This window comes from Micromonospora sp. NBRC 110009, from assembly GCF_030518795.1.
Lineage (GTDB): Bacteria > Actinomycetota > Actinomycetes > Mycobacteriales > Micromonosporaceae > Micromonospora.
The window spans coordinates 2,600,124-2,824,455 of sequence record NZ_CP130427.1; the positions used below are offsets into that span (position 1 = coordinate 2,600,124).

Sequence of the window (224,332 nt, forward strand, 5' to 3'; positions counted from 1 at the left end):
CCCTCCCTCACCCCGTCGATCTTGCAGTTTGTGCCCGGGTAGATCGGGTGCAAGCCGCGAAACGCGGGCCGAACGTGCAAGATCGGCGAGGGTGGGTGGGGCTAGGCGGCGAGGTGGACGCCGTCGCGGCCGTGTTGTTTGACCGCGTAGAGGGCGCGGTCGGCGCGGTGGAGGGTGCGTTCGGGGGGCTCGCCGAGGTGGGGCAGGGCGACGCCGACGCTGATGGTCCGGCCGGTCCGCCGGGCCGCCTCGGTCAGCCGCTCGGCGATCCGCACCGCCTCCTCGGGGCGGCTCACCTCGATCACCGCGACGAACTCGTCGCCACCGGTGCGGTACAGCTCGTCGCCCTGCCGCAGCGCCCCCTCCAGCGCCCGGGCCAGCCCCACCAGGAGCTGGTCCCCGGCTTGGTGGCCGTACGTGTCGTTGACGTTCTTGAAGCCGTCCACGTCGATCGCCAGCAGGGCGGTACGCCCCGGCGTGGCCTTGGCGATCCGCTGCCCGAACGGCCCGGTGTGGCGCAGCCCGGTGAGCGGGTCGGAGCTGGCCTGCTCGCGCAGGCGGGCGAGCGTGCGCAGCCGGTCGAGGCAGGTCCACGCCTGCCCGGCCAGCAGCTCCATCAGGTTGACCGTGGTGGGGTCGGGCCGCAGCAGCCGCTCGTCGGCGACCAGCAGCGTGCCGCCGCCCTCCGGCGGCCCGACCGGCACCGCCACCAGGGTGCGCGCCCCGGCCCGGGCCAGCGGCAGGTAGTCCTCGGTCGGCGGGTGCCCCGCCTCGCCCAGCGTGTACGCCGAGCCGTGCCGGTGGGCCCGCGCGATCATCCGGCCCAGCGCGGCGGGACCGGCCTCGGTCAGCTCGGCCCGGAGCCGCGACTCCAGCTCGCCCGGGGTGCCGGTCGGGGCGCCGAGCCGGGGCCCCGACCGGCCGGCGAGCAGCAGCACGGCCGCGGAGAGCCCGGAGACGTCCCGAGCGGCGGTGATCGCGGCGGCCATCAGGTCCCAGTCGGTGGGGGCGGCGGTCATCGCGGCGGCGTGCCGGAGCAGCTTCTCGCCGCGGCTCTCGGCCGGCGGGCCGCCGAGCGCGGTGATCCGGGCGCCCAGCCGGCCGGCCAACCGCTCGGCGGTCCCCCGCCACCGGTCCAGCTCGACCGGGCCGGTCCACTGGAGGTCGAGCACGCCGATCGGCCGCCCGGCCGGGTCCCGCACCGGCACGCAGAGCTCGGCGGTGACGTCGGGGCGTACCGGGAGGTAGTCGGGGTCGGCGGTGACGTCGGCGACGGTGGCCGGCTCGCCGGAGGCGTACACCCGGCCGACGATCGACCGCTCCGGGTCGCGGCCCGGCGTCGGCCGCGCCGAGCTCCCGGTCCGCGTCGGCACGGTGGAGAAGACCTGCCAGGCGCCGGTGGCCGCGACGCAGCGGAGCCCCTCGGGGACCTGGAGCAGGATCGAGATGGTCGCCGGGGTGTGTCGGGCGAGCGCGGCGACCGTCCACTGGCACGCCTCCAGAGCGGTCGACGCCATCGGAAGGCGGACCGTGACGTCCCGGATGACTCGCTCGTGATCCACGTCGTTCCTGGTCGGAGGGGTCGTAGCGCGATCAAGGGTACTCAGCGGACGCTCCGCCGACCTTCGTACACATGTGCTATCCACAGGCTGTGGACGTGGCCTGTGGGTGCGGTGGAACGCGCGGCCGGGTGGTCGGCGATAGCGTGAGGGTCCCGGTCCCGAGGAGGCGTCGATGCTCATCGCCCAGCTGAGCGACCCGCACGTGACCACCGGCCCGCTCGGTGCCGAGCGGGCCACCGGGCTGCACCGGGCCCTCGGCCGGGTGCTGGCCCTGCGCCCCCGGCCCGACTGCGTGGTGATCACCGGCGACCTGGTCGACAACGGCCGCCCCGACGAGTACGTCGCGCTGCGCGATGTCATCGGGCGCTTCCCGTTGCCGGTGCACCTCGCCGCCGGCAACCACGACGACCGGGAGTCGCTGCTCGACATCTTCGGCGGCACCCCCTACCTGGCCGGCGGCTTCTCGGCCCACTATCACGTGGACCACCCGGACGCGACGCTCGTGGTGCTCGACTCGCTCGCCCCCGGGGACGCCGCCGGGCGGCTCGGCGAGGAGCAGCTCGGCTGGCTCGACGGGGTGCTCGCCGGCCGCCCGGAGGCGCCCGCCGTCGTGTGCCTGCACCATCCGCCGGTCGCGGTCGGCGTCCCGGTCATGGACGCCATCCGGCTCACCGACGCCGTCGCCTTCGCCGCGGTGATCGAGCGGCACCCCCATGTCGTACGCGTCGCCGCCGGTCACCTGCACCGGCCGGTGACCAGCGGCTTCGCCGGCACGGTGCTGACCACCGCGCCGAGCACCTGGATGCAGGTGAGCCTGACCATGACCGACGATCCGGACGTCGGGATGGTCGCCGAGCCGACGGCCTTTCTGCTGCACCGGGTGGCCGGCGGCAGCTGCGTCACGCACACCGTCCAGGTGAGCCACGCCGCCGGGCGGACCGCCTGGTTCTGACCCTCGGTACGCGCGGAGGCCGCCGGAATCGACTTCCGACGGCCTCCGCCCTCAGCCCCGGCTGGATCAGAGCAGGGCGAGGATCCGGTTGAGCAGGGTGACCAGCCCGTTCAGGCCGCCACCCGCGCCGCCCGTGTTGTCGAGCAGACCGGCAACCGCGCAGAGCAGGTTGCCGAGCAGGTTCCCGGGACCCTGCTGCGCGGTGATGTCGAGCACCACCTCGTTCAGGTGGACCTGGAGGCCGAGCAGGTTGAGGTCCAGCGGGCCGAGGTCCAGGTTGAGGATGTCGCAGGTGCCGCTGACCTGGACGGGCACGGTGGCCTGCTGGCTCACCGCGCCGAGCGAGCTGCCGGCCGAGTTCGTCAGGGTGCCGGTCAGCGTGCCGACTGCGGCGAGCTGGCCGTTCTGGTTGACGAACCGGGTCGGGGTGAAGGTGCCGGCGAAGCTGCCGGTGCCGCCGAGCGCGTCCGTGAAACTACCGGTGACCGGCGTGGTGAGGGTCGACGCCGCCGGGGCGACGGCCGGCGCCTGCTGGGTGACCGGTGCGGCCTGCGCCACCCCGGTGCCGCCGAGAGCCAGGCCGGTGGTCGCGGCCAGGGCGACGAAGGTGGTGCGGAGACGTGCTGCGTGCATGAACTCTTCCTTCCACTGGGTTGCCCTTTGCGTCACATCCGGTACCCGGAAGAGAATCGACGAACCGTATAAACTTTCTCACTTTCCATCCCTTTCGGACAGACTCGGCGCTCCTTCGTGCCTGCCGGCCGACCGCGCGGCACGGATCATCACACTCTCGGCCGGACCGTCGAAATCGGACAGCGGACGTTCGTCGCCGGATTGTCGTCCCGGGGCCGACATTCGGGTGAGGCTGGCCGCCCAAGGGATGTATTTGCCGGCGCAGAGGTTGTCACGGGTAAACATTTGCCGTTGAAATGATCATGTCGTCGCCCCGGGCGAGGACATGGCAGTCAGCGCCGGCGCCCGTCCGCCGGCCAGCAACCAGTGGGGGAACACGTGAAGCAGAGGTTGATCGGTTTCGTGGCGGCGCTCGCGGTCGCGGTCGGCGGCGCGCTGGCCGTCTCCGGGCCGGCGCAGGCCGCCACCCCGGCCGTCCAGATCACCAAGGTCTACTACAACTCGCCGGGCACCGACACCCGCTCCAACAGCAGCCTGAACGCCGAGTACGTGCGGCTGACCAACAAGCGCAGCACCACCATCAACCTGAAGTACTGGACGCTGCGCGACAAGTCGAACCACGTCTACAAGTTCAGCGGGGACTTCCGCCTGGCCGCCGGCGCCAGCGTCTTCATCCACACCGGCAAGGGCACCAACAGCGCGACCCACCGGTACTGGGGCTCCGGCGCGTACATCTGGAACAACACCGGCGACGCGGCGTACCTGCGCAACTCCGCCGGCACCTCGATCGACACCTGCTTCTGGGGCAGCAGCGGCGGCTACACCTACTGCTGACCCACTAGACCCGCGACGCCGGCTCCCCGGTCCCAGGGAGCCGGCGTCGCGCGGGTGTGCGGCGTCCTCAGCCGAGCAGGGCGTCGCGCAGCGCGGCGGCGAGCACGTCCGGCGGGACCTCGTGGAAGCCACCCGCCAGGCTGAGGTCGGTGGCGCCGGGAATCGCCCCGGCGGTCGCCGTGGCGGCGTCGCGCAGCCAGTCCGGGCTGCCCGTGCTCGCCACCACGACGGTCGGGACGGTGATCCTGCCGAGCCGGTCGGCGGGCAGTCCACCGTAGCCGGTGACCGTGGTGTCGTAGGCCAGCGTATGCGCCAGCCCCTCCATCCAGGGCCACTCCGGCGCGCCGCGCATCCCGGCGACCGCCGCGGGCGGCACCCCGACCGCGTCGGTCAGGAACAGCTCCACCGCGTCGCCGCGCCGGCCGCCCGCCACCAGCTCGGTCAGCCGCTCGGCCAGCCCGGGCTTGCGGCCGCCGTGCGCGCCGGCCTGGAACGGTGGCTCGAAGAGCGCCAGCCCGGTCACCGGCAGACCCTCGGCCGCCGCGTAGGCGGCGAGGATCGCCCCGGAGGAGAGGCCGTAGAGAAAAGCGGTGCCGCCCGCCCGGCTCAGCAGGGCCGCCAGGTCCTCGATCTCCCGCTGCACCGCGTACGGCCCGGTGTCCCCGCTGTCGCCGCGGCCACGCCGGTCGTAGCCGTACACGGTGAAGTCGGAGGCCAGCGCGGCGCCGAGCGGACGGGTGGTGCCGCGGTCGTTGAAGGCCCCGCCGACCAGGACGATCGGCGGCCCCTCGCCGGCCGTCTCGTAGGCGATCGTGGTGCCGTCGGCGGACCGCACCGTGTCCACCGTCCAGGTGGTGCCGTTCGACGTCATGGCTACTTTCCTAGTGCAGACGGCCGGCTTACGGTGGCCGTGAAGGAATTCACCTGCCAGTCATGTCGGACTCGTCGGGCAGACCGGTGCAAGTCGCCGGCCATATCCGCTGTTCTGTTGTACTGGCCCGGTCGACCAATCACGTGTCGGATGGCAAGCTTTCTCCGGCGGGTGGTGTCCCCCGACTGCCGCCTTCCGCGATCGACCCCTGTCACGGCACGGATCAGGGTCGCCGGACGAACCATCGCCCGGACAGCCACGCGCCGAACCTCATGAGGAGTTCCATGTCCGTCCCCGGGATGCGTCGGGCCGCCGTCGGCCTGGCCGCGCTCGCCGCGACCGCGTTCACCGCGGTCGCCGTCAACCCCAACCAGGCCGAGGCCGACCCCAAGCCGGTCGACGTCAAGCTGCTCGCGATCAACGACTTCCACGGCAACCTCGAGCCGCCGACCGGCTCGAGCGGCACCATCGCCGGGCAGGCCGCCGGCGGCGCGGAATACCTGGCCACCCAGCTCAACAAGCTGCGCGGCACCACCGAGGAAGAGCGGGAGCGGACCGTCACGGTCGCCGCCGGTGACCTGATCGGCGCCTCCCCGCTGCTCTCCGCGGCCTTCCACGACGAGCCGACCATCGAGGAGATGAACCTCGCCGGGCTCGAGTTCACCAGCGTGGGCAACCACGAGTTCGACGAGGGCGCTACCGAGCTGCTCCGGATGCAGAACGGCGGCTGCCACCCGGTGGACGGCTGCGCCGACGGCACCCCGTTCGCGGGCGCCAAGTTCCAGTACCTGTCGGCGAACGCCTTCAAGACCGCCACCGGCCAGCCGCTGCTGCCGCCGTACGGCATCAAGAAGATCGACGGCGTCAAGGTCGGCTTCATCGGGATGACCCTCGAGGGCACCCCGCAGATCGTCAGCCAGCAGGGCGTCGCCGGCCTGTCCTTCGCCGACGAGGCGGACACCGCCAACAAGTACGCCCGCATCCTGCAGGCCCAGGGCGTGCAGTCCATCGTCGTGCTGCTGCACGAGGGCGGCGTGCAGAACGGCGGCGGCATCAACGACTGCACCGGGTTCAGCGGCCCGATCGTCGACATCGCCAACCGGATGGACCCGGCGATCGACGTGATCGTCAGCGGGCACACCCACGCCGCGTACAACTGCAACATCAACGGCAAGCTGGTGACCTCCGCCAGCTCGTTCGGTCGCCTGGTCACCGACATCGACCTGAAGGTCGACCGGCGCAGCGGCGACGTGATCAGCGCCAAGGCGAACAACGTCGTGGTCACCCGGAACGTCCCGAAGGACCCGGCCAGCACCGAGCTGATCAACCACTACAAGACCGCGCTCGGCCCGGTCGCCGACAAGGTGGTCGGCGAGACCACCGCCGCGATCACCAAGACCCAGGAGAACCTGTACCAGACCGGGGTCGACGCCAACGGCAAGCCGACGTACCAGACCGGTGAATCGCCGCTCGGCAACCTGATCGCCGACGCCCAGCTCGCCGCGACCGACAACGAGCAGAACGCGGTTGCCGCCTTCATGAACCCCGGTGGGGTGCGCGCCGACATCGACGCCGGCCCGGTCACCTACGCCGAGGCGTTCACCGTCCAGCCGTTCGCCAACAACCTGGTGACCCTGGACCTGACCGGTGCTCAGCTGTACTGCATGCTGGAGCAGCAGTTCACCGTGGCCCGCGTGCTGTACGCGTCCTCGACCGTGCACTACGTCGTCGACACCAACGGCACCACCGCGCCCGCCGGCTCGCCGTGCAGCGGCACCCGGGTGGTCCGGGGCAGCCTCACCATCAACGGCACCCCGGTCACCGACACCGCGACCTACCGGGTCACGGTGAACAACTTCCTCTCCGGTGGTGGCGACGGCTTCAGCGTCCTCCCCGGTGGCACGAACGCGGTCACCGGCATGATCGACCTGGACGCCTTCACCGCGTACCTGACCGAGAAGTCGCCGGTTTCCCCGCCGGCGCTGGACCGGATCCAGACCACCGCGGAGGTCCCCGCCGCCTGACGGCGAACCCGTACGACGACGGGCCCCGGAGCTGAAGCTCCGGGGCCCGTCCGCTGTTCCGGGGCCCGTCCCCGGGACGCCCTCACGCCTGCGCGGCCGCCGGCTCCCGGACGGGACGCGGTACCCGGTCGGGCCGGCCGTCCTGGGCGGGGGTGAGCAGCCGGCCCAGGGTCAGGGCCATGACCGAGGCGATCAGGGAGCCGCCCACCACGAACGCCACCCAGATCCGCCCGTGCGCCGCCCCCATCAACGGGCCGGCGGTGACCGGGCCGATGATCCCGCTGATCCCGAAGATCATCGAGCTCATCGCGTTGTAGCGGCCGCGCAGCTCGTCGGTGGCGAGGGCGTTGGTCAGGGCCGGCATCACCGGCGAGAGCATCGTCTCGCCGAACCCGAAGATCGCCGAGCAGGCCACCACGCCGAGCGCGGCGAGCAGCGCGTTGCCCGTGCCGACCAGGCCGGCCGCGCCGAGGACCAGCCAGGCGGTCGCGAAGACCGCGCCCACGGCGGCCAGCGCCCTCGTCCGGCTGCGCCCCTCCATCCGGCGGATCACCAGCAGCTGGGCGAGCACGATCATGACGGTGTTGCAGGCGAGCGCCCAGGCCACCACCCGCGGCGTCACCTCGACCACTCGCACCGAATACGCCGCGAAGCCCACCTCGATCTGCGCGTAGCCGCAGGTGGTGAGCACCAGGCCGAAGAGCACCAGGCGCCGGAACGGCCGGTCCCGCAGCACGGTGAGGTAGCCCCCGGCCGGACGACCGGCCTCGGCCGCCGGGGCCTGTGCCAGCCGGTGCCCGACGTGCGGCAGGGTCAGCAGGATCAGGCCGGGCATCAGGTAGCTCAGCGCGTCCAGCAGGTAGATCGCCTGGAAGGTGACCGGGCGGGCGATGTCGACCACCGCGCCGGAGATCACGCCGCCGATGCCGATGCCGAGGTTGAGCAGGGCGAACTGGAGACCGAACACCCGCTGCCGCTCGCCGTCGCCGGTGAGCGAGGCGAGGATCGTGGTCTGCCCGGACCAGAGCGCCGAGCCGCCCACCGCGATCAGGGTGCTGACCGCGAACGCCGTGCCGACCGAGTCGACCAGCGCCAGCGAGCCGGTGCCGACCGCCTCGACCGCCAGGCAGGGCAGCACCACCCGGCGGGCACCGAACCGGTCGATCAGCGTCCCGCCGAGCGGGGAGAGGGCGAGCGTCACGGCGCCGAACCAGCCGATCACCAGGCCGGCCTGGTTGTCACTCAGCCCGCGCACGTCGGTGAGGTAGATGAAAAGGAAGGGCAGGGTCAGGCCGCGCCCGACGGCCGACAGCAGGGTGCCCAGCAGGATCCGACGGGCTTCAGGGCGGGTGGGTAGGGCGCGGCGCAGCATGCCTGGATTCTGTTGCGGGGGTACGACAGGCGGCGAGCGGTTTTCGGGTGGCCCACCTCACCCCGCAGAGGGCGGGGTGAGGTGGGTCTCAACCCGTCGGCGTCGGGCTCACCGACCCGTCGACGGTGGCGGCCGAGGGTGACCCCTCAGGCGTGGCGGCCGACGGGCTGGTGTCCGATGGGGAAGCCGCCGGCGAGGTCGAGCCGGAGCCGGCGGGCGACGGCACCGGGGTCTCCGGGGCCGGTGTGGTGGGACCGGCGGGCGCCGACGGTGCCATGGACGTTGCGTCGCTGGGGCTGAGTGTCGTGCCCTCGGTCGGCATCGGGGTCGCGGCGGTCCCGGTGGGCGTGCTTCCGGCGTTCGCCGCCACGGCCGGGTCCTGCTCGATGACGGCCGCGATCCGCGCCCGGTAACCCTCCAGGCGGGCCTGGATCTGCTGCGGGCTGAGCCCCTGGAGGTGCTGGCCGAACTCCTCGATCTCCTGCCACAGCGCGGTGAGGCGGTCCTTCGTGCCGTCGCTCAGCCCCTCGGGCACGGTCACCACGAGTTGCGAGGCCAGCGCGTACGTCAGGCACTCCCGGCAGGAGTAGTTGACGGCCACCGACACGTTCTCCGGCACGACGATGTCGGCGGGACCGACGACGAGCACCACCTGGAACGAGACCGCGACGGTGCGGCAGTCCCGGCACCTCGCCAGGGCGTACGCCTCGTTGCGGTTGTCCACGTCCCCCTCGGTGACCCACACGAGCGCGAAGGCCACGTCATAGACGGTGGAGCCGTCCCGGGTGTTGACGGCCAGGGCCTGGTTGTCCCCCGGACCCGGTGCCTCCGGCGCGTGGAACGGGAAGACCCAGGCCGGTTGCGTGGGGCCGCCGACCGCGGGGGTGGCGGGGTGCCGGGGCACCAGGACGAGCGCCAGCCGCTGCTCACCTCCCGCGGGCGGCGGATCGGTGCGGGGCCAGGCAGTGGTCACGGTGCCCCGGTCCCCGACCTGGAGGGTCCGGTCGACCGCCGGCACTGCGGAATGCCGATGCCCGGCGGGCAGTGCGTCGGCGACGGTGCCGCGCTCGTTCTCCTGCACCGGCTGGTACTTCTCCGGGGCCGGCCACCAGGCCCACACCAGCGCCGCCGCCACCGCGCCGCCGGCCACCAGCGCGCCGGCTCGGCGCAGCGGGCGGCTCGCCGTGGCCCGCCAGACCGACCGCACGGTCCGCCGAACCAGCCGGATCAGGAGGTACGCCGTGCCGAGCAGGGGCAGGCAGATGGCGAGCACGGACAGCAGCCGGAGGCCGATGCTCGGGACGTCCCCGTCCGCCCAGTTCGCGACCAGCAGCACGGACTGCCGTTGCAGGCCCTGCCAGGCGGTCGCGACCACCCGGGGCAGGGCCGTCACCATCAGCACCAGCGTCAGCAGCAGCAGCGGCACCACGACCAGGACCCACAGGGTCACCACCAGCCGGGCCCACGGCTTCAGCACCTTGGCTTCCGGGCGATTCCACCGGGTCGGGAGCAGGCCGAGCAGCGTCGGCCGGATGCGGGAGTAGAGGTCCGGCACGCCGGTCAGGTCCGCCAGGATGTGGTAGCCGTCGAAGCGGACGAACGGTGCCAGCTGCCGGAGCATCTGCAGCACCTGGGCCACGATGATGAGCAGCAACGCGTCCCACCGGATGACCGCCCAGGTGGCGAAGATGGCCACCGCGACGATCGCGTTGAAGTACAGGCCGCCGAGGTCGACCCGGATCCGGCCGGCCCGTCCCAGGCGGTAACTGTCGTCGACGTTGGTGTAGAAGGCGGGCCAGACCAGGTACAGCCCCACGCCCATGGCGCCGGGGGTGGCGCCGCCGTACCGGCAGGCCGCGGCGTGCCCGAACTCGTGGAAGCCGGCCGAGACGATGGTGATCGCGAAAACCAGCAGCAGCAGACCCGGCTTGTCGAACGCCTGGTGGGTGGCGGAGGCCAGCCCCTTCTCGAACAGCACCCATCCGGTGGACAGCAGGAAGGCGGCCAGGACGACGGCGACGACCAGCGGGCGGAACAGGACGGCGAACGGCCTGGTGACTCGCCGGGTCATCGTGGGGTTGGAGACGACGAGCCGGAACCGCAGCGCCAGCAGTGGATTGGCCTTTCGCGCCGCCGGCGCGGATCCGTCAGGTCGCCCGACGAGTCCGAGCGGGCGCAGCTTCTGCACGGTCAACATCCGGACGTTGTCCGCGGTGACCAGACGGTCGATCCTCCCGGTGACCAGCGCCGCGATCTCCGGGTAGCCGCGCCGGCCGTCCATCGCCTCGAGGATGAGGTACAGCAGCCGGGTGAGCTGGCAGGTCTGGCCGTCGGCACGCCGTACCAGCCCGGGTGGCTGGCGGTACCCGGAGCCCGGCAGCTCGCCCAGCAGTTCCAGTCCCGGCGCGTGGACGGGCACCTCCCGCGGATCGGATCCGGTGTGTTCGGCGGTGCCCGGGTCCGGTTCGGGCCCCGCAGGGCGGGGCACCGTGCGCGCGGCGCCCCGCCCCGGCGAGGTACGCGGATCGAGTGGCGAGATCACACTCATCGGCGCTACTGGGTGATCTCGGCCTGCTGGTCGGCCGTGGCCTCGGCCGTGACGTCGTCGAGATGCTGGGTGATGATCGCGTCCTGCTGCGAGATGGCGGTGGCGCTGGAGTCCACCGAGGCGACGTTCGCGGAGACGGCGGCGTCGATCGGCGCCGCGACGTTGGCGTTGGCGGCGACCGCGCCCGCGACCGGGGCGGCGAGGTCCGTGTCGAGGGCCACCTTGACGTCGACGTTGAGCAGGTCGCCGTCGAGCATCGACGCCGGGTCGGTCGGGACACTGACGTCCCCGTCGGTCGTGCCGCCGCCGGTGGTCCCGGGATCGGTGGTGCCCGGGTCGGTCGTGCCGCCGTCGATCATGTCGTTGGACTGGTCGATCGCGCTGTCCTGCGGAGCGGTGGCGATCGCGTGGCCGGAGATGGCTTGGTCGATGAGGACGCCCTGGTCGGACAGGGCGGCCGCGGTCGAGCCGGTGGAGAGGATGTTCGCCCCGACCGCGGCGTCGATCGGGGCGGCGACATTGGCGTTGGCGGCCACCGCGAGGTCGATCGGCGCCGCGAGATCCAGTCCGAGGTCGAGGTCCACGTTGAGGTCAAGGAGAGAGATCACCTCCTTCGTGGGCAGCGCGGTCGCCGCCTCCGCGGCCAACTCGTCCAAAGTCAGGGGAGTCAGTTCTGGTGCGCTCACGTCAGCTCCATTTCCCGTACGCGGGCGGCGTGCCATGGGTTCGTCATGACGTACGACCCGGCGGCCTCCGGCATCTCGGGCACCCTGGCCCGCTCGATCAACAGTGCGGAAACCTCTGCCCTGGATCTTCGAGCCGAAACATCTCGGCCGGTCCGACCACGGATGGCCGGCCCTCGGGATACGGCCGATGGGTTGTGTCGGTACCGTCTGCCATGCTGGCGCGGTGACCACGACCTGGCGCCACCTCCCCGCATCCGCCCGGGAGATCGCCGAGGCGGCCACGGCGGCCGTGACCGCCGCCGGTGACCGGAACATCGAGACGTACGGGCCGGCGGTGGAGCGGCTCACCGCCGCCGACCGGGCCGGGCTGGTGCTCGGCGGGGCAGTCCGGCTGCTGCTGGAGGAGACCCACCCGGACGGGCTGGACGGCGACGACGTCCGCCAGGTGCTGGAGCGGTGCGTCCGGTCGAGCGCGCAGTGGTGCCCCGAGGTCGATCCGCACGTGCTGCTGGTGCTGCTGGCCAGCACCCTCGGCGTCTACGACCCCGGTGACGACGACGCCCCGCCCGGCCCACCGGCGATCGCCCGGCACGCCCCGTTGCTCGTGGCCGACCTGCTGGCGGTCACCGGGCGGCCCCTGGCGGACTACCTGACCGCGGCCTTCGCCGAGGTCGCCCGCACCGAGCTGCACGACTGACGGCCACCCGGCCGGCGACCGCGCCGCGGGTCGGGGACGCCGGCCTACGGGCTCGCGGCGAGGAACACGAACGCGGCGAGCAGCACCAGGTGCACCCCGCCCTGCAGCACGGTCGCCCGTCCCGGCACCACGGTCAGCACGCCGGTCACGGCGGTGAGCGCGAGCAGCGTCATCTGCGTACCGCCGAGACCCAGCAGCAGCGGGCCGTCCAGCCAGATCGAGGCCAGGGCGATGGCCGGGATGGTCAGGCCGATGCTCGCCATGGCCGAGCCGAGGGCCAGGTTGAGGCTGATCTGCACCCGGTCCCGCCGGGCGGCCCGGGATGCGGCCAGGGTCTCCGGCAGCAGCACCAGCAGGGCGATGACCACCCCGACGAAGGCCTGCGGCAGGTTCGCCGCCGAGACGCTGGCCTCGATCGTCGGGGAGATGGTCTTCGCGTCACCGACCACCGCGACCAGCGCCACGACCAGCAGCAGCAGGCTCGCCAGCGCGGTACGCGCCGACGGCGGGTCGGCGTGCCCGTCACCGTCCGCGTCCTCGGCCAGGATGCTGCCCTCCTGCGTCACGGGGAGGAAGTAGTCGCGGTGCCGGCCGGTCTGCACCATCACGAAGAGCCCGTAGAGGGCGAGGGAGGCCACCGCCGCGAAGGCGAGCTGCGCCGGGGAGAACTCCGGCCCGGGCCGGCTGGTGGTGAAGGTCGGCACCACCAGGCTCAGCGTGGCGAGCGTGGCCACGGTGGCCAGCGCCCCGCCGGTGCCCTCCGGGTTGAAGACCGCCACCCGGCGGCGCAGCGCGCCGAGCAGCAGGGACAGGCCGAGGATCCCGTTGCAGGTGATCATCACGGCCGCGAAGACCGTGTCCCGGGCCAGCGCCTGTGTCTTGTCCCCACCACTGATCATGAGCGTCACGATCAGACCGACCTCGATCACGGTGACCGCCACGGCGAGGACCAGCGACCCGAAGGGCTCGCCCACCTTGTGGGCCACCACCTCGGCATGGTGCACGGCCGCCAGCACCGCGCCGGCCAGCAGCGCGGCCACCACCAGGATCAACACGGGGGGCAGGTGGCGGCCCCAGGAGGCCGCGAGCACCAGGACCGCGATCAGGGGTACGAGAGTGGTCCAATCGGTCAGGCGGGATCGGATCAGCGCGGCCATGCCGTCAACCTTGCCAGGAAAATCGATCACCCGCCCACGCCGGGACCGCCGACGGAGAGATGGAGGTGGTCCGGGAAAGCGACTCCCGGACCACCCCTCGCCCCCGTCCGTCTACTCAGTGACGGGCCCTACGTTCTTCCGCGCCGCGGTAGTTGCTTCCGGCCTTGGCCAGACCGCGGCTACCCAGGTAGCCGAGGGTCAGCAGCGTGATCAGGAACCACGCCTGGTTGGCACGGAAGATGTCCACGCCGACTGAGTTCTTGCCGACCAACTGGGACGCGGCCAGCACAGCGATCACTGCCGCGACGTAGACCCAGAACTCAGTGGACCGTAGCGACGGCTTCGTCTCGGTACCGGGCGCCGGTATCGGGCGCTCTCCGCCCGTCATCATCGGCGCATAACGAGGCGCTTCCTGCACCCCCATCGCCCGATCAGGTGCCTGCTGTCTGGTTGCAGCCTGCGTGCTCATCTTTTCCTCCTGGATTCGATGAGTTTCCTGCCGCACCCTCGCCTGATGCCGAGTTCCGGCCACGGCATGCTTCGTCTCGCTGGCGGGGTCCTCGTCGTCTACCCGCCCATCGGAAGCGGTAACGCGTAGCCCGGCATCGCCAGAAACGAATCAAGGCCCCTCCGTGGAGGGGCCTTGACCTGCTGTTACCTCTGGTCGGGGTGGCCGGATTCGAACCGACGACCTCTTCGTCCCGAACGTGGCGGCCCATCGTCCGCTGTCATCGGTTGTCATCCCGCACCTCTCAGCTCGGCTACGACCCCGCCCGCTGTCGGGACTTGTCGACGGCAGGCGACGTGTTCGCTGCCTCCCTGCTGCTTTCCGGGAGTGGGAAGCCGTCGTCGCTGGTCGGTGGGTGGAGCATGTGGAGGCGGGCGAGGAGGGCTTCTCACGCTTTCGCGGTCTGCGACACGGCGTTCAGCCTCAACCGACTGGGCCATGAGCAGGGCGGGAAGGCTGGTCCCGTCTCCGACGGACGGCCTCCTGACACCTGAGTCGCCAGGGGGGCCATGCAGCGGGTAAAAGCGGAGCTGGACCACCAGGCGGCATTGACCAGACGGCAAGAGAATGGCCCCGGCCGTGAGCGCCGGGGCCATCGAGCCCATGTCCTCGTGGCGGGTCGTGAGCATCAGCTCCCGGAGTCCGGGAACAGATACAGGTTCACCACAGTCTGCTGGTTGCCAAGCTCCAGTTGCTGACTCCCCGAGAGGCTGGGCGGGCCAGCATAGGTGCCGGTGAGGGTGTAGAGGCCCGGGTCGACGGCGAACTGGAAGGCACCGTCGGGGCCGGTGACAACCTCGACTCCAGCCGGCTCCAGCCGGATCGTCGCCCCCTCCACCGGCAGCCAGGTGGTCATGTCGAGCGCTTGGCCCTTGAGGTTCCAGACGGCGGATACCGTGAAGGTTCCCTGCGTCATGGGGCTGAGCCGGCCGTGGCGGTCGACCGCCACCGCGTACACCGGACGCTCACCCATCAGGTTGCCGACGTCGATCGTCACGTTGGCCGTGCCGTCCGGCGCGGCCGGGACCTCGCTGTCGAGGTTGGTGTCGTCGACGCTGTACCGGAACCTGGCCACCGTGGTGTCACCGTTCGCGTCGAACCTGATGGCAACCTGGCCACCTTCGGCGACGCTGTCCCCGCTCGGGAAGCTGATCGCCGGTTGGAGGGGCGCCTTCGCCCCGGCCCGCCCGCCGGCCGCCAGCGCTGGCGACGCCACCAGCGTCGAACCGACGGCTAGCAGCACCAGCGAGGCAACCATCGCAACAAGGCCGCGGCGAGCAGAACGGGTGCGCGCACCCGACGTTGGTCTGACAAACATTGAAGCCCCCGCATGATCAGAACGTCACGGCGGGATCAACCTAGCCAGCAAGATGATCTCCGTCAACGTCTTTCGATGTGGCGCGAGTCGAGTTGCGGAGCCCAGGGGACTTGGACCCTGAACCCCCCCCGGCGGTCTGTAGATCAACCCAGATCGGGCGGATCGGCGTCCCTGACCTGAGTGAGACCTTCGGTTGCCTCGAAATGACGCTTTACATGATCGCGCCGAGCGCGCGGATCGCGACAGATGCTGGTATCCACCGGTGCCCGGTAGGATCTGCCGATGCCTGAGAAGTTGATCGACATTGTTCGTCGTGAAGGCGTGGGCCATCTCGGGGCCTACTTCACGCCGGGGGCGTACACCGGGCAGTGGTTCGAGACCTTCACAGGCGGCGGCGACCGCGCCGAGACACGCGACAGGATCGCCGTGGACGATCTCTATGCGGTGGAGACGCTCAACGTTCAGGTTCCGTTCGCCGTCGGCAAGGAGCTACTTGACGGTCAGCTTGGCAGGGACATCAGCGCACGCTTGCGAGAGATCCCCACTGATGCCGAGCTGGGTACCCGCAGCGCCGCCAAGCTGATCGTCGACGGTGGGCACGCCGATCAGGCATGGCAGCTGCTGAACAATCGGAACGAGAAGACCGGTATCGGCTGGGTAATCGCCGGCAAGCTACTGGCTCGCAAGCGGCCGAAGCTCATCCCCGTATACGACTCGATCGTCAGCTGCCAGTTCGGAGCGCCGAAGCATGTGTGGCTGAAGCTGCACGACCAGCTCGCCAAGAACGACGGTGAGCTGCGGGCTGCCCTCTCCGAAGTTCGCGCAACCGTGGGCGTGGACGACAAGGTGAGCATCCTGCGGGTCCTCGATATCGTCCTGTGGAGGCGGCACGTCAAGGAACACTGGCGGGACAAGCCAACGACGTGTCCGCAGCGTCGTTGCCTGGCGCTCTGATTGGCAGCTGCACGAACCGGACCGATCAGACGAGGGCGTAGGCGGCAACCGCCGACTCGGCAGGCCGGCGCACTCGGTCCGCGCTGCACCGCGGCGCTCGTCGGCCGCTCACGAGCGTGCACTGTCGGCGGCAGTTGCGGGCGTTTCTGGTACCGCTTGTCAGCGCTTCGGCGTGAGAGGTCAGCTCAGGCGTTCACGCGGTGGCGCTACCGCGTACAGAAGTTGTAAGCCGTCGGTAGGGTGTTACACCCCGGCGAAACGCTTCACGCATCGGCCTTTCGAGTGCCTTTCGAGCGACACGGGGCGATACCATCCGCGGGCGAGACGAACGCGAGACTTGCGCATCGTCTTACAGGCCCCTATGGAGGTACCGACGATGGTCTTGCCGCGCGTTCCGCTCCTCATCACGGCCAGCAGCGCTGTCGCCGGTGGAGGCGGATTGGTGGCAGGCACCGTCGGCGGTGTTCGGATCAAACGGGCAGAAAGGCAGAAACGGCATCACAGGGCAAGCTATGAGGATCGCCACAACGCTCACCTCGCGGAACACGGCCGGACGAACGCGGAGCTGCAGTCGTTCGGTCGGATGCAGGAACGAGTACATCGCGACGTCGTCTTGCGGATGCGAGACTTCCTCGAACGCAATGGCAAGCAGGTGCTGGTGCGGGAACACCTCATCCTCGACGGAGTCGACTTCTCCACCGCCCTCCAGGTCGGAGCGTTGGCAAAGCTTGACATGGATGTCGAGGGTTGGGCCCAAGGCGTCATCCGCTCAGCTCTAGCCGGCAGCGCGACGTGGGCGGCCCTCCATGATGGCGTGAAACAGTTCGGAAGCGCCAGCACGGGGACACGGCTCTCGGCACTCCGCGGAATAGCGGCGGAGCGTGCAAGGCTTGCGTACCTCGGCGGCGGAAGTCTCGCGTCGGGCGGCGGCGGAATGGCGCTCGGAGCTACGGTCCAGAAAGTCGCAGTCGCAGGGCCGGTCCTCTTCGTCGCGGGCCTCACAACGATGATGCAAGGGACCAAGGCACGAACGGAGGCCGACGAGTACCGGACAGCAGTCGGCATCGCCATCGCGGAACTCGACGCTCGCGACGAACTGTTCCGTGGGGTGAGGAAACGAGGGCAGGAGAAACACGACGTCCTAACTCGGCTGGCGGCAAAGGCAACGAGGGCCCTCGACCAGCTCGGACCCGAACGTCTCGACATGGCCGTTCACGGTGAGCGCCTCCAGACGGCTCTGATCCTGGTCAAGTCGGTGCAAGAGGTAGCCGCCGCACCCATTGCTGACGAGGACAGCAACCTCGACCCGAACACCGAGAAACTCATCTTCAAGTACCGCGACGCGCGCAAGGAGACAGCGGATGCCTAATCAGGAGGACGTGCTCGAAGGCACCCCCATACCTGGGAAGAGAGCCGATCTACGGGTCGGTGCGGCAGAGGCGTTCAACGCACTCAACCTGATCGTGGGTGTTGTCCGCGATTCGATCCAGGTCCACGAAACGGAGAGCACGAAACGCGAGAAGCTCCGGGCGTACCGGGAGACTGAGATCGCGCGGATCAGGGCATCTGAGGCGGCTCTCCGGGACTACTTCGACCGCATCTTCGAAGAGCGGCGCGAGAATCACAATCGACTGTTCGCCAGCCTTGACCGGGCCTTGGAATCCGGCGATGTCGCAGCGATCCAGAGCGTTGTCGGCGGAATCGTCGAAGTGGCACGCACGTCACCGCTCGCCGACATCGGCAACCTCAGCGATCTGAGGCGCGCCATGGACGATCCCAACACCGTGTTCGAGTTGTAGCGCGATGGGCTCGCCCGCACTCCAACGCCCGCTCGTCGGCATGGAGTGCACCGCCACCGCAGCCGCGTAAGGCTCAATCGTTCGTGGCCGCCGTCAGTGATGGAGGATCTCGACCTGGATCGCACCGCCGAGCACGCCGGCGGGACAGATCGCCACGAGGGATGTAAACACGGCAAGGAGGACCCTAGCCCCACGCTCCAGATCTGGGTTGAGACGGTAGACAGCCGTCGCCATGAGCAGCAATCCGGGAAGCATCATCAGGAAGGAGCGTCCGCCTTCGGCGGCGCTGGTCGCTCCGACCATGAGCACGAACGCGATCGCGAGGAGCCACAGGTCGCCGGGGCGAGGCGGCGCAACCTTCAGGTCCGTGACTCTGATCTTGAGTGCGTCGGCGAGCTCGCCGCGAGTTCGGGCGGCCTGGATGGCGACCCTCACGTCCGCCGTCTCGTCGAGCGTCATCTCGCCTGCGGCGACTCGGGCAGGGAGCGTCGCCAGGACGTGCTGCCTGTCCCGTTCGGTGATCAACCTTTGAGCGATCTGAGCGGCGCGCCTGGCATCCTCGACGACCGCGGGTTCGCACGCGTCGGTGTCGAAATAGGACATCTGTTGTGCCCTCACGAACACGAGGTCGCCCTTCCGCAGGGGCAACGGCCTCGACACGGTCCAAGTGGGCCTTCGCCCAGACCCACCGAGCGGCTCAAAAGTGATGCGCGACTGGCCGCCCTCGAACGTGACGTCCTCGACCACGTGCGTCTTCCATCGACGGTCGCGCATATCACTCGGGCGCTGTGCGATGCTGAAGTCACGGACGCTGGGCGCCTGGCGACCACCGACCGTTGTCACCTGCCACGTGGGGTTGTCAGTGCACGGATGCTTGGGCCACGGCGGTCCCAGGTCATCGAAGAAGACGCGGCTGCCGTGCTCATTGGCGTAGAAGTAGACCGCCGCGCCACAGATGGGGCAGCGCGCATTCGGGCTGATCCAACCCACTGCACTGCTGGACGCCGTTGAAGGTGATCTCGAGTAGCTCCGTTGAAGCGACGCGGAGGACCTGGCAGATCTCGGGTAGCTCCGACGAAGCGATGCGGAGGACTTGGCAGACGAGCGGGTCACGTTGTGGTTGGTCACCCAGTGCCGGGTGCCGCCCGGACTTGTTCGCCAATGCCCGCGACGTCGGTAGGTCGTCACCGATTCACCGCCAGGCGCTGTGTCAGCATCGCCGAAGGATAGCGACCATCGCCGTCAGGAAGGTAAGCAGGTGATCAACCGGCTTCGGCCAGCAGCCGACAGGCGGCCGGTCGAACGCGTGTTCGATTAGAGTCATGCCGGTGGAGATACGCGGGCGCTGGTGGAACGGGAGCTGGGGCCGGATGGCCCGGCGCGACATCTGGCTGGTCTCCGATGGCCGACACTGGCGAGTCCGTGGCCGCCTCGGTGGTGACGGAGGGCAAGAGGTCTCGTACGACTTCCCCGACAAGCATCCGCCCGGGCAATGGTCGACCGGATGATGAAGACCTCGGCCGGCACTTGGCGCGATCTGACGGAGGCAATCCGGCAGGAGTCCAAACGCCGGCAGGCTCACTAGCTGGCCGGGCTCTGTTTCGTGGAGTGGCGGACCAGGCAGAACGGGTGCCCTTCCGAGGGGCGAGTGCGTTGGGCTCCGCTGGGATGCCGTGGACCTGGCCGCGGGCGTCCTCCGGGTAGTCCGGGTCGCTGAGGAGGTGTCCGGGCACATCACGCTCAAGCCGTATCCGAAGTCACGAGCTGGCCGGCGTACCGTGCCGCTGCCGCCTTTCGTCGTCCAGGCGCTGACCGACCACCGCCAGTCCTTCGAGACTGGCACCGAAGGGCTGATCTTCGTCGCTCGGACCGGCGAACCGCTCAAGCGGGGCACGTTTCGGGCGCGGATCTGGAAGCCGTCGCTGCAACGGGCGGGACTGCCGCTCGGGCTTCGGTTCCACGATCTTCGACACTCGTACGCGACCTGGCTCGTGTCCGACGGCGTGCCGATCAACGATGTGGCGAAGGTCATGGGGCACGAGCAGACGTCCACGACCTTGAACCGCTACACGCACTCGACCCGTGATCGGGATCGCAGGGTGCTCGCCTCGTTTGCTGCCTTCTCGCTGCCTCAGGAGGAGCGGTGATTCCCAGAAATGAATCAAGGCCCCTCCGTGGAGGGGCCTTGACCTGCTGTTACCTCTGGTCGGGGTGGCCGGATTCGAACCGACGACCTCTTCGTCCCGAACGAAGCGCGCTACCAAGCTGCGCCACACCCCGAGGCGTGCCGACAAATAGTAGCCCACCCGCTCCGATGGTCAAACTCGGTACCCCCGGGGCCGGGCGGTCAGCGGGGGATCAGGGTCAGCACGCTCGCCTCCGGCGGGCAGGCGAAGCGGACCGGGGCGGTGGGGTGCGTACCGAGGCCGGCGGAGACGTGCAGCCAGGAGTCCGAGCCGGGCCAGCGGTGCAGCCCGCGGGCCATCGAGCGGGGCAGCCCGCAGTTGGTCACCAGGGCGCCGTAGCCGGGCAGGCAGACCTGTCCGCCGTGGGTGTGGCCGGCGAGCAGCAGCCCGAAGCCGTCCGCCGCCATCCGGTCCAGCACCGCGGGCTCCGGCGAGTGGGCCAGGGCGATGGAGAGGGCGGTCCCGCTGCTCACCGGACCGGCCACCGCGTCGTAGTCGTCCCGCTCGATGTGCGGGTCGTCCACGCCGGCCAGCTCGATCTCGCGGCCCCCGGCCTTGAGCGTGGTCCGCGCGTTGTTGAGGTCCGCCCAGCCCGCGCCGGTGAAGACATCGCACAGTTCGTCGTACGGCAGCGGGACGCCCTCGGTGTACTCCCGGTCGGGCAGGAAGTAGGTGAACGGGTTCTTCCAGACCGGGCCGGTGTAGTCGTTGGAGCCGAAGACGAAGGCGCCGGGCAGGTCGAGCAGCGGTTGCAGGGCCCGCAGCACGCCCGGGACGGCGTCCGGGTCAGCCATGTTGTCCCCGGTGACCACCACCAGGTCCGGGTCGAGCGCGGCCAGCGAGGCCACCCAGTCCTGCTTGCGCCGCTGGTTCGGCGTCATGTGCAGGTCCGACAGGTGCAGCACGCGCAGCGGCTCGGCGTCCGTGGGGAGCACCGGCACGTCGTACCGGCGCAGGGTGAACATGTTGCGCTCGACGAGCGACGCGTACGCCAGGGTGGCGGCACCGGCGGCGACGGTCCCGGCGGCGAGCCGGAATAGTGTGCGCTTTCGCATGGCGTTCAGGGTAGTTTGACCGTCCATGAGCACGCTGAAGGACCGTCTCACCACCGACATGCGCGCCGCCCTGAAGGCGCGCGACGAGCTGACCACCTCCACGCTGCGGATGGCCCTCGCGGCCGTCGGCAACGCCGAGGTCGCCGGGAAGCAGAAGCGCGAGCTCAGCGACGACGAGGTGCTCGCGGTGCTGACCAAGGAGGCGAAGAAGCGGCGCGAGGCCGCGACCGCCTTCGCCGACGCGGGTCGCAGCGAGCAGGCGGGCAAGGAGACCGCCGAGGGCGAGGTGCTGGAGCGGTACCTGCCCAAGCAGCTCTCCGACGCCGAGCTGACCGACCTGGTCGCGGAGGCGCTCGCCGCGGGCGGCTTCACCGGCAAGGCGCAGATGGGCCCGGCCATGAAGGCGGCCCAGGCCGCGGTGGCCGGCCGGGCCGAGGGTGGTCGGGTCGCCGCCGAGGTACGCCGGCAGCTCGGCCTCTGACCGGGCCGGACGACGAAGCGGGCGGGCACCCACCTGGGGTGCCCGCCCGCCGTCGTTCCTCGGGTCAGCGGCGTGGTGGCCGGCCCGGGCCGTTGCCGTTCGGTGGAGGTGTGGCGCCGCCGTCCGGCTTGCCGCCGCCGGCGCTGACCTCGATCATCACCACGCCGCCCTTGATGGTGCGCCCGTCCGGGCTGGTGCCGGCGGCGGTGCCCGCCGGGCACTCGGACGGGACCTTGCTGCTGGACACCACCGGCTCGAAGCCGGCGCCGCGCAGCCGCGACTTGGCGGTCTCGACCGACTCGCACTTCACCCCGGGGATGGAGCGCTGGTCACCTGCGATGATCTTGCCGCTGGGCGGAGTGAAGTCGATCCGCTCCTTGCCCTTCATGGCGTCCCGCAGCGTCTCGTACACCGCCGGGTTGATGCCGGTCGGGACGTCGTGGCCCATCTTCTGGTTGGTCTGCGGCCAGTCCGGGTCAGCCTCGATGCCGGCCACCGCGTACTGCTTGGTCATGGCGACCAGCGCGGAGGTCTTGTCCGAGTCGGTGGTGCCGGACTTGCCGGCGACCGGGGCGTTGACGATCCGGTGCACGTTGCCCGCCGTGGCGGTCTTGCACTTGGAGGTCGACGACCGGTCACCGACCGGGCAGCGGGCGGCATCCACGGCGGCCCGGGCCACCTGGGTGCTGATCCGCTGCTCGCAGTGCGGGTTGGCGATGTCCAGCTTGTCGCCGTCCGGGCCGCGGATCTCCTGCACCGGGATCGGCTCGCAGTACTTGCCGTCGGCGGCCAGGGTCGCGTAGGCGTTGGCCAGCTCCAGCGGGGTGGTCTGCGAGACGCCCAGGGTGAACGCGCCCCACTGGTGCGCGGCGTCCTTGTTCGCGGCGAACTTGGCGTCGTTGGGCGCCCGGAAGGTGATGCCGAGCTTCTCGGCGGCCTTCACCACGTTCTCGGCGCCGACCCGCTGCTGGAGCGCGACGAAGAAGGTGTTGACCGAGAAGCCGAACGCGCTCCACATGTTGTGCACGCCGGCCATCGACTTCGAGGCGTTCTGCGGGCAGTAGAAGTGCGTGCCCGCGCAGGCGGCCGGGTTGCCCGAGTCGATGATGTACTCGGACTTGAACTGCGGCTGCGCGTTGATGGTGTAGTCGAGCGGGTAGCCCTTCTCCAGGGCCGCCACCAGGGTGAACATCTTGAAGGTCGAGCCGGCCTGGTAGCCGGTGATGCCACCGCCGCCGGTGATCAGCGGATTGACCGTGTTCGGGCGGTTGCCCCGGATGTCCTTGCCGGCCTTCTTCGGGTCGCTGGAGATCTTGTTCTGCGGGTGGTTCGGGTCGTCGAGCTTGAAGTTCCGGTTGACCGCGATGGCCCGGACCCGGCCGCTGCCCGGCTCGATCACCGCGACCATCCGGGCGGCCTTGTTGTCCTCGCTCAGGTGGTTGCGGACCGCCTTGTCGGCGGCCTTCTGCGCCTGGGTGTCGAGGCTGGTGGTGATGGTGTAGCCGCCGCTCTTCAGCCGGCGCTCCCGGTCGTACGAGGTCGACCCGAACGTCTCCTGCTGCATCCACCAGCGGTAGAAGTAGTCGCAGAAGAAGCCCCAGGTGCGGGTGTTGGTGGCGACGCAGCCGTTCGGGGTGCGCTTGTTCTTGACCTTGAGCGTGATCTTCTTGGCCTGGTCGGCCTGCTCCTGGGTGATGGCGCCGATCTGCACCATGTTCTGGATGACGTAGTCACGCCGCCCGACCGCCTCCGGGTAGCCGGTCTTGGTGGTGGGGTCGAACGCGGTCGGCGCCTTCACCATGCCGGCCAGCATGGCCGACTCCTGGATGTCGAGCTTGCTCGGCACCTTGCCGAAGTAGACCTGGCTGGCGGCGTAGATGCCGTACGCGCCGTTGCCGAAGGCGGCGATGTTCAGGTAGCGCTCCAGGATCTCGTCCTTGGAGAGCTCCTTGTCGATCTGCAGCGCGTAGCGCATCTCGCGCAGCTTGCGGGCGCTGGTGTCCTCGGTCGCGGCGACCACGTCGGCCGGGTGGGTGGCCGAGTAGGAGATGGCCAGCCGGACGTACTGCATGGTCAGCGTCGACGCGCCCTGCCGGGAGGCCCCGGACTGGTTGTTGACGAACGCCCGCGCCACGCCGTTGAGGTCGACGCCGTTGTGCTTGTAGAAGTCGTGGTCCTCGGCCGCGATGATGGCCTTCTGCATCACCGGCGCGATGTCCTTGAGCTTGACGTCGCGCCGGTTCTCGTCGTACATCGTGGCGAGCGGCGTCTTGCCGTCCGAGGCGAGCAGGTAACTGATCTGCGGCGCGCGCGCCACCGTCAGCTCCTTGGGGAGCGCACCGAAGGTTTCCGCCCCCGCCTTGGCGGCCAGTCCGGACATCGCCACCGCGGGGAAGGCCGCCGCCGCGACCACCACGCCGGCCAACAGGCCACAGATGAGTAGCGATGCGGCGTTGGTCAGCACATTGTGGTCACGTTTCCGCATCCAGGTCACCTCGACAGGGTACGCGAGTAGGGAACGAGGGGCGCGCGGGGAAGTTTCCCCATTTCCTGCGCGCGCCGGCCTCGTTGTGCTAAACGCACGAACCCTGGTGCGAGGTTGCGTGAACCCGCGAGAAGTCTCCCCCGAACGGGGGAGCCGCGCAGCGTTTTCAGGAAGCTCGGCCGGGTAGACGGCGGGCGAAAGCCCGGGAAGCCGGGAGTGTCCGTAATGATGGATTTCGCCGACAACGTTGCGTAATCGGGTGACTACCCAGCATGATGGTGACCGCGACAGAGCCACACGTCGTCCGCGCCGCCCTGGGGAGGTCGGTCGGACGACCGGGGGGTTGATTCGACGGCTGGTCGCCCGAAGTCGGTAGGCAAGGCAAGGGGGGACGTGTACAGATGGGCATGATCACTGACTGGCCGTCACTGGCGGCATGTCAGAACGGGGACCCGGACGCGTTGTTCGTACAGGGCGCCGAACAGAACGTGGCAAAGAGGATCTGCCGGAGCTGCCCAGTGCGGTACGAGTGCCTGGCCGACGCGCTCGACAACCGGATCGAGTTCGGGGTGTGGGGTGGCATGACCGAACGCGAGCGCCGGGCGTTGCTGCGCCGTCACCCGCAGGTGACCAGTTGGCGAAAGATGTTCGAGGCCGCCATGAGGAAGAACGCCAAGGACAAGGCCGGCAAGGACAAGGTCCTGGTGACCACCGCCAACTGACCGAGCAGGTCATCCGGCCGACCGGTCGCCGCGCCTCACGGCCGGCTGATCGCCTCGCCGATCGTCCGCAGCCCGTCGACGTCGTGCACGTCGGCGGGCTGCGCCGTCACCGACACCGCCGGCACCGTCGGGAACGCCTCGGTGAACCGGGCCGCCACCCGCTGCTCGCGTACCGCCTGCTGGGCCAGCGCGGCGTGGGCGCGCAGCACCTCGACGGCGCCCGCGTGCCCGCCCGCGCCGGCCAGCCGCTCGGCGGCGGCCAGGCTGTCGGCGGCGCTCAGCTGAGGCACCGCCGGGCGGTGCACCCGGTTGAGCACCAGGCCGGCCAGCGGCATCCGCTCCTCGCGCAGCCGGCCGGCGAAGTAGGCGGCCTCCCGTACCGCGTCCGCCTCCGGGGCCGCGACCAGCAGGAACGCCGTCTCCCGGGCCTGCAGGATCCGGTACGTCTGCTCCGCCCGCTGCCGGAAACCGCCGAACATCGAGTCCAGCGCGGCGACGAAGCCGGAGAGGTCGGTGAGCAGTTGGGCGCCGAGCACCTTCTGCACCACCTTCGAGAAAATCCCGAAGCTGGCCGTCACGAAGCTGAACATGCTCCGGCCGCCGCTGCGCGCCGGGGCGAGCAGCAGCCGCAGCATCCGGCCGTCGAGGAAGCGGGAGAGCCGGGCCGGGGCGTCGAGGAAGTCCAGCGCCGAGCGGGACGGCGGGGTGTCCACCACGATCAGGTCCCACTCGCCCCGGGCGTGCAACTGGCCCAGCTTCTCCATCGCCATGTATTCCTGTGTGCCGGCGAAGGTGGAGCTCATGGCCTGGTAGAAGGGGTTGGCGAAGATCTCCGCCGCCTTCGCCGGATCGGTGTGCTGGAGCACCACGTCGTCGAAGGTGCGCTTCATGTCGAGCATCATGGCGTGCAGCTCACCGCCGCTGGCCTCGACGTCGATCCCCTTGACCTGGCGCGGGTTGTTGCCCAGCTCGGTCAGGCCGAGCGACTGGGCCAGCCGGCGGGCCGGGTCGATGGTGAGCACCACCGTGCGCCGACCGTGCCGCTCGGCCGCCCGCAGCGCCAGCGCCGCCGCGGTGGTCGTCTTGCCCACTCCGCCGGCCCCGCAGCAGACCACGATCCGCACGCCGGGATCGGCGAGGATCTGGTCGACGTCCAGCGGTGGCGCCGCGTCTTCGGAAGGCACCAATCGAGCGTATCGGTCGGGAGGGTGTCTCTGCTCCGGGCCGGCCGCAGGTGTGAGTCAATCCGCCCGGACGAGCGCCGCGGCCAGCGTCTCCAGCCCGGCCCGGTCCACCCCGTCCGGGAGCAGCGGCAGTTCGGTCAGGGGCAGGTCCAGCTCCGCCAGCTCGTCCCGGAGCGAGTCCTCCAGCTCCCGGCGTACCCGCTGGTCCCGAGCCTCCTGGACGAGCCCGGACACGGTCCGGCCGTCGGTCGGCAGGCCCGCGGCGGCCAGCCCCCGCTTCAGCTCGGCCGCGGTCACCCCGCGACCCGCCGGCACCGGCGGCCGGGTCCCGTTGACGATCACCCGACCCACCGGGAAGCCCAACTGGGTCAGCTCGTCGATCGCGTCGACCGTCTCCTGGACCGGCATCTCCTCCAGCAGCGTCACCACGTGCACGGCGGTCATCGGCGAGCGGAGCAGCGCCGCGACCCCCTCGCTCTGGGTCTTGATCGGGCCGACCTTGGCCAGCCGGGCGGTCTCGGCGGTGACGTTGAGGAAGCGGCCGATCCGCCCGGTCGGCGGCGCGTCCAGCACCACCGCGTCGTAGGTCCGGCGCTGGCCGGTGGTGCGGGTGGTGGCCTCCTTGACCTTGCCGGTGAGCAGCACGTCCCGCAGGCCCGGGGCGATGGTGGTGGCGAAGTCGATGGCGCCGAACTTGCGCAGCGCCCGGCCGGCCGCGCCGAGCTTGTAGAACATGTCCAGGTATTCGAGGAGCGCCTCCTCGGCGTCCACCGCCAGCGCCCGCACCTCGCCGCCGCCCGGGGCGCCGGTCAGGTGCCGCTCCTCGTAGGGCAGCGGGTCGGTCTCGAAGAGCTGGGCGATGCCCTGCCGCCCCTCCACCTCGACCAGCAGGGTGCGCCGGCCGCCGGCGGCCAGCCCGAGGGCCAGCGCCGCGGCCACGCTGGTCTTGCCTGTGCCGCCCTTGCCGGTCACCACGTGGAGGCGGGCCGGCCACCCGGTGCCGGCCGGTTCGGCCGGATGCTCAGCTGCTGCCACCCGTCGAGCCTATCCAGCCGCCCGACTCAGGCGACCTCGCAGACCCACCAACCCGTCTTCCGCACCACCGTGAAGCGCAGGTCCTGGTTGGCCACCTTCTCGTCGGAGGTGGTCATGGTGACCCTGGTGCTGACGGTCGCCCGCTCGCCGGTCTGGTTGTCCACCTTCGGCGTGGTCCACCGGAACCGCGGGCTCTGGTACTTGGTGGCGTAGTTCCGCACCTCGGCGACCTTGGCGGCGATCTTCTCGTCGTCCCGGGACGCGGAGCAGACGAAGGTGGCCGCCTTCCGGGCGTCCCGGTCCTTGTAGACCGCGGTGAGGAAGTTGTCCACCGCGACCGCCGGCTCCTTGGCCCCCTGCCCGTTCTCGGCGTTGCGCAGGGTGAGGAAGGCGGCCGTGCCGCCACCGCCGCAGAGCAGCACCACCGCGGCCAGCACGATCGAGGCGATCAGCAGCCCGCGCCGCTTCTTCGGGGCCGGGTCCGGGTACGGCGGATAGCCGGGGCCCGGTGGCGGGAAGGCCCCGGGGGTCGGCGGCGGGTAGGCCCCAGGGCCCGGTGGCGGGTAGGCCCCGGGGGCCGGTGGCGGGAAGGTCCCGGGGGTCGGCGCGGCGCCGACGGGCGGCTGCTCGGGCGACGGGCCACCGGGCGAGCCGGCGGGGCCGCCGATGGGCGGTTGGGTCATGTCTTCCCCCGGGGTGCGGCGCCCTCGCCGCCCCAGGCGACGGACGCATGATCGAGCGTGGCGCACGAGCGTGGCTCGCCCGTCCAGACCGGAAGGGTATCGGTCGATGGGCGACTTGCCAGCCCCGCGTCTGCGGTCGCCGTCCGCGCCGGCCGCTGTGGAACGGGAAACGGACGGCCGCCGGCCTGAGGTGCGCCGCATTTGTGACTGCAGGTGATCGGGCCGGCGCGTCCCGTTGCTGGGCCGTCGGCGCGGGTGCCGGCTGCCGCTCAACGAGCGGTCCCACCGCCAACCGGGCGCGCTGATCCGCGCGGGACACCTGAGCAGCGTCCCGCGTCCGGGTAGGTCCGCCGGACCGTAGGCTGTGCCTGACCGAAGTCCATGCCAGGCAAGGGAGCCTCTACCCGATGCAGAAGTGGGAATACGCCACGGTCCCGCTGCTGGTCCACGCGACCAAGCAGATCCTCGACAACTGGGGCGAGGACGGCTGGGAACTGGTCTCCGTGGTTCCCGGCCCGAACCCGGAGCAGCTCGTCGCCTACCTCAAGCGTCCGAAGGCGTGACCGACATGGCGAACGGACCACACGCGAAGCTCGCCGAGCTCGGCCTGACCCTGCCCGAGGTGGTGCCGCCGGTGGCCAGCTACGTGCCGGCCGTGCAGTCGGGGCAGCACGTCTACGTCTCCGGTCAGCTGCCGATGGTCGAGGGCAAGCTGCTCGCCACCGGCAAGGTGGGCGCCGGCGTCTCCGTCGAGCAGGCGAAGGACCTGGCCCAGCGGTGCGGCCTGAACGCGCTCGCCGCGATCGACTCGCTGGTCGGCCTGGAGAACGTCGTCAAGATCGTGAAGCTGACCGGCTTCGTGGCCAGCGCGCCGGGCTTCACCGGCCAGCCGGGCGTGATCAACGGCGCCTCCGACCTCTTCGGCGCCGTCTTCGGTGAGGCCGGCCGGCACGCCCGCAGCGCGGTCGGCGTCGCCGAGCTCCCGCTCGACGCCCCGGTCGAGGTCGAGGTCATCGTCGAGGTCGCCTGACGCTCCACTCACGCTCCTCCCCGCGATCTTGCGGATTCTGCCCGGGAAAATGCCGCGAACGGGCATGAATCAGGGGCCGAAACTGCAAGATCGCGGGGACTGGCGAGCGGGGTCGTACGATCGCTGCCATGGGCGGGCATGTGACCGGGGCGGCAGGTGCGCTCGCGGACGAGCTGCCGGGTTGGGTGACGCTGCTGCGCGCCCCGAACCCGGGGCCGATGACGCTCGACGGCACCAACACCTGGGTGCTGCGCGCCCCCGGCGCGGAGCACGCGGTCGTCGTCGATCCGGGGCCGGCCGATGACGCGCACCTGGCCGCGATCGCGGCGCACGCGCCGGTCGGGTTCGTCCTGATCACGCACGGGCACCCGGACCACACCGAAGGGGCACCGCGGCTGAGCGAGCTGCTCGGCGGCGCGCCCGTCCGCGCCTTCGACCCGGCGCACACCGTCGGCGGTGAGCCGCTGACCGGGGACGCCGCGCTGGACTCCGCCGGCCTGCGCATCCGGCTCGTCCCCACCCCCGGGCACACCGCCGACTCGGTCTGCTTCCTGGTCGGGCACGGCGACGAGCAGGTCGTCCTCACCGGCGACACCATCCTGGGCCGGGGCACCACCGTGGTCGCCCACCCGGACGGGCACCTCGGGAACTACCTCTCCAGCCTGGAGCTGCTCAGCACGTACCCGGGCATCCCGGCGCTGCCCGGGCATGGCCCGGCGCTGGCCGACTGCGCCGCGGCGGCCGAGTTCTACCTGGCCCACCGGCGGGCCCGGCTCGACCAGGTCCGCGCCGCGGTCGTCGCGGGCGCGACCACCGCGCCCGAGGTGGTCGCCAGGGTCTACGCCGACGTCGACCGGTCGCTCTGGTGGGCCGCCGAGTGGTCGGTCCGCGCCCAGCTCGAATACCTCGGGGTGGAGCAGCCGTGACCTGCCCGGTGTGCGGAACCGTCGCGGTACCCGGCGCGCGGTTCTGCCACAACTGCGGGGCGGCGCTGCCGGCCGCCGCCACGCTGCCCGCCGCCGAACGGCGGGTGGTCACCGTGCTCTTCGGCGACCTCTCCGACTTCACCTCCTGGTCGGAGGACCTCGACCCGGAACGGGTCGGCGCGGTCACGGACCGGGTGCTCGCCGCCCTCGCCGGCGCGGTCAAGACCTTCGGCGGGCACGTCGACAAGCTCACCGGCGACGGGATCATGGCGGTCTTCGGCGCGCCCGTCGCGCACGAGGACGACGCCGAGCGGGCCGTCCGGGCCGCGCTCTCCATGCAGCGGGCCGTCCGCCGGGTGCTCGACGACGAGCGGGGCGGCGGCGCGCCGCTCGGCCTGCGGGTCGGGCTGAACACCGGGGACGTGATCGCCGGCATCCAGGCCGCCATCGAGTACACGGTCATCGGCGACACGGTGAACACCGCGGCCCGGCTCGCCGACGCGGCCGCCGTCGGCGCGGTCTACGCCGGCGCGCGCACCTCCGCCGCCACCCGGCACGTCGCCTCCTGGCGGGCGCTGCGCCCGCTGCGGCTCAAGGGCAAGCGGGAGCCGGTCGAGGCGTACGAGCTGCTGGGCCTCCTGGACGCGCCGGGCACCCGGTCCGGCCTGGGCGACGAGGCGCCCTTCGTGGGCCGGGAGACCGAGGTCGGCCGGGTCGCCGGCCGGCTCGCCGAGGTGATCGACCGGGGCGAGCCCCGGGTGCTGCTGATGACCGCCGAGGCGGGGATCGGCAAGTCCCGGTTCGCCGCCGAGGTGGAACGCCTGGCCGCCGGCTACGACGTCGGCGCCGGCCGGTACGCCGCGCACACCGGGGCCCGGGTGCTCTCCGTCCGCTGCGCCGCGTTCGGTGAGCGGCGCCGGCTCGCCCCCCTCGCCGACCTGGTCCGGGCCGCCGTCGGCCTGCCCAACGACGCGGCCACCGCGCTCACCCGGCCGGCCGTCGAGGAGCGGCTGCGCCGGCTGGGCCAGCGGCTCAGCCGCCTCCCCGGCGACCTGCCCCCGCTCGCTGCCGACCAGCTCCTGGCCCTGCTCGGGTACGCCGAACTCCCCGCCGCCACCGAGAACGGCGAGTGGAACGCGGCCTCCCCGCCGCCGGACGCCGAGGCGGTGCCGAACGCGGTCGCCGGGCTGCTCAGCGCGCTCGCCGTCGAGGCGCCGCTGATGATCGTCGTGGACGACCTGCACGACGCCACGGCCGAGACCATCAAGGCGCTCGCGTTGACCCTCAACCGACTCAGTGGACCGGTGCTGGTGCTGCTGCTCGGCCGGCCCGAGCTGGTGCGTACCGCCGGCGCGCTGACCCGGGTCGCGGACGCCGAGGTGCACGCGCTGCCCCCGCTGCGCGGTGCCGACGCGTCCCGCCTGCTCACCAGCTATCTGGGCGGCGGCAAGCTGGGGCCGGCCGACGCGGACCGGCTGCTCGCCACCGCGCAGGGCAACCCGTTCTACCTGGCCGAGCTGGTCACCCTGCTGATGGAGCGGGGCGCGCTCACCGCGGGCCCGGACCGGGACGCGCCCGGCGGCTGGCGGCTGGCGCCCGGCTCGCTCGGCAGCCGGCTGCTCTCCCGGGACCTGGCCGCCGTGCTCGCGGCGCGGATCGACGCGCTGCCGGCGGACGCCCGCTCGGTGCTGCGCGACGCCGCCGTGGTCGGCGACACCGTGCCCGCGGGCACCCTGGAGGCGCTCCGCGAGCAGCGTGCCGGGCGGGACGGCCGGCCGGCGGCGGTGGTCGCGGTGGAGCTGGACCGGGCCGTGGAGGAGCTGCTGCAACGCCGCATGCTGCACCGCACCCGCACCGGGTACGCGTTCGCCACCCCGCTGATGCGGGAGGCCGCGTACGCCGGGGTGAGCAAGGCCGAGCTGGCCGAGCGGCACGCCGCGTTGGCCCGGTGGGCCGCCCCGGAGAGCGCCGACCTGTCCGCCACCCTGCCCGGCGGGTTCACCGAGGCCGCCCGGGACGACTTCGTCGCCCAGCACGTCGAGCGGGCCGCGGCGCTCGCCGACGCGGTCAAGCTCCGCCCCGACGCGCCGGCCCGCGCGGTGGCCCCGCTGGGCGTGGCCGCGCTCGGCCGGGCCGCCCGCCGCGCGCTGCGCTCCGGGGAGCCGGCCCTGGCCGTCGAGTACGCCGAACGCGCCGCCGAGCTGGCCCGCGACGGCGTGCCGCTGGCCGACCGGGTGGTGCACGCCCGGGCGCTGCTCCAGGTCGGCCGCCCGCACGACGCGCTCGCCTTCGCCGAGAAGATCGCCGCCAACGCCGGGGACGGGGCCGCCATCCGGGCCAGCGCCCTGCTGCTCGCCGGGCAGGCCCACCAGACCCTCGGCGACGCCGCCCGGGCGGAGCGCTGCTGGCAGGAGGCGTTGCAGGTGGCCACGGCGGCCGAGCTGCCCACCGTGCGCGCCTCGGCCATGCGCCGGCTCGGCATGGCCGACTTCATCGCCGGCCGGTTGGGTCAGGCGAGCAGCCGCCTCGCCGCCTCCTACCAGGTCAGCCTCTCCGCGAAGGACCCGCGCGGGCAGGCCTGGTCGTTGCAGAACCTGGCCTGGGTGACCACCACCCGGGGCGACTTCGCCGGCACCAACGCGGTGCTCGGGCGGGCGGCCCGGCTCTTCGCCGAGCTGAAGGACCCGTACGGGCGGGCCTGGCTGCGGGGCACCACCGCGTTCGCCCGGTTGCTCGCCGGCCGGCTCCGGGAGGCCTGCCGGATGGCGCAGGTGTTCCTGCCGTTCGGCGAGCGGGTCGGCGAGGCGTGGGCGGTCGGCACGCTCCGCGCGGTCGAGGCGTACGCCACCGCCGAGCTGGGCGAGCTGGCCGAGGCGGACCGCGGGGCGCGTCGGGCGTACCGGGAGTTCGCCGAGGTCGGCGACGACTGGGGGCAGGGCTTCGCGCTGGTCGTCCGCGGGGTGGTGGCGCGCGGGTTGGGCGAGCCGGAGCACGCCGCCGACCTGCTCACCGACGCCCTCGCGTACGCCGACCGCACCTCGCACCCGCTGCTCACCGGGATGGCCGGGACGATGCGCGGCTTCGTGGCGCTGGACATGGGCGACGCCGAGACGGCCGAGCGGGAAGCCCGGTCGGTGCTGACCACCGTGGAGCCGCACAATCCGCAGGCTCCCGCCCAGGTGGCGCCCCGGGTGCTGCTGGCCATGGCCCGGCTCGCCGCCGGCGATTCGGCGACTGCGGTGGGGCTGCTCGCCCCGGTGGCCACCGCCGCCGCCAACAGCCCGTCCCTGCTCTTCTCCCGCCGCCAGACCATGGCCCGGTACGCTTCCGCGCTGCTCGCGCACGGCCAGCGCGAGCAGGCGCTCGACTGGGCGCAGCGGGCGGTGGCCGCGCCGGCCGAGGACGTCCGCAGCCAGGTCATCGCGGCCTGCGTGCTGGCCGAGACGCTGGACGCCTGCGGCCGCCGCGGCGAGGCGCTGGCCAACGCGGAGGAGGCGGTCCGGCTGGCGTACGCCACCGAGCAGCGCAGCGAGCGGGCCGTCGCCGAGGCCCTGCGCGACCGCCTCGCCGGGTCCTGACCCCCGCGCGCCGCCATCAATGGGAGCGCGACAGGTATGGCGGTTCCGGGGATGTGCCTGTCGGTGCCGCCGGTTAGCGTGTGGGGTCGAGGGGGACCGTTCACGTCGGCGGGTTGAGGGGGAGGACGGATGAGGCTGCCGCGCACCGGCGCCGGCTGGACGACTGCGGTCTTCGGGGCCCTGGCGGTGCTGCTGGGGGCGCTCGGGCTGGTCTGGCCGGAGGCGCAGCTGCGCATGCTCGGCTTCCAGGTGCCGGCCGAGCGAGCCCCCGGTGACTACACCGGGACGTTCCTCACCGCGTCCTCGATGGCCTCCTTCAACATGGGGGTCTACTACCTGCTCGCCGCCGCCACCGAGTGGCGGCCGTTCTACCGCTTCACCGTCTGGTTCCGGCTGGTCACGTTCACCGTCTTCAGCATCGCGGTGCTCTCCCACGTGGCCCCGGGCCGGTTCTTCGCCGTGGCCGCCTGGGAGGGGCTGGGTGCGGTGGCGACGGCCGTCGGCCTGTGGTGGGACGCCCGCCGGGCGGGCATCCCGGGGGCGGCCGGGGACGCGGCCGCCGGCTCCGGGCCTTTGCCGGCGACCGACGCGGTGCGCTGAGCGGCCCGGACCGTTGGGTATTTTCGAGCCGTGACCGAGACCCCGCCCGGCGCCCTCCGGCTGCCCATCGTGCCCGGTCTGACCGATCTGCAGGTGTTCGCCCGGGGTGGCTACGCCACCGTCTACCGGGCCACCCAGATCTCCGTGGGGCGTGAGGTCGCGGTCAAGGTGGAGAACCGCACCCTGGACAGCGAACGCGACCAGGCCCGGTTCCTGCGCGAGGCGCGGGCCGCCGGGAAGATGTCCTCCCACCCGCACGTGGTCGACCTCTTCGACGTGGGGGTCACGGTCGACCAGCACCCCTACCTGATCATGGAACTCTGCGACGGGTCCTACGCGGAGCGGATGCGCACCTCCCCGCTGGGCCCGCTGGAGGCCCGTGACCTGGGCGTCAAGATCGCCGACGCCCTCGCCCACTCGCACGCGGCCGGGGTGCTGCACCGGGACGTCAAGCCGGCCAACATCCTCTACTCGCACTTCAACCCGGCGGTGCTGGCCGACTTCGGGCTGGCCGTGCTGGCCGAGGTGCGCGACGCCTCGGTCACCCTGGAGGTGCTCACCCCGGCGTACGCGCCGCCGGAGATGTTCAGCCACAGCCCGCCATCGCCGGCCGTCGACGTGTACGCGCTCTGCGCCACCCTCTACGCGGTGATGCACGGCCGGCCGCCGCGCTGGCAGTCCGAGCGCAACCCCAGCCTGGTCACCGTGCTGGAGATGTTCCAACAGCCGATCCCCGGCCTGCCGGGCGTGCCGGAGGAGCTGCTCGACGTGCTGCGGCTCGGCATGTCCAACGACCCGGCCGGGCGACCGTCCGCCGTGGAACTGCGCGGGATGCTCGCCGCGCTCCCGCTGGACCCGAACGCGCCGGTCAGCGGCGCCCCGATCTCCGGTGCCCCGATCAGTGGCGGCGCCACCGGCGGCACCACCACCGGCGGGTCGTACGGCCTGGGCCGGACGGGGCAGCCGAGCCCGCGCCCGCCCGCGGAGGACGACCACCCGACCGTGCCGGCGTCCGGCCGGCGCTGGCGGCGCCGCTGGTTCCTCGGCGGCGCGGGCGTGGTCGCGTTGGCCGCCTCGGCCGGCGCGGGAGCGTGGCTGGCCGGCGGCGCGCCGGCCGCGGTCTCGCCGACGTCGGTGGCCAGCGGGGTGGTCCAGCCGGCCGGCGCCACCGTGCTGCCGGGCTGCGCGACCGGCGACGTCCACCTGCCGACCGGTGCCCGCTGCGCACCGGAGCTGGAGTGCTACGGGCCGGTGCGGCTGCGCCGGGACCGGGCGGAGGCGGCCCGGGTGCCGTGCGACGGCCGGCACACCTGGGAGAGCTACGCCGAGGGCGTCCTGCCGGCGGCGCTGGTCGGGGCGGGGCACGAGGCGGTCGTCGCGGACCCCGCCGTCCAGCAGGTCTGCAACCTCAGCACGTTCCGCCTCGCCAGCGGCATCCGGCAGGCAACCGGCTGGAATCTGGAGGTGCTGCCCCCCGCCGACCAGGGCGCCGACCGCACCTACCGCTGCCTGGCCGGACGGGGCGTCGACGCGCTCGCCGTGCCGACCCTCACCGGTCGCTGAGGCCGTTCACCGCCCGCTGCTCCCGGACGTCCCGGGGATCCAGCGCCTCCAGGGTGTCGGCGTCGACGCCGTACTCGGCCGCCGTCCGTAGCTCCCGGATCGTCCGCGGATCGAGGGCCTCGAGGGTGTCGGCGTCCCCGCCCAAGGTGCCGGGTGCGGTCCACTCCTCGACCGGGGCGCCGCCGCCCTGCCGGAGGGCGCTCACCGCCACCCCGGCGATCATTCCGAGCAGGATGCAGAGCAGCGCCAGGGCCACCGACAGGATGCCCGGAGGGTGCCACACCAACAGCGTCACCAGCGCCGCCACCGCCGCCAGCGACGCGGCGGCGGCCTTCACCCGCGCATCGGGCTTCGGGAACGAGCTCACCCGACAAGCATCGCCCAGGCCGTCCACCTGTCAACCACCGATCCGGGCGGGTTGTCGTCCGGCCGCCCGGTCAGTACGACTTGTCCTGGCCGAGGACGTGCTGGGCGACGAAGTTGAGGATCATCTCGCGGCTCACCGGGGCGATCCGGCCGGCCCGGACCGCGCCGAGCAGGGTGGCCACCCCGTACTCGGTGGTCATTCCGGCGCCGCCGAGGGCCTGCACGGCGGTGTCCACGGCGAGCGCCGCGGCCTCGCCGGCCGCGTACTTGGCCATGTTGCCGGCGACGCCGGCCTCCAGGTCGCGGCCCGCGTCGTAGAGGGCGGCCGCCTTGTGGATCATCAGCCGGGCCAGCTCCACCTGCACGGCGGCGTGCGCGAGCGGGTGCGCGACGCCCTGGTGGGAACCGATGCTCCGGCCGCCCCACACCTTGCGGGCGGCGGTGTACCCGCTGGCCCGCTCGATGGCGTACCGGCCGGTGCCGGCGCCCATCGCGGCGACCGTGATCCGCTCCGGGTTGAGCCCGGAGAAGAGCGCCGGCAGCCCGGCGTCCAGGGACTCGCCGACCAGCGCGTCGGCCGGCAGCCGCACGTCGTCGAGGTAGAGCAGGAACTGGTTCTCCGGGGAGAGGATCTCCATGTCCAGCTTGGTGCGCTCCAGCCCGGGGGCGTCGGTCGGCACGATGAACAGCGCGGGCTTCAGCTTGCCGGTGGCCGAGTCCTCGGTACGGGCCACGACGAGGACGTGCTGCGCCTCGTCGACCCCCGAGATGTAGCACTTGCGGCCGAAGAGCAGCCAGTCCGCGCCGTCCCGGCGGGCCACGGTGCCGAGCCGGTGGAAGTTCGAGCCGGCGTCCGGCTCGGTGATCGCGAAGACGATCTTCCGGGAGCCGTCGGCCAGCCCGGGCAGGTGGCGCTTGCGCTGCTCGTCCGTGCCGTGCTTGTTGATCACCGTGGCGGCGATGGCGGGGGAGACCACGAGCAGCAGCAGCGGGCAGCCGGCGGCGGCCAGCTCCTCGCAGACGATGGCCAGTTCGGTGATCCCGCCGCCCCCGCCGCCGTACTCGGTCGGGATGTTGACGCCGAGGTAGCCGAGCCGGCCGGCCTCGTGCCACAGCTCGGTGGTGTGCTCGCCGGCCCTGGCCTTCGCCACGAAGTAGGCGTGGCCGTACTTCCGGCCCAGCGCCCGGACGGCGTCGCGGAGCTGGTCCTGCTCGGGGGTGAGGTCGAAGTTCATCGCGGGTCCTCCTCGGTGGTCACCACGGCCAGCACGGTCCCGGTCTCGACCTGTCCGCCGGCCGGCACGGGCAGCTCGGCCACCACGCCGTCGGTCGGGGCGAACACGGGGTGTTCGAGCTTCATCGCTTCCAGGGTCAGCAGCAGGTCGCCGGCGGCGACCCGCTGGCCGACCTCGACGTGCACCCGGGTCACCGCGCCGGGCAGCGGCGCGAGCAGCGACCCGGCGGCCAGCTCCGCGGTGGGCAGCGGGAACCGCGGCAGCTCGACGAGGCTCGTCGCCCCGTCCGGTCCGTCCACGAAGACCGCCGACCCCACCCGGTGTACGCGGAACGCCCGGCGTACCCCGTCCACGTCGAGCACCACCCGATCCGGGGTGGCCTCGACCAGCGTCACGGCTGGCGACTCTCCCGCCGAGGCCGACCACTCGGCGAGCCCGCCCGTGCGATCCAGGCGGTAGCGCACCTCGATCTCCCCGTCGCCGGCACCGGCATAGCGGGTGACCTGCGGGAACGCCGGCACGTTCCGCCAGCCCGACGGGAGTCCGCCGAGGACGCCGGCCCCGGCGCGCCGGTCGGCCGCCGAGGCGAGCGCCGCCACCAGGGCGGCCTGGGGGAGCTGCTCGGCCGGCAGCAGTGGGGTGTACACCTCGGGGTGCCGGTCCAGGAAGCCGGTGTCGATCTCGACGGCGGCGAACTCCGGGCTGCGCAGGATGCGGACCAGCAGGTCGCGGTTGGTCGCCACCCCGTGCAGCTCGGCGCGGGCCAGCGCGCCGGCCAGCATCCGGGCCGCTTCGTTCCGGTCCCGCCCCCAGGCGATCACCTTCGCCAGCATCGAGTCGTAGTGCACGCCGACCACCGAGCCGTCCACCACGCCGGAGTCGAGCCGCAGGCCGCCCGTCATGAGCCGCCCGAACTCCCGTTCCACCCCAGGGATCGCGAAGCGGTGCAGGGTGCCGGTGGCCGGGCGGAACGCCTGGGCCGGCTCCTCGGCGCAGAGGCGCACCTCGATCGCGTACCCCCGGACCCGGTCCGGGTCGGTCGCGTTCTCCGCCCCCAGCGTCGCGCCGTCGGCGACCAGCAGTTGCAGCCGGACCAGATCCAGGCCGGTGACCGCCTCGGTGACCGGGTGCTCCACCTGGAGGCGGGTGTTCATCTCCAGGAAGTAGATCTCCCCGTCGGGTGCGAGCAGGAACTCCACCGTGCCCGCGCCGACGTAGTCGACCGCTCGGCCGGCGGCCACCGCCGCCTCGTGCAGCCGCTGCCGCACGGCGGACGGCAGGACTCCCGGCGCCTCCTCGACGATCTTCTGATGGCGGCGTTGGATCGAGCACTCGCGGACGCCGAGGGCGGCCACCGCGCCGTGCGAGTCGCCGAAGATCTGCACCTCGACGTGCCGGCCCCGCTCGACGTACCGCTCGATGAAGACCGTGCCGTCGCCGAACGCGGCGGCCGCCTCGCGGCGCGCGGAGGCGACGGCCTCGGCGAGCCCGGCGGCGTCCCGGACCACGCGCATGCCGCGCCCGCCACCGCCCGCGGCGGCCTTGACCAGCGCCGGGAAGTCGGTGACCTGATCCTCGTCGGTCCAGGTCGGGAGCATCGGCACGCCGGCGTCGGCGAGCAGCGCCTTGGCCGCCACCTTGTCGCCCATCGCGGCGATCGCCTTGGCCGGCGGGCCCACCCAGGTCAGCCCGGCGTCGGTGACCGCCGCGGCGAACTCGGCGTTCTCGGCGAGGAAGCCGTAACCCGGGTGCACCGCGTCCGCGCCCGCCTTGCGGGCCGCCGCCAGGATCAGGTCGATCCGCAGGTACGTCTCGGCCGGCGTGTTCCCAGGCAGCCGGACGGCCTGGTCGGCCTCGGCGACGAAGGGCGCGTCGGCGTCCGCGTCGGAGTGCACCGCGACCGTCTCGACGCCGAGCGCGCGGCAGGTGGCGAAGATCCGGCGGGCGATCTCGCCCCGGTTGGCCACGAGCAGTCTCTGGATCATCTCCGCCTCACATCCGGAAGACGCCGAAGCCGTCGGCGCCCTTGACCGGTCCGTTGTGGATCGCCGACAGGCAGAGCCCGAGGACGGTACGGGTGTCCCGGGGGTCGATCACCCCGTCGTCGTAGAGCCGGCCGGAGAGGAAGAGCGCTCCGGACTCGGACTCGATCTGCTGCTCCACCATCGCTCGCATGGCGGCGTCCGAGTCCTCGTCGTAGTCGCGACCCCGGGCGGCGGCGGCCTGCCGGGCCACGATCGACAGCACCCCGGCGAGCTGGGCCGGCCCCATCACCGCCGACTTGGCGTTCGGCCAGGTGAACAGAAACCGCGGCTCGTACGCCCGGCCGCACATGCCGTAGTTGCCGGCCCCGTAGGAGGCGCCGAGGTTGACCGTCAGGTGCGGGACCCGGGAGTTCGACACCGCGTTGATCATCAGGGCGCCGTGCTTGATGATGCCGCGCTGCTCGTACTCGGTGCCGACCATGTAGCCGGTGGTGTTCTGCAGGAAGACCAGCGGGGTGTCGGCGCCGTTGGCGAGCTGGATGAACTGGGCGGCCTTCTGCGCCTCCTCGCTGAACAGCACGCCCCGGGCGTTGGCCAGCACGCCGACCGGCCAGCCGTGCAGCTCGCCCCAGCCGGTGACCAGGGCGCTGCCGTAGTTCGGCTTGAACTCGTCGAACTCGCTGCCGTCCAGCACCCGGGCGAGCACCTCGCGCGGATCGAACGGCACCTTGAGGTCGGCGCTGGCGATGCCGAGCAACTCCTCCGGGTCGTACTTCGGCGGCTGTGGGACGGCGGTGCGCGGCGGCGGGCCCTGCTTTCGCCAGTTGAGCCGGCGTACGCACTGCCGGGCCAGGCGGATGCCGTCCCGCTCGTCCTCGGCCAGGAAGTCGGCCAGGCCGGACTTCGCGGCGTGCATGGCCGCCCCGCCCAGCGACTCGTCGTCGGTGACCTCGCCGGTGGCCATCTTCACCAGCGGCGGTCCGGCCAGGTAGACCTGGGACCGGTCGCGGATCATGATGGTGAAGTCCGACATCCCCGGCACGTACGCGCCACCGGCCGTGGCGTTGCCGAAGACCACGCTGACCGTGGGGATCTTCGCGGCGGAGAGCCGGGTCAGGTCGCGGAACACCCGGCCGCCCGGGATGAAGATCTCCGCCTGGGTGGGCAGGTCCGCGCCGGCCGACTCCACCAGGTTCACCATCGGCAGCCGGTTGGCCAGCGCGATCTCGCCGGCCCGCCGGGTCTTGGCCAGCGCCCAGGGGTTCACCGCGCCGCCGCGTACCGTCGGGTCGTTGGCCACGATCAGGCACTCCACGCCCTCGACCACGCCGATGCCGGTCACCGTGCTGGCCCCGACCGGGAAGTCCGTCCCGTACGCGGCCACCGGCGACAGCTCCAGGAACGGGCTGTCCCGGTCCAGCAGCAGCTCGATCCGCTCCCGGGGCAGCAGCTTGCCCCGCTTGTGGTGGCGGGTCACGTACTTCTCGCCGCCGCCGGCGCGGGCCTGGTCGAGCGCGGCGCCCAGCTCGGCGAGACGGTCCAGCAGCGCCTCGCGGTTGGCGCGGTAGGCCGGCGAGGCCGGGTCCAGCGCGCTGTCGAGTGTGGTCACAGGCCCATGCCCTTCGCGATGATCTCGTTCATGATCTCGGTGGCGCCGCCGCCGATGCCGAGGATCCGGGCGTCCCGGTAGTGCCGTTCCACCTCGGCGTCGCGCAGGTAGCCGAAGCCGCCGTGCAGTTGCAGCGCCGCGTCGACGACGAAGTCGCAGGCGGCCACCGCCACGTTCTTCGCCATCGCCACCTCGCTGACCACCGGCTCGCCCGCGGCCACCCGGGCGGCCACCTCGTGCACGTACGCCCGGGCCGCCTCGGCGCGGGTGTGCATCTCGGCCAGCCGGTGCCGGACCAACTGCCGGCTGGCCAGCGGGCGGCCGAAGGTGGACCGGTCCCGGCACCAGCGGGTGGCCAGCTCCACGCAGCGCTGCGCGGTCGCGTACGCCTGGGTGGCCAGCGACAGCCGCTCGGTGGCGAACTGCTGCATGATCGCCAGGAAGCCGGTCTCCTCCAGGCCGATCCGGTTCGCCACCGGCACCTGGACGTCCACGAAGGACAGCTCGGCGGTGTCCGAGCAGTGCCAGCCGAGCTTCTCCAGCCGCCGGCCCACGGTGAAGCCGGGCGTGCCCTTCTCGATCACCAGCAGGGAGAGCGTCCCGCTGCCGGGGAAGTCGGTGCAGACGGCCGTGGTCACGAAGTCGGCCCGGACGCCGCTGGTGATGTAGGTCTTCGAGCCGTTCACCACGTAGTGGTCGCCGTGCCGGCGGGCACAGGTGCGGATACCCGCCACGTCGGAGCCGCCGTCCGGCTCGGTGATCGCGAGCGCGCCGATCGTCGTGCCGGCGAGCGTGGGCCGGACGTAGCGGTCGATCAGGCCGTCGTCGCCGGAGGCGACCATGTGGGGGAGGGCGATGCCGTGGGTGAACAGGGCCGCGATCAGCCCGGACGAGCCACCCGAGCGGATGATCTCCTCGGTGACCACGATCGAGTCGAGCAGGTCGCCGCCGCTGCCGCCGGCCGACTCGGGGAAGCCGATGCCGAGCAGCCCGATCTTCGCGGCGGTCTCGTGCAGCGACCGGGGCACCTCACCGGCCCGCTCCCAGTCGGCCAGGTGCGGCAGCACCTCCCTGGTCACGAAGGCCCGGGTCAGTTCCCGCAGCTGTCGGCGTTCAGGGGTGTCCACGATGGTCATGCGTCCTCCCGGGACGGCAGGTCGACCACCCGGGCCCGGAGCAGCTCGCCGAGCGCCTTGGCCTGCGGGTCGAACCGGGTGGAGGCGGACACCCCCTGACCGAGCAGCCCTCGGATGACGAAGTTGACGGCGCGCAGGTTCGGCAGCTCGTACCGCTCGACGGTCAGCGGGGCGGTCTCCGGCAGCAGCTCGGCCAGCCGGTCCACGGTGAGCCAGCCCCGCAGCCAGGCCCAGGTCGCGTCGGTGCGGGCCCAGACGCCGAGGTTGGCGTCGCCGCCCTTGTCGCCCGACCGCGCCCCGACCACCTCCCCCAACGGTCCGCGCCGGGTCGGATGCAAGGAGGGGCCCCCGGTTAACGCCTCGTGTTGTACAGGGGGCCCCTGCAAACGCGCGGTGGGCGGGGGTGGAATCCTGACCCGCTCGCCGGAGGGCAGCACGGCGACGTGCGCGACCGCGTCCTGCGGGACCGTGTCGGCGGTGAAGATCCCGTACGGGGTGGCGTCGCCGGGCAGGGTGGTCAGCGTGCAGCCCGGGTAGGAGGCGAGCGCCAGCTCCACCGCGGCCGCCGAGAAGGCCCGCCCGGCCCGCGCCCGGTCACCGTCGCGCAGGTGTACGTGCAGCAGCGCGCTCGCCGCCTCCGTGTCGGCGGCGTCCGGGTGGTCGGTCCGGGCCAGGGTGAACTCCAGCCCCTCCTTGCCGACCGCCTCCTCGAGCTGGCCCCGGACCAGGGCCGCCTTGGCCGGGATGTCCAGCCCGCAGAGCACGAACGTCATGGAGTTGCGGAAGCCGCCGAGGTTGTTGACGCCCACCTTGAGCGTCTCCGGCGGCGGGGTGCCCCGGACGCCGGTGACCCGGACCCGGTCCGGCCCGTCCTGGGTCAGTTTCACCGTGTCCAGCCGGGTCACCACGTCCGGCCCCAGGTACGCCGGGCCGCCCACCTCGTACAGCAGCTGGGCGGTGACCGTCTCGACGGTGACGGCGCCGCCGGTGCCGGGGTGCTTGGTGAGCACGGACGAGCCGTCCGGGTGGATCTCGGCGATCGGGAAGCCGGGGTGGTGACCGCCGTCCGGCAGCTCGGTGAAGAAGCTGAAGTTGCCGCCGGTGACCTGCGCGCCGCACTCGATCAGGTGGCCGGCCACGGTGGCCCCGGCCAGCGCGTCGAGGTCGTCGCGGCCCCAGCCGAAGCGGGCGATGGCCGGGCCGACCGCCAGCGAGGCGTCGGTGACCCGACCGGTGACCACCACGTCCGCCCCGGCGTCCAGGCAGGCGGCGATCCCGAACGCCCCCAGGTACGCGTTCGCGGTGAGCGCGTCCGGCCGGTCGAGGGCGTCGCCCTCGACGTACCCGATCCGGGCCGAGAGGCCGAGCCGGTCGGCGAGCGCGCCGATCGCGGCGGCCAGCCCGGCCGGGTTGAGGCCACCGGCGTTGGTGACCAGCCTGACCCCGCGGTCGAGGGCGGTGCCGAGGCACCCCTCCAGTTGCCCGAGGAAGGTCTTCGCGTACCCGAGGGAGGGGTCGCGCATCCGGTCCCGGCCGAGGATGAGCATGGTCAGTTCGGCCAGGTAGTCGCCGGTCAGCACGTCCAGTTCGCCGCCGTCGAGCATCTCCCGCCAGGCGGAGCGGCGGTCGCCGTAGAAGCCGGAGGCGTTGCCGACCCGCAGCACGCTCATGTCGCCGCCTCGCTCCGCGCGGCGGCTGGCTCCCGTCCCCCGCCGGGCGGCCCGGCGAACGCCTGCGCCACGTCCAGCCACTCGTCGGCGACCGGCCCGGTGGCGATCAGGGCCAGGTCGGCGCGGTGCCGGCGCTGGGTCACCAGCAGGCAGAAGTCCAGCGCCGGCCCGGTGACCCGGTCCGCCGCGCCCGCTGGCCCGAAGGTCCAGGTGTCGCCGTCCGGCCCCGCGACCTCCACCCGGACCGGCTCCGTCGGCACGGCCCGGCCGTGGGCGGCGAAGCTGTGCCCGAGGGTACGGAAGCCCAGGTGCGCGACGTGCCGCAGCCGCCCGGTCGGGGTACGCCGGACGCCGAGCGCGTCGGCCACGTCCTCGCCGTGCGCCCAGGTCTCCATGAGCCGGGCGGTGACCATCGAGGCGGGCGACATGCCGGTGCCGTACCAGGGCAGCTTCTCGCCGGCCGGGGCGGCGGCGAGGGCCGCCGCGAGCGCCGAGCGGCCGGCCCGCCAGCGGGCCAGCAGCGCGGCGGGCGGGGCCAGGAACGACTCCGCGCCGTCGTCGACCAGCCGGGACGGGTCCGGCGTGGCGGTGACCGAGGCGTAGAACGCCTCTGCGTCGGTCGCGGCGAGCTGCGCCACGTGGTCGGTCCAGGCCAGGTGGGCGATCTGGTAGGCGATCGTCCAGCCCGGGGCCGGTGTCGGCCGGTTCCATCCGGCCGGCGGCAGCGGCGCGACGAGGGCGTCGAGCTGCTCGGACTCGGCGGCCAGATCCGCGAGCAGGGCTGTCAGGTCCACCATGGTGCCTCCGGTCAGGGGGTCAGTGCCGCTCGCTCCCGGGCGCCGGTGGGCCGTCGTCGGGGGCGAGCAGGGCGGCGAGCTGGCGCTTCCAGGTGTGCAGCAGGGCGGTGCGGCGGGCCGAGTCGTCGCTGAGCAGGTTGGCCACGCCGAGGCCGCGGAGCAGGTCGAGGGTGGCCTGCACGGCCTCCCGGACGCCGGGCCGGCGCTCGTCCACGCCGAGCAGCGCGACGGTCAGCCGGTGCATCTCGCGGCCGACCCGGGCCTCCAGTGGCACCAGGGCGCCGCGCAGCTCGGGGTCGGTGCGGGCGGCCACCCACAGCTCCAGCGCGGCGACGAAGAGCGGCCCGGTGAAGGCGGCGGCGAGCAGGTCGACCACCCGGTCGAGGCGCTGCGGGCCGGCCGGCAGCGCCTCGGCCTCGGTGCGCAGCTCCTCCGCCCGGCGCTCGGTGAGGTGGGTGACGGCGGCGGTGACCAGGGCGGCCTTGGTCGGGTAGTGGTGCAGCTGGGCGCCCCGGGAGACGCCGGCCCGGGCCGCCACGACGGTGGTGGTGGTGCCGGACCAGCCGTGCTCGACCAGGCATTCGACGGTCGCCTCCAGCAGCCGGGCCTGGGTGGCGCGGCTGCGCTCCTGTTGCGGGACGCGGGTCGATGCGGCGGGCACGGGGTCAGCCTGCCGCCCACGAAACAAACAGTCAAGACTGACTTTTTTGGGCCCCGTGCAGCACCTGGACCATGGCCGCTTTGTCGATGTTTTCGGTCCAGGTACGTGGATCTTCCTGTCCGCGGCCCGCTGGACTAACGTGCGGCCTCACCAACATCAAGGAGGCGCGCCATGACCCGACCTCCCGACTCCCCCGCCGCGCAGGTGGAGCGGTTCGGTTACCGCCAGGAACTGAGCCGCTCGCTCAGCTTCACGGATCTGCTCATCTACGGACTGATCTTCATGGTGCCGATCGCGCCTTTCGGCATCTTCGGCAGCGTGTACGCCGGCTCCGGCGGCATGGTCGCCCTGGCCTACCTCATCGGCATGGTGGCGATGATGTTCACCGCCCTGTCGTACGCGCAGATGGTCCGGGCCTTCCCGATGGCCGGCTCGGTCTACAGCTACACGGGACGCGGCATCGCGCCGCCCGTCGGCTTCCTCGCCGGCTGGGTGATCCTGCTCGACTACGTCCTCGTGCCCGGCCTGCTCTACCTCGTGGCCAGCGTGGCCATGCACTCCCTGGTGCACAGCGTGCCGGTGTGGGCGTGGCTGGTGGCCTTCGTCGTGCTCAACACGATCGTCAACTACCTCGGCATCCAGATGACCGCCCGGGTGAACCGGGTGATGCTTGCCGCCGAGCTGGTCATCCTGGCGATCTTCCTGGTCGTCGGGGTGGTCGCGCTCGCCGAGGGCAAGGGCCACGGCTTCTCGTGGCGGCCGCTGTTCGACGCCGACACCTTCTCCTGGCCGCTGGTGTTCGGCGCGGTGTCGATCGCCGTCCTGTCCTTCCTCGGCTTCGACGGAATCTCCATGCTGGCCGAGGAGAGCCGCGAGGAGGCCCGCCAGATCGGGCGGGCGATGGTCGGCGCGCTGCTGCTGGCCGGCGCCCTGTTCGTCGTGCAGACGTGGGTCGCGGCCCTGCTGGTGCCGGACGCGCCCGCCCTGCTCGACAACGGCGACCCGGAGGGCGCGGCCTTCTACGACGCCGCACGGGTGGCCGGCGGTGGCTGGCTGGCCGGGCTCACCGCCCTGGCCACCGCGATCGCCTGGGGCTTCGCCAACTCGCTGGTGGCCCAGGCCGCCACGTCGCGGCTGCTCTATGCGATGGCCCGCGACCGCCAGATGCCGCGCTTCCTCGCCCGGATCAACCCGAAGCACAAGGTGCCGGCCAACGCCACCCTGCTGGTCGCCGGCATCTCCCTCGCGCTCGGCCTCTACATGGCCAGCCGGGACGACGGGATTTCCCTGCTGTCCACACTGGTCAACTTCGGGGCGATGACGGCGTTCCTGGCGCTGCACGTCTCGGTCGTGACGCACTACGTCGTCCGCAACGGCAGCCGGGACTGGTTGCGGCACCTCGTCGTACCGGTGATCGGGTTCCTGATCCTGCTCTACGTGGTGATCAACGCGAAGGTCGCCGCCCAGGTGCTCGGCTTCATCTGGTTGGGCATCGGCGTGGTCATCCTGCTGACCTTCTACGCGACCGGCCGGCGCCCCGAGCTCGCCGCTCTCGCCGAGGCCGCGCCCGAACCGACCGACGAGCCCGTCAAGGAGCCGCAGTGACCGAGGTGGTGAAGTACCGGCCGGAGCCGGACGAGCTCTCCTACACCTTCGGCGGGCGCGAGGCGGTGCTCCGGGTACGCCCGGGCACCATCCTCGAGCTGTACACCGAGGACTGTTTCGGCGGGCGGGTCCGCGGCGTCGACGACCTGCCCTCGCAGGTGTGCGAGTTCCCGTACCTCAACCCGGTGACCGGGCCGATCCACGTCGAGGGCGCCGAGCCGGGGGACACCCTCGCCGTCCATTTCATCGCCATCGAGCCGGCCCGGGACTCGGCGGTGTCCAGCACCTTCCCCCACTTCGGCGCGCTCACCAGCACGCACACGACCGCGACCCTGCAGCCCCCGCTCGACGAGGTGGTGTGGCGGTACGACATCGACGTCGCCGCCGGCACGGCGACGTACCGGGCACGGCGCGGCGACTACACTGTGGAGCTGCCGTTGGATCCGATGCACGGCACGGCGGGGGTGGCGCCGGGCGCCTTCGAGGCGCGGATGACCATCACCCCCGACGCGCACGGCGGCAACATGGACAGCCCGGAACTGCGCGCGGGGGTCACCGCGTACTTCGGCGTGAACGTGTCGGGCGCGCTGTTCGGCCTGGGCGACGGGCACTGCCGGCAGGGGCACGGCGAGGTCTGCGGCACCGGCCTCGAAGCGGCCATGAACACCACGGTCGTGGTGGACGTCATCAAGGGTGCGGGTACCCCGTGGCCGCGGCTGGAGTCCGACGACGCCCTGATGTCCACCGGCTCGGCCCGCCCGCTCGAGGACGCCTACCGGATCAGCCAGCACGACCTGGTGACCTGGACCGCGGAGCTGCTCGGTCTGGACCAGCTGGACGCGTACCAGCTGATCAGCCAGGCCGGTGAGGCCCCGGTCGGCAACGTGTGCGACCCGAACTACACGATGCTGGCGAAGGTGGACAAGCGCTACCTGGGGGGCATGAGCGGGTACGACGGGGTGCACGCCCGGCTCCGCGAGACGGCCCACGACTACCTGACCCACCGCTGAGCCGCCGCGGGACCGGCCGGGTGCCCGGCCGGTCCCGCCGCACGCGGCGGTCGTTCGCGGCCGATCCGTCAGCGGCCGTCGCGGGGGCCGAAGACGGCGAGGGCGTCGGCGTCGCTGTGCCGGGAGCGGAGGTACTCGTCGGCCCACTCGGCGGCGTCCGGGAAGCCGGACTCGGCGGCCACCCGGGCGCAGGCGGCGTCCACCTCGTACCCGGTCCGGCGCAGCTGCACGCCGGGACCGAGCAGCGCCCACCAGGCGCCCGCCCCGCCGTACGGCATCCCGACGCTGCCCGGGTTGATCACCAGCCGGCGGTCGACCAGCCGGGTGAACGGCATGTGGGTGTGCCCGCAGACCACGGTGCCCACCTCGGCCGGCACCCCGGCGAAGACCTCCGCCCAACGTTCCATCCGCGAGTCCACCAGGACGACCTCCTCGTCGTCGCGGGGCGTCGCGTGGCAGAAGAGCACCTCGCCGAGACCGGCGACCGGCAGCGTGACGGTCAGCGGCAGCCCGGCCAGCCGGGCCAGCTGGTCGCCCCGGAGCTGCTCGGCCGCCCAGTTCGCGACCTCGAACGGCGACTTCCTGCCGGCCCGCGCCTCGACCAGTTCCCGCTCGCCGTTGCCGGCGACCCAGCAGGCCCGTTCGCCGAGCGCGGCGAGCCGGTCGAGCACCTCGATCGGTTGCGGACCGCTGGCGATGTCACCGGTGAGCACGATCAGGTCCGCCGTGGCGACGTCCGGCTCGGCCAGCACGGCCTCCAGGGGCGGCAGCGCGCCGTGGATGTCGGAGAGGACTGCGACACGTTCGAGCATCGCCCCAGCGTTCCCGCCCCGCCGGCCGCCGGTCCAGCGATTCTGCGCCGGGCAGACGACCGGCATCGGCCAGGGGCGGTCCGGGTTCGGCACCGACCCGCGCTGAAACGTTCGGAAACGGCGCCGGCCCGGACCGCTCGGGGCGGTCCGGGCCGGGGACGAGCCGGTGGCCGGATCGGGGCCGGCCGGGCAGGGCGTCAGACCCGCGCGCGGCGGGCCAGGCGCTCCGGGTCGAGGATGATGATGCTCTTGCCGTCCAGCCGCAGCCAGCCGCGCGAGGCGAAGTCGGCGAGGGCCTTGTTGACGGTCTCCCGGGAGGCGCCGACGAGCTGGGCGATCTCCTCCTGGGTCAGGTCGTGGGTCACCCGCAGCACGCCGCCGTCCCGGGTGCCGAACCGGCCGGCCATCTGGAGCAGGTTCTTGGCGACCCGCCCGGGCACGTCCGTGAAGATCAGGTCGGCCAGCGAGTCGTTGGTCCGGCGCAGCCGGCGGGCGAGCACCCGCAGCAGCTGCTCCGCGATCTCGGGCCGGTTGTTCAGCCAGGGTCGCAGCGCCTGCTTGCGCAGGCGGACCAGCCGGGTGTCGGTCACCGCGGTGGCCGTCGCCGTACGCGGGCCGGGGTCGAAGAGCGAGAGCTCGCCGACCATGTCCGACGGGCCCATCACGGCGATCAGGTTCTGCCGGCCGTCCGCCGCGCGGCGACCCACCTTGATCTTGCCGGACAGGAGGATGTAGAGACTGTCGCCGGGCTCGCCCTCGTTGAACACGACCTCGCCCTTACGGACCTCGATCGTCTCCATCTCCTTGGCGAGCGCCTCGGCAGCCTCCGGGTCGACACCCTGGAAGATCCCGCTGCGGGCCAGTACCTCGTCCATCGCGCACCTCCGCCTGCGCGTGCCGTCCGTCGGCCGGGTCCGCCGTCCGCTGATCCCGCGCGCGCCGCCAGTCTAGGCGCACATGAGCACGAATCAGAGGTGCACCCCTCGGATCATAGGCTGCTGGCTGTGCTGAGTGAGCCCTTCCTGACCACCCGTCACGAGGACGGGTCGGACGTCCCATTGCTGGTCTGGCGTGCCGACGACCCACTGCTGGCGGTCGGCACGGCCCCGCTCGGCGGGGGCGTGGGTGTCCGCCGGTGGGTGGTCAACGCGACCGTGCCGATGTCCTACGACCGCGACGACCCGGCCGACCACCTGGCCGAGCTGGCCGCCGGCCTGGGCCTGGACGGGCCCGGGGTGGGGCTGCTGACCGGGGTCGACGTGGCCGAGGTGGTGACCCGCGCCGACAGCGGTGTCCGGGTCTGGGCGACGGTCGGGCTGGGCACCCCGGTCTGGGCCGCCGCGCCCGCGCCGGCCACCCCCGCCCAGCGCGTCGGCACGGTCAACATCGTCGTGTACGTCCCGGCCCGGCTCGGCGACGCTGCCCTGGTCAACGCGGTGGCCACGGCCACCGAGGCGAAGGCGCAGGCGATCTGGGAGCTGGGCCTGCCGGCCACCGGCACGCCCACGGACGCCGTCACCGTGCTCTGCCCGGCCGACGGCGAGCCGGCCCCGTACGGCGGTCCCCGCTCGGCCTGGGGTGCCCCGCTGGCCCGGGCCGTGCACGCCGCCGTCCTGGCCGGTGGCGCCGGCACCGTCGTCCCGTGGTCGGACCGGCGGCCGGGTTGACGCGGGCCGCCGTCGCCCGCTCAACGGGTCGGGTTTCCGACCGATCGGCCGTCGTCGGAGCGTTTCCCGGGCGGTAGCGTCGCCCACGATGTACGCTGCCGCCTTTTCCGGATCCCGTCCGCGCCACCGCGCGGCGGCCGTCCTCGGTGCGCTGCTCGTCGCCCTGCTGGCCGCCGGCTGCGGCGGGTCGACCGGCACCGAGCCGGTGTGGCAGCCGGGCGCGGGCGCGGGCGCCGGCTCCCCGGTCCCGGCCGAGGCCGACCAGCCGGTCCAGCCGGTGGACGAGTCGGAGAAGGCGATCTCCCTGGCCGCCACCGGTGACGTGATCATGGGCAACGCCCCGAACCGGCTGCCGGCCGGCGACGGGGCGGGCTTCTTCGACGACGTCAAGGCCGCGCTCAAGGGCGACCTGGTGATGGGCAACCTGGAGGAGCCGCTCACCGAGGACACCGGCGCCGGCAAGTGCGGGCCGAACCCGCAGAACTGCTACCAGTTCCGGGCCCCGCCGGAGTATGCGGCCCACCTCAAGGACGCTGGGTTCCAGCTGCTCAACCAGGCCAACAACCACGGCTACGACTACGGCCCGAAGGGTTACCAGAACACCCAGCGGGCGCTGGAGGAGCACGGCCTGGAGCACACCGGCGCCCCGGACCAGATCACCGTGGTCGAGGTCGAGGGCGTCACCGTGGCGGTGGCCGGCTTCTCCTCGTACGTCTGGTCCAACAGCCTGGTCGACATCGAGGCCGCGAAGCGGGTGGTGGCGAAGGCGGCCACCATGGCCGACCTGGTCGTGGTGCAGGTGCACATGGGCGCCGAGGGGGCGGACAAGAGCCGGGTCCGGCCGGGCACCGAGCTGTTCTTCGGGGAGAACCGGGGGGACCCGATCAAGTTCTCCCACGCGGTGATCGACGCCGGTGCCGACCTGGTCGTCGGGCACGGCCCGCACGTGCTGCGCGGCATGGAGTTCTACCGGGGGCGGCTGATCGCGTACAGCCTGGGCAACTTCGCCGGCGGCGGGAAGTCGCTGAACAGCTCCGGCCGGCTCGGCTGGGGCGGCGTGCTCAAGGTCACGCTCAAGCCGGACGGCGGCTTCGTCGGCGGCACCTTCACCTCCACGGTGATGAACGGGGTCGGCCGGCCGTCGATCGACCGGCAGCACCGCGGCCTCGGGCTGGTCCGCGAGGTGACCGGGGCGGACTTCCCGCGGACCGGGGCCAAGCTGGACGGGGCCGGCCGGATCAGCGCGCCGACCGGGGCGTAACGCGGGTGGCCCGGCGCGTGGGCCCGCCGGGACGTCGGCCGCGCGACGTAGGCTGGCCGGCGTGACCACGCGTTCCCCCGAGACCGACCTCGGTCGCACCCGCCGGGCCCGGCGGATCGGCCGGGTGCTGACCGAGACGCACCCCGACGCGCACTGTGAACTCGACCACACCAACGCGCTGGAGCTGGCCGTCGCCACCATCCTGTCCGCGCAGTGCACCGACAAGAAGGTCAACGAGGTCACGCCGAAGCTCTTCGCCCGCTACCGCACCGCCGCCGACTACGCGGCGGCGGACCGCACCGAGCTGGAGGAGTTGATCCGGCCCACCGGGTTCTACCGGAACAAGACCACCTCGCTGATCAACCTCGGCCGCGCCCTCTGCGAGCGCTACGGCGGCGAGGTCCCCGGGAAGCTGGCCGACCTGGTCACCCTCCCCGGCATCGGGCGCAAGACCGCCAACGTGATCCTCGGCAACGCCTTCGGCGTCCCCGGCATCACCGTCGACACCCACTTCCAGCGGCTGGTGCAGCGGTGGCAGCTGACCACCGAGACCGACCCGGTGAAGATCGAGCACGGGATCGGCGCGCTGTACCCGAAGCGCGACTGGACGATGCTGTCGCACCGGATCATCTTCCACGGCCGCCGGGTCTGCCACGCCCGCAAGCCGGCCTGCGGTGCCTGCACCCTGGCGCAGCTCTGCCCGTCCTACGGCACCGGGCCAACCGACCCGGTGGCGGCGGCCAAGCTGCTCAAGGGTCCCCGCGCCCGGGATCTCGCGGCGGCCGTCGGCATCGACCCCGAGCTGGTGCCGCAGCAGGCGGTCGCGGCGGAGGTGCCGTGAACCGCCGTCTCCGCCACCTGGTCCTCCCGGTGCTGCTGGCGCTCGCCGGCTGCACCGCCACGGCAGAGCCGCCCGAGGGGGCGGCGGCGCCGGCCCGGCCCGAGCGGCCCTCGCCGTTCGCCGACTGCGCCACGCTGACCGCCGCGCCCCCCTCGCCCGCCGCGACGCCGGGCGGCAACCCCGGCGACCGCCTGCCCGAGCTGACCCTCGCCTGCTTCACCGGCGGCACCCCGGTCGGGCTGCGGGACGTGCGCGGCCCCGCGGTGATCAACGTCTGGGCGTCCTGGTGCCCGCCCTGCCGCAAGGAGCTGCCCGCGTTCCAGCGGCTGCACGAGCGGGCCGCCGGGCGGTTCCAGGTGATCGGGGTGAACAGCCGGGACAGTCGCGGCGGCGCGCAGTCCATCGGCGAGGACTTCGGCGTCCGCTTCCCGATGCTGGTCGACCAGGGCGACTCCTTCGAGCACGCGCTCGGCCGCAACGCCTTCCCGCTGACCGTCTTCGTCGACGCGACCGGCCGGATCCGGCACACCGACTCGACCGGCGCGCTGGACGACGCGCGCCTGGCCGAGCTGGTCCGGACGCAGCTCGGCGTGGACGTGACGACATGACCCGCCAGCCGCCCGGGTGGCTGGACCCGTTGCTCGGCCGGCTCGGCACCGCCCGCGCCGAGGACTTCACCCGGCTCACCACGCCGGAGAGCGGCGGCCGGGAGAGCGCCGTGCTGGTGCTGCTCGGCGAGGAGCCGGGGGCCGGCCCGGACGTGCTGGTCCTCCAGCGTGCCGCCACCCTGCGCAACCACGCCGGGCAGCCGGCCTTCCCCGGCGGCGCGGCCGACCCGGAGGACGTCGACGCCAGCGCCACCGCGCTGCGCGAGGCGAACGAGGAGGTCGGCCTCGACCCGGGCAGCGTGACCGTGCTGGCCGAGCTGCCCAAGCTGTGGATCCCGGTCAGCGACTTCGTGGTCACCCCGGTGCTCGCGTGGTGGCACGCGCCGCACCCGGTGCACCCCCGCGAGCCGGCCGAGGTGGCGCACGTCGCCCGGCTGCCCGTCGCCGAGCTGGTCGACCCGGACAACCGGGTGCGGGTACGCCACCCCAGCGGCTGGATCGGCCCCGCCTTCTCGGTCCGCGGGATGCTGGTCTGGGGTTTCACCGCCGGCGTGCTGAACACGCTGCTGGAGATGGGCGGCTGGGCCCGCCCGTGGTCCCGCGCCCGGGTGGTCGAACTGCCGCCGACCGGTGCCACCCCGGCCCCCTCCGCCGGCACCGACGAGGTCGACGAGGCCCCGGTGCGCTGAGCCGGGCCGGTCACCGGCGTGCCTCCGAAGGTCACGTTCAGCGAGCGGCCAGCCTCTTCTGGGCGCGGTGCCCGTACCCTGGGTGCGTGTCCGCCGTGGATCTCGTACTGCTGCTGCTCATGCTCGTGTTCGCGATCAGCGGATACCGTCAGGGCTTCGTCATCGGAGCCCTGTCGTTCTCCGGGTTCTTCCTGGGCGCGCTCGTCGGCCTCCAGATCGGCCCGCTGATCGCCCGGCAGTTCGCCGAGAGCGGCACCCGGGTGCTGATTTCCCTCGTCGCGATCTTCGGGCTCGCCGTGCTCGGCCAGGCGCTGGCCGGCTGGCTCGGCTCGCACCTGCGCCAGACGATCACGAACGAGCTGGCCAAGCAGCTCGACGACATCGGCGGCGCGCTGGTCTCGGTCTTCGCCGTGATGCTGGTGGCCTGGCTGGTCGCGGTGCCGCTCGGCTCGTCCTCACTGCCCTGGCTGGCCTCCTCGGTGCGCAACAGCGCCCTGCTCACGGTGGTCGACCGGGTGCTGCCGGACAAGGCACAGGAGCTGTCCACGGCGCTGCGGGACACCGTCGACACCAACGGCTTCCCGGACGTCTTCGGCGACCTCGCCCCGACCCGCGCCCGCCAGGTCTCCCCGCCCGACCCGGCACTGGCCGGCTCCCAGGTGGTGCAGAGCAGCCAGCGGGCGGTGGTCAAGGTGCTCGGCTCCGCACCGAGCTGCGCCCGCCGCATCGAGGGCTCCGGCTTCGTCTACGCCGACGACCGGGTGATGACCAACGCGCACGTGGTGGCGGGCACCCGCTCGGTCGCGGTCGAGCTGCGCGGCGAGCGGTACGACGGCGAGGTGGTCGTCTACGACCCGCAGCGGGACCTGGCCGTGCTGCACGTGCCCGGGCTGCCCGGCCCGTCCCTGCGCTTCGCCGCCGGCCAGGCCGGCAGCGGGGCCGACGCGATCGTGCTGGGCTTCCCCCTCGACGGCCCGTACGACGCCCGGCCGGCCCGGGTCCGGGACGTCGACCGGATCACCGGCCCGGACATCTACTCCTCCGGTGACGTGACCCGGGAGATCTACACGATCCGGGCGCTGGTGCGCAGCGGCAACTCGGGCGGCCCGCTGGTCTCCTCGAACGGGCTGGTGCTCGGGGTGATCTTCGCGGCCGCGGCCGACGACCCGAACACCGGCTTCGCGGTGACCGCCGCCGAGGCCCGGCCGGTGGCGCTGGCGGGCGCGGAGCGTACCCGGGCGGTCGGCACCGGCGACTGCACCTGAGCGGACGGAGCGACCGCGACGGACGCGACGGTGACGCTCAGCCGGCGGACGCGCCCGCCGGGGCCACGCCGTCGCCCGGGCGGCTGACCGGCTGCCGGGGCCGGCCCCAGGTCAGGGTGCGGTCGAGCAACGTCCGCGCCATGATCGCCACGCAGGTGCCGCCGTTGAGGAAGGACGCCACCACGTCGCTGGGGTGGTGCATGCCTCGGTACATCCGGGTGACCGCCACCCCGACCGGCACCAGGACCAGCAGCGTCCACCAGGCGACCTTGGCGGGGGTGCTCCGCACCCGCAGCGCCAGCAGCACCGCGATGCCGACGTAGAGCGCCATCGCGGCTGAGGTGTGCCCGGACGGGAAGCTGGAGGTCGGCGGGGAGACGTCCATGTGCTCGACGGCCGGGCGGCGGCGGTCGATGACCATGGTGGTGAAGAGGAAGACCAACGCCTGTGCGCTCACCGCCGCGCAGAGGAAGAGCGGTTCCCGCCAGCGGTGCAGCACCAGCCGCAGCACCAGCGCCACCAGCACGGTCACCACGACGATCAGCTGGGTGCTGGCCACCGTGCTGAACACCAGCGACACGGCGTTCCACCCCGGCGTCCGGTCGGCCGCCAGCTCGCGGTTGACCGTGTCCTCGACGGTGAACGGCCAGGTGTTCGCGAGCACCCGGGTGACCAGGAGGCCCAGCGCCACCATGACGGAGAAGAGCAGGGCCACCGGCAGCAGGATGCGCCGGGCGACCTGGACCACGAGATCGGACATGGGGCGCCCTTTACCCCGACGGGTGTCGAACTACGCGCCGTCCGGGTCCGACTCGGCCAGCTCCGGCTCGACGCCCTCCCGCACGGTACGCACCGGCCGGCGTCCGGTCCGGGTCCGCCAGGTGGTGAAGGCGGCGGTCGTCGCGGCGACCACCGCGACGCCGAGCAGCCAGCCGCCGACGACGTCGCTGGTCCAGTGCACGCCCAGCGCGATCCGGCTCAGCCCGGTCACCACCGCGAGCAGCACCGCCACGGTCCAGAGTGCCCAGCGCAGCGGCCGCCGCTCCCGGGCGAACGGCAGGAAGACCAGCAGCAGCACCCCGGCGGCCAGGGTGGCGTTCAGCGCGTGACCGGACGGGAAGGAGAACCCGGCCGCCCGGGCCACCGGGTCGAGCAGGTCCGGGCGGTGCCGCCCGACCAGCAGCTTCAGCAGCGCGCCGAGCAGGCCGCCGACGGCCATCGTGGTGACCACCCAGAGGGCCAGCCGCGGCGCCCGGCGCAGCATCAGCCAGACCAGCAGCACGGCGGCGGCCACCCGCAGCGGGCCGGGGGCGAACACATCGGTCCAGAAACTCATCACCCGCACCCAGCCCGGGTGGTCGAGCGCATACCCGTGGAGGGCCGCGGTGATCGACGCGTCCAGCCGGAACAGCGGCGGCCAGGCGCCGAGCACCAGCAGCGCCAGCAGGGCGAAGGGCACCAGCACCAGGAACGCCGCGACGGCCGCGAGGGTCAGGCGGAGGCCCAGCGACCGGTCCGGATCCAGGCGGCGGCGCCGCCAGGACCGCTCGACCGTCGACATCCCATCACCCACACCCGACGCGTTCATGCGGTGACCCCTACCCAGGAAAGGCCAGGGTCAGACCGGCCCGGTCAGCGGCCGGACTGGCGGAACCGGCGGATCGCCAGCGCGGCGCCGGTGACCAGCGCGACGAGCAGGACGAGCCCTGGCCAGAGCCGCTCCGGCGCCGAGCCTTCGGCCTGGCCGGCCGGGCGGGCCGCCCACCGGGTCTGCTTGGGTGCGGCCAGGGTGAACGGGTCGGCGCCCTGCCCGGCGTCGGCCCGGGTGTCCGGGCCGGCGCCGGGCGCCCGGCCGAAGCCCACCTCCCCGGGGGAGCCCTGGTCGTCGAGCGGGTTGCGCGCCACCGACGGCACGTCGGAGGTCAGCGCGGCCACCGGATCGACCATGCCGTAGCCGAACCGGTCGTCCCGACCGGTGGGCCCGAGGTCCCGCGCGGTGGTGATGATCCGGTTGACCACGTCCGCGGCGGACATCTGCGGGTACCGGGCCCGGACGAGGGCCGCCGTCGCCGCGACCAGCGGGGCCGCGAAGCTGGTGCCCTGCATCAGCCAGTAACCACCGGGGCGGGCCCCGTAGATCGCGGTGGCCGGAGCGCTGAGCACCGTCTCATGGCCGGTGACCGAGCCGGACCAGAGGTTGTCATTCCGGTCCAGCCCCGTGACGGCGAGCACGCCCGGCTCGCGGGCCGGGTACCAGACCTTGCGGCTGTCCGAGGTGGCCAGGTTGCCGGTGCAGGCGACCACCACGACGTTGCGGGCGAAGGCGTAGTCGATGGCGGCGGCCAGGGGCGGGCTGGGTTCGCTGCCGCCGAGAGAGAGGTTGATCACGAGGGCGCCGTGGTCCACCGCCCAACGCACCCCCTTGGCGACCGTCAACGCGTCGTCGTACCGGTTCTCCTGGTCGAGCACCCGGACCGGGAGGATCTTGGCGTCCGGCGCCAGCCCGACCGCGCCGCGATCGTCGTCGTTGCGCCCGGCGATCAGGCCGGCGACGGTGGTGCCGTGCCCCACCGGATCCGGTTCGTCGGCACCCTTCGAGACCAGGTCGATGCCGGGCAGCACCTGCCCGGCCAGGTCGGGGTGGGAACCGTCCACTCCGGAGTCGACGACGGCGACGATGATGCCGCGACCGGTGGAGGTCTGCCAGGCGGTCTGCGCCTGCAACGTGGCGAGCTGCCACTGCCCCTCACGGACCGGGTCCACCCCGGTGGGCTCGTCCACCGGCGCACGCCGGGCGGTTCCTGCTGCGGCGGGGGCCGGGGCCGCGTGCGCGGGCGGGGCCAGCGGACCGGCCACGGTGGCGAGGGCGGCCGCCGCACCGAGCAGCGCGCGCCCGACAAGACGCCGGGCCGCCGTCGGGGCTCCCTGCCGATCCCTGGTCACATCCCCAGCCATTCAACGCGACAGAAACATGCTGCTCGGAGATTACCGGGTTTCCCGTACGCCACGGTGCAAGTCGCTGACCCCGCTCATCCCGGCGGCAGGTGGGCCAGCTGCACCAGCCGGACGCCCTCCCGCCGGGTCACCAGCCGGCCCCGCCCCGGGGGCAGCGGCCCGGCCTTCACCTGACCCACGAGCGTCCCCTCCTCCGGGCCGCCGGACATCACCAGGCCGGGCGTGGAGAGCTCCCGCAGCCGCTGGACGATCGGCTCGTACGAGGTCCGGCCGGAACCGGCCGCCCGGCGGGCGAGCACCAGGTGCAGGCCGACGTCCCGGGCGTGCGGCAGATGCTCCTCCAGCGCGCGCAGCGGGTTCGCCGGCCCACCGGCCACCAGGTCGTAGTCGTCCACCAGCACGAACAGCTCCGGACCGGTCCACCAGGACCGGCTGCGCAGCTCGGCCGGGGTGACCTCCGGCCCGGGCAGCCGCCCCTGGAGGTAGCTGGCCGCCGACTCGATCAGCGCGACGGTGTGCGGCGCGGCCGTGCCGTACCCGATCAGGTGCGGCGTCTCGATGGTGCCCATCAGGCTGCGCCGGTAGTCCACCAGGATCACCCGGGCCTCGTCCGGGGTGAACCGGTTGACGATCGAGGTGGCCAACGCGCGCAGGAACGACGACTTGCCGCACTCGGCGTCGCCGAAGACCACGAAGTTGGGCTCCACGGCGAAGTCCAGCACCACCGGACGCAGGTCCGCCTCGGCCACCCCGATCGGGAAGGCCAACCCGTCGGTCCCGCTCTGGTCCAGCTCCGCGTAGGGCAGCACGGGCGGGAGCAGCCGGATCCGGGGCGCGGTCGGCCCGGCCCACGCCCCGGCCACCGCCTTGACCAGGTCGGTGGTCCCGGTGCCCAGCGCGGCGACGGTGGGCCGGGCGGTGAGGAAGTGCAGCCCCTCGGCGGTGATGCCGCGGCCCGGCTGCTGCTCCGGCACGGTGGCCGCGACGGGGCGCTTGACCAGCACCGAGTCGGCCGGGTCGCCGAGGCGCAGTTCGAGGCGGGAGCCGAAGAGGTCCCGGATCGCCGGCCGGAAGTCCGACCAGCGCAGCGAGCTGGCGACCACGTGCACCCCGTACGCGAGCCCTCGGGTGGCCAGCTCGGTGACCAGCGGTTCCAGGTCCTCGTAGTCGCTGCGCAGGGTGTTCCATCCATCGATCACCAGGAACACGTCGCCGAACGGGTCGGGGTCCGGCCGCCCGGCGGGCAGCGCGGCGGCCCGCCGCCGGCGCCACGCCGCCACCGACTCCACCCCCGCCTCGGCGAAGCGCCGCTCCCGCTCGACGAGCAGGCTGACGATCTCGCCGACGGTACGGCGTACGGCGGTGTGGTCGGCCCGCCCCGCCACCCCGCCGACGTGCGGCAGGTCGCGCAGCGCGCCTAGCGTCCCGCCGCCGAGGTCGAGGCAGTAGATCTGGGCCTCGGCCGGGGTGTGGGTGAGCGCCAGGGCGCAGCTGAGCGTGCGCAGCAGGGTGGACCGGCCGCTGCGGGTGGTGCCCACCACGGCCACGTGCCCGGCCGCCCCGTCCAGCGCCAGCCAGAGCAGGTCCCGGCGCTGGTCGAACGGCTTGTCCAGCAGGGCGACCGGCACCTGGAGCGCGCCGTGCAGCTCCGGGTTCGCCACGGTGAGCCCGCGTACCGGGTCGGCGCCGACCGGGCCCAGCAGCTCGTCCAGGGTGGGGGGCTCGTCCAGCGGCGGCAGCCACACCTGGTGCGCCGGCGGGCCCTGCCCGGCCAGCCGGCCGACCAGCAGATCGAGCAGGCTCTCGGTGGGGTCCGCCGTGGTGGGGAGCGCGGCGGGGGTGGCCGGCTCGGTGACCGGCACCAGGTGGGTCGAGAAGGAGAGCAGCCGGGACGTGCCGCCGTCGGGCGAGCCGGCCGGGCCGCCCCGGCGGCGCACCGGGCCGGAGACGTACGCGGCCTTGAACCGGGTCAGCGGGTCGGTGCCCGAGCGGAGGTAGCCGTGCCCCGGACTGCGGGGGAGCTCGTGCGCGTCCGGCACGCCGAGCACCGTCCGCGACTCCAGCGCCGAGAAGGTGCGCAACCCGATCCGGTACGACAGGTGGGTGTCCAGCCCGCGCAGCCGCCCCTCCTCCAGCCGCTGGCTGGCCAGCAGCAGGTGGACGCCGAGCGACCGACCCAGCCGGCCGATCTGGACGAACAGGTCGATGAAGTCGGGCTTGGCGGAGAGCAGCTCGGAGAACTCGTCGCAGATCAGCAGCAGCGACGGCAGCGGGGCGAGCGGGGTACCGGCGGCCCGGGCCCGCTCGTAGTCCCGCTGGCCGGCGAAGTTGCCGGCCCGGCGGAGCAGCTCCTGCCGGCGCACCAGCTCGCCGTTGATCGCGGCGACCATCCGGTCGACGAGCGGCAGCGTGTCCGCCAGGTTGGTGATCACCGCGGCGGTGTGCGGCAGCCGCTCGAACGGCGCGAAGGTGGCGCCGCCCTTGAAGTCGACGAGGACGAAGTTGAGCTGTTCCGAGCTGTGCGTGGCGGCCAGCCCCAGCACCAGCGTGCGGAGCAGCTCCGACTTGCCGGAGCCGGTGGCGCCGATGAGCAGGCCGTGCGGGCCCATGCCGTCCTGCGCGGACTCCTTGAGGTCCAGCTCGATCGCGCCGCCGTCGGCGCCCACCCCGATCGGCACCCGCAGCCGGTCCCGGGCGGCCCGGGGCGCCCAGCCCTGCTCGGCGGTGAAGTTCTCCGGGTCGCCGAGTCCGAGCAGCTCGGGCAGGCCCGGCTCGGCGCCGGGCGGGCCGTCCGGTCCGCGTACCGTGCCGGCGAGCCGCAGCGGGGCGAGCCGGCGGGCGACCGACTCGGCGTCGGCGGGCTCCAGCGCGTCGGCGGTGCCGACCTCCGCGTGCCCCTCCGCGGAGCGCGAGTGCAGCCGGCCGTCGGCCAGGTCGAGCAGGAGCGCGTACCGGTCGAGCAGGCGGGGCGGCGGGGTGTCCAGGTCGAGCACGGTGACCCCGTCGATGCCGCCGTCGCCAGCCAGGTCGGTGGCCCCGGTCAGGTCGCCGCCGTCGAGCAGCACCACCACGTGCGGGCCGTCGGTGGCCGGGCCGACCGGGCTGAACCGGGACCGGCTGGCCAGCACGTCGTCGAGGAGCTGCTCCAGCTCGGCGGCGGAGCTGGTGACCAGCCGCACCGGGCCGAGCGCGTCGGTACGGCTCGGATGGTGGGCGTGCGGCAGCCACTTCACCCACTCCCAGCGCGCCCGCCGCTCCGGGCCGGCGCAGACCGCGACCAGCAGCTCGTCGGGGGCGTGGAAGACGGCGAGCTGGGTGAGCACCGCCCGGGCCAGCGCCTGCGCGGCCGGGGAGCCGGCTCCGCGGTCAGCGACGGCTCCAGGTCGCTGCGCGGCGTCAGACGCGCCGAGCTGGAGTTGTCGCACGGCCGGGCCGCGTACGAAGACCCGGGCGAAGCTGCGCAGCGAGAGCGCCACCGGCAGGTCCGGCACCACCGAGTACGCGTCGAGGAAGCGCCGCAGCGCCCCCGCGGTCATCGGCTCCAGCTCCTCCAGCGGCCGGGTGACCGGCGGCACCAGCGGGGTGGCCAGCGTCTGCGGGCCGACCCCCACCCGGACCACGGCGAAGTCGGGGTCGCCCGGCCGGCGCTCCCAGACCCGTGGCTGTCGACGGTCGACCAGAGCCGGCCCGGGTCGGGGTGCCGGTAGTAGAGCCCGGTCCGCTGCGCCCCGGCTGTCTCCCGGACCCGGCGCCGCAGCGCGGCCAGGTGGCGCAGGTATTCCCGGCGGGCGGCCATCATCTCCGACTTCTTCGGGCCGGCGCCGCCCCACGAGGTCACCAGCATGGCCAGCGAGGAGAGGCCGAACATGCCGCCCACCACGTACGAGTACGCGCCGCCGCCCCGGCCGAACATCATCGCCATCGCCACGGTGCCGCCGAGCATGGGCAGCACCATCAGCGCCTGCTGCCAGCGCCCGCCGGTGAGCACCGGGATCTCCGGCGGTGCCGGCACGGGCAGCTCCCCGCCCGGAATCTCCGGCGCCGGGCGGCGTGGCGGCCGCTTGACGACGACAGTGGACACTCGGCCTCCCCAGGTGGCTCTCGGTGACCCGAGCCTCGCTCATCGTAGGTAAAGTCCTGTCGTCCGTCAGTCACCCATCCCGCTCGATATGGAGATACCTCGATGACAATCGGGCTGGCCCGGGTCACGATCAGTGCCCCGCAGCGGCGGGTGGACGTGGCCCTGCCGGAGCAGGTTCCCCTGGCCGAGCTGCTGCCCGAGGTGCTCCGGCACGCCGGCGAGGGGCTGGCCGACGACGGGGAGCGGCACGGTGGCTGGGTGCTGCGCCGCACCGACGGCGCGCTGCTCGCCACCGCGCAGGCGCTGCTGCCCCAGGGGGTACGCGACGGCGAGGTGCTGCACCTCGTCCCGGCCCGGGCGGAGTGGCCCGAACTCGAGTACGACGACGTGGTCGAGGCCATCGCCGACGGGGCCCGCCGGCGGGGCGCCGCCTGGTCGCCCGCGGCCACTCGGGCGGTCACCCTGGCCGGGGCGGGCGTGCCGCTGGCCGTCGGGCTGCTCGCCGTGCTGGCCGCCGGGCCCGGGCAGGGGAGCGGCTGGCCCGTGGCCGGCGCGGTCGCCTTCCTGTTGGTGCTCGCCGGCACCGCCGCCTCCCGGGCGTACGGGGATGGCCCGACCGGCACCACCCTGGCCGGGTACGCCCTGCCGTACGCCGCGGCGGCCGGCGCCCTGGCCGTGAGCAGCGGCGACCCGGTCGGTCCGCTCGGGCCACTGCGCTGGGTCGGCGCGCCGGAGTTGCTGGCCGGCGCGGTGGCCCTGCTGCTGGTGTCGGTGCTCGGCCTGCTCGGCGTGGCCAGCCGGGCGCGGGTCTTCGTGGCCGGCGCGACCGTCGGTGGGGCCGGCGCGGCGGCCGCCCTCGGCGGGCTCCTCCTCGACCCCGCCAGCACCGCCGCCGTGCTGCTCTGCGTGCTGGTCTTCGCGCTCGGCGGGCTGCCGCTGCTGGCGATCCGGCTCGGCAAGCTGCCGCTGCCGCCGATCACCCTGCCCGCCGCCACCCCCGGCGGCGGCCCGGGCGGCGTCCGGGACCTGCCGGACCCGGGCCGGGTGCACGCCGCGGTGGCCCGGACCGAGGAGGTGCTGACCGGCCTGCTGCTCGGGCAGGCCGTGCTGGCGGTCGCCGCCACCGCGGTGCTGGCCACGGCGGGCGGGCCGGCCGGCCGAGTGCTGGCGGCGGTCGGCTGCGCCGTGCTGCTGCTGCGCTGCCGGCTGTTCGTGGCGGTCCGCCACCGGGTCCCCGCGGTGGCCGCCGGCCTGACCGGGTGCGCCCTGCTCGGCGCGGTCCTCGCCGGGCGCGTCGACCCGACCGGCCGGCTCGCGCTGGCCGGCGGCGGGCTCCTGCTGGCCCTGGCCGCCGTCGCGGCCGGCGCCACGTACGCCCGGCGGCCGGTCTCCCCGTACCTCGGTCGGCTGGCCGACCTGACCGACACCGTGCTGGTGGTCTCCGTGGTGCCGGTCGCCTGCGCGGTGCTGGACCTCTACGACCGGGCCCGCGGGCTGCTCGGCTGAATGCGAAGGCCCGGGTCGTCGAGCGACCCGGGCCTTCGCGTGGCGCGTGACAGATCAGTGCGCCTCGCCGCGCTCGGCGGCCTCCTTGGCGCGCTGGTACGAGGCCCGGATCTCGGCCTCGGCCTCGGTGCGCCCCACCCAGGTCGCGCCCTCGACCGACTTGCCCGGCTCGAGGTCCTTGTACACCTCGAAGAAGTGCTGGATCTCCAGCCGGTCGAACTCGCCGAGGTGGTGGATGTCCCGCAGGTGCTCCTGGCGCGGGTCCTCGTAGGGGACGCAGAGGACCTTGTCGTCGCCGCCCTTCTCGTCCGTCATCCGGAACATGCCGATGGTCCGGCAGCGGATCAGGCAGCCCGGGAAGGTGGGCTCGGGGACCAGCACCAGCGCGTCCAGCGGGTCGCCGTCCTCGCCCAGGGTGCCCTCGATGAAGCCGTAGTCGGCCGGGTACTGCGTGGAGGTGAAGAGGGTGCGGTCCAGCCGGATCCGGCCGGTCGCGTGGTCCACCTCGTACTTGTTGCGGTGACCCTTCGGGATCTCAACCGTGACGTCGAAATCCATCTTCCACGCTCCCTCGTTTGCCCACGCTGGCTAACGGAACCAGTGGCGCGCCACTCCCGGTCGGGTGAACCACCCCCGCCGACTCCGGCCGCCGCATAGTGTTCGGACCGAAGTAGTGTCACCCAAGGTGCTTCTGAGCGGGGGAGGAGGGGGTCGTGGGGAGGGAAGATTCACACTACCGCCCCGAAGGGGTTGACGGGCGGAACTCCGGCCGTTCCGACTCCGGCGGTGCCACCGGGCGCGTCCGGGTCCCCGGCGCGAACCCCTCCCCGGCTCGCGGGTCCGCCCCCGTCGGCCGGGCCGACCCGCGACAGTACGGCGCCGGCCCGAGCGCCCCGGTGAGCTGGCCGGGGCACGGCGCGCCCGGCGGGATACCGGTCAGCCCGCCCGTCCCGCCGTCCGGTCCCGCCCCGGCCGCCCCGGCCGTCCCGCCCCCGCCGGCCCGCCGGCGGGGCCTCCGGCTGGTGGCCGTGCTGGCCGCCGTGCTGGTGATCGCGCTGGCCGTCGTCGGGCTCGCGGTGGTCCGCCCCGGCCCGGTCGCCGGCTGGCTCGGCGGCGGGGCCACCTCGCCCGGGGCCAGCGCCCAGCCGCCGGAACCCGACCCGCCGGCCGTGCTCGCCGGCCCGGACGGCAACGCGCCGGAGCCCACCCCCGACGGGGTACGCGCCGCGCTCGAACCGCTGGTCCGCGCCGCCGCGCTCGGCGACCGGGTGCACGTGTCGGTGGCCGACGTGGCCACCGGTCAGGCGCTCTACGGCGACGGCCAGGACACCCCGACCGTCCCCGCGTCGGTCACCAAGCTGGCGACCGGGGTGGCGGTGCTGGCCGCGCGGGGCCCGGCGTACCGGATCCCCACCCGGGCGGTGGCCGGCGCGACCCCCGGCGAGGTGGTCCTCGTCGGCGGTGGCGACCCGAGCCTCGCCGTGGACAAGAACGGCTTCTACCCGGGCGCGGCCCGGCTGGACGACCTCGCCGCCCAGGTGCGCAAGGCGCTCGGCGACACCGCGCCGACCAAGGTCACCGTCGACTCGTCCCTGTTCAGCGGTCCGGTGTACGAACCCGGCTGGGACGCCGACATCCCCACCGGCGGCTATGGCGCGGCGATCGCCGCGCTGACCACCGACGCCGCCCGGCGGGACCCGCAGGAGGCCCGGAAGACCTTCGACGACACGCACGGCGCCGCCGAGCGGGTGCCCGAGCCGGACCTGACCGCCGGCCGGCAGTTCGCCCGGCTGCTCGGGCTCTCCGGGGCCGCCGCCGAGGTCAAGCGGGGCAACGCGCCCGCCGCGTCCGGGGCCGCCGCCGCCGGCGCGGCCGCCGCGCCCGGCACCGAGCTGGGCAAGGTCGAGTCGCTGCCGCTGGTCCGGCTGGTCGACATCATGATCAGGGACAGCGACAACGTGATCGCCGAGTACCTGGCCCGGCAGGTGGCGCTCGCCAAGGGCAAGCCCGGCTCGTTCGTGGGCGGCGCCGCCGCCACCGACGAGGTGCTCGGCGGGCTGGGGCTGCCGGCCGACGAGATCAGCCTGGCCGACGGCAGCGGGTTGTCCCGGACCAACCGGATCAGCCCGTCCCTGCTCACCGACCTGATCACCCTGGCCGGCAACGGCAGCCACCCGGAGCTGGCGGCGATCTTCGGTGGCCTGCCGGTCGGCGGCTGGTCGGGCACCCTGGACGACCGCTACCGGGAGTCGGGCACGAAGGCCGGGGCCGGTGTGGTCCGGGCCAAGACCGGCACGCTGACCGGGGTCAATGCCATCGCGGGGCTGGTCACCACCGCCGACGGGCGGCTGCTCACCTTCGCCGTGCTCACCGACCGGACCCCGCCGGACACCCTCGACGAGACGCGGGAGGCCCTCGACCGGATCAGCTCCACGCTGGCCCGCTGCGGCTGCCGCTGACCTCCGGGCACCCTGCGACCGGCGTCGATCGGCCGGCGTGAGCGCCGGTTGGGGTGTCGCGGCGCGGGTACGGTGGGTTCATGGCGCAGTTCGTGGACTGGGATCTGGCCGCCGCGACCGCGGGGGCGTTGGGCAAGTCGGGGCCCCGGGTGTCGTACGCCGAGGCCACCGACGTGGTCGGCGAGTTGCGACGGCTGACCGAGGAGGCGGCCGGGCACGTCGCCGACTACACCGGGCTGCGCTCCCAGGTCAGCCACCCGCCGGTCCGGGTGGTGGACCGCCGGGACTGGGCGGCCGCGAACATCGCCGGGCTGCGTGAGGTGATCGGCCCGCTGGTGAGCCGCCTTTCCGGCGACAAGCGGCCCGGCCCGCTGACCGAGGCGATCGGGTCCCGACTCACCGGCGTCCAGGCCGGCACCGTGCTGGCGTACCTGTCCGGCCGGGTGCTCGGCCAGTACGAGGTCTTCGCCGGCGACCCCGGCCAGTTGCTGCTGGTCGCGCCGAACATCGTCGAGGTGGAACGGAAGCTGGGGGCCGACACCCGGGACTTCCGGCTCTGGGTCTGCCTGCACGAGGTGACCCACCGGACGCAGTTCACCGCGGTGCCGTGGATGCGCGCGTACTTCCTCAGCGAGGTGCAGGCGTTCGTGGACGCCGCGCAGGCCGGTGAGCACCTGCTGGAGCGGCTGCGGCGGGGCGTGGCCACCCTCTCCGACGCGGTGAAGGACCCGGAGAGCCGGGCCAGCGTGCTGGACATCGTGCAGACCCCGGCGCAGCGGGCCGTGCTCGACCGGCTCACCGCGCTGATGACGCTGCTGGAGGGGCACGCCGAGTTCGTCATGGACGGCGTCGGCCCGCAGGTGATCCCGAGCGTCGAGTCGATCCGGGCGGCGTTCAACCGCCGCCGGGAGGCCGGCAACCCGCTGGAGAAGGCGATCCGCCGGTTGCTCGGCATCGAGGTCAAGATGCGCCAGTACGCCGAGGGCCGGAAGTTCGTGCACGGGGTCGTCGACCGGGTCGGCATGGCCGGCTTCAACAAGGTCTTCAATTCGCCGCTGACCCTGCCCCGGCTGGACGAGTTGGGCGACCCGGACGCCTGGGTGGCCCGGGTGCACGGCGGCCCGGCGAACGTCCCCCCGGCCGCCGGCTGAGCCGGTCGCCGTGGCCGCCCTCGCCCCACCGGTCGCCGCCGTCCGGCTCGCCGTACGCCGGGCGTTGACCGGGCTGCCCGGCGCCGGGCCGGTGCTGGTGGCCTGTTCCGGCGGCGCGGACTCGCTCGCCCTGGCCGCCGCGACCGCCTTCGTGGCGCCCCGGCTCGGCCGGCGGGTCGGCCTGGTCACGGTGGATCACGGCCTGCAACCCGGCTCCGCCGAGCGGGCCGAGGCGGTCGCCGGCTGGGCCCGTGAGCTCGGGCTGGACCCGGTGGAGGCGGTGCCGGTGCGGGTCGCCGGGCGGGCCGGCGGTCCGGAGGCGGCCGCCCGGGAGGCCCGCTACGAGGCGCTGGTCGCGGTCGCCCGCCGGCACGACGCGGCCGGGGTGCTGCTCGGCCACACCCGGGACGACCAGGCCGAGACGGTGCTGCTCGCGCTGGCCCGGGGCGCCGGCCCGCGCGGCCTGGCCGGCATGCCGGAGCGCCGGGAGCTGTCCGGGGTGCCGCTGCTGCGCCCGCTGCTCGATGTCGCCCGCGAGGACACCCGCAAGGCGTGTGCCGCACTGGGATTGACCCCGTGGGACGACCCGCACAACGTCGACCCGGTGTACGCCCGCTCCCGGGTCCGCACCGACCTGCTGCCGGCCCTGGTCGACGCGCTCGGCGCCGGGGTGGTGGACAACCTGGCCCGGACCGCCCGGCTGCTCGCGGCCGACACCGCCGCCCTCGACGACCTGGCCGCCGCGGCCCTCGCCGACGCCCGGTCCGCCGAGGGTGGGCTCGCGGTCGACGCGCTGGCCGCGCTGCCGGCGGCGGTCCGTACCCGGGTGCTGCACGCCTGGGCCCGGGAACTGGGCGCGCCGCCGGCCGCCCTGTCACACCGGCACGTCGCCGCGCTGGACGCCCTGGTCACCGACTGGCACGGGCAGGGTGCGGTGCAGCTGCCCGGGGCGCTGCCGGTGGTCCGCCGCGCCGGGCGGCTCGCCCCCGGCTGACCCGCAGTTTTTGCCGCGATGCCGGGCTGGTGATCAGACCTCGACGCGCTCCCGGAACGTGGTCCGGTAGGCGTGCGGGGTGGTGCCCACCCGGCGGCTGAAGTGGTGCCGCAGCGCGGCGGCGTCGCCGAAGCCGGCCTGGTCGGCGACGGTCTCCACGCTCAGCCGGGTCTCCTCCAGCAGCCGCCGGGCCAGCAGCACCCGCTGGTTGGTCAGCCAGTCGTGCGGGGTGGTGCCGGTCTCGGCGCGGAACCGGCGGGCGAAGGTACGCGGGGCCATGCCGGCCCGGGTGGCCAGCTCGTCCACCGTCACCGTCCGGTCCAGGTGGCCCATCAGCCACTCCAGCACCGGCTCCAGGGTGGGCGCCTCCGGCGCCTTCGGGATCGGCGCCTCCACGTACTGGGACTGGCCGCCGTCGCGGTGCGGGGGGACCACCATCCGCCGGGCCAGCCGGGTGGCCGTTGCCGAGCCGTGCTCCTGGCGGACCAGGTGCAGGCAGGCGTCGATCCCGGCGGCGGTGCCGGCGCTGGTCAGCAGCCGCCCGTCCTGCACGTACAGCGAGTTGCAGTGCACCCGGGCGGCCGGGAACCGCCGTTGCAGGTCGTCCACGTGCCGCCAGTGGGTGGTGCAGTCCCGCCCGTCGAGCAGCCCCGCCTCACCCAGCACGAACGCGCCGGAGCAGACGCTGAGCAGCCAGGCGCCCCGGTCGGCGGCCCGGCGCAGCGCGTCGAGGACCGGCCCCGGGACGGCGGCGCCGTCGGCGTGTGCCGGCACGGCCACCAGGTCGGCGTCCTCGATCGGGGTCAGGTCGGCGTGCGGCGTGAGCAGGAAGCCGGAGCGGCTGCGCACCGGCCCACCGTCCACGGTGCAGACGTCGAAGCGGTAGCCGGGAAAGCCGTCGGCGGTGCGGTCGGTGCCGAAGACCTCGGCGAGCACGCCGAGCTCGAACGCGGCGACCTCGTCGAGGGCGACCACGGCCACGGATCGAAGCATGTGACGAGGGTAACCCGACGGGTGGCAGGAAATCGAGGCCTACTGGCATCCCTGCCACTGTCAGCGTGGGTGCGGCGGGGCGCAAACTGGTTCCAGTCCGGTGCGCACCGGCGGCGAAACCGACATCAACCACGCGAAAGCGAGCGCCGCCATGACCGTCCTGCTGCTTGTGCTGTTCCTGCTCTTTCTCGTCGTCGCCAGCGCCGTGGGGCTGACCGCCGACACCCGGGACTCGGCCGACTGGAAGCCGACCGACGACGGGCGGCGCTGGCGCTCCCGCACCTGCTGAGGTGATTTGCCCATTCAGCGCCGAATGTCCCCGGCGGGACCGCGCCAAAAGGGGCGGCCCCGCCGACGGAGGCCATCGGGCGTACGGCAGGCTAGGAGCATGGCTGACGGCTCCTGGTACGACGCCGACATCGACCACGTGATCATCTCCGAGGCGCAGATCCGCGAGAAGACCGCGGAACTGGCCAAGCAGGTCTCCGCGGACTACGCGCACGTCGAAGACGGTCTCCTGCTCGTCTGCGTGCTCAAGGGCGCGGTCATGTTCATGGCCGACTTCGCCCGGGCGTTGGGTCGCCAGGGTCCGCCCGCCGAGCTGGAGTTCATGGCCGTCTCCTCCTACGGCCAGGGCACCACCTCCTCGGGCGTGGTCCGGATCCTCAAGGACCTGGACCGGGACATCGCCGGGCGGCACGTGGTGGTCGTCGAGGACATCGTCGACTCCGGTCTGACCCTCTCCTGGCTGCTGCGCTACCTCGAGTCGCGCTCCGCGGCCAGCGTCGAGGTGGTCGCCCTGTTCCGCAAGCCGGACGCGGTGAAGGTGCCGGTTTCGGTGAAGTACGTCGGCTTCGACATCCCGACCGAGTTCGTCGTCGGCTACGGCCTGGACTTCGGCGAGCGCTACCGCGAGGTGCCCTACGTCGGCGTGCTGAAGCCCGAGGTGTACGCGCGGGCCTGAGCGGCCGCTCGGGATCCGTCAAGCGGACGTTCAGCGGGCTCTCAGCCTTCCGGACTACGGTGGAGGCCGGTGGCGTGGAGGCACCCTCCAGGCCCGACCCCTCGCACCGCGTGACCGGGCGGTCGGATGGTCGGGTGGGGAGTTCCCGTCACGCCGGCCCAAACCTGGGTTCGCCGTACGCGTAAGTGCCGGGCTCGCAAGCTCACATCTGGCACGAACGGTGTACCGTCGAATGACCGCGACGCGCCACTCGGCGCGCCTCGGGGTCGGGGCCGGCCCGCACGGCGGCTGCGGCCGCCGCCCGCGGCGGCGACACCATTCAGACGGTCAGGACGTCGATCAGGAGGATGCGGGCGTCTCGGCGCCCGACGACAGCATGGAACGTACGCGTTTCTTCCGCCGACCGGTGGTCTGGATCATCCTGGTCATCCTCGGCGCCGTTTTGCTCAGTCAAGTCTTCACGGCTGGCCCCAGCTACCACCGCGTGGACACGTCGGTGGCGCTCGACCAGCTCCACACTGCGAAGATCAACAAGGCGGTCTTCCAGGACAAGGAGCAGACGCTCCAGCTCGACCTGGCGCAGAAGACCAAGTTCGGCGACACCACCACCGACCGGATCGAGGCCCAGTTCCCCTACGAGGTGGGCAACCAGGTCTGGAACGAGGTCCTGGCGGCCAAGTCGGCCAACCGGATCACCGGCCCGGCGGACACCAAGGTCTCGTCGGACAGCATCTGGGTCAGCCTGCTGGTCAACCTCCTTCCCATCGCGCTGCTCGTGCTCCTGCTGCTGTTCTTCATGTCGCAGATGCAGGGCGGCGGCTCGCGGGTGCTCAACTTCGGCAAGTCCAAGGCGAAGATGATCACCAAGGACACGCCGAAGACCACCTTCGCCGACGTGGCCGGGGCGGATGAGGCCGTCGAGGAACTGCACGAGATCAAGGACTTCCTGCAGAACCCGGCGAAATACCAGGCCCTGGGCGCCAAGATCCCGAAGGGCGTGCTGCTCTTCGGCCCGCCCGGCACCGGTAAGACCCTGCTCGCCCGGGCGGTCGCCGGTGAGGCCGGGGTGCCCTTCTACTCCATCTCCGGCTCGGACTTCGTGGAGATGTTCGTCGGTGTCGGCGCCAGCCGGGTCCGCGACCTCTTCGAGCAGGCCAAGTCGAACGCGCCGGCGATCGTCTTCGTCGACGAGATCGACGCCGTCGGCCGGCACCGTGGCGCCGGCATGGGCGGCGGCCACGACGAGCGGGAGCAGACCCTCAACCAGCTCCTCGTCGAGATGGACGGCTTCGACACCAAGGGCGGCGTCATCCTGATCGCCGCCACCAACCGGCCGGACATCCTCGACCCGGCGCTGCTGCGCCCGGGCCGCTTCGACCGGCAGATCCCGGTCGATGCCCCCGACATGGAGGGCCGCAAGGCCATCCTGCGGGTGCACGCCAAGGGCAAGCCGTTCACGCCCGACGTCGACCTCGACTCGGTCGCCCGGCGTACCCCCGGCTTCAGCGGCGCCGACCTGGCCAACGTGATCAACGAGTCCGCCCTGCTCACCGCCCGCAAGGACCAGCGGGCGATCACCAACGACTCCCTGGAGGAGTCGATCGACCGGGTGATCGCCGGTCCGCAGCGCCGGACCCGGGTGATGAGCGACCAGGAGAAGAAGATCACCGCGTACCACGAGGGTGGGCACGCGCTGGTCGCCTGGGCGCTGCCGCACGCCGCGCCGGTGCACAAGGTGACCATCCTGTCCCGGGGCCGGTCGCTGGGCCACACCCTGGTCCTGCCGACCGAGGACAAGTACACCCAGACCCGGGCCGAGATGATCGACACCCTGGCGTACGCGCTGGGCGGCCGGGCCGCCGAGGAGCTGGTCTTCCACGAGCCGACCACCGGCGCCGGCAACGACATCGAGAAGGCCACCCAGCTGGCCCGCGCGATGATCACCCAGTACGGCATGAGCTCCAAGCTCGGTGCGATCAAGTACGGCACCAGCGGCGACGAGCCGTTCCTCGGCCGCAACATGGGCCACGAGCGGGACTACTCCGACGCGGTGGCCGCCGAGATCGACGGCGAGATGCGGGCGCTGATCGAGCTGGCCCACGACGAGGCCTGGGAGATCCTGGTGGAGTACCGGGACGTCCTGGACAACATCGTGCTCGAACTGATGGAGAAGGAGACCCTCTCCACCGCCGACATGGCCCGGATCTGCGCCCGGGTGGCGAAGCGCCCGCCGATGGCCCCGTACCACGGCTTCGGCAAGCGTCAGCCCTCCACCGAGCCGCCCGTGCTCACGCCCGCCGAGAAGGACGCCCTGAAGGCCCAGGCCCAGGCCGACGGGGCCTCGGTCGGCGGGTCCGCCTCGAACAACTCGGACGGCACCCACTGAGCAGCGAACCGACGGCCAGCTCCCCCGACCGGGAGCTGGCCGTCTCCGCGACCGAGCCCGACACCGACGACGGGCTCGACTTCGTCGCCGCGCGCCTGATCAGCGGCAAGCTGACCGGGCGCCCGGTGGAGGAGACGGTTGACCTGGCCCGGATCGAGAAGGCGGTCCGGGAGATCCTCGTCGCCGTCGGCGAGGACCCGGACCGGGACGGCCTCCAGCAGACGCCGGCCCGGGTCGCCCGCGCGTACGCCGAGCTCTTCGCCGGCCTGCGGGTCGACCCGGCGCAGGTGCTCAGCACCACCTTCGAGGCCAACCACGAGGAGCTGGTGCTCGTCCGGGACATCGACGTGATGAGCCTCTGCGAACACCACCTGCTGCCGTTCCGGGGCAGCGCGCACATCGGCTACATTCCCGGCCGGGACGGCCGAATCACCGGCCTGTCCAAGCTGGCCCGGCTGGTCGAGGTCTTCGCCCGCCGGCCGCAGGTCCAGGAGCGGCTCACCTCGCAGATCGCCGACCTGCTGATGACCAAGCTGGACCCGCGCGGCGTCGTGGTGGTGCTCGAGTGCGAGCACATGTGCATGGCGATGCGCGGCATCCAGAAGTCCGGCGCCAAGACGATCACCTCGGCGGTACGCGGCACCCTCCAGCGGGACGCGAAGTCGCGGGCCGAGGCGATGGCCCTGATCATCCCCCGCTGACCCGGACCCCACTCGACGGCCGCGCCGCTCCCACCCGGAGCCGCGCGGCCGTCGCCGTTCCGGGCGCTCAGCCGAGCATGGCCAGGACCAGGCCGGCGGTGGTCAGCACCGCCGGGACCAGACAGAGCAGCGCGCCGAAGCGGGGCGTCCGGTCCACCCGGTCCTCCGGCCGGGGCCGGAACAGCCGCCCGACCGCCAGCCAGCCGGCCATGAACGCGACCGCCGGCATCGGCAGGCCGATCACCAGCGCCAGGATGCTCACCGGGCCGGTGCCGGTGGCGAGGAAGAGCACCACCTGGACCAGCGGAACCACCAGCGCCAGCGGCCCGTACACCAGCAGGTTGCGCGGACGGGCCGGCCAGCGGGCCAGCCGGGGCAGGCCCCGGGCGGCGAGGGTGTCGTCCGCCGCCTCCGCCCAGCCGCGCGCGGCCCGCAGGGCGGCCAGCACCGCCGCCGGCCCACCGGCCATCGACCGGACCGACTCGGTCACCTCCGGCGGCGTCGGCGCCAGCGAGATCGCCGGTACGCCCAGCTCCCGCAGCCGCGACTGTTGCGGCGCCAGCCGCTCCCGCACGGCGGTCAGCTCCTCCCGGGCCGCCGCCACCGATCGGGCCTGCTCACTGGCGGCGGTCGCCGCGGCCCGGCGTACCCCGTCGAGCTGCCGCGCGGCGGCCACGTAGTCGGCCCAGGCCGCCTGTGCCGGGTCGACCTCCGCCGTCGGGCCGCCGGACCGGGGTGCGGGGACGGCCACGCCTGTCTCGCTCACGCCGGCTCCTCCCCGAACGGCACCAGCACCGTCCCCTGCTCGCCCGGGCCGTCCCAGAGCACCGCCCGCCCGGGCCGCGGCCGCCACGACACCGGCCGGTCGAAGAGCTGCTCCAGCCGGCCGCCCGGCACGTCCGTCACCACCACCGCGGTCAGCTTGTCCACCTCGCCCTCCGGGCCGAGCAGCCCGGTCAACGGCGCCACCGAACGCCACCAGCCGAGCAGGTGCCGCCCGCCCGGCGGGCCCTCCAGCAGCAGTGAGCGCAGCAGCTCGGGCGGCAGCTCGTCCGCGTCGGGCACGTCCAGGCCGAACACCACCAGGTAGCCGGGTGCGTCCTCCTCCATCGCCGCCCGCAGCCCGGCCACGTCGACCGTCTCGACCTCGTGCCGCTCGGCCAGTTCCTCGGCGAGCGCCGCCGCCGGCCCGGCCGACCCGTTCGCCAGCGGCGCCAGCACGAACCGGACCCTGCCGGGCTGCACCGCCGCGCTCCGGACCGCCGTGACCAGCAGCCGCTCCGCCTCCTCGTCCCGGCCCAGCACCGCCAGGTTCCGGCCGGCGGCCGGCCCGAGCGGCACGGCCGCCGTGGAGCGGTGCACGTCCACCGCCCGGCCGAGCAGCGCGGCCGGGGCCGGTGCCCGTCCGGCCAGCGCGGCCCGGTACCGCGGGTCGTTGGTGAGCAGCGGTCGCGCGTACCCCGCGAAGACCACCGGCGGGAGGCCGCCCTCCGGCCGGGCCGACCAGAGGCGGTGCCGCAGGTCGGCGAGGGCGTCCGGGTCCTCGTGCGGATCCGGGAACCGGATCATCCGTTCATGCCCCCGGGTGGCGCCGCGCGGCCCGCCGAGCCCGCCGGCGGTGTTCACCACCGCGCTGCCCACCGGCAGCCCGGCCGCCGCGTCGTTCGTCGGCTCCAGCACCGCCGACCCGCCGGGCAGCGCCACCCGGACCGGGAACTGGCCGAGCAGCGGGTCACGCGGGCCGCCGATGCCGAGGTCGCCCTCGCCGGCCAGGACCAGATGGATCCCGTACGCCCGGGCGGCGCGGGCCAGCGCGTCCAGCCGGGCCAGCAGATCGGTGGCCAGCCGGTCCCGCTCGCGCAGCAACAGCGGGAAGTTGTCGATCACGCAGACGATCCGGGGCAGCGACTGGTGCTCGCGCAGCTCCGCGTAGCGCTGCCCGCCGGCGCGCCGGCCGGCGTCCTCGCGGCGGCGCAGCTCCGCCGCCAGCTCCTCCAGCAGGTCCGCCACGTATTCGCGGTCGGCGGCCATCCCGGCGGTCCGGACCTGCGGCACCCAGGAGCGGTCCCGCTCCGTCTGCAGGAACTCCACAAAGGAGTCACCGTCGCCCAGGTCGGCGAGGTGGAGGACCAGCTCGTCCGGGGCGTAGCGGGCGGTCAACCCGAACAGCACGTTGGTGAGGAACGCGGACCGGCCCGCCGCCGAGCGACCGCTGACCAGCCAGTGCGGGGTCAGCTCGGTGAAGCCGAGGCTGACCGGCCGGCCCGCGGCGTCACCGACCATCGTGCTGAGCGCATCTGTGGAGCTCGACTGCCACCGCTCCCCGGCCGGCAGCAGGTCGGACAGGGAGAGCCGGGTGCCGTCCTCGATCTGCCGGGCCAGCCGGCGGCAGACCCCGGCGACCAACTTCACCGGTGGATCCTCCGCCAGGAACACCGGCGAGTTCAGCCCACCCGGCGACTCCGCCCCGGGACCGCTGAGCGCCGCGCCCGGCGGGTCACCGACCAGCGCGTACGCGGTGCGCACCGCGATGCTGGTGGCCTGGGGCAGCGGCGCCGCCGCCGGCCAGCCGGCCACCACCAGGTGCAGCCCCGCCCGGTGCCCCTGGGCGGCCAGTCCCTCGATCCGGGCGCGGTCCGAGGGGGCCGTGCCGTCCGGCAGGGTGGCCAGCATCAGCAGCAGGGTCCGGTCGTGCCCGCGCTGCCGGGCGGTGCCGGCGGCCACCCACTGCTCGGCCTCGGCCAGGACCGCCCGGAGCCCGGCCGCGTCCGTCGCCGGCGGCGGCAGCAGCCCCGCGTCGGCCAGCGCCGCGAAGCCGGCGAAGGTGTCCGCCGGACCGGTGCCGTCGACTGCGCGGACCAGCAGCGCGCCGGCCGGAGTGGCGGCGAAGAGGCGGAGCAGGAGGGCCCGGAGCAGCCCGGCGACCCGGGGATCACCGGCGTCGGCGTCGACCGTCAGGTGTCCACTGCCGAGCAACGGCACCAGCGCGGGGAACCGGGCGTCGTCCAACGGCGCGGCGGTGCCGACCCGGACCACGGGCGGCGGGCCGTCACCCGGCGGGGTCGCCACGGTGAGGCCCTCCAGCGGGTCCCCGGCCCAGCCGGGCGCGGCGAGCGCCGCCGACGCGCGGAGCCGCTCGGCCAGCTCGTACTGCCGGTGGTGATCGGCGGGTGCGGGCCGGATCTCGTCGAGGATGCCGGCGGCGGCCGACGCGGCCGCCTCCGCCCGGCGGTGCAGAACGGCGGCCCGGCCGGCTCGCGCCTTCGGACTCGCCACCGCGTCCACCTCTCTTCCCGAGGCCGACCTATCCTCCCCGAGCTGTGACGGTATCCCAGCCGAGCGCCGTCCTCCGGGATGTCGCCCGGCGCTGCGCCGCTCTTTACCCGCCGCGGTGAGCAGCCTCACCCGGCATCCGTCCCGGCGGTTCGCCACGATCCGGAGATCTGAGGCATTGGGTACGCGGCGCGCAGCCGATAGCCTCAAAAGGTGGAATCAGTGCAGCCCCCCGCCGGTTCCCAGGTCTCCCGCGTACCGGCGCAGCGGACCCCGCCCGAGCAGCTGGCGCCCCCCGCGCCGGCTCCCGCGCCGGAACGTCCGCGCCGGCGGCTGCGGACCGTCCTCGCGATCGTCGCCGGGGTGCTGGCGCTGCTCTGCGGCAGCGGCGCGGTGATCGGCTTCGTGCTGTACGACCGCGCGACCGCCCCCGACCGCAGCGCCCCGGACGTCGTGGTGGACAACTACCTTCGGGCGCTCCTGGTGGACCGCGACGACACGAAGGCCGAGGAGTTCGCATGTGGAGACGGCGGCGACCTCAGCGCCGTCCATGGTCTCCGGGACGAGTTGGAGCAGCGCGAGGCGAATTTCGATGTCGTGGTGCGGGTGAGCTGGGGGCCTCTGGCTCAGGTGAAGACGGGTGACGGCAAGGAGTCGGTGACCACGACGCTGACCATCGCCAGCTCCGCGAACGGCCAGACGCGAAGCAGCCGGCGCGAGGACTGGCAGTTCGAGGTGATCGATCGCGACGGCTGGCGCGTCTGCGGGGGCAACAAGATCGGTTGATTGCGACTCACTCGAGCCAGAGCAGGTGGACCGGAACCTCCAGGGTGGTCGGTGCCGCTCCGCGCCACGCCCACCGGTACCACTCCAGCTCCGGTGCCACCCGGACGCAGATGTCCCCGTCGGCGCCGGAGTAGGTCTCGGTCACCGCCCGGAGGTCGCGCTGCTCGGTCGAGCCGGTCACCTGCACGACCCGCCGCCCGGCGACCGAGTCCGCCTCGAAGACCGGCGTGGGCGGGCGGCGCGTGGGCGCGTCCAGCGAGACCAGCCGGATGCCCGCCTCGGGCGGGCCGGCGGCCGACCGCCGCGGGGCCACCGTCTCCACCCAGACCCGTTCCAGCGGCACCAGCGGTGCGAAGACCTCCACCTGCTCGGACTCGGCCCGGTACCACTCGTGCTCCGGGATGACCGGCACGTACGTCCGGCTGCCCTGCACCACCCGCTCGTCGGCGCGCAGGTCGCCGCGCCAGCCGAGGCCGGGGAGGCCGACCAGCACCCGGCGGCCGCGCAGCTCGATCCGGCTGGTGGCGGGAACGATCTCGACGGGTCGGGGCGGCAGCGGGGTCCAGTCGGGCTGGTCCGCGAACGGGTCGGGCAGCGGGTTGGTCATGGCCGGTGAACCTAGGCGTTGCCGTCCACCGGGGCGCCACGCTCGCGCATGAACGGCACCGGGTTGATGGCGCCCCGACTGGACCGGTCGCTGTCCTGGTGCACCTCGAAGTGCAGGTGCGGGCCGGAGGAGTTCCCGCTGGTGCCGGAGAGGCCGAGCACCTGACCCGCCTCCACCGCCTGCCCCGGCACCACGTCGGGCCGCTGGATCAGGTGGCAGTAGCGCGTGATGTAGCCACCGGCATGCAGGATGTCGACGAACCAGCCGCAGCCGCCCTTGCCCGGCCAGCCGTCCCGGTCGCAGTCCCGGCGGCCGGAATGGTCGGGGTCGCACCGGGCCACCAGCACCCGACCGGCGGAGGCGGCGTGGATCGGGGTGCGCTTCTCCGCAGCGAGGTCGACCCCGTTGTGGCTGGGGCGCGCGGCGGTGCGGAATCCGGAGACGATGCCGCCCGGCAGCGGTGCGGTCCAGCCGGAGGCGGCGATCCGGGCGCCGGCCGCGGCGTCACAGACTGCCTTGCCCGCGACCTCGACGGTGCGGGCGGCGCCGCCGGCCAGCGCGTCGACGATCCGGCCGGCCAGCTCCTCGTGCTTGGCGTACGCGTCGGGGAAGGCGCTCACCTGGACCCGCTGCGCCACCACGGTGAGCGGGCGTCGCTGCCAGTTCGGCACCTCGAGCAGCTTGTCGTAGAACTTGCCGGCGGCGTACGCGGGCGCCATCCGCTGCTGGACGTTGCCCCAGCCGGGTCGCTGCTGGAACAGGCCGAGGGAGTCGTGGTCCGACCCGACGCCCTCGTGCGGCAGCGCCAGCGACTCCGGCACGGTGCTGTTGGCGAGGTTGCGCAGCGCGGACTCCTGCATGGCGGTGGCCAGTGCGATGACCCAGCCGCGCGCGGGCACCTTCCGGTCCTGGCCCACCTTGATGATGACGGCGGCGTTGCGCAGCTGGCCCTCGCCGTACTCGGTGAAGCGGGGCATCTGTCCGGTGACGTCGACCTGGTGAGCCGCGTCGCAGGCCAGGCCGGCGGCCAGGCCGTCCTGCTCGTCGTCGCCCAGCTCGGTGAGGAGGAACGCTCCGGCGCCGCCCACGCAGCAGAGCAGGGTGAGCGCGATGGTCACCGCGGTGGCCAGCACGCCGACCCGCAGCTTCCGCCGACGGGGTGCGGTCTCGTCCGGCGGGGCGCTCACTGCCGCTCCCAGTCGATCGCGTCCACCAGCCACCGACCGTCCGGGGCCACCAGTTCGAGCCGGAGCTGACCGTCGTCCAGCGGGATCAGCGCCTCCACGAAGGACTCGGTGCGGGGTCGCAGCGTCACCGGACCGGTGACCCGCCGGGCGGGGACGCTCTCGGGATCGGCGCCGTCCAGCTTCTCGGTCAGTGCGGGCGTGGACAGCGGCCGCAGCCGGGCCCGCCAGTCGTCCCCGTTGCTACCCGGGCCGGTCAGCCAGGCGGTGGTGAACCGGCCGGCGGCCTGCTCGGGGCGCAGCTCACCCGGGCGGGTCTTCGGGGAGACCGTCGCCGGAGGGCTCGACAGCACCCCGTCGTCACCGGCCTCCGGGTCGACCGTGCTGATCGGCTCGCTGGGCCGGTTGCTCAGCCCGGCGGCCGGGTCGATCGGGCCGGAGACCAGCCGGGCCGCGCCGATCACGCCGAAAACCAGGGCGGCGATCACCAGCGCGACGCCGAGCCGGGACCGCAGGACCCGGGTGAACAGGAACTCCAGCGCCCGACGCATCGATCTCACCGTGCCTCGGAGCGCACCCGGGGAGCCGGGTTGGCCGGCGCACGGTCGGCCGAGTCGGGCCGGTAGACCGCGAAGGAGGGAGCTTCCTCCGGGACGTCGGGTTCCGTCCAGGTCGCCGGGGCTCGGCGCGGGCGGGGTGCCACGGTGTCCCGTCGGCTCTGCCGGTCCGGCGTGGGGGCCTCGCCGGCCCGTTCCTGCCCGTCCGGGCGTTGGCGGGTGGTGGCCGTGGTGTGCGACGGGTCCTCGTGTCGGGCCTCCGGCCGGAGGCTGCTCTGGTCGAGCGCTACGCCGCGCCGCCGGCCGATCGCCGGTTCGGCGGTGCCGCCGGGCTCGACCACGTCCAGCCGGGCCGCCACCCGCACGTCCCGGAAGAACCGGCGGTGCCACGACCCGGCGGAGCTGATCGCCTCGCTGCTGTCCTTGCCGCCGAGCTGGGTGATCCGCCGGTACGGGCGGAGCAGCAACCAGCCCACCACGCCGCAGAGCCAGACCAGCACCACCTGGAGCCAGCCGGGCAGGCTGGGGGTGTTCATGATCAGGTCGACCGCGAAGAGGTAGATGGCCGCGCCGGTGCCGAAGATGGCGATGTTGAAGACGGCCGCGACCACCGCGTTCGCCAGCCGGCGGAGGCCGGCGCTCGCCGGGCGCATCAGGCCGATCGTGCCGAGGATCGGTGCGGCGATCACCGCCCAGCGGAAGATCAGGAAGCCGAGCAGCACCAGCAGCGAGGCGGTCAGGTCGAACATCGCGAAGAGCAGCGAGGCGAGCACCGCGATGAAGCCGGCCCCGACCCGGTCCATGTCCCGGACGCCCTGGAGGTACTCGTACGCCTCCGGGTCCTCCGTCCTGATCTGCTCGGCGACCCGGGCCCACTGCTGCTGCTTGGCCTTGATGGTGGCCTCACGGGTGGCCGGGTTCTGGCGGAGCTTCTCCGCCTCCTCCCAGGAGAGCGACTTGGCGTCGTACAACGCCGGCCCGTACTTCTTCGCCGTTTCGCTGTCGGCCGAGCCGAGCACGCCGCGCAGCCAGTTCCGGTAGAGCATCGTCTCGGTGGCGGTGTCGCTGGCCCGCACCGCAGGGGGACGGTGGTCCTTGCAGGCTTGCGGATTCGGGTCGTCACACTGGCCGGGGGGAGTGTCCCGGGACGCCGGGCCTACGGCGTCGTGAACGACGCCCAGCGTGGTGATCAGGGTGTTGTCGGCGATGTTCGCCGACTTCACCGGCCAGGCGGCGAGGGCCGTCACCGCCACCATGACCAGCACCGCCCAGCCGGCTGTGGTCATGGCGTTGCTCATGTCCGACTGGCGCGAGCGCCAGAGCAGGTAGAGCCCCACCACGCAGAGCGTGATGATGCCGAAGACGCTGAACACCTTCTGGTAGACGGCCTTGGTCGCCTGCTCCACCAGCGGGTCCGCCCAGCCCCACATCGACCGCGGGTCCCAGGCCCGCTCCCGCAGGGCGTTCGACGCCCCGATCACCGCGTTGGCGAACATGAACTCGCCGTTGGCGACCATGGTGGTGAAGCGGTAGTCCGGATGGAGCACGGACGACGCGCATCCGCCGTCGACGTCGTACGTGGTGTAGCTGTAGCCGGCGTAGCCGTAGTCGCTGTAGAGCCCCTTGGGGCCGGGGAGCTTGGCCGAGTCCGGGCGGGAGGCGAACCAGCCGGCGAGGCCCGAGTCCGGCGCGCCCGGCACCGGCGCGTTGCGGCACTCGACCTGGTCCTGGCTGACCTCCTTGAGCTTGGCGACGCAGGCGCGGAAGTCGGCCTGCCACTGCTTGGTGCTGCACAGCTCGGCCCGGGCCTGGGCGACCGGAGTGGCGGCGTACGCGGGTGTCGCCCCGACCACCGGCCAGGCGATGGTGGCCGCGGCGAGTATGCCGAGCGCGAGGAGGAGCGCCGCGATCCGTGCCCGGGCCCTGGCCATGTCACGCCTCCAGATCAGCCAGGACGGTGGGCAGCTGTCCGGCCACCCGGGCGACTGCGGCGGGGGTGGTGTCCAGGTGCTCCAGCAGCCCGTTGACGTACGACACGTCGACGCGGACCTTCTGCACGCGTCCGTCGACGTCCCGCATCACGAACTCGCGGAAGCCGAGCCGGGCGGCGGAGCCGGCGTCGGCCTGGGAGAGCGAGGCCAGGGTGGCCTCGTAGCCGTCGTTGACCGGCACCCGGAGCAGCCGGAGCGCCTCGGAGGCGATCTCGGTGTCCTCGGCGATCCGGCCGACGAAGACCGTGGAGACCAGGTTCTGGACGTCGAGGCCGAGGATGTCCTTCGGGTTCTGCGAGGCGACCAGGGCGGCCAGGTTCCACTTGCGGGAGTCGCGGGCGAGGCGGACCAGGAACGACCGCCCGGACCGCCAGCCCTCCATGAAGTGCGCCTCGTCCAGGCCGACCAGTTTGCGGGAGGACATCGAGCCGCCGTAGCAGCGCCGGACGGCGAGCCGGTGCGCGGTGTGCAGCATCGGCAGGGCGAGGGCCTCCTCGGCCGACCAGTACTCGCGCTCGATCTTGAGGTCGGGCAGCCGGAGCCCGGCCATGGTGATCACGGTGAGCGCCGCGTCGGCGCCGAGCAGCCCCTCCGGCGGCCGGCCGAAGAAGAGCATGGCGAGCGGCATCTCGGCGGTGTCCAGCAGCAGGTTGGCCAGCTCCCGGCCGGCGTCGTCGTCCAGCCCCTGGAGGCAGGCGACCACGTCGTCCAGGGTGGACGTCTCCTCCGCCGGCACCTGGCGTACGGCGTGCCGGAACAGGGTGGCGGTGGACGCCTCCCGGGCCACCTGCGGCGGCACCAGCATCATGCAGATGTCCTGCACCAGCATGCGCCGCTCGGCGCGGGCGTTGGAGACGGCGATCTCGTATTCCCGGTCGCCCGCCGCGCCGCTGCTGAACTCGCTGCGCAGCGGCGTCGGGATCAGCGCGTACGGGGCGAGGGTGCCCTGCTCGGAACCGGTCAGGTTGAGCACCCGCGAGTAGGGCGCCAGCTCCGGCATGGCGCAGAGCCGGGCCAGCGGGCCGGACGGGTCGAGCAGGGTCACCTGCACGCCCCGCCGGGCGGCGAGGTAGCCGAGCGCGCCGAGCAGGGTGGACTTGCCGCCGCCCGGCTCGGCGACGAAGACGGCGAGGCCGGAGCGCTCGCGTACCTCCATCGGGAAGTGCAGGTCGAGGAAGACCGGGCGGCGGCAGGTGCCGGCGGTCCGGCCGATCAGGTCGCCGCGCCGGTCGCCGACGGTGGAGGCGGCCTGCGGCAGGGCGGCGGCGAGCAGGTTGACCGGCATCCGGCGGACGTAGCCGGTGTTGGCGATCGGCTCGCCGGGGATGAACTCCCGGGCCAGCCAGTCCTGGTTCTTGGGGTGCTGGAGCGAGATGCGCAGCTCGCGGGAGTAGAGCTGGATGAGCCGGCGGGCCCGCTCCAGGCACTCCTCGCGGGTCCGGCCGCCCACCGCGATCCGGTGCCAGCCGTGCGCGCGCGCCGAGTCGACCGGCAGGCCGGTGGTCATCTCGTCGCCGATCACCAGCGCCCGCTTGGCGAGCCGCTCCAGCTCCGGTGGGGCGTCGATGCCGTGTTCCGCGTAGTCGAGCTGCTGCGACCGGATCATCCGGAGCCGGTGCTCCAGGTTCCGGAAGGAGTCGCCCGGGCCGAGGATGTCCACCCGGGTGGAGAGTTCCATCGGCCACGGCAGCCGCTCGTGGAAGTGCAGCCAGGGCTCGTGCCGCTCGGGGATCTCCAGCGGCTCCATCCGGCCCACCGCGAGCACGGCGACGTGCCGTTCCTCGCCGGTCATCCGGTTGACCAGCTTCACCGTGGAGCCGTACGGCGTCCGGTAGCGCTCGACCTGCTCGGTGAGGGCGAGCAGGTCACCGCGCTCCCACTGGCCGTTGCCGGCTGGCGAGAGGGCACCGGGTGGCGCCATGCAGAGCGCGACCGAGCGGTAGAGCAGCCATTCCAGTTCCTGCGCGGTGACCCGGCGGCCGCGCATGCCGAACGCGCCGAGCACCTCGTCGAACTGCTCGACCGTGCGGCCCAGCCGTCGGCGTTCGCCGTCGGCGGTGCCCCGGCCGAAGGTACGCAGCAGCCGTTCGGTGAGCGTGTCGCCGAGCGACCGGCGGGCGAAGGTGACGCCGAGGTAGGTCTGCCCCTCGGCGTGGTTGACCGCCATCAGGTGCCGCTGGGCGGCGACCAGATGGTCGGCCCAGCCGGCCGTGCCGGGCACGTCGGGCAGCGGCGCGGCGGTGTGCGCGTCGATGGTGCGGGCCCACTCGTCGGCCGGGAACGGGCGGGTGGTCCGGCGCAGGTGCAGCCGGAAGCCGGCGAGGCCGGCGTACTGCTCGGAGATGGCCGAGAGCAGCGCCTCCCGCTCGGCGTCGGGGCGGAACGCCCAGCGCACCTCGGGCAGCCAGTACCAGGCGGTGACGGTGTTGGGGGTGAAGGTGAGGTGACCGGCGATCTCGGTGATCGCCAGCTCCACCGACGGGTCGCGGTCGCCGAACTTGATCTTCGGAGGGTGGACCTGGACCGGCTTGGCGGACCGGCTCCGCTCCGCGGACCGCTGCCGGGGCGGGGTCACCGCCCGGCGCGGCGGCGGGGCCAACTCCCGGCTGGGCGCGGCGGCCACCTCGCGGCTGGCCGTCCGGGCCGTCTCCGCCGTTCGCCGGTCGCCGCGGCGACCGGGTCGCTCAACGGTCGGCTCCGGGTCGGTCGGCTCGGGCTCGGCGGTCGGTCGCAGCGCGGGGAGTCGGTCGCCGGGCTGGTGCGGCAGCCGGGTCCGAACGGGTGCCGGGTCGAGGGCCGGGGGCTGGTCGGGCGGCCCGACGGGTCGGGCCGGGGCGCGGGTGAGCTCCGGCGGCTCGGCGGCGCGGGGCAGGGCCCGGTCGACCTCGGCGACCTCCCGGGTCCGGGGAACCTGCCGCACCCCGGCCGGGTTCTCCCGGGGGGCGGCCGCCGCCTCGTCGTCGTCGACGGGGCGGCGCTCGACGGGTGACGGAACCGGCCCGGTGGGGGCGGCGTGCTGGTGCGGGATCGGCAGGGCCTCCCGCCCCACGCCGCGCCGCGGGGGCGCCACCACCGGGGTCGGCTCCACCGGTGCCACGGTGTCGGGCTGGGCCGCGGGTGGGCTCGCCGGCCGGCGTCGCCCGCCGGGCTGCGCCCCGCCGAAGAGGTCGAGGAAGGGCGAGTCGATGTCGCCGTTGTCGCCGACCGCGGAGCCCCGCTGCTCCTGCCCGGGGTTGCGCGCCGGCCGGGGTGGCTGGAAGACGCCGACCCGCCCCTGCCCGGGGCTGCTGGCCAGGGCCGGGTCGAGGACGACCTCGTCCAGCTCCTCGTCCTCTGGGTAGTCGAACGATCGCGCTCGGTTACCGTACGGACCGGCCGGGCGTCCGGCCGGAGAACCCGGCGTGGAAGAGCGACTCATGCGATCGCCTCACCCGCGTCGTTCGGCTGCGCCGTCGGCGTACGCCCGGTCATGCCAGTTCCTCCCGGATCCTGATCCGGCTCGCCACCAGGCGCGGGTCGCGCAGCTCGGCGGCCGGCTCCCGGGTGCGCCGCCAGTCCGTCAGCGCGGTCCGGATGACCATGCGCGCCGGCCGGTCCGGGTCGACGTACCGGAAGACAAACGAGGTGGTCACGATGGCCAGCGAGATCTCCCAGGCGGGAAAGAGCTCCACCTGCAGCGTGAACAGCCAGTGGATGAACATGTAGAGGGGCACGAGCAGCATGAACAGGCCGTACTGGGCGTATGGAAGGTGGACGGGAAGGGTGTAGCCGGGCGGCCCGAGGTAGACGAGACGAGCCCGGTAGATGTCGTCGTCGGTGCGCAGCCGCATGGTCGCCGGCGCCTATTCGAAGATCAGCTTGATCAGGTAGTCGCCGACGAAGAAGAGTGTGGCCGCGCCGGCGATGAAGGCCAGGCCGATGATGGCGATGGCCGAGCTGGTCAGCACCTTGGAGATCTCACCCCGGCTGGCGCGTCCGATGAAGATGACGCCGAGCACCGCGAGCAGGATCGGCGCGATCTTGCTGGCGAAGAAGGAGACGACGCCGCTGGTGTCGATGCCCTTCGGCGCGGGCTCGGCGAGTGGAGTCGACGCCAGGGTGTGGAGCGCGTGGTCGACGGCGGACGTCGCCGTCGCCAGGAGCTCGATGGCGATCACTGAAACCTCCCCAGGTCGCGGCCGGCGGCGCCGCGTGTGGTGCAGTAGGCAAGCGTGGCGGGATGGTGCTTCTCGGGTGCAGCGTTCGCGACCCTGCGTTCGTCACCCACCACGGACGGTGGCGAACTTTGAGGGGATTTGTCCCGCTTCGGCCCTCCCTCCAGGCTTCGCCATCCCGATGCTGGGCAATTCCAAAGCGTACGGCCCGGGCACCTTTGCGACAACCCGCGAAGAGTCGACCCGAACCGACCCGGACGACCGATCGTACACCTGTTTCAATCGGCATGTCAGCGCCCGTGTGGGCGGTACCCGCCGGGGCCGCCGGAGGCCCTGCTGGCGACCGGTACTGTCGGGTCGTGACCGATCTGGTACAGGCACCGGCCCCGGTGGTGATGGGCGTCCTCAACGTCACGCCCGACTCCTTCTCGGACGGTGGCAGATACGCCGATCTCGACGCCGCCGTCGGACACGGAGTGCGACTGCGCCAGGCCGGCGCGGACCTGGTCGACGTGGGCGGCGAGTCCACCCGGCCCGGCGCCGACCGGGTGGACGCGGCGACCGAGATCGCCCGCGTGCTGCCGGTGATCCGCGAGCTGAGCGCCGCCGGTATCCCGGTCAGCATCGACACCAGCCGGGCCCGGGTGGCCGAGGCGGCGCTCGGCGCCGGGGCCGACGTGGTCAACGACGTCTCCGGCGGGCTGGCCGACCCGGACATGGCCCGGGTGGTCCGGGACGCCGGCTACCCGTGGGTGCTCATGCACTGGCGCGGCCACTCCCGCGAGATGCGGGACCTGGCCACCTACACCGACGTGGTGGCCGACGTCCGGGCCGAACTGAGCCAGCGCGTCGACGCGGCGCTCGCCGCCGGGGTCGCCGCCGATCGGATCATCATCGACCCCGGGCTCGGCTTCGCGAAGACCGCCGCGCACAACTGGGAACTCAGCGCCCGCCTGCCCGAGCTGGTCGACCTCGGCTTCCCGCTGCTCTTCGGGGCCAGCCGCAAGTCGTACCTGGGCCGGCTGCTTTCCGACGCCGACGGCGGCCCCCGACCCACGTCGGGCCGCGAGGCGGCCACCATCGCCACCAGCCTCCTCGCCGTCGCGGCCGGCGCCTGGGGGGTTCGGGTGCACGACGTCCGGGGCACCACCGACGCGCTCGCCGTCTGGCGGGCCACCGGCTGCCCGCGCCTGGTGACCCGCACCGCCGACGAAGGGGACCGATGACCGACCGGATCGAGCTGACCGGCCTGCGCGCGCACGGCCGGCACGGCGTCTACGCCTTCGAGCGCGCCCAGGGCCAGGAGTTCGTGGTCGACGCGGTGCTCGAACTCGACCTCGCCCCGGCCGCCCGCTCCGACGAGGTCACCGACACCGTGCACTACGGCGAGCTGGCCGAGCGGCTGGTCGCGGTGATCACCGGCGAGCCGGTCAACCTGATCGAGACGCTCGCCGACCGGCTGCTCGCGGTCTGCCTGGCCGAGCCGCTGGTCGCCGCCGCCACCGTCACCGTGCACAAGCCGGAGGCCCCGATCCCGCACACCTTCCGGGATGTGGCCGTCACGATGCGGCGTACCCGGTGAGCCGCGCCGTGCTGTCGATCGGCAGCAATCTCGGCGACCGGCTGGCCCACCTCCGCTCGGCGGTGGCCTCCTTCGGCGACACCGTGCTGGTGGTCTCCGGCGTCTACGAGACTCCACCGTGGGGGGACGCCGACCAGCCCGCGTACCTGAACGCGGCGGTGCTGGTCGCGGACCCGGCGGCCGGCCCGGACGACTGGCTGGCGCGGGCCCGGGCCGCCGAGGCGGCGGCCGGGCGGACCCGCGACCCGGAGCGGCGGTACGGGCCGCGCACCCTGGACGTCGATGTCATCGCGGTCTGGGACGAGGCCGGTGAGCCGGTGCTGCGCGACGCGGCCGAGCTGACCCTGCCGCATCCCCGCGCCCACCTGCGCGCCTTCGTGCTGCGGCCGTGGATCGACATCGAACCGCACGGCCGGCTGCCCGGGCACGGCTGGCTGACCGATCTGCTCAACGCCGAGCCGCTGGCCGGGGACGCCCTGGAACTCAGCCCTCGGCCGGATCTGGCGTTAGAGTCGGACACATGACCCAGTGGAGCCGGACGGCATGAGCCAGGCGCAGTTCCCGCGCGACCCGGAACGGTGGCGGATGGGTCCGACCCGGATCTCCACGCTGGTGGTGGCGGGCCTGGGCGCCGCCGCCGTGGCGTGGCTGCTGATCAGCAGCTTCTACTACGACGTGGTGCCCCGGCTGCCCTGGTTGCCGGTGGTCACGCTGGCCGGCCTCGCGGTGCTGGAGGGCTACGCCGCGGTCAACACCCGCAACCGGATCGAGCGTCGGCCCGGCCGCGACCCGGTGAACCCGCTGCTGGTCGCCCGGTTCGTCGTGCTGGCCAAGGCGTCGGCACTGGCCGGGGCCATCTTCGCCGGGTTCTACGCCGGACTCACCGGCTGGCTCTTCGTCGAGCGGACCAACGCCGCCGTCGGCGACCGGCCGGCCGGCGGGGCCGGGCTGCTCGCCTCCCTCGCGCTGGTCGCCGCGGCGCTCTGGCTGGAACGGTCCTGCCGGGTGCCGGAGCAGGAGGACGACGAGGACCGCGAGCCGGGCGACCGGGAGACTCCCCGCGGCCGCCTCTGATCAGGGGTTCCCACCCACCCGTTCCCGCAGGTACCGTCCTCGGCGACCGGAGAGCAACGGCCGCCGCCGGTCCGCGGGGTGTCGGACCTGGACGGCCGCCGAAGTGGGAGGCGCGGGCCATGGGGTACGACGAGACGGGCCGGAGCGCGCCGGCGGACGCGTCGTCCGGCGTACCGGCCGCCGTGCTGGAGAACGTCTTCGACGACCCGTCGCACGGCGAGCCCGGCCGGGACCGGATCGCGGTCCACGTGGTGTGGGAGGTCCTGCTGCTGGCCGGCCTGGCCGCGGTCACCTGGCTGCTCTGGCGGGAGAACCCGGACGCGTTGCGGGGTGCCGGCCTGAAGTCGCTCCTGGTCGACGTGGTCGGGCTCGGGCTGCTCGCCCTCGCCGCCGGGCTGAGCCTGCGCGCCGCCGCGGTCAACCTGGCCGTCGGCCCGGTCGCGGTGGCCGCCGCCCTGCACTTCGCCGAACAGGGCGACCGGGGCCTGCGGGAGGCGCTGCTGCCGGCGCTGGCGGTGGCGGCGCTCGGCGGGCTGGCGCTCGGCCTGGTCGTCGTCGTGCTGCACGTGCCGGGCTGGGCGGCCAGCCTGGCCGGGGCGGCGGCGGTGATCGTGTACATCGAGCGGCGCACCTTCCCGGTCGTCGTCCAGGGTGCGTACGACCCCCGGCGCACCGCGCTCTACCTCTTCGTCGGCTTCGCCGCGGTGGCCGTCCTCGGCGGGCTCTTCGGGGCGATCAAGCCGGTCCGACGGCTGGTCGGCCGGTTCCGGCCGGTCGCCGATCCGGCCCGGCGGCGCGGCGCCGTCGCCGCGACCGTGACCATGCTGGCCCTGGCCGGCTCCACGGTCCTTGCTCTGCTCGGCGGCGTGCTGATCGCCGCCAACGGGTCCGGCCCGGTCGTCCCGGGCACCGGGCTGGACTGGACGGTGCTGGCGGTGGGCGCCGTGCTGCTCGCCGGCACCAGCGCGTACGGGCGGCGCGGCGGCATCTTCGGCGCGCTGCTCGCGGTCGGCCTGGTCGAGGTCTTCCTGGCCTGGGCGACGGCCCGCGGCTGGACGGTCAGCCGGTGGGCCCTCGGCGCGGCCGCGCTCGGCGTCGGGCTGCTGGCCACCCGCCTGGTCGAGACGTTCGGCCGGCCGCGCGTGCCCGGCGCCGGCACGGTGGAGGTCGGGCCGCCCGGGGACGGCACCATCAGCAGCGGCTGGGCCCTGACCCCGCAGCCGGAGCAGGCCGACACGTGGCCCTCGGTGCTGCCGATCCGCACCACGGACACGGCGGTCGACGCCTGGGACGCACCCCGCTGGGAGACCGGGCCGCGGCGGTGGGAGGACGACGACCGCTGAGCGGCGCGATGCCCGGGACCGGACGCGTCCGGCGGGCCCGACCTGATCTCGCCGGTTAGGCTCGGCGCATGAGCGACACTCCCACCACTGGCGCCGGCGGACGTACCTTCGACGAGCTCGACAAGCTCTCCACCGAGGAGCTGCGCGAGCAGGCCCTCCACCTGGCCTGGAAGCGTCGCGACCTCGGGTTCTTCTGGTCGGTGGTGCGGCATCTGCCGAACGCGGACGAGGCGGCGGCCCTGGACGGCGCCGTCAACTCGGTGGGGCCGACGATCGACGAGTGGAACGCCCTGTGGCGGGAGCTGACCGGCCACGGCTACGAGGAGAATGCCCCGGTGCTGCGGGCCGCCTTCATCGACTACCTGCTGAAGCACTGATCACCCCGATGGCCGTTCGCCGGCCAGCGGCGGTCGCGCGTACGCGCAGGTTTGCCCGGCGAGGTGGGCCGGGAACTGACCGCCCCATGGCCCTCACCAACCGCCCCCGCACGGTCAGCCGATACGGCACCGCCGCCGGCACCGGCACCCTGGCCGCCCTTCTCCTGGTCGGGGTCTGCGGCAGCCCGATGTACGTCGGCTGGGTCCAGGACACCGACCCGAACGGGGCCGGCGGCTGGTTCCTCCAGCTGCTCGCCTGGCCGGCCTGGCGGCTGCACGCCGACGACCCGTCGCAGGGGGTGCTCGCCACCGACCTGCGGGCCATCCTGCTGGTGGTCCTGGCCGCGGCGCTGCTCTACCTGCTGCCCGCCGCCCAGGCGGCCCGGGTGCAGGGTTCGGCCAGCCAGTTCTTCTCCGGCTGGGCCGGGTACACCCTGGCCGCCGGGTTCGCCGCGCTGCTGGCCGCGCTCCTGGGGCCGGCCGGATCGCTGCTGGCCGCCTTCCAGGCCACCGGCACCGGGGTCACCTACGGCTTCTTCGCCGGCTGGATCATCGGCCTGGCCAGCCTCGGCGGCCGGGCCTGAACGGGCTCAGTCGACGACGCCCAGGCTGAGCACCCGGCCCCGGCTCAGCAGCCCGACCGGCCGCCCGTCCTCGGTCACCACGGCGTGCTCGGCGGCCGAGGTGAGCAGAGCGCCGAGTGCGTCGTACGCCGAGCCGCCCAGCGGCACCGTCGGCAGGTCGGCGCCGCCGTCGGCGGGGAGCGGGTCCAGCACGTCCTGGGTGATCGGGGTGACCGCCAGCCGACGGATGCCCCGGTCGGTGCCGACGAACTCGCGGACGAACGGCGAGGCGGGCGACCCGAGCAGGGCGGCGGGGGTGTCGTACTGCTCCAGCCGGCCGCCCTGGGAGAGCACCGCGATCCGGTCGCCCAGCCGGACCGCCTCGTCCAGATCGTGGGTGACCAGCACGATGGTCTTGCGGACCTCGGCCTGCAGGCGCAGGAACTCCTCCTGGAGGCGGGTCCGGACGATCGGGTCGACGGCGGAGAAGGGCTCGTCCATCAGCAGCACCACCGGGTCGGCGGCGAGCGCCCGGGCCACCCCGACCCGCTGCCGCTGGCCGCCGGAGAGCTCGTGCGGATAGCGGCGGCCGAACTGCGCCGGGTCGAGGCCCACCAGCTCCAGCAGCTCGTTCACCCGGTCCTGGGTCCGCGCCCGGGGCCAGCCGAGCAGGCCGGGCACGGTCGCCACGTTGGCGGCGACGGTCTGGTGTGGAAAGAGGCCGACGTTCTGGATGACGTACCCGATGCGGCGGCGCAGCGCGACCGGGTCGACCCGGGTGACGTCGTCGTCGCCGAGCAGGATCCGGCCGCCGGTCGGCTCGATCAGCCGGTTGATCATCCGCAGCACGGTGGACTTGCCGCACCCGGACGGGCCGATCAGCACCATCAGCTCGCCGGCCTTCACTTCCAGGCTCAGCTCCCGCACCGCCTCCGTCCCGTCCGGGTAGCGCTTGCGGATGCGGTCCAGGGTGATCGAGGCGGCGCGGTGTCCGCCGGTGGATCCCGGGGTAACGTCCACGTGTGTCCCTCCACCTGAGCTACCGGGCCGCGCCCGGTAACCCGTGGTTCTCCTGGCAGTACGTGCGGGACAACTCTGACACGATCCTCGCCGCGCTGCGCGACCACACCTGGCTCACCGCCCGGGCGGTGCTGATCGCGGCCCTGGTGGCGCTGCCGCTGGCGGTGGCCGCGTACTGGTTCCGGTCGCTGGCCGGGCCGGTCCTGGCGGTGACCGGGGTGCTGTACACCATCCCGTCGCTGGCGCTGTTCGCGTTCCTCGGGCCGTATCTGGGCATCGGGGCGGTGACCGTGCTCACCGTGGTGGTGCTGTACGCGCTGCTGGTCATCGTCCGCAACGCGCTGGCCGGGCTGCACCAGGTGCCGCCCGAGGTCCGGGAGGCCGCCGAGGGGATGGGCTACGGCCGCTGGGGCCGGCTGTTCCGGATCGAGCTGCCGCTGGCCCTGCCCGGCATCCTCACCGGCGTCCGGCTGGCCACCGTCTCCACGGTGGCGCTGGTCACCGTCGGGGTGGTGATCGGGCGGGGCGGTCTGGGTCAGCTCATCTTCGCCGGCTTCCAGAACAACTTCTACAAGGCGCAGATCATGACCGGCACGGTGCTCTGCGTGCTGCTGGCCCTGGTGCTGGACCTGGTGCTGGCCGGGGTGGGCCGGCTGCTCACGCCGTGGCTGCGGAGGCGCGGGGCATGAACCACATCGGGGAAGCCGTCGTCTGGCTGAACGATCCGCTGAACTGGACCAACCCGGGTGGCATCCTGGACCGGCTCGGCGAGCACCTGACCATCTCCGCGCTGGCGGTGCTGCTCGGCTGCCTGGTGGCCTGGCCGATCGGGCTCTGGCTCGGGCACACCGGCCGGGGCGGCGGCGGGGTGCTGCTGGTGTCGAACGTCACCCTGGCGATCCCGACCCTGGCGCTGCTGACCATCCTGCCGCTGACCTTCCTCGGCTTCGGCCGCCCGGCGGTGGTGGTCGCGCTCGCGGTGTTCGCGGTGCCGCCGCTGCTGGCCAACGCGTACACCGGGGTGCGGCAGGCCGACCCGGAGGCGCGGGACGCGGCGCGGGGCATGGGGCTCTCCGGCGGGCAGCTGCTGCGCCGGGTGGAGCTGCCGCTGGCGGTGCCCTACCTGGCGGCCGGGTTCCGCACGGCCGCGGTGCAGGTGGTCGCCACCGCGGCGCTGGCGTCCTTCGTCAACGGCGGTGGGCTGGGGCAGATCATCCGGGCCGGCTTCGGGCTGGACATCGCCGCCGGAGGTGGGCAGATCATCGCCGGCGGCGTCCTGGTCGCCGGGCTGGCGGTGCTGGTCGAGGGGGTGCTCGCGGTGGTCGAGCGGGCGGTGACGCCGCGCCCGCTGCGGCGGGTCCGGCGGGCCGCGAACCGGCGCGCCGCGGACGCCACGGCGGGCGGCTGACCCGGCCCGATCCGCACCGGATGACGATCCGGTGACGAAACCTGCTCGGAGTTTGTCGGTCCGGCCGGGAGGATATTGGCTGGAGTCGCGGGCGGCCGACCGGATCGCCCGTCGGACACGCGGCCGGCCCCCACCGGGGGTCGCGCCGGGACACGGAAGGCGGGCACAGATGCGCGCACGTTCAGGCCTGGCCGTCGGGGCGCTCGGCGCCGTCGCGGCGGTGGGTCTCCTCACCGGTTGCGGCGGCGCCGGATCCTCCGGCACGAATGCCCCCGAAAAGGGCGCCTCCGGGGCGGGCTGCGCCCCGGTCGCCGGCGACAAGCTGGTCGTCCTCACCGACGACAAGAAGCTCCAGAACACCGACAACGTCCTTCCGGCGATCAACGCCAAGGCGGCGACGCCGCAGCTCGTCGCCGCGCTGGACAAGGTCTCCGCGAAGCTCGACACCCCCAAGCTGATCGAGCTGAACCGGGCGGTCGACGTGGACCGGAAGACCCCGCAGGTCGCGGCGAAGGAGTTCGCCGACGCCAACGGCGTGACCGAGGGCACCCCGAAGGACCAGAGCGGCCAGGTCACGGTCGGCGCCGGCAACTTCAGCGAGAGCCAGACCGTCGCCGAGCTCTACAAGATCGCGCTCACCGCCGCCGGCTACCAGGTCAAGGTGCAGACGATCGGCAACCGGGAGCTCTACGAGCCGGCCCTGGAGAAGGGCCAGATCCAGGTCGTCCCCGAGTACGCCGCCACCATGGCCGAGTTCCTCAACACCAAGGCCAACGGCAAGGACGCCCAGCCGGTCTCCTCCCCTGAGCTGGACAAGACGGTCACCGCGCTGAAGGCCGAGGGGGACAAGGTCGGCCTCACCTTCGGCCAGCCGTCCCAGGCGCAGGACCAGAACGCCTTCGCGGTCACCAAGGCCTTCGCCGACAAGTACCAGGTCGCCACCCTCTCCGACCTGGCCGGCAAGTGCTCCGGCCAGGCGACCGTGCTGGCCGGCCCGCCGGAGTGCCCGCAGCGGCCGAAGTGCCAGGCCGGCCTCGTCCAGGTCTACGACTTCAAGGCCGGCTCGTTCAGCTCGCTGGACGCGGGCGGTCCGCAGACCAAGAACGCGCTGAAGACCGGCTCGGCCAGCGTCGGCCTGGTCTTCTCCTCGGACGCGGCGCTCGCCGCCAGCTGACCCACCCGGAACGGTCGGCCGGTCGCCGAAGGGCCCACGTGGGCCCGTCGGCGACCGCCGGGCGGTGCCTTGCCGGAAAGCCTGGTCACCGGGTCTTACCTCAATGCCGTCAGGGCGTTCCCTACCGGGAGAAGTCTCGGTAGTCTGCTCAGCCATGCCCGCCCCGGTTGCCCCCGCCGAGAAGCGCACCTCACTGCTGACCGTCCTGTTCTGGATCGGCGTGGGGCTCGCCCCCCTGGCCGCGCTGATTCTCCTGGTCGCCGACGGCAACGGCCTGCTGCGGTTCGGCGCCGTGCTGGCGATCCTCGCCGTGGTGCTGATCGGCCTCTCCGTCGCGCTGCGGCCCGACGGCGGCGGCGCGGCGGCCGGTGCCGACGAGCTGCGGGACGAGATCGAGCAGCTCCGGCGGGAGCTGCGCAGTGAGATCGTGGCCGCGGCCCAGCGCGGCAACCAGGCGCTGGACCAGGCGCAACGGACCGAGGACTCGGTCGCCACGCTGCGCCGCCGCCTCGACGCGGCGGCGGCCGCCGCCGCGGGGATCGCCGCCGCGTCCGCCGACGAGCCGGCCGGGGGACGGGCCCGGGTGCCGGCCGCCGAGACGTACGACGACAAGCCCTCCCGCTACGGCGCGCCGGAGCCGGCCGCCCCGACCTGGGGGCAGGCCGCCGGCCGGGACGAGGACGAGTCGACCCGCCGCCCGCAGTCCGGCGCCCGCTACGGCACGGACCGTGCCGGGTCCGCCGCCGACCGGCCGCAGCCGGGGGTGTACGGGGCGCCGCGCGCGCCGGAGCCGGACGGCTGGTCGGAGCCGGGCCCCCGCCAGGTCGGGGTGGTGCACCACACCGAGACCGTGCACGTCACCACCCGGCACACCATCGTGGACGGCGGCGCCGAGGCGGGCACCCGCTACGGCGGTTACGCCGGCCGCTGGTCGCCGCAGGAGGAACGCGGCTTCGCCGGCGCGGAGCCGGACGAGCGCGCCCGTTCCGAGTACCGGGAGGCCGAGGACGACCGGTCCGGCGGCGGCCGCGGCTGGGCCGGCCAGGGCGGGCCTCGCGAGGACTGGGCCGGTCAGGGCGCGTCCCGGGAGGATCGGGACTGGTCCCGGGCAGCCGGATCGCGGGATGACGCCGACGGCGGCCCGGTCCGGGACCACCCGTGGGCGGGTGCCGGCCGGGCCGGTGGATCGGCCGGGTCCGGTGACGACCGTGGCTGGTCGGCGGGGCAGGGCGGCGACCGCGCCTGGTCGGCGGATCAGCCCGGTGACCAGCGTTCCTGGTCGGGGGCCTCGGGTGGGGCGAGCGACGAGCGCTCCTGGGAGCAGGGCCACGCCGGCTCGCCCGACGCCTGGTCGGCGGGGCGGGACGGGTCCCGCGACGGGCGGGGCTGGGTCGCCTCCCGCGACGAGGACGGCCCGGCCGGCTCCCGCGACGGGCGGGGCTGGGCCGGCCAGGGCGGCGGCTGGACGTCGTCGGGCGCCCGCGGCTCGGCCCCCTCCGAACCCGCCGCCCGGGCGGCGGACGACACGGACGGGGACTACTGGTCCGAGCTGCGCGCCGGCAACCGCTGGGCCTCGGTCCGGGACGACGACCGCGGCCGGGAGATCCGGGTCGGGGAGCGGCGGGCGGCGGTGCACGCCGACGACGGCGGCGCCGAGTACCGGGTCGAGGACCGGTGGGCGTCCGTCCGGGAGCCCCGCCGCGACCAGGGCGGCGTCTACGGCGGCGGCGCGGCGGACGCGCTCCCCGGCTGGGCGGACGACAGCCGCCCGGCGCTCCCGGCGGGCGGGGTGCCGGTGCCGGACGAGTGGCGTCCACCGAGGCAGCGCAGCGGCCAGCCCGAGTGGCGCCAGGCGGAGCCCGAGCCGGTCCGGTACGGCGACGAGCGGTACGGCTACCCGCCCCGGGACGACGTGCCCCGGGCCGGCGGCACCCGCCCCGCCGACCGCTGGCGCTGACCGCGGCGGCACCCGCCCCGCCGGCCGCGGGCGGTCCGCCGGGGGCTACTTGTCGATGTCGCCGACCACGAAGAACATCGAGCCGAGGATGGCGATCAGGTCCGGGACCAGGCAGCCCGGGAGCAGCGTGGCCAGCGCCTGCACGTTGGCGTAGGAGGCGGTGCGGAGCTTGAGCCGCCACGGGGTCTTCTCACCCCGGGACACCAGGTAGTAGCCGTTGATGCCGAGCGGGTTCTCGGTCCAGGCGTAGGTGTGGCCCTCGGGAGCCTTGACCACCTTCGGCAGCCGGGTGTTCACCGGCCCGGTGAGCCGGTCCACCCGGTCCAGGCACTGCTCGGCCAGGTCGAGCGAGACGTACACCTGGTCGAGCAGCACCTCGAAGCGGGCGTGGCAGTCCCCGGTGGTCCGGGTCACCACCGGCACGTCGAGCTGGTCGTACGCCAGGTAGGGCTCGTCCCGGCGGAGGTCCAGGTCCAGCCCGGAGGCCCGGCCGACCGGCCCGGACGCGCCGAACGCGGCCGCGTCCGCCGCCGACAGCACGCCCACCCCGACGGTGCGGGCCAGGAAGATCTCGTTGCGCCGGATCAGGTTGTCCAGGTCGGGCATCCGCCGGCGCACCTCGCCGATGGCCGCCCGGGCCCGCCCGGTCCAGCCGGCCGGCACCTCCTCCTTCAGCCCGCCGACCCGGTTGTACATGTAGTGGATCCGGCCCCCGGAGGCCTCCTCCATCACCGCCTGCAGGGTCTCCCGCTCCCGGAACGCGTAGAACATCGGCGTGATGGCGCCGATCTCCAGCGGGTAGGAGCCGAGGAACATCAGGTGGTTGAGCACCCGGTTCAGCTCGGCGAGGGCCATCCGCAGCCAGACGGCACGCTCCGGCACCTCCATGCCCATCAGCCGCTCGACCGCGAGCACCACGCCCAGCTCGTTGGCGAAGGCCGACAGCCAGTCGTGCCGGTTGGCCAGCACGATGATCTGCCGGTAGTCGCGGACCTCGAAGAGCTTCTCCGCGCCCCGGTGCATGTAGCCGATGATCGGCTCGGCGGCGACCACCCGCTCCCCGTCGAGCACCAGCTTCAGTCGCAGCACGCCGTGGGTGGACGGGTGCTGCGGGCCGATGTTCAGCACCATGTCGGTGCCGAGCTGCTCCCCGCCCGCGCCCGTGCCGACGGTCAGTTCGCGGAGGTCGCCGGCGTCGGTGGTCATGTCCGCCATCGTGCCATGAGCGGATCGAGGGCGACGCCGACCGGTTGCAGCAGCCACCAGTGCCCGCCGAGGCCGGCCGGGTCGGTCAGCTCGGCCACCGCCGACGCGGCGGCCAGCGCCCGCACGTACCCGGCGGGGTCGCGGGAGGCCAGGCTCAGCGGTGGTCGCCCGCCGTCGGCCCCGAGCGCTTGCAGCCCCTCCCGCTGCGAAACCAGGGTGTACGCACACCGGGCAATCGGCTCACCGGCGGAGGCGACCGAGTCCATGGCCACGTGCGCCGTCACGTCACACGAGCCGTCCGGCACCGGCGCCACCTGTCGCCCACCCCGATACCCGGTCAACGTCCCGTCGACCGGCCGACCGCCCCGCAGGTGCCCGTAGTCCACGGCCAGTGCGACCCCCCGGTCGATCTTCCGCACGGCCCCCGCCCACGCATCGTCCCGCGTCCGCCCGACCTCCACCCGCCCCCCGTCAGGCGTGGGGGTAGGGGTCGGCCACCAGTGGGTGAGCCAGGCGGCGTCCTCGGGGCTGACCGGGTCGCCGGTCGACTCCTCGCCGGTCGCCGGGTCCACCATCAGGTAGCGCCAGCCGTCCTCGGCGTGCACCGCCAGGTCCAGGGGGACGTTGTCCAGCCACTCGGTGGCCACCAGCAGGCCGGTGATCCCGTCGGGGAGGTCGCTGGTCCAGTGGATCTCCGCCGGCAGGTCCTCGGGTCGGGGTGCCCGTTCGACAGCGACGAGTCGTACCCGATCGGCCAGTGGCGCCGTGGCCGGCTCCTCGGAAACCCCCACCAGCAGCGATCGCAGCAGCTCGCCGCGCCCGGCACCGACATCCACCACGTCCAGCTGAGCCGGGTGCCCGAGAGCACGATCGACGGAGCCGAGCAGTCGGAGCAGGCCGGACGAGAACACCGGGGACGCGTGCACGCTGGTGCGGAAGTGGGCGGCCGGCCCGGGGCCGGAGACGAAGAAGCCACCCGGCCCGTAGAGGGCCCGGTCCATCGCCACCCGCCAGGACAGCCGCTCGGTGGAGGTCACCGGCCGAGCGTACGGACCGACTGGCCGGACCCCCGGAAGTGGCCGTTGAAACCCCTTCGCTGGGGCCGGTGAAGGTTTTCACACATGCTTGTTTCCGCTCCTCGTCCCCGGCGCATACTTGCGATCGACCGGTACCCCCTTTCGAGGACTGGATCGATTGCCATGAGCGCACCGCTGCGCCCGCGTCCGGCCGCCCCATCCGCGGCCCCCGACGCCCCGCTCGTCTTCCCGCGCACCCTCACCGTCGGCGTGATCGGCGCCGGCCGGGTCGGTGCCGTGCTCGGCGCGGCCCTCGCCGCCGCCGGCCACCGGGTGGTCGCCGCCGCCGGCGCCTCCGGGGCCACGAAGGCCCGGATGGCGCTGCTGCTGCCGCAGACCCCGACCCGCTCCCCGGCCGCCGTCGCCCGGGCCGCCACCGACCTGCTGATCGTGGCCGTCCCCGACGACGCCCTGGCCGGCGTGGTCGCCGGGCTGGCCGAGGCCGGCGCGCTGCGCCCGGGCCAGGTCGTCGCGCACACCTCTGGCGCGCACGGGCTGGCCGTCCTCGCCCCGGCCGCCGCGCTCGGCGCCCGGCCGCTCGCGCTGCACCCGGCGATGACCTTCACCGGTACGCCGGACGACCTGGGCCGCCTCACCAACATCTCGTACGGGGTGACCGCCCCGGCCGAGCTGCGTGCGTTCGCCGCCCGGCTGGTCGCCGACCTGGGCGGGGTGCCCGAGTGGGTGGCCGAGGGCGACCGGCCGCTCTACCACGCGGCGCTGGCGCACGGCGCCAACCACCTGGTGACCCTGGTCAACGAGGCGGCCGACCGGCTGCGCGACGCCGGGGTGGACCGGCCGGAGAAGGTGCTCGCCCCGCTGCTGCGGGCCGCCCTGGAGAACGCCCTGCGGCTCGGCGACGACGCGCTCACCGGCCCGGTGTCCCGGGGCGACGCGGGCACCGTACGCCAGCACCTGGTCAAGCTGGCGGCGACCGCGCCGGAATCGGTGCCCCCCTACCTGGCGTTGGCCAGGAGGACCGCGGACCGGGCGATCGCCGCGGGCCGGCTGCGCCCGGCCGACGCGGAGTCGCTGCTGGACGTGCTGAGTGGCATCTACGGGGAGGTTGCCGCATGACCGAGCTGGTGCACACGCGCAAGGAGTTGGCGGCCGCGCGCGACGGCCTGACCGGCACCGTCGGCGTGGTGATGACCATGGGCGCGCTGCACGCCGGGCACGAGACGCTGCTGCGGGCCGCCCGGGAGCGCGCCGACCACGTGATCGTCACGATCTTCGTGAACCCGCTCCAGTTCGGCCCGAACGAGGACTTCGACCGCTATCCGCGCACCCTCGACGCCGACCTGGAGATCTGCCGGCGGGCCGGCGCGGACGTGGTCTTCGCCCCCGCGGTGACCGACATGTACCCGGAGGGCCAGCCGAAGGTCCGGGTCAACCCGGGCCCGCTGGGGGAGGACCTGGAGGGGCTGAGCCGCCCCGGCTTCTTCCACGGGGTGCTCACCGTGGTGCTGAAGCTGCTCCAGCTCACCCGCCCCGATCTGGCCTTCTTCGGCGAGAAGGACTACCAGCAGCTGAGCCTGGTCCGGCGGATGGTCCGGGACCTGGACGTGCCGGTCGAGATCGTCGGCGTGCCGACCGTCCGCGAGCCGGACGGGCTGGCCCTCTCCTCCCGCAACCGCTACCTCTCCCCCGAGGAGCGGCAGGTGGCGCTTCGCCTCTCCGCCGCGCTCCGGGCCGGCGTCGAGGCCGCCGGGCAGGGCGCGGACGCGGGCGAGGTGCTGGCCGTCGCCCACCGCGCCTTCGACGCCGGTACGCCGGGCGCCCGCCTCGACTACCTGGTGCTCACCGACGCCGACCTGGAGCCGGGGCCGGTCGCCGGGCCGGCGCGGCTGCTGATCGCGGCCTGGGTCGGCGCCACCCGGCTGATCGACAACGTGGCGCTCCACCTCGCGCCGCGCCCCTGACCACTCCACCCACCCGCTGAGAGGCACCTCCGATGCTCCGGACCATGCTCAAGTCGAAGATCCACCGGGCCACGGTGACCCAGGCCGACCTGCACTACGTCGGCTCGGTGACCGTGGACGAGGATCTGCTCGACGCGGCCGACCTGATCCCCGGCGAGCAGGTGGCGATCGTGGACATCACCAACGGGGCCCGGCTGGAGACGTACGTGATCCCGGGGCAGCGCGGCAGCGGCGTGATCGGCATCAACGGCGCCGCCGCGCACCTGGTGCACCCGGGTGACCTGGTCATCCTGATCTCGTACGGGCAGATGGACGACGCCGAGGCCCGGGCGTACCAGCCGCGGGTGGTGCACGTCGACGCCGACAACCGGGTCGTCGACCTGACTGCCGACCCGACCACGGCCGCCCCCGGCACCGCCGGCGACCCGGTCCCGAACCCGCTGGCCGCCGCCCTCAACTGACCCGGGACGGCGAGCGGCTGCAACACGGTCCTGGGCGCGGTACGTCGGCGTGCCGGACGACGCGATCCTGCGCTTCCGCAGCGGGGCGGTGATCCGCCCGCCCGGTGCCGGCCGCTGGGCCGTCGGCGACCGGGGCGTCCGCTGCTACCTGTGGCTCCCCGACCGCACGAAGACCGACTCGCTCAAGGGGACCGGCCCGGCCGGCCTGCCGGTCCGGACCAGGTAGCCGAAACCACTCGTCCCGCCCCCGCCGCCCGCAATGAGGGGCCTTCGGGTTGACTGTGCTCATGGACCTTCCGACCGTCGAGCTGCCGGCTCTGCCCCGGCTGCTGGCCGCGCCCGCCCCCGGCTGGGTGGAGACCACCGACGTGATCGTGGTCGGCTCCGGGGTGGCCGGCCTCACCGCCGCGCTGCACCTGCGCGAGGCGGGCCTGCACGTCACCGTCGTCACCAAGGTCAACATGGACGAGGGCTCGACCCGCTGGGCGCAGGGCGGCATCGCCGCGGTGCTCGACCCGACCGACACCCCGGCCGCGCACGCGTACGACACCGAGGTGGCCGGCGTCGGCCTCTGCGACCCGGCGGCGGTCCGGGTGCTGGTGGAGGAGGGCCCGACCCGGCTGCGTGAGCTGATGCGGATCGGGGCGGAGTTCGACCGCAACGCGGACGGCTCGCTGATGCTTACCCGGGAGGGTGGCCACCGCGCCGACCGGATCGTGCACGCGGGCGGCGACGCCACCGGCGCCGAGGTGCAGCGGGCGCTGCACGCGGCGGTCCACCGCGACCCGTGGATCCGGCTGGTCGAGCACGCCCTGGTGCTGGACCTGCTGCGCGCTCCCGGCGACGGGCCCGGCGGGCTCGGCCCGGCCTGCGGCATCACCCTGCACGTGCTCGGCGAGGGCAGCGAGGACGGCGTCGGGGCGATCCTGGCCCGGGCGGTGGTGCTGGCCACCGGCGGCATGGGCCAGATCTTCGCGGCCACCACCAACCCGGCGGTCTCCACGGGCGACGGCGTGGCGCTCGCCCTGCGGGCCGGCGCGGCGGTCACCGACGTGGAGTTCGTGCAGTTCCACCCGACCGCGCTGATCGTGCCGGCCGGCGGCCCGGGCGCCGGGCTGGCCCAGCAGCCGCTGGTCTCCGAGGCGCTCCGTGGCGAGGGCGCCCACCTGGTCGACGGCGACGGCAAGCGGTTCATGGTCGGGCAGCACGAGCTGGCCGAGCTGGCCCCGCGGGACGTGGTCGCCAAGGGCATCCACCGGGTGCTGCTGGCCACCGGCGCGGATCACGTCTTCCTGGACGCCCGCCACCTCGGCGGGGACTTCCTGGCCCGGCGCTTCCCGACCATCGTCGCCTCCTGCCTGGCCATCGGGGTGGACCCGGCCACCGACCTGATCCCGGTCGCCCCGGCCGCCCACTACGCCTCCGGCGGGGTCCGCACCGACCTGCACGGCCGCACCTCCATCCCCGGGCTGTACGCCTGCGGCGAGGTCGCCTGCACGGGGGTGCACGGCGCGAACCGGCTGGCCAGCAACTCGCTGCTGGAGGGGCTGGTCTTCTCCCGGCGGATCGCCGAGGACATCGCCGCCGGCCTGCCCGAGCAGGCGAAGCCGGCGGAGACCGGGGCCTGGGTGGGCGGCCAGGGCTGGGTGGTGCCGGCCGAGGGCACGCCGGCCCTGCAACGGGCGATGACCCGCGGTGCGGGCGTGCTCCGCTCGGCGCCGACCCTGGCCGCGACGGCCGCCACGCTGACCGAGCTGGGGCAGGGCCGGGGGGTCCCGCGCACCGCCGACTGGGAGGCGACCAACCTGATCACCGTGGCGTCGACGCTGGTCGCGGCTGCGTACACCCGCCGGGAGACGCGGGGCTGCCACTGGCGGGAGGACTTCCCGACGGCCGACGACCGGTGGCTGGGCCACCTCGTCGGCGGGATCGGGACGGAGAGCCGGTTGACCGAGCGATGGGAGTCGCAGTGAGGGAGTCGACGGAGCGGGCGCTGCGGGCCGGTGACCTGGACCCGGAGCTGGTGCGGCGGGTGATCGTTGACGCGCTCACCGAGGACCTGGGGCCGGAGTTCCTCGACGTCACCAGCGTCGCCACGATCCCGGACGCGCAGAACGACACCGCCGACCTGGTGGCCCGGGCGGACGGCGTGGTCGCCGGGCTGCCGGTGGCGGCGGCCGTCTTCGAGCTGGTGGGGGAGGTGACCGGCACCGACGGTACGGTCGAGGTGTCGCTGGTGGCCCACGACGGGCAGCGGGTGGCGCGCGGGGACGTGCTGGCCACGGTGACCGGCCCGACCCGGCAGCTGCTCACCGCCGAGCGGACGGCGCTCAACCTGCTCTCCCGGATGTCCGGGGTGGCCACCCACACTCGGGCCTGGGCCGACGCGCTGGCCGGCACCAAGGCGATGGTGCTGGACACCCGCAAGACCACCCCGGGCCTGCGCGTCCTGGAGAAGTACGCGGTCCGCGCCGGCGGCGGCACCAACAAGCGGATGGGCCTGCACGACGTCGCCATGATCAAGGACAACCACAAGCTGGCGGCGGGCGGTGTCGGGGCCGCCTACCGCCGGGTCCGCGAGGCGTTCCCGGACGTGCCGGTGCAGGTGGAGGTGGACACCCTGGCCGAGGCGGTGGAGGCGGTCGAGGCCGGCGCGGATTTCCTGCTGCTGGACAACATGACCCCGGCGCAGCTGCGCGAGGTGGTGGCCGCGGTCGGCGACCGGGCCGAGCTGGAGGCGACCGGCGGGCTGACCCTGCCGGTGGCCGCCGAGTACGGGGCGACCGGCGTCGACTTCCTCTCCGTCGGCGCCCTCACCCACTCCTCGCCGATCCTGGACATCGCCCTGGATCTGCGCGCGGAATGAGCGTCTAGGCTGCCAGCGTGCTGCTCTGCATCGACATCGGAAACACCAACACCGTGCTGGCGACCTTCGACGGCGACAAGCTGGTGCACTCCTGGCGGATCAAGACCGACGCCCGTTCCACCGCGGACGAGCTGGGCCTGATGTTCCGGGGGCTGCTGGCCGGTGACGCCGTGGAGATCACCGGGGTGGCCGCCTGCTCGACGGTGCCGGCCGCACTGCGCTCGCTGCGCACCATGCTCTCCCGCTACTACGCCGACCTGCCGAGCGTGATCGTCGAGCCCGGGGTGCGCACCGGGGTGCAGCTCGCCATCGACAACCCGAAGGAGGTGGGCGCGGACCGGGTGGTGAACACCCTGGCCGCGTACACCCTCTACGGCGGGCCGTCGATCGTCGTGGACTTCGGCACGACCACCAACTTCGACGTGATCAGCGGCCGGGGCGAGTTCCTCGGCGGCGCGTTCGCGCCGGGCATCGAGATCTCCTTCGACGCGCTCGCCGCCCGCGCCGCCCAGCTCCGCAAGGTGGAGGCGACGAAGCCCCGATCGGTGATCGGCAAGAACACCGTCGAGTGCCTCCAGGCCGGCCTCTACTTCGGCTTCGCCGGTCAGGTGGACCGGATCGTCGAGCGGATGATCGAGGAGCTGGGCGAGGTGAAGGCGGTGATCGCCACCGGCGGCCTGGCCTCGCTGGTGCTCAGCGAGTGCCGCACGATCACCCACCACGAGCCGATGATCACCCTGATCGGCCTGCGCATGGTGTACGAGCGGAACGTGTAAGGAAGGGCCCCTTATTAACGCCTCCGGTAGAGCAGGGGCCCCCTCTTAACACCGTGCTCAGCGCCGTCGGGAGCGGAAGACCAACGTGCGGTAGGGGAGTTCGACGGTTTCCCGGCCGGCCAGGTCCGGGTGGGTGGCGAAGAGGTCTCCGAGTTCCCGGTCGATTTTCGCCTGGTCCTCGGCCGACGCGGTCAACCAGTAGGAGCGCGTGTGCAGCATGCCCACCACCTCATCGGGGGAGAGTGTGGTGGTATGGGCGAACTCGCCCAGTTCGACCGGTTCGAAGGCCGGGCCGAAGTCGCCGTACTTGTCGACCACGTTGCCCGCGTTGTAGCCGAGGTGAGCGACCCGGCTCAGCTCGGCGACCCAGGCCACCCGCTCGTCCCGGACGTTCCAGATCGGGGCGAAGGTGCCGCCGGGCCGCAGCACCCGGGCGATCTCGGCGTGGGCCGGCTCCTTGTCGAACCAGTGGTAGGCCTGCCCGACCAGCACCGCGTCGGCCGAGCCGTCGGGCAGCGGCACCGCCTCGGCGCTGCCGGCCAGCGCCGCCGTGCCCGGGGTGGCGGCCGCCAGTTGCGCCCGCATCCCCGGATCCGGCTCCACGGGTACGACCCGGTGCCCGAGCGCGAGCACGCCGCGGGTGAGGATGCCGGTGCCCGCGCCGAGGTCGATCACCCGGGCCGACGCGGGCAGCCCGTCCAGCGCCCAGCGCAGCGCCTGCGCGGGATAGCGGGGGCGGAACCGGTCGTACTCGGCGGCGGCCGCGCCGAAGGAGAGTGCGTGAGTGGGGTCCGTCATGGGCGGGAGGTTATCCCGTAACGGGCGGCAGGGCGCTTGAGTACGCTCATGGGCTGACCCGCCGATATTCCCCAAGCCTGAGGAAACTGCCGTGACCGAGCAGAACGCCCTGCCAGTGGACCCCGCCGACGACCTTCCGGAGCAGCTGAAGGTCCGCCGGGAGAAGCGGGACCGGATGCTCGCCGAGGGCGTCGAGCCGTACCCGGTCGGCTTTCCGCGGACCAGCACGCTGGCGAAGATCCGCGAGCAGTACGCCGACCTGCCGACCGACACCGCGACCGGCGACCGGGTCTCGGTCACCGGCCGGGTGATCTTCGTCCGCAACACCGGCAAGCTCTGCTTCACCACCCTGCGGGACGGCGACGGCACCGAGCTGCAGGCGATGCTCTCGCTGGACCGGGTCGGTGCCGAGCGGCTGGACGACTGGAAGCGGCTGGTCGACCTCGGCGACCACGTCGGGGTCACCGGTGAGGTGATCACCAGCCGGCGCGGCGAGCTGTCCGTGCTGGTCGAGGAGTGGGCGGTCACCGCCAAGGCGCTGCGCCCGCTGCCGGTGGCGCACAAGCCGCTGAGTGAGGAGGCCCGGGTCCGCCAGCGGTACGTGGACCTGGTCGTCCGCCCGCAGGCGCGGCAGATGGTGCGGACCCGGGCGACGACCGTGCGGAGTCTGCGCGACACCCTGCACGCCCAGGACTTCATCGAGGTGGAGACCCCGATGCTCCAGCTGCTGCACGGTGGCGCGGCGGCCCGCCCATTCGTGACCCACAGCAATGCGCTCAACACCGATCTGTATCTGCGAATCGCGCCGGAACTGTTTCTCAAGCGTGCCGTGGTCGGCGGTGTCGACCGGGTCTTCGAGATCAACCGCAACTTCCGTAATGAGGGCATCGACTCGTCGCACTCGCCGGAGTTCGCGATGCTCGAGGCTTACCAGGCGTACGGCGACTACAACACCATGGCCGAGCTGACCCGGAATCTGGTGCAGCAGGCGGCGATCGCCCTCACCGGCTCGACGGTGGTCACCCACGCGGACGGCCGTGAGTTCGATCTCGGTGGCGAGTGGCGCTCGGTGACGCTCTTCGGTGTTCTCTCGGAGGCGCTCGGTGAGGAGGTCACCGTCCGGACCGAAAGGGCCCGCCTGGTCGAGTACGCGGACAAGGTCGGGCTCTCCGTCGACCCGAAGTGGGGCCCCGGCAAGCTGGCCGAGGAGCTCTTCGAGGAGCTGGTGGTGCCGTCCCTGCGGGCCCCCACGTTCGTGCGGGACTATCCGGAGGAGACCAGCCCGCTGACCCGGGCGCACCGCGGCGAGCCGGGGCTGGCCGAGAAGTGGGACCTCTACGTCCTCGGCTTCGAGCTGGGCACCGCGTACTCGGAGCTGGTGGACCCGGTGGTGCAGCGCGAGCGGCTGGTGGCCCAGGCGCAGCTCGCGGCGCGCGGCGACGACGAGGCGATGCGACTCGACGAGGACTTTCTCCGGGCGATGGAGTACGGAATGCCGCCGGCCGGCGGTATGGGAATGGGAATCGACCGTCTCTTGATGGCGCTGACCGGGCTCGGAATTCGGGAAACGATCCTGTTCCCGTTGGTCCGGCCGGAGTAGCCGACACCCGTTCCCGGGTCGTTACCGCAACCCATTGACGCGGCAAGCGGCGGGCGGGTTATTGTGCTCCTGTATTGCAGGAGCACAACCCTGCTCGAAAGGAATGTGGGACGTGGCCAAGCAGATCATTCACAAGCTGGTCGATGACCTGGACGGCGGGGACGCTGACGAGACTGTCAAGTTCGCGCTGGACGGCGTGCAGTACGAGATCGACCTGTCCGCTTCGAACGCCGAGAAATTGCGCGACGTATTCGGTCAGTACGTCGCGCACGGCACGAAGGTCGGTCGCGGCGGCGTGGTCGTGGGTGGCCGGGCTGCGCGGGGTCGGGGCGGCGCCACCGCCGACCGCGAGCAGAACAAGGCGATCCGGGCCTGGGCCAAGAAGGCCGGCAAGGACATCTCCGACCGGGGCCGCATTCCCCAGGAGATCGTGGACGAGTACCACTCGAAGGCCGGTCACTGAGCCGACCAGCCGGGCGACATCGACGCCGGACCGGAGTTCACTCCGGTCCGGCGTCGTCGTTTCCGCCCCCGTGCGCCGTCTGTCCGGTTCGCGTCCCGGGTCCGGCCGTCGCCGGGAAATTCGGGTCGGGCCGGGAAGAAACCCTCCCCGGGCGGAGTTGTCCACAGGCGGTGGAGATGTCGTCCACAGGCTGTGGATGACGGGTGGTGGGCCGGAGAGTCGCCCGCCCCGGGCCCCGGCAGTCGTCCGGGAGGCCGCGACCGGCCTTTTCCACCGGCGGTCGAATTTCGCTCTGCGCGTACAGGTAGGGGTACCGGAACACCTCCTGAGCGCGGACGGTTGTCAGAAACGACGTGGGAACGGCCATTCGCGGGGACACACGACCTCAGCGGAGTCGGCCCGCGGCGATAGAGTAAGGAGGCACGGACGCCCGTCCCGGACGTCCGCGCACCGGCCCCGCCAAGATCTTGACCATCAAGGCGCACGGCACGTGAGGAGCACGAGGGCATGTTCGAGCGGTTCACCGACCGAGCGCGACGGGTTGTCGTCCTGGCCCAGGAAGAGGCCCGGATGCTCAACCACAACTACATCGGTACGGAGCACATCCTGCTGGGCCTGATCCATGAGGGTGAGGGTGTCGCGGCAAAGGCCCTGGAGAGCCTCGGCATCTCCCTCGAGGGCGTCCGTCAGCAGGTCGAGGAGATCATCGGCCAGGGCCAGCAGGCGCCGAGCGGGCACATCCCGTTCACGCCGCGGGCCAAGAAGGTGCTGGAGCTGTCGCTGCGTGAGGCGCTGCAGCTCGGCCACAACTACATCGGCACGGAGCACATCCTGCTCGGTCTGATCCGCGAGGGTGAGGGCGTCGCCGCCCAGGTGCTGGTCAAGCTCGGCGCGGACCTCAACCGGGTCCGCCAGCAGGTGATCCAGCTGCTCTCCGGCTACCAGGGCAAGGAGCCGGCCGCGGCGGGCGCCGCGCCGGGCGAGGCCGCGCCGTCGACCAGCCTCGTGCTGGACCAGTTCGGCCGCAACCTGACCCAGGCCGCCCGCGAGGGCAAGCTCGACCCGGTCATCGGGCGCGAGAAGGAAATCGAGCGGGTCATGCAGGTGCTCTCCCGCCGTACCAAGAACAACCCGGTCCTGATCGGTGAGCCCGGCGTCGGTAAGACCGCCGTGGTGGAGGGGCTGTCCCAGAAGATCATCAAGGGCGAGGTGCCCGAGACGCTGAAGGACAAGCAGCTCTACACGCTCGACCTCGGTGCCCTGGTCGCCGGTTCCCGTTACCGCGGTGACTTCGAGGAGCGCCTCAAGAAGGTGCTCAAGGAGATCCGCACCCGCGGCGACATCATCCTGTTCATCGACGAGATCCACACCCTGGTGGGTGCGGGTGCCGCCGAGGGCGCGATCGACGCCGCCAGCATCCTCAAGCCGATGCTGGCCCGTGGCGAGCTGCAGACCATCGGCGCCACCACGCTCGACGAGTACCGCAAGCACCTGGAGAAGGACGCCGCTCTCGAGCGCCGCTTCCAGCCGATCCAGGTGGGTGAGCCCTCGCTGGCCCACACCATCGAGATCCTCAAGGGCCTGCGGGACCGCTACGAGGCGCACCACCGCGTCTCGATCACGGACGCGGCGCTCGTCGCTGCCGCCACCCTGGCCGACCGGTACATCTCGGACCGCTTCCTGCCGGACAAGGCGATCGACCTGATCGACGAGGCCGGCGCGCGGATGCGGATCCGCCGGATGACCGCGCCGCCAGACCTGCGCGACTTCGACGAGCGGATCGCCCAGGTCCGCCGCGACAAGGAGTCCGCGATCGACGCGCAGGACTTCGAGCGGGCCGCTCAGCTCCGCGACAAGGAGAAGCAGCTGCTCGGCCAGAAGGCCCAGCGGGAGAAGGAGTGGAAGGCCGGTGACCTGGACGTCGTCAGCGAGGTCGACGACGAGCAGATCGCCGAGGTGCTCGGCAACTGGACCGGCATCCCGGTCTACAAGCTGACCGAGGAGGAGACCTCGCGCCTGCTGCGCATGGAGGACGAGCTGCACAAGCGCGTCATCGGCCAGGAGGACGCGGTCAAGGCGGTCTCGAAGGCGATCCGGCGTACCCGGGCCGGCCTGAAGGACCCGAAGCGCCCGTCCGGCTCGTTCATCTTCGCCGGCCCGTCCGGTGTGGGTAAGACCGAGCTGTCCAAGGCGCTCGCCGAGTTCCTCTTCGGCAGCGAGGACGCCCTCATCCAGCTGGACATGTCCGAGTTCCACGACCGGTACACGGTGTCCCGGCTGGTGGGTGCCCCTCCCGGCTACGTCGGCTACGACGAGGGCGGGCAGCTGACCGAGAAGGTGCGCCGTCGGCCGTTCTCGGTGGTCCTCTTCGACGAGATCGAGAAGGCCCACCCGGACGTGTTCAACACGCTCCTCCAGATCCTGGAGGACGGGCGGCTCACCGACGGCCAGGGTCGGATCGTGGACTTCAAGAACACGGTCATCATCCTGACCACCAACCTCGGCACGCGGGACGTCGCCAAGGCGGTGTCGCTGGGCTTCCAGGCCTCTGATGACTCCGAGTCGAACTACGACCGGATGAAGCAGAAGGTCAACGACGAGCTCAAGCAGCACTTCCGGCCCGAGTTCCTGAACCGGATCGACGACACCATCGTCTTCCACCAGCTGCGCGAGAACGAGATCCTCCAGATCGTGGACATCATGATCGCCCGGATCGAGACGCAGCTGAAGAACAAGGACATGGGCCTGGAGCTGACCGACAACGCCAAGAAGTACCTGGCGAAGAAGGGCTTCGACCCGGTGCTGGGCGCGCGGCCGCTGCGTCGCACGATCCAGCGCGACATCGAGGACAACCTCTCCGAGCGGATCCTCTTCAACGAGCTGACCCCGGGTCAGATCGTGGTGGTGGACTGCGAGGGCGACCCGGAGAACATCGACAAGTCCAAGCTCGTCTTCCGAGGCGCGGACAAGCCGGTCGAAGTGCCGGACGCCGTCCCGGCGGACCTCGGCGGCACCGCCGCCACGGGCGCGGACGACGCGGCGTAAGCGTCGGGTAGATACGACAGGGCGACGGCCCCGGTCGGCGAAAGCCACCGGGGCCGTCGCCTTTTCCCATGCCCGGCCAGGGGCCGCTGAGCCGGTGGCAGGGGCGGCCGCTCAGGGGCGGGGGAGCGGGACCGGAGGGCCGTCGCCGATGAGCCGGAAGGACTCCGCGCCGACGGGCTCGACCAGGCCGTCGGTGACCAGCCCGGCCAGCGCCCGGGCGCGCTGCACGTCGTCGGGCCACACCTGGTCCAGCCGCTGGTGCGGCACCGGCCCGGTCGCCTCGCGGAGCACCGCGAGCAGCAGGCCGCGTACCTGGCGGTCGGTGCCGGCGTACCGCTGGCGGCGGCGGGTCGGGCCGGCCGGGGGCTCCTGGCCGGAGGCGCGCCAGGCGCAGACCGACTCGACGGGGCAGGCCGCGCAGCGGGGCGACCGGGCGGTGCAGAGGACCGCACCGAGTTCCATGAACGCGGCACTGGCCAGCGCTGCGGCGGCCGGCTCCACCGGCAGCAGCTCCTCGGTGGCGACCAGGTCGGCCGGCCGGGTGGCCGGGCCGGCGTCCGGCTCGCCGGCGATCGCCCGGCAGACCACCCGGCGTACGTTGGTGTCCACCACCGGCTGCCGCTGCCCGTACGCGAACGCGGCCACCGCGCGGGCCGTGTACGTCCCGACGCCGGGCAGCGCGAGCAGCTGGTCCAGCCGCTCCGGTACCTCGCCGCCGCGCCGCTCCACGATCGCCACCGCGCAGTCCCGCAGCCGGACCGCCCGGCGGGGGTAGCCGAGCCGCCCCCACATCCGGATGGCCTCGGCCGGGGTGTCGTGCGCCAGCGCGGCCGGGGTGGGCCAGCGGGCCAGCCACGCCTCCCAGGCGGGCAGCACCCGGACCACCGGGGTCTGCTGGAGCATGACCTCGCTGACCAGGATCGCCCAGGCGCCGACGCCCGGCCTGCGCCACGGCAGGTCGCGGGCGTTCCGCTCGTACCAGCGGCTGACCAGGGTGGCGAACGTGGGCTCGGACATCGCGCCGCCGATCATGTCACGGGCCGCCTTCCCGCAGGATGGGCGGGCCGGGCGGGCCCGCGCGGCCGACCCACGGCCACCGGGCAGAATGTCCGGATGAACGAGCTCGCGATCACCGTCATCGGCCGGGACCGGCCCGGCATCGTGGCCGACGTCGCCGAGGCCCTCGCGCGGCTCGGCGCGAACCTCACCGACTCCACGATGACCCGGTTGCGGGGACACTTCGCGATGACCCTGATCTGCGTGGGCCCGGCCGCCGCCGACGTCGAGGCCGCGCTGGCCCCGCTCGCCGCCGAGGGCCAGCTGCTGGCCACCGTACGCGCGGTCACCCCCGACGGGCAGGCCGCGCCCACCGGTGAGCCGTACGTGCTGGCGGTGCACGGCGCGGACCGGATGGGCATCGTGGCCGCGATGACCCGGGTGCTGGCCGACGCGGGCGGCAACGTGACCGACCTGAGCACCCGGCTGACCGGCTCGCTCTACGTGGTGGTCGCCGAGGTGGAACTCCCGCCGGGCAGCGCCGACGAGGTGGCCGGGCGGCTCGCCCGTACCGCTGCCGAGTTGGGCGTGGGTGTCAGCCTCCGGCCCGCGGACCCGGACCTGCTGTGACGGCGGAGGAGTACGTCGGCCTCGCCGGCTGGACCCCGGAGGCGCTGGGCCTGCCCGGCGAGGTGCGCCCGGTGGTCGCCGCCCCCGTCCCGGTGCTCAGCCAGCCGGGTCCCGAGGTGGATCCGACCTCGGACGAGGTGGTCCGCCTCGCCGCGGACCTGGTGGCCACGATGCGCGTCTCGCCGGGCTGCGTGGGCCTCGCGGCGCCGCAGGTCGGGGTGAGCGCCCAGGTCTTCGCGGTGGACGTGACCGGCCACCCGAAGGCGCTCACCGTGCACGGCACGTTCGTGCTCTGCAACGCGAAGGTGGTCGAGGCGAGCCGGTGGAAGGCCGGGCGGGAGGGCTGCATGTCGGTGCCCGACCTGACCGGTGACGTGAAGCGGGCCAGCCGTCTGGTGGTCGAGGGGGTGCTTCCGGGCACCGGCGACCCGGTCCGGCTGGTCACCGACGGCTTCGAGGCCCGGGCGCTGCAGCACGAGATCGACCACTGCGCCGGCCTGCTCTTCCTCGACCGGGTGGCCGGGGCGCACGCGATCTACCAGCGGAAGGTCTATCTCTGACCCGACGTGACCCGGCCGGGGCGCTCGGTCACGACCGCCGTCCATTGTGGAGTGGCCCGCCGACGCGCCCGGACCGCACCGGCGCGTCGTACCCCACGTCGTGCCGTGCGCGGCTACGGTGAACGCATCATGCGTCTGACGGTCGGCCCACTGCCTCCCGCCGTGTACTGGCGGCGTCGCGTCGTCGTACTCGGAGCCGGGTTGCTCTTCCTGATTGTCCTGCTCTACTCGTGCACCGGGCCGGAGCGCAACACCGGCTCGTCGGGCACCCGGCCCGCGGCGACGTCGTCCGCCGCGGCGGCCCCGGCGCCGACCGGGTCGGTGCTGACCCCGCAGACACCGGACCCGTCCGGCATCCCGGGCGGCTCCGGCGGCAACTCCGGCGGCTCGGACGGTGGGCAGGCCGGCCCGGCCGGCGGTGGCACCGGGACGAACGACGGCGGGGCCGGCGCGCCGGCCAACCCGGTGGTCGACGACGGAACCTGCACCGACTCGGAGATCCGGGTGACCCCGGTGGCCGTGCCCGCCACCGCGCAGCAGGGGACCGTGGTGACCCTCCGCCTCAAGATCAAGAATGTCTCGGACCGGACCTGCAGCCGGGACGTCGGCGCCGACCTCCAGGAGCTCTTCATCAAGTCCGGCGCGGAGAAGGTCTGGTCCTCGGACACCTGCGGCACCGGCAAGGGCTCGGACGTGCAGTCGTTCACGCCGAACTTCGAGCGCTCCTACGAGCTGGGCTGGAACGGCCGGTACAGCACGAAGTGCGCCAACGGTCTCGCCAACGGCGGCTACGCCCAGGTCGGCACGTACCAGGTGTTCGCCCGGGTGGGCACCAAGCTCAGTGACCCGGTGAAGCTGACCATCACCGGCTGATCGCCCCGGCCCGCCCGTGGGCGGGCCGGCGGCGGCTCAGACGTAGCGCTCCAGGATGGACGCCTCGGCCAGCCGGGACAGGCCCTCGCGGACACCCCGCGCCCGGGCGTCGCCCACCCCCTCGACCGCCTGGAGGTCCTCCACGGTGGCGCCGAGCAGCCGCTGGAGGCTGCCGAAGTGCACCACCAGCCGGTCCACCACCGCTGTGGGGAGCCGGGGGACCTTGGCCAGCAGGCGGAAGCCGCGCGGGCTGACCGCCGCGTCGAGGGCGTCGGACGCGGACGGGTAGCCGATCGCCTTGGCCACGGCAACCAGGTCGATCAGCTCGGTGGCGCTGAGCAGGTCCAGCTCGACCAGCGCCTCGTCGAGGGTGCGTGACTTGCGGCCGATCGGGAGGTAGTCCCGGATGACCAGGGTGCGGTCGGCGTCCACGCCGGCCATCAGCTCGTCGAGCTGGAGGGCGAGCAGGCGGCCGTCGGTGCCCAGCTCCACCACGTAGCCGGCGATCTCGTCGGCGATCCGGCGGACCATCTCCAGCCGCTGCACCACGGCCACCGCGTCGCGGACGGTGACCAGGTCCTCGATCTCCAGGGCGGAGAGCGTGCCGGAGACCTCGTCCAGCCGGAGCTTGTAGCGTTCGAGGGTGGCCAGGGCCTGGTTGGCCCGGGACAGGATCGCCGCGGAGTCGTCCAGCACGTGGCGCTGGCCGTTGACGTAGAGGCTGATGATCCGCATGGACTGGCTGACCGAGATCACCGGGTAGCCGGTCTGCCGGGCCACCCGCTCGGCGGTGCGGTGCCGGGTGCCGGACTCCTCGGTGGGGATGGACGGGTCCGGCATCAGGTGCACGCCCGCCTGGACGATCCGGGTGCCGTCGCTGGAGAGCACCACCGCCCCGTCCATCTTGCACAGCTCGCGCACCCGGGTGGCGGAGAACTCGACGTCCATCGGGAAGCCGCCGGTGCAGATCGTGTCGACCACCTTGTCGTAGCCGAGGACGATGAGCGCGCCGGTGCGGCCGCGCAGGATGCGCTCCAGCCCGTCGCGCAGGGCGGTGCCCGGCGCCATCAGGGCGAGATTGGCCCGCAGCGGGTCGCCGCCGGCGCCACTGAGGCTCCCGGTGACGCTCACGCTGATCGGACGGGCGGACGAGCCCACGGCACCGGTGCGGGCGTGCGGCGTCGCCGCGGCGGGCTTGGTGGCATCGCGGTCGATCGGCACGGGCACAGTCTACGGACTGCCGTGCGGTGGGTGCTCTCGTGGTTACTGTGATGTGTCACGATGTCCGGCTCCGGCGATCGTCGACCGGCTGTGCCGGCTGTCCGGAATCGCCCAGCCAGCCCCGCCCCAGCATCACCGTGGGTCACTCCGCCGACGCGCGGGCGGCAGCCTGCAGCGCCCCCCGCACATCGGTGACCTCGATCACCCGCATGTTCTCGGGGGCCACCCCGCTGCTGCCGGGGCCGCAGCCGGGCGGCACCAGAGCGAGCCGGAAACCGAGGCGGGCCGCCTCGGCGAGCCGGCGGGGGACCGCGCCGACCCGGCGCACCTCGCCGGTGAGCCCGACCTCGCCGATCGCCACCAGGTGCGGGGCGATGGCCAGGTTGAGACCACCGGAGGCGACGGCGAGCGCCACAGCCAGGTCGGCGGCCGGCTCGACCACTCGGATCCCGCCCACGGTGGCGGCGAAGACCTCCCGGTCGTGCAGGGTCAGCCGCTCGGTGCGCCGCTGGAGCACGGCCAGCACCATCGCCAGCCGGGCGCCGTCCAGACCGGAGACCGTCCGCCGGGGCGAGCCGGCCACGGTGGCCCCGATCAGCGCCTGCACCTCGGTCACCAGGGCCCGCCGCCCCTCCATGGCCACGGTGACGCAGGTGCCCGGCACCGGCTCGGAGTAGCGGGTCAGGAAGAGGCCGGACGGGTCGGCCAGGCTGCTGATGCCGCCCTCGTGCATCTCGAAGCAGCCCACCTCGTCGGCGGCGCCGAAGCGGTTCTTCACGCCCCGGACCATCCGCAGCGACGAGTGCTTGTCGCCCTCGAAGTGCAGCACCACGTCGACCAGGTGCTCGAGCACCCGCGGGCCGGCGACCTGGCCGTCCTTGGTCACGTGGCCCACCAGCACGGTGGCGACGCCACGCTCCTTGGCGACCGCCACCAGCGCTGCGGTGACCGCCCGGACCTGGGTCACCCCGCCCGGCACCCCCTCGGTCCCGGTGGTGGAGATGGTCTGCACCGAGTCGAGCACCAGCAGCCCCGGCTTGACCGCGTCGAGGTGGCCGAGCACCGCCGACAGGTCGCTCTCGGCGGCCAGATAGAGCTGGTCGTGCAGGGTGCCCATCCGCTCGGCGCGCAGCCGCACCTGGCTCACCGACTCCTCGCCGCTGACCACCAGCGACGGGCTGCCGGCATGGGCCGCCCACTGCTGGGCCACGTCGAGCAGCAGGGTGGACTTGCCCACTCCGGGCTCGCCGGCCAGCAGCACCACCGCGCCGGGGACGAGCCCCCCGCCGAGCACCCGGTCGAGCTCGCTGACCCCGGTGGGCCGGGCCCGGGCCGGGGCGGCGCTGATGGTGGCGATCGGGCGGGCCGGCTCGGCGGGCATCCGGGAGCTGACCACCCGGCCGGAGACGGTCGGCCCGCTCAGCGTGCACTCGACGACCGAGCCCCACTCGCCGCACTCCGGGCAGCGCCCGACCCACTTGGGCGGCTGGTGGCCGCAGGCGTCGCACTCGTACGCCGGGCGGGGCTCGCGGGCGGCGCCCCGGCTCCGGCCGGTGGCGGCGGAGCGGGAGGAGGTCGATCGGGAGGTGCTCACCCGAGGACGCTAACCGGGCGGTACGACGAAAGCCCACCCGGAAACGGCGACACCGCCGGCGTGGCGGTGGCCACACCGACGGTGTCGGCGAAGGTTCGTCGGCGGATCAGCCGTGGCTGCCGTCCTCGGCGCCACCCTGTTCACCCGCCTCCTCGCGGGGGTGGACGACCGGCGAGGGGCGCGCGGCCGGGGTCAGCGGGACGCCGATCGGGGCGGCGGTCTTGATGGTGTGGCCGTCACCGAAGTCGAAGGTCAGGTTGACCTGCTGGCCGCTGAGCAGCTTGTCGTTCAGGCCGACGAGTTGGAGGAACTGGCCGCCGGTGCTGTTCAGCTGGACGTAGCCGTTGGCCGGGATGTCGAGCCGGGCCGGCTTGCCGGCCGGGGCCGACTCGCTCGGGGACGCCGACGGGCTGGCCGACGCGGACCCGCTCGGCGAGGCCGACGGCGACTCCGCGAGGTTGGACTGGGTCGGGCTGGGCGACTTCGACGCCGGCTCGGTGGGCGAGCCGGTCGGGGCGGCCGACGGGCCGCCGCTCTGGGCCGCGCCGGTGAGCTGGATGTCCCGCGCGCTGTCGGTGGTGACGGTCACCGTGACCGGGGAGGGGCTGTCGTTGTAGATCACGACGTTGAGCGGCGCGTCGGCGCCCGACTGGTAGCCCTCCGCGCCCGGGTACTGCACGTACAGGCCGCGCACCTTGAAGAGGTTGTCGGGGGTCTGGACGTTGACGCCCTGCACCGACGGGATCTTGTTGGCGGTCTCGGCCACCTGGCCGGCGCCACACCCGGACAGCAGCAGGCTCGCCGCCGCCGTACCGGCCAGCAGCAGGGCCGCCCCCCGGGAACCCCTGATCGAGCGCGTCACGTCGGTCCTCCTCGTCACGATCCCCACCCGGCCGGACGCCGGACACGGGGTGGCCATACCCGCGCAGACCGCGCTCCAGGGTAGTTGGAGCTGATCGAGGGCCGCACGCCGACCCGGGAATGCCACCTACCCGGGGATCCGTCAGCTCACCCGGCCGTTCGCCACCAGAAGGGCCACATCGATGAGCGCCACCACCATGACCGCTCGGAAGGCGGCCACCGGCCGGCCTCCGGACCCGGCCGCGGCGCGGCCCGCGTACCAGCCGAGGGCCGGCACCAGGACGGCGGCGGCGACCGCCGACAGGCCCACCCACGACGGCGGCCCGGGCGGCCCGACGACCAGGGCGACGGTGGCCGCGAGGAGGAGCCCGGCGGCGGCCGCCCGGCTGCCCGCCGGCCCCAGCCGATGCGGCAGCCCACGCACCCCGGTGCGGGCGTCGTCGGCCAGGTCGGGCAGGACGTTGGCGAAATGCGCCCCGGCGCCGAGGCAGGCCGCGGCGGCCACCAGCCAGACCGGCGGCGCAGGGGCGCCGGGCAGGGCCAGCACCACGAAGGCCGGCAGCGCACCGAAGGAGATCGCGTACGGCAGCACCGAGACCGGCGTCGACTTCAGCGGCCAGTTGTAGAGCAGCGCGGAGACGAGCGCGAGGGTGACGCAGAGGGCCGCCGCGCCGCCGGTGGTCAGCGCGATCAGCGGGGTGGCGACGACCGCCGTGACGGCGGCGCGGGCGAGGGTCGGGCGCCGGAGCCCGCCGCTGACCAGCGGCTTGTCGGTACGCCCGACCGTGGCGTCGCGATCCGCGTCGATCAGGTCGTTGCTCCAGCCGACGGCGAGCTGGCTGGCCAGCACGGTGAGCAGCACCGCGGCGATCCCGGCCGGACGGTGCCCGACCCCCCACGCGAGCAGCCCGGCCACCACGGTGACCGCGGCGGTCGGCTCCGGATGGCTCGCCCTGGCCAGCCCTAACACCGACGTCGACATAAGGGAAGTCTGGCCGTTACCCGGGAGTCGTGCCACGCTCGGTGCATGTGTGCTGCGGCCCCGGTGTCCACTCCGCCCCGGGTGCTGCCGCCGAACGACCCCCGGCAGTACGACGACCTGGTCGACGAGTGGTGGCGACCGGACGGCGCGTTCGCCATGCTGCACTGGCTGGCCCGGGCCCGCGCCGCCCTGGTCCCGCCGGCGTCCAGGAGGGACGCCGTGCTGGTCGACCTCGGCTGCGGCGCCGGGTTGCTCGCCCCACACCTGGCCGGCAAGGGCTACCGGCACGTCGGGCTCGACCTGACCCGGTCCGCCCTCGACCAGGCCGCCCCGTACGGCGTGGTGGTGGTCCACGCCGACGCCACGGCGGTCCCGCTCGCGGACGGCTGCGCCGACGTGGTCTCCGCCGGTGAGCTGCTGGAACACGTGCCGGACTGGCGTCGCGCGGTCGCCGAGGCGTGCCGGCTGCTGCGGCCCGGCGGCCTGCTCGTGCTGGACACCCTCAACGACACCCTGCTGGCCCGGCTGGTCGCGGTGGAGATCAGCGAGCGGCTGCCCACCGTGCCGCGTGGCATCCACGATCCACGGTTGTTCGTGGACGCCCGCGCCCTGGTCGCCGAGTGCGCCCGGCACGGCGTCCACCTGCGGGTGCGCGGCCTCCGTCCGGCGCTCGGCGGCACGCTGGGCTGGCTGCTGCGTCGCTGGCGCGCCGCCGGCCCGGCGAGGACGGAGCCGCGGATGGTGCCCACCTGGTCCACCGCCGTGCTCTACCAGGGCCACGGGGTCCGGAGCGGGTAGCCGGGACGAGGGGACGCCGAGAAGGGAGCTAAATGACTGTGGACGCGCTGGAGGCGGCGCGCCGGTTGGCACCGCGACTGGCCGCCCGCGCGGCGGAGCACGACCGGGACGGGTCCTTCCCGGTCGACGACTTCGCCGACCTGCGGGAGGCCGGGCTCTTCGGGCTGATGGTGCCTCGGGAGCTGGGCGGGACCGGGGCCAGCTTCGCCGAGTACGCGGCCGTGGCCACCGAACTGGCCCGGGGCAACGGCGCAACCGCCCTGGTGTTCAACATGCACGCCTCGGTCACCGGGGCGTTGGGCGCGGTCACCGAGGAACTGGCCGAGGCGCTCGGCGTACCGGAGGAGGCGCTGGCCGCCCGGGACCGGCTGCTCCGCGCGGCGGCCGACGGCGCCTGGTACGCGGTGGCCATGAGCGAACGCGGCGCCGGCGCCCGGTTGTCGCAGCTCAGCACCGTCTACCAGCCGGTCGACGGGGGCTGGCACATCAAGGGCGCCAAGACCTTCTGCTCCGGCGCCGGTCATCCGGACGGCTACCTGGTGGCGGCCCGCAGCGCCACCGACCAGTCGGTGGTCTCCCAGTTCCTCGTGCCGGCCGGGGCCGGGACCACCGTCGAGCCCACCTGGGACGCGCTCGGCATGCGCGCCACCGCCTCGCACGACCTGCACCTGGACGTGACCGTCCCGGCCGACCGGCTGCTCGGCGGGGTGGAGGGGCTGGCCCTGGTGGTCGCCCAGCTCATGCCGCACTGGCTGGTGGCCAGCTACGCCGCCGTCTACGTCGGGGTGGCCCGGGCGGCCGTCGACGCCGCCGCCGAGCACCTGAACGCGCGCAACCTCGCCGGCCTGCCGGCGGTCCGGGCCCGGCTGGGCCGGGCGGACGCGGCGGTCGCCGCCGCCGAGCTGGTGGTGGCCGAGGCGGCCCGCCGGGTCGACGAGGCGCCGGGCGACGCGGAGACGAACCGCTGGGTGTGGCGGGCCAAGCTGCTCGCCGGCACCACCGCCGCCGACGTGGCGGCGTCCATGCTGGAGGCGGCCGGCACCTCGGCCACCCGCCGGGGCCACCCGCTGGAACGGCTCTACCGGGACGCCCGCTGTGGCTCGCTGCACCCGGCCACGTCGGACGTCTGCGCCGACTGGCTCGGCGTCGCCGCGCTCGGCGGCGACCCGGACCGCGACGGCTCGGCACCTCGTTGGTGAGCGTGCGGAGTGAGCCAGGTTTGCGAGCCCCGCAGTCGCGAACGAAGGGCGGCCCGGTGAGCGAAGTCGCGAACGGACGGCGATCGTTGGTGAGGGAGTGGTGGATCAGGTCCGAGAGGTGGGGGACATGGCCGTGCCGGTGATCGCGGGCCTGGGTGTGGCGCAGCCGCCCGCCGTCGCACAGGAGGAGCTCTGGGCGGGCTTCTTCGCGAAGCACTTCTCCGGCAGCACCCGCGCGCTGGCCGAGCGCATCTTCGCCAACTCCGGCGTGTCCCGACGGCAGGCGGCGGTGAACCCGCTGCTGGAGGACGTCTCGGAGTGGCCGACGGAGCGCCGGATGCGCCGCTACCAGGTCGAGGCGTTGCCGCTCGGCAAGGAGGCGGTGAGCCGCGCCCTGACCGCCGCCGGCCTCGACGCGGGCGACATCGGGCTCTTCGTGGTCTGCTCCTGCACCGGGTACGCCACCCCGGGGCTGGACATCCTGCTCGCCCGGGACCTGGGCATGGCCCCGGACACCCAGCGCATGTTCGTCGGGCACATGGGCTGCTACGCGGCCCTGCCGGGGCTCGGCGCGGCGAGCGACTTCGTCACCGCCCGGGGGCGCCCGGCGCTGTTGCTCTGCGCGGAGCTGACCAGCCTGCACATCCAGCCGGCCCGGGCCCGGGTGGACACCCAGCAGATCGTCTCGCATGCGCTCTTCTCGGACGCCGCGGTCGCCGCCGTGGTCGTCCCCGGCGGCCCCGGGTACGCGCTGCGCGAGATCACCTCGGTCACCGACACCTCCACCGCCGACCACATGACCTGGGACGTCACCGACACCGGCTTCCGGATGGGGTTGTCGCCGAAGGTCCCGCAGGTGCTCTCGCACCACGTCCGGGCCCTGGTCGACGACCTGCTGGCCCGGCACGGGCGGACGATCTCCGAGGTGGACGGCTGGGCGGTGCACCCGGGCGGCCCGCGCATCCTCAACGTGGCCGAACGCGAGCTGGCCCTGCCGCCGGAGGCGCTCGCGGCGTCCCGGGCCATCCTGGACGAGCACGGCAACTGTTCGTCCCCGACGGTGCTGCTCATCCTCGACCGGCTGTACCGGGCCGCGCGGCCGCCGGAGCGGATCGTGCTGCTCGCCTTCGGCCCGGGCCTGACCCTCTACGCGGCCCTGCTGGACCTCATCGCCTGAGGGGACGTGCCGCGTGCGTCGCGCCGATATCCTCACCCGGTGGGCACCGACGACCGGGTACGGACCGCGTTGCTGGCCGGGTTGACCGTGGCGGCGCTGGCCGCCGGCGGCTGGTGGTGGCGGGCGGCCGCCCCGGCCACCGGACCGGTCGGCGCGAGGCCGAGCCCGTCGGCGGCCGAGCCGACCGAGCCGATCGTGGGCCAGGTGTTCCAGGTGGACCCGAGCACCGGGCAGGTGGTGAGCGAGGCCCTCGACGGGCAGGCGGGTCCCGCTCCTGGCGAGACGCTGATCTCGCACGTCGTGTGGGAGGACCGGTCCCACCTCGGTGCCGGCGACGATCCACTGGTCCGGCAGACCGACCCGTCGGCCGGCGAGCGCTTCCTGCTCACGGTCGGCTGCACCGGAGCGGGCACGCTGCGGGTGGCCTGGTCGGGCGCCGAGGAGGACGGCCCGGGTCTGGTGACGAGCTGTTCCAGCCCGCGGACGACGCAGCCGATCACCGCCCAGGGCGGGCCGTTGCAGACGCGCTTCACCGTGAGCGACGGGGCGGTCGACCTGGACGCCCGGCTCGTCTCGCTGTTCTGACCCGGCGGGTCAGGTGGCCAGCCGCGCCAGGTCGTCCCGGTACGCCTCGGCCGGTCCCAGCTCGGGCACCACCCGGACCAGGGTGCCGTCCCGGTCCACCAGCAGGGCGGTGGCGACGCCGGGCTGGGCGGCGAGGTGGAGATAGGCGCGCAGGCCGCCGGCCGGGTCGGCCAGGGGGCGTACCCCGGGGATCTCGGAGGTCTCGACCTCGCGGCCCTCGGTGACGGTGACCACCGTGACGGCCGGGGGCGCGGCGGCGGCCGCCTCGGTCACCTGCTCCGCGCAGGCGCAGGCGTCGACCAGGACGATCATCGCGGGCAGCAGGCTGCGCAGCGGCACCGGGGAGTTCTCGGCGTCGACCAGGTCGAGCGCGGGAAGCGGCCCGACCGGGCCCGGGATGGCGGTCGGGTAGGGGACGACGGTGGGGCTGGCCCCCGAGCGGATCGACCGGGGCCAGGTGACCGCGGCCAGCCCGGTGAGCGTGACCATTATCGAGACCACCAGGGCGAGCATCGGCAGCCCGAGCGGCGGGCGGCCGTCCGGGCGCGGGGTGAGACCGAGCCGGCGGCGCCAGCCCGCGCGCCGGCGTACCCGGCGGAGTTCACGGCGGAGCTGGCGGGCCTCGTCGGCGAGCGCCGAGGCGTCGTCAGGGACGACCACCCGACCCCACTCCGGCGGCAGGTCGGGAAGCCCGTCCGGTGGCCCGTGGCCTTCAGCGTCAGGCATGCCCATCGGACCCCCAGGAGCCGTCTCGGTGAGCGGACGTCGCGTCCACGTCCAGCGTCCCGCACCGGCCCGCGTACCGCCACACCTGGGCGCACGTGGGATTCCAGGGCTACCATGGAAGGAGCGCATCGCCCTAGATATCGACGCTCCTGTGACTCGCATCGGGTTGTCATCCGATCGTCACGGAGCGTGTTGAAACCATCGGTTTGACCGCCTGTCAAGCTGAAGAAATACCTCTCACAGGGCCCCTGAGCTGCGCCAACGGTCAGGACAGCGGTGAGACATCGGTGCCTGAGCGTGTTACCCTAGACACAGCGAAAGGGGTTTCGAACCTATGGTTTTCAGTGTCGGCGAGACCGTTGTTTACCCCCACCACGGGGCCGCACTCATCGAGGCAATCGAGACTCGGGTCATCAAGGGTGAGGAAAAGCAGTACCTCGTCCTGAGGGTCGCGCAGGGTGACCTGACGGTCCGGGTGCCCGCTGAGAACGCCGAGATCGTGGGTGTGCGCGAGGTGGTCGGCGAAGAGGGCCTGGGCAAGGTCTTCGACGTGCTCCGTGCTCCGCACACCGAGGAGCCGACCAACTGGTCGCGGCGTTACAAGGCGAATCTGGAGAAGCTGGCCTCCGGCAACCCGCTGAAGGTCGCCGAGGTCGTCCGCGACCTGTGGCGCCGGGAGCGGGAGCGGGGTCTGTCCGCGGGCGAGAAGCGCATGCTCGCCAAGGCCCGCGACATTCTCGTCGGCGAGGTCGCGCTGGCCGAGAAGAGCACCAAGGACGAGGCGGAGACGCTGCTCGACAAGGTCCTGACCGAGGCCTGAGTTCCACAGCATCGTCCTACCCACCCCGTAGCAAAGAAATCCGAGGACCGCGACGTGACCGCGCAGCTCAATCCGCGCGGTGACGTCGCGGTCCTTGTTCCTGCGGCCGGTGCCGGCGTACGCCTCGGCCCCGGCGCCCCCAAGGCGTTGCGGCTGCTCGCCGGCGAGCCGCTGCTGGTGCACGCGGTACGCCGGATCGCGGCGGCCCCCTCGGTGCACACCGTCGTGGTGGCCGCCCCGGCGGCCGACGTCGAGGCGGTCCGGGCGATGCTCGCGCCGGTCGCCCCGGTGACCGTGGTGGCCGGCGGGGCGGAGCGCCAGGCGTCGGTGGCCGCCGCGCTGGCCGCCGTCCCGGCCGGCCCGGAGATCGTCCTGGTGCACGACGCGGCCCGCGCGCTCACCCCGCCCGAGCTGGTCGAATCGGTGGCCGAGGCGGTCCGCTCGGGGCACGACGCGGTGATCCCGGTCCTCCCGGTCGTCGACACGATCAAGGAGGTCGACGCCGCCGAGCGGGTGCTCGGCACGGTCGACCGCGCCGCCCTCCGGTCGGTGCAGACCCCGCAGGGCTTCCGCCGGTCGGTGCTGACCGCCGCGCACGAGGCGGCCGGGGATCCGCTGACCGACGACGCCGGCCTGGCCGAGAAGCAGGGCGTGCCGGTCTTCTGCGTACCCGGGTCGGAGTTCGCTCTGAAGATCACCCGGCCGTTCGACCTGGCCCTCGCCGAGCACCTGCTGGCGGCCGGGGCCTGACGCGTACCCTCGGCTCATGATCGTTCCTCGGGTGGCCATCGGCACGGACGTGCACGCCTTCGCGGCCGGGCGGCCCTGCTGGGTCGCCGGCCTGCACTGGCCGGACCAGGACGGCCTCGCCGGCCACTCCGACGCCGACGTGGTGGCGCACGCCGCCTGCAACGCCCTGCTCTCCGCCGCCGGCCTCGGCGACCTGGGCGCCAACTTCGGCGTCGACCAGCCGGAGTGGGCGGGCGCGTCCGGGGTGACACTGCTCACCGAGAGCGCCCGGCGGGTCCGGGCGGCCGGCTTCCGGATCGGCAACGTGTCGGTCCAGGTGATCGGCAACCGCCCGAAGATCGGTCCGCGCCGGGACGAGGCGCAGCGGGTGCTCTCCGCCGCGGTGGGCGCCCCGGTCACGGTCTCCGCCGCCACCACCGACGGGCTCGGCTTCACCGGGCGCGGTGAGGGGCTGACCGGCATCGCGGTGGCCCTGGTGTACGAGGCGCCGACCGACTGAGGCGACGCCGGTCCAGACCCGCGAGGCGCCGCGAACAGCGCCCTCGCGGGCCCGGCGAGCGGCGGTGCTCAGGCCACGTCGGCGCAGAGGTCGTGCACGGTGCCGTGCCGCATCGTGAGGGTCTTCACGCCGGTGGGGCTGAACTGGACGGTGTACTCACCGTCGATGATGTACAGCCCCTTCGGCAGGGAACCGCCGTTCTCGCGGAAACCGAACAGCACCGGACCGGTCACGTACCAGGTCATCGAGCCGTCGGTGCCGTATTCGATCCGGGCGCTGCCGCTCGCGTCGGTGATCGTGCTGGCCCCGGTCTCCAGATTCGTGAACCGGCCGATCAGGGCACCCTGGTAGAGCTCCCGCTCCGGCGAGCCGTCCGGGTACGTCGACACGGTCAGCTTCCGGACCTCGTCCAGGATCGGCTCACTCCGTACGGCGAAGTCGCAGCGGGCACCGGCCGGCAGCTCGAACGCGGCCTGCGGCGCCGGCTCCCAGACCCCGGGGGCGATGTCGCCGCTCGCGGCGGACGCCGGCACCGGACCGGCCGCGACGAGGGCTGCCGCGGCCAGCGCCGCTCCGACACTTCTCAGGTAACGCATGATCACTCCATTCGTCTCCAGTGGTGGGACGGACTCAGCGTCACCGAGCTGGCTCACCATCGGCTCACCAGACACCCGACCTGACCGGCGTCGGCGGGGCGAACGCCGGCCCCGGACACACCACCGGCTCACCGGCCCGACAACCTGGTGCGGGGGTCAGGCGGTTTCAAGGGGCATGGACTTCCACCTGCTCGGACCGTTCGAGGCCCGCCACGACGGCCAGCTCGTCGAGGTCGGCAGCCGGCGTCAGGAGCGTTCGCTGCTCGGTGTGCTGCTGCTCGAGCCGGGTCGACTGGTCAGCACCGACCGCCTGATCGACCTGCTGTGGCACGGTTCGCCGCCGGCCTCGGCCCGGGGCGCGGTGCACACGTACGTCGGCCGGCTCCGGGCGTCGCTGACGCCGTACGGGGTGCGGATCAGCACCCGGGGCGACGGCTACCTCGTCGAGGCGGACGGGCACCGGGTCGACGTGGTGGAGTTCGCGGCGCTCGTCGGGCAGGCGGGCGACACCGCCGATCCGGCCGAACGGGTGCGGCTGCTGGAGCGGGCGCTCACCCGGTGGCGGGGGCCGCTGCTCGCCGACAGCGCCGACGACGAGCTGCGGGAACGGTTGCAGGGCCCGCTCGAGGAGCTGCGGCTGGCCGGCGTCGAGCTGCGGGCGGAGGCCCGGCTCGCCCTGAACCAGCCCGACCGGGCGATCACCGAACTGACGCCGCTGGTGGCGCGGCACCCGACCCGGGAACCGCTCGTCGCCACCCTGATGACCGCCCTCCACCGGGGGGCCCGGCGGGCGGAGGCCCTGCGGCTCTACCGGACCACCCGGGACCTCCTGGTGGCGGACCTGGGGGTGGAGCCGGGGTCGCGGCTGCGCGACGTGCACCGCCGGATCCTCGCGGATGACGACCGGCTCGACCGTCCGGGCCGGCCCATCTTCGAGGTGCGGGTGCGCGACGAGCAGCTGCCCTGGAGCGTGGGTGGGCATCCCGCCCTCGACTTCTGCAACACCTTCGCGGGTTGGGGCCTCGCGCCCTCGCCGCCACGGGGTGAATGGCTGCGGAGCTACCGGACCCTGGCGGTGTGGATCGGCCACGTCGGACTGGCCGACGAGGTGTCGGTGAGTCGCCTGCTCCATCTCGCCCGGCGCGACCCCGGCCGGGCCGACGCGTTGCTCACCGAGGCCCGCGCCCTCCGCGCGACGCTGTACGCCTGCCTGGTCGCCCCGGACGACCGGCGGGCCTTCGAAACGGTCGCCCGGTACGCGGAGGCCGCGGCGCGTACCCTCGTGTTCCGCCCGGAGGCCGACGGGCGGGGGCGCTGGTGGCCGGACCTGACCGCCGGACTCCGGTTGCCGCTGCACGCGGTCGCGTGGAGCGCCGCGCAACTGCTCGCCGACCCGCGCCGGCTCACCGTCCGGGTCTGCCCGGACGAGCAGTGCGGCTGGCTCTTCCTCGACGAGACCGGCCTGCGCCGATGGTGCAGCATGGGCACCTGCGGTCGCCGGGCCGCCGGGACCACCTGCCGGAGCGCCTGACCGCGCCGTCGTCCCGCTCGACGCTGGTCGGCGGGCCGGGGCGGCGGCGGTTACGCTCGCCGGGATGTCGAGTGACGCCGCCTCCGACCAGTCCGCCGCCGACGGCTACCTCCAGCGCGCCCAGCTCCTCGCCGAGCTGGGCCGGTACGACGAGGCGGTGGGCGAGCTCAGCTCGCTGATCGCCAGCGAGCCGGGCAACGCCGACGGGCTGGCCATGCTGGCCCGGATGCACCTCGCCACCGACCGGTCCGCCGAGGCGCTCCGCGCCGCCGAGGCGGCCGTGGCCGCCGCCCCGAACGCCGTACCGCCGCTGGCGGCGCGCGGGTTCGCGCTGGTTGACCTGGGTCGGTGGAAGGCCGCCGCGAGCACCGCGGACGAGATCCTGGCGCTCGGGCCCACCGACCCGTACGCCCAGCGCAGCGCGGCCGCGATCCTGTCCGGCTCGCGCAACGGGCAGCAGGCGCTGGATGCCGCCTGGCGAGGCGTCGAGCTGGCGCCGGAGGAGCCGCAGGCGCACCTGGTGCTCGGCCTGGTCTCCGCCCGGCTGGAGCTGTTCGACCTGGCCGAGCGGGCCTATCGGGAGGCGCTGCGGCTGAACCCGCAGCTGGCCGGGGCGCGGCACGACATGGGCGTGATCCGGCTGGAGCAGCGGCGCTACGCCGAGGCGCTGGAGCAGCTGACCGAGGCGGCCGCGATGGATCCGGCGCGTAGCAACGCCGGCCGGACGATCTCCGACGGCCTGCGGCGGCTGGTGCTGTACGGCGCGGGCTGGTGCCTGGTCGCCGCGGTGCTGGTCGCCTTCCTGGCCCCGGCCGCGCCGGGCCTGTCCCGGGTCGTCGCGGTGCTGTCCGCTCTCGGCGGGGTGCTGGTGGTCTGGCGGCACGCGGCCCGGATGCCGGGCCTGCTCGGGACGATCCTCCCCGGGCTGCTGCGGGCCGACCGCGGCCTGGCGCTGGCGGTGTACGCGGTGGCCGTCGCCCCGGCGCTGCTGGTGCTCTACGCGCTGGTCGGTGGGCCGTGGCCGTTGGTGGCGTCGGTCGCGGTGGCGCTGACCGCCGAACTTGCTGTGTTGGCTCGGCGCTGAGCGAAACCTGTCGTGGTCGGTCACCGCCTGTCCGACGGGGTTATTCCCTGTCTGAGGGGTGACCCTGGCTACGTGTGGGTGGGGGCGGCTGCGGGGTAGCAACAGCTGAGGCGAAGGCTTTCCTTGCCGGTGCGGTCGCCCGTCGGCGGCGGCTGTCGACAACCGGCGTCCCCAACGTTGCAGGAAGCGGAGAATCGTGCTCACCGTCAACGCCTACGCGGCCCCGTCCGCGACCGGACCACTCACTCCGACCACCATCGAGCGACGCGACCTCGGGCCGCACGACGTCCTGATCGACATCCGGTACTCCGGCATCTGCCACTCCGACATCCACACGGCGCGCAGCGAGTGGGGTCCGACCACCTACCCGATCGTGCCCGGCCACGAGATCGCCGGCGTGGTGCAGGAGGTCGGCGCCGAGGTGACGAAGTTCGCCGCCGGCGACCGGGTGGGCGTCGGCTGCATGGTCGACTCCTGCCGGGAGTGCGACAACTGCCGCAAGGGCCTGGAGCAGTACTGCCTGAAGGGCAACGTCGGGACGTACGGCGGGGTCGACGCCGACGGGCAGCCCACCCAGGGCGGCTATTCGCGGGCCATCGTGGTCACCGAGGACTTCGTCCTGCGCATCCCCGAGGGCCTCGGGCTGGACGTGGCCGCGCCGCTGCTCTGCGCGGGCATCACCACCTACTCCCCGCTGCGGCACTGGGGCGTGGGCCCGGGCAGCCGGGTGGCGATCATCGGCCTCGGCGGGCTCGGCCACATGGCCGTCAAGCTGGCCCACGCCATGGGCGCCGAGGTCACCGTCCTGTCGCAGTCGCTGAAGAAGCGGGAGGACGGGCTGCGGCTCGGTGCCGACCACTACTTCGCCACCTCGGATGAGGAGACCTTCGCCAAGCTGGCCGGGTCGTTCGACTTCATCCTGAACACGGTGAGCGCCAAGATCGACCTGGACGCGTACCTGCGACTGCTCGCGGTGGACGGGACCCTGGTCAACGTCGGCGCGCCGGAGGACCCGCTGTCGGTGCACGCGTTCTCGCTGATCCCGGCCCGCCGGTCGTTCGCCGGCTCGATGATCGGCGGCATCGCCGAGACGCAGGAGATGCTCGACTTCTGCGCCGAGCACGGCCTCGGCGCCGAGATCGAGGTCATCCAGGCCGAGCAGATCAACGAGGCGTACGAGCGGGTGCTCGCGTCGGACGTGCGCTACCGCTTCGTCATCGACGCCGCGACGATCTGAGCCACCGTCGCCCGGCGGGGGCCGCGTCCGTCCGGACGCGGCCCCCGGGGGCGTACGGTCAGCCCCGGCGCGCCCAGGTCCAGGCGTACGCGTCGTCCTCACAGGCGGCCGCGGCGTCGCAGAGGTCGAGCGGGCGGAAGGTGTCCACCATGACCGCCAGCTCGTCGAAGAAGTCCACCCCGATCGAGCGCTCGGCTGCGCCGGGCTGCGGGCCGTGCGTGAAGCCGGACGGGTGCAGCGAGATCGAGCCCTGCTCGATGCCGGAGCCGCGCCGGGCCTCGTAGTTGCCGCCGGTGTAGAAGAGCATCTCGTCGGAGTCGACGTTGTGGTGGTTGTACGGCACCGGGATGGCGTCCGGGTGGTAGTCCACCTTGCGCGGCACGAACGAGCAGACCACGAAGTTCGGGCCCTGGAAGGTCTGGTGCACCGGCGGCGGCTGGTGCACCCGGCCGGTGATCGGCTCGAAGTCGTGGATGGAGAACGCCCACGGGTACATGTGCCCGTCCCAGCCGACCACGTCGAAGGGGTGGTGGGCGTACGTGTAGCGGGTCCAGCCCCGGCGGTGCCGGACCAGGACCTCGACGTCCTCGCCGTCGACCAGCAGCGGCGTGTCCGGCCCCCGGACGTCCCGCTCGCAGTACGGCGAGTGCTCCAGGAACTGCCCGCGGACCGAGAGGTAGCGCTTGGGCGGCCCGACGTGCCCGGCCGCCTCGATGGCGAGCAGCCGGGTCGGCTGGTCGCCGGTCGGCACCAGGCGGTGGATGGTCGAGGTGGGGATGATGACGTAGTCACCGGCCACCGCCTCCAGCACGCCGAAGGGCGACTCGACGCGCAGCGACCCGGCCTCCAGGTAGAGGCAGTGGTCGCCGGTGGCGTCCCGGAACAGCGGGGACGGCCGGTCGGCCAGCACGTACGCGATCCGGACGTCGTCGTTGGCGAGCAGGTACTGCCGGCCGAGCACCGGGTCCGCGCCGGTCCCGTCGAGCTTGTGGGTGCGCAGGTGCCGCGGCTTGAGCGGCAGGTTCGGCACCCGGGCGACGGCGGGCGGGGTGAACTCCTCGGCGGCCACGATCGCGGTTGGCGCGTGCCGGTGGTAGAGCAGCGACGAGTCGGAGGAGAAACCCTCCTGGCCGACCAGTTCCTCGGCGTAGAGGGTGCCGTCGGGCTGACGGAACTGGGTGTGGCGCTTGCGGGGCACCTCGCCGACGCTGCGGTAGTACGGCATCTCGCCTCCCGATATGTCCCGTTCTCTTGCCGGCGACGTCCGATAATCGGACGCTGTTGTCCGTTCCCCGTAGCGTCCCGTAGATTCTTGTGTCGTGTCAACGCAGGTGCCCCGCCTCTTCGCCGGCCTGGTCGACGACGCCGCGGTCTTCCCGCCCGGCAGCGCGCCCGTGCCGGACGCGGTGAGCGCCCACCGTCGGCACCGCGCCGCCTGGTACGCCGACCTGGTCGGGCCGCTGCTGCTGCCCGCCTCGATCATCACGGCTGGCGAGCTGAGCGGCCTGGTCGACCCCGCCGAGGGCTTCGTCATCGGGCTGATCGGCGACACCGGCCTCGACCGGCTGCCCGTCGCGCTCTCCTTCCTCGCCCCCGACGGGGTGACCGCCCGGCAGGTCGAGGCGCCCGTCGCCAAGCGCGGCGAGGACCCGCAGCCCGGCCTGGCCGAGCTGGTGAAGCTCACCGAGCGGCTCGGCGGCACCCCCGTCCACGCCGAAATCCCGCTGACCTTCGGGCTGATGGGCGCCCTGGACGCCGTCGCCGACGCGCGGGCCGGCGGGCTCCCGGTCGCCGCCAAGTTCCGCACCGGCGGCCTCGCCGCCGAGCTGTTCCCGACCCCGGTCGAGCTGGCCGCGGTGATCTGCGCCTGCCGGGACCGGGACCTGCCGTTCAAGCTGACCGCCGGGCTGCACCACGCGATCCGCCACCGCGACCCGGAGACCGGCTTCACCCACCACGGCTTCGTCAACGTGCTCGCCGCGACCCTCGCCGCCACCGACGGCGCCGAGGTGGACGCCGTGGCCGAGCTGCTCGCCGCCACCGACCCGGTGCGCGTCGTCGAGCAGGTCCGGGCGCACCGGGACGACGAGCGCCCGCTCTGGGTCGGGTACGGCTCGTGCAGCATCGAGGAACCACTGACCGATCTGATCCGGCTGGGGCTGGTGAACGGGGGCTTCGAGGAATGAGCAAGCGCAGCGAGCGAATCAGCAGGACCGTTCGGCGGAGCGGAGTGGCGGCATGAGCTGGGTGACGGGTGCCGACGGTTCGGCGTACGGGGTGACCAACCTGCCGTACGGGGTGTTCCGGCACGGCGGCCGGGAGCCGCGGATCGGCGTACGCATCGGCGACTTCGTGCTGGACCTGGCCGGCGCGGAGGCCGCCGGGCTGGTGCTGGCCGGCGGGGCGCTGGGCCGGCCCACCCTCAACGACTTCCTGGCGCTCGGCCGCCCGCAGTGGACCGCCGTCCGGCAGCGGGTCACCGAGCTGCTCACCGACCCCGCGCACCGGCCGGCGGTGGAGCCGCTGCTGGTGCCGCTGCGCGAGGTGGAGCTGCTGCTCCCGTTCGAGGTGGCCGACTACGTCGACTTCTACTCGTCCGAGCACCACGCGGGCAACGTCGGGCAGATCTTCCGCCCCGGCCAGCCGCCGCTGCTGCCGAACTGGAAGCACGTGCCGATCGGCTACCACGGCCGGGCCGGCACGGTGGTGGTCTCCGGCACCCCGGTGGTCCGCCCCATCGGGCAGCGGGCCACCGCGCAGGGGCCGACCACCGGCGCCTCCGTGCGCCTGGACATCGAGGCCGAGGTCGGCTTCGTGGTCGGTCTGCCGAGCCGGCTCGGCGACCGGGTCCCGGTCGAGGACTTCGCCGACCATGTCTTCGGCGTGGTGCTGGTCAACGACTGGTCCGCCCGGGACATCCAGGCCTGGGAGTACCAACCGCTCGGCCCGTTCCTGGGCAAGTCGTTCGCCACCTCCGTCTCGGCCTGGGTCACCCCGCTGGACGCCCTGGCCGACGCCTTCGTGCCCGCCCCGGACCAGGACCCGCCGGTGCAGGACTACCTGCGGGACATCCCGCACCTCGGACTGGATCTGGCCCTCTCGGTGGAGTGGAACGGCGAGCGGGTCGCCGAGCCGCCCTTCGCCACCACGTACTGGACGCCGGCCCAGCAGCTCGCCCACCTCACCGTCAACGGGGCGTCGCTGCGTACCGGCGACCTCTACGCCTCCGGCACCGTCTCCGGGCCCGAGCGCGGCCAGGTCGGCTCGTTCCTGGAGCTGACCTGGGGCGGGGCCGAGCCGGTCAAGTTCGCCGACGGCGGCACCCGGACCTTCCTGGAGGACGGCGACACGGTCACCATCACCGCCACCGCTCCCGGCCCGGACGGCACCACCATCGCCCTCGGCGAGGTCACCGGGACCATCCTCCCGGCCCGCTGAGCCGCCCTTCCGCACTCCCCGTCCCCGGTCGCACCCGCTGTGCGACCGGGGACGTTTCCTTCGGCGTTGATCGACGCGGATTGCGTTCGCCCCGGCGGTGCGGGCCGGGGCGCACCGGGTGGAACCGAAGGGAACGAGGATGACCGAGCTGACCGGCGCCGTCTGGCGCACCAGTAGCCGCTCCAACGACCAGGGTCTCTGCGTCGAGGTGGCGACCAACGCGATCGCCGCGCACGGCGTGGTGGGGGTACGCGACTCCAAGGACCAGGCCGGCCCGACGCTCGCGGTCAGCCCGCCGGGGTGGACGGCGTTCGTCACCGCGATCCGGGCCGAGACGTTCCACCGCTGACCCCCCGGCTGCCGGGCGTCCGGTGCCCCGACCCGAGGGCACCGGTGGTGGAAATGTCACCCGAGACTCCCCGTTTCCCGTTCACGCCCCGTACCGTGGACGATACGGGAGGTGTCATGTCCACGGTGACGGTCAGCGAGCTCATCGAAGCCCAGGACGTCGACGTCTGGCGGCTCCTCACCGATCTCCCCGCGCGGGCCGGCTGGCTCTCCGCCGTCAGCGCGGTCGACGTGCTCACCTCCGGTGAGTTCGGTCCCGGCACCGCCTGGTGCGAGACCCGGGTCCGGCCGGACGGCGCCGCGGAGCCGGAGGAGTTCATCGTGGTCGAGGCGGTGGCCCCGGCCCGGCTGGTGCTCAGCTCGCGCGGCGCCGGGGTGGACTATCGGATCACCTGGACGCTGCGGACGGTCGAGCGTCGGCGGCGCGGCTGCACCGAGGTCACCGTCGAGCAGGAGGCGGTGCCGACCGCCGTGTACGGCCGGATGCTCGCCCTGATCCTCGGCGGCCTCGCCGCCCGGGCGGTCGAGGGTGCCCTCCGGCGCGACCTCGCCGACCTGGCCCTGGCCGTCGCGCCCCGCCGCTCCGCCGAGGCCGCCTGAGCTGGCCCGCCGCCACCTGACCGGTCCCGGGCAACGCCAGCCCGGCGCGCCTGCCGCCGCGCTGCGGCCTGGAGTTGGCGGTGGGTAGGGTGCCGGGCGGAGGTGCGGCATGGGGAAGCCCGCGGGGCGGCGGTGGATCGTGGTGGCGCTCGCGGCGGTGCTCGCCGTCGGGGCGGCGGCCGCCGTGCTCCACCGGGTGCTCGCGCCGGCCGAGGTCAGCACGGTCGCCCGGAGCGGGTACCCGCCGGCGGCCGCCACCCCGCAGGTCGGCGTGATCGGCCGGCTGCCGGTGGCCCCGCTGGTCGTCGACGGCCGGCTCCGCGTCTACGCCGGCACCCGTCAGGTGTACGCCGACCAGCCGGCCGACCGGAAGCACCGGGTGACCCCCTTCTGGTCCTACCGGCGCTGGCCGGCGAAGGTCGACGGGGTGCTCGCCGACGGCACCACCCTGGTCAGCCGCTGGTCCGACGGAAAGCTGGTGGCGCTGGACGCGCGTACCGGGCGGGTCGCCTGGCGGGCCGAGGGGCCGGAGCCGGGCATGGTGCCCGAGCCGCGCCGCACCTACGCCTCGACGGTCTGGGATCCGGGCGGGCTGTATGTCGCCCGTGCCGCCGACGGCCGGGCCATGCTGGTCGCCGCCGGCGCCGGGCAGCTCGACGGGTACGACCTGGCCGACGGCCGCCGGCTCTGGCGGGTCGACCGGGAGCGGGGCTGCATCGGCGCCGCCGGCACCACCGCCACCGGCGAGGTGCTCGGGTTGTTCGCCTGTGACGGCCCGGAGACGGTCGAGTTCCGGGACGCGGCGACCGGCGCGGTACGCAGCCGCTGGCGCCCCCCGGACGCCCCGGACGAGTTCGTGCTGACCCCGGTGGGCTGTCGGGAAGGGCGCTCCGGGTGCCGGGGGCTGCGCATCTCGCCGCCCGGCGACGGCACCGGCCGGGGCTGGCTGGTCGGCCCCGGTGCCCCGGTGGCCGCGCCCGCGCTCGACGGGGCGGACGCCGAACTCGACGGCGAGCGGGTCGTCGGCACCTCGGCGGGGGTGGTGACCGGCCGGTCCGCCCGCACCGGCGAGGAGCTGTGGCGGCGGGCCGACCTCGGACCGGTCCGCATCATCGCGGTCGAGCCCGGCCGGGTGCACCTGCTGACCGTGCGGCGGGACCTGGTGACGCTCGACCCGGTCACCGGCGCGGAGCGGTCCCGCTTCGCCTTGAACGTCGGCCACGACGGCATCGGCTGGACGCCCGGCCGGGCGTACGCGACGGGTGGGTACGTGGCGGTGGAGCGGTTGCGGGAGCGGGCCAGCCCGGACGACGACGACCAGGCGTACTTCCTGATGGCCGAGCCGGTGCTGCTCGCCGCCACCTGAGCGGCGGCGAGCAGCCGGCACGGGTCAGGCGAGCGCCGCCTCGGCGGCGGCCAGGAAGGCGTCGTTCTCGGCCGGGGTGCCGATGGTGACCCGGACGCCGTCGCCCGGGAACGGCCGGACGATCACGCCGCGCGCCTCGCACGCCTTGCCGAAGTCGACGGCCCGGTCGCCCAGCGGCAGCCAGACGAAGTTGGCCTGGCTGGACGGGACGTCCGGGACGAGCTTGCGTACCGCCTCGGTGACCCGGTCCCGCTCGGCGACGACCAGCGCGCAGCGGCGCTCGACCTCGTCGGCCTGGGTCAGCGCGGCGAGCGCGCCGGCCTGGGCAGCCATGCTGGTGGAGAAGGGCGTGACGACCTTGCGCACCGCGGCGGCCACGCTCGGCTCGGCGACCAGCCAGCCGATCCGCAGGCCGGCCAGCCCCCACGCCTTCGAGAGCGTGCGCAGCACCGCCACGTTCGGCCGGTCCAGGTAGCCGAGGGCGTCCGGCACCTCCGGGTCGGTGACGAACTCCCGGTACGCCTCGTCGATCACCACGAGCACGTCCTCCGGCACCGCGTCGAGGAAGCGGTCCAGCTCCGCCTTGCGCACCGCCGTGCCGGTGGGGTTGTTCGGGTTGCAGACCAGGATCATCCGGGTCCGGTCGGTCACCGCCGCCGCCATCGAGGCCAGGTCGTGGCCGTGGCCGGCGTCGTTCGGCACCCGCACGCTGGTCGCGCCGCTGGTCGCCGCGATGATCGGGTACGCCTCGAACGACCGCCACGAGTAGAGCAGCTCGTCGCCGGGCAGGCAGGTGGCCCGGACCAGGTGCTCGGCCAGCGCCACCGAGCCGCAGCCGGTGGCGATCCGATCGGCGTCGACGCCGTACCGCTCGGCGAGGGCCTGGCGCAGCGCCACCACGCCCATGTCCGGGTAGCGGTGCGAGCCGGCCACCGCCTCGGCGACCGCCTCCACCACGCCCGGCAGCGGGCCGTAGGGGACCTCGTTGCTGGCCAGCTTGATCGCCTCCGGCAGGCCCAGCTCGCGGGCCAGGTCGGCGGGGCTGCGCCCGGGCACGTAGTTGGGCAGCGCGTCCAGGTCGGCGCGGGTGAGCCGCAGCGGAGGCTGGTGACGTCCGGTGTCGGTCATGGGGTGTCTCCCGGGGGGTTGGCGCGGTCGCGCGGGGTGGTACGGGTGTCGGGCCTGGTACGGGGAAGCTGGACCACCACGGTCTGCGCGCGCTTGTCGTGCAGCGCCTGGCGCAGCGGCTGGTCGAAGAGCACGGAGACGGCGTCCATGAACTGGAGCAGCAGGCCGAAGCCGGCGCAGTACCAGAGCAGGGTGGGCAGGCCGAGGGTGGTCCAGCGCCGGGTGGCCCGGCCGAAGCCGAGCGGCTGGTCGGCCTCGACCGGCAGCGCCCGGATGCCCATCACGCGCTTGCCGAAGGTCTGCCCGCGGGCGGCCATCGAGGGCACCTCGTAGGCGAACCACAGCGCGGCGACGATCAGCACGATGGCGAGCCACAGCGCGTCGGTCTGCTGACCGGCGGGCGGTAGCGGCGCCGTGGTGGCGTCAGGCGTCTCGGCCCGCCGCCAGGCCTCCCGAAGAGGGGGAGCGAGTTCACCGAGGAGGCGCCACACGAACCAGCCGTTCACCGCGACGTTGAGCAGGAACAGCACGAAGATGTCAATGAGGCGGGCGACCAGCCGGGCGCCGTACGAGGCGAGCGGGAGCCCGTGCGGGCGCGGCAGGGGGGGCCGCGCCGGCCACGACGGGTACGGCCAGCCCGGCGGCGGCCCCGGCGGCTGGCCGGGCGCGGGCGGGTGGCCCGGCCACTGCCCCGGCCCGCCGACCGGCTGCCCCGGGTACGGCCCGGCACCCGGTTGCCCCCGGTACGGCGCGCCGACCGGCTGTCCCGCGGCTGGCCCGGGACCGGGCTGCCCCAGATAGCCACCCGGGGCGCCCGGGTGCGGGGTGGGCGCCGGCGCGGCGGCGGGGGCCGGCTCGGGCGACGGCGGGCCCTCGGGTGGGGTGGCGTCGACCGGGATCGGCGCGCCGATCCACCCCTCGCCGTCCCAGTACCGTCGGGTCTCGGGGTCGGCGGGGTCGACGTACCAGCCCGGTTGCACGCTCACGGTGCAACCTTAACGACGACGGTGCCGGCGAACTTGTCGTGCAGGCACTGCTGCCAGGGCTTGTCCCAGAGCTGCCACAACCCGTCGGCGTAGTTCGCGAAGGGCACCAGCGAGCCGGCGACGAACTCCACCAGGTACCGCTTGCCGAGGACGCCCCGGGTGAGGGGCGCCGTCGGATCGAGCGGGACGATGCGCAGCTTCATCAGCTTCTTGCCGAGCGTCTGGCCGGTCCGGCGGGCGTACTCGACGTGGTAGAGCCAGTAGAAGACGAGCAGCACCAGCAGCAGTCCCGCCTCGGCGAGCAGCATCGGCAGGAAGAAGTCGGTCAGCATCGTCCCCGGGTCGGGCGGGGGCACCGTCCCGTCCGGGGCGACCGTCATCATCTCGCTGAACATCCGGAACCAGAGCCAGAGGAAGACCGGCAGGAAGAGCACCATGGCCAGGGCGGTCGCCACCGCGGTGTCGATCAGCCAGGCCACCAGCCGCTCGCCGAAGCCGGCCAGGGGCTGCCCGTTGGGTGCCAGGGTGGGCGGCACGAGACCGGGGTGCGGGGCGTACCCCGGGGGTGGCGGCGGGTAGCTCGGCAGCCCGGCGTACGTGGGCGGGGCGTACTGGACGGGTGGCCCGTACGCGGGTCCGGCGGGCGGCGCGAAGCCGCCGCCCGCGGGCGGGGGCCCGGCGGGCGGCGGCGGGGTGTTCGGGGGAGGCTGCGTCACGCCGACAGTGTTACAGGTTGCCGCGCTTCTCCTGCTCCCGCTCGATCGCCTCGAACAGGGCCTTGAAGTTGCCCTTGCCGAAGCCGAGCGAGCCGTGCCGCTCGATCAGCTCGAAGAAGACGGTCGGGCGGTCCTGCACCGGCTTGGTGAAGATCTGGAGCAGGTAGCCGTCCTCGTCCCGGTCGACCAGGATCTTGCGGGCCTTCAGCTCCTCGATCGGCACCCGCACCTGGCCGATCCGGGCACGCAGCTCCGGGTCGTCGTAGTAGGAGTCGGGGGTGTCCAGGAACTCGACGCCGGCGGCCCGCATCGCGTCGACGCTGGCCAGGATGTCGTTGGTGGCGACGGCGATGTGTTGGGCGCCCGCGCCCTGGTAGAACTCCAGGTACTCGTCGATCTGCGACTTCTTGCGAGCGACGGCCGGCTCGTTGAGCGGGAACTTCACCTTGCGGGTGCCGTTCGCGACCACCTTGCTCATCAGGGCGGAGTAGTCGGTCGCGATGTCGTCACCGATGAACTCGGCCATGTTGCTGAAGCCCATGACGCGCTTGTAGAACTCGACCCACTCGTCCATCCGGCCCAGCTCCACGTTGCCGACCACGTGGTCGACGGCCTGGAAGAAGCGCTTCGGCTGGATGCCCGCGTCGATCATCGGCTGCCGGTCCACGATCGGCCCGCGGGCCACGAAGCCGGGCAGGAACGGGCCGGTGTAGCGGGACCGGTCGACCAGGGTGTGCCGGGTGTCGCCGTACGCGGCGATGGCCGCCAGCCGGACGGTGCCGTGCTCGTCGCTGACGTCGTGCGGCTCCACCAGGCCGGTGGCGCCCTGCGCGGTGGCGTGCGCGTAGGCGGCGTCCACGTCCGGCACCTCCAGCGCGATGTCGGAGACGCCGTCGCTGTGCTTCGCCACGTGCTCGGCGCCCTCGGCGTCGGGGCGGACCGTGCCGGTCAGCACGAACCGGGCCGAGCCGCTGGTCAGCACGTACTGGGCGTGGTCCCGGTAGCCCTGCTCCGGGCCCCGGTAGGCGACGCAGGTCATGCCGAACGCGGTGGAGTAGTAGTGCGCGGCCTGCTTGGCGTTGCCGACCAGGAAGTGCACGTGGTCGAGGCCCTTGACCGGGAACGGGTCCCGGGTGATGTCGTGGTCGACCGCGCCGACGAGGGCGTCGACGTCAACCTCCTCGGTCGACTGGGGTCGGTCGATCGCCTGGGTCATGGTGGCCTCCCTTGCGTACCGGCCGGCCTGGTGGGCCGCCGTCGGTGAGCTGTTGTGGCGAGGATCGCTTTCCCCCCGACCGTTGGGCAACAGTTGGCTGAAATCCTGGTCAGGTTGTGCATTCGGTAAAGTGAAGCCCCATGAACGCTAGTCAGGGTGTACAGCTCGACGAGCTGGACGCACGGCTTCTCACGTTGCTCGCCGAGGAGCCACGGATCGGGGTGCTGGAGTGCTCCCGCCGGCTCGGGGTGGCCCGGGGCACCGTCCAGGCCCGGCTCGACAAGCTGGTCGACCGGGGGGTGATCGGCGGCTTCGGCCCGGACATCTCCCCGGCGGCGATCGGCTTCGGGGTGACCAGCTTCGTCACCCTGGAGATCAGCCAGCGGCACGGCCACGACCCGGTGACCGCCCACCTGGCCGCCATCCCCGAGGTGCTGGAGGCGCACACCATCACCGGCTCCAGCGACCTGCTCTGCCGGATCGTGGCCCGGTCGAACACCGACCTCCAGCGGGTGATCGACCAGATCGTCAGCTCCGAGGGGATCCGGCGCGCCTCCACCATCATCGCCCTGGCCGAGCAGATCCCCTACCGCACGCTCCCCCTGGTCCGCTCCGCCGCCCGCTGAAAGGAAGGGCCCCTGCTCACGCCGCTTGACCCGGCGCCGAGGCGCAGAAAGCGGCGCGACACGCATCCGCGAGGGCTCGGCAGCGCGGTGATCGTCGCTACCGTGTGCGGTGTGAAGGGCCTTGGGGTACGCGGCTGGTTGCTGCTCGGGCTCATCACCGTGGTCGTGCTCGCCGCCACGGGAGTGTGGAACCCGTTCCCGACCATGTGGGACTGGGTCGACCGGAGCGAGCCGATCGCCGAGCCGAACGTGGTCTGGCAGCAGCGGGTCGGCGGCACGCCGAGAAGCGTCACCATCGCCGGCGACACCGTGATCGTCGAGCAGCGTACCCGGATCGAAGCGCGCAGCCTGGCCACCGGCACCCAGCTCTGGGAGCGCAAGGCCGACTGGGCGGCGGTCGCGGGCGGCGACCGGGACCCGGTCGTCGCCGTGGGCAAGCTCCTGGTCAAGGGGTACGAGGTGCTCGACCCGGCCACCGGCGTGGTACGCCGCAGCGACGACCGGGCGGTGGCCGTCTGGACGTACCGGGACCTGCTGCTCGACGCCCGCTGCGTGGCGGCCACCGACTGCACGCTGCGGGCCTTCGAGCCGCGCGGGAGCCAGCCCCTGTGGACGGCGTTCCTGCCCGGGGTGCACAGCGGGATGCTCGCCGACAACCCGGAGCTGCTCGGCACCCGGCGGTTGGGCGCGCCGCGCATCGACGGCGGGGTGGCCGGACCGGAGGCCGTCCCGCCGCTGCTCGGCTTCCCGGTCGACGGGCGGGTGCACGTGGTGGACACCGCGACCGGCCGGGTGCTGCAGAACGTCCAGCCGGGCCGGGAGGAGCGGCTGGCGGTGATCGGTGGCCGGCTGCTCCGGATCGCCGCCACCTCGCGCGACGGGAGCTGCTACTTCGTCATCACCGCGGTCGACCCGGCCACCGGCCGGGAGGTGTGGCGGCGCGCCGGGGTGAACCTGCGGACCGCCGACTACGCCGGCTGTGTGCAGCGGGAGGACCCGCAGGGCGCCCGGAACGTGCTCATCGGGGTCGCCCCGGACGGCCGCGAGGCGGTGATCGACGGGTACGACGGCCGGCTGCTCCAGGTCGGCGCGGACGGGGAGAAGCTGCTCGCCGTCGACGACCGCTACGCGCTGGTGCGCAGCGCCGACAAGCGGACCATCCTCGGGCGGGAGCTGTCCGTGGACCGGACCGCCTGGACCCGGCCGGCCGGCGGGAAGAGCGGCGCGGCGCTCACCCCGTACGCGGCGGTGATCGCCGAGGAGAAGCCGGCCCGGCTGATCGCGGTCGACCCGGCCAGCGGGCGCGAGCTGGTGGTGCTGCGCACCTCGGCGAAGGCCCTGGCCGTCGGCCCGTACGGCATGATCATCGGCGAGGGCCGGGAGATCGGGTACGTCCGCTGGGGCACCGCCGGTTCCGTCCCGCCGCCGGCCCAGGGCGGCGTGCCCGGGCCGAACCCGGGCGGGACCTTCCTGCCCCCGTCCGACCAGGGCAGCTGCGGACCGAAGAAGGAACTCTGCCAGCCGGGGAGCGGCGCCGGATGAGAGCGGCGTCCCAGGAGGCCCCCGGCGGGTGTCACCGATCGACGCGCCTGCCCTAGGCTTTTCCGTCATGAGCAGTGCCGCCGCGTTCTCGTACGCCCCCTTGCTGCCGACCGGTCCCGACCAGACCGAGTACCGCCTGGTCACCGACGAGGGCGTCGACGTCGTCAACGGCCCGGGTGGCCGTCGGTTCCTCACCGTGGAGCCGACCGCGCTGACCGCGCTGACCGCCGAGGCGATGCACGACATCGCCCACTTCCTGCGCCCGGCGCACCTGGCCCAGCTCCGGTCGATCATCGACGACCCGATGGCCTCGCCGAACGACCGGTTCGTCGCGCTGGACCTGCTGCGCAACGCCAACATCGCCGCCGGTGGCGTGCTGCCCATGTGCCAGGACACCGGCACCGCGATCGTGATGGGCAAGCGCGGGCGGCACGTGCTCACCGACGGCACCGACGCCGAGGCCATCTCGCGCGGCGTCTACCAGGCGTACACCCGGCTGAACCTGCGCTACTCGCAGCTCGCCCCGCTGACCATGTGGGAGGAGCGGAACACCGGCAGCAACCTGCCCGCCCAGGTGGAGCTCTACGCCGAGGACCCGGAGGGGCACGCCGACGCGTACAAGTTCCTCTTCATGGCCAAGGGCGGCGGCTCGGCCAACAAGTCGTACCTCTACCAGGAGACCAAGGCGCTGCTGAACCCGACGCGGATGTTGCAGTTCCTGGAGGAGAAGCTGCGGCTCATCGGCACCTCGGCCTGCCCGCCCTACCACCTGGCCATCGTCATCGGCGGCACCTCCGCCGAGTACGCGCTGAAGACCGCCAAGTACGCCTCCGCGAAGTACCTGGACAGCCTGCCCACCTCCGGCTCGATGAGCGCGCACGGCTTCCGGGACCTGGAGCTGGAGGCCCAGGTGCTGGAGCTGACCCGCAACTTCGGCATCGGTGCGCAGTTCGGCGGCCGCTACTTCTGCCACGACGTACGCGTGGTCCGGCTGCCCCGGCACGGTGCCTCCTGCCCGGTCGCCATCGCCGTCTCCTGCTCCGCGGACCGGCAGGCGGTCGCAAAGATCACCCCGTCGGGCGTCTGGCTGGAGCGCCTCGAGACCGACCCGGCCCGCTACCTACCGGACGTCACCGACGCGCAGCTGGACACCTCCGAGGTCGTCCGGGTCGACCTGAACCGGCCGATGGACGAGATCCGCGCCGAGCTGTCCAAGTACCCGGTGAAGACCCGGCTCTCGCTGACCGGCCCCCTCGTGGTGGCCCGGGACATCGCGCACGCCAAGATCGCCGAGCGGCTGGACGCGGGCGAGCCGATGCCGCAGTACCTGCGCGACCACGCCGTCTACTACGCCGGCCCGGCCAAGACCCCGGAGGGCTACGCCTCCGGCTCGTTCGGCCCGACCACCGCCGGCCGGATGGACGCCTACGTGGAGAAGTTCCAGGCGGCCGGCGGCTCGACGGTGATGCTGGCCAAGGGGAACCGCTCCGCCCAGGTCACCCGCTCCTGCCAGCAGCACGGCGGCTTCTACCTCGGCTCGATCGGTGGCCCCGCCGCCCGGCTCGCCCAGGACTGCATCAAGCACGTCGAGGTGCTCGAATACCCGGAGCTGGGCATGGAGGCGGTCTGGAAGATCGAGGTGGAGGACTTCCCGGCCTTCATCGTGGTCGACGACAAGGGCAACGACTTCTTCGCCGAGGTCACCAAGCCGGTGCTCACCGTCGGCCGGCGCTGACCTCGGCACGTACGCGAAAGGGGCGCCGGGCGGGGATCCCCGCCCGGCGCCCCCTTCCTGTCGTTCGTCGACATCGGTGCGCCCGCCCGCAGGTTCACGGGTCGGGCGCACCGCCCCCGTCGGATGCCGTCACCGACAACCAGGAAACGAGTGTCGGCGGCATCGCTGTCGATCCGCTATCAGATCGCTATCGCCTCACCGGAGCGGTCCGTGGGCCGGGCGCTACGCTGCTGGAGGTTGCACAGGATGGCTGCGGGGGCGCGGATGCGGTTCGGGATCCTGGGACCCTTGCGGGTGGGTGCGGGTGAAGCCACCGTCACCGCAGGTCGGGACCGGACCGTCCTCGCCATGCTGCTGTTGCGCGCCGGCCGGGTGGTTCCGGTCGAGGAACTGATCGACGCGGTCTGGGAGGACCACCCGCCGGCCACCGCCCGGACCCAGCTTCAGATCTGCGTGTCGCGACTGCGACAGCGGCTCTCGCTGCTCGGGATGTCCCCGGAGGTCATCGTCCGGGACCCGGTCGGCTACGGCGTCTGGGTCGAGCCGGACGAGCTGGACGCCCTGGTCTTCGCCCGCGAGGTCGAGACCGGCCGGGCCGCGCTGGCCGCCGGGCAGCCCACCGAGGCGCGGCGGCGTTACCGCGCCGCGCTCGCGCTCTGGCGTGGGCCTGCGCTGGCCGGGATCGCCAGCCGGACCGTACGCCGCCGGGCGCAGGCGCTCGACGAGCAGCGCCTGACGGCGCTGGAGGAGTGCGTCGACGTCGAGCTCCGGCTGGGGCAGGCGGCGGACCTGATCGACGAGCTGGCCGAGAGCGTGGAGCGTGAGCCGCTACGGGAACGGCTGCGCGGGCAGCTCATGCTCGCCCTCTCCGCGGTCGGGCGGCAGGCCGACGCGCTCGCCGTCTATCGGGAGGGCCGCCGGATCTACGCCGAGGAGCTGGGCATCGAGCCCGGTGCGGCGTTGCAGGAGCTGCACCAGCGGCTGCTGACCGGCGACGTCACCGCGAGCGGGCCGGAGCTGCCCCGCGTCGCGTCGGTGCGGTCACTGCCGCGGGCGATCAGCGACTTCACCGGCCGGGAGCAGACGGTGGTCCGGCTGGTCAAGGAGATCGCCGAGGAGGGCGCCCGGGTCCAGCTCATCGACGGGATGGCTGGCAGCGGCAAGACCACCCTCGCGGTGCACGTGGCGAGCGCCCTCGGCGACCGGTTCCCGGACGCGCAGCTCTTCATCGACCTGCACGGGCACAGCGAGCGCGCGCCGGTGACCCCGGCGGCGGCGGTGGACACCCTGCTCGGGCAGCTCGGCGTGCCGCCCAGGCGGATCCCGGTCGACCTGGAGGGGCGGCTGGCGGTGTGGCGTACCGAGTTGGCCAACCGCCGGGCCGTGGTGGTGCTCGACAACGCGGCCAGCGCCGCCCAGGTGGCGCCCCTGCTGCCCAACGGGCCGGAGAACCTCGTCCTGGTCACCAGCCGACGGCGGCTGATCGGGCTCGACGGCGGGCGGCCCTCGTCGCTGCCGGTGCTGGACCTGGACGAGGCCGTCGAGATGCTCGGCCGGGTGGCCGGCCCGGAGCGGGTGGCCGCCGAACCGGCGGCCGCGGCGGAGGTCGTCCGCCGTTGCGGTCACCTGCCACTGGCGATCCGGTTGGCGGGTGCCCGGCTGGCCCACCGTCCACGCTGGCGGGTCGCCGACCTGGCGGCGCGGCTGGCCGCCCGGCGGGACCCGCTGGCCGAGCTCGCGGCCGGCGAGCGCTCGGTCGGTCAGGCCTTCGCGCTGTCGTACGCCCAGGTGTCGGCGCCGGCGCAGCGGCTGTTCTGGCTGCTCGGGCTGCATCCCGGGGGGCGGTTCGACAGCGGGGTGGCCGCGGCGCTGGTCGAGCTGCCGCTGACCGAGGCGCAGGACCTGCTCGACGAGCTGGTGGACGCGCACCTGGCCGAGGAGGTGGAGCCGGGCCGATACCGGCTGCACGATCTGCTGCGCGAGTACGCCCGCATGGTGCTGACCGAGCCGGCGCGGGCCGCTGATCGCCGAGCCGGCGTGGCCCGGCTGCTCGACCACTACCTGTACGTCGCCACCGCGATCGCCCGGACGACCGAGCCCAGCCCCGGTATCGAGGACGTGCACCACCTGCCCCCGCCGCCGCGCCCCGATCTCCTCGCGGCGGGCCAGGAGCTCGGCCGTCCCTGGCTCGACGAGAACCGCTCCACGATGACTGCCCTGGTCCGGCTGGCCGAGACCGAGGGCTTCCTCCGGCACTGCTGGCAGCTGGCTCGCGCGCCATGGTGGTTCAACTTCCACGGCGGGCACCTCGATGAACTGGTCGAGACGCACACGATCGCGATGCGGGCCGCGCAGCAGCTACGCGACGAAGAGGCGATGGCGTTGACCGCGAACCGTCTCGCCGCGACGTACAACCGGTTGGCCCGTTTCACCGAGGCGATCCGGTTGATGGAGGGCGTCGTCGACCGTTACCGCCGGCTCGGCCGGCGGCGCGAGACGGTGCACCATCTGATCAATGTGGCTGGCGCCCATGTCAGCAGCAACGAGTACCGACGCGGCCTCGCGTGCCTCGACGAGGTGCTCGATCTGGGGTTGCTGCCGGAAGACGTCGCGGCGAGGCTGCCGAACCTGCTCAACAACCGATCGCTGGTCCTGACCCTCCTGGGCCGCTATGCCGAGGCCCTCCGGGACGCCCGGCACCACCTTCTGCTCGGCCGACGGAACGGCGATCCGTGGCATGTGGCCAACGCGACCGGCCACCTCGGGATGATCCGGCGTCGGATGGGTGACCGGAGGCAGGCACGCCGGTTGCTTCAGGCGGCGCTCGTGCTCAAACGCGAAAACGGTAACCGGTCCGGCGAGGGCGAGCTGCTCAACGAGCTCGGGGTGCTGGAGCGCGAGGAGGGCCGCCCCGGCCCGGCGGCGACCCGGCACCGCGACGCGCTCGTGGCGATGATCCACGCCGGGGATCGGATCGGGCAGTACGCCTCGCGCAACCTGCTGGGCCGCGCCCTCCTCGAGCAGGGCGACGCGGCGAGCGCGCTGGACCTGCACCGCCGGGTGCTCGACCAGGCCACCGCGCTCGGCGCCCGCTACGAGCAGGCTCGGGCGCTCGACGGCCTGGCCCGCTGCCTGCGCGACACCGACCCGGGTGAGGCCCGCGCCTTCGCCGGCCGGGCGCTGACCCTGTTCCGGCAGATCGAGTCCCCGGACCGGCGGGCGACCGAGGAGCTGCTCGCCGAGCTGGACTGACCGATCATCTGCGGGTCGGCGTGGAGCGCGGCAGGATGGTACGCGTGACGACTCCAGAGGCGACCGGCTACCGGATCGAACGCGACTCGATGGGTGAGGTGGAGGTGCCCGCCGAGGCGCTGTGGCGGGCGCAGACCCAGCGTGCGGTGCAGAACTTCCCGATCTCCGGCCGGGGCCTCGAACCCGCCCAGATCAAGGCCCTCGCGCAGATCAAGGGGGCGGCCGCCCAGGTGAACGGCGAGCTGGGGGTGATCGGTGCGGACGTGGCCGAGGCGATCGCCACCGCCGCCGCGCACGTCGCCGACGGCGGCTACGACGACCAGTTCCCGGTCGACGTCTTCCAGACCGGCTCCGGCACGTCGTCCAACATGAACGCCAACGAGGTGATCGCCACGCTGGCCAGCCGCGAGCTGGGCCGCAACGTCCACCCGAACGACGACGTCAACGCCTCGCAGTCCAGCAACGACGTCTTCCCGACCTCGATGCACCTGGCCGCCACCCAGTTCGTGGTGGAGGATCTGATCCCGTCGTTGCGGCACCTGGCCGGGGCGTTGGAGGAGAAGGCGGCCGAGTTCGAAACCGTGGTGAAGGCCGGGCGTACCCACCTGATGGACGCCACCCCGGTCACCCTGGGCCAGGAGTTCGGCGGGTACGCCGCGCAGGTCCGCTACGGCGTGGAGCGGCTGGAGGCGACGCTGCCCCGGCTGGCCGAACTGCCGCTCGGCGGCACGGCGGTGGGCACCGGCATCAACACGCCGTTCGGTTTCGCGGCCAAGGTGATCGAGCGGCTGCGCGCCTCGACCGGCCTGCCGCTGAGCGAGGCGCGCAACCACTTCGAGGCGCAGGGCGCCCGGGACGCGCTGGTGGAGACCTCGGGCCAGCTCCGGACCATCGCGGTCGGTCTCTACAAGATCGCCAACGACGTCCGCTGGATGGGTTCCGGCCCGCGCGCCGGCCTGCGGGAGCTGCGCATCCCCGACCTTCAGCCCGGCTCGTCGATCATGCCGGGCAAGGTGAACCCGGTGGTCGCCGAGGCGATGCGGCAGGTCTGCGCGCAGGTGATCGGCAACGACGCCGCGGTGGCGTTCGCCGGCTCGCAGGGCGACTTCGAGCTGAACGTGATGCTCCCGGTGATGGGCCGCAACCTGCTGGAGTCGATCAAGCTGCTGGCCGCGTCGAGCCGGCTCTTCGCCGACCGCCTGGTGGTCGGCCTGGTCGCGGACGCCGAGGTCTGCCTGTCGTACGCCGAGGGCTCGCCGTCGATCGTCACCCCGCTCAACCGCCACCTCGGCTACGACGAGGCCGCCTCGATCGCCAAGGAGGCGCTGGCCAAGCAGACCTCCATCCGGGAGGTGGTGATCGCGCGGGGCCACGTCGACTCGGGCAAGCTCAGCGAGGCCCAGCTCGACGAGGCGCTCGACCTGCTGCGGATGACCCACCCCTGAGTCAGGGCGGTCCCCGCCGCCGACCGCGGGTCGGGATATCCGGTCGACCCGGGCCGGGTCCGACCGGCATGATCCGCCGGTGAGCGGAGATGGCGGGACGGTGCTGGCGACCGGGCGGCTGCGGCTGCGCCGGTTCACCGCGGACGACGTGAACCACCTGGTGGAGCTGGACAGCGACCCGGAGGTGATGCGTTTCCTGACGGGCGGCCAGCCGACCCCGGCCGAGGTGGTCCGGGCCGAGCACCTGCCCCGACTGCTGGCCCGGTACGACCGCCAGCCCGGTCTCGGCCGGTGGGCCGCGCTCGACCGGATCACCGACGAGTTCCTCGGCTGGCTGGCGCTCGACCCCTCCGCGAACGGCACCGAGGCGGAGCTGGGCTATCGGCTGCGCCGCTCGGCGTGGGGCCGAGGGTTGGCCACGGAGGGCGCCCGGGCGCTGGTCCGGCACGCGTTCGACGTGGTGGGCGTGCGGCGGGTGTGGGCGGAGACGATGGCGGTCAACGACCGGTCGCGGGCGGTCATGGCGCGCGCCGGGCTGCGGTACGTGCGTACCTTCCACCTGACCTTCGACGACCCGATCCCGGGGACCGAGCACGGCGAGGTCGAGTACGAGCTGCTCCGGGCGGACTGGCCGGCGGTGCGTCAGGAGTGGGACGCGGCCCTGCGGGCGCGGTAGGCGGTGACGGCGGCGCGGTTGCCGCAACCGGCGTCGCAGAACCGGCGGGACCGGTTCTTCGAGAGGTCCACCAGCACGTTGTCGCAGTCCGGGTGTTCACAGGTGCGCAGCCGGCCCAGCTCGCCGGTGCGGACCAGGTCGGCCATCGCCATGGCGGCCTCGACCGCCATCCGGGTCGCCAGCGGCGCGTCCCGGGGCACGGCGTGCAGGTGGTACGGCTCGTCGTCGTGCCGGATGAGCTGGGGCAGCGCGTGGGAGTCGCGGAGCAGCGCGTTGACGATCGCCACCAGCTCGTCGATGTCGACGTCCCAGAGCCGGCGGAGCCGGGAGCGCAGGGCGCGGACCTCGCGCAGCTCGGCGTCGGTGTGCTCGTGCCGGCCGGTCCAGGAGTGCGCGGTGAAGAACCCGTCGAGCGCGGCGACGTCGGGCAGCCCCTCCCGGTCCGGGCCGGCGGTGTTGACCAGCGCGGCGGCGGCGACCAGGGCGCACTCGGTGTCATGAGCAAAGAGCAACTTGACTCCTGTCAGGGTGCCAGCCTAGCGTCATCAGCATAACCACGTTTGACTCATGACCGCTCGGTCGGACCAAGGAGTTGTCGATGCGTGAACGGCCCGGCGTCGGCCTCGGCCTCGCCCTGCTCTCCGCGCTCACCTTCGCCACCTCGGGCTCCTTCGCCCGCCCGCTGATCACCGGTCAGTGGTCGGCCGAGGCGGTGGTGCTGGCCCGGGTCGGCATCGCCGCGCTGGTGCTGGCCCTGCCTGCCCTGCTGGCGCTGCGCGGGCGGTGGCCGGTGCTCCGGCGCAACGCCGGCACGATCGTCGTGTTCGGACTGCTCGGGGTGGCGCTGGCCCAGGCGTGCTTCTTCAACGCCGTCCGCTACCTGCCGGTCGGCGTCGCGCTGCTGCTGGAATACCTCGGCATCGTCCTGGTGGTCGGCTGGATGTGGCTGGTCCACGGCCAGCGGCCCCGGCTGCTCACCGTCGCCGGTTCGCTGACCGCCCTCTGCGGGCTGGTGTTCGTGCTGGACCTGACCGGCGCCGGCCGGCTCGACCCGGTCGGGGTGCTCTGGGGGCTCGGCGCCGGGGTCGGCCTCGCCGGCTACTACGTGATCGCCGGCCGGGTCGACGCCGCGCTGCCGTCGGTGGTGATGGCGAGCGGTGGCATGGCCGTCGGTGCCCTGGTGCTGCTCGTGCTCGGGGTGGTCGGGGCGCTCCCGCTGCGGGCCGGCACCGCGGACGTCGCCTTCGCCGGGCACCGGATGAGCTGGCTGGTGCCGATCGCCGGCCTGTCGCTGATCGCCGCGGTGGTCGCCTACCTGACCGGGGTCGCCGGGGCCCGGCTGCTCGGGGCGCGGCTGTCGTCCTTCGTCGGGCTGACCGAGGTGATGTTCGCGGTGCTGATCGCCTGGCTGGTGCTGAGCGAGCTGCCGACCGCCGTCCAGCTGCTCGGCGGGGCGCTGATCGTGGTCGGGGTCGCCCTGGTGCGGCTGGACGAACTGCGCGGCGGGCGTCCCGAGCCGGTCGAGGAGCGGGCCGACGAGCCGGTGCTGACGTGAGCGGCGTGCTGCGCGTGGTGGTCTTCGACGCCGACGACACCCTGCTCGACCTGCGCCCGGCGGTGACCGGCGGGCTGGTGGCCGTACTCGAGGAGATGCGGCGGCTGGCCCCGGCGGCGGCCGGGCTGTCCCTGGCGGACCTGGTGTCCGACTGGCACGCGGTCTTCGGCGAGCGGAGCGCGGCGCCGGCGGACCTCGCCGCGGCGCTCGGCACGGTCGCCGCGAACAGCCCGGCCGGCGACGCCGTGGTGGACGCGTAGTCGGCAGCGTTCTCCGGGGCGGGGCCGCCACCCCGGCCGCGGTCAGCGCAGCGCCGCGGCGACGGCCTCGGCGGCCGCGCTCACCTGGGCGCCGACCGTCCCGACATCGAGCGGGGCGAGGGCCACCACGCCCACGCTCGCCTCCAGCCCGGCCACCCCGAGCACCGGGGCGGCCACCCCGTACGCCCCGGACTGCAACTCCCCGGTGCTGCTCACCGGCCCGGCCTGCCCGGCCCGACCGGCGAGGATGGCGCGTCCCGCCGCCCCCCGCTCCAGCGGGTGCCGCGACCCGGTCCGGTACGCCACGTGGAACGACGTCCAGCTCGGCTCCACCACCGCGAGGGCGACCCCCTCGCCGCCCTCCACCACGGTCAGGTGGGCCGTCGCGCCGGCCTGCTCGGCCAGCCGGCGCAGCGCGGGCAACGCCCCCTCGGCGAGCAGCGGCTGGGCCCGCCGGGCCAGGTGCAGCACGCCGGCGCCGAGCCGCAGCCGGCCCTCCCCGTCGCGGCGCAGCATGCCGTGCCCGGTCAACGCGCCGACCAGCCGGTAGACCGCCGCGCGGCCGATGCCCAGCCGGTTCGCCGCCTCGGTGACGGTCAGCCCGCCCGGCGCGTCCGCGACCAGGTGCAGCAGGCGCAGCCCCCGCTCCAGGGTCTGCGCCGTCTCCGGTGCGCGCGCCGCCGTGTCCACAGCACGCAGCGTACGAGACAGCTCCGGGCAGCTTCCAAATGTGCGGACGGCTACCCTTGTACGGTGACGCTACGCCTGTATGACACCGCCACCCGATCGGTGCGGGACTTCGTCCCGCGGGAATCCGGCAAGGTGGGGGTCTACCTGTGTGGTCTCACCCTCCAGGCCCCGCCGCACATCGGTCACCTTCGCTCCGGGGTCAACTACGACGTGCTGCGCCGCTGGCTGATCGCGTCCGGCTTCGAGGTCACCTTCATCCGCAACCTGACCGACATCGACGACAAGATCCTGGTCAAGGCGATGGAACAGGGCCGGCCGTTCTGGTCGATCGCCTACGTCAACGAGCAGATCCTCGCCGGGTCCTACCGGGCGCTGAACGTGCTGCCGCCGACGTACGAGCCGCGGGCCACCGGGCACATCCCGGAGATGCACCAGCTCATCGCGCGGTTGATCGAAACCGGTCACGCCTACCCGGCCACCGACGGCTCCGGCGACGTCTACTTCGACGTGGCCTCCTGGCCCGCGTACGGGTCGCTCTCCGGGCAGTCGCCGGAGGACATGCAGTCCGCCGGGGACGCCCCCGAGCGCGGCAAGCGCGACCCGCGCGACTTCGCCCTCTGGAAGGGCGCCAAGCCGGACGAGCCGGCGGACGCCTACTGGCCGTCGCCGTGGGGCCGGGGCCGCCCCGGCTGGCACATCGAGTGCTCCGCGATGTGCTGGCGCTACCTGGGCGCCGAGTTCGACATCCACGGCGGCGGGCTCGACTTGACCTTCCCGCACCACGAGAACGAGATCGCCCAGTCGCAGGCGGCCGACCTGCCGTTCGCCCGCTACTGGGTGCACCACGGCCTGCTCGGCATCGGCGGCACCAAGATGGGCAAGTCGCTGGGGAACACCCTCGACCTCGACTACGTGGCGTCCCTCGGCGTGCGCCCCGTGGAGCTGCGTTACTACTACGCCGCCGCGCACTACCGGTCCCGCATCGACTACTCCGAGGACGCGCTGCGTGAGGCCGCGGTCGCCTACCGGCGGATCGAGGGCTTCGTGCAGCGCGCCGCCGAGCGGGTCGGCGCCGGGCCGCTCGGCGAGCTGCCGGCCGGCTTCGTCGCGGCGATGGACGACGACCTCAACACCTCGGCCGCCCTGGCCGTCCTGCACGACCTCCTGCGGGACGGCAACAACGCGCTGACGAGCGGCGACGATGTGACGGTCGGCACGGTATTGGCCGCCGTCCGCAGCATGCTGGATATCCTCGGCGTCGACCCCCTGGACCCGGCCTGGACCGGCGGCGGCCGCGCGGGCGACCTGCGCGGCGTGGTGGACTCCCTGATCGCGCTCGCCTTGGAGCAGCGCGCCCAGGCCCGCAGCCGCAAGGACTGGGCCGCCGCCGACGCCGTACGCGACCAGCTCAAGCAGGCCGGCGTGGTGGTCGAGGACACCCCCCAGGGCCCCCGTTGGACTATTGGAGAGCAGGACTGATGGCCGGCAACTCGCAGCGCCGTGGCCGACGGCTGACGCCGAAGGCGGGTGCCCCGAAGGGCTCCGGCGGCAAGGGCCGGGACGCCCTCGCGGGCCGGGGCCGCACCCTGCCCGCCGACGAGCGACCCTGGCACAAGGCGTACTCGGGCACCGAGAAGCTGCCCCAGCGCACCGCCTGGAAGCAGGACAAGGAGCGCCGCTCGGCGGCCGAGGAGGGGCGCGCGCCCAAGATCGGCCAGCCCGGCACCAAGGACACCACCTGGGGCAAGGGCAGCCGCGCCGGCGTCCCGCTGAAGGGCGGCAAGGGCAAGGCCCCGGGCCGGGGTGGCCCCCGGGTCGCCCCGGGCCGCAAGTCGACCCCGGCGAAGGACAGCCCCGAGCTGCTGGTCGGCCGGAACCCGGTGCTCGAGTCGCTGCGCACCCAGGTGCCGGCGACCGCCCTCTACACCGCCCAGGGCATCGACATCGACGACCGGGTCAACGAGATCGTCCGGACCGCCGCCGACCGGGGCATCGCGATCCTGGAGGTCAGCCGGGCCGAGCTGGACCGGATGACCGGCGGCGTGCTGCACCAGGGCGTCGGGCTGCAGGTGCCGCCGTTCGCCTACGAGCCGTTCGAGGACATGATCGCGGCCGCCCTGGAGCAGGCCTGCCCACTGCTGGTCGCGCTGGACGGGGTCACCGACCCGCGTAACCTCGGCGCGGTCATCCGGTCCGCCGCCGCGTTCGGCGCCCAGGGCGTCTTCGTGCCGGAGCGGCGGGCCGCCGGGATCACCGCGACCGCCTGGCGGACCAGCGCCGGCGCGGCCGCGCGGGTGCCGGTCGCCCAGGTCACCAACCTGACCCGGTCGCTGAAGGCGTGCAAGGACGCCGGCTTCGTCGTGGTCGGCCTGGACGCCGACGGCGAGACCGACCTGTACGACCTGGAGGCCGCGGTCGGCCCGCTGGTCGTGGTGGTCGGCTCGGAGGGGCGCGGGCTGTCCCGGCTGGTCGGCGAGACCTGTGACCTGACCGTGAGCATCCCGATGATCTCCGACGTCGAGTCGCTCAACGCCAGCGTCGCCGCCGCGGTCACCCTCGCCGAGGTCGCCCGCCGCCGCTCCGTCGAGGCGTAGTCACCCGAGGACACGAAAAGGGGCGGTCCGCCGTGGCGGACCGCCCCTTTCTTCGTACGTCAGATCCGGTTGCCGGTGGTGGCGTGGAAGACGTGGCTGCGGCCGGCGCGCGGCTTGACGAACACGGTGTCGCCCATGTTCGGCATGGAGCGGCGGTCGGTCCGGACAACGAAGCGCTCGGAGTTGCCGCCGAGCGCCGCGTGCCCGTAGACGTTGGCGTCGGAGCCGAGGTCCTCGACCAGCTCGACCACGACCGGCATGCCGCCCTCGGTCGGGCTGACCAGGTCGCAGTCCTCCGGACGGAAGCCGACGGTCACCTTGCCGTCGCCGCCCTCGGCGCGGGCCGCCTCGACCTGCTCACGGGTCAGCGGCACGAGCAACTCGGCGAACTCCGCGCCCTTCTCGGTGAGCGGCACGGTCTTGATGTTCATGGCCGGGGAGCCCATGAAGCCGGCGACGAAGACGTTGGCCGGGGTGTCGTAGAGCGCCCGCGGGGTGTCCACCTGCTGGAGGACGCCGTCGAGCATGACCGCGACCCGGTGCCCCATGGTCATGGCCTCGACCTGGTCGTGGGTCACGTACACGGTGGTGACGCCGAGCTTGGCCTGCAGCGACGCGATCTGCGTACGGGTCTGCACCCGCAGCTTGGCGTCGAGGTTCGACAGCGGCTCGTCCATGAGGAAGACCTGCGGCTCGCGGACGATCGCGCGGCCCATCGCGACTCGCTGGCGCTGACCGCCGGAGAGCGCCTTCGGCTTGCGGTTGAGGAAGTCCTCCAGCTGGAGCAGCGCGGCCGCCTCCTTGACCCGCCGGTCGATCTCCGACTTCGAGGTCTTGCGCAGCTTGAGCGCGAACGCCATGTTCTCGTACACCGTCATGTGCGGGTAGAGGGCGTAGTTCTGGAAGACCATCGCGATGTCGCGGGCCTTCGGCGGCAGGTGGGTGACGTCCCGGTCGTCGATGTAGATCGAGCCCTCGTCGACGTCCTCCAGGCCGGCGAGCATCCGCAGGCTGGTGGACTTGCCGCAACCGGACGGGCCGACCAGGACGAGGAATTCCCCGTCGCCGATCTCGAGGTCGAGTTGGTTGACCGCGGGGCGCTCGGTGCCCGGGTAGATCCGGGACGCCTTCGCATAGGTGACCGTAGCCATGGTGGAGCGCTTCCTTTCACCGGCAGGAACGTGCCGGACGATCCGAGTGAAGGAGCGGCCGGCACCCATGGTGCCGGCCAACGGGCGGTCGCCCGGCGGCCGAGGCCGACCGGAGTGTCGTCCGTGTCACTGCACGGTAAACGGGTTTTCCGACCCTGCCAAGACAGGGACCAGCCGGGTGCGACGGACGGCATACGCATTCCGGTCACCCGGGCACGGCCGGGGACCAATCTCCACGGCCGGTCGGCCGGTTCGGCATCGATCCGTCGGTCTTCAGGTCAGGAAATTGACGTTTTCCGTGCTCGGGAGCGCTGCCGAGCGGGTTTCTCGGACGTCAGTCGCTATGCTGACCACGACACCACGCGCCCCTGTAGCTCAGCTGGCCAGAGCACTCGCCTTGTAAGCGAGATGTCGCCGGTTCGATCCCGGCCGGGGGCTCCAAGTCTTCACCAGCCAAAACCCGCCCGGCATGCCCACTACTGGGCAACCGAGCGGGAGGCTGACATCCATTTCTGACATCAGTCGACCGGACCGAACGCCTCACCGAGCCTGCGCAGGGCCTCCGTCTGCTCTGCCATCCGGGTGTGGGCGTAGATCATCATCGTGACGTCGACGTGGGAATGGCCCGCAATGGCTTGAGTGATGTGCGGCGGAGTGCCGAGGCCCAGCAGGAGCGGGCTTGAGGTCGGTGACGTAGGCGGACAGCCAGGAGGACAGGTAGTCGGCGAGCTTCCACGCCCGGTCGGGCACGGGTATGCCGCGCTGGGATCTGGACTTCTGCCCCATTGGCTGGTAGAGCAGCACGCCGATTGGCGGGCTGGTCGACGTGTGAGGGCGGCTGAAGAGGCGCGGTACAAGCTGGCCCCCGAAGCCAACCAAGATCATGCCGTCGCCGGGCCGTCGAACGAGAACCAGCGGTGACCATCGCTGACCATCCATGTCACGGGTAGCGGCAGCTCACAGGCGCAGCCGACAGGTTTGATCGACTACGCCCGTGAACTAGATCAATACCGCTGGAAGTGAGTTCCGTGTCTACATGCTGGCGTGGCGGCGACCGGCGATTGTGCCGGCTGCAAGTGTGATCGCCATGACCGCCGCGAGGATGAGGATCGTGGTGACGGAGGTTCCCAGCTCCCACCCTGCTCGGTGGAAGTAGAGCTCGTAGGTGGCTTGCGCCAAGGCTGGCGCCAGGAGAAGCACCGAGGCGACGATGGGCATCCGTGCATCGACGGGTGCGGTGATGACGGCCAGTGCGGCGAACGCGTACAGGGACATCAGTGGTGCGTCCGACCAGCCGTTGATCGGGCTCGGCGTCAGAACGACGACTGCCAGTGCCCCGAGAACGGGCCAGGCCCACGGTTTGGCCACGGGCGCTCGGGGGGCTCGGAGCAGTGGCAGCAAGGCCAGCGAAGCCAGCAGCGCTGGCCAGCACTTGGGAACAATCGCGTACTGGAGGCTATGAGCCGACCAGAACCAGGACGATTGGTCCCACCAATTTGCCGACCAGTGTTGCGCGACCACGGTCGATATCGCCCCAGCGAATGCCAGTCGGTAGCTACCCCACGCCGCAGCGAAAAGCGCGATGGTCAGCAGCGCCGGAATGACGATGAACCACCATGTGTCGACGTTGTACGGGCCCTCCGACAGCATCGTCAGCAAGAATGAGATCGGGCCTCCGGCCCAGAGTGTCATGCCGTACACGAGCAGGGACAGCGTGGACAGTCGCAGCGCGGAGTGTCCCAGCGCCGATCGCGAGCCGAGACGGTCAACACCGGTGCGGGCGCGTAGCCCTCCGACCACGAGCGCCGCCGCTTCTCGAAGGTCCGGCCGCCGCCGCTGGTCAGCCGTGGCGAGGAGGGTTTCGAGCATCTCGTCGGCGCGATACTGCCGGTAGGCGCGGGGGTAGGCCCGCAGTAGCCAGCGGTAACGGCGCTCCAGCTCAGTCATGCCGGCACCACCCAACCCGCCGCAGGCGTCGAGCGGACGGAACGGTCACGAACGACGCTCGCGGCTGCAGCCATCCGCTCCGCTTCCGCACGCAACGCGGACATGCCTCGCTGGGTCAGCTCGTAGGTGCGGCGGGCACGGCCGTTGACCACCGCCTCCTCGGCCACCCGCACCATCTCTTCACCGGTGAGCCGGTCCAAAGCGGCGTAGAGGGTGCCCGTCGTGAGGCGCACCCGCCCGTCGGACAACTCCTGCGCCCGCTTGACGATCGCGTAGCCGTGCAAGGGTTCGTCCTGCAACGCGGCCAAGATGAAGTAGGTAGGTTCGCGCATCGACGCGAAGGGCCTAGTCATGTCGTCAACATAAGCAGATGACCGACGTATAGGTCAAGATCCCGAGCGGGGTGGCGGAGTGGTTGCCGTTTGTCGCCCGCGGCCGGGACACCTGCCGGCTCACTCAAACGGTGAGCCGGCAGGCGTAGTGCAGTTGATTTGGGTCAGGACGTGACGGGGATGCTGGTGACGGTGTCGCCGGCGTCGGTGACACGTACATCGGTGATGTTGGCGGGTAGCAGTGCGGCGTTCCGGCCAGCGTCCTGCCACTGACCGTCGCCGATCCGGTAGCTCAGCGCCGCCCCCTCGGCGGCGACCAGAACGCCCTGGTTGTCAGGCAGTTGCAGTCGTACGGGCAACGGCGATTTCCAGTCCGCGAAGGGTGCTGGCGACCGCCTTGAAGGCGAGGTACTTGGGAGCGAGCAGCGCGATGACGCGGGCAGGGTCGTCGTCGTACTGGATGGTTTCCACGAGGAGTAGCCGGCCGTCCGGGGTTGCCCCGTAGACCCACAGGAGGGGAGACCCGTCGCTGGTGTGCACACCTGCCGATCCTCCAGGTAGCGGAGCACGACCGCAGCCCGCTGCCGAGGCGGCAACGCCCGCAGCGCCTCAACGACCACTTCGCGGAGAGCTACGACGTCCGCGTGGTCGCGGGCAACCCCGTCGTGATGGCCCAGCGCCTGCTCGGGCCGCCGGGCACGCCAGCGCCACCGGTTGATCGACCGGTTGACCAGCGCACGCCGCGCATACGCCTCCGGGCTGCCCTGCACTCGACGCCACCGCACATACACGTGCTCCAACACCTCCTGAAGCAGGTCCTCCGCCGCATGCCGATCCCCGGTCAGCAGAAAAGCAACCCGTAACAGCACCATCGTTCGTGTGCGAACGAAGTCGTCAAACTCCGCTCCCCGCGAATCACCCATCTGACCTCCCGGCCTCGTCACCCAGCAAGACACCGAGTCGGTCCGCGAGGCTTACCGGTCCCGCAACTCTGCTCGACGAGGCGGACCAGCCGGTGGCCTTCTGGAAGTTGGAGCGGCGCAGGGCAGCACCCTTCGCGCCGGTGAAGACCAAGGCGTCGGGGTCGTCGGCGACGAAGTCGCGCAGATGACGCCGAAGATCCGGACGGATCGCCCGGGAACCGTGACGGAGCGACGGCCCGCAGCCGACTTGGGCGGGCCGAAGATCATGCGTCCGTCGGACATCTCGACCAGGGTCGCACGGCCCCAGTCCGCCGTGCACGTCGTGCTTCCACACTGTGCCAACTGCGGCGGGCAGAAACCGCTGCGCAGCTTCGATGCCCGGCCGTCGGGAAACTCTGGCGAGTGCTGCTGTGTGGTGTTCAGACCGTCGCGTGCGCGGCCGGCTGTGCGGCGTCCGCGACGGTGGCGGTACGGCGGGCGCGCAGGCCGCCGGCCAGACACAGCACTACACCGAGCGCGAGCCAGGTCACCAGGACGATGAGGCGTGGGGCGGCGCCGTAGCTGAGCGGTTGGTTGCTGCCCTAGATGTCAACGACGGCGAGTCGGTGGCGGCCAGGCCTCTCGCAGCTCGAAGCTGCCGCGGTTGTCGGTTCCTTGGCCGCCATGTATGACCACAAGCCGCCGATGTTGGACAGCAGTGGTTTCTCTGGTAGTGGCCGTGCGGCGGTGGACGCACGGGGGCGTCCACCGCCACGCACGCCGGGTTATCGGCTCGGGTCAGCGATCGCTGATAAACGGATCAATGGGCCACGTCGCTGGGTCCTGGCCGCCCGTCCAGTCGCACTCGGCGACGATCCGGCGGATCAGCGTTGGGTCGTAGCGGCCGGAGGCAGTCAGCGATAGCACGGTGCCGCCGTGGTCGACCGCCACCTCCATGATCTGGGCGCCGCCGTCTCCGCGGTGCTCCAGGACCCGGGCCGGCCGGCTGCCGATCTCTTCGTTGGTGTCTGCGACTCGGCCGGACTCGGTACTGAACAAGATATGGAACGTTCCGTTACTTACGCTCAGCATGCTGGTGGCCGTGGTGCCGCGGAACACCACTGAACAGCTCTCCGGCTTCATCGTGGCAGGCAGTGCACGCAGCCGGTACGGCGCGGCACACCGGTAGGTGCGATCCAGCCGGACGCTGGCCGCGACCGTCAACGCATCGGTCTCGTGACGCCCCCCCGCAACCTGTAGCCAGAGGCCGTTGGCGGCCTGCCAGCGCAGCACGGCGTACGGGCGGTCGTCGATCTTGTCGAGGGCGAACGTGCCGGGTCGCCCTGCGACGCGGACGGCTTTGCGCTTACCGGCCAGGGGTTCGAAGTCCTTCGTGTCGGCCCCGACCCGCACAATGAGCTCTCGTTGCTGACCGTTGTTGTCGACACCGTCGATTCCGAGGCGTTCCTGCCGCTCGTCGATCAGCTGCTGGTATTGCACGCCGATGATCGGGAACGGCAATCGCGCCAGGCTGAGGTGCAGCAGCAGCGGCCGGCCGACTTCATCCGCCGAGTCAACCGCCGTAGCGGCGCCGGCAGCGACCGGCGGTGTCGGCAACACTGCCATCCGTGGAGCACTTCTCGACGGCGCGGACGGCGTCGGCGTCGGCGTCGCCACGCTCGGCCCCGACCCCGACCCCGGCCCGGGCCCCGACCCCGACCCCGACCCCGGCCCGGGCCCCGGCCCGGCGCTCGGGCTTAGCGCCGCTGTCAGCGACAGCACCACCGCCGCAGCGCCGGCCGACAGACCCGCCGCGCCGGCGGCGATACCGAACCGCCGCCGCCGGCGGTAGCGGGTGCCCACCGTGCGGGCCCCGACGAGGAGCCGGTCGACATGCACGTCCTCATCGGCGACACGGGTCAACGTCTCATGCAGCGCTCGATCCAGGTCAGTCATCGCGTTCCCCCTTTGGTGTACAGCGCCACATCAGCACCCACCTTGCCCCGCAACGTCGCAAGCGCCCGTTTCACCTGCGTACGCACGGTCACTGTCGAACAGTCGAGCAACCCCGCTATCGACACATCGTCAAGATCCTCGTAGTAGCGCAGGACAACGGCTGCCCGTTGCTTGGCGGGCAACTGCCGGACGTAACGCCACAGGACGTCACGCTCAACAACCTCCGACTCAAGATCCACCCGGCTAGCGGTATCGCCGGTGTCGACCACGACAATCTCGCGGCTCGATAGTCGCCGCCAGCGCGTGATCGCAGCGTTGACCAGCATCCGGCGCAGGTACGCCTCTGTGTTCACGGTCGAGATGTGGTTCCAGCGCGCGAACGCCCGCGCCAACACCTCCTGGGCCAGATCCTCACCGCGATGCCGGTCGCCGGTTAACAGTCGCGCCAGCCGCACCAGCGCTGCACCTCGCGTCCGTACGTAGTCGTCGAACTCCAAAACCTCTGCCCCCCTCCCCGCCCAGCTGCACTCACACCCGGATATACGACTGCGGTATCAGCCTCTGTTGCATGGCACAGCACCCCAATCTGAAGCATTGGAACGATCGGCGCGGTTGGCCGACGAACTGAAGCAGCCGATGGTCGTGGTGCTGGCCCGCGGAGAGACCAGGATTAGACCGCGAAAGCCAGCCACGGTGGGGAGAGGCGGCATCTCGGACGCATAGCCGGGATAGCCATCGGCGCTGCGGAAGCGGCGAATCCTTCGCCGGAGGAGCACCGCTTCCCCCTGCCGGCGGCGTCCCCACACTGGAATCACGGGGCAGGCGGCGCCGGCTCGATGGGCAGCGACGCCCGTACCAGGAAGCCACCGTAGGTTGGGCTGGCCATGCAGCGACGGTTGACAACCCTGGTTGTCGAGCGGACTCTGAAGTCGGAGGCCACTGACAAGGGAGCCGATCATGCGGGAGCTGACGTCGGACGAGCGACGGGAACTTCGGCGGGAACTGGGTGCGGTTGCCGCTGACTGGGCGCAGCGGCTGCACAACTCCGATGTGGATGCCCGGGCCGGCGCTGCCCAGGAGCCAAGATCCGCGGAGACGATGCGGACTCACCTTGCGCGGATGGCGGCAGGTGAGCAGATGCGTCGCCTTCTCGCTGACCTCGTGTCCGCCAGTGCTGAGGAAGCGGTGCAGCACGGTGCCGGCTATCCCGAGCTTGGCGCGGCGGTAGGCGCCAGTCGGCAGGCCGCGCGTAAGCGATGGCCTGGCCTGTCGAAGAGGCGTGCCACCGAGTGGAAGCAGCCGCCCGGGGGCATCGGCTGGGCCGGCAACCAACCGGGGTGCCCGGGACCGTTTTCGGGGACCTGAGGGGCCTGGCTTGACATCCGTCGCTGACATCAACGGTGGCGGCTGAAGCCGGACGAGCGTGGACGGCCGTCGGATCTGAGCCGAACTCGTTGGACGTCAACGGACGTTGCGACCTTTGCCGAAAGCGCCTTGTAAGCGAGATGTCGCCGGTTCGATCCCGGCCGGGGGCTCCAAGTCTTCACCAGCCAAAACCCACCCGGCGTGCCCGTCCAGGGGCGGCCCGGCGGCAGGCTGACAGCCAACTCTGACCTCAGTCGACCGGGCGAATGCCTCGCCCCCAGCCTGCGCAGCGGGTGCGCCCCGAAGGGCCGGGGCGCACCCCGGATGATCTATTCCGTACCGTCTGCGCAGGCCACGACCCCGGCGGCGACCGCGGAGCCGGAAGCGACGGCGGACGGCGAACTGGCGGCGGGTTCGAAAAGGACCCGCGACCGCAACTGCCGGAACCCGGTCCGTTCCAGTTCCGCCAGCACCGCCACCCGGTGGGCGTCCACGTCGGCTATCACCTCCCGGGCGCCGCCGGCGATCAGCACCTCGACCGCCGCGGCCAGCAGTTCGCCCCGGACGGCCTCGTCGAGCAGGCCCAGGTAGGCGATGAGCGGATAGCAGGCGTCCCCGGCCGTTCCCACCAGGCCGACCGGCTCCCCGGCAGCCAGCGCCACTCGCCAGCCCTCGACCGGCCCGGTCAGCCAGGCCAGGGGATCCGTGGCCAGATCCACGCCACCGACCGCCCGTGCAATCTCCATGCCGGTCAGCACGTCCGGCTCCGCGATTCGGCCGACCAGCGTATTGATCTCCGTCGCGTCGACCGCCGGACGGAACGTGTACCGCCCGGAGGCCGCCGGCAGGGGCGTGCCCGTCCAGGAGCACCTCAGCCGTTCGCCACGCTCGACGAGCCCGGCGAGACGGGCTGCAGCCATCGGCGCCTCGACCACAGCGAGGACCTCCGGCCGGCGCCGCCAATGTGCTGGCAGGGCGGCGTAGTACAACCCTGGACCGCCGAGTGCCTGGTGGGCGGCGCGCAGCAGCGCGGCACCCACCTCCGGCTCGGCGTCCAGGTCGAACCGTTCCAGCCATGGAGCGCCAGCAGCACCCGGCGGCAGAAGCCAGGCTGCCCGGCCGATGACGCGGCCGGCTCGCAAGGCGACCCAGGTGTTCTCGGGCCGGTAGCCGCCGGCGGCAATGCCGTCGGCGTAACTGACCTGGCGCAGTTGGGGCAGCGGATCGGGCATCGAATCGAAGAGACTCTCTTCGCCCGCGACGAGCGGACGGATGACCAGATCGGTCACAGGTTGATCCTCCGGAAAGCGAACGCCCCGGGTCAGATCCGCGCAGACGCCGGGACGCGGAGGGGGCGCAGAACATCGGACATTGTTCTGACCTCCTCCCAGCTCGACGGCGTGCCCGAAACGTACTCGACGCACTCGCCTATCGCAACAAGATCGGTCACCTTGTCATCGTCGTGGCCCGGTCAGCCCTCGCGCGGTCGGTCGACCGAGGTCGCAGACGCGGACGGAGAACGCCGGACGACGCCGATCACCGCCAGTGCGGCACCGGTTGGCACCGTCTCGTCCTGACCGACCTTGATTTCGAGCAGCGTGCCGGAGGCGGGCGAGGGTATCTCCGTGTCGACCTTGTCGGTGGAGACCTCCAACAGCGGCTCGTCGGTCCCGACCGGGTCACCGACCTTCTTCAACCAGCGGGTGACCGTACCCTCCGCGACGTGCTCGCCGAGGGCCGGCATGGTGAGGACGGTTGCGTCGGCCGGCGCGCTTTCCACCCGGGCGGCCTCTCCAGCCGGTGGGCGAGACCGGTTACGTCTCCGCCAGCGGTGATGACGCCACCAGTGGATGCCGAGAGCCAGGCCGAGAAGTGCCGCGGCCGTTCCCTTCCACTGTCGCTCGAACAACGATCGGTGATCGCCCAGTGCCGCGTCGCCGGCCAGCGCGAGCACGACGAGGCTGCCCAGCCAGTCGCGATGCGACAGGGCGGTCGGCTCGCCCCGAGAGCCAGCAGCAGGGCGGTGGCACTCAACGCCACCACGAACAGGGGAACTCCGACATGCCAAATCTCTCCGGCGGCGTGCACGGCGCCAGTATGGGTCACCAGGACAACCGTCGCCCGTAACGATCCCGCTGGTCGGAGCCGGGCCGGGGCGGTCGTGGCCGGCGGGGGCCACGACCGCCCCGAGGGACCGGTGCGTCGCCGTCAGCCCCAGTTCTGCGGGGCCGGCTGCCGGGTGGTCGCGTTGATCCGGTTGAAGAAGTTGGTGGTGGCGATCCAGAGCACCAGCGCGGCCAGTTCCTTCTCCCCGAAGTGCCGGGTCGCCTCCTGCCACACCTCGTCCGGCACCGCGTCGCTGCGGTCGGCGAGCCGGGTCGCGGACTCGGCGAGGGCGAGCGCGGCCCGTTCCGCCTCGGTGAAGTACGGCGTCTCCCGCCAGGCGGCCAGCGCGAACAGCCGCTCCTCGGTTTCGCCGTTCTTGCGGGCGCTGCGCGCGCCCGAGTCGACGCAGGCGCTGCAGCCGTTGATCTGGCTGGCCCGCAGGTGGACCAGCTCCAGGGTGCTGCCGGGTACGCCGGCCGAGAACGCGGACTTGTAGAGCAGGTTGACCGCCTTCACCGCGTCGGGGAGCAGCGCGGCGGGGTTCTGGATGCGAGCTTCGAGCGTCATGGTGATCCGTCCTGTCGGCTAGGCTGGCCGGCGTTCGCCGCGCGGCCGCTGTGGTCGTCCGTCACCGGGATGTCGAGCCGGCGGGCGGCGGCGTGACAGATGTGACGGCGGTCACGCGGATGGTCGCGAAGGGGTGGCGGGCCGTGAGTGACACCGAGCTGTTGGTCCGGGATTTCGAGGAGCAGCGCCCGCGGCTGCGCGCGGTGGCCCACCGGATGCTCGGCTCCGCGGCCGAGGCCGACGACGCCGTCCAGGACACCTGGCTGCGGCTCAGCCGCGCCGACGCCGACGCCATCGACAACCTGCCCGGGTGGCTGACCACCACCGTCGGCCGGGTCTGCCTGGACCGGCTGCGCTCCGGGAGCGCCCGGCACGAGCGGTCGACGGACGTGGCCGAGGAGGAGCCCGCCGGCGGGCCGGTCGGCGGCCGGGACCCGGAGCAGGAGGCGCTGCTCACCGAGTCGGTCGGGCGGGCGCTCGAGGTGGTGCTGACCACCCTAGGTCCCACCGAGCGGCTGGTGTTCGTGCTGCACGACCTGTTCGCCGTCTCCTTCGACGAGATCGCGCCGGTGGTCGACCGCAGCACCCCCGCGGTACGGCAGATCGCCAGCCGGGCCCGGCGCCGGGTGCAGAGCCGCTCGGCCGATCAGGTTTCCGATCCCGCCCGCCAGCGCCGGGTGGTCGAGGCGTTCCTCGCCGCCTCCCGGGAGGGTCGCTTCGACGACCTGGTCAGCCTGCTCGACCCGCACGTCGTCCTGCGCGCCGATGCCACCGCGGTACGGATGGGTGGGACCGCCGAGACGCGGGGCTCCTCCCTCGTGGCCGACTTCTTCAACGGCCGTGCCCAGGGGGCGCTGCCCGCGTTCGTCGACGCGCTGCCCGGCGCGGTGGTCGTCCTGGACGGTGGGATCCGCCTCGCGATCAGCTTCATCGTCACCGACCGGATCATCGGCATCGAGGTGGTGGCCGACCCCGGCCGGCTGGCCGCCCTCGACCTGGTGGTGGACGGGTGAGCCGGGCGGTCGAGGAGTCCAACCGGGCGATGCTGCGCGCCCGCGACGCGATGGACCGGGCGTACGCCGAGCCCCTCGACGTGCCGGCGCTGGCCCGGATCGCGCACGTCTCCGCGGCGCACTTCATCCGCACCTTCCGCGACACCTTCGGCGAGACCCCGCACCGGTACCTGCAACGCCGTCGGGTCGAGCGGGCGATGTACCTGCTCGTGCAGACCGACCAGCCGGTGACGGAGATCTGCTACGCGGTCGGCTTCGGCAGCCTCGGCACGTTCAGCCGGACCTTCCGGGACATCGTCGGGGAGTCGCCGTCGGCGTACCGGCGGCGGAAGGCTGTCGCGGCCGGCGTGCCGAGCTGCTTCACCAAGGCGTGGATGCGGCCCAGCGCCACCGCGGTCAGCCGCGCACCCGCCGGCGGACGGTGACCCAGAGGCGGTCACCGAGCCGGGTACGCCGGATCCAGCGCAGCCCGGCCACTGCCCTCGAGCGGGGTCGCGGCGGCGCGGTGACCCGGGCGTAGGTGGCGCCGCTCGCGGGGCGGGTGGTGCCGGGTTCCAGCGCTGCCGAGGCGACCGCCAGCGCGGTGAACTGCTGGAGGACGCGGGGATCGGGGCGGCCGCCCAGCGCCGCCCGGCGCAGCGCCTGCTCCACCGCGGGGCGCCGGACCAGCCCGGTGACCGGGCCGTGCGCGGTGTCCAGCAGGTCGGCGACGGCGGTAACCCCGTCGCCCTCCCACACCCGGGTGGCGGTGGACGGTCCGGTGGAGACGCTGACGAAGGGCACCTCCGCCCACTCCGGCACCAGCCGGGCGATCAGCCCGGTATGCAGCGCCCGGTCGAGCTTCTGCCCCGCGGTCAGCGCGAACGTGCTGGCCACGAAGCCCGGCGCCAGGAACGGGGTGACCATCCCGGTCGTGTAGGCGGAGGTGGCCCAGCGCCGCATCCGTTCGACCAGGTAGAGGTAGTCGAGCAGGTGCCGGTCGCGCAGGCCGGTCGCGCGGGCGTGGTCGAGGACGGCGGTGATCCGGTCCCGTTCGGCGGCCAGCGCGGCCGGCGCGGCGGCGGACCGGGGTACGCCGGCCAGCAGCCGTGCCAGGCCCGCCTCCTCCGGGGTGGGCGCCGGATCGGCGTCGGCCGCCGGATACCAGTACCCGACGGCCAGTTCGCCGGCCGCGCCGGTGAAGGTCGCCGGGCGCACCGAATCGGCGTACGTCGGCGGGGCGGCCGGTCGGGCCAGATAGGTGGACGGGAACTGGTGGTCGTAGTGCTCGCCGAGCAGTCGGGCCCGCTCCCGCAGGCCGGTGTCGTGCACCTGCGCCGGCGCACCGACGAGCCGGAGCCGGTGCTCGGGGTCGAGCCCGCGCTTGTCGCGCAGGAGCTGCACGAGCCGGCGGGCCACCTCGCCCTCCGCCCGGGTGTCCTCGTTGGTGAGGAACCGGGGCGTATGGTCGGCGGCGACCAGCGCCGCCGCGATGAGCCGGGAGTCCTTGCCGCCGGACAGGCCGAGGACGACCTCGTCGGCGTAGATCCGGTGCAGGCTGTCGGCGGCCCTGGTGAGGGCGTCGGCGGCCCGGTCGAGCTGCTCGCCGACGGGCCCACCCTGCGCGGCGTACCCGGTGTGTACCACCTCGTCGACGGCGTACCGGCGCTCGCGGGTGAGCCGCCAGCCGCCGTCGGGCCGGCGGTGCCCGGTGGCCCGCTCGCCGGGGCGGAGCAGCCGCGTGCCGGCGATCGGGGAGAGGTCGCCGCCGAAGTGGCCGCAGACCGCGTACGACGCCCAGCCGTCGAGGTCCGGCCGGGCCTGCCCGTGCAGGAACGCGGCCAGCACGGTGGGGCGGGTGCAGAAGGCGGTCACCCCGTCGGCCTCGCCGGTGAACACGCGGCCCATCCCGAGCCAGTCCTGTTGCAGGGCGAACCGGTCGATGTCCAGGGCCAGCAGGCCGAAGGGCGGCACCACGTCCTGGTGCACGTCCTCCCCGGCCAGGAGCCGCTTCGCCAGCACGGCGGGCCCGGCGGCCACGTCGAGCCCGACCGGGATGCCCAGCGAGACGGCGGTGACCGGGCCCTCGGTGGCCACCGTCGGCCAGCGGTAGCTCCCCGGATCGGCCGGGTGCAGGACGGTGACGCCCCAGTCGTCGCCGCCGAGGTCGTGGCGGCGCCAGGACGCCGGCACGAGGGTTGCGACGGACGCCGCGAAACGGGCGGCGCGGGCGGCCCGGGCGGCCTCCGGCAGCGGGATCTCGGCGAACCAGGCCAGCATGACGTACATCTGCGATTCCCCCGAAGTCGTCAGAAGTGCATGTGTCGTAGAGGTGAAGGACCGGTTACGCGAAGGGGTCCCATCTGGCCTGACGACTGGCGTCGGAGGCAGGTTGCTCAGCGTCCACAAAGGTGTACGAACGGTGGAGCCGTCAACCGGCCGTCAGCCCAGCAGTTTTGGATAAGCAGCAGCTCTCCAGCCGGGTCTAGCGTCTTCCGCATGACGATGACTTCGATTTCCCGCTCCCAGATCTACGTCCTCGACCAGGACGAGGCCCTCGACTTCTACGTTGGCAAGCTCGGCCTGGAGATCAACACCGATCAGGACCTCGGCTTCATGCGCTGGCTCACGGTCAACGTGCCCGGCGATCCGGAGCACGAGATCCTGCTGGAGAAGCCGGGCCCGCCGGCGCTCGACCCGGCCACCGCGGAGCGGGTCCGCGAGCTGCTGACCAAGGGCGCGATGGGCGGCTGGCTCTGCCTCACCACCGACGACGCCCACAAGGCGTACGAGGAGCTGGTGGCCAAGGGCGTGGACATCACCGACGAGCCGACGGAGCGGCCGTACGGGATCGACTTCGGGATCCGCGACCCGTTCGGCAACCGGATCCGCGTCGGCCAGATGCACCCCCGGGCCTGAGGGGGCCGACCGGTGACCGAGGTGATCGCGGTGCGTCCGGTGGACGAGGTGCGGACGGTCCGCGCGCTGCTCGCCGGCGGCGTCGTCGCCGGCCCGCTCTGGGTGGCGCTCGCGCTGGCCCAGGGGCTGGCCCGGCAGGGCTTCGACTTCCGCCGGCACCCGGTGAGCGTGCTCAGCAACGGTGACCTGGGCTGGCTCCAGATCGGAAACTTCGTCCTGGCCGGGCTGCTCTGCGTCGGGGCAGCCTGGGCGCTGCGGCGCGTTCCCCACCTCGGCCTCGGCCCGGTCGGCGGCCCCTGGCTGCTCGGTCAGTACGGCGTCGGCCTGGTGCTGTCGGGGATCTTCGTCGCCGACCCGCTCGACGGCTTCCCGGCCGGCACGCCGCGCGGCGCGGGCGCGGTGAGCTGGCACGGCCTGGGGCACTTCGGCGCCGGGGCGGTGGCCTTCGCGGCGCTCATCGCGGCCTGTCTGCTCGCCGCGCGCCGGCTCGCCCGGCGTGGCGAGCGGGGCTGGGCGGCGTACAGCGGGGCGACCGGCGTGTTCTTCGCTGCGGCCTGGCTGGCGATGATCGGCAGCGGTGGCCGGCCGGCGACCATGCTCCTGTTCGGGCTGGCGGTGGTGGCCGGCTGGGCGTGGCTCTCGGCCACCCTGCTGCGGGCCCGGCGGGAGGCGTTCGGCTGACCGGCGGGGCAGCCACGATCGGGAGACGGGAGCTAGGCTCGCGTCTCCCGATCATGGTGAGGTGACGAGTGGCGACTCGACTGCTCTACCTGGTCCGGCACGGTGAGCAGGACCGGGCGGAGGACGGCGGGGACACCGGCCTCTCCGCCCGGGGGCGGCGGCAGGCGGAGTTGCTCGCGGAGCGCCTGCGGGGGACGCCCTTCGCCGCCGTCCACCACGGCCCGGCGCGCCGGGCCGTCGAGACCGCCGAGCTGGTCGCCGCCGCCCTGCCGGGCGTCCCCGTACACCGCTCGGAGAGCGTCGGGGACCACCTGCCGCACGACACCGACCCGGCCGGCCTGCCCGAGCGGTACGCGGCCTTCCTCGCCGGCTTCACCGAGCGGGAGCGGGCCGACGGGCCGGGACGCACGGCGGAGGCCGTGGCGCGGTTGGCGACGGCGCCGGCGGAGGGTGACGTTCGCGAGCTGGTGGTCACCCACAACTTCCTGGTCGCCTGGTTCGTCCGCCACGCGCTGGAGGCCCCGGAGCGCCGTTGGCTCGGGCTCAACCACCACAACTGCGGGCTGACGGTGATTCGGTACAGCTCGGCCGCCCCGCCGAACCTGATCACCGTCAACGACGTGGCCCACCTGCCGCCGGAGTTGCGCGCCACCGGCCTCCCGCCGGACTACCGGATCTGACCCCCGGCCGCGCGGCGCGTCACTCGGTGGCGCGGGTCAGCAGGTCGACCACCGCGGCGGTGCCGGCGGGCGGGGTGGCCTCCGGCGGGCAGTCCACGTAGCCGGTGGTGATCGGGCCGACGGTGAGCTGGTAGGTGAAGGCGTCCGCGCACATGGTCGTCGAGGTGGCGGTCGCCTCGGCCGCGAGGCGCGGATCGGCGGTGAGCCGCCGCAGCCGGTCGAGGTCCGCGGCGTCGAGTTGACCGGTACGCGCGGTGCCGGCCCGGTCCACCCTGGTCCACCGCCCGTCCGGCCGCACCGTGATGGTGTCGGTCAACCCGGCGATGCCGCCGGACTTCGTCAGCACCACCTCGACGCCCGGCCGGCCCGCGGTGCCGCCGCCCTCGGTGGGTGTGGCGGAGGCGGATGGCGGCGCCGTCACGGCGGGGCCATCCGCGGCGGGTTCGCCGGTCCGGGCGCAGGCGCTGACGGGGAGGAGAAGCGCGGCGAGCAGGGCTGCGGCGGCGGGGGTCGATCTCATGTCGGTCGGACGCACAACGGGTCAACTCGGTTCCATTCACCTGGGCCGCCTCGGCCGAACGGCCAGTGTCTCCGGCAGGAAAGCGCTCGCCCTCTTCCTCATTCTTCGAAGTATGGCTATATCTACATGCGTGACTACCCGCGTCACACCTCACCCTGTCAGGAGGGCACGTGAAGAGAACCCTCGCCGCCGTCAGCGCAGCTCTGCTCACCAGTGGCGTGCTGACCTGCGTCACCACCGCGGCGCACGCGGCAACCCCCAGCGCCCCCGGCCCGGAAACCTCCGCCGCAGCACGGGCGGACAGCCTGCTCCGCGCCAACCCCGGTGCCGTTCAGGGTGCCAGCGGGGAGGCCTACCAGGCCGTCCGCACGAAGGTCGACCCCTCCGGGGCCGCGCACACCCGGTACACCCGGACCTACCACGGCCTGCGCGTCTACGGCGGTGACTTCGTCATCCACACCGCCCCGAACGGCACCATGACCGGCACGTCCTCCGGCCTGGCCGCGCCGCTCAGCCTGAGCACCACCGCGAAGGTCGGCTCGGCCGCCGCGAAGTCGAGCGCGCGCAAGGCGTTCTCCGGCACGCTCAGCTCGGTGGGCAGCCCGGAGCTCTTCGTCGACGCCAGCTCCGGCCGGGGCCGGCTGGCCTGGGAGACCGTCGCCTCCGGCTGGCAGGCCGACCGGCAGACACCGTCCAAGCTGCACGTCATCACCGACGCGACCACCGGCACGGTGCTCGGCTCGTACGACGAGATCGAGGCGGTCGTCGGGACCGGCAACAGCATCTACTCCGGCACGGTCAGCATCGACACCACGCTCTCCGGCAGCACCTACCAGATGGTCGACCCGTCGCACGGCAACGGCCGTACCTGCGACATGAACAACGGCACGTCGACCTGCACCAGCTTCACCGACGCCGACAACACCTGGGGCACCGGGGCGAACTCCAACCGGCAGTCGGCCGGGGTGGACGCCCACTTCGGTGCCGCGAAGACGTTCGACTACTACAAGAACGTGCACGCCCGCAACGGCATCTTCGGCAACGGCACCGGCGTGCCGAGCCGGGTGCACTACGGCAGCAACTACGTCAACGCCTTCTGGGACGGCTCCCAGATGACCTACGGCGACGGTTCCGGCAACTCCCGGCCGCTGGTCGCGCTCGACGTGGCCGGCCACGAGATGAGCCACGGCGTCACCGAGAACGTCGTCCCCGGCGGCCTGACCTACTCCGGCGAGTCCGGCGGCCTCAACGAGGCCACCAGCGACATCTTCGGCTCGATGGTCGAGTTCTACGCCAACACCACCGCCGACCCGGGTGACTACCAGATCGGCGAAAAGATCAACATCAACGGCAACGGCACCCCGCTGCGCTACATGTACAACCCGTCGCTGGACGGCTCGTCCGACTCCTGCTGGTCGACCAGCACCAAGAACAAGGACGTGCACTACTCGTCCGGCGTGGCGAACCACTTCTACTTCGACCTGGCCGAGGGCACCGGCTCCACCGCGTACGGCACCTCGCCGGTCTGCGGCTCGGCGCCGGCGGTGACCGGCATCGGCCGCGCCAAGGCGGAGAAGATCTGGTTCCGGGCGCTCGACGTGTACTTCACCTCGAACACCTCGTACGTCAACACCACCACCCCGTCGAACACGTCCCGGGCGTACAGCCTCCGGGCGGCGACCGACCTGTACGGCAACTGCTCCACCGAGTACCGGACCGTCCAGGCGGCGTGGACCGCGGTGAACGTGGCCGGCAGCGACGCCCCCTGCGGCTCGACCGGCAACGACTTCTCCGTCTCGCTCTCGCCGACCGCCGGCTCGGTGACCGCGGGCGGCGCCGTCTCCACCACCGTCGCCACCGCCACCACCAGCGGGACCGCGCAGACCGTGACGTTCTCCGCGTCCGGCCTGCCGACCGGCGCCACCGCGTCGTTCGACCCGTCCTCGGTGACCTCGGGCGGCTCGTCCACGCTGACCATCAGCACCACGGCGAGCACCCCGGCCGGCACCTACACGGTGACCGTCACCGGCAGCGGCTCGGTCAGCCACTCGGCGACGTACTCGCTGACCGTGAACGGCGGCGGCGGTGGTTGCACCGGTGCCGGGCAGAAGCTGGGCAACCCCGGGTTCGAGTCCGGTAACACGGTCTGGTCGTCGACCTCCGGGGTGATCGGCCAGTACGGCTCCTCCGGTCAGCCGCCCCGCACCGGCACCTGGAACGCCTGGCTGGACGGCTACGGCTTCACCCACACCGACACCCTGTCGCAGGCGGTGAGCCTGCCGGCCGGCTGCACGTCCTACACGTTCAGCTTCTGGCTGCACATCGACACGTCGGAGAGCACCACCAGCACCGCCTACGACCGGCTCACCGTGCAGGTGCTCAACTCCTCCGGGTCGGTGCTGGCCACCCTGGCCACCTACTCCAACCTGAACAAGGCCGCCGGCTACAGCCAGAAGTCCTTCTCCCTGGCCGCCTACGCCGGACAGACCGTCACCCTGAAGTTCACCGGCACCGAGGACATCTCACTGCAGACGTCCTTCGTCATCGACGACACCGCGGTGAACGTCTCCTGACCTAGCCGCCCGAACCCCGGGGCCCGGCGGCCACCCCACGCGGGTGGTCACCGGGCCCCGCCGTTATGGTCGGCCGGACCGGCGGCGCGAGGGGGAGACATGTCTGACGCGGAGCTCACCGTCACGGTGGCCGGCCCGGTGGCGACCGTGGTGATCCGGAACCCGGCCCGCCGTAACGCGATGACCACCGCCATGTGGCGGCAACTCCCGGTGCTGCTCGACGGGCTGGAGGCCGATCCCGCCGTGCACGCGCTGGTGCTCACCGGCGCCGACGGCACGTTCTGCGCCGGCGCCGACCTCGGCGACCTGGACGAGCTGCTGGAGGCCGGGGACGGCAGCATCGCGGTCGCCGCCGAGGAGCGGCTGGCCGCCTTCGCCAAGCCCACCGTGGCCGCCGTCCGGGGCGCCTGCGTGGGCGGCGGGTGCCAGCTCGCCGTCGCCTGTGACCTGCGGCTGGCCGCCGGAGACGCGCGGTTCGGGGTACCCCCGGCGCGGCTCGGGCTGGTCTACCCGGCGCCGACCACCCGCCGGCTGGCCCGGCTGGTCGGGCCGTCCGCAGCCAAGCACCTGCTCTTCACCAGCGAGCTGGTGGACGCCGAGCGGGCGCTGCGGATCGGCCTGGTCGACGAGGTGCTGCCGGCCGACGCGCTGGACGCCCGGGTGGCGGCCGTGACGGCAGCCATCGCCGAGCGCTCCCGGCTCACCCTGGCAGCGGCCAAGGAGATCATCGACGGCCGCGCCGACGACGACCGGATCGACTGGTGGCACGGGCAGGTCCGGGCCAGCGGCGAGGCGCGCGAGGGGGTGGCGGCGGCCAACGAGCGCCGGCCGCCCCGCTTCGGTTGGGCGCCGCCCGCCGGTCATTGACCGGTTTTTGACAGCCTTCCTCCGATGGGTACGTCGGAGCCCTCGGCGGGGAAGGGGGCCCAGGTGGACGGTCGGAACGAAGGCCTGCGGCACCGGATCCGGCGTGGCCGCCGCCGATTCCTGCTCGGTGTGTTCGGCACGCTCCTTCTCTTCGCCGCGCTGTCCCTCCTGGTCGGTTTGCTGGCCACCAGCGATGCGTCCACTGTCGTCTTCCGGGACGGTCAGCCGCCCGCGTGGGCCGAGACGACCGGCATCGTCCTGGCGATCCTCGGCTTGCTCGTGGAGGTAGTCGCCCTCGTGTGGGCCGTGCGGAGCGGACGCTACCGGGCTGGCCGGAAGTCGGCGCTCTGGGCAGTGAGCTGGCGCCGCCGGCGTGAGCTCTCCCGCCAGGTGCGGCGCGACGTCGTGCGCACCGAGGCGGAGTTGCCTCTCCTGCGGCACACCGGCCGGCAGATGGCCGGGCAGCGGTGGCTGGTCGTGCTCTTCGCCGGTCTGGTGACGATGCAGCTCGGGCAGGCGCTGATCCGCTACACACCGGCCTCGCTGATGCTCTTCGTCGCGCCAGCGGTGCTGTTCGTGCTCGCAGCGTGGCAGCTCCTCCGGGACGCGCGGCGGGGCGATGCGTTCCTGCGGGCTCACCCCGACCTGCGGGACGCCTCCGGATCGGACACCTCGGCCCGGGACGCCCAGGAGAGGAGTTCATCGACCGGCCACTGGTCGTAGACGCAGTCGCCGTACTTCGCGGCGAGCACCCGGCCGTCGGGCTGCCCCGGGACGAGTTCCCGCTGCTGGCCGAGACCGCGCGGGCGGCCCGTACGGTCGGGCCGGACGACGAGTTGGGCGGTGGGCTCGACCTCCTGCTGTGCGCCTGGCCAGGCAGCTCGACTGAGGACGGTTTCCCGGAGACCGGCGGGCGCCGCGCCGGAGGCGTACCCCCGACGCGGCCCCCTGTGCCCGCCGGCCGGCCCGTCACCGCCCGGCCAGCGCGGCCCAGCTCGGCGTCACCGGCTCGCGCCGCAGCGGCATGCCCGCCTCGGCCGGCGTCCGGTCGCCCTTACGCTGGTTGCACGGGTAGCAGGCGGCGGTGGTGTTCTTCCAGGTGTTCCGGCCGCCCCGCGAGCGGGGCAGGATGTGGTCGACGGTGCTGGCCGGGGCATCGCAGTACGCGCAGCGCCGGCCGTCCCGGCGCAGCACCCCGGCCCGCGACCAGGCCGGCCCGGCGCTGAACCGCCAGCGGGTGACCACGTACCGGACGAGGCGGACCACCCGCGGCATCGGGAACACCCCGATCACCTGGTCCGGCTCGGCCTCGTGGATCTCGGCGACCCGCCGGCAGAGCATCCGGATCGCGTGCTGGACGGTGACCCGGTGCAGCGGGCCGAGGTCGGCGTTGATGACGAGGACGGCGTCCACCGGGCTCTCCCTTCACGATCGGTGGTACGGCAGCAAAAAGCCGCCCGGTCCACGGGACCGGGCGGCGACGACGCGGACGCGGGTACGCGTCAGTCGGGCCTCCCGGCACGGGGACCTTCGGCTCGGCAACCATCGACGGGCAGCATTGGCGACACGCACGTGAGGTGCGACAACGACATGGCGTGCTCCCGACCGGCTGGTTGACCTTGCGCGGATCACGGTAGGCGCGGGCCCCGCGGGAGGGCAACGCATTTCGATACCCTCCCGCCCGCGCCGCCCAGCCGTGAGAAGGGAACCCTTCTCTACCGGAGCCGTTAAGAAGGGGCCCTTCCTTACTGCCGGGCGAGGAGGCCGCGCGGGCGGACCGAGCGGACCGGCTCGGCGGCCGCGCCCTCGGCCCGCAGGATGTGGTTGGCGGCGAGGATGCCGGTCGCCGCCGACCGCTCCATCAGCGCGCTCGGGAACTCCGTGCGGATCCCGTCGCCGGCCAGGTAGAGGCCGTCGGCGTCGGTGCGTACGCCGGGCCGTCCGGCGTGGCTGCCCGGGGTGAACGCCGGCGCCCGGGCCTCCACCCGGGCCCGCAACTCAAGGACCCGCAGCCGGGCCGCCTCCGGCCAGAGGGCGGCCAGCTCGACCCGCATCCGCTCGGCCAGTTCCTCCGCCGGCACGCCCGGCTCGCAGGCGTACGCGTGCAGCTCCACCACCGAGCCACCGCTGCGTTCCGCCCAGTGGCGCGACTCCCGCTCCAGCCGGTGGTAGAGGGTCACCGAGTCCAGGGTGGGCTGGCGGGACACCCCGCTGAACACGGCCCGGCCCGGGTCGACGTCCCCGTCCATCCAGTACCGCGCCACCGCGTAGGGCGGACCGGGGGTGCCGAACGCGGGCATCCGCGCCACCAGCCGCGGCGCCGCGGCGAGCAGGCCGGGGGAGGCGCCGACCAGCGCGGCGAGCGCCGGCGGGTCGACCGCGAGCACCAGGTGCCGGGCCTCGTGGGCCGCCCCGTCGGCGGTGGTCACCCGCCAGCCGTCCGGCGCCCGGTCCAGCCGGGCGGCGACGGCGCCGGTGCGCACCCGGCCGCCGTGCTGCTCGACGTGCCGGGCCAGCGGCGCCCAGATCGCCGTGGCGTAGTCCTCGTCCGGGGCGTCGAAGGCGAGCCCTTCCGGGTTGCCGAGCAGGTAGAAGTGGAACTGGGCGAGCAGCTCGGCGGCCGACATCTCCGCCTCGTGGTTGAAGAACGAGTGGGAGAAGACCTCGAAGAGCATCGCCCGGGCCCGGTCCGGCAGCCGCAGCGAGGTGAGCAGCTCGTCGGCGGTCCGCCCGTCGAATTCGGCGTAGGTGCGCGTCGGGTGGTAGCTGAGCAGCGGCAGCGCGGCGTCCCGGTCCATCGCGCGCAGGTCGGCCAGGCGCAGGCTCGGGCTGCGCAGCAGCAGGGCGAGCAGGTTGGCCGGCGGCGCGGGCGGCAGCCGGCCGAACTCCTCGGTCGGCCACCGGGCCGACAGGATCGGGTAGCCGGGGACCGGCTTGAGGAAGCCCAGCCGGGGATCGATCCGGCGGAGGATCGACCGCCAGTTGTAGTACTGCCGGAAGAACGCGTGGAAGCCGTGCTCGACGCGCTGCGGGCTGCCGTCCGGCAGCTCCTCCGGCCAGGCGCCGAGCCGGCCGCCCAGGGTGGGCGCGGCCTCCAGCACGGTCACCGCCACCCCGCGCTCGGCCAGCACCACCGCCGCCGACATGCCGGCGATGCCGCCGCCGACCACCACCGCCCGCACCGGGCGCGGCACGCGGGGGGCGCCACCGCCGCCCGGGTCGACCACGTGCTCGCGTACGCCGATGAGCCGGCCGACCACCCGCGACAGCGCCATGTGCACCTTCCCGGCCGTGGAGCCCCCAGTTTGCCGGCTCAGCCCTCCGGGGACAGCAGGCAGCGCCGCTCCCGGTCCGAGGCGGGCCAGACGTACTCCAGGTCGGGCGGGACGTTGCCGAACCGGGGGCCGTAGTGCGCCGGGTCCTTGCGCAGCAGGGACGAGCGGTGGCTGCGGTGCAGGTCCTCCCGGCCCAGCCAGGGCGGCAGCTCGGCGGCCTCGGCCAGCTCGGCCTGGGTGCGGACGACGTCGATGCCGCAGGCGCTGGCGAGATCGGTGGTCATGGTCGCCGCGCAGGTGTCCGCCCGGCCCGGCTCGCACCACACCGCGCACACGTCCAGCCCGTACCGGGTCAGCGCCTCCTCGTACCCGGCCCACATCTTCACCGCCGGGTGGTTGCGCCAGCCGTAGTCCGGCCGGGTCAACCCGCGCAGCACCTGGATGGTCTCCACCCGCTGCTTGCCCAGCCGCTTCTGGTCCAGCGCCCGGGCGCTCGCCAGGAAGTCCGGGTACGGGAGGAACGTCTGCATGGCGCTGCTCTACCCGTACTCGGGGCCACCATTCCTTCATGATCTAGGGGCTGCGCGTACGGCGATCGACTGACTACGATCCGGGGATGGCCGAGCCCCTGCGCGACCGCGCGCGCCGCGCGACCGGCTGGCGGCTCCGGATGAACGGGGAGAACCGTCCGCACTACGTGGTCTGCGGCTCGGACCCGCTGGCGTACTGGGTGGTCCGGTCGCTGCTGGCCACCGAGTCACCCACCGGGCGGGTCCGGATCACCCTGGTCCTGCCGGAGCGCCGCCGCTCCGACGGGCCGGACGGCCGGGACCTCGACGGCGTCCAGGTGGTCCTCGCCGACCGGCTCGACGAGACCGCCTTCCGCCGGGCCGGGCTGGCCGGCGCGGACGGGCTGGCCCTGCTGCACCAGGACGACGTGGGCAACATGCACGCCGCGCTCTGCGCGCAGGAGGTGGAGCCCCGGCTGCGGCTGGTGGTCCGCATGTTCAACACCAGCCTCGCCAACGGCCTGCGGCAGCTCTTCCCCGACTCGGCGGTGCTCTCCGACGCCTCGATGGCCGCCCCCGCCTTCGTCGCCGCCGCGCTGGGCGAGCTGGCCCCCACCCATTTCCGGCACGCCGGCCGCACCCTCTACGCGGCCCGCCGGGCCGACGTACGCCCGCAGGACGTGCTCTGCGGGCTGGCCGTCACCACCGACCCGCGGCTGGTCCGGGTGCTGCCCGCCGACGAGGCGTCGGCGGACGTGGTGCTGGCCGAGGCGACCGGGCAGCCGCCCGGCACCGAGCTGGCCGCCCGCCGGCTGGTCCGGGCCCGGCGGCGTCGGGAGCCGGTGGTGGTGCTGCTCCGGGCGATCCGTAGCTTCGCCACCCGCAAGATCGGCATCGCGGTGCTGGTGCTGCTGGCCGTGATCGCCGTCCTTGGCTGGCTGAACGCCCGCGCGTCGAACCTGAACTGGTCCGAGGCGCTCTACCTCACCCTGGTCACCACGTTGAGCGGGCAGGATCCGGACGTCAGCAAGCCGGTCGCCGCCCAGGTCATGCAGGTGGTGCTCAACCTGGCCGGGCTGGCACTGATCCCGTTGCTCACCGCCGCCGTGGTCGACGGCATCGTCAACGCCCGGCTCGCCCTGCACAACGGCCGGGTCCAGCCCGACCGCAGCGGGCACGTGGTGGTGGTCGGGCTCGGCAACATCGGCACCCGGGTGATGGCCCAGCTGCAGGACTTCGGGGTCGAGGTGGTCGCCATCGACAAGAACCCCGACGCGCGCGGCGCGGCTCTCGCCCACCGGCTCGGCGTGCCGCTGATCGTCGGGGACGCCGGGCTGGAGGAGACGCTGCGGGCGGCCTCGGTGGACACCTGCCAGGCGCTGGTGGTGGTCTCCACCGACGACGGCACCAACCTGCGCGCCGCGCTGAACGCCCGCAGCCTCGACCCTGACCTGCGGGTGGTGCTGCGCCTCTTCGACGGCGACTTCGCGGAACGGGTCCAGAAGGCGTTCGGCATCGGCATCTCGCGCAGCGTGTCGTACCTGGCCGCGCCCGCCTTCGCGGCGGCGCTGCTGGACCGCGCGGTGATCGCCACCATCCCGGTCGACCGGCACGCGCTGCTGGTCACCGAGGTGCCGGTGGCGGCCGGGTCGCCGCTGGACGGCCGCCCGCTCGCCGCGGTGGCCCGCCCCGGCGAGGTACGCCTGCTCGCGCACAGCCGGGCCGGGCAGAAGACCGACTGGTCCAGCGACCCGCGGATGGTGATCCAGGCCGGGGACCGGCTGACCGTGGTGGCCCGGCGGGCCGGGCTGAGCGCCCTGCTCCGGGAGACCACCCCGCTCTCGCCCGAGCCGACCGGGATGCCGGCGCCGCGCCAACCGGAGGAGTGAATGCGATCTAGCGCGGCCATCGTGATCGGGGCGTCGACAGCGCACGGGGGAAGAACTTCCACGGTAGTGTGGATGTCGTGGGCGCGGTCTATGAAGAGCTTCCCTTCAGCGAGTTCCTCCACCGGCCGGCGGCCGCTGCCGACCGGCTCGACAAGGTGCGGGCCCTGCGCTTGCGCCGCCGGGACGCCGGGGACCTCGCGCTGACCCGTGCTGACCAGTTGGAACGCGACGCGATCGTCGTCGACTTCACCGCCCGGCTCCTCGCCGGTCTGGTGCGCACCGAGCCGGCCGAGGTGGTTCGCCGGGTGCTGAACGAAGCTCTGCCGTGGGTGGCCTTCCTGCCCGACGAGGACGTCGACCAGTTGCTCGCCGAACTGACCACGGTTGCGCAGGGCGCGGCATCGCTGGAGAACCTGTCGCCGGTCGCGGTCCTGTTGACGCAGTGGCGGCACACCGCCGAGATCCATGCCGACCCGACGCTGCTGGAGATCGTGACCCGGGAGCCCAGCGGCGACCTGGGTCCGGTGCCGGCACCGGGCGCGGAGCGATGAGCCCGAAGCGAGGCGACCGGGCAGCCCCGCCCGCCATCGGTGGCGAGTACGAACTGCGCTACGCCGACTCGGCGGCCGCCGAAGGCTGGGAGCAGTTCGCCCGGCAGGCGGCCACGAATCTGCGGCGGGCCTACGACGTGCTGCGTGCCGACCCGAGGTCGAAGGCCAGCCCGGAACGCCATCACCGGCTCAAGGGCTCGCTGGCCACCGCCGAGTGGAAGGGCCAGACCCTGGAACGCTGGCAGTACGAGGTCACCGGCGGCGGTCGCATCTGGTACCTGATCGACGACGACCGCCGCACACTGTGGCTGACGTACGCCGGCACCGCCCATCCTCGGGAGACCGACTGATGGTGTCGTCGTCGGTGGACCGCCTCGGCGCGGCCGGCTTGCCTGTCCTTTAGGCGTCGTACGCCGCGCCGGGCCTGCCTTCGCGTACGGCGGCCTGGCGGCCGGTGATCAGCTCGATGGCGCTACCCGCCTGGCGGGTCGGTCACGACGAGGAGGACGGGCCGGCCGCCTGGAGCGGGAGTGGCGCCGCCTGCTGGTGATCGGCGACGCGGTCTGCGGGGTCACCGCCGAGGAGTACGACAGGTGGGTCGTCTGCACCCGACCAGCGCCCGAGTAGCGAGCTCAGGGCGTCCGGACGGTGTGACGGAGGGCGTACCAGCAGGCGCCGAGGGCGAGGACGCCGAAGCCGGCCAGCACGCTGGCCACCGGCAGGTTGACCGCCAGCACCAGGCAGCCGACCAGCCCGAGCGCGGCGAGCAGCTGCACCGGGATCTTCCGGTCCCGGTCGCGGCCCAGGGTGAGCGCCGAGGCGTTGGTGATCGCGTAGTAGACCAGCACCGTGCAGCTGGAGAAGCCGATCGCGCCCCGGACGCCGCCGACGGCCACCACCACGATGACCACGGCGGCCACGGCCAGTTCGGCGCGGTGCGGCACCCGGGTGCGAGGGTGCACGGCGGCCAGCGCGCCGGGCAGGTCCCGGCGGCGGGCCATCGCCAGCGTGGTCCGGCCGACCCCGGCGAGCAGGGAGAGCAGCACCCCGGTCACCGCAACGGTCGCCCCGGCCCGGACCAGCCAGGCCAGTCCGGGCAGCCCGGCGGAGCCGACCACCTCGGCCAGCGGCGCGGCGGAGCCGGCCAGCCGCTGCTCGCCCAGCACGCCGAGGGCGACCACGGCCAGCACCAGGTAGATCGCCAGCACCACGCTGAGGGCCAGCGGCACCGCGCGCGGGATCGTCCGCTCGGGGTCGCGTACCTCCTCGCCGAGGGTGGCGATCCGGGCGTACCCGGCGAAGGCGAAGAAGAGCAGGCCGGCGGCGTTCAGCACGCCCCGGAGCCCGGTGCCGGCCACCCCGTCCAGCCGGTCGAGGGTGACGTGCGGCGCGCCGGTGACCGCGACCAGGGCGAGGACGGCGAGCACGACACCGACCAGGAGCCGGGTGGCGGTGGCGGTCTTGCCGATGCCGCGCAGGTTCACCGCGGTCACCGCCACCACCGCGAGGACCGCGACGAGCCGCTCCCGCCCCGGCCACAGGTACGCCCCGATGGTCAGCGCCATCGCCGCGCAGCTCGCCGTCTTGCCGACCACGAACCCCCAGCCGGCGAGGAAACCGGCGAACGGGTGCAGGCGCTCCCGGCCGTAGACGTAGGTGCCGCCGGACTCCGGGTAGCGGGCCGCCAGCCGGGCCGAGCTGGTGGCGTTGCAGAAGGCGATGAAGCCGGCCAGGGCCAGCGCGATCAGCAGGCCGGCGCCGCCGGCCGCCGCCGCGGCGGGGGCGAAGACCACGAAGACGCCCGCGCCGAGCATCGACCCCAGACCGATGACCACCGCATCGGGTACGCCCAGCCGCCGCGTCAGATGGTCCACACCTGGACCCTAGGGGTACGAGGTGAACGGGCGGTCCACGGTGCGCAACCGCCCCGGCAACGGCAGGTCGTCCCAGGGCACCCGGTGCAGCAACCGGTCCAGCAGCAGCCCGAGCAGCAGCCCGGCGACCGAGTCGGTCAGCCAGTGCCAGCCGAGGTAGGTGGTGGTGCAGAGCACGATCAGCGGCGGCAGCACCCGGACCACGGTGACCAGCCGGGGTGGCACGGTCCGGCCGAAGGTGGCCAGCAGCGGCGCCAGGAGCAGGGCGAGCACGCCGTACCAGACGATCGCGTTGGCCACGTGCCCGGACGGGAACGACTGGGCGAAGCGCACCGGCAGCCCGTCCTGGAACAGCGGCAGCGTCTGGTCGGGCGGCAGGAACGGCTCCTTGGCGCTGGCGCTCGGGGCCGGCCGCGCGGTCCACACCTTCAGCGGCCCGATGGTCAGGTAGGTGAGCACGAACGCCACCACCGGGGGCAGGACCGGGCGGACCGAGCGGAGCCGGACCGCCACCAGCACGCCGAGCCCCGCCGCGAGGAGGGTCAGCGGGGTGCCCTGCCCCAGGAAGTTGAGGATCATCGCGGTCCACCGGGCGGCGGTCGGCCGGTGCGCGTCGGCCCAGTCGGCGACCGCCCGGTCGAGACCGAAGAGGTGGCCGGTGGCGAGCGTCACGGTCAAGCCGACCAGGGCGGCGAGCAGCAGCCCGTCGAACCACCAGCCGGCCGGCCGGACGGGCCGGAGCCGCAGCTGCTCGCGTACCCCTCTGGTCTCCCGCACGCGACCACGCTACCGGCCGTCGGCGGCGCCGGACCGGCGCGGGCGTCGGCGGCTGTGTGCCGGTTCACGAAGGGAGGCGCTCGGCCAGGGGAGCGGTCACACTTGGGGCCGTGCGGATCACCTCGGCCCTCATCGACCCGGCGCTGCTCGACCTTCCCTGGTCGACCCCGCTGGAGGAGTGGCCTGCCCAGCACCTGGTCGCGCTGCCGCAGGGCATCTCGCGGCACATCGTGCGCTTCGTCCGCCTCGGCGACCACGTGTACGCGGTGAAGGAGACCGGCGAGCGGGTCGCCGAGCGGGAGTACGACCTGCTCCGGGCGCTGGAGCGGATCGACTTCCCGTCGGTCGAGGCGGTCGCGATCGTGGCCGACCGGCAGAGCGAGGACGGCGAGCCGCTGGACCCGGTGCTGATCACCCGGCACCTCCAGTTCTCGCTGCCCTACCGGGCGCTCTTTTCCCGGACGCTGCGCCCGGAGACGATGAACCGGCTGCTCGACGCGCTGGCGGTGCTGCTGGTCCGGATGCACCTCACCGGCTTCTTCTGGGGCGACTGCTCGCTGTCCAACACGCTGTTCCGCCGGGACGCGGGGGCGTTCGCCGCCTACCTGGTCGACGCCGAGACGGGGGCGCTGCGCAGCTCGCTCTCCAACGGCCAGCGCGGCGAGGACCTGGAGATCGCCCGGGTCAACATCTTCGGCGAGGCGCTGGACCTGCAGGCCGCCGGGCTGCTGCACGAGTCGATCGACCCGGAGGTGGTCTGCGAGGAGGTCGTGCAGCGGTACGAGCGGCTCTGGCACGAGATCACCTACGAGCAGCAGGTCGAGCGGGCGGCCCGGCACGACATCGAGGGCCGGATCCGGCGCCTCAACGAACTCGGCTTCGACGTCGCCGAGGTGGCCCTGTCGACGGTCGACAACGGGCGGTACCTGGTCCGGCCCAAGGTGGTCGATGCCGGCTACCACACCCGCCGGCTGCTCCGGCTCACCGGCCTGGATGCCGAGGAGAACCAGGCCCGCAAACTCCTCAACGACCTGGACGCGTACCGGGTGGAGAGCGACCTGACCGACGAGCAGCAGGCCGCGCACCGCTGGCTGACCGAGGTGTTCGAGCCGGTGGTCCGGGCGGTGCCCGCGCACCTGCGGCGCAAGCTGGAGCCGCAGGAGCTTTTCGCGCAGATCATCGAGCACAAGTGGCTGCTCTCCGAGCGGGCCGGCCGGGACGTCGGGATGCGCCACGCGGTGCAGTCGTTCCTGTCGGACGTGCTGGTGCACCGCCCCGACGAGCAGGCCGTCCTCGGTGTCGAGGTGCCCACCGCCTGAGTCCCCGCCGCGTGGGTGGACCAGCGGTCACTCCACCCAGGCGCCGGCGCGCATCACCCGGACCACGTTGAGGTCGTCGTCGAGCAGCACCAGGTCGGCGCGGAGGCCGGTCTGGAGCGCACCCACCTGGCCGCCCAGGCCGATCGCGCGGGCCGGGGTGGTGGCGACCATCCGGCAGGCGTCGGGCAGGGCGACGCCGGCGTTGACGGCGTGCCGTAGGGCGGCGTCCATGGTCAGGGTGCTGCCGGCGATCGCGCCGTCGCGGCTGAGCCGGGCCACCCCGTCGGCCACGGTGACCGCCTGGCCGCCCAGCTCGTACTCGCCGTCGGGCATGCCGGCGGCGGCCATCGCGTCGGTGATCAGCGCGGCCCGGTCCGGGCCGGCGACCGAGGTGGCGAAGCCCAGCATGCCGTCGTGCAGGTGTACCCCGTCGGCGACCAGCTCGCAGATCACGTTGGGGGCGTCGAGCAGGGCCACCACCGGGCCGGGCTCCCGGTGGTGCACCGGGCGCATCCCGTTGAACAGGTGGGTGCCGACGCTCGCCCCGGCTGCCACGGCGGCCCGGGTCTGCTCCCAGGTGGCGTCGGTGTGCCCGACCGCCGCCACCACGCCGTGCGAGACGAGCAGCTTGATCGCCTCCAGCGCGCCGTCCCGCTCCGGGGCCAGGGTGACCATCCGGACCGCCCCGCCGCCCCGCTCGATCAGCTCGGCCAGCTCCTCGGTGGACGGGTCGCGGAGGAACTCCGGGTTCTGCGCGCCGCAGCGGTCCGCCGACAGGTACGGCCCCTCGAAGTGGACCCCGGCCAGGACGCCGGACTCGACCAGCGGCCGGAAGGCGGCGGTGGCGTCGCGCATCAGCGCGAAGGGGGAGCTGACCAGGCTGGCCAGCAGCGTGGTGGTGCCGTGTCCGAGGTGGAACGCGGCGGCCTGCCGGGCCGACTCCGCGTCGCCGGTGGTGAAGGTGTGCCCGCCCCCGCCGTGGGTGTGCATGTCCACGAAGCCCGGCACGATCCAGTGCCCGTCGCGCACCGACGGGTACTCCGCCACCGCGCTGATCCGATCCGCCCTGATCTCCACGCAGCCCTGCCGGATCACGCCGGTCGGGGTCACCACCTTGCCGGTCACGCGCCGGGTCATCGGCTCTCCTCATTCAGGGTGTCCAGGGCGAGCAGGGCGGCGCCGAGGCAGCCGGCCTCGTCGCCGAGGGCCGCCGCGACCAGGCGCGGCTCCCGGTGGAAGGTCAGTCGTTCGCGCAGTGCCGCGCGCAGCGGGTCGAGCAGCCGGGCGCCGGCCTGGGCGAGTCCGCCGCCGAGCACGATGGTCTCCACGTCGAAGAGCGCCTGGCCGGTGGCGAGGCCGTCGGCGAGCGCCTCGACCGCCTCGCGCCAGACCCGGCCGGCCAGTGGCTCGCCGGCCGCCGCCCGCTCCGCCACGTCGGCCGCCGTGGCCGGTTCGCCGGCCAGCTCGGCGTAGCGGCGGCCGATGGCGGCTGCCGAGGCCATCGCCTCCAGGCAGCCGGGGCGGCCGCAGCCGCAGCGCGGGCCGTCGGGGCGGACCAGGATGTGGCCGATCTCGCCGGCGGCGCCGTGCGCGCCGGCGGCGGCCGAGCCGTGGACCACGTGGGCGGCGGCGATGCCGGTGCCGATCGCGACGAAGAGCACGTGGTCGGCGTCCCGCCCGGCGCCGAGCCGGGCCTCCGCGAGGCCGCCCACCCGCACGTCGTGGCCGAGCGCCGTCGGCAGGCCGAGCCGCGCCCGCGCCAGGTCCCGAAGCGGTACGTCCCGAAAGCCCACGTTCGCCGACCAGACCGCCACTCCGCGGGCCTCGTCGACGACCCCGGGCACGGCGATCCCGCAGGCGACCGGGGTCAGCTCGGCGGCGCGGGCCTTGCCGGCGAGCCCCTCGGCGACGTCCAGGATGGTGCCGACCACCGCCTCCGGCCCGCGCGCCGCCTCGGTGGCGTGCCGTTCGGCGTGCACGGTGCGGCCGTCCGGGCGCACCAGGGCGCATTTCATCCCGGTGCCGCCCACGTCCAGCGCGACGACGACCTCGCCGCCTGGCGTCACGCGAGCACCACGGAGCGGGTCAGGTGCCGGGGCGCGTCCGGGTCGAGGCCGCGGCTGGTGGCCAGCGCGACGGCGAACCGCTGGGCGAGGATCAGGTCGGCCATCGGGTCGACCGGGGTGCGCCCGGCCGCCCAGCTGGTCAGCACCGTGTGGCAGCCGTGCGTACGGCTGTGCACGAAGGTGGCGCCAGTGGCGGCGACGTCCTCGGGCAGCCCGTCGGGGATCCCGCCGAAGGCCCAGACGAGCCGGCCCGGGGCGCCGATCGAGATCGGACCGTGCCGGTAGTCCATCGCCGGGTACGCCTCGGCCCAGAAGGTGGCCGCCTCGCGGCATTTCAGCGCGGCCTCCTGGGCCAGCCCGACCGTCCAGCCGCGGCCGAGGAAGGTGACCTGCTCGATCCCGGCCGGGTCGACCGGTAGCGGGGCGCGGACGGCGACCTCGGCGTCGGCGGCCAGCCGGCCCAGGTCCTCGCCGAGGTGGGCGCGAAGCAGCGCCAGGGCGGTGGTGGCGAAGCGGGTCTGCACGACCGCGCGCTCGTCGGCGAAGGGCATGGTCACCGCGGTGTCGGCCAGCTCGACGGCCGGGGAGGCGGGGTCGCCGACCAGGACCGTGGTGGGGACCTGGCCGCGCAGCGCGCCGAGCAGTTCCAGCACCTCGGTGGTGGTTCCGGAGCGGGTGATGGCGATGAGCCGGTCGTAGCGGCGCCCGGTGGGGAACTCGCTGGCCTGGAAGGCGTCGGTCTCGCCGTGTCCGGCCCGCTCGCGCAGCCCGGCGTACGCCATGGCCATGAACCACGACGTGCCGCACCCGACGACGGCGACCCGCTCGCCCGGGCGCGGCAGGCGGTCGGCGACGGCCGGGGCGAGCCGGGCCGCCTCCCGCCAGCAGTCGGGCTGGCTCGCGATCTCCGCGTGCACGTACGCCATGACAACTCCTCGCCAGGGGAGACCTTGCGCAATACGGCGCGATATGGCCGCCTTTCGCGCGTCATTCTGCGCGAACCCGGGTGGGCGTGGCAACCGCCTCCCAGATCGCGCAGGTCAGGGTTTTGCGCCCTGGTAGTTTCGCGCACTACTGTGCACGCAATCAATCACCCTTCGTGCAGAGTCAGTGGAGGCCCCGCGGTGGACCGCTACGCCCGATGGAACGCGCTGCTCGAGATGCTGACCGACAACGGACGGGTCAGCGTCGAGGAGGCGGCCGAGCGCCTGGACGTCTCCCAGGCGACCATCCGGCGTGACTTCGACCAGCTCGCGCAGCAGCAGATGATCACGCGCACCCGGGGTGGGGCGGTCGCCAACGGCGTCTCGTACGACCTGCCGCTGCGCTACAAGACCGCCAAGCACTCGGCCGAGAAGCAGCGGATCGGGGCGGCCGCCGCCGCGCTGGTCTCCCCGGGCACCGTGGTCGGCCTCAACGGCGGCACCACCAGCACCGAGGTGGCCCGGGCCCTGGCCGTCCGGCCGGACCTGAACACCAGCGCCGAGGGTGCCCAGCTCACCGTGGTCACCAACGCCCTGAACATCGCCAACGAGCTGCTGGTCCGCTCGCGGATGAAGGTGGTGGTGGCCGGCGGGGTGGTCCGGCCCAAGTCGTTCGAGCTGGTCGGCCCCCTGGGCGGGGCGCTGCTGCGCGAGGTGACCCTGGATGTCGCCCTGCTCGGCGTGGACGCTATCGACCCGCAGCTCGGCGCCGCCGCCCACCACGAGGGTGAGGCGGCGATGAACAGCCTGATGGTGGCGCGGGCCAAGCGGGTCGTGGTGATCGCCGACTCGTCCAAGCTGGGCGGTCACGCCTTCGCCCGGATCTGCCCGGTGGACCGGGTGGAGACGCTGGTGACGGACTCCGGCGCGTCCCCCACCGTGGTGCAGGCGTTCCGGGACGCCGGCGTGCACGTCGTCTGCGCCTGACGGCGTCGCTCTCCGCGCGTCGTACGCGAATCCGGAAGAATCCCGATGCATACCCGGTATTGTCTCCGTCTGCATACCGCGTATGGTGTCCGCTGACACCTACTCATCGGGGGAGGTCAGCTTGACGGCTGTCCTGGAGATCGAGGGTCTCCGTAAGACGTACCGGAGCCGGAAACGCGGGACACGCCACGCGCTCGACGGCTTCGACATGCGGGTCGAGGCCGGGCAGGTGCACGGCTTCCTCGGCCCGAACGGCTCGGGCAAGACCACCACGCTGCGGACGCTGCTCGGCCTGATCCGGCCCAACGGCGGGCGGATGGCCATCCTGGGCCAGGAGCTGCCGCAGGCGCTGCCGGCGGTCGCCGGTCAGGTCGGTGCCATCGTGGAGAGCCCGCAGTTCTTCCCGCACTTCTCCGCCCGCGACACCCTCGGCCTGCTCGCGCAGGCCGGCGAGCTGCCCCGGCAGCGGGTCGACGAGGTGCTGGAGCTGGTCGGGCTGCGCGACCGGGCCGGTGAGCGGGTGAAGACCTACTCGCTCGGCATGAAGCAGCGGCTCGCCGTCGCCTCCGCGCTGCTGAAGAACCCGAAGCTGCTGATCCTGGACGAGCCCGCCAACGGCCTCGACCCGGGCGGCATCCGGGAGATGCGGACGCTGATGCGGGACCTGGCCGCCGCCGGAATGACCGTGGTGCTGTCCAGCCACATCCTCGGCGAGATCCAGCTCATCTGCGACGAGGTCACCATCATCTCGCTCGGCCGGCGGGTCGCCTTCGGGCCGGTCGAGCAGGTGCTCGCCGCGCACTCGCAGGGCGCGGTCCGGGTCCGCCTGGAGGCGGCCACCGACCTGCCCCACGCCGCCGACGTCCTGACCCGGGCCGGGATCCGGGTCGCCGCCGAGCCGGACCACCTGATGCTCTCCGGGGTGGACAAGCCGGCCACGGTCAGCCGACTCCTCGCCGAGCAGGGCCTCTACGTCAGCGAGCTGACGCCGGTCGCCGTCGACCTGGAGAGCGTCTTCCTCGAACTGACCGCCACCGCGCCGGTTCCCGGGCAGCACCGGCAGGTCGACCAGTCCGCGAAGGTCGGTGAGCCGGGCAACGGCACCGGAGGAGGTTGGGGCGCATGAGCTTGTACGTCACCGAGCTGCGCCGGCTGGCCAAGCGCCGGCTCACCCGGCTGCTGCTGGTCCTGCTGGTGCTCGGGCTGGCCGGGGTGGCCACCGCGTTCAGCCTCTCCAGTCACAAGCTGTCGACGGAGGCCGTCGCGGCGGCGCAGGCGGAGTCCGACGCCCAGTACCGCCAGGCGGTGGAGGACTGGAAGCGGACCGTGGCCGAGTGCGACGCCGCCCAGGCCCGCGGCGATCACGGCCTCGAGGACCGGTACGGACCGAACTGCGGCCGGGACTGGCAGCCGCAGCCGGAGATGTTCGATCCGAAGTGGAACCTGCCCTACCAGTTCGACTTCCGGGGCGAGTTCCCGATGTTCATCGCCGTCTTCGCCGGCGCGCTGGCGCTCTTCGCGTTCATCGTCGGCGCCTCCTTCGTCGGGGCGGAATGGAGCACCGGCGGCATGATGAACCTGCTGCTCTGGCGGCCCAAACGGCTCGCCGTGCTGGGCACCAAGCTGGCCGCGCTGCTCACCACCCTGCTCGGGGCGAGCCTGGTGCTCGGCGCGTTCTGGACCCTGGCCTTCTGGCTCGTCGGCAGCTACCGGGGGACCACCGCCAAGGTGACCGCCGGGGTGTGGCGGTCGTTCGGCCTCGACGGTCTGCGGGCGGTCGGCATCATCCTGGCCGTCGGGGCGGTCGCCTTCGCGCTCGCCTCGCTCGGCCGGCACACCGCGATGGCGCTGGGCGCCGCCGTGGCGGTCTTCGCGATCAGCGAGATCGGCATCCGGATCGCGGTCGGCGTGCTCTCCGTCCCGTTCGGCGAGAAGTACGTCCTCTCCACGTACGCCCAGGCGTGGTTCATGAAGAAGGTGCAGCTGCTCGACTATCAGTCGTGCCAGTTCACGAAGGGCCAGTGTGAGCCGGCCGAGCTGCTGCTCACCTGGCAGGATTCCGCGCTGGTGCTCGGTCTGGGGGGTGCGCTGGTGCTGGTCGCGGCCTTCTGGGCGATGCGCCGGCGGGACATCGCCTGACCGTCCGGCGCGGTCGCCCGCGCCACCGACCGGTCCGGACACGCGTCCGATGCGGCCGGGGCGGACCCTGGTTACGCTGGGGTCCCCCCGGCCGGTTGTTTCCGCGCCGGTCGTCCGCCCTCCCGAGGAGCGCCATGCCCGCCGACGCCTCCGCGGCCGCCACCGACCGCCCCGAGCCGTCCGGGCCCGCCGAGACCACCCGTCGGGAGTCCGGCGTCACGGTCCCCCCGCCCCGGTCGGCTCCCGCCGTCGAGGCCGCTCCCGGTCCGCTCGGGACGGTCGACGAAGCCGCCGCGCCTGCCGAGGACGGCGGGCCGGGTGAGCTGACCGAACGGGACCGGGGGATCCTCGCCTTCGAGCAGCAGTGGTGGAAGCACGCCGGCGCCAAGGAGCAGGCGATCCGGGACACCTTCGGGCTCTCCGCGACCCGCTACTACCAGCTGCTCAACGCGCTGCTCGACCACCCGGCCGCGCTGGCCGCCGAGCCGGTGCTGATCGGCCGGCTGCGCCGGCTGCGCTCGTCCCGGGCCCGCAACCGCCGACGTTGAGCCGTCTCATTTCTCCTGCGCCGCCTGTTCCAGGCGCTACCGTGCACGCTCGGACCGTTTCGCGACGTTGCCGCTGACCGCTGGTTCCGGCCGGCGGCGGCATGGCGTCCGCCCGTCCGGGTAGGCGGGCGGCGACGGAGGGAGCACGCATGGGGGCACCAGATCGCCGGTACCCGACCGGGAGCGTGCCGGCGCGACCGGTCGGGACGGCGCCGTTGATGCGGGTACGCTCCGCCTCCGACCCGGCGCCCGGCCGCCTCGAGAACGAGGACGTGGTCTTCCGCTTCGGCCCGCTGGTCGGCGTCCTCGACGGGGCCACCGTGCCGGACGGCTACGACACCGGCTGCGTGCACGGGCCGGCCTGGTACGTCCGACACCTGGCCGCCCGGATCGGCCTGGCCATCGCGGCCCGGCCGGCGGCGACGCTGATGAGCAGCCTCGCTGCCGCGATCCTGGCCGTCCGGGCCGACCACGGCGACGTGTGCGACCTGGACCATCCGGGCACCCCGTCGTCCACCGTCTGCCTGCTCCGGGAGGGCGGCGACCAGGCCGACTACCTGGTGCTCTGTGACAGTCCGCTGGTGCTGGACACCGGCAGCGAGGTGACCGTCGTCGCCGACGAACGGCTGGCCGCCGCCACGGCGGACCTGCGCCGGACCGCCGACACGCTGCCCGGCGACGGCGCCGACGCGGCGACCCGGTTCCACCGGTCGGTGACCGTGCAGCGGGCGCGGATGAACCGGACGCACGGTTACTGGGCCGCCGCCGCGGACCCGGACGCCGCGTACCACGCGGTGACCGGGACGGTGCCGCTGCGCGGTCCCGGAGCGCTGCGCCGTGCGGCGCTGCTCACCGACGGCGCGTCCTGCGCGGTGGAGGAGTTCGGCCTCTTCGACTGGTCGGGGCTGCTGGACGTGGCGACCGCGGAGGGGCCGGAGGGGCTGATCGGCCGGGTCCGGGCCGCCGAGCGGGACCATCCGGACCGGCTGCGCCGGCACAAGCGGACGGACGACGCCTCGGTGTCGCTGTGCGAGTTCGACGCTGCGGAGTGAGCACGTTCACCGAAGAACGGCCGGTCGGCTGACAACTGAGCGTGAGGTGGAACACCCGGGGGGTACGACCGGACGGCACCCTCCGCCGGACCGGCAGTCCCCGGGCAAAGGGGTGGACTTGGGCCGGTAGGGGCGGCAGACTGCGGCTCGTGAAGGGTGCGGTACGACTGGAGCCGGTGGACGAGCGGAACCTGGAGCCGTTGCTCTCCGTAGCGGCCGCCGAGGCCGAGCCCGAGGACGTCATGCCCCCGGTGGAGGCCCCGGCCGGGTGGTCGCTCGCCCGTCGGGACGCGTTCCGCGAGTTCCACCGGGCGAGCTTCGGCGGGCTGGACGGCCCGACCCGCACCCGGATGTACGCGATCGTCGCCGGCGGCGAGGTGGTCGGCATGGTCCGGATGACCCGCTGCGCCGAGCCGGGGACCGTGGAGACGGGGATGTGGCTGGGGCGTTCGGCCCGGGGCCAGGGCCTCGGCGCGGCCGCCCTGCGCGAGTTGCTGAACGCGGCCGCGGCGGCCGGGATGCGAACCGTGGTGGCCGAGACGACCCCGGACAATCCGGGGGCAATTTCCGTTCTCAAGAAATGCGGCGCAGAATTGCGTGAAGAGGGCGGAAAATTGCGCGCGAAAATGTGCCTCGATTCCGCATTGCCGGCTCGCTGACGTTCTTTGCTTGCCTTCGGGTAACTATCTCCTTTTCGCTGCTCAAGACGGCTTGTCTGACCGCTTTGCGAAGTATTGTCCTCCTCCGTGCCGCCTATCCGACTGCGCTGTGACGTACCCGCCGGAATAGGGCTGGAAAGGTTTTGCGATCGGGGCCCCGGGTACTGCCCGCCGGGTCCGCTGATTCGGGACGCCGGTCGCAGGCCCTATCCGCTGATCCCCGGTAGCTGATCCGGGCCTGCTCCACGCACGAGGTGTTTGCTTCCGCCGGGGAGCGAAGGAGAACAGATGAAGAGCGGAGCTCGGATCGCCCTGGCGGTCGGTTTCGGCTATGTCGTCGGCCGCCGCAGGAAGTTGCGTACCGCCCTGACCCTGGCCGCCGCCGTGGCCGCGGGACGGGCCAGCAAGAACCCCGGCGGCCTGCTGAAGTACGGCACGGACCTGCTGACGTCCCCCCACTTGGGCAGCCTGACCAGGTTGGGCGGACCGCTCGCCACGGCGGGCAAGGCGGCGGCCAGCGCGGCCGCCGGCGGTGGCATCGACGCGCTGAGTGGCAAGCTGCGCGACAGCGCCGACGCCCTGCGCCGGAAGTCCGCCGGACGGACCGGCGAGCGGCCGGAGTCGGCGGAGCGCTCCGTTCCGGACGAGGAGCCCGAGCTCGACGAGCAGCCGGAGGCGTGGGAGGACGAGGACCGGGCCGGGCGCCCGGTCGCCGCGCGCCGACAGCGGGGGCGGTGACCATGGCGACCCACAACCTCGCCGACAAGGCGCGCGACCAGCTCGGCGGCGAGCTGCGCAACCTCGCCGCCGCCATCGGGGAGCGGGCGGTGCAGGTGGTGACCGAGCGGGTCACCGGGGCCACCGGCCGGCTCAGCGAGTACGCCAAGCAGGGCGGCGGTCCCGGCCTGGTCGCCGCCGCCACCGGCGCGCAGAAGCTCGCCGAGGGCCACTCCCCGATGAGGGCCATGTTGCATGCCGGCCTGGCCGGCGGTAAGGAGAAGTTGATGTCGGCGTTCGGCGGCGGCGGCAAGGGCGGCAAGGGCGGCGGCAAGAAGCTCAAGGTCACCAACATCGTCGAGACGATCGAGGTCGGCGTGCCGGTCCGGGTCGCGTACAACCAGTGGACGACCTTCGGCGACTTTCCGAGCTTCATGAAGAAGGTGGAGCAGGCCGACTGCGAGTCCGACGAGAAGATGACCTGGAAGGCGCAGGTCTTCTGGTCGCACCGGAGCTGGGAGTCGACCATCGTCCGGCAGATCCCGGACCGCCTCATCCACTGGCGGTCCAAGGGTGAGAAGGGCTCGGTCGACGGCACGGTCAGCTTCCACGAGGTCGGCCCGGAGCTGACCCGGATCCTGGTCGTGCTGGAGTACCACCCGCAGGGTCTCTTCGAGCACACCGGCAACCTCTGGCGGGCCCAGGGACGCCGGGTGCGGCTGGAGCTGAAGCACTTCGTCCGGCACGTGATGACCCGGACCGTGCTCGACCCCGACTCGGTCGAGGGCTGGCGCGGCGAGATCGAGGACTCCCAGGTGGTCAAGGATCACGAGACCGCGCTCCGCGAGGAGCAGGAGGCCCGCGAGCAGCAGGAACAGGGCCGCGCCGAGGAGCCCGAGGAGGAGCGCGAGGAGGCACCGGCGGAGGAGCGCCGGCCCGCCGAGCGTGGCCGCCGCCGGGCGCCTCAGCGCCGCCGTCCGCCCGAGGAGGAGGAGTACGAGGCCTACGACGAGGGCGACGACTTCGACGACGAGGAGTACGCCGAGGAGCCGGAGGAAGCGGAGCAGCCGCCGCCGCGCCGCCGGCAGCCCGAGCGGGCCCGCCGCCCGCAGCGCGAGGACCGGGAACCCCGCGAGGAGCGGGCCCGCCCGGTTCGCCGTACCCCCGAAACCCCCCGACGGCCGGTGGTCCGCCGCCGGCGAGAGGAGCGTGACTGATGACGATCGCCTCGACATCGTCTCAACCCGGCAGCGCCCTGGAACGGACCGGCGGCGGGGGAGGGGGCACCCTCGCCGACGTCGTCGAGACGGTGCTGGACAAGGGCGTGGTGATCGACGCGCAGGTGTCGGTCGCCGTGGTCGGCATCCAGCTTCTGGAGATCAACGCCCGGATCGTGATCGCCAGCGTCGAGACGTACCTCCAGTTCGCCCAGACGGTCGACCGGCTGAGCATCGTGCCGAAGGGCACCAAGGGCCTGCCGGACATCGTGGGTGACACCGCCAGTGGTGCCGCCAAGGGCAGGGCGCTGTCCGGCCTCGGCCAAGCGGCCAAAGAGATCACCGGTGTGGTCGTCGACTCCTTGGGCGACCGGGACGGCGACCGCCCCCGGCAGCGTCGCTGGGATGAGGAGCGCTGAGATGGCTCAGGAAAACGGACTGTTCATCTACGGCATCGTGCCGTCCGACGTGGAGCCGACCCCGGACGCCGAGGGGGTAGGGAACCCGCCGGGCGAGGTCACCGCGATCCGGCACGGCGAACTCGCCGCGCTGGTCAGCGAGGTCGGGCTGGAGGAGCCGATGGGCCGGCCGGCCGACCTCACCGCGTACGAGCGGCTGCTGGACGGCACGGTGATGGTCGCGCCGGTGCTGCCGGTCCGGTTCGGCACGGTGGTGACGGGCGCGGACGCGGTGGAGGACCTGCTGGAGGCGCACCACGAGCGGTTCGCCGCCGCCTTGGCCGAGCTGGAGGACCGCGTCCAGTACACCGTGCACGGGCGCTTCGACGATCGGGAGTTCATCGGCGGCTTCCTGGCCGAGAACGACGGCGCCGCCGCGCTCGCCGACCAGGTGCGCGGCCGACCGGAGGTGGAGAGCCGGGAGGCGCGGATTCGGCTCGGCGAGATGATCGGCCAGGCGGTCGAGCTGCGCCGCGAGGCGGAGAACGGCGCCCTGATCGACGCGGTGGGTCGGCACGGGGTGGCGAACGCGCCGCGCCAGCCCAGCCACGAGATGGACGCGCTGAACGTCGCCTTCCTGGTCGGCACGGACGACGAGGAGGGGTTCATCGCGGCCGTGGAGGAGTTCGCCGAGCAGCGGCGGGAGCTGATCCGGATGCGGCTGATCGGCCCGCTCGCCCCGTACGACTTCGTCAGCGCGCACCAGTTGGTGGAGTGAGCCGTGGACATCCTCTGGGGGCTGCTGACCCTGCCGTACGCCCCGGTGCGGGGGCTCACCGCAGCGGTGAAGGTGATCGCCCGGGAGGCGGAGTCGCAGCAGTACAACCCGGTCAACATCCGGCGGGAGCTGGAGGAACTGGACCGGGCGGCGGCGGCCGGCGAGATCACGCCGGAGGAACGCGACCGAGGCCAGCAGCGCGTCCTGGAGCGGCTCACCGTGCCGGCCGGTGACCCCGGTCGTACCCCGTCCCAGGGGACGACCGGCACCGGCCGGCGGCCGCCACCCGCCCGACGGCGGCGCGCCGACCGTCAGGGTGAGCAGCGCCGCAGGTGAGGGAGATGAGATGACAGCACGGACCCGCGGCGACGGTGGCCGCGACCGGGACGACAACCCCGGCGGCCGGTACGTCGACGAGGACGATTACGAGGAGATCAGCGCGGCCGAGGCGGCCCGCGAGGGGCTGCGCCAGATCGCCGGGCTGACCGGCAAGGACCCGCTGGGGATCACCTCCATCCAGCCCACCGACGACGGCTGGCTGGTCGGGGTGGAGGTGGTCGAGGACCACCGGATTCCCGCGTCGACCGACCTGCTCGGCCTGTACGAGGTGGAGCTGGACCTGGCCGGCAGCCTGCTCGGTTACCGGCGGACGCGCCGCTACCAGCGGGGCAAGGGGGACTGACATGACGGTTGGGCGGACTCCCTCGGTGGTGCAGAACTCCGGTCAGGTGCTGCCCGCCGGGCACGAGCCGGCGAACCTGGGCGACATCCTCGAACGGGTCCTCGACCGGGGCATCGTCATCGCCGGTGACATCCGGGTCAGCCTGCTCGACATCGAGCTGCTGACGCTGAAGCTGCGGCTGGTCATCGCCTCCGTGGACACCGCGCGTCAGATCGGCATCGACTGGTGGGAGCACGACCCGTGGCTGAGCTCGCGGGCTCGCCCACCGGTCGAGCCGGGCCCGCGTGACCCCGAGGAGGTCGAGGCGTCCCGGCGGCCCCGCGCGGCCGCCCGGGCGGAGAGGGAGGAGCGGGATGAGTACGAGGGCTGAGCCGACCCCGGCGGTGCCGGGGACCGGAAGCGGTGTCTGGCTGCACGGCGTGGTCGCCGGGGACGGTCCGGCGACGCCGACCGGGATCACCGGCATCGCCGGCACGCCGGTCCGGGCGCTGGCCGCCGCCGGCCTGGTCGCCGTGGTCAGCGACGCCCCGCTGACCGAGTACGGCGAGGAGGCGCTGCGCCGCAACCTGGAGGACCTGGCCTGGCTGGAGCGGGCCGCCCGGGCGCACCACGCGGTGGTGGCGGCGCTCTCCCGGTCCGGTGCGGTGGTGCCGGCCCGGCTCGCCACCGTGCACCGGGACGACGACCGGGTGACCCGGGTGCTGGTCGAGCGGCACGACGAACTGGCCGGCACGCTGGCCCGGCTCAGCGGCCGCGAGGAGTGGGGCGTCAAGGGGTACGTGGTGCCCGGCGCGACGCCGCGCCGCGGGGATCCGGCCGGCGAGGGCGGCGGGGCCGGAGCGGCGTACCTGCGCCGGCGGAAGGCCCAGCTCACCGCCCGGGAGGAGGGGCAGCGGGTGGCCGCCGACGCGGCGGCCGCCGTGCACACCGCCCTCGCCGGGCACGCGGCCGCCGCCCGCCGGCACGCCCCGCAGGACCGGCGGCTCTCCGGCGCGCCCACCGCGATGGTGCTCAACGGCGCGTACCTGGTCGACCGGGATCGCCTGGACGGGTTCGCCGTGCTGGTCCGCGAGCTGGCGGACCGGCACCCGGAGCTCCGGCTGGAGCCGACCGGCCCCTGGCCGCCGTACTCCTTCGTGGCGGAACCCTCGGAGTCGGCATGGGCGTGACCCCGCTGGCGCCGAGCAGCGCCGACGACCCACTGGCCTACCGGCCGGTGGCCCTGGTCGACCTGCTCGACCGGGTGCTCGCCACCGGGGTCGTGATCACCGGTGACATCACCCTGGCCATCGCCGACATCGACCTGGTCCGGGTGTCGTTGCGCGCGTTGATCGCGTCGGTCGGCGCGCTCGCGCCGGACCCCGCCGTGCGGGCGGTCGGGCCGTGACCGGGCGCGACGAGGCGGCCGAGGTGGCGGCGGCACTGGGGGAGCCGCAGTGGCAGGCACCGCGGGTCCGGCCGCTGGACCGCCGGCTCGCCATCGACCAGGACTCCGTCGAGCGGGGCCTGGCCAGCCTGGTGCTCACCGTCATCGAGCTGCTGCGCCAGCTCATGGAGCGGCAGGCGCTGCGCCGGGTCGACCTCGGCGACCTCAGCGAGGAGCAGGTCGAGCGAATCGGCACCACGCTGATGGCGTTGGAGGAGCAGATGGCCCAGCTCCGCGAATACTTCGGCCTCGCCCCCGAGGACCTCAATCTCGACCTCGGCCCGCTCGGGCCCCTGCTGCCGACCGACTGACGCGGTCAGCGGTGGGCTGCCGCGTAGGACTCCAGCCAGGCGACCTGGGCGGGGTCCAGGGAGGGGCGGACCCGGCCGCGGGCGGTCGCCACGTGTGCGGCGGTGACCGTGGCGGCGGCCAGCGACTCGCGCATCGCGGCGAGCGCCGACTCGCGGACCAGGGCCGCGCAGTCGGCGGCGGAGAAGCCGGCCAGCTCCTCGCCGAGCGCGGCCAGGTCCACGTCGGGCGCGAGCGGCACGTCCCGGGCGGCGGCGCGGAGGATCTCCCCCCGGGCCGGGCCGTCCGGCGGCGGCACGTACACCAGGCGTTCCAGCCGGCCGGGCCGGAGCAGCGCCGGGTCGACCAGGTCCGGCCGGTTCGTCGCGCCGACCACCACGACGTTGCGCAGCGCCTCCACCCCGTCCAGCTCGGTGAGCAGCGCCGCGACCACCCGGTCGGTGGTGCCCCCGTCGGTGGTCTGGCCGCGGACCGGGGCGAGCGCGTCCACCTCGTCCAGGAAGACCAACGTCGGGGCGGCCTCGCGGGCCCGGCGGAACAGCTCGCGGACCGCCCGTTCGCTTTCGCCCACCCACTTGGAGAGCAGCTCCGCGCCCTTCACCGACAGCACGTTGGCCCGCCCGGACCCGGCCAGCGCGGTCACCAGGTAGGTCTTGCCGCAGCCGGGCGGCCCGTAGAGCAGCACCCCGCGCGGCGGCGTCACGCCCAGCCGGGCGAAGGTGTCCGGGTAGGTCAGCGGCCAGAGCACCGACTCGGTCAGCGTCTGCTTGACCTCGTGCAGGCCCCCCACGTCGTCCAGGGTCACCGCAGCCAGCTCCAGGGTGGACCCGGCCATCGTGGTGGGCCGGACCACCTCCAGCGCGGCGGTGAAGTCGGCCATCGCCACGGTCGGCGTCTCGGCCGCCTTCTGCCGCAGCGCCGCGCGCACCCCGGCCTCGCGGACCAGCGCGGCCAGGTCGGCGGCGACGAAGCCGGGCGTACGCCCGGCCACCTCGTCCAGCCGGACGTCTCCGGCGAGCGGCACCTGCCGGGTGAGCACGCCGAGCTGCTCCCGGCGCAGCGCCTGGTCGGGCAACGGCACGGTGATCCGCAGCGCGAGCAGGTCCGGGCCGCGCAGCGCCGGATCCACCGCCTCGGGCCGGCCGGTGGTGCAGACCACCGCCGCACCGGCGCCGACCGTCTCGGCGACGACCTGCCGGAACACCGTCGCCACCGGGCCCGGCTCGTCCGCCGGGGCCAGCGCCTCCACGTCGGTGACCAGCAGCACGGCGGGTCCGGCGGCGCGTACCGCCGCGGCCGCCTCGCGGAGCCGGCGGGCGGCCGCGTCGTTGTTCAGCGCGGCCACCTCGGGGGCCCAGATCGGGCAGACGCGGGCGCGTACCCGGGCGGCGACCGCGCGGACCAGCGCGGACTTGCCCGAGCCGGCCGGCCCGCTGAGCAGGACGCCCAGCGAGACCGTGGTGCCGAGCCGGCCCAGCACCTCCCGGTGGTGGAAGCCCAGGTCCAGCAGCTCGGTCAGCTCCTCGGCCTGCGGGCGCAGCCCGGGCAGCTCGTCCACGTCGGGTGCGTCCTCCGGACCGACCAGGCCGCCGGGCGCGCCGGCGGTCGGGGCCGCTGCCGGGCCGGGGCCGGTCGCGGAGACCGGGCCGGGTCGGCCGGCCGGGGCCGGCGCACCCGTCCCGCCGCCGTCGGTGAGCCGACCGGTGACGTCCTGGCCGACCGGCCCGGAGCCGCGGGTGGCCGGACCGTGCTCCCAGCCGACCACGGTGTCCATGGTGACCAGCCCACCGGCCGTGGGCTCGGCCGCGAGCACGCTGAGCAGGGTGCTGGTCCAGGCGTACCCGACGGTGTTGGCGAGGCTGCGCCGGGCGGCCTCGACCAGGCCGCGGACGGCGGCGTCGGGGAGCACGTCCTGGGGCAGCAGCGAGACGTCGTCCCCGGCGGTGACGACCTTGCCGAGCAGCGCGAGGCGGAGCATCTCCGGTGACACCGCGGCGACGATCCCCACCGGGCCGGCCAGGGTCACCCGGCGGGCCGGGGTGACCGGCAGCGGGCTCACCGTCACCTGCCCGCCGTCGCGGACGCCGAGGTTGCCCAGGAGCAGGTCGTCGGCGTAGAGCAGGGCGCTGCTCGCGCCCGGCTCGGCCGGGGCCGCGATGCCGGCGGTGACCCGCCGGCCGGCCAGCCGCACCGGGTCGCCGGGGCGCAGCGCCAGCGCGGTCAGCACCTCGGGGTGCAGGCGGACGACGCCGCGCCGGGCGTCCAGGGCCGCCGGCCGCAGGCTCGCGGTGAGGGTCAGGTCGGGTTCCGCCACCCGCCCGACAGTAGCCGCCGGCACCAGGGAGTGCCCGTGGCGCGTCCCGCCCGGCTCAGACCGGGCCGGTCTCCTCCAGCAGCGACGGATCGCGCCGGATCATCTCGGCCAGCCGGACGGCCGGGTCGGTGGCCACCCGGTCCTGCCCGGGGGCCGGCACCGTCTTCACCGACATCGGCCAGGCCGGCGGAGGCGCCGGCGCGGGCACCGGGGTGACCGTCACCTCCGGCCCCGACCAGGAGATCCGCAGCGGGTACGCCTGCCCGCCCTGCTCCACCCGCAGGGTGACCGCCAGCCCGGGGTGCTCCGCCACCACCCGGCGCATCGCCTCGGCGACGTCCTCGATCGGATTCCGCCGCTCCGGTCCGGGCCCGCCGCGCAGCCGGTACGCGCCGTGCCCCTCCCGCGTCACCGGCTCGGTGTCCTCCGACTCCTCGCCGGGGACCGGTCCCCGGTGGCGCAACGCCTCCTCGCGGCGGGCGAGCCGGGCCAGTGTCTCGTCCAGATCACCTCTCATCACGCCCACCCCTTCCATGAAACGGATCGAACCGGCGCCCGGTTCAGGTGCCACTCTCCCGGGTGGCCCGCTCCAGCGCCCGGTCGAGGACGACCAGCAGGGCGTCCCGGACGGAGAGCCGGTCCCGAGCGTCGAACTGGACCAGCGGCACATGCTCGTTGATCGCCAGCGCCCAGCGGATCGACGGCAGGTCGAGCGCCAACCGGCCGTCGAAGGCGTTCACCCCGACGGCGAAGGGCAGCCCGGCCCGCTCGAAGAAGTCGACCGCCGGAAAGCAGTCGTCCAGCCGGGCGCTGTCGACCACCACCAGCGCGCCGAGCGCGCCCCGGGCCAGGTCGTCCCACATGAAGCCGAAGCGGGCCTGGCCGGGCGTGCCGAACAGGTAGAGCTTGAGGCTGCGGTCGATGGTCACGCAGCCGAAGTCCATCGCCACCGTGGTGGTGGTCTTCGCGGAGTCGGCGCCCAGGTCGTCCACCCCGATGCCGGCGCTGGTCATCTCCGCGTCGGTGGTCAGCGGGGCGATCTCCGAGATGGCCCCCACCGTGGTGGTCTTGCCGACCCCGAAGCCGCCGGCGATGAGGATCTTCACCGGGACCGGCGCCCGGGTGTTCGCGGGCCGGGTCGGGGCCGGCGCGGCGGCCACCGGCGGCAGGTACGGCGCGGGCGCGGCCCCGTCGGGGGCCGGAGCCGGGGCGGCCGGACCGGCGTACCGGGCGGCGGCGCTGTTCGCGGCCGGACCGCCCGTGGCGGCGGCCGGCCAGTCAGGAGATCGCACGGAGTCCATCAATCACTCGCAGGATGATGTCGGGATCGAGGCTGTCCTCGGCGTCGCCGACGTGCACGTCGAGGTGGCCGGCGGCCCGCAGGTCGCCCACCAGCACCCGGGTCACGCCGAAGTGCATTCGGGTCCGGGCGGAGATCTCCGCCACCGAGATCGGGTCGGCGCAGAGCGCGACGATCGCCGCCAGTTCCGGGGCGAGCCGGGCGCTGACCGCCCACGAGCCGCCCTCCGGCCGGGCGCTCACCTGGGTCTCCAGGCCGATCGCCGGGTCACCGGCCACCCGGCCGGCGGTCAGCACGAACGGGCGCGGGCCGGGAGGTTCCGCGTCGCCCTCGTCCGGCTCCCCGGCCCGGGAGGGCGAGCGCAGGTACGGCCGGATCCGGACCTCGGGGTCCGGGTCCTCGCCGGCCAGCTCCGGGGTCATTGCTGTACGGCGTTCTTCAGCTCGGCGATCAGCCGCGGGGTGAGGGCGCCGCCGGCCCGCCCGGCGAAGAGCGTCATCTCGTACGCCACGGTGCCGAGGTTCGCCGAGCGGTCGGCGACCACGCCGAGCACCGAGCCGCTGCTGATCGCGCTGATCAGCAGGTAGCCCTCGGCCATGTCCACGATCACCCGGTTGAGGCCGCCCAGCGCGTACCAGCTCGCGGCGCCGCCGGCGAGGCTGGTCATGCCGGAGACGACCGCGGCGAGCCGTTCCGCGTTGGACCGGTCCTTGATCGCGGACATGGCCATCAGCAGCCCGTCGGAGGAGACGGCGATGGCCTCCATCACCCCGGCCGTGCTGGAGGTGAACGAGTCGAGCAGCCAGTTGAACGTGCGTGCCTCGGGGCTGAGCCCTCCGGTGCCGTTCTGGTCGACGTTGTCGTGCAGGAAGGGGCTGGTCACCGTGATGCGTCCTCTCCGTAGCGGCGGTCTGGACTGACTTCGCGCAGAGCACGGGCGACGCCCGCCTCGAACTCGGTGATGAGGTTGCGGACCTCGGCCGGGTCCCCGGGCTGCTGGCTGGCGGGTGGGGCGGCCGGCAGCGGGGAGACGATCAGGTTCGCGCCGGGCACCCGCTGGCTGAGCCGCGGCCGGCCGGGCGTGGGCGGGACCGGAGTGCCGCCGCCCTCGGCCCGGCGTACGCCCTCCTGGAACGCCTCGACCAGCGCGCGGACCGTGGCCGGGTCGCCGGTGGGGCCGCCCACCGGCCCGACCGGGCCGGTTCCGGCGACCGACGGTTCGGACCCGGCGCCGAAGGCGTTCCAGGACTGCCCGGACTCGATGGTGCGGGTGGCCCGGCTCAGCAGCGCCCGGTCGAACCCGGGGCACTCCTCGGCGGGGGGTGCCGCCGGCGTCCGGACCGGTTCGGGCAGCGCGCGCCGCCCCCGGGACGGTACGGCGGCCCGCGCCACGGTCGCGCCGGGGCGATCGGGGCGGCGGACCACCAGCAGGGCGGCGGGCATCTCCAGCCGGGCGGTCACCCCGCCCCCGACGGTCGGCGCCAGGCCGACCGTCCAGCCGTGCCGGCGGGCCAGCCGGCCCACCACGAAGAGCCCGAGCACCTCGGTCGGGGCCAGGTCGAGCCGTTCCCGGCGGGTGAGCCGGGCGTTCTCCTCGGCGAGGCGTTCCCCGGTCATGCCGATGCCACGGTCCACCACGGTGAGCCGCCCGCCGCCGTCGGTCAGCTCGCCGGACACCGTCACGCGAGTGTGCGGCGGGGAGAAGACGGTGGCGTTCTCCATCAGTTCGGCGAGAGCCAGCACGAGGTCGCCCGCGATCGCGGGCGAGGCCGACACCCCGGGCGGCACCTTGACGTCGACCCGGGTGTAGTCCTCGATCTCGCCGAGCGCGAGCCGGACCACGTCGGCCAGCGGCACCGGCGCGACGTGCTCGTCCGTGCCGGGGTCGCCGGAGAGCACCACCAGGCTGCCGGCGTTGCGGCGCAGCCGGCTGGAGATGTGGTCCAGCCGGTACAGGTGCTCCAGCCGGCCCGGGTCGGACTCCTGCCGTTCCAGCCGGTCGATCAGCGCGATCTGCCGGCCGACCAGGTTCTGCGTACGCCGGCCGACGTGGCCGAACATCTGCGCCACGTTGCGGCGGCCGGCCACCTGGCGTTCGACCAGCCGGGCGGCGGTGCGCTGGACGCGTTCGAACGCGCGGGCCAGGTCCCCGATCTCGTCCCGGGCCCGGACGTCGACCGGGTCGAGCCGGACCGGTCGGACGGTCTCGGCGTCGTCGTCCACGACCCGATGAAGCTCGGCCTCGGCGACCCGGGCGACCCGGTCGGCGGAGCGGGTGAGCCGGGTCAGCGGCCGGGCCACCGCACCCGCGACGGCCACGCTGAGTAGCCCCACGAGCAGCGGGATCACGGCGGCGGCCGAGCCGACCAGCCAGGCGGCGGTGAGCGCCTCCCGCTGGTCGGCGGTGGTCTCCGCGAGCACGTCCGCGACGATCTTCTTCGCCACGAACTGGAGCAGGGTGATCATCGAACGGGCCGAGGGGAACAGCGCGTCCAGCGGAACCGCGGCGATCGCCGCCGCCGGGTCCCGGAGGCTGTCGGTTTCGAACGTGGGGCTGGTGCGGGCGGCGACCGCGGCGTCGTCGAGCTGCGCCAGCTTCAGCTGTTCCGCGGTGATGAGGCTGCGGAACCGCACCTTGTCCACCTGCAGTGCGGCCACGCAGGCTAGGTACGCGGCGGACACCTGCGCACCGCCGGTCGCCTTCACCAGCACGATCAGGGTGGCGCAGGCGGCGAGCCGTTCGGCGGAGCGGAGCACGGCGTCCAGCGCCAGCACCTGCCGCCCGGCCGAGGTGTGGGTGTCCACCTGGAACGGCAGCCGCAGCCCGTCGATCAGCGCCACGTCGATCGGGCCGAAGGCCTCCATGACCTGGGTCGGGGTCGCCTTTCCCGCCAGCACCGCGGTACGCAGGTCGGCCAGCTTCCGTACGCCGTCCAGGGCGGTGGTGAGCTCGGCGGACAGCCGGTGGCCGAGTTCGGCCCGGAGGTCGGCGACGTGGTCGTCCACGGCGGTGGACTTCTGGATCAGCTCGCTTCGGGTCACCCGGCCGAGCAGCAGCCCCACCGAGAGCAGCTGTTCCTGCTGCAGGTCCTGCACCAGGCTGCCGATCCGGCTGGCCGTCCGGACGGTCTGCGCGGTGTCGGCGGCCCGCTGGGCCGCCCCGACCCGGTCGAGGACCACCGGCACGGCCAGGCCGACCATGCTGAGCAGCGGAATGATCACGAGCAGGGTGAGCTTGCCCCGGATCCGTAGCCTAGCGAGCAGCATCGAACGGCCCCCACCGCTCGGCCTCGCCGCCGCGGCCCGCCCCGACCGGCTGGCGCTGCCCGTCCAGCGTCGGCGGGAACCGGTCCGGCCCGGCCGGTCGGAACGCCCCCGCCGAGCCGGGGCGTCCCTCGACGGCTGCGCGGCGGGCCCGGCGTAGCGCGGCGAGCAGCGTCCCGGCCAGCACGATGAGCAGCACGCCGGCCGCGGCTACGGCGGCCACGGCCAGCAGGCGGTCCCGGTCGAGCCGGTCCAGCCGCTCCGTCAGGAGCGCGTCGAGCTGGTCGAGGATGACCTGCCGGAGCTGCTTGGCGGCCGACTGGGCGGTGAGCCGGGCGGCGGCGAGCTGACCCGGGTCGGGCCCGCCCGCCCCGGTCGGTGCCGAGTACGCCGCGAGCGCCTCGACCGCACGCTGATAGGTGTCCAGCGGGGTGAGCACGTTGGCGCCGAGGTCGGTGTTCTCCGAGCTGTCCACCGCGGCCCGCAGGTCGGCGACCAGGTCGGTGGCGGAGGCGAGCGCGCCCACCCGGAGTTCGGCCAGCTCGGCGACGGTCTTCCCGGCCTGGGCCGCGGGCCGCCGGGGGGCGAGCGCGGCCAGGTCGGCGAGGCGGCCGGCAGCCACCACCGCCTGGGGCAGGTCCCCGCCGATGCCGTCCTGCAGGTGGAACGAGTCCGACTGCGGATCGCGGACCAGGCCGGAGCTCTCCCGCACCTTCCGGTACAGGGCCAGCAGCAGGTCGGTGACCTCCGCGTACGCCAGGTAGACCGCGTCGGGGTCGGTGAGCGCCCGGTCCGGCAGGGCCTCCAGCTTGGCCCGGAGCCCGGCCCAGCGTTCGTGGCTGCGCAACTCGTCGCCGGCCGCGCTGTCCACCTCCGCCACCCGCGCGACCGCGGCGGTGAGCGCCTCCCGGGAGACCGGCCGTCCGGCGACCGCGGCGGACTGGGCGTCGACCAGCGCGTCGGTGACCGGCCCGAGGGCGAGCAGGTAGCGCACGCCGAGCCGTTCCCGGACCGCCAGGTCCCGGTCGTCGCCGGTCTGCCGGTGGGTCTGGAGGAAGAGCAGGCCCAGCGGGGCGAGCAGGGCCACCACCAGCAGCAGGGGCAGGGGCAGGGTGCGACCCGGTGCGGAGGGCCGCCGACGGACCCGCGGCGCGGGGACTGGCATGATCTTTCCTCCGGCGACGGCGGGGGACGCTGCGGTGGCCGGGCCGTACGCGGTCCCGTTCACCGGACCGGAAAGTATCCGAACCAGTCGTATGTGTGTCCGTGGTCGCTGAGTCAGCTTTGCGTCACTTCGGGTCGTGTCACGACTTGTTGACCTTGTGGATACGCAGCGTCCCAAGTGGTCGGTGAGATGGCCGGATCGAAGCCGATTCGCGCGTGTAGATGTGAATTCGCGGGATTCGAATTCGTCCCGCCGAGATGCCTCTGGACCTTCGGCGGTCGACGAACCTCGCGCCCCGGACGGTGCAGCCGGACAGACGTACGGCGGATCTCAGGCGACGCTCAGGTTCCGGGCCGTACCGTGTGCCGCATGAGATCACGGCTCTCCGCCGCGCGGCTCCGGCGTGCCGTGGCCACCCGCCGTCGCCGGGTCGTCGCCGCGGCGGTGGCGGTCGTCCTGCTGGCCGCCGCGGCCCTCTGGGCGGCCTGGCCGCAGCGGCCCGGCTTCCGGACCGAGTCGGCCCTGGTGACCGTCCGCTCCGGACCGGCCGGCGACCAACCGGTCGACCTGGACACCACGCTCTACCTGCCCCGGGACGCGTCGACACGGCACCGGGTCCCGGCCGTGCTGCTGGCCCACGGCTTCGGTGGCACCAAGGAGTCGGTCCGCTCCGACGCCGAGGACCTGGCCGCCCTGGGCTACGCTGTGCTCACCTGGACCGCCCGGGGCTTCGGCCGCAGCGGCGGCGAGATCCACCTGGACAGCCCCGACTACGAGGTACGGGACGCTGCCCGCCTGCTCGACCGGCTGGCCGCCCGTCCGGACATCCGGCTCGACGCGGCCGGCGACCCCCGGGTCGGCGTGGTCGGCGGCTCGTACGGCGGCGGCCTGGCCCTGCTGCTGGCCGCCCAGGACAGCCGGGTCGACGCGATCGTCCCGATGATCACCTGGAACGACCTGTCCCGGGCGTTCCTGCCGGAGAGCACCGGCAAGGGGCCCACCGACGGCGTGTTCAAGAAGGGCTGGGCCGGCATCTTCTTCGGCGGCGGCGGAAGCGCCGGCTCCGGTCCCGCCGGCCTCTCCGGCACCACGGCCGGCCAGCCCGAGGGCGCTCCCGCGTCGGCCGGCGCGCCCAGCCCGCAGCCCGGCGCCGGCCCCGGCACGGGTTCGGGGCGGGCCCCGGGCGGCGCGGCCGACCCGTCCTGCGGCCGGTTCGCCGCCGACGTCTGCGCCGCGTACCTGCGGATCGCCACCACCGGACGGGCCGACGCCGCCGCGGTCGACCTGCTGCGCCGCTCCTCGCCGGCCGGGGTGCTCGATCGGATCAAGGCGCCCACCCTGCTGGTGCAGGGGGAGGCGGACACCCTCTTCCCGCTCACCGAGGCGGACGCCAACGCCCGGGGGATCGCCGCCGCCGGCACCCCGGTCCGGGTCGCCTGGTTCACCGGCGGCCACGACGGCGGCGAGGGGCCGACGTCCGACTCCGACCGGGTGAAGTTCCTGACCGCCCAGTGGCTCGACCACTACGTCAAGGGCGAGGGGTCGGCGCCGGGCGGCACCTTCACCTTCTCCCGGATCGCCGGCTTCGACGCGCTGGACCGGGGGCTGGTGGCCACCGGCTACCGCATCGCCGACTACCCGGGGGTGACCGGGACCGGCCGTCGCGAGGTGACGCTCGCCGGGCCGCCCCAGTCGATCGCCAATCCGCCCAACGGCAACCCGGCCGCGATCAGCGCGGTGCCGTTCGCCGGGGCGCTGGGCTCGCTGCTGAACGGGGTGGCCGGGGACATTCCGGGGCAGCATGCCCGGTTCGAGTCCGCGCCGCTGGACGAGCCCGTCGACGTGGTCGGCGCGCCCACCGTACGGCTCCGGGCGGCCTCGCCGACCGGCGAGGCGGTGCTCTTCGTCAAGCTCTACGACGTCGACGCGCAGGGCGCCGCCACCCTGCCCGACGGCCTGGTCGCCCCGGTCCGGCTGACCGGCCTGCCGAAGTCCGTGGACGCCGCCCAGCCGGTCACGGTGACCCTGCCGGCGATCGTCCGCCGGATCGAGGCCGGGCACCGGCTGCGGGTCGTGGTGGCCACCTCCGACCAGGCGTACGCCACCCCGGCCGAACCGGCCGTCTATTCGGTCGCCCTCGGCGACGGCGGGCTGGGGCTGCCCACGGTCGACGCCGCGCCGATCCCGACCACCGCCACCGTGTGGCGCTGGGTGCTGGCCGGCCTGCTCGCCGCCATCGCGGTCGGGCTTGCCGTGGTCCTGCTGATCGCCCGCCGTCGGCACCGCCGCCAGGACAGCTCCGTGCATCCGGAGTACGCGGGCGTCCCGCTCGCCGTCCGGTCGCTGCGCAAGGAGTACGCGGACGGCTTCGTCGCCGTCTCCCACGTGGACTTCGAGGTGCATCCCGGTCAGGTGGTCGGCCTGCTCGGGCCGAACGGCGCCGGCAAGACCACCACCCTGCGGGTGCTCATGGGGCTGACCCAGCCCACCGCCGGCGAGATCTACGTCTTCGGCCACCGGCTGGTGCCCGGCTCGCCGGTGCTCTCCCGGATCGGCGCCCTGGTGGAGGGGCCCGGCTTCCTGCCGCACCTGTCCGGGCTGGACAACCTCAAGGCGTACTGGCGGGCGACCGGCCGGCCGTGGGCGGACGCGCACTTCGACCAGGCGCTGGAGATCGCCGGGCTGGGCGCCTCGGTGCACCGGCGGACGAAGAACTACAGCCACGGCATGCGGCAGCGGCTCGCCATCGCGCAGGCCATGCTCGGCCTGCCCGAGCTGCTGGTGCTCGACGAGCCGACGGACGGCCTGGACCCGCCGCAGATCGCGGAGATGCGCCGGGTGCTCCAGCGGTACGCCACCGACGGCCGGGCGGTGCTGGTCTCCAGCCACCTGCTGGCCGAGGTGGAGCAGGCCTGCACCCACGCGGTGGTGGTGAACAAGGGGCGGATCGTGGCCGCCGGCCCGGTCGAGGAGATCGTCGGCGAGTCGCCGAGCGTGCTGTTCGAGGTGAGCGACCCGGACGCGGCGCGCGGCGTGCTCGACCGGCTGGGCGGCGTACGGGTGCTGCCCGGCGGGGACGGTGGGCTGGTGGTGGACACCAACGGCACGGCCCGCAGCGAGGTGGTGGCCGAGCTGGTCCGCGCCGGCATCGGGGTGGACCGGGTGGTGCCGCGGCGCCGCCTGGAGGACGCGTTCCTCGCCCTGGTCGGGGAGAACTCTCGGGGAAGCGGGGACCGGTGATGGGGCAGTCGAACGTGGGCACGGCGGAACGCGCCGGGGCGGCGACCGGGTACCGGCCGTCCGCCACCCTGCCGTTCCTGGCGGAGTTCCGGCGGCAGGCGTCGCGGCGGCGTACCCAGCTCGCGCTGGGGTTCATGGTGCTGCTGCCGCTGATCATCCTGGTCGCGTTCCAGTTCAACAGCGGCAACGAGGACCGGAACCGGAACAACGAGTTCGGCAGCCTGGTCGACCTGGCCACCTCGGGCGGATTGAACTTCACGCTGTTCTCGATCTTCGTGTCCTCGTCGTTCCTGCTGGTCGTGGTGGTGGCGCTGTTCTGCGGGGACACGGTGGCCAGCGAGGCGAGCTGGGGGAGTCTGCGCTACCTGCTGGCGATCCCGGTGCCGCGGGCCCGGCTGCTCACGGTGAAGCTGCTGGTCGCGCTCGCGTACTCGGGGCTGGCCCTGGTGCTGCTCGCCGGCACCGCCCTGCTGGCCGGCACCCTCCGGTACGGCTGGTCCCCGCTGCGCAGCCAGGTCTCCGCCGAGCTGGCCCCGGCCAAGGGGTTGGTCCGCCTGCTCGCGGTGCTCGGCTACCTGGCGGTCGTCCTGCTGGTGGTGGCCGGGCTGGCGTTCCTGCTCTCGGTGACCACGGACGCGGCGCTCGGCGCGGTCGGCGGGGCCGTGCTGCTCTGGATCCTGTCCAGCATCCTGGACCAGATCACCGCGCTGGGCGGGCTGCGCGCGCTGCTGCCCACGCACTACGGCACCGCCTGGCTGGGCCTGCTCTCCACCCCGGTGCAGAGCGACGACCTGGTCCGCGGCGCCGTCTCGGCGGTCGCCTACGCCACCGGATTCTGGGGCCTGGCCTTCTGGCGCTTCACCCGCAAGGACATCACGAGCTGACGTCTCTCGGCCGGCTGCCCGCAGCGGCTCAGGGGCGGGCGGGGGCGGTGAGGACCGCGTCGAGCAGGCCGGGGTAGAGACGCTCCAGCTCCTCCCGGCGCAGCCGGACGTACCGGCTGGTGCCGGCGACCCGGGTCCGGGTGAGGCCGGCCTCGCGCAGCACCTTCAGGTGGTGGCTGCGGGTGGCCTTGGAGACGCCGAACTCGAACGTGCCGCAGGCGTACTCGCCGCCCTCGGCGAGGGCGCGCACGATCTGCAGCCGTACCTCGTCGGCGAGGGCGGCCAGCACGGCGGTGACCGGTACCTCGCGTAGTTCGGGTTCGTGCAGCTCCATGTGACCAGGGTAACCCATGTTCGACAATTGTCGAACAAGCTCCTACTGTCATGGGCGTTGGTTCGACGACACTCGAACATAGGAGCTGCGATGCGCTCTCGCCACGCCGCCTTCCCGCTCTTTGCCGTGCTGAGCTGGGGCATCATGTTTCCCGTCCTGGCCAGCGCGCTCACCCGGGTGGACGCACTCAACCTGACCACCGCCCGGTACGTCCTCGCCGCCGCCGTGCTCCTCCCCCTGCTGCTCGGCCGGGAGGGGGCGACCGCCCTGCGCGCGGGCGGGCGGGCGGTCGAGGTGGTGCTGCTGGGCGTCATCGGCTTCGCCGGCTTCAACGTGCTCACCAACCTCGCCCTCGGGCACGCCGCCCCCCAGCAGATCGCGCTCTTCGTCGCCACCACCCCGCTGGTCACCCAGCTCGTCCGGTGGGCGCGGGACGGCGTACGCCCCCGGCCGGTGCTGCTCGGGCTCTCGCTGGTCGCCCTGGTCGGGGTGGGCCTGGTGATCACCCGGGGCCGGCTCGACGGGCTCGGCCAGTTCGGCGTCGGCGGGCTGCTCATGATGGGCGCGGTGCTCAGCTGGGCCGTCTACACCCACGGCGCCAGCCGTTTCCCCGAGTACTCCGCGCTGCGCTACACCACCTTGACCGCCGTCGCCGGCACGCTCGCCATGCTGGCCGCCAGCGCCGTCGCCGACCTCACCGGCCTCCAGCACGCGCCGGCCGCCGCCGACCTCGTCGCGGTCGCCCCGCAACTCGCGTACGCCGTGGTCGTCGCCGCCGTCCTCGCGGTGCTGGCCTGGAACACCGGCGTACGTCGGCTCGGCGCGGCCGACGCGGCGCTCTTCATGAACCTCGTCCCGGTGACCACGTTCGTGGTGCAGATCCTCCGCGGCTACCGGCCCGGTGCGGTGGAGCTGGCCGGCGCCGCCCTGACCATCGCCGCCCTGGTCGCCGCGAACCTCGCCACCCGCACCCGGACGGCGGCCGTCCCCGCCCCGGCCGCCGCCCTCGCCGTGATCGACCGCCCCGCGGTGGTCGACCCGGTCGCCGTGGTGGCCCGCTGACCCGGAACCCCGCCCCGGCCGGGTACGGGAGAGTTCACAGCGTGGGAACCCGGCTCGGTGGCGGCGTGGGGTGCGCATAGACTCGGCGGCACAACTGCATACCTCATCCAGAGGGGCTGAGGGATACGGCCCGATGACGCCCCGGCAACCACCCGCGCGCTCGACGACGAGCGACCGCGGGCAGGTGCCAATTCCGTCCCCGCCGCGCGAGGCGATGCGGGGAAAGATGAGAGGACCCCTCGACATGACGTCGACGCTTCCCGCCACGTCCGGCATCGACACCACCCGCAGCCCGGCCCGCGCCCTGGTCTGTCGCGCCTGTTCCGCGCGCTATCCGCTCGCCGCCCAGCACGCCTGCTACGAGTGCTTCGGTCCGCTGGAGGTCGACTACGACGCCGCCGCCCTGGCCACCGTCACCCGCGAGCAGATCGAGGCCGGCCCGAACAGCCTCTGGCGGTACGCGGCCCTGCTCCCGGCCGGTCAGGACCCGGCCACCCGGGTGACCCTCGACCCGGGCCTGACCCTGCTGGTCGCCGCCCCGCACCTCGCCGCCGAGCTGGGCATCAGCGCCCCGCTCTGGGTCAAGGACGACAGCGGCAACCCGACCCACTCGTTCAAGGACCGGGTGGTCTCGGTCGCGCTGACCGCCGCTCGCGCGCTCGGCTTCACCCGGTACGCCTGCGCCTCCACCGGCAACCTGGCCAACTCGGTGGCCGCCCACGCGGCCCGGGTCGGGGTGCCTTCGGTGGTCTTCATCCCCAGCGACCTGGAGCAGGGCAAGGTGGTGACCACCGCCGTCTACGGCGGGGAGCTGGTGGCCATCGGCGGCTCGTACGACGACGTGAACCGGCTCTGCGGCGAGCTGGTGGAGACCGACGAGTTCGAGGACACCGCCTTCGTCAACGTCAACGTCCGGCCCTACTACGCCGAGGGCTCCAAGACCCTCGGCTACGAGGTCGCCGAGCAGCTCGGCTGGCGGATCCCCGCCCAGGTGGTCATCCCGATGGCCAGCGGCGAGCTGCTCACGAAGATCGACAAGGCGTTCTCGGAGCTGGTCGAGATCGGCCTGGTGGAGGCGCCGGCCGGGGGCTGGAAGGTCTTCGGCGCGCAGTCCGCCGGCTGCAACCCGATCGCCACCGCGCTGCACAGCGACAGCGACACCATCACCCCGGTCAAGCCGACCGGCATCGCCAAGTCGCTGAACATCGGCGACCCGGCCGCCGGGCTCTACGCGCTGGAGGCGGTCCGGCGTACCGGCGGCTGGATGGAGTACGCCGACGACGACGAGATCCGCGCCGGCATCCGGCTGCTCGCCCGCACCACCGGGGTCTTCGCCGAGACCGCCGGCGGCGTCACCGTGGCGGTCCTGCGCAAGCTGGTCGAGTCCGGCAAGCTCGACCCGGCGGCCGAGACGGTCGTCTTCAACACCGGTGAGGGCCTGAAGACCCTCGACGCGGTGGCCGCCCAGGTCGGCCCCACCCACCGCATCAAGCCCTCGCTCCGCGCCGCCCGCGACGCGGGCCTCCTCGGCTGAGCCCTCCTGGCTGTTGATCAAGGAGTTCGCGTCACCGGAAGGGCCGAGTCACGACGCAAACTCCTTGGTCAACTCATCCGGGCGGGGGAGGTGCGGATCGCCCGGGCGGGGGATCGGGGAGATCCGGTGAGTAACTGGCGATTTGCTGTGAGTGTGGAAAACCCGCCGACAAGGACTTGACGGCAGGAACCGGACGGCGCAAGATGCTCCGTGCGGGAGGGCTTCCGCCGGAGGCTTTTCAAGTTCTTACGACCCAACGCCGGAGGCGTTGTGCGGACGTCCCTCCCGACCAACGTTCGAAGGGGCCGGCGGAAAACCGCTGGCCCCTTCGCTGCGCGTGGCGCACGCTCACCCGCATGGGCATCGCTGTCATCCCGCTCGACCCGGCCGACCAGACGGCGGTCGACGAGGCGTACCGGATCGGCGCGGCGGTCGAGGCGGCCGACCTCCCGGACTTCCCGCCGTACTGCCGGCGGCGCTTCGAGGGGATGGTCCGCCACCCGATGCCGGGCATCGCCGCCCACTGGGCTCTTGCTCGGCTCGACGGGGAGCCCGCCGGCTGGCTCCGCCTCTTCCTGCCCCAGCTCGACAACACCGAGAACGCCAGCGCCGAGCTCCGGGTGCACCCGGAGTACCGGCGGCGCGGCGTGGGCCGGGCGCTGCACGAGCACGGGCTGCGGGTGCTGCGCGAGGCCGGTCGCAAGCGGGTGGTCGCGTCGGTGGCCGACAACCTGCCCGGCGCTCCGGAAAGGGAAAGTCCCGGGCCTGCCTTCGCCGCCGCGGTCGGTGCCCACCCCGCGCTCGCCGACGTCCGCAGCCGGCTCGACGTCACCGCCCGCGACCAGCGCCGACTCGACGCGCTGCTGGCCGACGCCCGCGCGGCCGCCGCCGGCTACCGCATCGTCCGCTGGCGGCAGCACACCCCGGAGGAGTACGTCGCCGACGTCGCCTACCTGGAGGGACGGATGGTGACCGACGCCCCGACCGGGGACCTCCAGTGGGAGCAGGAGCAGATCGACGCCGACCGGATCCGAGGCACCGAGCGGGCTCTGGACGCCCGGGGGGTCCGCCACTACAGCGTCGGCGCGGTGCACGAGGCGTCCGGCCGGCTGGTCGCCTGGAGCATGCTCAGCCTGGCCGCGAACACCACCTGGCACGCCTGGCAGCAGAGCACCATCGTCGACCCGGAGCACCGCGGCCACCGGCTCGGCCGGCTCGCCAAGATCGAGAATCTGGAGCACGTGCTGGCGTACGAGCCGGGGTTGCGCGCGATCGACACCTACAACGCGGCCGACAACGCCCACATGATCGCGATCAACGAACAGCTCGGCTTCCGCCCGGTGGACGGCTCGACCGACTGGCAGCTCACCCTCTGAGTCCACCGTCGCCGGGGCCGGCGGGGTGCAGTCGCCCCACCAGCTCATGGACCGCCCAGTCGAAGTCGTCCGGGGTGAATCGGTGCCCGCCGATCTTCGGCGGGACCGTGTCCCCGGGCGGGATCAGCAGCCCCGCTGGGTCGCGGACCTCGCGGTCCACCCGGGCGTGAGGGTCGTCGCGATTTCTGGCCTCCGCACCGAAGACCGGCCCGCCGACCGGGTCGGTCCGCCGCCACAGGTTGATCCACCGCCAGTCCAGTCGGTCACCGATCTCCCGCAGCACGTCCGGCCCAATGTAGGCGGCGAAGGTCCGGCTGCTGAGCCGCCCCAGCGGGGTGCCGTAGGTCAACAGTGCCACCCGGGCGCGGGCGGATTCCGGCAACTGGAGGACGGTCGCCGCCGCCAGCACGCTGCCGTGACTCTGCCCGGAGAGCACGACCGCGTCCCCGCCGGCGGTGAGGTGGACGATGCGGCGGATGAGATCCGGCACGGCACGCACGGCGTAGCACGGGGCGGCCAGCGGGTGCGCCGCGCGCGGCCAGAAGGTGGCCAGTTCCCACAGCACGCTGACCATCCGCATGGCCTCCGACCGGTAGGCGAACAGTCCCGCCCCGAACAGGGCCACCGCGAACAGTCCGACCAGCAGGCCTCCCAGGTCGGTCACGAAGATCACCGGACGGGCCAGCGACTGCCCGCCCAGCCGTTGGGCGACATCCTCCGGCCCATGACCGAGCGCCGACGACCCGGCGGCGGCCAGGGCCAGCGCGGCCAGAAGCGCGTACGCGGCCAGGAGCAGCGGGCCGAGCCGGTCCGCGAGCCGGGCCCGGATGATCTTGTCGGCAACTGCCCGCACCCGTTCCGGAGCCGCCCGGGGCGCTTCCGGAAATTCCCGCTGGACAAAATCGTCCGCCGCCTGTCGGTGCCGGATCCGCTGATAACGGCCGACCAGCACGGTCACCGCGACGGCGAACAGCAGCGCGGCCGAGAAGCCCAGGGCTGCCCAGCGGTAGGCGACCGGTGGGGAGAGCGGCGGGGCGCCGGGCGGCAGTGGCCGGGCCGGCGTCGGGTGGGAACCCCGGTCCAGGTACTCGGCGACGCCGTAGCTCAGCCCGGAGGAGTAGGACACGGCCAGCCCGATCGCGACCGACACCACCAGCGGTGCGGCGAGGCCCAGCAGCGCCCCGCGACCTCGGACCGACCGCCGCGCCAGGACCAGCGCCGCCAGCGCCACGAGCAGCCCCACCTGGCCGGTGAACAGCCCGGCGACCAGCACGTCGTACCCGGGCAGGTTACCCACGGCGGACCAGGGTGCCCGCGGTGCCGCGGCATACGCCAGGGTCAGCCCGGTCAACGTGATCGCGGCCCAGCGGAGGAGCCGGCCCGCGCGCCGCGACCACCGGGCGGCCGGACGCCGCTCGAGTTGCGGCAGGCAGAGCACCACCAGCGCGGCGGCCAGCAGGCCGGCGGACCCGACGAGCAGCGCGTGGCCGGGGATCCCGTTGCGCGGGACCACCGCCAGGAGCAGGGCCAGGTCGAGCGTCGCCAGCGAGATCACCACGTGCAGCGACCGCAGCCGGAGCAGCAGCGCCCGGTTGTCCCAGAAGGCCGGGGCGTCGAGGCGGCCCGCCCCGAGCCCCGGCGGCAACGTCGTGGTGTCCTCGGGACGCTGCCAGGTGCGGCCGCTGAGCCGCCAGACCAGGGCGATCCCGAGGATCGGCAGCAGGGCGGCGATGGCCAGCCGCCGCCCAGGCGGCACGCCACCCAGCCAGGAGATCCCCCGGCGACCCTCCAGGCAGCGCGCGTACTCCGCGCACTGCCAGGCCACCAGGTCCAGGGCCGCCCCCACGATCGACAGCACGTACATCGTGGTGAGGGTCGCGGCGAGCAGCCGGCAGAGCGCCTTGCCGGCCGCGCCCCCGCGGCCGGCGGGCGGCAGCATCCAGATGGCGGTGTTGGCGAGCATGAAGGGCAGGAGCAGGACCAGCGAGAAGGTCCGGGTTGCGGTTCCCCCGGTGAGCCCGCTCCAGCGGTACGCCTCCAGCGTGGTGTCGGCGACGCCGTGCGGATTCCCGAAACCCGGGGGTACCCGGTAGAAACCGGCTTCCCGATCCCCGGCCACCCGGCTCACGATCGGCCGGTTCAGCATCGCCTCCGGGCCGCGGTCGGCGACCCCGTGCACCCGGATTTCGGTGATTCCCACCCGTGGCCGTCCCCTCCTGGTCGCCAGCCGCGCGGTTACCCCGAGCCGGTCCGGTCATGCCGCGCCCGAGCGGCAGGCGGCGACCCTGACTTGTGACACGCCCCTACTGATCTGGTGGCTTCCTGTTGCATGATGACGGGCATGACGGAGACCCCGCACCCCCTGTACGACAGGCACGCCGACACCCTCAACCGGGCGCTGACCGCGATCATGGAGCGCGGGTACTGGTCCGCCTATCCCGAGTCGCCCAGCCCCCGGGTCTACGGCGAGACCGCCGCCGCCGACGGCAAGGCCGCCTTCGAGGCGTACCTGAACGCCGACTTCCCCCTCGACCAGCCGGGTGACGGCGGCAGCGTCGCCACCGAGGTCAGCCCGTTCGGCATGGAGCTGAACGTGCGCTACCCGCACGCCGCCCCCGACCAGCTGGTGGCCGCCGCCAAAACCGCGCTGCCCGCCTGGCGCGACGCCGGCCCGCAGGCCCGGGTGGGGGTCTGCCTGGAGATCCTCGACCGGCTGCACAGGAACGTCTTCGAGCTGGCCAACGCGGTGCAGTTCACCACCGGCCAGGCGTTCGTGATGGCGTTCCAGGCCGGCGGCGCGCACGCGCTGGACCGGGCGCTGGAGGCGATCGCGTACGCGTACGCCGAGATGACCCGCCACCCGGGGACCGCCGGCTGGGAGAAGGCCGCCGGCAAGGGCGACCCGCTGCGGATGAGCAAGACGTTCCACGTGGTGCCGCGCGGCCTGGCGCTGGTGATCGGCTGCAACACCTTCCCGACCTGGAACTCCTACCCGGGGCTCTACGCCTCGCTGGCCACCGGCAACCCGGTGATCGTCAAGCCGCACCCGCGCGCGGTGCTGCCGCTCGCGATCACCGTGAAGTACGCCCGCCAGGTGCTCGCCGAGGCCGGTTTCGACCCGAACCTGGTGCAGCTCGCGCCCGAGGCGGCGGACGAGAAGCTCGCCTCCACCCTGGCCCTGCACCCGGCCGTCAGGATCGTCGACTTCACCGGCTCCACCGAGTACGGCGACTGGCTGGAGGCCAACGCCCGGCAGGCCGCCGTCTACACCGAGAAGGCCGGCCTGAACACGGTGGTGATCGACTCCACCGACGACTTCGCCGGGCTCTGCCGCAACCTGGGCTTCACGCTCACCCTGTACAGCGGGCAGATGTGCACCACCTCGCAGAACCTGCTGATCCCCCGGGGCGGCATCGAGACCGACCAGGGGCACAAGAGCTTCGACGAGGTGGCCGCCGGGATCGCCGCGGCGGTCGGCAAGCTCACCGCCGACCCGGCCCGGGGCGTCGAGCTGACCGGCGCGATCGTCAACGACGGCGTGCTGGAGCGGCTCGAGGAGGTCGCCAAGGTCGGCGAGCCGGTGCTGGAGTCGCGGGCCGTCGAGCACCCGTCCTTCCCCGGCGCGGTCGTGCGTACGCCGACCATCGTCAAGCTGGACGCCACCGACACCGGGGTCTACTCGCGGGAGTGGTTCGGGCCGATCTCGTTCGCCATCGCGACCAACTCGACCGCGCACAGCCTGGAGATCCTCCGCGCGACGGTGGGGGAGAAGGGCGCGCTCACCGCGGGGGTCTACGCCACCGACGAGGCGGTGCTGGACGCCGCCGAGGCGGCGGCGATCGACGCCGGCGTGCACCTGTCCTGCAACCTCACCGGCGGGGTCTTCGTCAACCAGTCGGCTGCCTTCTCGGACTTCCACGGCTCGGGCGCCAACCCGGCGGCGAACTCCGCGCTCACCGACGGTGCGTACGTGGCCAACCGGTTCCGCATCGTGCAGAGCCGCCGCCACGTCTGATGGGCAAGGAGGGGCCCCTGCTTACCGTTTCCGGTAGAGCAGGGGCCCCCTTCTCACGCCGCCCGGCGCATCTGGAGTTCCCGGAGGGCGGGGATCTTGGGGTGCGGCACGCGCACCCCGGTGTCGACGAAGCCCAGCTTCTGGTACGCCCGGTAGGCGCGGTCGTTGCCGACCACCACCTCCATCATCAGCTCCGGCCGGCCGCAGGCGAGGGACCAGGCGGCCACCTCGTCCACCAGCGCGCCGAGCAGCCCGCCGCCCCGCCAGGCCGGCGTGAGGTACACGGCGTAGATCAGGGTCAGGCCGGGCTCCTCCGGGGCGACCGTGCCGCCGGCGTGGCCGACCAGGCGACCGCCCGGATCGGCGACGAACTGGGCGGTGGCGTCGCCTCGGGAGACCGCGGCGACCCGGGCCGCGTAGTCGGCGTGCGGGCGGGCGGCGGCCTCGGCCACCGTCTCCAGGAACGCCAGCGGCGAGTCGGCGAGCATCTCCAATCGGAGCGCCCGCATCCGGGCGGCGTCCTCCGGCCGGACCCGGCGGACGGTCGTGGTCGTGGTCGGCGCGCTGGTCATGTCGCCATGCATACCGGAGTGCGGAGGACCCGTGTCGGGCCGGGTCGGATGTCGGCCGGAATATGCCCGATTTGTGGTCGTGCGCCGTCGTCACGCCTCGTGTAGCGTGCGATTTCGGTCACCGATTCAGCGGCCGTCACCGATGGCCGAACCGGTGGTCCGCCGGTGCCGGTCCGCCGGTCTCCGGGTTGTGGAACGCCGCGCAGAGTGAGGAAGTGCACCGTGGCACAGGGCACCGTCAAGTGGTTCAACGCCGAAAAGGGCTACGGCTTCATCGCCGTCGACGGCGGGCAGGACGTCTTCGTCCACTTCTCCGCGATCGAGATGGACGGCTACAAGGCGCTGGACGACGGCCAGCGCGTCGAGTTCGAGATCGCCCAGGGTCAGAAGGGTCCGCAGGCGGAGCGGGTCCGCGTCATCGCCTGACCCCGTCGCCGCCCGTTCGGCGGCAGTTCACCCCGGCCGGGGGGCTGCGCTGCGGGCGCGCAGCAGGGAAGATCGTGAGCCGTTCCAGCCATCGCTGCTGAGGAGGGTTCATGTCCGACCTGCCCCCGTCGGGTTCCACCGAGCCGGTGCCCCCGGCGTCGTCCGGTGCCCCGGCCGACCCGGCCTCGTCCACGCCGCCGGCGCCGACGGCGGGGGATGCGGATCGTCCCCTCGGGTCCGGAGCGCCAACCCCGACGGATCCGACGCTGCCGGGGCAGCCCGCCGCAACGGGTCAGCCCTGGTACCCGGTTGTGCCGGGTCAGCCGGCCGCCGCTCCGGTGCCCGGCGCGGGATACCCGGTCGATCCGGCGGGCCAGCCGCACGGCTGGGCCTGGCCGACGCCGGCCGCCCAGCCGGTGGATTCGCCCTACACCTGGGCCTGGCCGACGCCGGACGGTCCCGGGCCGGGTGGGACCTACCCCGGCCAGCCACCGATGCCCGGCCAGCCCTATGGCTGGTACCCGGGGGTCGACCCCGGTGACCCGCTGGTCACCCCGCCGCACGCCGGGATCGGCGGCTGGTTCGCCCGGTGCTCCGGGGCGCTACGGCGCGGTTGGCGGCAGCTGCTGCCCATCGTCCTGATCAGCCAGGCGGTGCCGGCCGCGGTGATCGCGGTCCTCTCCCTGGCCCTGGCCCCGACCGGCCAGCCCGTCGCCGGGCCGGACGGCGCCCCGGTCCTGCCGGACGGCTACTTCACCGACTTCTTCGCCTTCTACGGTGCGGTGATCCTGGCCGCGCTGATCTTCGGCCCGCTGCAGAGCGCCGGGTGGGCTGCCGGCACCTGGGTGATCACCCGCCAGGCGGTCGGCGAGCCGGCCGTGGTCGGCGTCGCCTTCCGGTACGGCTGGCGGCGCGCGCTCGGTCTCTGGGGCTGGACGATCGTCTCCTCGTTGCTGATCGGCGTCGGCGTCTGTGCCTGCGTGCTGCCCGGGATCTACGTGGCCTTCGCGGTCGCCCTGTTCGGCCCGGTCTACCTCTTCGAACGGCAGGAGCCGATCGGCCGCGCGTTCCGCCTCTTCCACCAGCGGTTCGGGATGGTGCTGGGGCGGGTGGCGCTGGTGGTGGCCGTGCTGGTCGTCGCCACCATGCTCAACGGGGTGGTGGAGACGGTCAACCGGCTGATCTTCGGCGAGCACCCGCTGGACGCGGCGGGCACCGGCGGGGCCGCCGTGCTGCTGGCGCTGGCGGGCACCCTGCTGATCACCCCGGCGTATCTGGCGCAGCTGATCGGCCTGGTCGTCACGTACGCCGAGCAGCGGGCCCACGAAGGCCCGGTGAACGCCGCCCGGCTGGCCGCGGAACTCGGCTGAGCGCGGCCATCGTGCTTGCACTCGGCTAGGGAGAGTGCTAAACAAGTCATTGGCACTCGCATACGGTGAGTGCCAATGGTCGGGGCGGTAGGGCCACGGCCACCCCGGTGTCTCGATGGCGCCGGGGCGGCACGGGGCCGGTCGTCGCGGGCTGTCCGGCCCGACCGAGGAGACGTCGTCGTCGCCAGGTGGCGACGTCCCCAAGGTGCGTACACCAGGCGGCCCATCCGGGGGATCTCCGGATGGCCCGTGAGTGTCCAGGAGGACAACGCCGTATGGCCAAGATGATCGCGTTCGACGAAGAGGCGCGCCGCGGCCTCGAGCGGGGCATGAACCAGCTCGCCGACGCCGTGAAGGTGACCCTCGGCCCCAAGGGCCGCAACGTCGTGCTCGAGAAGAAGTGGGGTGCCCCCACCATCACCAACGATGGTGTGAGCATCGCCAAGGAAATCGAGCTCGAGGACCCGTACGAGAAGATCGGCGCCGAGCTGGTCAAGGAGGTCGCGAAGAAGACCGACGACGTGGCCGGTGACGGCACGACGACGGCGACCGTCCTGGCCCAGGCCCTGGTTCGCGAGGGCCTGCGCAACGTGGCCGCCGGTGCCAACCCGATGGCCCTGAAGCGGGGCATCGAGGCCGCCGTGGCCAGCGTCTCGGAGGAGCTGCTCAAGCTCGCCAAGGACGTGGAGACCAAGGAGCAGATCGCCTCCACCGCCTCCATCTCGGCTGGTGACACCAGCGTCGGCGAGATCATCGCCGAGGCGATGGACAAGGTCGGCAAGGAAGGCGTCATCACCGTCGAGGAGAGCAACACCTTCGGCCTGGAGCTGGAGCTCACCGAGGGTATGCGCTTCGACAAGGGCTACATCTCTGCTTACTTCATGACCGACCCGGAGCGTATGGAGGCCGTCTTCGACGACCCGTACCTCCTGATCGTCAACAGCAAGATCTCGTCGGTGAAGGACCTGCTCCCGATCCTGGAGAAGGTCATGCAGTCGGGCAAGCCGCTGCTGATCATCGCCGAGGACATCGAGGGCGAGGCCCTGGCCACCCTGGTGGTCAACAAGGTCCGCGGCACCTTCAAGTCGGTCGCCGTCAAGGCGCCGGGCTTCGGTGACCGCCGCAAGGCCATGCTCGCCGACATTGCCATCCTCACCGGTGGCCAGGTCATCAGCGAGGAGGTCGGCCTCAAGCTCGACGCCGTGGGCCTCGACATGCTGGGCCGCGCCCGCAAGGTCGTGGTGACCAAGGACGAGACCACCATCGTCGACGGTGCCGGCGACGCCGAGCAGATCCAGGGCCGGGTCAACCAGATCCGGGCCGAGATCGAGAAGAGTGACTCCGACTACGACCGGGAGAAGCTGCAGGAGCGGCTGGCCAAGCTGGCCGGCGGCGTTGCGGTGATCAAGGTCGGCGCGGCCACCGAGGTCGAGCTGAAGGAGCGCAAGCACCGCATCGAGGACGCCGTCCGCAACGCGAAGGCCGCCGTCGAGGAGGGCATCGTCCCGGGTGGTGGCGTCGCGCTGGTGCAGGCCGGCAAGACCGCCTTCGACAAGCTGGACCTGACCGGCGACGAGGCGACCGGCACCCAGATCGTCAAGATCGCGCTGGACGCCCCGCTGCGGCAGATCGCCGTCAACGCCGGCCTCGAGGGTGGCGTCGTCGTCGAGCACGTCCGCAACCTCGAGCCGGGTCACGGCCTCAACGCCGCGACCGGCGAGTACGTCGACCTGCTCGCGTCGGGCATCATCGACCCGGCCAAGGTGACCCGTTCCGCGCTGCAGAACGCGTCGTCGATCGCCGCGCTGTTCCTCACCACCGAGGCGGTCGTGGCGGACAAGCCGGAGAAGACCCCGGCCGCCCCGGCTGGCCCGGGTGGCGGGGAGATGGACTTCTGAGTCCAGCTCCACCAGTACGCCGAAAGGGGGCGGGCCGCGTCAGCGGTCCGCCCCCTTTCCCGTGCGCTCAGGTCGGCAGCCGCCGCTGGTTGCGTCGTTTGTGCGTCCGGTCGTACGGCGGCGGGATCCGGAGCGGCTCGTCCACCAGTTGCAGCGGTTCCTCGGTGGCTGGATCGTCGCCGCCGGCCATCTCCGCCAGCTGCTCGGCGTCGCCGTAGTCGAGCCGGTCGAATGGCAGTTGCCCGGGGAGTTCGCCGACCGGAGGCAAGCTCACCGGTGCCTCGTCGGTCCGTTCGTCATCCGTGGTCATGGCTGCCTCCTCTATGCCCCGACGGTAGGCGGCCGTCGATGACCGGGAGGGCTGAATGACAATATAACCGTCTATGTAACTTAAGTTACTTATGTCCGGTCAAGCGCCTTCCGGTACAGGAAGAACACCCGCTCGATCCGGGCACCCGCCGCATTCGCGTAGAACGGCACCGGCCCCACCCAGCCGATCTGCGCCGCGTCGAGGCCCGCCGCGGCCTGGTCGCGCAGGCAGCGGCGGAGCAGCACGCCGCCGATGCCCCAGCCCTCGACGGCCGGTGCCGTCCCCATCGGGCCGAACCAGCTCGGCCGGGACGAGCCGTACGCGGCGAAGCCCAGGACCTCGCCGTCCCGCTCGGCCAGGTGCGCGCCCGCGCCCGGCCGGCCCAGCGACCCGGCCAGCTCGTCGTCCCACGTCCCGCCGAAGGTGGCCCGGGCGAACGCGCCCAGCGCCGGCAGGTCCGCCGGCTCTGCCTGGCGTACCGTCACGCCCGCGTCGGCCAGCCGCCGCTCGGCGGCCTCCGTCGACCGCACCGCCGGGGAGCCCGCGGCCAGGTCGGCCGTCATGTTCCAGCCCGTCCGGTCCTGCCGGTAACCGAGGCGCAGCGCGGCGCATACCGCCGGGGTGTACCGCACGTCGATGCCCGGCCAGGCGTAGTACGGCGGGTTCCCGGCGAGCAGCAGTTCGGTGGCGCCGAGCGCGGCCAGCCGTCGTTCCGCCTCGGTGAGCAGCGCCCGCCCGACGCCCCGGCGCCGTTCCTCCGGGGCCACCGCCAGCAGGTCGACGTGGCCGAGCCCGGGATCCCGCGCCGACCGGGAGCCGATCAACACCCCGATCAGCTCGCCGCCGCGGACCGCGCCGAGCCGCAGCACCGGCCGGTCGGCGGTCGCGCGGGCGGCCAGGGTGTCCACGACGGCCGGCGCCTCGGCCGCGTCCTCCGGCAGGTCCAGGGCCCGCCGGCAGAGGTCGACGACCGCGGGCAGGCGGTCGGGATCCAGCTCGATGATCTCCGCGTCCATGGTCGCCGACCCTAGGTCATCGGGCAGGGTTCTTAACAGAGGCGGTCAGCGCGCCGACCGCGCCGCGCGGACCGCCGCGTACGCGTCCACCAGGCCCGCGCCGACCAGGTCGGGCTCGCCACCACAGCGGTCCGCGCTCGGAGGTACGCCGGCCGGACCGGCCGTGTCGAGGAGGATCCGCCGGGTCCGCGCCAGATCACCGACGAGCGCCGGGTTCGCCGACCACATCAGCGCCACCACCCCCGCCACCTGCGGCGTCGCCATCGACGTGCCGTCCAGGGTGGCGTAGCCGCCCCCGGGGTACGCCGACAGCACCCCCGCCCCCGGCGCCACCAGGTCCGGCTTGTCGACGCCCCCGCGGGCCGGCCCCCGGCTGGAGAAGCGGGTGAGCTGCCGGGCCCGGTCCACCGCGCCGACCGTCAGCACGTCCGGGTACGGTGCCGGCGGGTCGGCCACCGAGCCGCAGTACGGCCCGGTGTTGCCGGCCGCGGCCACCACCAGGATGCCGGCCGCGGCCAGCGCGGCGGTCGCCGGGCGCAACGCCGCCGGGTCGCAGCCCTCGATCGGCGGGCAGCCCCACGAGTTGGTCAGCACGTCCGGCGCGCGCTGTGGCCGACCGTCGGTGAGCGGGTCGCCGCCCGGCGGGAACGGGGCCAGCATGAACTGCAGGCAGTCCAGGTAGTGGGCCGGGCTGCCGAGGTTCCGGTCGAGGTTGACGCAGCCCACCCAGCGCGCGCCGGGGGCCACGCCGATCCCGTCCCGGCCCACCGCGCTGCCCACCGTGTGGGTGCCGTGACCGCCCCGGTCGCCCGGCGTGCCGGTGTGCTCCCACGGGTCGTACCAGGAGTCGTCGCCGCCCCGGAAGCCGGCGGCCAGGGCCGGGTGCCGCCCGTCCACCCCGGAGTCGGAGCTGCCGACCACCACGCCCGCCCCGGTCACGCCCAGCTCGGACCAGACCCGGTCCGCGCCGATCAGCGACACGTTCCACACCGGGCCGGTCGGCGCGGCCTGGGTGCCCTGGGCCGGGGGCGGCGCCGCCGGCAGCGGGCGCAGCCGCTGGCTGACCAGCACCCGGGCCACCTCCGGCCGCCCGGAGAGCCAGGCCCGCACCGCCGGGCCGCCATCCGTCTCGATCGCGTTGACCAGGTAGTACGGCGTGGGGTGCAGGCGCAGCCGGGTCAGCTCGCGGCGCAGGTCGCCCTGGGTCCGGTCGGCGGTGGCCACCAGCCGCCGGTAGACCTCGGCCGCCCGGGCGTCCCGGCCGGCCCGACCGGGCGCCCCGGCCGGGAGCCCGGTCAGGTCGGCCTGCTCGCGCAGCACCACGAGCAACCGCTCGCCGTAGAGGCCGGGCCGGCCGGGGACGACGTACACCACCGCGACGGCGGCGAGCAGGGCCGCGGCGGCCAGCCCGGCCACCTGGCGCCGGGGCGTGCCGGCGCGCGGCCGGGCGAGCAGCACGCCGTACCCGAGGGCGAGCAGCACCGCGACGGCGAACCCGGCCCCGGTCGCGACCGCGCCCCAGAACGGCACGTCGCGGCTGGTCGCCAGCAGGACGGTGAGCTCCTCCGGGTCGAGGAACGCCAGCGGCCCGAGC

The 224,332-nt window shown here is 73.5% G+C and carries 207 protein-coding genes, 2 tRNA genes, 5 pseudogenes and 1 riboswitch (1 of these 215 running past the window's edge); of the genes and pseudogenes, 121 read left to right on the plus strand and 93 right to left on the minus strand.

Annotation, left to right across the window (positions count from 1 at the left end):
- Window positions 1–101 precede the first annotated feature (101 nt).
- Window positions 102–1,562: a sensor domain-containing diguanylate cyclase gene (locus Q2K19_RS12450; protein WP_302770788.1), complete on the minus strand. Its 1,461-nt coding sequence runs from the start codon at window positions 1,560–1,562 to the stop codon at window positions 102–104.
- A gap of 172 nt (window positions 1,563–1,734) precedes the next feature.
- Between Q2K19_RS12450 and Q2K19_RS12455 the strand changes: the two genes are divergently transcribed.
- On the plus strand, window positions 1,735–2,514 hold the full coding sequence (locus Q2K19_RS12455; protein WP_302770791.1) for a phosphodiesterase: 780 nt from the start codon (window positions 1,735–1,737) through the stop codon (window positions 2,512–2,514).
- Window positions 2,515–2,580: 66 nt separating this feature from the next.
- Here Q2K19_RS12455 and Q2K19_RS12460 read toward each other — a convergent pair whose 3' ends face one another.
- Window positions 2,581–3,147 carry a hypothetical protein gene (locus tag Q2K19_RS12460; protein ID WP_302770792.1) on the minus strand — a complete coding sequence of 189 codons (567 nt, stop codon included), beginning with the start codon at window positions 3,145–3,147 and terminating at the stop codon, window positions 2,581–2,583.
- Between the two features lie 378 nt (window positions 3,148–3,525).
- Here Q2K19_RS12460 and Q2K19_RS12465 point away from each other — a divergent pair, with 378 nt between their 5' ends.
- Window positions 3,526–3,981 (plus strand): lamin tail domain-containing protein, encoded by a 456-nt coding sequence (locus Q2K19_RS12465; protein ID WP_302770794.1) that lies wholly within the window; start codon window positions 3,526–3,528, stop codon window positions 3,979–3,981.
- 67 nt (window positions 3,982–4,048) lie between these two features.
- Here the strand turns inward: Q2K19_RS12465 and Q2K19_RS12470 are convergent, their stop codons facing one another.
- Window positions 4,049–4,852, minus strand: a complete 804-nt coding sequence (locus tag Q2K19_RS12470) for an alpha/beta fold hydrolase (RefSeq protein ID WP_302770797.1) — start codon at window positions 4,850–4,852, stop codon at window positions 4,049–4,051.
- A 284-nt stretch (window positions 4,853–5,136) separates the two neighbouring features.
- Between Q2K19_RS12470 and Q2K19_RS12475 the strand changes: the two genes are divergently transcribed.
- On the plus strand, window positions 5,137–6,876 hold the full coding sequence (locus Q2K19_RS12475; RefSeq protein ID WP_302770800.1) for a bifunctional metallophosphatase/5'-nucleotidase: 1,740 nt from the start codon (window positions 5,137–5,139) through the stop codon (window positions 6,874–6,876).
- Window positions 6,877–6,958: 82 nt separating this feature from the next.
- On the opposite strand, the gene Q2K19_RS12480 is transcribed toward Q2K19_RS12475, so the two are convergent.
- From Q2K19_RS12480 to Q2K19_RS12490, 3 genes are all read right to left on the minus strand, one after another.
- A complete protein-coding gene (locus Q2K19_RS12480) occupies window positions 6,959–8,248 on the minus strand; it encodes an MFS transporter (RefSeq protein ID WP_302770801.1) in 1,290 nt (429 codons plus the stop codon).
- A gap of 88 nt (window positions 8,249–8,336) precedes the next feature.
- A complete protein-coding gene (locus Q2K19_RS12485; RefSeq protein WP_302770803.1) occupies window positions 8,337–10,796 on the minus strand; it encodes a zinc metalloprotease in 2,460 nt (819 codons plus the stop codon).
- Between the two features lie 5 nt (window positions 10,797–10,801).
- Complete coding sequence (locus Q2K19_RS12490; protein ID WP_302770804.1) at window positions 10,802–11,482, minus strand: hypothetical protein; 681 nt, start codon at window positions 11,480–11,482, stop codon at window positions 10,802–10,804.
- A gap of 223 nt (window positions 11,483–11,705) precedes the next feature.
- Here Q2K19_RS12490 and Q2K19_RS12495 point away from each other — a divergent pair, with 223 nt between their 5' ends.
- Window positions 11,706–12,179, plus strand: a complete 474-nt coding sequence (locus Q2K19_RS12495) for a hypothetical protein (RefSeq protein WP_302770806.1) — start codon at window positions 11,706–11,708, stop codon at window positions 12,177–12,179.
- Between the two features lie 44 nt (window positions 12,180–12,223).
- Here the strand turns inward: Q2K19_RS12495 and Q2K19_RS12500 are convergent, their stop codons facing one another.
- From Q2K19_RS12500 to Q2K19_RS12510, 3 genes are all read right to left on the minus strand, one after another.
- The gene (locus tag Q2K19_RS12500; protein ID WP_302770808.1) at window positions 12,224–13,336 is read right to left on the minus strand and encodes a calcium:cation antiporter; all 1,113 of its coding nucleotides are present in this window, start codon (window positions 13,334–13,336) and stop codon (window positions 12,224–12,226) included.
- Window positions 13,337–13,451: 115 nt separating this feature from the next.
- Entirely contained in the window at window positions 13,452–13,805 is a 354-nt protein-coding gene (locus Q2K19_RS12505; RefSeq protein ID WP_302770810.1) for a hypothetical protein, read from the minus strand.
- A 667-nt stretch (window positions 13,806–14,472) separates the two neighbouring features.
- Window positions 14,473–15,102 carry a peptidase associated/transthyretin-like domain-containing protein gene (locus Q2K19_RS12510; protein ID WP_302770812.1) on the minus strand — a complete coding sequence of 210 codons (630 nt, stop codon included), beginning with the start codon at window positions 15,100–15,102 and terminating at the stop codon, window positions 14,473–14,475.
- Window positions 15,103–15,444: 342 nt separating this feature from the next.
- On the opposite strand from Q2K19_RS12510, the gene Q2K19_RS12515 reads away from it, so the two are divergent.
- The 3 genes from Q2K19_RS12515 to Q2K19_RS12525 all read left to right on the plus strand — a co-directional run bounded on the left by Q2K19_RS12515 (window position 15,445) and on the right by Q2K19_RS12525 (window position 17,915).
- The gene (locus Q2K19_RS12515) at window positions 15,445–16,116 is read left to right on the plus strand and encodes a DUF6308 family protein (RefSeq protein WP_302770814.1); all 672 of its coding nucleotides are present in this window, start codon (window positions 15,445–15,447) and stop codon (window positions 16,114–16,116) included.
- Between the two features lie 442 nt (window positions 16,117–16,558).
- Window positions 16,559–17,485: a hypothetical protein gene (locus Q2K19_RS12520; RefSeq protein WP_302770815.1), complete on the plus strand. Its 927-nt coding sequence runs from the start codon at window positions 16,559–16,561 to the stop codon at window positions 17,483–17,485.
- Entirely contained in the window at window positions 17,478–17,915 is a 438-nt protein-coding gene (locus Q2K19_RS12525) for a hypothetical protein (RefSeq protein WP_302770817.1), read from the plus strand. The genes Q2K19_RS12520 and Q2K19_RS12525 overlap by 8 nt, the downstream gene beginning before the upstream one ends.
- A gap of 93 nt (window positions 17,916–18,008) precedes the next feature.
- Here Q2K19_RS12525 and Q2K19_RS12530 read toward each other — a convergent pair whose 3' ends face one another.
- Window positions 18,009–18,662 (minus strand): DUF1707 domain-containing protein, encoded by a 654-nt coding sequence (locus Q2K19_RS12530; RefSeq protein ID WP_302770820.1) that lies wholly within the window; start codon window positions 18,660–18,662, stop codon window positions 18,009–18,011.
- A 926-nt stretch (window positions 18,663–19,588) separates the two neighbouring features.
- On the opposite strand from Q2K19_RS12530, the gene Q2K19_RS12535 reads away from it, so the two are divergent.
- The gene (locus Q2K19_RS12535) at window positions 19,589–20,062 is read left to right on the plus strand and encodes a tyrosine-type recombinase/integrase (RefSeq protein ID WP_302770823.1); all 474 of its coding nucleotides are present in this window, start codon (window positions 19,589–19,591) and stop codon (window positions 20,060–20,062) included.
- A gap of 56 nt (window positions 20,063–20,118) precedes the next feature.
- Here the strand turns inward: Q2K19_RS12535 and Q2K19_RS12540 are convergent.
- Together Q2K19_RS12540 and Q2K19_RS12545 are read right to left on the minus strand one after the other, a co-directional pair.
- Window positions 20,119–20,195, minus strand: a tRNA-Pro gene (locus Q2K19_RS12540).
- A 67-nt stretch (window positions 20,196–20,262) separates the two neighbouring features.
- Entirely contained in the window at window positions 20,263–21,156 is an 894-nt protein-coding gene (locus Q2K19_RS12545; RefSeq protein ID WP_302770824.1) for a metallophosphoesterase, read from the minus strand.
- 25 nt (window positions 21,157–21,181) lie between these two features.
- On the opposite strand from Q2K19_RS12545, the gene Q2K19_RS12550 reads away from it, so the two are divergent.
- Complete coding sequence (locus tag Q2K19_RS12550; protein WP_302770826.1) at window positions 21,182–21,637, plus strand: GatB/YqeY domain-containing protein; 456 nt, start codon at window positions 21,182–21,184, stop codon at window positions 21,635–21,637.
- Between the two features lie 64 nt (window positions 21,638–21,701).
- Here the strand turns inward: Q2K19_RS12550 and Q2K19_RS12555 are convergent, their stop codons facing one another.
- Window positions 21,702–24,122, minus strand: a complete 2,421-nt coding sequence (locus Q2K19_RS12555) for a penicillin-binding protein (protein ID WP_302770827.1) — start codon at window positions 24,120–24,122, stop codon at window positions 21,702–21,704.
- A 401-nt stretch (window positions 24,123–24,523) separates the two neighbouring features.
- Between Q2K19_RS12555 and Q2K19_RS12560 the strand changes: the two genes are divergently transcribed.
- Entirely contained in the window at window positions 24,524–24,844 is a 321-nt protein-coding gene (locus tag Q2K19_RS12560) for a WhiB family transcriptional regulator (RefSeq protein ID WP_302770828.1), read from the plus strand.
- Window positions 24,845–24,879: 35 nt separating this feature from the next.
- Here Q2K19_RS12560 and Q2K19_RS12565 read toward each other — a convergent pair whose 3' ends face one another.
- From Q2K19_RS12565 to Q2K19_RS12575, 3 genes are read right to left on the minus strand one after another with little or no spacing between them, the layout of a single operon-like run.
- Entirely contained in the window at window positions 24,880–26,031 is a 1,152-nt protein-coding gene (locus Q2K19_RS12565; protein ID WP_302770829.1) for an ArsA family ATPase, read from the minus strand.
- 54 nt (window positions 26,032–26,085) lie between these two features.
- Entirely contained in the window at window positions 26,086–27,063 is a 978-nt protein-coding gene (locus Q2K19_RS12570) for an ArsA-related P-loop ATPase (RefSeq protein WP_302770830.1), read from the minus strand.
- A 26-nt stretch (window positions 27,064–27,089) separates the two neighbouring features.
- Window positions 27,090–27,746 carry an Rv0361 family membrane protein gene (locus Q2K19_RS12575; RefSeq protein ID WP_302770832.1) on the minus strand — a complete coding sequence of 219 codons (657 nt, stop codon included), beginning with the start codon at window positions 27,744–27,746 and terminating at the stop codon, window positions 27,090–27,092.
- A gap of 407 nt (window positions 27,747–28,153) precedes the next feature.
- Here Q2K19_RS12575 and Q2K19_RS12580 point away from each other — a divergent pair, with 407 nt between their 5' ends.
- The 6 genes from Q2K19_RS12580 to Q2K19_RS12605 all read left to right on the plus strand — a co-directional run bounded on the left by Q2K19_RS12580 (window position 28,154) and on the right by Q2K19_RS12605 (window position 35,443).
- Window positions 28,154–28,309: a DUF4177 domain-containing protein gene (locus Q2K19_RS12580; RefSeq protein WP_013736319.1), complete on the plus strand. Its 156-nt coding sequence runs from the start codon at window positions 28,154–28,156 to the stop codon at window positions 28,307–28,309.
- Window positions 28,310–28,314: 5 nt separating this feature from the next.
- Complete coding sequence (locus Q2K19_RS12585; protein WP_302770844.1) at window positions 28,315–28,776, plus strand: RidA family protein; 462 nt, start codon at window positions 28,315–28,317, stop codon at window positions 28,774–28,776.
- A gap of 128 nt (window positions 28,777–28,904) precedes the next feature.
- Window positions 28,905–29,702: an MBL fold metallo-hydrolase gene (locus tag Q2K19_RS12590; RefSeq protein WP_302770846.1), complete on the plus strand. Its 798-nt coding sequence runs from the start codon at window positions 28,905–28,907 to the stop codon at window positions 29,700–29,702.
- Entirely contained in the window at window positions 29,699–33,280 is a 3,582-nt protein-coding gene (locus Q2K19_RS12595; RefSeq protein ID WP_302770847.1) for an adenylate/guanylate cyclase domain-containing protein, read from the plus strand. Before Q2K19_RS12590 ends, Q2K19_RS12595 begins: the two co-directional genes overlap by 4 nt.
- A gap of 129 nt (window positions 33,281–33,409) precedes the next feature.
- On the plus strand, window positions 33,410–33,880 hold the full coding sequence (locus Q2K19_RS12600; RefSeq protein WP_302770848.1) for a hypothetical protein: 471 nt from the start codon (window positions 33,410–33,412) through the stop codon (window positions 33,878–33,880).
- A 30-nt stretch (window positions 33,881–33,910) separates the two neighbouring features.
- Complete coding sequence (locus tag Q2K19_RS12605; protein ID WP_302770850.1) at window positions 33,911–35,443, plus strand: serine/threonine-protein kinase; 1,533 nt, start codon at window positions 33,911–33,913, stop codon at window positions 35,441–35,443.
- On the opposite strand, the gene Q2K19_RS12610 is transcribed toward Q2K19_RS12605, so the two are convergent.
- The 8 genes from Q2K19_RS12610 to Q2K19_RS12645 form a co-directional block, all read right to left on the minus strand.
- Window positions 35,430–35,810, minus strand: a complete 381-nt coding sequence (locus Q2K19_RS12610; RefSeq protein WP_302770852.1) for a hypothetical protein — start codon at window positions 35,808–35,810, stop codon at window positions 35,430–35,432. The genes Q2K19_RS12605 and Q2K19_RS12610 overlap by 14 nt on opposite strands.
- Before the next feature lie 70 nt (window positions 35,811–35,880).
- Window positions 35,881–37,044 carry an acyl-CoA dehydrogenase family protein gene (locus tag Q2K19_RS12615; protein ID WP_302770854.1) on the minus strand — a complete coding sequence of 388 codons (1,164 nt, stop codon included), beginning with the start codon at window positions 37,042–37,044 and terminating at the stop codon, window positions 35,881–35,883.
- On the minus strand, window positions 37,041–39,029 hold the full coding sequence (locus Q2K19_RS12620; RefSeq protein WP_302770857.1) for an ATP-binding protein: 1,989 nt from the start codon (window positions 39,027–39,029) through the stop codon (window positions 37,041–37,043). Before Q2K19_RS12620 ends, Q2K19_RS12615 begins: the two co-directional genes overlap by 4 nt.
- 7 nt (window positions 39,030–39,036) lie before the next feature.
- Entirely contained in the window at window positions 39,037–40,638 is a 1,602-nt protein-coding gene (locus Q2K19_RS12625; protein WP_302770860.1) for an acyl-CoA carboxylase subunit beta, read from the minus strand.
- Window positions 40,635–41,774, minus strand: a complete 1,140-nt coding sequence (locus Q2K19_RS12630) for an acyl-CoA dehydrogenase family protein (protein ID WP_302770862.1) — start codon at window positions 41,772–41,774, stop codon at window positions 40,635–40,637. Before Q2K19_RS12630 ends, Q2K19_RS12625 begins: the two co-directional genes overlap by 4 nt.
- Complete coding sequence (locus Q2K19_RS12635; RefSeq protein WP_302770865.1) at window positions 41,771–43,444, minus strand: acyclic terpene utilization AtuA family protein; 1,674 nt, start codon at window positions 43,442–43,444, stop codon at window positions 41,771–41,773. The genes Q2K19_RS12630 and Q2K19_RS12635 overlap by 4 nt, the downstream gene beginning before the upstream one ends.
- Window positions 43,441–44,241: a TIGR03084 family metal-binding protein gene (locus tag Q2K19_RS12640; protein WP_302770867.1), complete on the minus strand. Its 801-nt coding sequence runs from the start codon at window positions 44,239–44,241 to the stop codon at window positions 43,441–43,443. Before Q2K19_RS12640 ends, Q2K19_RS12635 begins: the two co-directional genes overlap by 4 nt.
- A 19-nt stretch (window positions 44,242–44,260) precedes the next feature.
- Entirely contained in the window at window positions 44,261–44,902 is a 642-nt protein-coding gene (locus tag Q2K19_RS12645) for a TetR/AcrR family transcriptional regulator (protein ID WP_302770869.1), read from the minus strand.
- 171 nt (window positions 44,903–45,073) lie between these two features.
- On the opposite strand from Q2K19_RS12645, the gene Q2K19_RS12650 reads away from it, so the two are divergent.
- A complete protein-coding gene (locus tag Q2K19_RS12650; protein WP_302770871.1) occupies window positions 45,074–46,507 on the plus strand; it encodes an APC family permease in 1,434 nt (477 codons plus the stop codon).
- Entirely contained in the window at window positions 46,504–47,517 is a 1,014-nt protein-coding gene (locus tag Q2K19_RS12655) for an acetamidase/formamidase family protein (RefSeq protein ID WP_302770873.1), read from the plus strand. The genes Q2K19_RS12650 and Q2K19_RS12655 overlap by 4 nt, the downstream gene beginning before the upstream one ends.
- 68 nt (window positions 47,518–47,585) lie before the next feature.
- Here Q2K19_RS12655 and Q2K19_RS12660 read toward each other — a convergent pair whose 3' ends face one another.
- Entirely contained in the window at window positions 47,586–48,329 is a 744-nt protein-coding gene (locus tag Q2K19_RS12660; protein WP_302770875.1) for a metallophosphoesterase family protein, read from the minus strand.
- 197 nt (window positions 48,330–48,526) lie between these two features.
- Window positions 48,527–49,204, minus strand: coding sequence for a Crp/Fnr family transcriptional regulator (locus Q2K19_RS12665; RefSeq protein WP_007073398.1), 678 nt, complete (start codon window positions 49,202–49,204; stop codon window positions 48,527–48,529).
- A 129-nt stretch (window positions 49,205–49,333) separates the two neighbouring features.
- On the opposite strand from Q2K19_RS12665, the gene Q2K19_RS12670 reads away from it, so the two are divergent.
- The 6 genes from Q2K19_RS12670 to Q2K19_RS12695 all read left to right on the plus strand — a co-directional run bounded on the left by Q2K19_RS12670 (window position 49,334) and on the right by Q2K19_RS12695 (window position 54,660).
- Window positions 49,334–49,996, plus strand: a complete 663-nt coding sequence (locus Q2K19_RS12670) for an adenosylcobinamide amidohydrolase (protein WP_302770895.1) — start codon at window positions 49,334–49,336, stop codon at window positions 49,994–49,996.
- Between the two features lie 88 nt (window positions 49,997–50,084).
- Window positions 50,085–51,257, plus strand: coding sequence for a CapA family protein (locus Q2K19_RS12675; protein WP_302770897.1), 1,173 nt, complete (start codon window positions 50,085–50,087; stop codon window positions 51,255–51,257).
- Window positions 51,258–51,318: 61 nt separating this feature from the next.
- Window positions 51,319–52,098 carry an endonuclease III gene (nth, locus tag Q2K19_RS12680; protein ID WP_302770899.1) on the plus strand — a complete coding sequence of 260 codons (780 nt, stop codon included), beginning with the start codon at window positions 51,319–51,321 and terminating at the stop codon, window positions 52,096–52,098.
- Window positions 52,095–52,706: a TlpA family protein disulfide reductase gene (locus Q2K19_RS12685; RefSeq protein WP_302770900.1), complete on the plus strand. Its 612-nt coding sequence runs from the start codon at window positions 52,095–52,097 to the stop codon at window positions 52,704–52,706. Before nth ends, Q2K19_RS12685 begins: the two co-directional genes overlap by 4 nt.
- Entirely contained in the window at window positions 52,703–53,395 is a 693-nt protein-coding gene (locus Q2K19_RS12690) for an NUDIX hydrolase (RefSeq protein WP_302770902.1), read from the plus strand. The genes Q2K19_RS12685 and Q2K19_RS12690 overlap by 4 nt, the downstream gene beginning before the upstream one ends.
- A gap of 86 nt (window positions 53,396–53,481) precedes the next feature.
- Window positions 53,482–54,660, plus strand: coding sequence for a MarP family serine protease (locus Q2K19_RS12695; protein WP_302770905.1), 1,179 nt, complete (start codon window positions 53,482–53,484; stop codon window positions 54,658–54,660).
- 37 nt (window positions 54,661–54,697) lie between these two features.
- Here Q2K19_RS12695 and Q2K19_RS12700 read toward each other — a convergent pair whose 3' ends face one another.
- From Q2K19_RS12700 to eccCa, 4 genes and pseudogenes are all read right to left on the minus strand, one after another.
- Window positions 54,698–55,420, minus strand: coding sequence for a phosphatase PAP2 family protein (locus tag Q2K19_RS12700; RefSeq protein WP_302770907.1), 723 nt, complete (start codon window positions 55,418–55,420; stop codon window positions 54,698–54,700).
- Window positions 55,421–55,450: 30 nt separating this feature from the next.
- On the minus strand, window positions 55,451–56,248 hold the full coding sequence (locus tag Q2K19_RS12705) for a phosphatase PAP2 family protein (RefSeq protein WP_446839665.1): 798 nt from the start codon (window positions 56,246–56,248) through the stop codon (window positions 55,451–55,453).
- A gap of 44 nt (window positions 56,249–56,292) precedes the next feature.
- Window positions 56,293–57,603: a type VII secretion-associated serine protease mycosin gene (mycP, locus tag Q2K19_RS12710; protein WP_446839664.1), complete on the minus strand. Its 1,311-nt coding sequence runs from the start codon at window positions 57,601–57,603 to the stop codon at window positions 56,293–56,295.
- An 86-nt stretch (window positions 57,604–57,689) separates the two neighbouring features.
- Window positions 57,690–61,696, minus strand: a pseudogene (gene eccCa / locus Q2K19_RS12715) (type VII secretion protein EccCa).
- A gap of 102 nt (window positions 61,697–61,798) precedes the next feature.
- On the opposite strand from eccCa, the gene eccD reads away from it, so the two are divergent.
- Window positions 61,799–63,202 carry a type VII secretion integral membrane protein EccD gene (gene eccD / locus Q2K19_RS12720; protein WP_302770911.1) on the plus strand — a complete coding sequence of 468 codons (1,404 nt, stop codon included), beginning with the start codon at window positions 61,799–61,801 and terminating at the stop codon, window positions 63,200–63,202.
- Between the two features lie 54 nt (window positions 63,203–63,256).
- On the opposite strand, the gene Q2K19_RS12725 is transcribed toward eccD, so the two are convergent.
- Entirely contained in the window at window positions 63,257–63,760 is a 504-nt protein-coding gene (locus Q2K19_RS12725) for an inorganic diphosphatase (RefSeq protein ID WP_302770915.1), read from the minus strand.
- Window positions 63,761–64,131: 371 nt separating this feature from the next.
- Here Q2K19_RS12725 and dacB point away from each other — a divergent pair, with 371 nt between their 5' ends.
- The 3 genes from dacB (at window position 64,132) to tilS (ending at window position 67,806) form a co-directional block, all read left to right on the plus strand.
- Window positions 64,132–65,661: a D-alanyl-D-alanine carboxypeptidase/D-alanyl-D-alanine endopeptidase gene (dacB, locus tag Q2K19_RS12730; protein WP_446839812.1), complete on the plus strand. Its 1,530-nt coding sequence runs from the start codon at window positions 64,132–64,134 to the stop codon at window positions 65,659–65,661.
- Window positions 65,662–65,741: 80 nt separating this feature from the next.
- Entirely contained in the window at window positions 65,742–66,812 is a 1,071-nt protein-coding gene (locus Q2K19_RS12735) for a zinc-dependent metalloprotease (protein WP_302770918.1), read from the plus strand.
- A gap of 10 nt (window positions 66,813–66,822) precedes the next feature.
- The gene (gene tilS, locus Q2K19_RS12740; protein ID WP_302770920.1) at window positions 66,823–67,806 is read left to right on the plus strand and encodes a tRNA lysidine(34) synthetase TilS; all 984 of its coding nucleotides are present in this window, start codon (window positions 66,823–66,825) and stop codon (window positions 67,804–67,806) included.
- Window positions 67,807–67,839: 33 nt separating this feature from the next.
- Here tilS and Q2K19_RS12745 read toward each other — a convergent pair whose 3' ends face one another.
- The gene (locus Q2K19_RS12745) at window positions 67,840–68,799 is read right to left on the minus strand and encodes a GlxA family transcriptional regulator (RefSeq protein WP_302770922.1); all 960 of its coding nucleotides are present in this window, start codon (window positions 68,797–68,799) and stop codon (window positions 67,840–67,842) included.
- A gap of 151 nt (window positions 68,800–68,950) precedes the next feature.
- On the opposite strand from Q2K19_RS12745, the gene Q2K19_RS12750 reads away from it, so the two are divergent.
- The 4 genes from Q2K19_RS12750 to folE all read left to right on the plus strand — a co-directional run bounded on the left by Q2K19_RS12750 (window position 68,951) and on the right by folE (window position 72,850).
- A complete protein-coding gene (locus Q2K19_RS12750) occupies window positions 68,951–69,088 on the plus strand; it encodes a hypothetical protein (RefSeq protein ID WP_302770924.1) in 138 nt (45 codons plus the stop codon).
- 99 nt (window positions 69,089–69,187) lie between these two features.
- A complete protein-coding gene (gene hpt / locus Q2K19_RS12755; protein ID WP_302770927.1) occupies window positions 69,188–69,763 on the plus strand; it encodes a hypoxanthine phosphoribosyltransferase in 576 nt (191 codons plus the stop codon).
- Between the two features lie 376 nt (window positions 69,764–70,139).
- The gene (gene ftsH / locus Q2K19_RS12760) at window positions 70,140–72,149 is read left to right on the plus strand and encodes an ATP-dependent zinc metalloprotease FtsH (RefSeq protein WP_302770929.1); all 2,010 of its coding nucleotides are present in this window, start codon (window positions 70,140–70,142) and stop codon (window positions 72,147–72,149) included.
- A 35-nt stretch (window positions 72,150–72,184) separates the two neighbouring features.
- A complete protein-coding gene (gene folE, locus Q2K19_RS12765; RefSeq protein WP_302772458.1) occupies window positions 72,185–72,850 on the plus strand; it encodes a GTP cyclohydrolase I FolE in 666 nt (221 codons plus the stop codon).
- A 67-nt stretch (window positions 72,851–72,917) separates the two neighbouring features.
- On the opposite strand, the gene Q2K19_RS12770 is transcribed toward folE, so the two are convergent.
- Both Q2K19_RS12770 and Q2K19_RS12775 read right to left on the minus strand, forming a co-directional pair.
- Window positions 72,918–73,616 carry a hypothetical protein gene (locus Q2K19_RS12770; RefSeq protein WP_302770931.1) on the minus strand — a complete coding sequence of 233 codons (699 nt, stop codon included), beginning with the start codon at window positions 73,614–73,616 and terminating at the stop codon, window positions 72,918–72,920.
- Entirely contained in the window at window positions 73,613–76,135 is a 2,523-nt protein-coding gene (locus tag Q2K19_RS12775; RefSeq protein WP_302770933.1) for an FtsK/SpoIIIE domain-containing protein, read from the minus strand. Before Q2K19_RS12775 ends, Q2K19_RS12770 begins: the two co-directional genes overlap by 4 nt.
- Before the next feature lie 210 nt (window positions 76,136–76,345).
- Between Q2K19_RS12775 and Q2K19_RS12780 the strand changes: the two genes are divergently transcribed.
- Complete coding sequence (locus tag Q2K19_RS12780; RefSeq protein ID WP_302770935.1) at window positions 76,346–76,909, plus strand: Rv0361 family membrane protein; 564 nt, start codon at window positions 76,346–76,348, stop codon at window positions 76,907–76,909.
- Window positions 76,910–76,916: 7 nt separating this feature from the next.
- Here Q2K19_RS12780 and Q2K19_RS12785 read toward each other — a convergent pair whose 3' ends face one another.
- Genes Q2K19_RS12785 through Q2K19_RS12815 form a run of 7 tightly spaced genes read right to left on the minus strand, consistent with a single transcriptional unit; the run spans window position 76,917 to window position 85,405 of the window.
- Window positions 76,917–77,516: a hypothetical protein gene (locus Q2K19_RS12785; protein WP_302770937.1), complete on the minus strand. Its 600-nt coding sequence runs from the start codon at window positions 77,514–77,516 to the stop codon at window positions 76,917–76,919.
- A gap of 11 nt (window positions 77,517–77,527) precedes the next feature.
- Entirely contained in the window at window positions 77,528–78,703 is a 1,176-nt protein-coding gene (locus tag Q2K19_RS12790; protein WP_302770940.1) for a M23 family metallopeptidase, read from the minus strand.
- Window positions 78,700–79,251 (minus strand): hypothetical protein, encoded by a 552-nt coding sequence (locus tag Q2K19_RS12795; protein ID WP_446839663.1) that lies wholly within the window; start codon window positions 79,249–79,251, stop codon window positions 78,700–78,702. Before Q2K19_RS12795 ends, Q2K19_RS12790 begins: the two co-directional genes overlap by 4 nt.
- Window positions 79,252–79,256: 5 nt before the next feature.
- Entirely contained in the window at window positions 79,257–81,188 is a 1,932-nt protein-coding gene (locus Q2K19_RS12800; RefSeq protein WP_302770945.1) for an MraY family glycosyltransferase, read from the minus strand.
- A 1-nt stretch (window position 81,189) separates the two neighbouring features.
- Window positions 81,190–84,666: an ATP-binding protein gene (locus Q2K19_RS12805; RefSeq protein ID WP_302770948.1), complete on the minus strand. Its 3,477-nt coding sequence runs from the start codon at window positions 84,664–84,666 to the stop codon at window positions 81,190–81,192.
- 49 nt (window positions 84,667–84,715) lie between these two features.
- Window positions 84,716–85,078, minus strand: a complete 363-nt coding sequence (locus tag Q2K19_RS12810) for a hypothetical protein (RefSeq protein ID WP_046568405.1) — start codon at window positions 85,076–85,078, stop codon at window positions 84,716–84,718.
- A gap of 12 nt (window positions 85,079–85,090) precedes the next feature.
- On the minus strand, window positions 85,091–85,405 hold the full coding sequence (locus Q2K19_RS12815; protein ID WP_302770953.1) for a hypothetical protein: 315 nt from the start codon (window positions 85,403–85,405) through the stop codon (window positions 85,091–85,093).
- 356 nt (window positions 85,406–85,761) lie between these two features.
- Here Q2K19_RS12815 and folP point away from each other — a divergent pair, with 356 nt between their 5' ends.
- The 7 genes from folP to Q2K19_RS12850 all read left to right on the plus strand — a co-directional run bounded on the left by folP (window position 85,762) and on the right by Q2K19_RS12850 (window position 90,362).
- Window positions 85,762–86,628 carry a dihydropteroate synthase gene (gene folP, locus Q2K19_RS12820; RefSeq protein WP_302770955.1) on the plus strand — a complete coding sequence of 289 codons (867 nt, stop codon included), beginning with the start codon at window positions 85,762–85,764 and terminating at the stop codon, window positions 86,626–86,628.
- Window positions 86,625–86,984, plus strand: a complete 360-nt coding sequence (folB, locus tag Q2K19_RS12825; RefSeq protein WP_302770957.1) for a dihydroneopterin aldolase — start codon at window positions 86,625–86,627, stop codon at window positions 86,982–86,984. Before folP ends, folB begins: the two co-directional genes overlap by 4 nt.
- Complete coding sequence (folK, locus tag Q2K19_RS12830) at window positions 86,981–87,508, plus strand: 2-amino-4-hydroxy-6-hydroxymethyldihydropteridine diphosphokinase (protein ID WP_302770959.1); 528 nt, start codon at window positions 86,981–86,983, stop codon at window positions 87,506–87,508. Before folB ends, folK begins: the two co-directional genes overlap by 4 nt.
- 61 nt (window positions 87,509–87,569) lie before the next feature.
- Window positions 87,570–88,058, plus strand: a complete 489-nt coding sequence (locus tag Q2K19_RS12835; protein WP_302772460.1) for a DUF3180 domain-containing protein — start codon at window positions 87,570–87,572, stop codon at window positions 88,056–88,058.
- A 119-nt stretch (window positions 88,059–88,177) separates the two neighbouring features.
- The gene (locus Q2K19_RS12840; protein ID WP_302770961.1) at window positions 88,178–89,401 is read left to right on the plus strand and encodes an ABC transporter permease; all 1,224 of its coding nucleotides are present in this window, start codon (window positions 88,178–88,180) and stop codon (window positions 89,399–89,401) included.
- Window positions 89,402–89,469: 68 nt separating this feature from the next.
- A complete protein-coding gene (locus Q2K19_RS12845) occupies window positions 89,470–89,778 on the plus strand; it encodes a hypothetical protein (RefSeq protein ID WP_302770963.1) in 309 nt (102 codons plus the stop codon).
- An 86-nt stretch (window positions 89,779–89,864) separates the two neighbouring features.
- A complete protein-coding gene (locus Q2K19_RS12850; protein WP_302770964.1) occupies window positions 89,865–90,362 on the plus strand; it encodes a hypothetical protein in 498 nt (165 codons plus the stop codon).
- A 6-nt stretch (window positions 90,363–90,368) separates the two neighbouring features.
- Here Q2K19_RS12850 and Q2K19_RS12855 read toward each other — a convergent pair whose 3' ends face one another.
- Complete coding sequence (locus tag Q2K19_RS12855; protein ID WP_302770966.1) at window positions 90,369–91,361, minus strand: ABC transporter ATP-binding protein; 993 nt, start codon at window positions 91,359–91,361, stop codon at window positions 90,369–90,371.
- Between the two features lie 2 nt (window positions 91,362–91,363).
- On the opposite strand from Q2K19_RS12855, the gene Q2K19_RS12860 reads away from it, so the two are divergent.
- The 4 genes from Q2K19_RS12860 (at window position 91,364) to Q2K19_RS12875 (ending at window position 95,900) form a co-directional block, all read left to right on the plus strand.
- On the plus strand, window positions 91,364–92,050 hold the full coding sequence (locus Q2K19_RS12860; protein ID WP_302770967.1) for an ABC transporter permease: 687 nt from the start codon (window positions 91,364–91,366) through the stop codon (window positions 92,048–92,050).
- Complete coding sequence (locus tag Q2K19_RS12865) at window positions 92,047–92,769, plus strand: ABC transporter permease (protein WP_302770969.1); 723 nt, start codon at window positions 92,047–92,049, stop codon at window positions 92,767–92,769. The genes Q2K19_RS12860 and Q2K19_RS12865 overlap by 4 nt, the downstream gene beginning before the upstream one ends.
- A gap of 169 nt (window positions 92,770–92,938) precedes the next feature.
- Window positions 92,939–93,943 (plus strand): glycine betaine ABC transporter substrate-binding protein, encoded by a 1,005-nt coding sequence (locus Q2K19_RS12870; RefSeq protein WP_302770971.1) that lies wholly within the window; start codon window positions 92,939–92,941, stop codon window positions 93,941–93,943.
- Between the two features lie 154 nt (window positions 93,944–94,097).
- Window positions 94,098–95,900, plus strand: coding sequence for a hypothetical protein (locus tag Q2K19_RS12875; protein WP_302770972.1), 1,803 nt, complete (start codon window positions 94,098–94,100; stop codon window positions 95,898–95,900).
- 45 nt (window positions 95,901–95,945) lie between these two features.
- On the opposite strand, the gene Q2K19_RS12880 is transcribed toward Q2K19_RS12875, so the two are convergent.
- Both Q2K19_RS12880 and Q2K19_RS12885 read right to left on the minus strand, forming a co-directional pair.
- The gene (locus Q2K19_RS12880; protein ID WP_302770974.1) at window positions 95,946–97,115 is read right to left on the minus strand and encodes an NADH-quinone oxidoreductase subunit D; all 1,170 of its coding nucleotides are present in this window, start codon (window positions 97,113–97,115) and stop codon (window positions 95,946–95,948) included.
- Window positions 97,103–98,107 (minus strand): SAM-dependent methyltransferase, encoded by a 1,005-nt coding sequence (locus tag Q2K19_RS12885; protein WP_302772461.1) that lies wholly within the window; start codon window positions 98,105–98,107, stop codon window positions 97,103–97,105. The genes Q2K19_RS12880 and Q2K19_RS12885 overlap by 13 nt, the downstream gene beginning before the upstream one ends.
- A gap of 198 nt (window positions 98,108–98,305) precedes the next feature.
- Between Q2K19_RS12885 and Q2K19_RS12890 the strand changes: the two genes are divergently transcribed.
- The 7 genes and pseudogenes from Q2K19_RS12890 (at window position 98,306) to Q2K19_RS12920 (ending at window position 104,207) form a co-directional block, all read left to right on the plus strand.
- A complete protein-coding gene (locus Q2K19_RS12890) occupies window positions 98,306–99,259 on the plus strand; it encodes a Rossmann-like and DUF2520 domain-containing protein (RefSeq protein WP_302770976.1) in 954 nt (317 codons plus the stop codon).
- Window positions 99,256–100,104 carry a pantoate--beta-alanine ligase gene (gene panC, locus Q2K19_RS12895; RefSeq protein WP_302770978.1) on the plus strand — a complete coding sequence of 283 codons (849 nt, stop codon included), beginning with the start codon at window positions 99,256–99,258 and terminating at the stop codon, window positions 100,102–100,104. The genes Q2K19_RS12890 and panC overlap by 4 nt, the downstream gene beginning before the upstream one ends.
- A 32-nt stretch (window positions 100,105–100,136) precedes the next feature.
- A complete protein-coding gene (gene panD / locus Q2K19_RS12900; RefSeq protein WP_302770979.1) occupies window positions 100,137–100,565 on the plus strand; it encodes an aspartate 1-decarboxylase in 429 nt (142 codons plus the stop codon).
- Between the two features lie 34 nt (window positions 100,566–100,599).
- Window positions 100,600–100,791 (plus strand): annotated as a pseudogene (locus Q2K19_RS12905) (septum formation family protein); the annotation flags it as partial.
- Window positions 100,792–100,852: 61 nt separating this feature from the next.
- Window positions 100,853–102,538 (plus strand): L-aspartate oxidase, encoded by a 1,686-nt coding sequence (locus Q2K19_RS12910; protein ID WP_302770981.1) that lies wholly within the window; start codon window positions 100,853–100,855, stop codon window positions 102,536–102,538.
- Entirely contained in the window at window positions 102,523–103,431 is a 909-nt protein-coding gene (gene nadC / locus Q2K19_RS12915) for a carboxylating nicotinate-nucleotide diphosphorylase (protein WP_446839662.1), read from the plus strand. Before Q2K19_RS12910 ends, nadC begins: the two co-directional genes overlap by 16 nt.
- A gap of 17 nt (window positions 103,432–103,448) precedes the next feature.
- Window positions 103,449–104,207: a type III pantothenate kinase gene (locus tag Q2K19_RS12920; protein ID WP_302770984.1), complete on the plus strand. Its 759-nt coding sequence runs from the start codon at window positions 103,449–103,451 to the stop codon at window positions 104,205–104,207.
- Window positions 104,208–104,264: 57 nt separating this feature from the next.
- Here Q2K19_RS12920 and Q2K19_RS12925 read toward each other — a convergent pair whose 3' ends face one another.
- Entirely contained in the window at window positions 104,265–105,005 is a 741-nt protein-coding gene (locus tag Q2K19_RS12925; RefSeq protein ID WP_302770985.1) for a class I SAM-dependent methyltransferase, read from the minus strand.
- 91 nt (window positions 105,006–105,096) lie between these two features.
- Here Q2K19_RS12925 and lysS point away from each other — a divergent pair, with 91 nt between their 5' ends.
- From lysS to Q2K19_RS12940, 3 genes are all read left to right on the plus strand, one after another.
- On the plus strand, window positions 105,097–106,605 hold the full coding sequence (gene lysS, locus Q2K19_RS12930; protein WP_302770986.1) for a lysine--tRNA ligase: 1,509 nt from the start codon (window positions 105,097–105,099) through the stop codon (window positions 106,603–106,605).
- Between the two features lie 112 nt (window positions 106,606–106,717).
- The gene (locus tag Q2K19_RS12935) at window positions 106,718–107,068 is read left to right on the plus strand and encodes a histone-like nucleoid-structuring protein Lsr2 (protein ID WP_302770988.1); all 351 of its coding nucleotides are present in this window, start codon (window positions 106,718–106,720) and stop codon (window positions 107,066–107,068) included.
- Between the two features lie 507 nt (window positions 107,069–107,575).
- Window positions 107,576–110,113 (plus strand): ATP-dependent Clp protease ATP-binding subunit, encoded by a 2,538-nt coding sequence (locus Q2K19_RS12940; RefSeq protein WP_302770990.1) that lies wholly within the window; start codon window positions 107,576–107,578, stop codon window positions 110,111–110,113.
- A gap of 111 nt (window positions 110,114–110,224) precedes the next feature.
- Here Q2K19_RS12940 and Q2K19_RS12945 read toward each other — a convergent pair whose 3' ends face one another.
- On the minus strand, window positions 110,225–111,130 hold the full coding sequence (locus Q2K19_RS12945) for an HhH-GPD family protein (protein WP_302770991.1): 906 nt from the start codon (window positions 111,128–111,130) through the stop codon (window positions 110,225–110,227).
- Between the two features lie 96 nt (window positions 111,131–111,226).
- On the opposite strand from Q2K19_RS12945, the gene Q2K19_RS12950 reads away from it, so the two are divergent.
- From Q2K19_RS12950 to Q2K19_RS12960, 3 genes are all read left to right on the plus strand, one after another.
- A complete protein-coding gene (locus tag Q2K19_RS12950) occupies window positions 111,227–111,739 on the plus strand; it encodes a glycine cleavage system transcriptional repressor (RefSeq protein ID WP_302770992.1) in 513 nt (170 codons plus the stop codon).
- Window positions 111,736–112,299, plus strand: coding sequence for a peptide deformylase (locus Q2K19_RS12955; RefSeq protein WP_302770993.1), 564 nt, complete (start codon window positions 111,736–111,738; stop codon window positions 112,297–112,299). The genes Q2K19_RS12950 and Q2K19_RS12955 overlap by 4 nt, the downstream gene beginning before the upstream one ends.
- A gap of 129 nt (window positions 112,300–112,428) precedes the next feature.
- Window positions 112,429–113,172: a hypothetical protein gene (locus Q2K19_RS12960; protein ID WP_302770995.1), complete on the plus strand. Its 744-nt coding sequence runs from the start codon at window positions 112,429–112,431 to the stop codon at window positions 113,170–113,172.
- A 36-nt stretch (window positions 113,173–113,208) separates the two neighbouring features.
- On the opposite strand, the gene disA is transcribed toward Q2K19_RS12960, so the two are convergent.
- The 4 genes from disA to Q2K19_RS12980 form a co-directional block, all read right to left on the minus strand.
- Window positions 113,209–114,393 (minus strand): DNA integrity scanning diadenylate cyclase DisA, encoded by a 1,185-nt coding sequence (disA, locus tag Q2K19_RS12965; RefSeq protein WP_302770996.1) that lies wholly within the window; start codon window positions 114,391–114,393, stop codon window positions 113,209–113,211.
- A gap of 142 nt (window positions 114,394–114,535) precedes the next feature.
- On the minus strand, window positions 114,536–115,987 hold the full coding sequence (gene radA / locus Q2K19_RS12970; RefSeq protein WP_302770998.1) for a DNA repair protein RadA: 1,452 nt from the start codon (window positions 115,985–115,987) through the stop codon (window positions 114,536–114,538).
- A gap of 106 nt (window positions 115,988–116,093) precedes the next feature.
- Entirely contained in the window at window positions 116,094–116,849 is a 756-nt protein-coding gene (locus Q2K19_RS12975; protein WP_302770999.1) for a hypothetical protein, read from the minus strand.
- Between the two features lie 141 nt (window positions 116,850–116,990).
- On the minus strand, window positions 116,991–117,830 hold the full coding sequence (locus Q2K19_RS12980) for a UbiA family prenyltransferase (protein ID WP_302771001.1): 840 nt from the start codon (window positions 117,828–117,830) through the stop codon (window positions 116,991–116,993).
- A 45-nt stretch (window positions 117,831–117,875) separates the two neighbouring features.
- Between Q2K19_RS12980 and Q2K19_RS12985 the strand changes: the two genes are divergently transcribed.
- The 4 genes from Q2K19_RS12985 (at window position 117,876) to Q2K19_RS13000 (ending at window position 121,589) form a co-directional block, all read left to right on the plus strand.
- Complete coding sequence (locus Q2K19_RS12985) at window positions 117,876–118,628, plus strand: methyltransferase domain-containing protein (protein ID WP_302771003.1); 753 nt, start codon at window positions 117,876–117,878, stop codon at window positions 118,626–118,628.
- A gap of 32 nt (window positions 118,629–118,660) precedes the next feature.
- A complete protein-coding gene (locus Q2K19_RS12990) occupies window positions 118,661–119,827 on the plus strand; it encodes an acyl-CoA dehydrogenase family protein (RefSeq protein ID WP_302771004.1) in 1,167 nt (388 codons plus the stop codon).
- A gap of 127 nt (window positions 119,828–119,954) precedes the next feature.
- Window positions 119,955–121,004 carry a type III polyketide synthase gene (locus Q2K19_RS12995; RefSeq protein WP_302771006.1) on the plus strand — a complete coding sequence of 350 codons (1,050 nt, stop codon included), beginning with the start codon at window positions 119,955–119,957 and terminating at the stop codon, window positions 121,002–121,004.
- A gap of 39 nt (window positions 121,005–121,043) precedes the next feature.
- Entirely contained in the window at window positions 121,044–121,589 is a 546-nt protein-coding gene (locus tag Q2K19_RS13000) for a hypothetical protein (protein ID WP_302771007.1), read from the plus strand.
- A 9-nt stretch (window positions 121,590–121,598) separates the two neighbouring features.
- Here Q2K19_RS13000 and Q2K19_RS13005 read toward each other — a convergent pair whose 3' ends face one another.
- Entirely contained in the window at window positions 121,599–122,321 is a 723-nt protein-coding gene (locus Q2K19_RS13005) for a hypothetical protein (protein ID WP_302771009.1), read from the minus strand.
- A 328-nt stretch (window positions 122,322–122,649) separates the two neighbouring features.
- On the opposite strand from Q2K19_RS13005, the gene Q2K19_RS13010 reads away from it, so the two are divergent.
- Genes Q2K19_RS13010 through ispF form a run of 3 tightly spaced genes read left to right on the plus strand, consistent with a single transcriptional unit; the run spans window position 122,650 to window position 124,384 of the window.
- Entirely contained in the window at window positions 122,650–123,135 is a 486-nt protein-coding gene (locus Q2K19_RS13010; protein WP_012015454.1) for a CarD family transcriptional regulator, read from the plus strand.
- Window positions 123,136–123,189: 54 nt separating this feature from the next.
- Window positions 123,190–123,885 carry a 2-C-methyl-D-erythritol 4-phosphate cytidylyltransferase gene (ispD, locus tag Q2K19_RS13015; protein ID WP_302771012.1) on the plus strand — a complete coding sequence of 232 codons (696 nt, stop codon included), beginning with the start codon at window positions 123,190–123,192 and terminating at the stop codon, window positions 123,883–123,885.
- A gap of 16 nt (window positions 123,886–123,901) precedes the next feature.
- Complete coding sequence (ispF, locus tag Q2K19_RS13020) at window positions 123,902–124,384, plus strand: 2-C-methyl-D-erythritol 2,4-cyclodiphosphate synthase (protein WP_302771014.1); 483 nt, start codon at window positions 123,902–123,904, stop codon at window positions 124,382–124,384.
- A 68-nt stretch (window positions 124,385–124,452) separates the two neighbouring features.
- On the opposite strand, the gene Q2K19_RS13025 is transcribed toward ispF, so the two are convergent.
- Complete coding sequence (locus Q2K19_RS13025) at window positions 124,453–124,980, minus strand: hypothetical protein (RefSeq protein WP_302771015.1); 528 nt, start codon at window positions 124,978–124,980, stop codon at window positions 124,453–124,455.
- 175 nt (window positions 124,981–125,155) lie between these two features.
- Here Q2K19_RS13025 and Q2K19_RS13030 point away from each other — a divergent pair, with 175 nt between their 5' ends.
- From Q2K19_RS13030 to Q2K19_RS13040, 3 genes are all read left to right on the plus strand, one after another.
- The gene (locus Q2K19_RS13030) at window positions 125,156–126,511 is read left to right on the plus strand and encodes a BTAD domain-containing putative transcriptional regulator (RefSeq protein WP_302771017.1); all 1,356 of its coding nucleotides are present in this window, start codon (window positions 125,156–125,158) and stop codon (window positions 126,509–126,511) included.
- A gap of 64 nt (window positions 126,512–126,575) precedes the next feature.
- Window positions 126,576–127,595 (plus strand): tetratricopeptide repeat protein, encoded by a 1,020-nt coding sequence (locus tag Q2K19_RS13035; protein WP_302771019.1) that lies wholly within the window; start codon window positions 126,576–126,578, stop codon window positions 127,593–127,595.
- A gap of 196 nt (window positions 127,596–127,791) precedes the next feature.
- Window positions 127,792–128,832, plus strand: a complete 1,041-nt coding sequence (locus Q2K19_RS13040; protein WP_302771021.1) for an NAD(P)-dependent alcohol dehydrogenase — start codon at window positions 127,792–127,794, stop codon at window positions 128,830–128,832.
- Window positions 128,833–128,890: 58 nt separating this feature from the next.
- Here Q2K19_RS13040 and Q2K19_RS13045 read toward each other — a convergent pair whose 3' ends face one another.
- Window positions 128,891–130,057, minus strand: a complete 1,167-nt coding sequence (locus Q2K19_RS13045; protein WP_302771022.1) for a homogentisate 1,2-dioxygenase — start codon at window positions 130,055–130,057, stop codon at window positions 128,891–128,893.
- A 94-nt stretch (window positions 130,058–130,151) separates the two neighbouring features.
- Here Q2K19_RS13045 and Q2K19_RS13050 point away from each other — a divergent pair, with 94 nt between their 5' ends.
- The 5 genes from Q2K19_RS13050 to Q2K19_RS13070 all read left to right on the plus strand — a co-directional run bounded on the left by Q2K19_RS13050 (window position 130,152) and on the right by Q2K19_RS13070 (window position 134,584).
- A complete protein-coding gene (locus Q2K19_RS13050) occupies window positions 130,152–131,018 on the plus strand; it encodes a hypothetical protein (RefSeq protein ID WP_302771024.1) in 867 nt (288 codons plus the stop codon).
- A gap of 52 nt (window positions 131,019–131,070) precedes the next feature.
- Window positions 131,071–132,270 (plus strand): fumarylacetoacetase, encoded by a 1,200-nt coding sequence (gene fahA / locus Q2K19_RS13055; protein ID WP_302771026.1) that lies wholly within the window; start codon window positions 131,071–131,073, stop codon window positions 132,268–132,270.
- A 139-nt stretch (window positions 132,271–132,409) separates the two neighbouring features.
- Complete coding sequence (locus tag Q2K19_RS13060; protein WP_302771028.1) at window positions 132,410–132,619, plus strand: DUF397 domain-containing protein; 210 nt, start codon at window positions 132,410–132,412, stop codon at window positions 132,617–132,619.
- 116 nt (window positions 132,620–132,735) lie between these two features.
- Window positions 132,736–133,218, plus strand: coding sequence for an SRPBCC family protein (locus Q2K19_RS13065; protein ID WP_302771030.1), 483 nt, complete (start codon window positions 132,736–132,738; stop codon window positions 133,216–133,218).
- A gap of 109 nt (window positions 133,219–133,327) precedes the next feature.
- The gene (locus Q2K19_RS13070; protein ID WP_302771031.1) at window positions 133,328–134,584 is read left to right on the plus strand and encodes an outer membrane protein assembly factor BamB family protein; all 1,257 of its coding nucleotides are present in this window, start codon (window positions 133,328–133,330) and stop codon (window positions 134,582–134,584) included.
- 24 nt (window positions 134,585–134,608) lie between these two features.
- Here Q2K19_RS13070 and hisC read toward each other — a convergent pair whose 3' ends face one another.
- Genes hisC through hppD form a run of 4 tightly spaced genes read right to left on the minus strand, consistent with a single transcriptional unit; the run spans window position 134,609 to window position 138,630 of the window.
- Window positions 134,609–135,712, minus strand: a complete 1,104-nt coding sequence (gene hisC, locus Q2K19_RS13075) for a histidinol-phosphate transaminase (protein ID WP_302771033.1) — start codon at window positions 135,710–135,712, stop codon at window positions 134,609–134,611.
- A complete protein-coding gene (locus Q2K19_RS13080) occupies window positions 135,709–136,698 on the minus strand; it encodes an RDD family protein (RefSeq protein WP_302771035.1) in 990 nt (329 codons plus the stop codon). The genes hisC and Q2K19_RS13080 overlap by 4 nt, the downstream gene beginning before the upstream one ends.
- Window positions 136,695–137,414 carry an RDD family protein gene (locus Q2K19_RS13085; protein WP_302771037.1) on the minus strand — a complete coding sequence of 240 codons (720 nt, stop codon included), beginning with the start codon at window positions 137,412–137,414 and terminating at the stop codon, window positions 136,695–136,697. Before Q2K19_RS13085 ends, Q2K19_RS13080 begins: the two co-directional genes overlap by 4 nt.
- Before the next feature lie 10 nt (window positions 137,415–137,424).
- Window positions 137,425–138,630, minus strand: coding sequence for a 4-hydroxyphenylpyruvate dioxygenase (gene hppD, locus Q2K19_RS13090; protein ID WP_302771039.1), 1,206 nt, complete (start codon window positions 138,628–138,630; stop codon window positions 137,425–137,427).
- A gap of 140 nt (window positions 138,631–138,770) precedes the next feature.
- Between hppD and Q2K19_RS13095 the strand changes: the two genes are divergently transcribed.
- The 6 genes from Q2K19_RS13095 (at window position 138,771) to Q2K19_RS13120 (ending at window position 147,906) form a co-directional block, all read left to right on the plus strand.
- A complete protein-coding gene (locus Q2K19_RS13095; RefSeq protein WP_302771041.1) occupies window positions 138,771–139,256 on the plus strand; it encodes an Lrp/AsnC family transcriptional regulator in 486 nt (161 codons plus the stop codon).
- 153 nt (window positions 139,257–139,409) lie between these two features.
- Window positions 139,410–140,798 (plus strand): outer membrane protein assembly factor BamB family protein, encoded by a 1,389-nt coding sequence (locus tag Q2K19_RS13100; RefSeq protein ID WP_446839811.1) that lies wholly within the window; start codon window positions 139,410–139,412, stop codon window positions 140,796–140,798.
- Window positions 140,799–140,865: 67 nt separating this feature from the next.
- Entirely contained in the window at window positions 140,866–142,533 is a 1,668-nt protein-coding gene (locus tag Q2K19_RS13105) for a fumarate hydratase (protein WP_302771045.1), read from the plus strand.
- A gap of 264 nt (window positions 142,534–142,797) precedes the next feature.
- Entirely contained in the window at window positions 142,798–145,785 is a 2,988-nt protein-coding gene (locus tag Q2K19_RS13110; RefSeq protein ID WP_302772463.1) for an AfsR/SARP family transcriptional regulator, read from the plus strand.
- Between the two features lie 35 nt (window positions 145,786–145,820).
- The gene (locus tag Q2K19_RS13115) at window positions 145,821–147,230 is read left to right on the plus strand and encodes a class II fumarate hydratase (RefSeq protein ID WP_302771047.1); all 1,410 of its coding nucleotides are present in this window, start codon (window positions 145,821–145,823) and stop codon (window positions 147,228–147,230) included.
- Between the two features lie 79 nt (window positions 147,231–147,309).
- Window positions 147,310–147,906 (plus strand): GNAT family N-acetyltransferase, encoded by a 597-nt coding sequence (locus tag Q2K19_RS13120; protein WP_302771049.1) that lies wholly within the window; start codon window positions 147,310–147,312, stop codon window positions 147,904–147,906.
- Here the strand turns inward: Q2K19_RS13120 and Q2K19_RS13125 are convergent.
- A complete protein-coding gene (locus tag Q2K19_RS13125) occupies window positions 147,873–148,418 on the minus strand; it encodes a CGNR zinc finger domain-containing protein (protein WP_302771051.1) in 546 nt (181 codons plus the stop codon). The two genes, Q2K19_RS13120 and Q2K19_RS13125, sit on opposite strands and share 34 nt — an antisense overlap.
- An 86-nt stretch (window positions 148,419–148,504) precedes the next feature.
- Between Q2K19_RS13125 and Q2K19_RS13130 the strand changes: the two genes are divergently transcribed.
- Together Q2K19_RS13130 and Q2K19_RS13135 are read left to right on the plus strand one after the other, a co-directional pair.
- Window positions 148,505–149,461, plus strand: a complete 957-nt coding sequence (locus tag Q2K19_RS13130) for an EamA family transporter (protein ID WP_302771053.1) — start codon at window positions 148,505–148,507, stop codon at window positions 149,459–149,461.
- Between the two features lie 5 nt (window positions 149,462–149,466).
- Window positions 149,467–149,628, plus strand: a pseudogene (locus Q2K19_RS13135) (HAD family hydrolase); the annotation flags it as partial.
- Window positions 149,629–149,763: 135 nt separating this feature from the next.
- On the opposite strand, the gene Q2K19_RS13140 reads toward Q2K19_RS13135, so the two are convergent.
- Window positions 149,764–150,411 (minus strand): IclR family transcriptional regulator, encoded by a 648-nt coding sequence (locus Q2K19_RS13140; protein ID WP_302771054.1) that lies wholly within the window; start codon window positions 150,409–150,411, stop codon window positions 149,764–149,766.
- 63 nt (window positions 150,412–150,474) lie between these two features.
- On the opposite strand from Q2K19_RS13140, the gene cysS reads away from it, so the two are divergent.
- Both cysS and rlmB read left to right on the plus strand, forming a co-directional pair.
- Window positions 150,475–151,890 (plus strand): cysteine--tRNA ligase, encoded by a 1,416-nt coding sequence (gene cysS / locus Q2K19_RS13145; protein ID WP_302771055.1) that lies wholly within the window; start codon window positions 150,475–150,477, stop codon window positions 151,888–151,890.
- Window positions 151,890–153,005 (plus strand): 23S rRNA (guanosine(2251)-2'-O)-methyltransferase RlmB, encoded by a 1,116-nt coding sequence (gene rlmB, locus Q2K19_RS13150; protein WP_302771056.1) that lies wholly within the window; start codon window positions 151,890–151,892, stop codon window positions 153,003–153,005. The genes cysS and rlmB overlap by 1 nt, the downstream gene beginning before the upstream one ends.
- A gap of 59 nt (window positions 153,006–153,064) precedes the next feature.
- Here rlmB and Q2K19_RS13155 read toward each other — a convergent pair whose 3' ends face one another.
- Window positions 153,065–154,156 carry an ABC transporter ATP-binding protein gene (locus tag Q2K19_RS13155; protein ID WP_302771058.1) on the minus strand — a complete coding sequence of 364 codons (1,092 nt, stop codon included), beginning with the start codon at window positions 154,154–154,156 and terminating at the stop codon, window positions 153,065–153,067.
- A gap of 364 nt (window positions 154,157–154,520) precedes the next feature.
- On the opposite strand from Q2K19_RS13155, the gene Q2K19_RS13160 reads away from it, so the two are divergent.
- Window positions 154,521–154,597, plus strand: a tRNA-Thr gene (locus tag Q2K19_RS13160).
- A gap of 591 nt (window positions 154,598–155,188) precedes the next feature.
- Here Q2K19_RS13160 and Q2K19_RS13165 read toward each other — a convergent pair.
- The 7 genes and pseudogenes from Q2K19_RS13165 to Q2K19_RS13190 form a co-directional block, all read right to left on the minus strand.
- Window positions 155,189–156,103 (minus strand): hypothetical protein, encoded by a 915-nt coding sequence (locus tag Q2K19_RS13165; protein ID WP_302771059.1) that lies wholly within the window; start codon window positions 156,101–156,103, stop codon window positions 155,189–155,191.
- The gene (locus Q2K19_RS13170; RefSeq protein ID WP_302771061.1) at window positions 156,100–156,456 is read right to left on the minus strand and encodes a PadR family transcriptional regulator; all 357 of its coding nucleotides are present in this window, start codon (window positions 156,454–156,456) and stop codon (window positions 156,100–156,102) included. The genes Q2K19_RS13165 and Q2K19_RS13170 overlap by 4 nt, the downstream gene beginning before the upstream one ends.
- 143 nt (window positions 156,457–156,599) lie before the next feature.
- On the minus strand, window positions 156,600–156,794 hold the full coding sequence (locus Q2K19_RS13175) for a hypothetical protein (protein WP_302771063.1): 195 nt from the start codon (window positions 156,792–156,794) through the stop codon (window positions 156,600–156,602).
- On the minus strand, window positions 156,769–156,975 hold the full coding sequence (locus Q2K19_RS13180; protein WP_302771065.1) for a hypothetical protein: 207 nt from the start codon (window positions 156,973–156,975) through the stop codon (window positions 156,769–156,771). The genes Q2K19_RS13175 and Q2K19_RS13180 overlap by 26 nt, the downstream gene beginning before the upstream one ends.
- 65 nt (window positions 156,976–157,040) lie before the next feature.
- Window positions 157,041–157,358: pseudogene (locus Q2K19_RS33320) on the minus strand (sigma factor); the annotation flags it as partial.
- Between the two features lie 777 nt (window positions 157,359–158,135).
- The gene (locus Q2K19_RS13185) at window positions 158,136–159,293 is read right to left on the minus strand and encodes a hypothetical protein (protein ID WP_302771067.1); all 1,158 of its coding nucleotides are present in this window, start codon (window positions 159,291–159,293) and stop codon (window positions 158,136–158,138) included.
- Window positions 159,290–159,790 (minus strand): SigE family RNA polymerase sigma factor, encoded by a 501-nt coding sequence (locus tag Q2K19_RS13190; protein WP_302771068.1) that lies wholly within the window; start codon window positions 159,788–159,790, stop codon window positions 159,290–159,292. Before Q2K19_RS13190 ends, Q2K19_RS13185 begins: the two co-directional genes overlap by 4 nt.
- Before the next feature lie 460 nt (window positions 159,791–160,250).
- Here Q2K19_RS13190 and Q2K19_RS13195 point away from each other — a divergent pair, with 460 nt between their 5' ends.
- On the plus strand, window positions 160,251–160,658 hold the full coding sequence (locus Q2K19_RS13195; protein WP_302771069.1) for a hypothetical protein: 408 nt from the start codon (window positions 160,251–160,253) through the stop codon (window positions 160,656–160,658).
- Between the two features lie 329 nt (window positions 160,659–160,987).
- Here the strand turns inward: Q2K19_RS13195 and Q2K19_RS13200 are convergent, their stop codons facing one another.
- From Q2K19_RS13200 to Q2K19_RS13210, 3 genes and pseudogenes are all read right to left on the minus strand, one after another.
- Window positions 160,988–162,082, minus strand: coding sequence for an acetyltransferase (locus Q2K19_RS13200; RefSeq protein WP_302771071.1), 1,095 nt, complete (start codon window positions 162,080–162,082; stop codon window positions 160,988–160,990).
- An 83-nt stretch (window positions 162,083–162,165) separates the two neighbouring features.
- Window positions 162,166–162,462, minus strand: a pseudogene (locus Q2K19_RS13205) (biotin/lipoyl-containing protein); the annotation flags it as partial.
- A 404-nt stretch (window positions 162,463–162,866) separates the two neighbouring features.
- Window positions 162,867–163,331: a carboxymuconolactone decarboxylase family protein gene (locus tag Q2K19_RS13210; protein ID WP_302771073.1), complete on the minus strand. Its 465-nt coding sequence runs from the start codon at window positions 163,329–163,331 to the stop codon at window positions 162,867–162,869.
- A 143-nt stretch (window positions 163,332–163,474) separates the two neighbouring features.
- Between Q2K19_RS13210 and Q2K19_RS13215 the strand changes: the two genes are divergently transcribed.
- Window positions 163,475–164,344 (plus strand): sigma-70 family RNA polymerase sigma factor, encoded by an 870-nt coding sequence (locus Q2K19_RS13215; protein ID WP_302771075.1) that lies wholly within the window; start codon window positions 163,475–163,477, stop codon window positions 164,342–164,344.
- Window positions 164,341–164,769, plus strand: coding sequence for a helix-turn-helix domain-containing protein (locus Q2K19_RS13220; RefSeq protein WP_302771077.1), 429 nt, complete (start codon window positions 164,341–164,343; stop codon window positions 164,767–164,769). The genes Q2K19_RS13215 and Q2K19_RS13220 overlap by 4 nt, the downstream gene beginning before the upstream one ends.
- Here the strand turns inward: Q2K19_RS13220 and Q2K19_RS13225 are convergent.
- Window positions 164,741–166,612: an asparagine synthetase B family protein gene (locus Q2K19_RS13225; RefSeq protein WP_302771078.1), complete on the minus strand. Its 1,872-nt coding sequence runs from the start codon at window positions 166,610–166,612 to the stop codon at window positions 164,741–164,743. The genes Q2K19_RS13220 and Q2K19_RS13225 overlap by 29 nt on opposite strands.
- Window positions 166,613–166,822: 210 nt before the next feature.
- On the opposite strand from Q2K19_RS13225, the gene Q2K19_RS13230 reads away from it, so the two are divergent.
- The 3 genes from Q2K19_RS13230 (at window position 166,823) to Q2K19_RS13240 (ending at window position 168,603) form a co-directional block, all read left to right on the plus strand.
- A complete protein-coding gene (locus tag Q2K19_RS13230; protein WP_302771080.1) occupies window positions 166,823–167,242 on the plus strand; it encodes a VOC family protein in 420 nt (139 codons plus the stop codon).
- A 12-nt stretch (window positions 167,243–167,254) separates the two neighbouring features.
- Window positions 167,255–167,923, plus strand: a complete 669-nt coding sequence (locus Q2K19_RS13235; RefSeq protein ID WP_302771081.1) for a DUF998 domain-containing protein — start codon at window positions 167,255–167,257, stop codon at window positions 167,921–167,923.
- A gap of 68 nt (window positions 167,924–167,991) precedes the next feature.
- Window positions 167,992–168,603, plus strand: coding sequence for a histidine phosphatase family protein (locus Q2K19_RS13240; protein WP_302771082.1), 612 nt, complete (start codon window positions 167,992–167,994; stop codon window positions 168,601–168,603).
- Between the two features lie 19 nt (window positions 168,604–168,622).
- On the opposite strand, the gene Q2K19_RS13245 is transcribed toward Q2K19_RS13240, so the two are convergent.
- Window positions 168,623–169,123: a hypothetical protein gene (locus Q2K19_RS13245; protein WP_302771083.1), complete on the minus strand. Its 501-nt coding sequence runs from the start codon at window positions 169,121–169,123 to the stop codon at window positions 168,623–168,625.
- 170 nt (window positions 169,124–169,293) lie between these two features.
- On the opposite strand from Q2K19_RS13245, the gene Q2K19_RS13250 reads away from it, so the two are divergent.
- The 3 genes from Q2K19_RS13250 (at window position 169,294) to Q2K19_RS13260 (ending at window position 173,286) form a co-directional block, all read left to right on the plus strand.
- Window positions 169,294–171,696, plus strand: coding sequence for a M4 family metallopeptidase (locus Q2K19_RS13250; protein ID WP_302771085.1), 2,403 nt, complete (start codon window positions 169,294–169,296; stop codon window positions 171,694–171,696).
- Window positions 171,697–171,795: 99 nt separating this feature from the next.
- A complete protein-coding gene (locus tag Q2K19_RS13255) occupies window positions 171,796–172,563 on the plus strand; it encodes an enoyl-CoA hydratase/isomerase family protein (protein ID WP_302771087.1) in 768 nt (255 codons plus the stop codon).
- A gap of 63 nt (window positions 172,564–172,626) precedes the next feature.
- Entirely contained in the window at window positions 172,627–173,286 is a 660-nt protein-coding gene (locus tag Q2K19_RS13260; RefSeq protein ID WP_302771088.1) for a hypothetical protein, read from the plus strand.
- Window positions 173,287–173,532: 246 nt separating this feature from the next.
- Here the strand turns inward: Q2K19_RS13260 and Q2K19_RS13265 are convergent, their stop codons facing one another.
- From Q2K19_RS13265 to Q2K19_RS13275, 3 genes are all read right to left on the minus strand, one after another.
- Complete coding sequence (locus Q2K19_RS13265) at window positions 173,533–173,976, minus strand: HNH endonuclease (protein ID WP_302771090.1); 444 nt, start codon at window positions 173,974–173,976, stop codon at window positions 173,533–173,535.
- 332 nt (window positions 173,977–174,308) lie between these two features.
- Complete coding sequence (locus Q2K19_RS13270) at window positions 174,309–175,838, minus strand: FAD-dependent oxidoreductase (protein WP_302771092.1); 1,530 nt, start codon at window positions 175,836–175,838, stop codon at window positions 174,309–174,311.
- A gap of 38 nt (window positions 175,839–175,876) precedes the next feature.
- Window positions 175,877–176,368 carry an MSMEG_6728 family protein gene (locus Q2K19_RS13275; RefSeq protein ID WP_302771093.1) on the minus strand — a complete coding sequence of 164 codons (492 nt, stop codon included), beginning with the start codon at window positions 176,366–176,368 and terminating at the stop codon, window positions 175,877–175,879.
- An 86-nt stretch (window positions 176,369–176,454) separates the two neighbouring features.
- Between Q2K19_RS13275 and Q2K19_RS13280 the strand changes: the two genes are divergently transcribed.
- The 3 genes from Q2K19_RS13280 to Q2K19_RS13290 all read left to right on the plus strand — a co-directional run bounded on the left by Q2K19_RS13280 (window position 176,455) and on the right by Q2K19_RS13290 (window position 179,137).
- Window positions 176,455–178,236 (plus strand): NAD-binding protein, encoded by a 1,782-nt coding sequence (locus tag Q2K19_RS13280; RefSeq protein ID WP_302771094.1) that lies wholly within the window; start codon window positions 176,455–176,457, stop codon window positions 178,234–178,236.
- A 77-nt stretch (window positions 178,237–178,313) separates the two neighbouring features.
- A complete protein-coding gene (locus tag Q2K19_RS13285) occupies window positions 178,314–178,787 on the plus strand; it encodes a hypothetical protein (protein WP_302771096.1) in 474 nt (157 codons plus the stop codon).
- Window positions 178,784–179,137 carry a hypothetical protein gene (locus tag Q2K19_RS13290; RefSeq protein ID WP_302771097.1) on the plus strand — a complete coding sequence of 118 codons (354 nt, stop codon included), beginning with the start codon at window positions 178,784–178,786 and terminating at the stop codon, window positions 179,135–179,137. Before Q2K19_RS13285 ends, Q2K19_RS13290 begins: the two co-directional genes overlap by 4 nt.
- A 282-nt stretch (window positions 179,138–179,419) precedes the next feature.
- Here Q2K19_RS13290 and Q2K19_RS13295 read toward each other — a convergent pair whose 3' ends face one another.
- Window positions 179,420–180,661 carry an APC family permease gene (locus tag Q2K19_RS13295; protein WP_302771099.1) on the minus strand — a complete coding sequence of 414 codons (1,242 nt, stop codon included), beginning with the start codon at window positions 180,659–180,661 and terminating at the stop codon, window positions 179,420–179,422.
- Window positions 180,662–180,670: 9 nt separating this feature from the next.
- A complete protein-coding gene (locus Q2K19_RS13300) occupies window positions 180,671–181,408 on the minus strand; it encodes a phosphatase PAP2 family protein (RefSeq protein ID WP_302772464.1) in 738 nt (245 codons plus the stop codon).
- Between the two features lie 86 nt (window positions 181,409–181,494).
- Between Q2K19_RS13300 and Q2K19_RS13305 the strand changes: the two genes are divergently transcribed.
- A complete protein-coding gene (locus tag Q2K19_RS13305) occupies window positions 181,495–182,757 on the plus strand; it encodes a DUF4032 domain-containing protein (protein ID WP_446839661.1) in 1,263 nt (420 codons plus the stop codon).
- Window positions 182,758–182,784: 27 nt separating this feature from the next.
- Here the strand turns inward: Q2K19_RS13305 and nagA are convergent, their stop codons facing one another.
- The 3 genes from nagA to Q2K19_RS13320 are packed head-to-tail and all read right to left on the minus strand — an operon-like array spanning window position 182,785 to window position 185,749.
- A complete protein-coding gene (gene nagA / locus Q2K19_RS13310; protein WP_302771102.1) occupies window positions 182,785–183,894 on the minus strand; it encodes an N-acetylglucosamine-6-phosphate deacetylase in 1,110 nt (369 codons plus the stop codon).
- Entirely contained in the window at window positions 183,891–184,772 is an 882-nt protein-coding gene (locus tag Q2K19_RS13315) for an ROK family protein (protein ID WP_302772466.1), read from the minus strand. The genes nagA and Q2K19_RS13315 overlap by 4 nt, the downstream gene beginning before the upstream one ends.
- 47 nt (window positions 184,773–184,819) lie before the next feature.
- Window positions 184,820–185,749, minus strand: coding sequence for an SIS domain-containing protein (locus Q2K19_RS13320; RefSeq protein WP_302771103.1), 930 nt, complete (start codon window positions 185,747–185,749; stop codon window positions 184,820–184,822).
- A gap of 198 nt (window positions 185,750–185,947) precedes the next feature.
- Between Q2K19_RS13320 and Q2K19_RS13325 the strand changes: the two genes are divergently transcribed.
- From Q2K19_RS13325 to Q2K19_RS13400, 16 genes are all read left to right on the plus strand, one after another.
- Complete coding sequence (locus Q2K19_RS13325; RefSeq protein ID WP_302771104.1) at window positions 185,948–186,733, plus strand: DeoR/GlpR family DNA-binding transcription regulator; 786 nt, start codon at window positions 185,948–185,950, stop codon at window positions 186,731–186,733.
- A gap of 208 nt (window positions 186,734–186,941) precedes the next feature.
- Window positions 186,942–187,859 (plus strand): ATP-binding cassette domain-containing protein, encoded by a 918-nt coding sequence (locus Q2K19_RS13330; protein ID WP_302772468.1) that lies wholly within the window; start codon window positions 186,942–186,944, stop codon window positions 187,857–187,859.
- On the plus strand, window positions 187,856–188,872 hold the full coding sequence (locus Q2K19_RS13335; protein ID WP_302771105.1) for an ABC transporter permease subunit: 1,017 nt from the start codon (window positions 187,856–187,858) through the stop codon (window positions 188,870–188,872). Before Q2K19_RS13330 ends, Q2K19_RS13335 begins: the two co-directional genes overlap by 4 nt.
- 134 nt (window positions 188,873–189,006) lie before the next feature.
- Entirely contained in the window at window positions 189,007–189,420 is a 414-nt protein-coding gene (locus Q2K19_RS13340; RefSeq protein WP_302771106.1) for a DUF3263 domain-containing protein, read from the plus strand.
- A 149-nt stretch (window positions 189,421–189,569) separates the two neighbouring features.
- Entirely contained in the window at window positions 189,570–190,472 is a 903-nt protein-coding gene (locus Q2K19_RS13345; RefSeq protein WP_302771108.1) for a hypothetical protein, read from the plus strand.
- A 149-nt stretch (window positions 190,473–190,621) separates the two neighbouring features.
- Entirely contained in the window at window positions 190,622–191,131 is a 510-nt protein-coding gene (locus tag Q2K19_RS13350) for a GNAT family N-acetyltransferase (protein WP_302771110.1), read from the plus strand.
- A gap of 288 nt (window positions 191,132–191,419) precedes the next feature.
- The gene (locus tag Q2K19_RS13355) at window positions 191,420–191,869 is read left to right on the plus strand and encodes a hypothetical protein (protein WP_302771112.1); all 450 of its coding nucleotides are present in this window, start codon (window positions 191,420–191,422) and stop codon (window positions 191,867–191,869) included.
- Window positions 191,870–191,871: 2 nt separating this feature from the next.
- The gene (locus Q2K19_RS13360; protein ID WP_302771113.1) at window positions 191,872–193,065 is read left to right on the plus strand and encodes an SRPBCC family protein; all 1,194 of its coding nucleotides are present in this window, start codon (window positions 191,872–191,874) and stop codon (window positions 193,063–193,065) included.
- Entirely contained in the window at window positions 193,065–193,484 is a 420-nt protein-coding gene (gvpJ, locus tag Q2K19_RS33510) for a gas vesicle protein GvpJ (RefSeq protein WP_302771115.1), read from the plus strand. Before Q2K19_RS13360 ends, gvpJ (Q2K19_RS33510) begins: the two co-directional genes overlap by 1 nt.
- 1 nt (window position 193,485) lies before the next feature.
- The gene (locus Q2K19_RS13370; protein ID WP_302771117.1) at window positions 193,486–194,241 is read left to right on the plus strand and encodes a GvpL/GvpF family gas vesicle protein; all 756 of its coding nucleotides are present in this window, start codon (window positions 193,486–193,488) and stop codon (window positions 194,239–194,241) included.
- Between the two features lie 3 nt (window positions 194,242–194,244).
- A complete protein-coding gene (locus Q2K19_RS13375; protein WP_302771119.1) occupies window positions 194,245–194,577 on the plus strand; it encodes a gas vesicle protein GvpG in 333 nt (110 codons plus the stop codon).
- A 10-nt stretch (window positions 194,578–194,587) separates the two neighbouring features.
- Window positions 194,588–194,923, plus strand: coding sequence for a gas vesicle protein GvpO (locus Q2K19_RS13380; RefSeq protein WP_302771120.1), 336 nt, complete (start codon window positions 194,588–194,590; stop codon window positions 194,921–194,923).
- A gap of 1 nt (window position 194,924) precedes the next feature.
- Window positions 194,925–195,293, plus strand: coding sequence for a gas vesicle protein GvpJ (gene gvpJ, locus Q2K19_RS13385; RefSeq protein ID WP_302771122.1), 369 nt, complete (start codon window positions 194,925–194,927; stop codon window positions 195,291–195,293).
- Window positions 195,277–196,092, plus strand: a complete 816-nt coding sequence (locus Q2K19_RS13390) for a GvpL/GvpF family gas vesicle protein (RefSeq protein WP_302771123.1) — start codon at window positions 195,277–195,279, stop codon at window positions 196,090–196,092. The genes gvpJ (Q2K19_RS13385) and Q2K19_RS13390 overlap by 17 nt, the downstream gene beginning before the upstream one ends.
- On the plus strand, window positions 196,083–196,310 hold the full coding sequence (locus Q2K19_RS13395) for a gas vesicle protein (protein WP_302771125.1): 228 nt from the start codon (window positions 196,083–196,085) through the stop codon (window positions 196,308–196,310). The genes Q2K19_RS13390 and Q2K19_RS13395 overlap by 10 nt, the downstream gene beginning before the upstream one ends.
- A complete protein-coding gene (locus tag Q2K19_RS13400; protein ID WP_302771127.1) occupies window positions 196,307–196,660 on the plus strand; it encodes a gas vesicle protein K in 354 nt (117 codons plus the stop codon). Before Q2K19_RS13395 ends, Q2K19_RS13400 begins: the two co-directional genes overlap by 4 nt.
- A gap of 5 nt (window positions 196,661–196,665) precedes the next feature.
- Here the strand turns inward: Q2K19_RS13400 and Q2K19_RS13405 are convergent, their stop codons facing one another.
- Genes Q2K19_RS13405 through Q2K19_RS13435 form a run of 7 tightly spaced genes read right to left on the minus strand, consistent with a single transcriptional unit; the run spans window position 196,666 to window position 204,701 of the window.
- Window positions 196,666–198,972: an AAA family ATPase gene (locus tag Q2K19_RS13405; RefSeq protein ID WP_302771129.1), complete on the minus strand. Its 2,307-nt coding sequence runs from the start codon at window positions 198,970–198,972 to the stop codon at window positions 196,666–196,668.
- A gap of 55 nt (window positions 198,973–199,027) precedes the next feature.
- Entirely contained in the window at window positions 199,028–199,489 is a 462-nt protein-coding gene (locus Q2K19_RS13410; protein ID WP_302771131.1) for a hypothetical protein, read from the minus strand.
- A 43-nt stretch (window positions 199,490–199,532) separates the two neighbouring features.
- The gene (locus Q2K19_RS13415; protein WP_302771133.1) at window positions 199,533–200,273 is read right to left on the minus strand and encodes a GTP-binding protein; all 741 of its coding nucleotides are present in this window, start codon (window positions 200,271–200,273) and stop codon (window positions 199,533–199,535) included.
- A complete protein-coding gene (locus Q2K19_RS13420; protein WP_302771135.1) occupies window positions 200,251–200,694 on the minus strand; it encodes a DUF742 domain-containing protein in 444 nt (147 codons plus the stop codon). The genes Q2K19_RS13415 and Q2K19_RS13420 overlap by 23 nt, the downstream gene beginning before the upstream one ends.
- Window positions 200,691–201,155, minus strand: coding sequence for a roadblock/LC7 domain-containing protein (locus Q2K19_RS13425; protein ID WP_302771136.1), 465 nt, complete (start codon window positions 201,153–201,155; stop codon window positions 200,691–200,693). The genes Q2K19_RS13420 and Q2K19_RS13425 overlap by 4 nt, the downstream gene beginning before the upstream one ends.
- A complete protein-coding gene (locus tag Q2K19_RS13430) occupies window positions 201,152–203,539 on the minus strand; it encodes a sensor histidine kinase (protein WP_302771137.1) in 2,388 nt (795 codons plus the stop codon). Before Q2K19_RS13430 ends, Q2K19_RS13425 begins: the two co-directional genes overlap by 4 nt.
- Window positions 203,526–204,701, minus strand: a complete 1,176-nt coding sequence (locus Q2K19_RS13435) for a hypothetical protein (RefSeq protein ID WP_302771138.1) — start codon at window positions 204,699–204,701, stop codon at window positions 203,526–203,528. Before Q2K19_RS13435 ends, Q2K19_RS13430 begins: the two co-directional genes overlap by 14 nt.
- A 369-nt stretch (window positions 204,702–205,070) precedes the next feature.
- On the opposite strand from Q2K19_RS13435, the gene Q2K19_RS13440 reads away from it, so the two are divergent.
- Window positions 205,071–207,941 (plus strand): alpha/beta fold hydrolase, encoded by a 2,871-nt coding sequence (locus Q2K19_RS13440; protein WP_302771139.1) that lies wholly within the window; start codon window positions 205,071–205,073, stop codon window positions 207,939–207,941.
- Window positions 207,941–208,825 carry an ABC transporter permease gene (locus Q2K19_RS13445; RefSeq protein WP_302771141.1) on the plus strand — a complete coding sequence of 295 codons (885 nt, stop codon included), beginning with the start codon at window positions 207,941–207,943 and terminating at the stop codon, window positions 208,823–208,825. Before Q2K19_RS13440 ends, Q2K19_RS13445 begins: the two co-directional genes overlap by 1 nt.
- A gap of 28 nt (window positions 208,826–208,853) precedes the next feature.
- Here the strand turns inward: Q2K19_RS13445 and Q2K19_RS13450 are convergent, their stop codons facing one another.
- Window positions 208,854–209,159 carry an ArsR/SmtB family transcription factor gene (locus tag Q2K19_RS13450; RefSeq protein ID WP_302771143.1) on the minus strand — a complete coding sequence of 102 codons (306 nt, stop codon included), beginning with the start codon at window positions 209,157–209,159 and terminating at the stop codon, window positions 208,854–208,856.
- Window positions 209,160–209,249: 90 nt separating this feature from the next.
- Here Q2K19_RS13450 and Q2K19_RS13455 point away from each other — a divergent pair, with 90 nt between their 5' ends.
- The 3 genes from Q2K19_RS13455 to Q2K19_RS13465 all read left to right on the plus strand — a co-directional run bounded on the left by Q2K19_RS13455 (window position 209,250) and on the right by Q2K19_RS13465 (window position 213,131).
- Window positions 209,250–210,221, plus strand: a complete 972-nt coding sequence (locus Q2K19_RS13455) for a DMT family transporter (RefSeq protein ID WP_302771144.1) — start codon at window positions 209,250–209,252, stop codon at window positions 210,219–210,221.
- 100 nt (window positions 210,222–210,321) lie between these two features.
- Window positions 210,322–210,454, plus strand: a riboswitch (SAM riboswitch).
- 11 nt (window positions 210,455–210,465) lie between these two features.
- On the plus strand, window positions 210,466–211,755 hold the full coding sequence (gene thrC / locus Q2K19_RS13460) for a threonine synthase (protein ID WP_302771145.1): 1,290 nt from the start codon (window positions 210,466–210,468) through the stop codon (window positions 211,753–211,755).
- A 356-nt stretch (window positions 211,756–212,111) separates the two neighbouring features.
- Window positions 212,112–213,131, plus strand: a complete 1,020-nt coding sequence (locus Q2K19_RS13465; RefSeq protein ID WP_302771146.1) for a GNAT family N-acetyltransferase — start codon at window positions 212,112–212,114, stop codon at window positions 213,129–213,131.
- Here Q2K19_RS13465 and Q2K19_RS13470 read toward each other — a convergent pair.
- Window positions 213,121–215,331, minus strand: coding sequence for a hypothetical protein (locus Q2K19_RS13470; RefSeq protein WP_302771147.1), 2,211 nt, complete (start codon window positions 215,329–215,331; stop codon window positions 213,121–213,123). The two genes, Q2K19_RS13465 and Q2K19_RS13470, sit on opposite strands and share 11 nt — an antisense overlap.
- 141 nt (window positions 215,332–215,472) lie before the next feature.
- Here Q2K19_RS13470 and paaN point away from each other — a divergent pair, with 141 nt between their 5' ends.
- Window positions 215,473–217,146 carry a phenylacetic acid degradation protein PaaN gene (paaN, locus tag Q2K19_RS13475; protein ID WP_302771149.1) on the plus strand — a complete coding sequence of 558 codons (1,674 nt, stop codon included), beginning with the start codon at window positions 215,473–215,475 and terminating at the stop codon, window positions 217,144–217,146.
- A 53-nt stretch (window positions 217,147–217,199) separates the two neighbouring features.
- On the opposite strand, the gene Q2K19_RS13480 is transcribed toward paaN, so the two are convergent.
- Window positions 217,200–217,718, minus strand: a complete 519-nt coding sequence (locus tag Q2K19_RS13480; protein WP_302771150.1) for a GNAT family N-acetyltransferase — start codon at window positions 217,716–217,718, stop codon at window positions 217,200–217,202.
- Window positions 217,719–217,940: 222 nt separating this feature from the next.
- On the opposite strand from Q2K19_RS13480, the gene Q2K19_RS13485 reads away from it, so the two are divergent.
- From Q2K19_RS13485 to groL, 3 genes are all read left to right on the plus strand, one after another.
- A complete protein-coding gene (locus tag Q2K19_RS13485) occupies window positions 217,941–218,144 on the plus strand; it encodes a cold-shock protein (protein WP_013288855.1) in 204 nt (67 codons plus the stop codon).
- Between the two features lie 110 nt (window positions 218,145–218,254).
- Complete coding sequence (locus Q2K19_RS13490; protein WP_302771154.1) at window positions 218,255–219,514, plus strand: hypothetical protein; 1,260 nt, start codon at window positions 218,255–218,257, stop codon at window positions 219,512–219,514.
- A 275-nt stretch (window positions 219,515–219,789) separates the two neighbouring features.
- A complete protein-coding gene (gene groL, locus Q2K19_RS13495) occupies window positions 219,790–221,412 on the plus strand; it encodes a chaperonin GroEL (RefSeq protein WP_302771156.1) in 1,623 nt (540 codons plus the stop codon).
- A 67-nt stretch (window positions 221,413–221,479) separates the two neighbouring features.
- On the opposite strand, the gene Q2K19_RS13500 is transcribed toward groL, so the two are convergent.
- The 3 genes from Q2K19_RS13500 to Q2K19_RS13510 form a co-directional block, all read right to left on the minus strand.
- Window positions 221,480–221,722: a hypothetical protein gene (locus tag Q2K19_RS13500; protein ID WP_302771158.1), complete on the minus strand. Its 243-nt coding sequence runs from the start codon at window positions 221,720–221,722 to the stop codon at window positions 221,480–221,482.
- Between the two features lie 89 nt (window positions 221,723–221,811).
- A complete protein-coding gene (locus Q2K19_RS13505; RefSeq protein ID WP_302771159.1) occupies window positions 221,812–222,738 on the minus strand; it encodes a GNAT family N-acetyltransferase in 927 nt (308 codons plus the stop codon).
- Between the two features lie 45 nt (window positions 222,739–222,783).
- Window positions 222,784–224,332 carry the 3' portion of a S8 family serine peptidase gene (locus Q2K19_RS13510; protein ID WP_302771161.1) on the minus strand. The gene runs 896 nt beyond the window's last position, so the window shows 1,549 of its 2,445 coding nt (coding positions 897–2,445); its start codon lies beyond the right edge, outside the window; the stop codon is at window positions 222,784–222,786.

What these genes read in the sequence shown, in the direction of transcription:
- Q2K19_RS13105 (WP_302771045.1), top strand. Translation starts at nt 140,866, where the DNA reads ATGAGCAGTGCCGCCGCGTTCTCGTACGCCCCCTTGCTGCCGACCGGT.
- Q2K19_RS12995 (WP_302771006.1), top strand. Translation starts at nt 119,955, where the DNA reads ATGGCCGTGCCGGTGATCGCGGGCCTGGGTGTGGCGCAGCCGCCCGCC.
- Q2K19_RS12875 (WP_302770972.1), top strand. Translation starts at nt 94,098, where the DNA reads ATGCCCGCCCCGGTTGCCCCCGCCGAGAAGCGCACCTCACTGCTGACC.
- Q2K19_RS12840 (WP_302770961.1), top strand. Translation starts at nt 88,178, where the DNA reads ATGGGGTACGACGAGACGGGCCGGAGCGCGCCGGCGGACGCGTCGTCC.
- eccD (WP_302770911.1), top strand. Translation starts at nt 61,799, where the DNA reads ATGACAATCGGGCTGGCCCGGGTCACGATCAGTGCCCCGCAGCGGCGG.
- Q2K19_RS12850 (WP_302770964.1), top strand. Translation starts at nt 89,865, where the DNA reads ATGGCCCTCACCAACCGCCCCCGCACGGTCAGCCGATACGGCACCGCC.
- Q2K19_RS12985 (WP_302771003.1), top strand. Translation starts at nt 117,876, where the DNA reads ATGTGTGCTGCGGCCCCGGTGTCCACTCCGCCCCGGGTGCTGCCGCCG.
- Q2K19_RS12470 (WP_302770797.1), bottom strand. Translation starts at nt 4,852, where the DNA reads ATGACGTCGAACGGCACCACCTGGACGGTGGACACGGTGCGGTCCGCC.
- Q2K19_RS13280 (WP_302771094.1), top strand. Translation starts at nt 176,455, where the DNA reads ATGGCCGAGCCCCTGCGCGACCGCGCGCGCCGCGCGACCGGCTGGCGG.
- Q2K19_RS13110 (WP_302772463.1), top strand. Translation starts at nt 142,798, where the DNA reads ATGCGGTTCGGGATCCTGGGACCCTTGCGGGTGGGTGCGGGTGAAGCC.
- Q2K19_RS13380 (WP_302771120.1), top strand. Translation starts at nt 194,588, where the DNA reads ATGACAGCACGGACCCGCGGCGACGGTGGCCGCGACCGGGACGACAAC.
- Q2K19_RS13410 (WP_302771131.1), bottom strand. Translation starts at nt 199,489, where the DNA reads ATGAGAGGTGATCTGGACGAGACACTGGCCCGGCTCGCCCGCCGCGAG.
- Q2K19_RS12545 (WP_302770824.1), bottom strand. Translation starts at nt 21,156, where the DNA reads ATGCGAAAGCGCACACTATTCCGGCTCGCCGCCGGGACCGTCGCCGCC.
- Q2K19_RS12475 (WP_302770800.1), top strand. Translation starts at nt 5,137, where the DNA reads ATGTCCGTCCCCGGGATGCGTCGGGCCGCCGTCGGCCTGGCCGCGCTC.
- Q2K19_RS13275 (WP_302771093.1), bottom strand. Translation starts at nt 176,368, where the DNA reads ATGCAGACGTTCCTCCCGTACCCGGACTTCCTGGCGAGCGCCCGGGCG.
- hppD (WP_302771039.1), bottom strand. Translation starts at nt 138,630, where the DNA reads ATGACCCAGGCGATCGACCGACCCCAGTCGACCGAGGAGGTTGACGTC.
- Q2K19_RS13010 (WP_012015454.1), top strand. Translation starts at nt 122,650, where the DNA reads ATGGTTTTCAGTGTCGGCGAGACCGTTGTTTACCCCCACCACGGGGCC.
- Q2K19_RS12705 (WP_446839665.1), bottom strand. Translation starts at nt 56,248, where the DNA reads ATGAACGCGTCGGGTGTGGGTGATGGGATGTCGACGGTCGAGCGGTCC.
- hisC (WP_302771033.1), bottom strand. Translation starts at nt 135,712, where the DNA reads ATGACCGACACCGGACGTCACCAGCCTCCGCTGCGGCTCACCCGCGCC.
- panD (WP_302770979.1), top strand. Translation starts at nt 100,137, where the DNA reads ATGCTCCGGACCATGCTCAAGTCGAAGATCCACCGGGCCACGGTGACC.
- Q2K19_RS13320 (WP_302771103.1), bottom strand. Translation starts at nt 185,749, where the DNA reads ATGGCGTACGTGCACGCGGAGATCGCGAGCCAGCCCGACTGCTGGCGG.
- Q2K19_RS12865 (WP_302770969.1), top strand. Translation starts at nt 92,047, where the DNA reads ATGAACCACATCGGGGAAGCCGTCGTCTGGCTGAACGATCCGCTGAAC.
- Q2K19_RS12735 (WP_302770918.1), top strand. Translation starts at nt 65,742, where the DNA reads ATGGCGCAGTTCGTGGACTGGGATCTGGCCGCCGCGACCGCGGGGGCG.
- Q2K19_RS12945 (WP_302770991.1), bottom strand. Translation starts at nt 111,130, where the DNA reads ATGTCCGAGCCCACGTTCGCCACCCTGGTCAGCCGCTGGTACGAGCGG.
- Q2K19_RS12785 (WP_302770937.1), bottom strand. Translation starts at nt 77,516, where the DNA reads ATGACCAACCCGCTGCCCGACCCGTTCGCGGACCAGCCCGACTGGACC.
- Q2K19_RS13420 (WP_302771135.1), bottom strand. Translation starts at nt 200,694, where the DNA reads ATGACCCCGGAGCTGGCCGGCGAGGACCCGGACCCCGAGGTCCGGATC.
- Q2K19_RS12460 (WP_302770792.1), bottom strand. Translation starts at nt 3,147, where the DNA reads ATGCACGCAGCACGTCTCCGCACCACCTTCGTCGCCCTGGCCGCGACC.
- Q2K19_RS12910 (WP_302770981.1), top strand. Translation starts at nt 100,853, where the DNA reads ATGGACCTTCCGACCGTCGAGCTGCCGGCTCTGCCCCGGCTGCTGGCC.
- Q2K19_RS12725 (WP_302770915.1), bottom strand. Translation starts at nt 63,760, where the DNA reads ATGGATTTCGACGTCACGGTTGAGATCCCGAAGGGTCACCGCAACAAG.
- Q2K19_RS13465 (WP_302771146.1), top strand. Translation starts at nt 212,112, where the DNA reads ATGGGCATCGCTGTCATCCCGCTCGACCCGGCCGACCAGACGGCGGTC.
- Q2K19_RS12575 (WP_302770832.1), bottom strand. Translation starts at nt 27,746, where the DNA reads ATGACCCAACCGCCCATCGGCGGCCCCGCCGGCTCGCCCGGTGGCCCG.
- groL (WP_302771156.1), top strand. Translation starts at nt 219,790, where the DNA reads ATGGCCAAGATGATCGCGTTCGACGAAGAGGCGCGCCGCGGCCTCGAG.
- Q2K19_RS13315 (WP_302772466.1), bottom strand. Translation starts at nt 184,772, where the DNA reads ATGAAATGCGCCCTGGTGCGCCCGGACGGCCGCACCGTGCACGCCGAA.
- fahA (WP_302771026.1), top strand. Translation starts at nt 131,071, where the DNA reads ATGAGCTGGGTGACGGGTGCCGACGGTTCGGCGTACGGGGTGACCAAC.
- Q2K19_RS12660 (WP_302770875.1), bottom strand. Translation starts at nt 48,329, where the DNA reads ATGCTCGAACGTGTCGCAGTCCTCTCCGACATCCACGGCGCGCTGCCG.
- Q2K19_RS13355 (WP_302771112.1), top strand. Translation starts at nt 191,420, where the DNA reads ATGAAGAGCGGAGCTCGGATCGCCCTGGCGGTCGGTTTCGGCTATGTC.
- Q2K19_RS13170 (WP_302771061.1), bottom strand. Translation starts at nt 156,456, where the DNA reads ATGACTAGGCCCTTCGCGTCGATGCGCGAACCTACCTACTTCATCTTG.
- Q2K19_RS13330 (WP_302772468.1), top strand. Translation starts at nt 186,942, where the DNA reads ATGCGGGTCGAGGCCGGGCAGGTGCACGGCTTCCTCGGCCCGAACGGC.
- Q2K19_RS12580 (WP_013736319.1), top strand. Translation starts at nt 28,154, where the DNA reads ATGCAGAAGTGGGAATACGCCACGGTCCCGCTGCTGGTCCACGCGACC.
- Q2K19_RS12635 (WP_302770865.1), bottom strand. Translation starts at nt 43,444, where the DNA reads ATGAGCGTGCTGCGGGTCGGCAACGCCTCCGGCTTCTACGGCGACCGC.
- Q2K19_RS13030 (WP_302771017.1), top strand. Translation starts at nt 125,156, where the DNA reads ATGGACTTCCACCTGCTCGGACCGTTCGAGGCCCGCCACGACGGCCAG.
- ispF (WP_302771014.1), top strand. Translation starts at nt 123,902, where the DNA reads ATGATCGTTCCTCGGGTGGCCATCGGCACGGACGTGCACGCCTTCGCG.
- Q2K19_RS13115 (WP_302771047.1), top strand. Translation starts at nt 145,821, where the DNA reads ATGGTACGCGTGACGACTCCAGAGGCGACCGGCTACCGGATCGAACGC.
- Q2K19_RS12560 (WP_302770828.1), top strand. Translation starts at nt 24,524, where the DNA reads ATGGGCATGATCACTGACTGGCCGTCACTGGCGGCATGTCAGAACGGG.
- Q2K19_RS13065 (WP_302771030.1), top strand. Translation starts at nt 132,736, where the DNA reads ATGTCCACGGTGACGGTCAGCGAGCTCATCGAAGCCCAGGACGTCGAC.
- Q2K19_RS13060 (WP_302771028.1), top strand. Translation starts at nt 132,410, where the DNA reads ATGACCGAGCTGACCGGCGCCGTCTGGCGCACCAGTAGCCGCTCCAAC.
- Q2K19_RS13165 (WP_302771059.1), bottom strand. Translation starts at nt 156,103, where the DNA reads ATGACTGAGCTGGAGCGCCGTTACCGCTGGCTACTGCGGGCCTACCCC.
- Q2K19_RS13290 (WP_302771097.1), top strand. Translation starts at nt 178,784, where the DNA reads ATGAGCCCGAAGCGAGGCGACCGGGCAGCCCCGCCCGCCATCGGTGGC.
- Q2K19_RS12795 (WP_446839663.1), bottom strand. Translation starts at nt 79,251, where the DNA reads ATGCGTCGGGCGCTGGAGTTCCTGTTCACCCGGGTCCTGCGGTCCCGG.
- Q2K19_RS12480 (WP_302770801.1), bottom strand. Translation starts at nt 8,248, where the DNA reads ATGCTGCGCCGCGCCCTACCCACCCGCCCTGAAGCCCGTCGGATCCTG.
- Q2K19_RS13070 (WP_302771031.1), top strand. Translation starts at nt 133,328, where the DNA reads ATGGGGAAGCCCGCGGGGCGGCGGTGGATCGTGGTGGCGCTCGCGGCG.
- Q2K19_RS12745 (WP_302770922.1), bottom strand. Translation starts at nt 68,799, where the DNA reads ATGCTTCGATCCGTGGCCGTGGTCGCCCTCGACGAGGTCGCCGCGTTC.
- Q2K19_RS12925 (WP_302770985.1), bottom strand. Translation starts at nt 105,005, where the DNA reads ATGACGGACCCCACTCACGCACTCTCCTTCGGCGCGGCCGCCGCCGAG.
- Q2K19_RS13130 (WP_302771053.1), top strand. Translation starts at nt 148,505, where the DNA reads ATGCGTGAACGGCCCGGCGTCGGCCTCGGCCTCGCCCTGCTCTCCGCG.
- Q2K19_RS13025 (WP_302771015.1), bottom strand. Translation starts at nt 124,980, where the DNA reads ATGCGTTACCTGAGAAGTGTCGGAGCGGCGCTGGCCGCGGCAGCCCTC.
- Q2K19_RS13360 (WP_302771113.1), top strand. Translation starts at nt 191,872, where the DNA reads ATGGCGACCCACAACCTCGCCGACAAGGCGCGCGACCAGCTCGGCGGC.
- Q2K19_RS13335 (WP_302771105.1), top strand. Translation starts at nt 187,856, where the DNA reads ATGAGCTTGTACGTCACCGAGCTGCGCCGGCTGGCCAAGCGCCGGCTC.
- Q2K19_RS12950 (WP_302770992.1), top strand. Translation starts at nt 111,227, where the DNA reads ATGAACGAGCTCGCGATCACCGTCATCGGCCGGGACCGGCCCGGCATC.
- Q2K19_RS12835 (WP_302772460.1), top strand. Translation starts at nt 87,570, where the DNA reads ATGGGTCCGACCCGGATCTCCACGCTGGTGGTGGCGGGCCTGGGCGCC.
- Q2K19_RS13255 (WP_302771087.1), top strand. Translation starts at nt 171,796, where the DNA reads ATGTCTGACGCGGAGCTCACCGTCACGGTGGCCGGCCCGGTGGCGACC.
- Q2K19_RS12630 (WP_302770862.1), bottom strand. Translation starts at nt 41,774, where the DNA reads ATGACCATCGTGGACACCCCTGAACGCCGACAGCTGCGGGAACTGACC.
- Q2K19_RS12515 (WP_302770814.1), top strand. Translation starts at nt 15,445, where the DNA reads ATGCCTGAGAAGTTGATCGACATTGTTCGTCGTGAAGGCGTGGGCCAT.
- Q2K19_RS12845 (WP_302770963.1), top strand. Translation starts at nt 89,470, where the DNA reads ATGAGCGACACTCCCACCACTGGCGCCGGCGGACGTACCTTCGACGAG.
- Q2K19_RS13045 (WP_302771022.1), bottom strand. Translation starts at nt 130,057, where the DNA reads ATGCCGTACTACCGCAGCGTCGGCGAGGTGCCCCGCAAGCGCCACACC.
- Q2K19_RS12550 (WP_302770826.1), top strand. Translation starts at nt 21,182, where the DNA reads ATGAGCACGCTGAAGGACCGTCTCACCACCGACATGCGCGCCGCCCTG.
- Q2K19_RS12620 (WP_302770857.1), bottom strand. Translation starts at nt 39,029, where the DNA reads ATGATCCAGAGACTGCTCGTGGCCAACCGGGGCGAGATCGCCCGCCGG.
- Q2K19_RS12960 (WP_302770995.1), top strand. Translation starts at nt 112,429, where the DNA reads ATGCGTCTGACGGTCGGCCCACTGCCTCCCGCCGTGTACTGGCGGCGT.
- thrC (WP_302771145.1), top strand. Translation starts at nt 210,466, where the DNA reads ATGACGTCGACGCTTCCCGCCACGTCCGGCATCGACACCACCCGCAGC.
- Q2K19_RS12885 (WP_302772461.1), bottom strand. Translation starts at nt 98,107, where the DNA reads ATGGACCGGGCCCTCTACGGGCCGGGTGGCTTCTTCGTCTCCGGCCCC.
- Q2K19_RS12810 (WP_046568405.1), bottom strand. Translation starts at nt 85,078, where the DNA reads ATGCGGCTGCGCACCGACGACGACATCTACCGGGCTCGTCTCGTCTAC.
- Q2K19_RS13500 (WP_302771158.1), bottom strand. Translation starts at nt 221,722, where the DNA reads ATGACCACGGATGACGAACGGACCGACGAGGCACCGGTGAGCTTGCCT.
- ftsH (WP_302770929.1), top strand. Translation starts at nt 70,140, where the DNA reads ATGGAACGTACGCGTTTCTTCCGCCGACCGGTGGTCTGGATCATCCTG.
- paaN (WP_302771149.1), top strand. Translation starts at nt 215,473, where the DNA reads ATGACGGAGACCCCGCACCCCCTGTACGACAGGCACGCCGACACCCTC.
- Q2K19_RS12555 (WP_302770827.1), bottom strand. Translation starts at nt 24,122, where the DNA reads ATGCGGAAACGTGACCACAATGTGCTGACCAACGCCGCATCGCTACTC.
- Q2K19_RS12980 (WP_302771001.1), bottom strand. Translation starts at nt 117,830, where the DNA reads ATGTCGACGTCGGTGTTAGGGCTGGCCAGGGCGAGCCATCCGGAGCCG.
- Q2K19_RS12690 (WP_302770902.1), top strand. Translation starts at nt 52,703, where the DNA reads ATGACCCGCCAGCCGCCCGGGTGGCTGGACCCGTTGCTCGGCCGGCTC.
- Q2K19_RS12500 (WP_302770808.1), bottom strand. Translation starts at nt 13,336, where the DNA reads ATGGCCGCGCTGATCCGATCCCGCCTGACCGATTGGACCACTCTCGTA.
- Q2K19_RS13445 (WP_302771141.1), top strand. Translation starts at nt 207,941, where the DNA reads ATGGGGCAGTCGAACGTGGGCACGGCGGAACGCGCCGGGGCGGCGACC.
- Q2K19_RS12665 (WP_007073398.1), bottom strand. Translation starts at nt 49,204, where the DNA reads ATGGACGAGGTACTGGCCCGCAGCGGGATCTTCCAGGGTGTCGACCCG.
- Q2K19_RS12600 (WP_302770848.1), top strand. Translation starts at nt 33,410, where the DNA reads ATGAGGCTGCCGCGCACCGGCGCCGGCTGGACGACTGCGGTCTTCGGG.
- Q2K19_RS13245 (WP_302771083.1), bottom strand. Translation starts at nt 169,123, where the DNA reads ATGAGATCGACCCCCGCCGCCGCAGCCCTGCTCGCCGCGCTTCTCCTC.
- panC (WP_302770978.1), top strand. Translation starts at nt 99,256, where the DNA reads ATGACCGAGCTGGTGCACACGCGCAAGGAGTTGGCGGCCGCGCGCGAC.
- Q2K19_RS13345 (WP_302771108.1), top strand. Translation starts at nt 189,570, where the DNA reads ATGGGGGCACCAGATCGCCGGTACCCGACCGGGAGCGTGCCGGCGCGA.
- Q2K19_RS12990 (WP_302771004.1), top strand. Translation starts at nt 118,661, where the DNA reads ATGACTGTGGACGCGCTGGAGGCGGCGCGCCGGTTGGCACCGCGACTG.
- Q2K19_RS12870 (WP_302770971.1), top strand. Translation starts at nt 92,939, where the DNA reads ATGCGCGCACGTTCAGGCCTGGCCGTCGGGGCGCTCGGCGCCGTCGCG.
- Q2K19_RS13505 (WP_302771159.1), bottom strand. Translation starts at nt 222,738, where the DNA reads ATGGACGCGGAGATCATCGAGCTGGATCCCGACCGCCTGCCCGCGGTC.
- Q2K19_RS12880 (WP_302770974.1), bottom strand. Translation starts at nt 97,115, where the DNA reads ATGGCGGACATGACCACCGACGCCGGCGACCTCCGCGAACTGACCGTC.
- Q2K19_RS12510 (WP_302770812.1), bottom strand. Translation starts at nt 15,102, where the DNA reads ATGGTTGCCTCGCTGGTGCTGCTAGCCGTCGGTTCGACGCTGGTGGCG.
- Q2K19_RS13005 (WP_302771009.1), bottom strand. Translation starts at nt 122,321, where the DNA reads ATGGGCATGCCTGACGCTGAAGGCCACGGGCCACCGGACGGGCTTCCC.
- Q2K19_RS12590 (WP_302770846.1), top strand. Translation starts at nt 28,905, where the DNA reads ATGGGCGGGCATGTGACCGGGGCGGCAGGTGCGCTCGCGGACGAGCTG.
- Q2K19_RS13430 (WP_302771137.1), bottom strand. Translation starts at nt 203,539, where the DNA reads ATGCTGCTCGCTAGGCTACGGATCCGGGGCAAGCTCACCCTGCTCGTG.
- Q2K19_RS12585 (WP_302770844.1), top strand. Translation starts at nt 28,315, where the DNA reads ATGGCGAACGGACCACACGCGAAGCTCGCCGAGCTCGGCCTGACCCTG.
- Q2K19_RS12940 (WP_302770990.1), top strand. Translation starts at nt 107,576, where the DNA reads ATGTTCGAGCGGTTCACCGACCGAGCGCGACGGGTTGTCGTCCTGGCC.
- Q2K19_RS12890 (WP_302770976.1), top strand. Translation starts at nt 98,306, where the DNA reads ATGAGCGCACCGCTGCGCCCGCGTCCGGCCGCCCCATCCGCGGCCCCC.
- Q2K19_RS12505 (WP_302770810.1), bottom strand. Translation starts at nt 13,805, where the DNA reads ATGAGCACGCAGGCTGCAACCAGACAGCAGGCACCTGATCGGGCGATG.
- Q2K19_RS12615 (WP_302770854.1), bottom strand. Translation starts at nt 37,044, where the DNA reads ATGAACTTCGACCTCACCCCCGAGCAGGACCAGCTCCGCGACGCCGTC.
- Q2K19_RS13340 (WP_302771106.1), top strand. Translation starts at nt 189,007, where the DNA reads ATGCCCGCCGACGCCTCCGCGGCCGCCACCGACCGCCCCGAGCCGTCC.
- gvpJ (WP_302771115.1), top strand. Translation starts at nt 193,065, where the DNA reads ATGACGATCGCCTCGACATCGTCTCAACCCGGCAGCGCCCTGGAACGG.
- Q2K19_RS12640 (WP_302770867.1), bottom strand. Translation starts at nt 44,241, where the DNA reads ATGGTGGACCTGACAGCCCTGCTCGCGGATCTGGCCGCCGAGTCCGAG.
- Q2K19_RS13155 (WP_302771058.1), bottom strand. Translation starts at nt 154,156, where the DNA reads ATGGCTACGGTCACCTATGCGAAGGCGTCCCGGATCTACCCGGGCACC.
- Q2K19_RS13455 (WP_302771144.1), top strand. Translation starts at nt 209,250, where the DNA reads ATGCGCTCTCGCCACGCCGCCTTCCCGCTCTTTGCCGTGCTGAGCTGG.
- nagA (WP_302771102.1), bottom strand. Translation starts at nt 183,894, where the DNA reads ATGACCCGGCGCGTGACCGGCAAGGTGGTGACCCCGACCGGCGTGATC.
- rlmB (WP_302771056.1), top strand. Translation starts at nt 151,890, where the DNA reads ATGGCCGGCAACTCGCAGCGCCGTGGCCGACGGCTGACGCCGAAGGCG.
- Q2K19_RS13415 (WP_302771133.1), bottom strand. Translation starts at nt 200,273, where the DNA reads ATGGACTCCGTGCGATCTCCTGACTGGCCGGCCGCCGCCACGGGCGGT.
- hpt (WP_302770927.1), top strand. Translation starts at nt 69,188, where the DNA reads ATGGCTGACGGCTCCTGGTACGACGCCGACATCGACCACGTGATCATC.
- Q2K19_RS13230 (WP_302771080.1), top strand. Translation starts at nt 166,823, where the DNA reads ATGACGATGACTTCGATTTCCCGCTCCCAGATCTACGTCCTCGACCAG.
- Q2K19_RS13095 (WP_302771041.1), top strand. Translation starts at nt 138,771, where the DNA reads ATGAACGCTAGTCAGGGTGTACAGCTCGACGAGCTGGACGCACGGCTT.
- Q2K19_RS13450 (WP_302771143.1), bottom strand. Translation starts at nt 209,159, where the DNA reads ATGGAGCTGCACGAACCCGAACTACGCGAGGTACCGGTCACCGCCGTG.
- Q2K19_RS13035 (WP_302771019.1), top strand. Translation starts at nt 126,576, where the DNA reads ATGTCGAGTGACGCCGCCTCCGACCAGTCCGCCGCCGACGGCTACCTC.
- Q2K19_RS13440 (WP_302771139.1), top strand. Translation starts at nt 205,071, where the DNA reads ATGAGATCACGGCTCTCCGCCGCGCGGCTCCGGCGTGCCGTGGCCACC.
- Q2K19_RS13390 (WP_302771123.1), top strand. Translation starts at nt 195,277, where the DNA reads ATGAGTACGAGGGCTGAGCCGACCCCGGCGGTGCCGGGGACCGGAAGC.
- Q2K19_RS12455 (WP_302770791.1), top strand. Translation starts at nt 1,735, where the DNA reads ATGCTCATCGCCCAGCTGAGCGACCCGCACGTGACCACCGGCCCGCTC.
- Q2K19_RS13210 (WP_302771073.1), bottom strand. Translation starts at nt 163,331, where the DNA reads ATGACGCTCGAAGCTCGCATCCAGAACCCCGCCGCGCTGCTCCCCGAC.
- Q2K19_RS12675 (WP_302770897.1), top strand. Translation starts at nt 50,085, where the DNA reads ATGTACGCTGCCGCCTTTTCCGGATCCCGTCCGCGCCACCGCGCGGCG.
- Q2K19_RS12700 (WP_302770907.1), bottom strand. Translation starts at nt 55,420, where the DNA reads ATGTCCGATCTCGTGGTCCAGGTCGCCCGGCGCATCCTGCTGCCGGTG.
- Q2K19_RS12800 (WP_302770945.1), bottom strand. Translation starts at nt 81,188, where the DNA reads ATGGCCAGGGCCCGGGCACGGATCGCGGCGCTCCTCCTCGCGCTCGGC.
- Q2K19_RS13395 (WP_302771125.1), top strand. Translation starts at nt 196,083, where the DNA reads ATGGGCGTGACCCCGCTGGCGCCGAGCAGCGCCGACGACCCACTGGCC.
- Q2K19_RS13185 (WP_302771067.1), bottom strand. Translation starts at nt 159,293, where the DNA reads ATGACTGACCTGGATCGAGCGCTGCATGAGACGTTGACCCGTGTCGCC.
- Q2K19_RS12525 (WP_302770817.1), top strand. Translation starts at nt 17,478, where the DNA reads ATGCCTAATCAGGAGGACGTGCTCGAAGGCACCCCCATACCTGGGAAG.
- Q2K19_RS13195 (WP_302771069.1), top strand. Translation starts at nt 160,251, where the DNA reads ATGCGGGAGCTGACGTCGGACGAGCGACGGGAACTTCGGCGGGAACTG.
- Q2K19_RS13435 (WP_302771138.1), bottom strand. Translation starts at nt 204,701, where the DNA reads ATGCCAGTCCCCGCGCCGCGGGTCCGTCGGCGGCCCTCCGCACCGGGT.
- Q2K19_RS12485 (WP_302770803.1), bottom strand. Translation starts at nt 10,796, where the DNA reads ATGAGTGTGATCTCGCCACTCGATCCGCGTACCTCGCCGGGGCGGGGC.
- Q2K19_RS12750 (WP_302770924.1), top strand. Translation starts at nt 68,951, where the DNA reads ATGACCGTCCTGCTGCTTGTGCTGTTCCTGCTCTTTCTCGTCGTCGCC.
- Q2K19_RS13370 (WP_302771117.1), top strand. Translation starts at nt 193,486, where the DNA reads ATGGCTCAGGAAAACGGACTGTTCATCTACGGCATCGTGCCGTCCGAC.
- Q2K19_RS13270 (WP_302771092.1), bottom strand. Translation starts at nt 175,838, where the DNA reads ATGGCGCTGTCGCGGGTGGTCGGCCGGCTCATCGGCGTACGCGAGCAC.
- folB (WP_302770957.1), top strand. Translation starts at nt 86,625, where the DNA reads ATGACCGACCGGATCGAGCTGACCGGCCTGCGCGCGCACGGCCGGCAC.
- gvpJ (WP_302771122.1), top strand. Translation starts at nt 194,925, where the DNA reads ATGACGGTTGGGCGGACTCCCTCGGTGGTGCAGAACTCCGGTCAGGTG.
- nadC (WP_446839662.1), top strand. Translation starts at nt 102,523, where the DNA reads ATGGGAGTCGCAGTGAGGGAGTCGACGGAGCGGGCGCTGCGGGCCGGT.
- Q2K19_RS12805 (WP_302770948.1), bottom strand. Translation starts at nt 84,666, where the DNA reads ATGAGTCGCTCTTCCACGCCGGGTTCTCCGGCCGGACGCCCGGCCGGT.
- Q2K19_RS12650 (WP_302770871.1), top strand. Translation starts at nt 45,074, where the DNA reads ATGACCCGACCTCCCGACTCCCCCGCCGCGCAGGTGGAGCGGTTCGGT.
- Q2K19_RS13480 (WP_302771150.1), bottom strand. Translation starts at nt 217,718, where the DNA reads ATGACCAGCGCGCCGACCACGACCACGACCGTCCGCCGGGTCCGGCCG.
- Q2K19_RS13490 (WP_302771154.1), top strand. Translation starts at nt 218,255, where the DNA reads ATGTCCGACCTGCCCCCGTCGGGTTCCACCGAGCCGGTGCCCCCGGCG.
- Q2K19_RS13225 (WP_302771078.1), bottom strand. Translation starts at nt 166,612, where the DNA reads ATGTACGTCATGCTGGCCTGGTTCGCCGAGATCCCGCTGCCGGAGGCC.